Origin of the sequence: Luteibacter sahnii (assembly GCF_034063545.1) — a bacterium.
In the GTDB taxonomy this organism is placed as follows: Bacteria; Pseudomonadota; Gammaproteobacteria; order Xanthomonadales; family Rhodanobacteraceae; genus Luteibacter; species Luteibacter sahnii.
Genome location: NZ_JAQLOK010000001.1, coordinates 913,385 through 1,144,070, shown reverse-complemented (window position 1 = coordinate 1,144,070; position 230,686 = coordinate 913,385). Strand labels below are relative to the sequence as shown.

At 67.5% G+C, this 230,686-nt stretch carries 182 protein-coding genes, 1 tRNA gene and 6 pseudogenes; 87 read left to right on the top strand and 102 right to left on the bottom strand.

Features of this window, described 5'->3' with window-relative positions; genetic code table 11:
• The first annotated feature begins 12 nt into the window (after positions 1-12).
• The 5 genes from PI246_RS05105 to PI246_RS05085 all read left to right on the top strand — a co-directional run bounded on the left by PI246_RS05105 (position 13) and on the right by PI246_RS05085 (position 4,040).
• Entirely contained in the window at positions 13-594 is a 582-nt protein-coding gene (locus PI246_RS05105) for a helix-turn-helix domain-containing protein (protein WP_320550199.1), read from the top strand.
• Positions 595-672: 78 nt separating this feature from the next.
• Positions 673-1,029: a VOC family protein gene (locus tag PI246_RS05100; protein ID WP_320550198.1), complete on the top strand. Its 357-nt coding sequence runs from the start codon at positions 673-675 to the stop codon at positions 1,027-1,029.
• A 146-nt stretch (positions 1,030-1,175) separates the two neighbouring features.
• Positions 1,176-1,838, top strand: a complete 663-nt coding sequence (locus tag PI246_RS05095; protein ID WP_320550197.1) for a hypothetical protein — start codon at positions 1,176-1,178, stop codon at positions 1,836-1,838.
• A 122-nt stretch (positions 1,839-1,960) separates the two neighbouring features.
• Positions 1,961-3,517: a methyl-accepting chemotaxis protein gene (locus PI246_RS05090; RefSeq protein ID WP_320550196.1), complete on the top strand. Its 1,557-nt coding sequence runs from the start codon at positions 1,961-1,963 to the stop codon at positions 3,515-3,517.
• Positions 3,518-3,812: 295 nt separating this feature from the next.
• A complete protein-coding gene (locus PI246_RS05085) occupies positions 3,813-4,040 on the top strand; it encodes a hypothetical protein (protein ID WP_320550195.1) in 228 nt (75 codons plus the stop codon).
• Between the two features lie 43 nt (positions 4,041-4,083).
• On the opposite strand, the gene PI246_RS05080 is transcribed toward PI246_RS05085, so the two are convergent.
• Positions 4,084-4,542: a hemerythrin domain-containing protein gene (locus PI246_RS05080; RefSeq protein ID WP_320550194.1), complete on the bottom strand. Its 459-nt coding sequence runs from the start codon at positions 4,540-4,542 to the stop codon at positions 4,084-4,086.
• Positions 4,543-4,704: 162 nt separating this feature from the next.
• Here PI246_RS05080 and PI246_RS05075 point away from each other — a divergent pair, with 162 nt between their 5' ends.
• Entirely contained in the window at positions 4,705-5,268 is a 564-nt protein-coding gene (locus PI246_RS05075; RefSeq protein ID WP_320550193.1) for a hypothetical protein, read from the top strand.
• 32 nt (positions 5,269-5,300) lie between these two features.
• On the opposite strand, the gene PI246_RS05070 is transcribed toward PI246_RS05075, so the two are convergent.
• The 3 genes from PI246_RS05070 to PI246_RS05060 form a co-directional block, all read right to left on the bottom strand.
• Complete coding sequence (locus PI246_RS05070) at positions 5,301-5,609, bottom strand: helix-turn-helix transcriptional regulator (RefSeq protein ID WP_320550192.1); 309 nt, start codon at positions 5,607-5,609, stop codon at positions 5,301-5,303.
• Positions 5,610-5,756: 147 nt separating this feature from the next.
• Positions 5,757-6,083: a hypothetical protein gene (locus PI246_RS05065; RefSeq protein WP_320550191.1), complete on the bottom strand. Its 327-nt coding sequence runs from the start codon at positions 6,081-6,083 to the stop codon at positions 5,757-5,759.
• 289 nt (positions 6,084-6,372) lie between these two features.
• Positions 6,373-7,659 carry an ATP-binding protein gene (locus PI246_RS05060; RefSeq protein ID WP_320550190.1) on the bottom strand — a complete coding sequence of 429 codons (1,287 nt, stop codon included), beginning with the start codon at positions 7,657-7,659 and terminating at the stop codon, positions 6,373-6,375.
• Between the two features lie 431 nt (positions 7,660-8,090).
• Here PI246_RS05060 and PI246_RS05055 point away from each other — a divergent pair.
• The 5 genes and pseudogenes from PI246_RS05055 to PI246_RS05035 all read left to right on the top strand — a co-directional run.
• A pseudogene (locus tag PI246_RS05055) lies at positions 8,091-8,240 on the top strand (helix-turn-helix domain-containing protein); the annotation flags it as partial.
• A 62-nt stretch (positions 8,241-8,302) separates the two neighbouring features.
• Complete coding sequence (locus PI246_RS05050; protein ID WP_320550253.1) at positions 8,303-8,983, top strand: LysR substrate-binding domain-containing protein; 681 nt, start codon at positions 8,303-8,305, stop codon at positions 8,981-8,983.
• Between the two features lie 140 nt (positions 8,984-9,123).
• Positions 9,124-9,471: a hypothetical protein gene (locus PI246_RS05045; RefSeq protein WP_320550189.1), complete on the top strand. Its 348-nt coding sequence runs from the start codon at positions 9,124-9,126 to the stop codon at positions 9,469-9,471.
• On the top strand, positions 9,465-9,851 hold the full coding sequence (locus PI246_RS05040; RefSeq protein WP_320550188.1) for a UDP-N-acetylglucosamine-peptide N-acetylglucosaminyltransferase: 387 nt from the start codon (positions 9,465-9,467) through the stop codon (positions 9,849-9,851). The genes PI246_RS05045 and PI246_RS05040 overlap by 7 nt, the downstream gene beginning before the upstream one ends.
• Before the next feature lie 198 nt (positions 9,852-10,049).
• A complete protein-coding gene (locus tag PI246_RS05035; protein ID WP_320550187.1) occupies positions 10,050-10,184 on the top strand; it encodes a DUF3574 domain-containing protein in 135 nt (44 codons plus the stop codon).
• Between the two features lie 95 nt (positions 10,185-10,279).
• On the opposite strand, the gene PI246_RS05030 is transcribed toward PI246_RS05035, so the two are convergent.
• The 4 genes from PI246_RS05030 to PI246_RS05015 all read right to left on the bottom strand — a co-directional run bounded on the left by PI246_RS05030 (position 10,280) and on the right by PI246_RS05015 (position 17,366).
• Entirely contained in the window at positions 10,280-11,908 is a 1,629-nt protein-coding gene (locus PI246_RS05030) for a methyl-accepting chemotaxis protein (protein ID WP_320550186.1), read from the bottom strand.
• A 148-nt stretch (positions 11,909-12,056) separates the two neighbouring features.
• Entirely contained in the window at positions 12,057-13,343 is a 1,287-nt protein-coding gene (locus tag PI246_RS05025) for an MFS transporter (RefSeq protein WP_320550185.1), read from the bottom strand.
• A gap of 69 nt (positions 13,344-13,412) precedes the next feature.
• Positions 13,413-14,576: an ROK family transcriptional regulator gene (locus PI246_RS05020; protein WP_320550184.1), complete on the bottom strand. Its 1,164-nt coding sequence runs from the start codon at positions 14,574-14,576 to the stop codon at positions 13,413-13,415.
• 72 nt (positions 14,577-14,648) lie between these two features.
• On the bottom strand, positions 14,649-17,366 hold the full coding sequence (locus PI246_RS05015) for a TonB-dependent receptor (protein WP_320550183.1): 2,718 nt from the start codon (positions 17,364-17,366) through the stop codon (positions 14,649-14,651).
• A gap of 115 nt (positions 17,367-17,481) precedes the next feature.
• On the opposite strand from PI246_RS05015, the gene PI246_RS05010 reads away from it, so the two are divergent.
• The 4 genes from PI246_RS05010 (at position 17,482) to PI246_RS04995 (ending at position 21,313) form a co-directional block, all read left to right on the top strand.
• Positions 17,482-18,294: a DUF1868 domain-containing protein gene (locus PI246_RS05010; RefSeq protein ID WP_320550182.1), complete on the top strand. Its 813-nt coding sequence runs from the start codon at positions 17,482-17,484 to the stop codon at positions 18,292-18,294.
• 307 nt (positions 18,295-18,601) lie between these two features.
• On the top strand, positions 18,602-19,576 hold the full coding sequence (locus PI246_RS05005) for a glycerophosphodiester phosphodiesterase family protein (protein ID WP_407069781.1): 975 nt from the start codon (positions 18,602-18,604) through the stop codon (positions 19,574-19,576).
• A gap of 208 nt (positions 19,577-19,784) precedes the next feature.
• Positions 19,785-20,498 (top strand): peptidylprolyl isomerase, encoded by a 714-nt coding sequence (locus PI246_RS05000; protein ID WP_320550180.1) that lies wholly within the window; start codon positions 19,785-19,787, stop codon positions 20,496-20,498.
• Complete coding sequence (locus PI246_RS04995; protein ID WP_320550179.1) at positions 20,495-21,313, top strand: hypothetical protein; 819 nt, start codon at positions 20,495-20,497, stop codon at positions 21,311-21,313. The genes PI246_RS05000 and PI246_RS04995 overlap by 4 nt, the downstream gene beginning before the upstream one ends.
• Here the strand turns inward: PI246_RS04995 and PI246_RS04990 are convergent.
• The 4 genes from PI246_RS04990 to PI246_RS04975 all read right to left on the bottom strand — a co-directional run bounded on the left by PI246_RS04990 (position 21,301) and on the right by PI246_RS04975 (position 29,014).
• A complete protein-coding gene (locus PI246_RS04990) occupies positions 21,301-21,600 on the bottom strand; it encodes a hypothetical protein (RefSeq protein WP_320550178.1) in 300 nt (99 codons plus the stop codon). The genes PI246_RS04995 and PI246_RS04990 overlap by 13 nt on opposite strands.
• A gap of 108 nt (positions 21,601-21,708) precedes the next feature.
• Positions 21,709-22,335, bottom strand: coding sequence for a hypothetical protein (locus PI246_RS04985; RefSeq protein ID WP_320550177.1), 627 nt, complete (start codon positions 22,333-22,335; stop codon positions 21,709-21,711).
• A gap of 6 nt (positions 22,336-22,341) precedes the next feature.
• Complete coding sequence (locus PI246_RS04980) at positions 22,342-23,070, bottom strand: RHS repeat-associated core domain-containing protein (protein ID WP_320550176.1); 729 nt, start codon at positions 23,068-23,070, stop codon at positions 22,342-22,344.
• Between the two features lie 331 nt (positions 23,071-23,401).
• A complete protein-coding gene (locus tag PI246_RS04975; protein ID WP_320550175.1) occupies positions 23,402-29,014 on the bottom strand; it encodes a hypothetical protein in 5,613 nt (1,870 codons plus the stop codon).
• Positions 29,015-29,222: 208 nt separating this feature from the next.
• Here PI246_RS04975 and PI246_RS04970 point away from each other — a divergent pair, with 208 nt between their 5' ends.
• A complete protein-coding gene (locus PI246_RS04970) occupies positions 29,223-29,762 on the top strand; it encodes a glutathione peroxidase (RefSeq protein WP_320550174.1) in 540 nt (179 codons plus the stop codon).
• 79 nt (positions 29,763-29,841) lie between these two features.
• Here PI246_RS04970 and PI246_RS04965 read toward each other — a convergent pair whose 3' ends face one another.
• Positions 29,842-30,519 carry a TetR/AcrR family transcriptional regulator gene (locus PI246_RS04965; RefSeq protein ID WP_320550173.1) on the bottom strand — a complete coding sequence of 226 codons (678 nt, stop codon included), beginning with the start codon at positions 30,517-30,519 and terminating at the stop codon, positions 29,842-29,844.
• 65 nt (positions 30,520-30,584) lie between these two features.
• Between PI246_RS04965 and PI246_RS04960 the strand changes: the two genes are divergently transcribed.
• Positions 30,585-31,712, top strand: a complete 1,128-nt coding sequence (locus PI246_RS04960) for an FAD-dependent oxidoreductase (RefSeq protein ID WP_320550172.1) — start codon at positions 30,585-30,587, stop codon at positions 31,710-31,712.
• A 29-nt stretch (positions 31,713-31,741) separates the two neighbouring features.
• Here the strand turns inward: PI246_RS04960 and tssA are convergent, their stop codons facing one another.
• The 4 genes from tssA to PI246_RS04940 form a co-directional block, all read right to left on the bottom strand.
• On the bottom strand, positions 31,742-32,929 hold the full coding sequence (gene tssA, locus PI246_RS04955) for a type VI secretion system protein TssA (protein ID WP_320550171.1): 1,188 nt from the start codon (positions 32,927-32,929) through the stop codon (positions 31,742-31,744).
• 109 nt (positions 32,930-33,038) lie between these two features.
• Positions 33,039-33,308 (bottom strand): hypothetical protein, encoded by a 270-nt coding sequence (locus tag PI246_RS04950; RefSeq protein WP_320550170.1) that lies wholly within the window; start codon positions 33,306-33,308, stop codon positions 33,039-33,041.
• Positions 33,309-33,598: 290 nt separating this feature from the next.
• On the bottom strand, positions 33,599-34,603 hold the full coding sequence (locus PI246_RS04945; RefSeq protein ID WP_320550169.1) for an alginate lyase family protein: 1,005 nt from the start codon (positions 34,601-34,603) through the stop codon (positions 33,599-33,601).
• Between the two features lie 96 nt (positions 34,604-34,699).
• Positions 34,700-35,047, bottom strand: a complete 348-nt coding sequence (locus PI246_RS04940; RefSeq protein WP_320550168.1) for a hypothetical protein — start codon at positions 35,045-35,047, stop codon at positions 34,700-34,702.
• Positions 35,048-35,193: 146 nt separating this feature from the next.
• Here PI246_RS04940 and PI246_RS04935 point away from each other — a divergent pair, with 146 nt between their 5' ends.
• Positions 35,194-35,532 carry a hypothetical protein gene (locus tag PI246_RS04935; protein WP_320550167.1) on the top strand — a complete coding sequence of 113 codons (339 nt, stop codon included), beginning with the start codon at positions 35,194-35,196 and terminating at the stop codon, positions 35,530-35,532.
• A gap of 6 nt (positions 35,533-35,538) precedes the next feature.
• Positions 35,539-35,712: a DUF2256 domain-containing protein gene (locus PI246_RS04930; RefSeq protein WP_343218465.1), complete on the top strand. Its 174-nt coding sequence runs from the start codon at positions 35,539-35,541 to the stop codon at positions 35,710-35,712.
• 92 nt (positions 35,713-35,804) lie between these two features.
• Here the strand turns inward: PI246_RS04930 and PI246_RS04925 are convergent, their stop codons facing one another.
• The 4 genes from PI246_RS04925 to PI246_RS04910 form a co-directional block, all read right to left on the bottom strand.
• Positions 35,805-38,225 carry a PAS domain-containing protein gene (locus PI246_RS04925; RefSeq protein WP_320550165.1) on the bottom strand — a complete coding sequence of 807 codons (2,421 nt, stop codon included), beginning with the start codon at positions 38,223-38,225 and terminating at the stop codon, positions 35,805-35,807.
• On the bottom strand, positions 38,218-38,676 hold the full coding sequence (locus PI246_RS04920; protein ID WP_320550164.1) for a response regulator: 459 nt from the start codon (positions 38,674-38,676) through the stop codon (positions 38,218-38,220). Before PI246_RS04920 ends, PI246_RS04925 begins: the two co-directional genes overlap by 8 nt.
• A gap of 12 nt (positions 38,677-38,688) precedes the next feature.
• Positions 38,689-40,908, bottom strand: a complete 2,220-nt coding sequence (locus PI246_RS04915; RefSeq protein ID WP_320550163.1) for an ATP-binding protein — start codon at positions 40,906-40,908, stop codon at positions 38,689-38,691.
• A gap of 187 nt (positions 40,909-41,095) precedes the next feature.
• Positions 41,096-41,833, bottom strand: coding sequence for an AraC family transcriptional regulator (locus tag PI246_RS04910; RefSeq protein ID WP_320550162.1), 738 nt, complete (start codon positions 41,831-41,833; stop codon positions 41,096-41,098).
• A 189-nt stretch (positions 41,834-42,022) separates the two neighbouring features.
• Here PI246_RS04910 and PI246_RS04905 point away from each other — a divergent pair, with 189 nt between their 5' ends.
• From PI246_RS04905 to PI246_RS04840, 14 genes are all read left to right on the top strand, one after another.
• Positions 42,023-42,964, top strand: a complete 942-nt coding sequence (locus tag PI246_RS04905) for a 4-hydroxyproline epimerase (RefSeq protein WP_320550161.1) — start codon at positions 42,023-42,025, stop codon at positions 42,962-42,964.
• Positions 42,961-44,058 (top strand): NAD(P)/FAD-dependent oxidoreductase, encoded by a 1,098-nt coding sequence (locus PI246_RS04900; RefSeq protein ID WP_320550160.1) that lies wholly within the window; start codon positions 42,961-42,963, stop codon positions 44,056-44,058. The genes PI246_RS04905 and PI246_RS04900 overlap by 4 nt, the downstream gene beginning before the upstream one ends.
• The gene (locus PI246_RS04895; RefSeq protein WP_320550159.1) at positions 44,055-44,294 is read left to right on the top strand and encodes a 2Fe-2S iron-sulfur cluster-binding protein; all 240 of its coding nucleotides are present in this window, start codon (positions 44,055-44,057) and stop codon (positions 44,292-44,294) included. Before PI246_RS04900 ends, PI246_RS04895 begins: the two co-directional genes overlap by 4 nt.
• Complete coding sequence (locus PI246_RS04890) at positions 44,287-45,576, top strand: FAD-dependent oxidoreductase (RefSeq protein WP_320550158.1); 1,290 nt, start codon at positions 44,287-44,289, stop codon at positions 45,574-45,576. The genes PI246_RS04895 and PI246_RS04890 overlap by 8 nt, the downstream gene beginning before the upstream one ends.
• On the top strand, positions 45,573-46,478 hold the full coding sequence (locus PI246_RS04885; protein WP_320550157.1) for a dihydrodipicolinate synthase family protein: 906 nt from the start codon (positions 45,573-45,575) through the stop codon (positions 46,476-46,478). Before PI246_RS04890 ends, PI246_RS04885 begins: the two co-directional genes overlap by 4 nt.
• A 3-nt stretch (positions 46,479-46,481) precedes the next feature.
• Positions 46,482-48,071 carry an aldehyde dehydrogenase family protein gene (locus tag PI246_RS04880; RefSeq protein WP_320550156.1) on the top strand — a complete coding sequence of 530 codons (1,590 nt, stop codon included), beginning with the start codon at positions 46,482-46,484 and terminating at the stop codon, positions 48,069-48,071.
• Complete coding sequence (locus tag PI246_RS04875) at positions 48,068-49,270, top strand: M24 family metallopeptidase (RefSeq protein ID WP_320550155.1); 1,203 nt, start codon at positions 48,068-48,070, stop codon at positions 49,268-49,270. The genes PI246_RS04880 and PI246_RS04875 overlap by 4 nt, the downstream gene beginning before the upstream one ends.
• The gene (locus PI246_RS04870; RefSeq protein WP_320550154.1) at positions 49,270-51,039 is read left to right on the top strand and encodes a DUF885 domain-containing protein; all 1,770 of its coding nucleotides are present in this window, start codon (positions 49,270-49,272) and stop codon (positions 51,037-51,039) included. The genes PI246_RS04875 and PI246_RS04870 overlap by 1 nt, the downstream gene beginning before the upstream one ends.
• On the top strand, positions 51,036-52,784 hold the full coding sequence (locus PI246_RS04865) for a DUF885 domain-containing protein (RefSeq protein ID WP_320550153.1): 1,749 nt from the start codon (positions 51,036-51,038) through the stop codon (positions 52,782-52,784). Before PI246_RS04870 ends, PI246_RS04865 begins: the two co-directional genes overlap by 4 nt.
• Positions 52,785-52,788: 4 nt before the next feature.
• Positions 52,789-54,372: an APC family permease gene (locus PI246_RS04860; protein WP_320550152.1), complete on the top strand. Its 1,584-nt coding sequence runs from the start codon at positions 52,789-52,791 to the stop codon at positions 54,370-54,372.
• Positions 54,365-56,710 carry a twin-arginine translocation signal domain-containing protein gene (locus PI246_RS04855; RefSeq protein ID WP_320550151.1) on the top strand — a complete coding sequence of 782 codons (2,346 nt, stop codon included), beginning with the start codon at positions 54,365-54,367 and terminating at the stop codon, positions 56,708-56,710. The genes PI246_RS04860 and PI246_RS04855 overlap by 8 nt, the downstream gene beginning before the upstream one ends.
• Before the next feature lie 96 nt (positions 56,711-56,806).
• Complete coding sequence (locus tag PI246_RS04850; RefSeq protein WP_320550150.1) at positions 56,807-57,628, top strand: AraC family transcriptional regulator; 822 nt, start codon at positions 56,807-56,809, stop codon at positions 57,626-57,628.
• A gap of 11 nt (positions 57,629-57,639) precedes the next feature.
• Positions 57,640-58,710 carry an alpha/beta hydrolase family protein gene (locus PI246_RS04845; RefSeq protein ID WP_320550149.1) on the top strand — a complete coding sequence of 357 codons (1,071 nt, stop codon included), beginning with the start codon at positions 57,640-57,642 and terminating at the stop codon, positions 58,708-58,710.
• Positions 58,711-58,821: 111 nt separating this feature from the next.
• Positions 58,822-60,348 carry a PAS domain-containing hybrid sensor histidine kinase/response regulator gene (locus PI246_RS04840; protein WP_320550148.1) on the top strand — a complete coding sequence of 509 codons (1,527 nt, stop codon included), beginning with the start codon at positions 58,822-58,824 and terminating at the stop codon, positions 60,346-60,348.
• Positions 60,349-60,364: 16 nt separating this feature from the next.
• On the opposite strand, the gene PI246_RS04835 is transcribed toward PI246_RS04840, so the two are convergent.
• Complete coding sequence (locus PI246_RS04835; protein WP_320550147.1) at positions 60,365-60,730, bottom strand: hypothetical protein; 366 nt, start codon at positions 60,728-60,730, stop codon at positions 60,365-60,367.
• A complete protein-coding gene (locus tag PI246_RS04830; protein WP_320550146.1) occupies positions 60,720-62,381 on the bottom strand; it encodes a methyl-accepting chemotaxis protein in 1,662 nt (553 codons plus the stop codon). The genes PI246_RS04835 and PI246_RS04830 overlap by 11 nt, the downstream gene beginning before the upstream one ends.
• Before the next feature lie 511 nt (positions 62,382-62,892).
• Here PI246_RS04830 and PI246_RS04825 point away from each other — a divergent pair.
• Together PI246_RS04825 and PI246_RS04820 are read left to right on the top strand one after the other, a co-directional pair.
• Positions 62,893-63,765, top strand: coding sequence for an SDR family oxidoreductase (locus PI246_RS04825; protein WP_320550145.1), 873 nt, complete (start codon positions 62,893-62,895; stop codon positions 63,763-63,765).
• Between the two features lie 86 nt (positions 63,766-63,851).
• On the top strand, positions 63,852-65,645 hold the full coding sequence (locus tag PI246_RS04820; protein WP_320550144.1) for a glycoside hydrolase family 15 protein: 1,794 nt from the start codon (positions 63,852-63,854) through the stop codon (positions 65,643-65,645).
• A gap of 18 nt (positions 65,646-65,663) precedes the next feature.
• Here PI246_RS04820 and PI246_RS04815 read toward each other — a convergent pair whose 3' ends face one another.
• The 8 genes from PI246_RS04815 to PI246_RS04780 form a co-directional block, all read right to left on the bottom strand.
• Positions 65,664-66,467: an SDR family NAD(P)-dependent oxidoreductase gene (locus PI246_RS04815; protein ID WP_320550143.1), complete on the bottom strand. Its 804-nt coding sequence runs from the start codon at positions 66,465-66,467 to the stop codon at positions 65,664-65,666.
• Positions 66,468-66,479: 12 nt separating this feature from the next.
• Positions 66,480-67,991, bottom strand: a complete 1,512-nt coding sequence (locus tag PI246_RS04810; RefSeq protein WP_320550142.1) for a GMC family oxidoreductase — start codon at positions 67,989-67,991, stop codon at positions 66,480-66,482.
• A gap of 11 nt (positions 67,992-68,002) precedes the next feature.
• Positions 68,003-69,364, bottom strand: a complete 1,362-nt coding sequence (locus PI246_RS04805) for an alpha/beta fold hydrolase (protein ID WP_320550141.1) — start codon at positions 69,362-69,364, stop codon at positions 68,003-68,005.
• A 454-nt stretch (positions 69,365-69,818) separates the two neighbouring features.
• Positions 69,819-70,196 carry a nuclear transport factor 2 family protein gene (locus PI246_RS04800; RefSeq protein ID WP_320550140.1) on the bottom strand — a complete coding sequence of 126 codons (378 nt, stop codon included), beginning with the start codon at positions 70,194-70,196 and terminating at the stop codon, positions 69,819-69,821.
• A 110-nt stretch (positions 70,197-70,306) separates the two neighbouring features.
• Complete coding sequence (locus tag PI246_RS04795) at positions 70,307-70,495, bottom strand: Arc family DNA binding domain-containing protein (protein WP_320550139.1); 189 nt, start codon at positions 70,493-70,495, stop codon at positions 70,307-70,309.
• Positions 70,496-70,551: 56 nt separating this feature from the next.
• On the bottom strand, positions 70,552-72,159 hold the full coding sequence (locus tag PI246_RS04790; protein ID WP_320550138.1) for a ShlB/FhaC/HecB family hemolysin secretion/activation protein: 1,608 nt from the start codon (positions 72,157-72,159) through the stop codon (positions 70,552-70,554).
• 20 nt (positions 72,160-72,179) lie between these two features.
• On the bottom strand, positions 72,180-90,503 hold the full coding sequence (locus PI246_RS04785) for a leukotoxin LktA family filamentous adhesin (protein WP_320550137.1): 18,324 nt from the start codon (positions 90,501-90,503) through the stop codon (positions 72,180-72,182).
• A gap of 66 nt (positions 90,504-90,569) precedes the next feature.
• Positions 90,570-91,313 (bottom strand): SapC family protein, encoded by a 744-nt coding sequence (locus PI246_RS04780; protein WP_320550136.1) that lies wholly within the window; start codon positions 91,311-91,313, stop codon positions 90,570-90,572.
• 178 nt (positions 91,314-91,491) lie between these two features.
• Here PI246_RS04780 and PI246_RS04775 point away from each other — a divergent pair, with 178 nt between their 5' ends.
• The 3 genes from PI246_RS04775 to PI246_RS04765 all read left to right on the top strand — a co-directional run bounded on the left by PI246_RS04775 (position 91,492) and on the right by PI246_RS04765 (position 95,281).
• Complete coding sequence (locus PI246_RS04775) at positions 91,492-92,079, top strand: ECF-type sigma factor (protein WP_320550135.1); 588 nt, start codon at positions 91,492-91,494, stop codon at positions 92,077-92,079.
• On the top strand, positions 92,076-94,832 hold the full coding sequence (locus tag PI246_RS04770; RefSeq protein ID WP_320550134.1) for a serine/threonine-protein kinase: 2,757 nt from the start codon (positions 92,076-92,078) through the stop codon (positions 94,830-94,832). Before PI246_RS04775 ends, PI246_RS04770 begins: the two co-directional genes overlap by 4 nt.
• Positions 94,833-94,954: 122 nt before the next feature.
• A complete protein-coding gene (locus tag PI246_RS04765; protein ID WP_320550133.1) occupies positions 94,955-95,281 on the top strand; it encodes a hypothetical protein in 327 nt (108 codons plus the stop codon).
• Between the two features lie 12 nt (positions 95,282-95,293).
• Here PI246_RS04765 and PI246_RS04760 read toward each other — a convergent pair whose 3' ends face one another.
• From PI246_RS04760 to PI246_RS04720, 9 genes are all read right to left on the bottom strand, one after another.
• Entirely contained in the window at positions 95,294-96,388 is a 1,095-nt protein-coding gene (locus tag PI246_RS04760; protein ID WP_320550132.1) for a GGDEF domain-containing protein, read from the bottom strand.
• A gap of 169 nt (positions 96,389-96,557) precedes the next feature.
• Positions 96,558-96,743: a hypothetical protein gene (locus PI246_RS04755; RefSeq protein WP_320550131.1), complete on the bottom strand. Its 186-nt coding sequence runs from the start codon at positions 96,741-96,743 to the stop codon at positions 96,558-96,560.
• A 51-nt stretch (positions 96,744-96,794) separates the two neighbouring features.
• Positions 96,795-97,913: an endo-1,4-beta-xylanase gene (locus PI246_RS04750; protein WP_320550130.1), complete on the bottom strand. Its 1,119-nt coding sequence runs from the start codon at positions 97,911-97,913 to the stop codon at positions 96,795-96,797.
• A gap of 94 nt (positions 97,914-98,007) precedes the next feature.
• A complete protein-coding gene (locus PI246_RS04745) occupies positions 98,008-99,258 on the bottom strand; it encodes an arsenic transporter (RefSeq protein ID WP_320550129.1) in 1,251 nt (416 codons plus the stop codon).
• Positions 99,255-100,490: an MFS transporter gene (locus PI246_RS04740; RefSeq protein ID WP_320550128.1), complete on the bottom strand. Its 1,236-nt coding sequence runs from the start codon at positions 100,488-100,490 to the stop codon at positions 99,255-99,257. The genes PI246_RS04745 and PI246_RS04740 overlap by 4 nt, the downstream gene beginning before the upstream one ends.
• Before the next feature lie 20 nt (positions 100,491-100,510).
• Positions 100,511-101,641, bottom strand: a complete 1,131-nt coding sequence (locus PI246_RS04735; RefSeq protein WP_320550127.1) for a metallophosphoesterase family protein — start codon at positions 101,639-101,641, stop codon at positions 100,511-100,513.
• A gap of 52 nt (positions 101,642-101,693) precedes the next feature.
• Complete coding sequence (locus tag PI246_RS04730) at positions 101,694-102,371, bottom strand: hypothetical protein (protein WP_320550126.1); 678 nt, start codon at positions 102,369-102,371, stop codon at positions 101,694-101,696.
• A gap of 150 nt (positions 102,372-102,521) precedes the next feature.
• Positions 102,522-103,856: a sigma-54-dependent transcriptional regulator gene (locus PI246_RS04725; RefSeq protein WP_320550125.1), complete on the bottom strand. Its 1,335-nt coding sequence runs from the start codon at positions 103,854-103,856 to the stop codon at positions 102,522-102,524.
• Positions 103,841-105,280, bottom strand: coding sequence for a sensor histidine kinase (locus PI246_RS04720; protein ID WP_320550124.1), 1,440 nt, complete (start codon positions 105,278-105,280; stop codon positions 103,841-103,843). Before PI246_RS04720 ends, PI246_RS04725 begins: the two co-directional genes overlap by 16 nt.
• 108 nt (positions 105,281-105,388) lie before the next feature.
• Between PI246_RS04720 and PI246_RS04715 the strand changes: the two genes are divergently transcribed.
• Positions 105,389-106,150 carry an alpha/beta fold hydrolase gene (locus PI246_RS04715; protein WP_320550123.1) on the top strand — a complete coding sequence of 254 codons (762 nt, stop codon included), beginning with the start codon at positions 105,389-105,391 and terminating at the stop codon, positions 106,148-106,150.
• A 54-nt stretch (positions 106,151-106,204) separates the two neighbouring features.
• On the opposite strand, the gene PI246_RS04710 is transcribed toward PI246_RS04715, so the two are convergent.
• Together PI246_RS04710 and PI246_RS04705 are read right to left on the bottom strand one after the other, a co-directional pair.
• Positions 106,205-107,458: a GGDEF domain-containing protein gene (locus PI246_RS04710; protein ID WP_320550122.1), complete on the bottom strand. Its 1,254-nt coding sequence runs from the start codon at positions 107,456-107,458 to the stop codon at positions 106,205-106,207.
• 360 nt (positions 107,459-107,818) lie between these two features.
• The gene (locus PI246_RS04705; protein WP_407069771.1) at positions 107,819-109,342 is read right to left on the bottom strand and encodes a SulP family inorganic anion transporter; all 1,524 of its coding nucleotides are present in this window, start codon (positions 109,340-109,342) and stop codon (positions 107,819-107,821) included.
• Between the two features lie 182 nt (positions 109,343-109,524).
• On the opposite strand from PI246_RS04705, the gene PI246_RS04700 reads away from it, so the two are divergent.
• Genes PI246_RS04700 through PI246_RS04675 form a run of 6 tightly spaced genes read left to right on the top strand, consistent with a single transcriptional unit; the run spans position 109,525 to position 116,124 of the window.
• On the top strand, positions 109,525-110,274 hold the full coding sequence (locus tag PI246_RS04700) for a class I SAM-dependent methyltransferase (RefSeq protein ID WP_320550120.1): 750 nt from the start codon (positions 109,525-109,527) through the stop codon (positions 110,272-110,274).
• 1 nt (position 110,275) lies between these two features.
• Positions 110,276-111,268, top strand: a complete 993-nt coding sequence (locus tag PI246_RS04695) for a phosphotransferase enzyme family protein (RefSeq protein WP_320550119.1) — start codon at positions 110,276-110,278, stop codon at positions 111,266-111,268.
• The gene (locus tag PI246_RS04690; protein ID WP_320550118.1) at positions 111,265-112,104 is read left to right on the top strand and encodes a radical SAM protein; all 840 of its coding nucleotides are present in this window, start codon (positions 111,265-111,267) and stop codon (positions 112,102-112,104) included. Before PI246_RS04695 ends, PI246_RS04690 begins: the two co-directional genes overlap by 4 nt.
• Complete coding sequence (locus tag PI246_RS04685; RefSeq protein WP_320550117.1) at positions 112,101-113,144, top strand: asparagine synthase C-terminal domain-containing protein; 1,044 nt, start codon at positions 112,101-112,103, stop codon at positions 113,142-113,144. Before PI246_RS04690 ends, PI246_RS04685 begins: the two co-directional genes overlap by 4 nt.
• Complete coding sequence (gene asnB, locus PI246_RS04680) at positions 113,144-114,922, top strand: asparagine synthase (glutamine-hydrolyzing) (RefSeq protein ID WP_320550116.1); 1,779 nt, start codon at positions 113,144-113,146, stop codon at positions 114,920-114,922. The genes PI246_RS04685 and asnB overlap by 1 nt, the downstream gene beginning before the upstream one ends.
• Positions 114,919-116,124: a glycosyltransferase gene (locus tag PI246_RS04675; RefSeq protein ID WP_320550115.1), complete on the top strand. Its 1,206-nt coding sequence runs from the start codon at positions 114,919-114,921 to the stop codon at positions 116,122-116,124. The genes asnB and PI246_RS04675 overlap by 4 nt, the downstream gene beginning before the upstream one ends.
• Here PI246_RS04675 and PI246_RS04670 read toward each other — a convergent pair.
• Positions 116,081-116,770: a cephalosporin hydroxylase family protein gene (locus PI246_RS04670; protein WP_320550114.1), complete on the bottom strand. Its 690-nt coding sequence runs from the start codon at positions 116,768-116,770 to the stop codon at positions 116,081-116,083. The genes PI246_RS04675 and PI246_RS04670 overlap by 44 nt on opposite strands.
• 14 nt (positions 116,771-116,784) lie before the next feature.
• On the opposite strand from PI246_RS04670, the gene PI246_RS04665 reads away from it, so the two are divergent.
• Positions 116,785-117,831 carry a phosphotransferase enzyme family protein gene (locus tag PI246_RS04665; RefSeq protein WP_320550113.1) on the top strand — a complete coding sequence of 349 codons (1,047 nt, stop codon included), beginning with the start codon at positions 116,785-116,787 and terminating at the stop codon, positions 117,829-117,831.
• A 110-nt stretch (positions 117,832-117,941) separates the two neighbouring features.
• Here PI246_RS04665 and PI246_RS18460 read toward each other — a convergent pair.
• A pseudogene (locus PI246_RS18460) lies at positions 117,942-118,319 on the bottom strand (polysaccharide deacetylase family protein); the annotation flags it as partial.
• 121 nt (positions 118,320-118,440) lie between these two features.
• A complete protein-coding gene (locus PI246_RS04660) occupies positions 118,441-119,406 on the bottom strand; it encodes a hypothetical protein (protein ID WP_320550112.1) in 966 nt (321 codons plus the stop codon).
• A 158-nt stretch (positions 119,407-119,564) separates the two neighbouring features.
• Here PI246_RS04660 and PI246_RS04655 point away from each other — a divergent pair, with 158 nt between their 5' ends.
• The gene (locus tag PI246_RS04655) at positions 119,565-121,079 is read left to right on the top strand and encodes a helix-turn-helix transcriptional regulator (protein WP_320550111.1); all 1,515 of its coding nucleotides are present in this window, start codon (positions 119,565-119,567) and stop codon (positions 121,077-121,079) included.
• Between the two features lie 128 nt (positions 121,080-121,207).
• Positions 121,208-121,387, top strand: coding sequence for a CsbD family protein (locus PI246_RS04650; protein WP_320550110.1), 180 nt, complete (start codon positions 121,208-121,210; stop codon positions 121,385-121,387).
• A gap of 77 nt (positions 121,388-121,464) precedes the next feature.
• On the opposite strand, the gene PI246_RS04645 is transcribed toward PI246_RS04650, so the two are convergent.
• The 14 genes from PI246_RS04645 to PI246_RS04580 form a co-directional block, all read right to left on the bottom strand.
• The gene (locus PI246_RS04645; protein ID WP_320550109.1) at positions 121,465-122,217 is read right to left on the bottom strand and encodes a DNA/RNA non-specific endonuclease; all 753 of its coding nucleotides are present in this window, start codon (positions 122,215-122,217) and stop codon (positions 121,465-121,467) included.
• A gap of 322 nt (positions 122,218-122,539) precedes the next feature.
• Positions 122,540-123,568 carry a CobW family GTP-binding protein gene (locus PI246_RS04640; RefSeq protein WP_320550108.1) on the bottom strand — a complete coding sequence of 343 codons (1,029 nt, stop codon included), beginning with the start codon at positions 123,566-123,568 and terminating at the stop codon, positions 122,540-122,542.
• Complete coding sequence (locus PI246_RS04635) at positions 123,565-125,523, bottom strand: CocE/NonD family hydrolase (RefSeq protein WP_320550107.1); 1,959 nt, start codon at positions 125,521-125,523, stop codon at positions 123,565-123,567. The genes PI246_RS04640 and PI246_RS04635 overlap by 4 nt, the downstream gene beginning before the upstream one ends.
• A gap of 14 nt (positions 125,524-125,537) precedes the next feature.
• The gene (locus PI246_RS04630) at positions 125,538-126,284 is read right to left on the bottom strand and encodes a hypothetical protein (protein ID WP_320550106.1); all 747 of its coding nucleotides are present in this window, start codon (positions 126,282-126,284) and stop codon (positions 125,538-125,540) included.
• A complete protein-coding gene (locus PI246_RS04625) occupies positions 126,281-127,561 on the bottom strand; it encodes a GTP-binding protein (protein WP_320550105.1) in 1,281 nt (426 codons plus the stop codon). Before PI246_RS04625 ends, PI246_RS04630 begins: the two co-directional genes overlap by 4 nt.
• Positions 127,548-128,033 carry a DUF6176 family protein gene (locus PI246_RS04620; RefSeq protein WP_320550104.1) on the bottom strand — a complete coding sequence of 162 codons (486 nt, stop codon included), beginning with the start codon at positions 128,031-128,033 and terminating at the stop codon, positions 127,548-127,550. The genes PI246_RS04625 and PI246_RS04620 overlap by 14 nt, the downstream gene beginning before the upstream one ends.
• Positions 128,030-128,749, bottom strand: coding sequence for a DUF3299 domain-containing protein (locus PI246_RS04615; RefSeq protein ID WP_320550103.1), 720 nt, complete (start codon positions 128,747-128,749; stop codon positions 128,030-128,032). Before PI246_RS04615 ends, PI246_RS04620 begins: the two co-directional genes overlap by 4 nt.
• The gene (locus PI246_RS04610) at positions 128,749-130,005 is read right to left on the bottom strand and encodes an ABC transporter permease (RefSeq protein WP_320550102.1); all 1,257 of its coding nucleotides are present in this window, start codon (positions 130,003-130,005) and stop codon (positions 128,749-128,751) included. The genes PI246_RS04615 and PI246_RS04610 overlap by 1 nt, the downstream gene beginning before the upstream one ends.
• Positions 130,006-130,008: 3 nt before the next feature.
• Positions 130,009-130,716, bottom strand: coding sequence for an ATP-binding cassette domain-containing protein (locus PI246_RS04605; RefSeq protein ID WP_407069780.1), 708 nt, complete (start codon positions 130,714-130,716; stop codon positions 130,009-130,011).
• Between the two features lie 5 nt (positions 130,717-130,721).
• Positions 130,722-131,246, bottom strand: coding sequence for a ZrgA family zinc uptake protein (locus tag PI246_RS04600; protein ID WP_320550101.1), 525 nt, complete (start codon positions 131,244-131,246; stop codon positions 130,722-130,724).
• Positions 131,247-131,372: 126 nt separating this feature from the next.
• Positions 131,373-133,256 carry a heavy metal translocating P-type ATPase gene (locus PI246_RS04595; protein WP_320550100.1) on the bottom strand — a complete coding sequence of 628 codons (1,884 nt, stop codon included), beginning with the start codon at positions 133,254-133,256 and terminating at the stop codon, positions 131,373-131,375.
• A complete protein-coding gene (locus PI246_RS04590) occupies positions 133,253-134,287 on the bottom strand; it encodes an SPFH domain-containing protein (protein ID WP_320550099.1) in 1,035 nt (344 codons plus the stop codon). Before PI246_RS04590 ends, PI246_RS04595 begins: the two co-directional genes overlap by 4 nt.
• Positions 134,284-135,240 carry a protease modulator HflC gene (gene hflC, locus PI246_RS04585; RefSeq protein WP_320550098.1) on the bottom strand — a complete coding sequence of 319 codons (957 nt, stop codon included), beginning with the start codon at positions 135,238-135,240 and terminating at the stop codon, positions 134,284-134,286. The genes PI246_RS04590 and hflC overlap by 4 nt, the downstream gene beginning before the upstream one ends.
• A complete protein-coding gene (locus PI246_RS04580; protein WP_320550097.1) occupies positions 135,237-137,117 on the bottom strand; it encodes an SPFH domain-containing protein in 1,881 nt (626 codons plus the stop codon). The genes hflC and PI246_RS04580 overlap by 4 nt, the downstream gene beginning before the upstream one ends.
• A 185-nt stretch (positions 137,118-137,302) precedes the next feature.
• Between PI246_RS04580 and PI246_RS04575 the strand changes: the two genes are divergently transcribed.
• The 5 genes from PI246_RS04575 (at position 137,303) to PI246_RS04555 (ending at position 147,017) form a co-directional block, all read left to right on the top strand.
• Complete coding sequence (locus tag PI246_RS04575; protein WP_320550096.1) at positions 137,303-138,553, top strand: phospholipase D-like domain-containing protein; 1,251 nt, start codon at positions 137,303-137,305, stop codon at positions 138,551-138,553.
• Between the two features lie 58 nt (positions 138,554-138,611).
• Positions 138,612-140,774 (top strand): S46 family peptidase, encoded by a 2,163-nt coding sequence (locus tag PI246_RS04570; RefSeq protein WP_320550095.1) that lies wholly within the window; start codon positions 138,612-138,614, stop codon positions 140,772-140,774.
• A gap of 609 nt (positions 140,775-141,383) precedes the next feature.
• Positions 141,384-145,730 (top strand): RHS repeat-associated core domain-containing protein, encoded by a 4,347-nt coding sequence (locus tag PI246_RS04565; protein WP_320550094.1) that lies wholly within the window; start codon positions 141,384-141,386, stop codon positions 145,728-145,730.
• A 1-nt stretch (position 145,731) separates the two neighbouring features.
• Positions 145,732-146,088 carry a hypothetical protein gene (locus PI246_RS04560; protein WP_320550093.1) on the top strand — a complete coding sequence of 119 codons (357 nt, stop codon included), beginning with the start codon at positions 145,732-145,734 and terminating at the stop codon, positions 146,086-146,088.
• 431 nt (positions 146,089-146,519) lie between these two features.
• Positions 146,520-147,017: a hypothetical protein gene (locus PI246_RS04555; RefSeq protein ID WP_320550092.1), complete on the top strand. Its 498-nt coding sequence runs from the start codon at positions 146,520-146,522 to the stop codon at positions 147,015-147,017.
• Here the strand turns inward: PI246_RS04555 and PI246_RS04550 are convergent.
• Positions 147,014-147,193, bottom strand: a pseudogene (locus PI246_RS04550) (transposase); the annotation flags it as partial. The gene PI246_RS04555 and the pseudogene PI246_RS04550 sit on opposite strands and share 4 nt — an antisense overlap.
• A 57-nt stretch (positions 147,194-147,250) precedes the next feature.
• Here PI246_RS04550 and PI246_RS04545 point away from each other — a divergent pair.
• Positions 147,251-147,397: pseudogene (locus PI246_RS04545) on the top strand (integrase core domain-containing protein); the annotation flags it as partial.
• A 59-nt stretch (positions 147,398-147,456) separates the two neighbouring features.
• On the opposite strand, the gene PI246_RS04540 reads toward PI246_RS04545, so the two are convergent.
• Positions 147,457-147,708 carry a hypothetical protein gene (locus PI246_RS04540; protein ID WP_320550090.1) on the bottom strand — a complete coding sequence of 84 codons (252 nt, stop codon included), beginning with the start codon at positions 147,706-147,708 and terminating at the stop codon, positions 147,457-147,459.
• A gap of 568 nt (positions 147,709-148,276) precedes the next feature.
• Between PI246_RS04540 and PI246_RS04535 the strand changes: the two genes are divergently transcribed.
• The 8 genes from PI246_RS04535 (at position 148,277) to PI246_RS04500 (ending at position 161,005) form a co-directional block, all read left to right on the top strand.
• On the top strand, positions 148,277-149,626 hold the full coding sequence (locus tag PI246_RS04535; protein WP_320550089.1) for a hypothetical protein: 1,350 nt from the start codon (positions 148,277-148,279) through the stop codon (positions 149,624-149,626).
• 17 nt (positions 149,627-149,643) lie between these two features.
• Positions 149,644-150,150: a hypothetical protein gene (locus PI246_RS04530; RefSeq protein WP_320550088.1), complete on the top strand. Its 507-nt coding sequence runs from the start codon at positions 149,644-149,646 to the stop codon at positions 150,148-150,150.
• Complete coding sequence (locus PI246_RS04525; protein ID WP_320550087.1) at positions 150,147-152,135, top strand: GMC family oxidoreductase; 1,989 nt, start codon at positions 150,147-150,149, stop codon at positions 152,133-152,135. Before PI246_RS04530 ends, PI246_RS04525 begins: the two co-directional genes overlap by 4 nt.
• A gap of 863 nt (positions 152,136-152,998) precedes the next feature.
• Positions 152,999-153,691 (top strand): response regulator transcription factor, encoded by a 693-nt coding sequence (locus tag PI246_RS04520; protein WP_320550086.1) that lies wholly within the window; start codon positions 152,999-153,001, stop codon positions 153,689-153,691.
• The gene (locus tag PI246_RS04515; protein ID WP_320550085.1) at positions 153,682-155,061 is read left to right on the top strand and encodes a sensor histidine kinase; all 1,380 of its coding nucleotides are present in this window, start codon (positions 153,682-153,684) and stop codon (positions 155,059-155,061) included. Before PI246_RS04520 ends, PI246_RS04515 begins: the two co-directional genes overlap by 10 nt.
• 96 nt (positions 155,062-155,157) lie before the next feature.
• Positions 155,158-156,345: an efflux RND transporter periplasmic adaptor subunit gene (locus PI246_RS04510; protein ID WP_320550084.1), complete on the top strand. Its 1,188-nt coding sequence runs from the start codon at positions 155,158-155,160 to the stop codon at positions 156,343-156,345.
• 23 nt (positions 156,346-156,368) lie between these two features.
• Positions 156,369-159,536, top strand: coding sequence for an efflux RND transporter permease subunit (locus tag PI246_RS04505; RefSeq protein ID WP_320550083.1), 3,168 nt, complete (start codon positions 156,369-156,371; stop codon positions 159,534-159,536).
• A complete protein-coding gene (locus PI246_RS04500; RefSeq protein ID WP_320550082.1) occupies positions 159,533-161,005 on the top strand; it encodes an efflux transporter outer membrane subunit in 1,473 nt (490 codons plus the stop codon). Before PI246_RS04505 ends, PI246_RS04500 begins: the two co-directional genes overlap by 4 nt.
• 12 nt (positions 161,006-161,017) lie before the next feature.
• On the opposite strand, the gene PI246_RS04495 is transcribed toward PI246_RS04500, so the two are convergent.
• From PI246_RS04495 to poxB, 8 genes are all read right to left on the bottom strand, one after another.
• Positions 161,018-162,415, bottom strand: a complete 1,398-nt coding sequence (locus PI246_RS04495) for an alginate export family protein (protein WP_320550081.1) — start codon at positions 162,413-162,415, stop codon at positions 161,018-161,020.
• Between the two features lie 17 nt (positions 162,416-162,432).
• Positions 162,433-163,308, bottom strand: a complete 876-nt coding sequence (locus tag PI246_RS04490) for a glyoxalase (protein ID WP_320550080.1) — start codon at positions 163,306-163,308, stop codon at positions 162,433-162,435.
• A 17-nt stretch (positions 163,309-163,325) separates the two neighbouring features.
• Entirely contained in the window at positions 163,326-164,945 is a 1,620-nt protein-coding gene (locus PI246_RS04485) for an MFS transporter (RefSeq protein WP_320550079.1), read from the bottom strand.
• Positions 164,935-165,354 carry a DoxX family protein gene (locus PI246_RS04480; protein WP_320550078.1) on the bottom strand — a complete coding sequence of 140 codons (420 nt, stop codon included), beginning with the start codon at positions 165,352-165,354 and terminating at the stop codon, positions 164,935-164,937. Before PI246_RS04480 ends, PI246_RS04485 begins: the two co-directional genes overlap by 11 nt.
• A complete protein-coding gene (locus PI246_RS04475) occupies positions 165,351-167,231 on the bottom strand; it encodes an amidohydrolase (protein ID WP_320550077.1) in 1,881 nt (626 codons plus the stop codon). The genes PI246_RS04480 and PI246_RS04475 overlap by 4 nt, the downstream gene beginning before the upstream one ends.
• 18 nt (positions 167,232-167,249) lie before the next feature.
• Complete coding sequence (locus PI246_RS04470; RefSeq protein ID WP_320550076.1) at positions 167,250-167,492, bottom strand: DUF1427 family protein; 243 nt, start codon at positions 167,490-167,492, stop codon at positions 167,250-167,252.
• Positions 167,493-167,496: 4 nt separating this feature from the next.
• Entirely contained in the window at positions 167,497-168,138 is a 642-nt protein-coding gene (locus PI246_RS04465; RefSeq protein ID WP_320550075.1) for a hydrolase, read from the bottom strand.
• A gap of 174 nt (positions 168,139-168,312) precedes the next feature.
• Positions 168,313-170,034: a ubiquinone-dependent pyruvate dehydrogenase gene (gene poxB / locus PI246_RS04460; protein WP_320550074.1), complete on the bottom strand. Its 1,722-nt coding sequence runs from the start codon at positions 170,032-170,034 to the stop codon at positions 168,313-168,315.
• A gap of 201 nt (positions 170,035-170,235) precedes the next feature.
• On the opposite strand from poxB, the gene PI246_RS04455 reads away from it, so the two are divergent.
• A complete protein-coding gene (locus tag PI246_RS04455) occupies positions 170,236-171,543 on the top strand; it encodes a sensor histidine kinase (RefSeq protein WP_320550073.1) in 1,308 nt (435 codons plus the stop codon).
• 6 nt (positions 171,544-171,549) lie between these two features.
• Here the strand turns inward: PI246_RS04455 and PI246_RS04450 are convergent, their stop codons facing one another.
• The 3 genes from PI246_RS04450 to PI246_RS04440 form a co-directional block, all read right to left on the bottom strand.
• Positions 171,550-172,236, bottom strand: a complete 687-nt coding sequence (locus PI246_RS04450; protein WP_320550072.1) for a response regulator transcription factor — start codon at positions 172,234-172,236, stop codon at positions 171,550-171,552.
• A 138-nt stretch (positions 172,237-172,374) separates the two neighbouring features.
• Positions 172,375-174,306 carry a S8 family serine peptidase gene (locus PI246_RS04445; protein WP_320550071.1) on the bottom strand — a complete coding sequence of 644 codons (1,932 nt, stop codon included), beginning with the start codon at positions 174,304-174,306 and terminating at the stop codon, positions 172,375-172,377.
• A gap of 53 nt (positions 174,307-174,359) precedes the next feature.
• Positions 174,360-177,317, bottom strand: coding sequence for a YadA-like family protein (locus tag PI246_RS04440; protein WP_320550070.1), 2,958 nt, complete (start codon positions 177,315-177,317; stop codon positions 174,360-174,362).
• Positions 177,318-177,538: 221 nt separating this feature from the next.
• On the opposite strand from PI246_RS04440, the gene PI246_RS04435 reads away from it, so the two are divergent.
• From PI246_RS04435 to glgX, 11 genes are all read left to right on the top strand, one after another.
• Positions 177,539-178,495, top strand: a complete 957-nt coding sequence (locus PI246_RS04435) for an acyl-CoA desaturase (protein WP_320550069.1) — start codon at positions 177,539-177,541, stop codon at positions 178,493-178,495.
• A 1-nt stretch (position 178,496) separates the two neighbouring features.
• On the top strand, positions 178,497-179,753 hold the full coding sequence (locus PI246_RS04430) for an NAD(P)/FAD-dependent oxidoreductase (RefSeq protein WP_320550068.1): 1,257 nt from the start codon (positions 178,497-178,499) through the stop codon (positions 179,751-179,753).
• The gene (locus PI246_RS04425; protein WP_320550067.1) at positions 179,750-180,556 is read left to right on the top strand and encodes a DUF1365 domain-containing protein; all 807 of its coding nucleotides are present in this window, start codon (positions 179,750-179,752) and stop codon (positions 180,554-180,556) included. The genes PI246_RS04430 and PI246_RS04425 overlap by 4 nt, the downstream gene beginning before the upstream one ends.
• Positions 180,553-181,830, top strand: a complete 1,278-nt coding sequence (locus PI246_RS04420) for a cyclopropane-fatty-acyl-phospholipid synthase family protein (RefSeq protein ID WP_320550066.1) — start codon at positions 180,553-180,555, stop codon at positions 181,828-181,830. The genes PI246_RS04425 and PI246_RS04420 overlap by 4 nt, the downstream gene beginning before the upstream one ends.
• Positions 181,831-181,838: 8 nt before the next feature.
• Complete coding sequence (locus tag PI246_RS04415; protein WP_407069779.1) at positions 181,839-182,639, top strand: DUF1295 domain-containing protein; 801 nt, start codon at positions 181,839-181,841, stop codon at positions 182,637-182,639.
• Complete coding sequence (locus PI246_RS04410; protein WP_407069770.1) at positions 182,636-183,724, top strand: SAM-dependent methyltransferase; 1,089 nt, start codon at positions 182,636-182,638, stop codon at positions 183,722-183,724. The genes PI246_RS04415 and PI246_RS04410 overlap by 4 nt, the downstream gene beginning before the upstream one ends.
• Before the next feature lie 16 nt (positions 183,725-183,740).
• Positions 183,741-184,286, top strand: a complete 546-nt coding sequence (locus PI246_RS04405; RefSeq protein WP_320550065.1) for a lipocalin family protein — start codon at positions 183,741-183,743, stop codon at positions 184,284-184,286.
• A gap of 55 nt (positions 184,287-184,341) precedes the next feature.
• Positions 184,342-184,971 (top strand): sigma-70 family RNA polymerase sigma factor, encoded by a 630-nt coding sequence (locus tag PI246_RS04400; RefSeq protein ID WP_407069769.1) that lies wholly within the window; start codon positions 184,342-184,344, stop codon positions 184,969-184,971.
• The gene (locus tag PI246_RS04395) at positions 184,968-185,633 is read left to right on the top strand and encodes a ChrR family anti-sigma-E factor (RefSeq protein ID WP_320550064.1); all 666 of its coding nucleotides are present in this window, start codon (positions 184,968-184,970) and stop codon (positions 185,631-185,633) included. Before PI246_RS04400 ends, PI246_RS04395 begins: the two co-directional genes overlap by 4 nt.
• Positions 185,634-185,807: 174 nt before the next feature.
• Positions 185,808-186,869 (top strand): hypothetical protein, encoded by a 1,062-nt coding sequence (locus PI246_RS04390; protein ID WP_320550063.1) that lies wholly within the window; start codon positions 185,808-185,810, stop codon positions 186,867-186,869.
• A gap of 153 nt (positions 186,870-187,022) precedes the next feature.
• On the top strand, positions 187,023-189,143 hold the full coding sequence (glgX, locus tag PI246_RS04385) for a glycogen debranching protein GlgX (protein WP_320550062.1): 2,121 nt from the start codon (positions 187,023-187,025) through the stop codon (positions 189,141-189,143).
• A gap of 211 nt (positions 189,144-189,354) precedes the next feature.
• On the opposite strand, the gene PI246_RS04380 is transcribed toward glgX, so the two are convergent.
• The gene (locus PI246_RS04380) at positions 189,355-190,203 is read right to left on the bottom strand and encodes an NAD(P)H-hydrate dehydratase (RefSeq protein ID WP_320550061.1); all 849 of its coding nucleotides are present in this window, start codon (positions 190,201-190,203) and stop codon (positions 189,355-189,357) included.
• A pseudogene (locus PI246_RS04375) lies at positions 190,203-190,940 on the bottom strand (histidine phosphatase family protein). Before PI246_RS04375 ends, PI246_RS04380 begins: the two are co-directional and overlap by 1 nt.
• Before the next feature lie 244 nt (positions 190,941-191,184).
• Between PI246_RS04375 and PI246_RS04370 the strand changes: the two are divergent.
• Positions 191,185-194,040 (top strand): PAS domain-containing protein, encoded by a 2,856-nt coding sequence (locus PI246_RS04370; RefSeq protein WP_320550060.1) that lies wholly within the window; start codon positions 191,185-191,187, stop codon positions 194,038-194,040.
• Between the two features lie 25 nt (positions 194,041-194,065).
• Here the strand turns inward: PI246_RS04370 and PI246_RS04365 are convergent, their stop codons facing one another.
• From PI246_RS04365 to PI246_RS04340, 6 genes are all read right to left on the bottom strand, one after another.
• Positions 194,066-197,494: a response regulator gene (locus tag PI246_RS04365; RefSeq protein WP_320550059.1), complete on the bottom strand. Its 3,429-nt coding sequence runs from the start codon at positions 197,492-197,494 to the stop codon at positions 194,066-194,068.
• A 20-nt stretch (positions 197,495-197,514) separates the two neighbouring features.
• Positions 197,515-198,267: a response regulator gene (locus PI246_RS04360; protein WP_320550058.1), complete on the bottom strand. Its 753-nt coding sequence runs from the start codon at positions 198,265-198,267 to the stop codon at positions 197,515-197,517.
• Positions 198,264-199,409 carry a hybrid sensor histidine kinase/response regulator gene (locus tag PI246_RS04355; protein ID WP_320550248.1) on the bottom strand — a complete coding sequence of 382 codons (1,146 nt, stop codon included), beginning with the start codon at positions 199,407-199,409 and terminating at the stop codon, positions 198,264-198,266. The genes PI246_RS04360 and PI246_RS04355 overlap by 4 nt, the downstream gene beginning before the upstream one ends.
• Positions 199,409-200,242, bottom strand: coding sequence for a CheR family methyltransferase (locus tag PI246_RS04350; RefSeq protein ID WP_320550057.1), 834 nt, complete (start codon positions 200,240-200,242; stop codon positions 199,409-199,411). Before PI246_RS04350 ends, PI246_RS04355 begins: the two co-directional genes overlap by 1 nt.
• Before the next feature lie 189 nt (positions 200,243-200,431).
• Complete coding sequence (locus PI246_RS04345) at positions 200,432-201,016, bottom strand: urea carboxylase-associated family protein (protein ID WP_320550056.1); 585 nt, start codon at positions 201,014-201,016, stop codon at positions 200,432-200,434.
• A 751-nt stretch (positions 201,017-201,767) separates the two neighbouring features.
• The gene (locus PI246_RS04340; RefSeq protein WP_320550055.1) at positions 201,768-203,375 is read right to left on the bottom strand and encodes a cation:proton antiporter; all 1,608 of its coding nucleotides are present in this window, start codon (positions 203,373-203,375) and stop codon (positions 201,768-201,770) included.
• Between the two features lie 159 nt (positions 203,376-203,534).
• Between PI246_RS04340 and PI246_RS04335 the strand changes: the two genes are divergently transcribed.
• Both PI246_RS04335 and PI246_RS04330 read left to right on the top strand, forming a co-directional pair.
• Positions 203,535-203,753: a hypothetical protein gene (locus PI246_RS04335; RefSeq protein ID WP_320550054.1), complete on the top strand. Its 219-nt coding sequence runs from the start codon at positions 203,535-203,537 to the stop codon at positions 203,751-203,753.
• Positions 203,754-203,840: 87 nt separating this feature from the next.
• Positions 203,841-205,826 carry a CocE/NonD family hydrolase gene (locus tag PI246_RS04330; RefSeq protein ID WP_320550053.1) on the top strand — a complete coding sequence of 662 codons (1,986 nt, stop codon included), beginning with the start codon at positions 203,841-203,843 and terminating at the stop codon, positions 205,824-205,826.
• 7 nt (positions 205,827-205,833) lie between these two features.
• Here the strand turns inward: PI246_RS04330 and PI246_RS04325 are convergent, their stop codons facing one another.
• Genes PI246_RS04325 through PI246_RS04315 form a run of 3 tightly spaced genes read right to left on the bottom strand, consistent with a single transcriptional unit; the run spans position 205,834 to position 208,181 of the window.
• Positions 205,834-206,163, bottom strand: coding sequence for a hypothetical protein (locus tag PI246_RS04325; protein WP_320550052.1), 330 nt, complete (start codon positions 206,161-206,163; stop codon positions 205,834-205,836).
• A gap of 16 nt (positions 206,164-206,179) precedes the next feature.
• Entirely contained in the window at positions 206,180-206,947 is a 768-nt protein-coding gene (locus tag PI246_RS04320; protein WP_320550051.1) for a LytR/AlgR family response regulator transcription factor, read from the bottom strand.
• Complete coding sequence (locus PI246_RS04315) at positions 206,940-208,181, bottom strand: sensor histidine kinase (RefSeq protein WP_320550050.1); 1,242 nt, start codon at positions 208,179-208,181, stop codon at positions 206,940-206,942. Before PI246_RS04315 ends, PI246_RS04320 begins: the two co-directional genes overlap by 8 nt.
• Positions 208,182-208,387: 206 nt before the next feature.
• On the opposite strand from PI246_RS04315, the gene PI246_RS04310 reads away from it, so the two are divergent.
• A complete protein-coding gene (locus tag PI246_RS04310) occupies positions 208,388-208,729 on the top strand; it encodes a hypothetical protein (protein WP_320550049.1) in 342 nt (113 codons plus the stop codon).
• 5 nt (positions 208,730-208,734) lie between these two features.
• Here the strand turns inward: PI246_RS04310 and PI246_RS04305 are convergent, their stop codons facing one another.
• The 3 genes from PI246_RS04305 to PI246_RS04295 form a co-directional block, all read right to left on the bottom strand.
• Positions 208,735-208,950: an RNA-binding S4 domain-containing protein gene (locus tag PI246_RS04305; RefSeq protein WP_320550048.1), complete on the bottom strand. Its 216-nt coding sequence runs from the start codon at positions 208,948-208,950 to the stop codon at positions 208,735-208,737.
• Positions 208,951-209,021: 71 nt separating this feature from the next.
• Positions 209,022-209,438 carry a ketosteroid isomerase-related protein gene (locus PI246_RS04300; protein ID WP_320550047.1) on the bottom strand — a complete coding sequence of 139 codons (417 nt, stop codon included), beginning with the start codon at positions 209,436-209,438 and terminating at the stop codon, positions 209,022-209,024.
• A 9-nt stretch (positions 209,439-209,447) separates the two neighbouring features.
• Entirely contained in the window at positions 209,448-210,560 is a 1,113-nt protein-coding gene (locus tag PI246_RS04295) for an S-(hydroxymethyl)glutathione dehydrogenase/class III alcohol dehydrogenase (RefSeq protein ID WP_320550046.1), read from the bottom strand.
• 466 nt (positions 210,561-211,026) lie between these two features.
• Here PI246_RS04295 and PI246_RS04290 point away from each other — a divergent pair, with 466 nt between their 5' ends.
• Complete coding sequence (locus PI246_RS04290; RefSeq protein WP_320550045.1) at positions 211,027-211,188, top strand: hypothetical protein; 162 nt, start codon at positions 211,027-211,029, stop codon at positions 211,186-211,188.
• 52 nt (positions 211,189-211,240) lie between these two features.
• Here the strand turns inward: PI246_RS04290 and PI246_RS04285 are convergent, their stop codons facing one another.
• The 3 genes from PI246_RS04285 to PI246_RS04275 form a co-directional block, all read right to left on the bottom strand.
• Complete coding sequence (locus PI246_RS04285) at positions 211,241-211,801, bottom strand: DUF6496 domain-containing protein (protein WP_320550044.1); 561 nt, start codon at positions 211,799-211,801, stop codon at positions 211,241-211,243.
• Between the two features lie 24 nt (positions 211,802-211,825).
• A complete protein-coding gene (locus PI246_RS04280; RefSeq protein ID WP_320550043.1) occupies positions 211,826-212,029 on the bottom strand; it encodes a hypothetical protein in 204 nt (67 codons plus the stop codon).
• A gap of 71 nt (positions 212,030-212,100) precedes the next feature.
• The gene (locus PI246_RS04275) at positions 212,101-213,417 is read right to left on the bottom strand and encodes an Nramp family divalent metal transporter (protein ID WP_407069778.1); all 1,317 of its coding nucleotides are present in this window, start codon (positions 213,415-213,417) and stop codon (positions 212,101-212,103) included.
• 149 nt (positions 213,418-213,566) lie between these two features.
• On the opposite strand from PI246_RS04275, the gene PI246_RS04270 reads away from it, so the two are divergent.
• Positions 213,567-213,743: a CsbD family protein gene (locus tag PI246_RS04270; RefSeq protein ID WP_320550041.1), complete on the top strand. Its 177-nt coding sequence runs from the start codon at positions 213,567-213,569 to the stop codon at positions 213,741-213,743.
• A 64-nt stretch (positions 213,744-213,807) separates the two neighbouring features.
• Here the strand turns inward: PI246_RS04270 and PI246_RS04265 are convergent, their stop codons facing one another.
• On the bottom strand, positions 213,808-213,933 hold the full coding sequence (locus tag PI246_RS04265; RefSeq protein WP_320550040.1) for a hypothetical protein: 126 nt from the start codon (positions 213,931-213,933) through the stop codon (positions 213,808-213,810).
• A gap of 71 nt (positions 213,934-214,004) precedes the next feature.
• Between PI246_RS04265 and PI246_RS04260 the strand changes: the two genes are divergently transcribed.
• Positions 214,005-216,089: a hybrid sensor histidine kinase/response regulator gene (locus PI246_RS04260; protein WP_320550039.1), complete on the top strand. Its 2,085-nt coding sequence runs from the start codon at positions 214,005-214,007 to the stop codon at positions 216,087-216,089.
• 69 nt (positions 216,090-216,158) lie between these two features.
• Entirely contained in the window at positions 216,159-216,311 is a 153-nt protein-coding gene (locus PI246_RS04255) for a hypothetical protein (RefSeq protein ID WP_320550038.1), read from the top strand.
• Here PI246_RS04255 and PI246_RS04250 read toward each other — a convergent pair.
• Positions 216,308-216,475, bottom strand: a complete 168-nt coding sequence (locus PI246_RS04250) for a hypothetical protein (RefSeq protein ID WP_320550037.1) — start codon at positions 216,473-216,475, stop codon at positions 216,308-216,310. The two genes, PI246_RS04255 and PI246_RS04250, sit on opposite strands and share 4 nt — an antisense overlap.
• 266 nt (positions 216,476-216,741) lie before the next feature.
• On the opposite strand from PI246_RS04250, the gene PI246_RS04245 reads away from it, so the two are divergent.
• On the top strand, positions 216,742-217,491 hold the full coding sequence (locus PI246_RS04245; protein ID WP_320550036.1) for a Crp/Fnr family transcriptional regulator: 750 nt from the start codon (positions 216,742-216,744) through the stop codon (positions 217,489-217,491).
• On the opposite strand, the gene PI246_RS04240 is transcribed toward PI246_RS04245, so the two are convergent.
• From PI246_RS04240 to PI246_RS04230, 3 genes and pseudogenes are all read right to left on the bottom strand, one after another.
• Positions 217,446-217,682, bottom strand: a complete 237-nt coding sequence (locus PI246_RS04240) for a hypothetical protein (protein ID WP_320550035.1) — start codon at positions 217,680-217,682, stop codon at positions 217,446-217,448. The genes PI246_RS04245 and PI246_RS04240 overlap by 46 nt on opposite strands.
• A gap of 72 nt (positions 217,683-217,754) precedes the next feature.
• A complete protein-coding gene (locus PI246_RS04235; RefSeq protein ID WP_320550034.1) occupies positions 217,755-218,000 on the bottom strand; it encodes a hypothetical protein in 246 nt (81 codons plus the stop codon).
• Positions 218,001-218,137: 137 nt separating this feature from the next.
• Positions 218,138-218,848 (bottom strand): annotated as a pseudogene (locus PI246_RS04230) (NADPH-dependent F420 reductase); the annotation flags it as partial.
• A 101-nt stretch (positions 218,849-218,949) separates the two neighbouring features.
• Here PI246_RS04230 and PI246_RS04225 point away from each other — a divergent pair.
• Complete coding sequence (locus tag PI246_RS04225) at positions 218,950-219,978, top strand: TraB/GumN family protein (RefSeq protein ID WP_320550033.1); 1,029 nt, start codon at positions 218,950-218,952, stop codon at positions 219,976-219,978.
• A 3-nt stretch (positions 219,979-219,981) separates the two neighbouring features.
• Here the strand turns inward: PI246_RS04225 and PI246_RS04220 are convergent, their stop codons facing one another.
• From PI246_RS04220 to PI246_RS04210, 3 genes are all read right to left on the bottom strand, one after another.
• Positions 219,982-220,359: a response regulator gene (locus PI246_RS04220; protein WP_320550032.1), complete on the bottom strand. Its 378-nt coding sequence runs from the start codon at positions 220,357-220,359 to the stop codon at positions 219,982-219,984.
• A 166-nt stretch (positions 220,360-220,525) separates the two neighbouring features.
• Complete coding sequence (locus PI246_RS04215; RefSeq protein WP_320550031.1) at positions 220,526-221,062, bottom strand: tetratricopeptide repeat protein; 537 nt, start codon at positions 221,060-221,062, stop codon at positions 220,526-220,528.
• A 74-nt stretch (positions 221,063-221,136) separates the two neighbouring features.
• Complete coding sequence (locus tag PI246_RS04210) at positions 221,137-222,843, bottom strand: patatin-like phospholipase family protein (protein ID WP_320550030.1); 1,707 nt, start codon at positions 222,841-222,843, stop codon at positions 221,137-221,139.
• 105 nt (positions 222,844-222,948) lie between these two features.
• Here PI246_RS04210 and PI246_RS04205 point away from each other — a divergent pair, with 105 nt between their 5' ends.
• Complete coding sequence (locus PI246_RS04205; protein ID WP_320550029.1) at positions 222,949-223,302, top strand: tRNA-binding protein; 354 nt, start codon at positions 222,949-222,951, stop codon at positions 223,300-223,302.
• A gap of 30 nt (positions 223,303-223,332) precedes the next feature.
• Here PI246_RS04205 and PI246_RS04200 read toward each other — a convergent pair whose 3' ends face one another.
• Entirely contained in the window at positions 223,333-225,390 is a 2,058-nt protein-coding gene (locus tag PI246_RS04200) for a putative bifunctional diguanylate cyclase/phosphodiesterase (protein WP_320550247.1), read from the bottom strand.
• A 371-nt stretch (positions 225,391-225,761) separates the two neighbouring features.
• Positions 225,762-227,393 (bottom strand): glycosyl hydrolase family 28-related protein, encoded by a 1,632-nt coding sequence (locus PI246_RS04195; protein WP_320550028.1) that lies wholly within the window; start codon positions 227,391-227,393, stop codon positions 225,762-225,764.
• Between the two features lie 408 nt (positions 227,394-227,801).
• On the opposite strand from PI246_RS04195, the gene PI246_RS04190 reads away from it, so the two are divergent.
• Both PI246_RS04190 and PI246_RS04185 read left to right on the top strand, forming a co-directional pair.
• Positions 227,802-228,116, top strand: a complete 315-nt coding sequence (locus PI246_RS04190; RefSeq protein WP_063571424.1) for a DUF1153 domain-containing protein — start codon at positions 227,802-227,804, stop codon at positions 228,114-228,116.
• Positions 228,116-228,934, top strand: a complete 819-nt coding sequence (locus tag PI246_RS04185; protein WP_320550027.1) for an IS3 family transposase — start codon at positions 228,116-228,118, stop codon at positions 228,932-228,934. Before PI246_RS04190 ends, PI246_RS04185 begins: the two co-directional genes overlap by 1 nt.
• Positions 228,935-229,334: 400 nt before the next feature.
• Here the strand turns inward: PI246_RS04185 and PI246_RS04180 are convergent.
• The 3 genes from PI246_RS04180 to tpiA all read right to left on the bottom strand — a co-directional run bounded on the left by PI246_RS04180 (position 229,335) and on the right by tpiA (position 230,671).
• A tRNA-Leu gene (locus PI246_RS04180) sits at positions 229,335-229,419 on the bottom strand.
• Between the two features lie 28 nt (positions 229,420-229,447).
• Positions 229,448-229,894: a preprotein translocase subunit SecG gene (secG, locus tag PI246_RS04175; protein ID WP_320550026.1), complete on the bottom strand. Its 447-nt coding sequence runs from the start codon at positions 229,892-229,894 to the stop codon at positions 229,448-229,450.
• A gap of 6 nt (positions 229,895-229,900) precedes the next feature.
• The gene (gene tpiA, locus PI246_RS04170; protein WP_320550025.1) at positions 229,901-230,671 is read right to left on the bottom strand and encodes a triose-phosphate isomerase; all 771 of its coding nucleotides are present in this window, start codon (positions 230,669-230,671) and stop codon (positions 229,901-229,903) included.
• Positions 230,672-230,686 lie beyond the last annotated feature (15 nt).

The window sequence follows — 230,686 nt, the reverse complement described above, 5'->3', positions numbered from 1 at the left end:
CGAGACAACCGCGTGACCCGTCCCTCCCAGGCACCGCCCCACGACGAGGCCCGTCCGACACCGGTGGGCACCGCCATTCGACAGCGTCGCCAGCGACTGGGCATGACCCTGAAAAACCTGGCCACGGCCTCTGGCCTGTCGGTGCCCTTCCTGTCGCAGGTCGAGCGCGACCAGGCCATGCCATCCCTCGTATCCCTGGCGCAGATTGCCGCCGCACTTGATGTCGAGACGGGGTATTTCATCGGCACGCCAGCGCCCGGCCAGATCGTCCGCCGCGCACACGCCCCGGAAGCGCTGCACGTCGGAACCAGTCCGGTCGACTATGTCCGCCTCAGCGGAAGCCACGCCGAACGCCGGATGGAGGCCTTGCTCATCACCATGCCGCCCGGCCACGGCTCGCCGCTCTCCCGCCGCGAGGGCGAGGGATTCTGGTACGTGCTCGACGGGGCGCTCGAGGTCTGGGTCGGGCGCGACCATTTCACGCTGAACGCCGGCGACAGCACACATTTCGAGCAGCGCCATCCCTATCGCATGCGCAACGACGGGACGACGCCCGTGCGGGTGCTCTGGGTGGGGACACCGGCGCTGCTGTGACGGTTGCAGTGACAACCGGTTCGGCGCGCTCGGCGTCCCGCGAACGCGATGCCCATCATCGATGCCTGAGGAAACCCCATGAGCGTCCTGCGAATCGTCCCCAACCTGGCCACGCCCGATGTGGAGCGAGCGCGTGCTTTCTACGGCGACCTGCTCGGGATGGCGATCGCGATGGATCACGGCTGGATCGTGACCTTTGTCGGCCAGGGCCGCGCCGCGCCGCAAATCAGCTTCGCCACCGAAGGCGGTTCGGGGACGCCGGTGCCCGACCTTTCGATCGAGGTGGACGATCTCGACGCCATCCATGAGCGCATGGCCGCCGCCGGGTACGGAACGGCATATGGCCCGGTGAACGAGCCCTGGGGAGTGCGCCGCTTCTTCGTACGCGATCCGTTTGGACGGCTGCTCAACATCCTGTCGCACGGTACCCCATGATGCCGGTCGCGCGGCTCGTCCACATGAAGCGCCGCGATGCGCCAGGTCGTGTCACCTGCACGATGTCGTTGCACAACGAAGCAACCTGGAAGGACTGATGCATGAAAATCGATACTTCACGGGCACTCGGTGCGTATGCGGCGGTCATGACGCTCGTCGCGGTTTGGCTGGTGTCCGGCGCGAGCGCGCGGCCGAACAGGGCGACGTTCGACACCATCGACGTCCAACGCATCAACATCCGCGAGCCCGACGGTACCTTGCGCATGACCATCGCGTCGCGCGGCCGGATGCCCGGCATCATCGTCGCTGGCCAGGAAACACCCCATCCGGACCGGCCACAGGCCGGCATGATCTTCTATAACGACGAAGGCTCCGAAAACGGCGGCCTCGTCTTTTCGGGTGCCATGAAGGACGGCAAGCCCACCAATCTGGGCGCCCTGTCGTTCGACCGATGGCGTCAGGACCAGACCGTGTCGCTCAGCAGCAGCGAGGAGGGAGACGACCGGCAGGCGGGCCTCGCCATCAACGATCGTCCCGATCAGCCCGTCGATTTTCCGACCGTTGCCCGCTTGGTGCGCCAACCCGCCAGCGACCAACGCGACGCGGCCATCCGCGCCGCTGGCGTGGGGATCGCGCCGCGCGCGTTTCTGGGGCGCACGCCCGACAAGGCCTCGCTGTTGGCGTTGCGCGACCCGGCCGGCCGCAAGCGGCTGGAGCTGCGCGTAGCGGCGGATGGGCGTGCCACGATCGATTTCCTCGATGCATCGGGCCACATTACGCGCTCGCTGTCCGATGGGTCGGCGCCATGATATTCACTTCTTCATCACCTTGCTGAACCCAATCCGTTACCGCTTACCTTCTTGGGCAGTTTGGCCTTAAGTTCGGCGAACGCATGCCGTTGCACTCCTCGACTTGGGGAGAATGCACAGAAATGGCAAATTTAAGTGTCAAGGCGCAACTCGCCTTGTTGGCCAGCGGGCTGGCGACGGCCATGTTGGCGACGTGCGCATCGGGACTCTACGCCCTCTCCACGACCGGCGAAGCGCTTCGCACGGTGTACGAGGACCGCACGGTGTGCATCCAACAGTTGTCCACGGTAAGCGACAGCCTGCGTGACGAAGCGATGCTGCTGTCGCGGGCCACGCTCGATCCGGCCCAATTCCCGGGCAAGTCGGCCGTCGACCAGAGCCTTCAGCATCGCGCGGTATTGGACGGCCAGTGGAAGACATATGCCGCCACCTACTGGACGCCCGACGAGAAGGTCCTGGCCGATGCCTTTCACGAGGCGTATCTGGCGCTGGAGCAGGATGGCCTCGCGCCGGCGCGCGATGCGCTGCTGTCAGGCGATCTCGCGACGGCGGGGAAAACGCTGCATGGACGGGTCGACGCGCGCCTGCCTGACACCCTCGCCCGCCTGGATCGGCTGCGCAAACTTCAGGTCGATGTCGCCGCCAGCGAATACCAGGCGTCCCGACAGCGGTATGCCCTGCTCCTGCGCGTGCTCGTCGGCATCGCCACCGCAGGCCTCGCGCTGGGCGCGGGCATCGCGGTCTGGACGGGACGGCGACTCTACGCGGCACTGGGCGGGGAGCCGTTTTACGCCGCCCAGGTGGTGCGTCGCATCGCGGACGGCGACCTGACAGTGACGGTGGACCTCAAGCAGGAGGATTCGTCCAGCCTGCTGCATTCGATCGTCGGCATGCGCGACCACCTGTCGACGATCGTGTCCGGCATCAAGCGATCGAGTCACTCGATCGCAACGGCTGCCGATCAGATCTCCCAGGGCAACGCCAACCTTTCCCAACGCACGGAAGAACAGGCCGCCTCGCTGGAAGAGACCGCCGCAAGCATGGAAGAACTCACGGCCACGGTGCGCGAAAACACCAACAGCGCCTTGCTTGGCAGAGACATCGCGAATACCGCCTCGTCGGCCGCCGCGCGCGGCGGCGAAGCGGTCAGTCGCGTCGTGGAGACCATGAACGGTATTGCCGACAGCTCGGCGCAGGTCGCCGATATCGTCGGCATCATCGACGGGCTGGCATTCCAGACCCATATTCTCTCGCTGAACGCGGCCGTCGAAGCCGCCCGCGCCGGCGAACACGGCCGTGGATTCGCCGTGGTGGCGAGTGAAGTCCGATCCCTTGCCCAGCGCAGCGCCGTCGCCGCGAGAGATATCCGGGCGCTGATCGATGTCTCGATAGAACGCGTCCAGGCAGGGTCATCCATGGTCGACGAGGCCGGGGCCACGATCCAGGGCGTCGTCACGGCCGTCCAGGACGTGTCCGGCGTGATGAGCGGCATCTCCGCCGCGTCGCAGGAGCAGTCGTCGGGCATCGAGCAGGTCAACCGCGCCGTCACGCAAATGGACCAGGTCACCCAGGAAAACGCGGCCCTCGTCGAACAATGTGCCGCGGCGTCTCGATCGTTGGCGGAACAGGCGACCTTGCTGCGCACGGCGGTCGACGTGTTCCGCGTCGAGGCGGCCTAGTCGCTAACGGGCCGCCATCGACGCACCTCTCTCGACGTGACCGTGTGCGTATGGGCGCCGAGCCGACGGCCAGCAGGCGCCTGCGCGATCCGCACTGGGACAATTTGTCCCAAGGGACGGGAAACGCTTTCGGTTAGCATGGCGTCACGCGCAGGATGACGCTTGATCGGCTCGCCAGGCGCGGGCTCACTTCATCTCAGACGTTCGCCATCACGCTCAGCCGAATGCGGGTCGATGCGACCCGGCGAACGTTTCCTCACGAAAGATCGTGACACGCCATCGCCTGGAATGACACATGTTCGACTGGGTTCCCGTCGTCTTCATCAGCTTCAAGGTTATCGTCTTCGGCACAGGCATGTTCCTGGCCATCAAATGGCACTATGACCAGGGCAGGATGGGCCGCCAAACCGAGCGGCGCGCGGTGCTGGTCGCCATCGGCAAGGTTGCGGCGGTATGCGTACCGCTGCTCCTGGGGGTCTTGTTCGTGACCTTCACCGTCGCCGGAAAACTGGGGTTGACCTGAGCGAGCCGCGTGCTTTGACACGACGGCGTGCCACGCGTTGTCCTCAGTCCTTCTTCGACAGTTTCACCTGCATCGCGTGGAAGTCCTTCCGGTATTTTTTGGCTAGCCCGGTTTTCTGGGCGTCGGAAAGAATCTTTCCTGCCAGTTGGAAGAAACTACGCTCCTCTTCGCGCAGGTGCTCGTGCAGCTCTTCGGAGAGGCGGCGGACCAGGGAGGTCCAGTGCCGCCCCGAATGACCACGCGTCTGCATCTCCTCCACCAGCTCGTCCATCGTGTGGTGATCGGCCAGCGCATCGCGCGAAGGGTGCAGACCGCGATCGTCCATCAGCATGGGAACGTAGAGGAAGCGCTCCTCGGCCGCCTCGTGCGACGCCAGTTCAATACGCAACGAAGTAAAGAGCGTGACCCGTTCAGGGCCGGGCTTGGACCGCATGAGCTTTCGGATCAGCGAACGCTGGGTGGTATGGCTCTCGCGCAAGGCGTCGAAGATCGTCTCTGGCATAACGGCGGCCGGGCTAGGGAGGCGACATCCTCGTACACGTTTTGTCAGCGGGACGTGGAAAACGCGGAGCTATCCTGAACAGGCACCGCCAGGATGATGTAATTTCGGCATAGTGACGCCCATCGCCTCATCCGAGGGCGCGTCCCCGCCGTAACGGAATACATGCACACCCAATCGTGCCGACACTGGAACCTGGCGCGGCTGCTCTCACGACTGGAGCGGTTGGGCCACGTCACGGCCGACGACCAGGCGCACGCGCTGAGTCACATCGTGACCCCCGGCAAACTGATGCGCATGACGCTTGGCGGACCGATTCCCTCGCTCTTCGCTCGCGCTCTGGAGCACACCGTTGCCAAGCCCAAGGGGTGGTTGGACCACCGCCATCCGGCAACCGACGACGTACTCGACACCCCGCTACCCCGGTGGGCTCTGATCCAGCTGGGCCTGGCGTGTTCGGACATGAACGTGGCCGCGCTCCACGGCGAGTTCGACGAGGCCCGATGCATCGCCCGAACCATTGGCATCCAGGCGCGGCAGGCGGGATGCGTCGCCATCGCACGGGCGGCAGCCGACGTCGAGAACCATCTGGGCACGATCCGGCACGGACCCGAACGGGGTTATGGACAGCGCCTGCTGACGTTATCCCAACTCATCGCACGCGCCGTCCCGGAGGGGTTTCCCCGTCGGGACGGCGGGACGCCCCACGGCCAGCGAGGCATCCGATAGCCATCGCCCCGATCCGCTTTTGGCTAGACGCCTTAATCGGCGGGCTCCGCGCCTCCGGACAGCAACGACTCGAACAACGTCAGCCACGCGGCCATACCCACGCCCGCGGCGGCACACCAGTCGCGTATCTGCAACGCATCCAGGCGAATGGCGCCAGTCTCGACCGCCGATACGAAGGACTGATTGCGACCGAGGCGGCGGCCGAATTCATGTTGCGATAAACCCGACGCGACGCGAATTTGCCGAAAACTCGCACTCAGCGACTTGTTTTCGGGTCGGTACAACGATTTTTGGGCTCGCCTGGCGCGGAGCGATGTCGTTTTCAGGCGCTTGACGGTCATCGCGTGGTTCTTGGGCCGTGCTGAATAAAGATGCGTCGGGACCACGCCTCCCAGGGGATGACGCAGTGACCGACCGCGCCCCCGACAGGCCGTGTGCACTCGCTCTCAAACAGGGCGACTCGCCCGCGCGCGACGTCGGTCGACGTTTCAGCTCTTGCCATCGGAATACGAAGGCAGTCGGCCGAAACTTTGTAAAATGCGGATCAGTTCATCCGCCTCCGCGTTGGTCATGCCGGTTGCCTCGACCGTCACCCAGATGGGCCGTGATGAAGGCAGGATGGTGGCGATGATTTTTCCGCGCGCGGGTAGCGTCGCCGTCACCAGAGTGCCGACGCGAAGGGGTTCGGCGTCCCGAGTCTCGATGAGCGCGAACGCCTGTGGATAACGGAGCACGGCGATGCCAAGGTTCTGGTCGCTCCAGCTCACTTCGAGCGTGGTAAGGCCTGTCCCGGTAAGAATTCGATGCGGCTCCATGCACTGCCCTCTGCGTCGATTCCATGGCCGTATGACATTCCCTCTTTACCCGCACCGGCGCGATATTCAATCTTTCGATGGCGCGTCGTCTGCGCAACGCGGATGCCTGACGCGCAGATGCACGCGATCGCCGCGAGGTTCTTGCGATGCCCCGCGTCGCAGCCGCCTGACTCCGACCCTTGATGGGACGACCAGGCGATATGCTTCAAAAAAATACGCGGGAGTAACCCCGGTCAGCGCCCGGGGCCGCTAGGCATGCTCAACGCCACGGCGGACTCAACGTTGGCCGCTAGGCTTCCGTCGTTGCCGTCTCCAGAGGAAACGCGCGCGGCAACAGCAAACGAATACGGGTGCCGACGCCTGGCGTCGATTGCACATCGATCCCGCCACCCGACTGGCGGACGGCGGCCAGCACCTGGGTCATGCCCAGACCGGTACCCTTGCCTTCGTGTTTGGTCGTGAAGAACGGATCGAAAAGCCTTTCGCGAACCTCTTCATCCATGCCCGTCCCGTCGTCTTCCACGTCGACGAACACGTAGATCCCTTCGCCCAATTCGGCCCGGGCCTCGTCACCGGAGACCTCCTGCGTGCCGAAGCGAATGGCAACGGTGCCGCTGCCCTGGCAAGCATCCCTGGCGTTGAGGCAAAGGTTCACCAGCCCCTGTTGGATCGAATGCGCGTCCGCGTAGGTGGGCAAATCTTCCGGGGCCGGTGTCAGAGTCACGGCCACGTCCCGGCCCAGCGTCATCCGGATGAGTGGCACCATCTCACCGACGATCGTCGCCAGGTCCAGGTGTTCCGGTGTGAAGGGATGAACGCGACTGAAGGCCAACAGACGTCGTGACACCAACGCCGCGTGTTGGGCTGCGGCGCGTGCGAAACCGAGGAAGCGGTCCTGCCCGGGATTGAGCTCTCCCACGCTGGGGATCGCCTCCAGCGCGGACAGCACGATCTGCAGGTTGTTATTGAAGTCGTGCCCCATGCCGACCACGATCTGCCCGATCGCCTCGCTTTTCTGGGACTGGCTGACCACCTGCTCGGCGGCGTTTCGCGCCATCTCCGCCAGATCGAGCTGCTGCTGGAGCAGTACGTTGGCCTCGTCGCCGGTGGAAATCGCCTCGCTCAGTTCCCGGCTGACCTGATGCAGTTGTTGACGCGTCCTGGCGAGGCTATCCCGCAACGCGCCGTTGAGGGCATCCAGTGAACGCTCCACCTGCACGCGCTCGGTGATTTCCCGGCTGATGGCGCCCAGGCTTGTGACCCGGCCATCCGCGTCGGCCAGGGGGCCCACTACGATCGACCACCATCGCTCGCCTTGGCCCGGCAACTCGCTGACGGCCGTCACGTGAACGCGTTCGCCTGCACGGGCGGCGTCCAACGCGCCGGCGATCACCGGCTGGTAGGCGGTGGGCCACATCGGCACCCATGCGTGGCCGACCAGATCGTGCTCGTCTTTCAGGCGCAGCAAGGCGACGCCGGGCGCGTTGACCGCCACGACCATGCCGTCGAGATCCAGTTGCTTCACGCAGTCCTGGGACAGGTCGAGCAACTGCTTGAAGATCGGAAGGTCGCGCATGGTGCCTCACGGGATGCTGGTCGCCATCATAGCCGCCCCATCAGGCCGGAACGATGTCCTGACGACGACGATCCGCCCCGACGCGGACCAAAGCCATCGCAAAGGGAGCGCCGGAAGCGTCCGCGGCGATGTTCCGTCTCGCATGCCACGCGTGCCCCTCGCTCGCGTGTGACCCAAGGAAGACCCCAGGTAAGCTCAGGCATCCGCAATATCTTGCGATTAATCAGGCGCCCGGGACATCGCGCGCCTCCGTCGTGGCGACGGGTTCATCGCCTCAAGGAAGCGCAGCGGCGACGTGGACGTCAAGGCCCGACGCACCAGGCGATACATGGTCCCCGAGCACATGGCGATACGGGTAGTCCCCGCCGTTTTGCGGACGGAATCGTATCGGTTCGTCCTCGAACAGTCGCTTGATCCGCTCTTGCCCCGCCGTGGCGATCCCAGCCATCCGGTCGTCTCGACCTGAACCGCTGCGCACCCTGGAAGCACTGCTGAACGAACACAGCGTGACCCATGCGGCGGCGAGACTTCATCTGTCGCAGCCCTCGGTAAGCGTGCAGTTGGCCCGCCTTCGCGACTTTTTCGGCGACCCGATCTTCCTCCCGGCCACCGGCGGCATGCTGCCGACCGCACGTGCGGAGCAATTGAGGCAACCCCTCCGGGATGCGCTGGACGCGCTGAAGAAGGCCACCGCACCGGCCGCCACCTTCGAGCCGGCGAAGGCGACGCATACCTGGAAGATCGCCGCCTTCGACTACAGCGAATTCACGGCCTTGCTTCCCACCCTGCCGGTCATTCGACAGGCGGCGGCCGCCACGCGCCTTTCGGTCGTTCAGCTGCCGCCGCTCCAGATCGCGCGTCGGGCTGCGCAGGGCGATATCGACCTGGCTTTTCTCATACGGGACGAAGCCGCGTCCGAGCTACGCTATCGATCGCCGAGCGCTACGTCCTGGCAACCCGTCGGGGACACTCCCGGGTCACGCGTCGCCCGACACTTTCGCAGTTCTGCAAGCTCGATCACGCCATCGTCTCGCCCGAGGGAGGCGGCTTCCGGGGAGCGACCGACGCGGTACTCGACGAACACGGACTATCGCGCCCGGTTGCCGTGTCCGTAACTCACGTCCTGTTCCTGGAGACGGTGGTGTCGCGCACCGACCTGGCCGCCGTGATGCCGTTCCGCCTCGTGCGCGACCATCCACGATTGCAGTGGTTTGAATTGCCCGTGCCGGTGCCGGGGTTTGACTTGCTCATGGCGTGGCCCGAGCGCGTGCACGGCGACCCGGCGCGTCTTTGGCTTCGCGACACGATCGCCACCTCGCTTTGAATCGACCGCCTGGTTCCTCTATGCCGCACAGGCGTAAACCGACGGCTGGCTTAACGGCGCGGATCGCGGACGACACCCTTCACGCCCTGCTGCGGTCGCGGAGCGCAGCCTTGTACTGTCATCCAGGAGTGTATTCCTCCATGCTTCTTACCGTTGCACCGCGTAAACAAGCCGCCCTACCCGAAGCGAACCGTCGTCTATCGGCATTGGTGGAGCAGCTACGCCAACAGGGATTCCTGACGATTCGCGCGCAGGCGACGCTTCTGGGGGTTCCGGTCGGCGCACTGCGCAATTACCTCACGGGGTTTCCGCTGCCCGGGGAAGTTGCACGGGACATCGAATGGGTGCTCGACCTTTCGCCCGGGTGGCTCGATGACGCGTCGGAGCACTCAACCGAGGTAACCGTTCTTACCGAACGCGACCTGCTCACGGACGCCGCTATGCACGCCCATGGCGACGCAGGAAGCGAAAACGTCGCGACGTGCTAGGTCCGGACACGCTTCAGGAGACCCTCGCGCACGCGAAGTCCCTTTACGACAAGGGATGGGCGAGCTTGAGTCCAACGCCACTTTTTGACGCAACCGCCCGCGTCCTGCGCGACCGGATGTCGTCCTACGGCGAAGATGTGGTGGTACTCACCTGCCTGGGCGCCGTGTTCTGCGACATGATGCGCCCCGCCGACGCGGAAGCCGTGCTTGAACGCGCCGTCGCGTTGGGATCGACGGATCGCCATACCTTCTTCAATCTGTTCGTCGCGCGACTCCAGCTTGGCCGGATGGACGCGGCCCAGCAGGCGCTGGAGCGCTCGACATCGCTCGAAGGCCAGCCATCGACATGGACCGCTTACTTCGATCCACATGGGATGTAGGTCAACGAGGGCAGTGACGCCGCTGGGTCGCCACGCGTATCGAGCGCGAGCGTACCCGTGGGCGCCGTTCGATCCGATCGGCGGCAGCACGTCATATGGGACATTGCCTGCATAGGCGAAGTCCGCGATCGCCCCCCGAATGGCTCCGCCCGGGATGCTGGCGGAAAAACGTGCGTGTCATGGCTGCCCTGTAGCCGCATGCTGCTACTGCTTTTGTATCCGGACACCCCGGAGAACCGGGCATCCGTGGAAGCGATCCGGGCCGCCTGGAAGGCCAGGACGGGCGACCAGTCGGTGCTTCGCGTGACCCAGCCCGCCGACGTGTCGTTCTGAGGCGGACACCCCGTCGAAGGCGGCACGGACGCGACGGCGGTCATCGCCGCATCGGCAAGACGCCTCGGCCGCCGGGGCCAAGGCGTCACCTCACCTCAGGCGGCCGCCGCCATCGCCGCGCTCGTCCGCGAACCGCCGATGCGTTCCAGGCTGTGGGCTACCGTGTGGGACGGTGCCGCCGGCGTGCTGTCGCCGGAAAACCGGAAAACGGCGACCTGTGCCATCAATTCGCGCGCCAGTTCGTTCGCCTGCTGGCTAGCCGCGCTGGCCTCTTCCACGAGCGCCGCGTTCTGCTGCGTCACGGCGTCGAGTTCCGTGATGGCGTGATTGACCTGGTCGATGCCATGCGCCTGTTCGTGGCTTGCCGTGGCGATCTCGCCCAGGAAGTGCACGACCTCGACCGCCCCCGCCTCCATTTCGCCCAACGCGGCGGACGTGCGCGCGACGAAGACCACGCCCTCCTCCACCCGCTCGCTGCTCTCGGCGATCAGGCCCTGGATCTCCTTCGCCGCGACGGCACTCTGCTGGGCAAGACGGCGCACTTCGGCGGCGACGACGGCAAAACCCCGGCCCTCCTCACCCGCCCGGGCGGCTTCGACCGCGGCGTTGAGCGAGAGCAGGTTGGTCTGGAAGGCGATGCTGTTGATCACCTCGACGATGCCTTCGATTTTCTTGCTGGCCGCGCTGACCCGATCGATCGCACCGGAGGTTTCCAATGCCAGGTCGCGCGTAGCGACCGCCTGGTTGTTCAGTCGCTGCGCCAGCGCGCTCGCCGCGGCGGCAGCGTCCGCGTTCTGCCGTACGGAGGCGGTCATCTCTTCCATCGACGCGGCGGTTTCTTCCAGGCTGGAGGCCTGCTGTTGGGTGCGGGTAGACAATTCGTCGTTACCCGTGGCGATTTCACCGGCGGCAAAGCTCACCTGCTCGGCGTTACCACGCACCTTCCGCACGATGCCTGCCAACGAGGCGTCCATGGCGACGAGGGAGCGAAGGGTGTCGCTGACTTCATCCTTGCCCGTCACCACCAGCTCGTGGCCCAGCTCACCGTCATTGATCTGCCCGGCCAGTTCGCGGGCCTGCATGAGCGGCATCATGATGGTCTTGCTCAAGCGCAGGCCGGCGATCAACAAACCGAGGGCGCCCAGCACGAGCACCCCGACGACGCCGGCGGTAATGTACTTCTCACGCTGGACGGACGCGGCGTACGTGGTCGCGGCTTCCTGGACGTTGATCTTCACGATCGTGTCGATGTTTTTCGACGCATCCACGAAAACGGGGCTGACGGTGCCCGTCATGAAGGTCACCGCCTCGTCGTGCTGACCGCGAGCCACCATGTCGGCCACTTTCGTGCTCATGTCCCGGGCGCGACGCAGCGCACCCATGAAGGATTGCGCGGCGGCCCTTTCCTCGGGCGACGAAATGGCGCCCGGGTAATAATCGGCCCATGCCGCGTCGAGGTCCTTGGTGCGTTTCGCGTTGGCCGCTACGGCATCCAGGCCGGCCTCCCGGGTGCCCTTCAGCAAGGCGCGGTTCCATTCGACCCGGGTCTGGTTGAAGAGGTTGCGAACGGTAGCCAGGTCGACGATGGGTAGCAGTTCCCCCTCGTAGACGGCCTCGAGTTGTTTGCCAGAAAGATGCAGGGCGTAGACGCCGCCCGCGCCGACGGCGAAGGCCACGGTCACGGCGAAGGCGATAAGAAGGGCAATACGCTGCCGAATGGTCATGGTGGGCTTCCGATGGGTAGAAGCCCCTATCGGATCCGTTAGCGCTTACCTTTAGGTGAATTCGGCAAATTTGTACAAAACGGTTTCACCTTCGTTAACCATTGTATGAAAAACGTGATATTGCGATTTCCTCTTTATATTGCGATTTTCATTGCATGCCCCGACCCCGCGCGGGTTGCGGTGCCGTTGCACCACTTCGCCGAATCATGACGGAGCGCCCGGTCAGGCGCCAGCACGCCACCGCGCAAACGAGGCTTCCCCCGACCATCGCGCCAAGCAAGGTCGTGATCTCGCCACCGCGATACGTCGCGCTCTGCAGCGCCCATCCGGTCACCAGGCACGCGCCCGCCAGGCCCAGCTTCGAACCACACGTGAACATCGCCATCGTCAGCGAGGGATCTCGCCGAGCCACCCGCCTCGTCGCCGCGGACGCGGCGAGGCTCCAGAGCCCCGTCGCCAGGCCGGCGGAAGGCATGCCGAAGACAAACCCGACCACGAGCATGACGCCGTGGGATGCCCCGTCAGCAAGGGCCCAGGCCAACATGAGCGAGGTCATCCAGGTCAGCCAGCCGGACGCGTTCAGCATCCGCCGCAACGGATACCGGCGCGAGAGCGAGAGCCACAACGGCTGCGCGGCGACCATGCCGGCCGTCACGGCCAGCGGAAGGCCCGCGCAGCCGTGGCCATACGCGGCCAGATACAGTTGCAGGCGTCCGAACAGTGCCGTGCCCGCCGAGACGACGACCATGGTCGACACCAGGGCCGTGAACGACAGCCCGTCGTCGTGATCGGGCCGGTTGTCGCTTCCCGGTGCGACGCGACCGGGAGCGCGCGACCGGATGTCGTGCCGAAGGATCACGGCGGACACCACGGCGATCGCCGCCATCGCGATGGCACACGCCGTGAGGGGCCCGCTGCCCGATGACGCGACGGACCGCGGCAGCTGTGCGCCCGCGCCGGCGATGAGCAGGGCCGCCAGGCCGCCGGCGACGTACCGCGCCGCGGTCAGCGCGACGCGTTCATGCGCATCGCTCGCCAGCAGGGGCAGCAGCGTGTTCTGGGGTACGTCGACAAAGGCATACGCCACGCGGAAACAGAGGATCATCGCCACCGCCATCGCGCCTTGCGACGACGCGGCCCCGCTCAGGGCACCGAGGCCGACCATGGCAAGCGCACAGGCCACCGCCCCCATCACCTGGAGGTCCGCGGCGGCTTCCGGTTGCAGGCCTCGCGACGAAAACGCGCGCGCCACCGCGAGGTCGAGCCCCCCCGACACGATCATGCCCAGCGCCAGCGTCCACGCCGCTTGCGTTGGCGGAATGCGCCAGACCTCGGTCAGCAGGTAAAGAAACAGCCATTCGCCGGCGTACCAGAACGTGCTTTTGCCGCCATGCGCGAGGCCGTAAGCCAGCAGCCGCCGTCGATCCAGTGCCATCGGTATCCTCCGCCGGGCGACGACGCCCGCGGATCGCGAGCCCTCCGCCCATCGTAGGCGGCGATTGTGTCACCAGAAGAAGCATTCCTTGAACGGGAGGCTGGCGGCGCCGAGCGCTACCGGATCATGCGGGGCCCGGGCGATGACGATGGCGGGGAGCGGCCGACCATGACCTCGGCGCGGCACGTTGTCGATGGCGATGCGACTGGCCAGCTGGTTGGCCAGGGCCTTGGGAATGCGCCCGCCGAGCACGATGGCGGCCGGGTCGGCCAGCGCCACCACGGCCGAGGTCACCGCCGAGATGCCCGGCGTCACCCGGTCGAGCCAGCGCTGCACCGCGGGCCAGGTGGGGTCGTAACGGTCGAGCATGGCCTGGATGGTCGGCACGTCGTGACCGTCGTCCACCAGCAACGTGCGCAGGATCTCGAGCGCCGGTCGTTCGTAGCCCAGCGCCGGCAGCATCCCGGCGAACTCGCCCGCGTTGCCATGGTGGCCACGGTAGCAGCGGCCGCCCAGGATCATGCCGCCGCCAAACCCATGTCCGAAGAAGTAATAGGCGAAGTCACGGTAATCGTGACCGACCCCATAGAGGCTCTCGCCGATGGCCGCGACGCTGCCGTCGTTGTCGAGCCATACCGCCAGGCCCGTGGCGGCGCACAGCAGTTGGTCCAGCTCCACCAGCGCGATGTCGTCCAGCGGATCGGGCGGATTCATGCGCGCACCGTCGCCGATGAAAAAGCCGGTCGTACCGACCCCCATCCCCAGCAATCGTCCCGGCGGTACGGCCGCACGGCGCGTCACCTGCCGGACCAACGTGTCGACGCGTTTGACGAGCGCGGCACGCTGGGTGAGCTTGAGTGCCTCCTCGTGACGAGCGCGCACCTCTCCCGCGAAGTCGATCAGGCACAGGGCAAGCGAGTCGGTGGTAATCGACAGCCCGAGCGAAAACGCGAAGCCCGGATCGAGACTGATCGCGACGGCCGGTTTGCCGCGCCCCCGCACGATCGTCTCGCCCATCCGCAGCATCCCGCGCTCGACCAGTTCATCGACCAGCCGCATCACCGACTGCGCGGTCAGGCCGGTGGCGCGAACCAGCTCCGCGCGGGTCGTGGTGCCATGGCGGCGGACGAGGTCGAGCAGATCGCGCTCGTTGGCTGACACCGTGTCCGCCGATTCCGGATGGCGCAGGAAGGGCGACGGGATCTCGCCGGCAAAAGGAGTCGCAGCTGACATAGAGGCAAGGATAACCCGATCAAAGTCCGGTGACGCCGGAGCGCGTTGCCTTCCAGCAAGGGCGTCGTGCGGTCAGAGGAGGTAGTTCACGCCGATGAAGTAGGCCCTGCCGTTATCCAGTTCTTCCTTGACGAGGGCCTGGTCCGGCCCGATGAGGCGGGTGGGTCGTGCGTTGGTGAGGTTCTTGCCTTGCATCAACACGCTCAGGTGCGCGTCGACGGCATAGCGCAACTGCGCGTCATAGGTGAGTGCCCTGCCGTAATACACGTCGTTGACCGGGTTGTCGGTCGCGAAGCTGATGGGCATCTTGCCGGTACGGTTGGCACTGAGCTGGGCATTGAACGGGCCCGCGGTATAGAGCAACGAGGCGTTGAACAGCGTTTTCGCCGCCCCCGTGAGCATGGGCAGCACGCGGCGACTGCCGTCACTCATCACGATCGACGGGCCGTTCATGTCCAGGACGGTGGCATTGAACGTGGCGCCCAGGCCGCGCAGCGCCCCTGGTAAGGCATCGAAATGCAGTTTGACCAGACTCAACTCCAGGCCCCTGACCCGCGCGGCGGCGGCATTCTGCGCCTGAGTCGTGGTGACCAGGTAGGTGCCCGTGAGGCCTGCCGGATTCATCTGCGACTGGGTCTGGCTCAAGCTGACGATCTCATGACGGATATGTTTGTCGAAGGCCGCCAGTGACACCATCGCGTCCGGGCTCGCATACCATTCGAGCGAGAGATCGTAGTTGCTCGACTCGCGGGGCCGGAGCGACGGATTGGCCAGGGTCTGCGAGATCGTGCCCGCGGCGACGCTCACGGTGGGTGTGCCGTTCTGGGCCAGGGCCGCATACGAGGCGCGCGCCAGCGTCTTGCTCGCACCACCGCGGAGCATCAGTTCGGGGGCCAACGCGTAGGAGAAAACCGCGGAGGGAAGCCACTTTCCGTAGCGCTGGTCCTGCGTCTGCCGCACGAACTGCGTCAGGCTGTTCGCGGGCTGCGCCGTCGCGTTGGCGACGGTCTGGTCGGTGTGTTCGTAGCGCACCCCGCCCATGGCGGACAGCGCGTCGCCTCGATAACTCACCACGCCGTACCCGCTCTGCGTCAACTCGTTCAGGTCGAAATCGCCAAGGGTGCTGTTACGCGCATTCGTCGTCGCCAAGGCGTAATTGCCGGGATGCGCGAGGAAGTACGCCGTCGCCTTGGCAGGGTCCACCAGTAACATGGATTGCCCCGCCCCGTCGTAGGGACGGTAGGTGACGTCTTCGATGCCGATCGTGCCCAGGGATACCGGCCGCAACGGCACATACCCGAGTTCGTCGAGGTCGTAGTGCTGCTGCCGGTTGACCGACTGGACGCCGGCCTTGTAACCCCACCCCATCGCGTCTTCGCCGAGGTTATGGGTGAACTCGGCGCGGATCGTGCCCGTACCGAGTCGGCTACGCTCGTCGCGTGACAAGTAGCTGGTTTGGGTGTAGTTGTCCGGGTTCATGAAGTAATCCGGCTGCACGGGCGTGAACAGCGCGGTGTCTGACGGCGCGGCGGTGTAGCCGAACGCGAGGTTCGAGGACGCGGCGCTGGTGAACACATCCTCCCGGGTGGTCTGACGGTAGCTTCCGACGGCGTAGTTGGCGGTCACGTCCCATCGGCTGTACTCGGACGGTTCATAGCTGCCGCCCAGGTCGACGTAGCGGATGCGGCGCACCTGATCGTAGTGATCGTCGTCGGCCTGCGCCGCACCGCGCGCGAAGCTGCCAGTGGTCGGCGAGGTGATCGTCGCCGGACCGACGCGACTGAGGAACTGCGCCCGCCGCTGTTCGTCGTTTTCATGCTGGAAGAAACCACCGGTGAGATGCGCCCGGGCGTTGTCGAGGTTGTCCCACTCCATCTTCCCGAACACCGACTCGCGCGTGCGGACGTTGTCGTAGGTCAACCAGCGGTGTCGGTCCGGCACGGCGACCATGCCATCGACCGCGTCGGACGGGCGCAACGTCGAACCGGTTCCCGCCGCGTTCTGGCGCAACGAGGATAGACGCTGGGTGCCACCCGTGTACGCGTAGTAGCCATCGCTGTCCATGGCCGTATCGAGCGAGGACGAATCACGGCGGAAGTAGCTCGTCGATAGCACGACGCCGAACTGCTTCGACGAACCGAAACGGTGTGTCAACGTGGCTTCGGCCTGGCCGGACGGTGTCGATCCGGCGACGACGCGCTGGTTGTCCCACCGGGCGAGATTGGCGCGCGCCGACGCGAAGGTATCCGGCACGTCGAAGGCGCTACGCGTACGCAGGTTGGTGATGCCACCGATCGCGTCGGCGGGCAGGTCCGGCGTCACCGACTTGTAGATGCTTACCTGCTGCGCGAGCGACGATGGCAACACGTCGAGCGAAACGTTGCGGGTAGTGGTTTCGGTCGACGGCAAAGCCACGCCATCGACCGTGACCGTGTTGTAGTCGGGGTTGAGGCCGCGCAGGTTGAGGAACTGCGCCTCACCGCGCCCGTTGTTGATCGTCATGGCGACGCCAGGGATGCGCTGCACGGCTTCGCCCAGTCCAAAATCGGGAATCGAACCGATCTCGTCCGAGGAAATACCGTCGGAGATCACTGGCAGGGCGCGCTTTTCCGCCACCGCCTTCTGCAGCGACAGCGCCTTGCCCGTCACGTCGAGCCCCTCCAGCGTCGTCGCCCCACCCGGCGTGGGGACGTCCTGCGCGATGGCGCTCCCGATCGCCACCGAGAGCGCCGCGAATGCACCGATGCCCGCGATGCGTCGCGTGGCGCCCTGACCGATAACCGATGCCATGAACCTACCCCTGAATGTCGTGCGCGGCCCACCCGCGTCGTGCGCCGTAGACATTAGTAACCTTTCGTGACTTAAATATGACCGCGTACTCCCACCCCCTCCGAGAGAACCAGACGTGACATCCTCCCCCCCTACCCAGACGCCACCTTCCGCCGCCCCACTCGACGAGACGCGGCGACACTGGCTACGCCTTGGCGGCACCGCCCTTGCCGGCCTTTCCCTGATCACCTGCGCGCGCGCGGCGACGCCCCACGCCGTCGGACACAAGTTTTTCGCCGACGGTCGCGTCAAGCCGTTCGGCGGAAACACGATCATCTGCCACCTGCCTCAACAGGACGCTGGCTACGCGTCATTCGATGCGTTGCTCGACGTTTATCGAGATTTCCCGCATCACCCTTTCATGGCGAAGATGGCGCCACTGCCGCCGTCCAGCTATCACATGACGGTGCTGGGCTGCGCGGACGACGAACACCGAAAACCCGGCCTGTGGCCCCACGGCGTACCGATGGACGCACCCATGGCGGAATGCGATGCCTTGCTCATGCAGCGACTGACGTCCTTCTCGCTGGATTGCGAACTACCGCTACGCATGCGCGTGGATGACCAGCGGCCAGGTCCGGGCGAAGGATTGCGGATCGAGATGGCGCCTGTCGACGCTGCGGAGGAACGCAAGCTTCGCCGATTGCGCGACCGGCTCGCCGACCTGACCGGTATCCGAGCACCGGACCACGACCGATTCACCTTTCACATCAGCCTGGCGTATCTCGTGGGCGAACTGCATGCGGAGGAGCGGGAGGCATTGGAACGCGCACGAAGGGCGTGGCACACCGAACTCGCACGCAAGGTGTTGGTGTGGCACCTGGGCGCACCGGAGTTCTGCACGTTCGACGACATGTTCGCCTTTCGCCGGCGCATGTACCTGGTGTGACCGGGTCATCGCCATGACACCGAGGGGCACGAAAACCATCATGTGCGATTAATAACTCAGTCATCGTTATTAAATAGGTTGATCCACGGCACGGCGCCGTCAGCGGGGGCGCGGCGTCATGCCGGAGGCCACGATCGTGTCATCGGTTCATAACACATCGCCCCGCATTCCCGACTCCACGAGGCATCTATCCATGAAAACCACACGTCGTACCCACGGCGCCCGGCTCGCGGCCGTGGCCGTGCTGATCGGGGCCGGTTCGCTCGCCCAGGTTTCCCACGCCGCTTGCGCACCGGTCGGCACCCGGATGGCCACCCTGCTCAAGACCGTCCCCACGCACCAGGTATCGGTGCTCGCGCATCGCGGACTCTGGGGCCAGTTCGCACCCATCGAAGACACCCCGGAAAACTCACGCGCGTCGCTGCAGCAGGCGAACGACCAGTGCATGGACGCGGTGGAGCTCGACGTGAAGCTCACCTCCGAGGGCGTGCCCGTGCTCATGCACGACTACAACCTCGGCCGCACCACGAATGTCTATACCGCGTTCCGCGGAGGCACGAAGTACGATCCGGCGAGCAATCGCGGCACCAACCCGAGCGTCGCGTCCGTCAGTTGGCAGACCATCCAGAACCTGCACCTGCTGACGCCGGGGCGTACCACGGTCACAGGCTACTTCGTCCCGGACGTCTCTGGCGTGTTCACTTACTGGAACCAGCATGGTCTGAGCGTGCCGATGATCTTCGATGCGAAGACCCAGGACGCGGTCAAGGCGATCGATCGTCTCGCCCAGGAAAACTTCTCCGCGCCCTCGCGCGTGGTCGGCGTCAAGGTGAACGCGACGCTCTACCCGTCCTATAGCGCATTCAAGGCGGACGCCCCGACGATCGTGGGTATCCCCGTGTTCACCACCAACATGCTCACGGTCATCGACGTGCCCACCGTTCGCCGCAACTGGCAGACCGGCGCCGCGGCGCTGGAAATCAACGTCAAGCAGAAGAACGGCCTTCTGCAGGGCCAGATGGACCTCGCCAAGAAGGACGGCAAGGCCGTGGGCGTATTCAACGCCCTGCCCGATGCGCCGGGTGGCAGCGGCAACTTCTACAAGAATACGGGCGAGTGCTGCTACAAGCTCTCGGATCTGTATTTCAGCTACTCCGGCGGACGTGACACGGCCGACAACCGCGGCGACTGGACCTACCTGGTCTCGCAGGGTTTCACCTTCATCACCACCGACGATCCGCGAGGACTGATCGGCTTCCTGCATTCGCGCGGCCTGCACTGACGAGCCACGGGAGGGGCAGCCGCCCCTCCTTCGGCGCTGCACGGTGATCCAAGGAGATCCCATGATCCGTCGCTCTACCCTCCCTTTCGTTTTCTTTCTCGGCACGGTGCTCGCGACAGCCGCCGCCACCGCCGACACATCCATCGCCACCCTCCGTATCGGCGATAGCCGTCTCTCTCCAGCGCAGTATCGCGTCCTGGCGAGCGCCATGGCGCAGAGCACGGGCACGCCGTCGTTCGCGGACGATACCGATCAGCTAAGCACTTATGCACGGACGGAAATCCTAGCCGCCAAGGCGCGTACGAGCGGCCTGGCGCGCGATCCGGTCACGGCCGAGCGCATCCGCGTCGCCATCGACGGCGTACTGGCCGCCGCGGAGCGTGAGCATCTACGAACCACCGCCCGGATCACCCCAGACGACGTGAAGCGGCGCCTGAGCGAACACCCGTACGCTTACGACCAATTCGCGCTCAGCCACATCTTCATCGCGGTCGGCCGCACGCCGGATGGTGGGGAGCGCTCCGACGCCGAAGCCCTCGCCAAAGCCCGGCAGATCAAGAAGCAGCTCGACGACGGCGCCGATTTCGCGACCGTGGCGAAGGCGCAATCCGAGGACACGCAAACAGCCAGCCAGGGCGGCGAGCTCGATCCGATGCTGGGGATGTATATGTCGAATGCCTTCCTCCCCGCCGTAAGCCAGTTACACGACGGCGACGTGTCCGGACCGGTGCGCGGGCCGAATGGCTACCACGTCCTTCTCGTCCAGCAACACATCGGAGCGACCTACGACAAGACCCACGCCATGATCGAAGCCGTGCTTCGGGACGAAGCGGCCGACGAAGCGATCGCCACGTGGGTACGCCAGACCCCGGTGTCGTTCGACAAAGCCTCGCTGGCGGATCAGGGAAGCCGGGCGCCATGAGCGGTCTCGCACGCTGGACCACGATCGCGGTGCTTGCCTGTCTCGCGGTGGCTGGCAGCGCGTGGGTCGTCCAGGGGGCGACGGCCGAACGCCGTGCCGTACTGGGTAAGCGCCCCCCGGAGGTGCCCCGGCAGCAAGGGTTCGACCGGCGCACTGAACGGCTCGTCGCGGCGCCCGTTGCCGATCGGCTCGATGCCGACGCGCGCGACGCCGCCGTGTGTCGACAGCTTGTGCGGGAACGCAGCGACCCCGCCGCGGCGTCGACGGTCGCGCCAGGGGAGCCCGTTCGTTCTGGGCACCAGACCGCCGCGGCATGCGCGTCCCGCCCCGAATCGTCCGATGACGACATCACGTCACGACTGCATATGGCGGCCGCCGCAGGCAGCCTCGACGCGCAACGCACGCTCCTGATCGAGCAATTGCATCAGGACGAAAGTGACGTCGACGCCCTCGCCGCCGAAGGGGACGTCGATCAGGATGCAGTGCGTGGGTATTTCGATCGCGACATACGAGCGCTTCGGGAGATGGCCCTGCGAGGGGACAGCGTCGCCGCGCGGATGATGGCGAGCCTGTTGATCGACGGGCGATTGGTGGGGCGGGACACTGTCGCGGCAGCCGCGTGGGAGATTATGGCGGAGCACGACGAAGACGCTCATCTTCCATCGGAAGACATCTTGCGGCGCGATCCGGCATTGGAAGAGCTAAATGACGTGGAGCGGGATGCCGCCCTTGCGACTGTTCAGCAGCTAGCTCTGGAAAGGCATGGCAAGGGGCCGCCATGGACACATCCGGTTCGACGAAGTCACCCCGTATAGCCCATCATGATGCTGGCAAACATAAGCATGATCAGCAGAAATCCCACTACCCCGGAATATCGAGCCACGCGCAGCAGACGTGAATGACGGCTCGCAAAAAGAGGGTCTAGACCATTCCGCAAAAAGACTATGCGGATCAACTTCATCTGCGCATTGGCACCATCGATACCAACCCCTGTGACACCGGCCTCCTTTATCAAAAAGCTTGCGATTCGCGCCATGCAGATCAGATAGCAGACCGTGGTAGCAAAAGCCGACAAACCTGCGACTTCTATAAACTCTCTCATGACTGGAACCGCTCCCGTCCAACGCAGGCTTACGCACGTAACGAATTACCCACTGACACACATCTTAACCCGCCCCACATCAACGTTAAGCGCGTCGAAACCGGTCAGTTATCCGGCCTGAAACGTGCGAATCTCATCAAGCTCGCTTGCCGAGACCACTGGATGGGCTCGGGCCCGAGTGCGGAGGTGTCCTATCAAACTACGCAGATCGGACGAGAGCTGCGCTTCTGCAATGTCCATACGCTGGGCTGCCAGCTCACGATCAACCCATGGATGGGTGGACATCAACCGATCCATGTCGGACGTGAGACGATGGTCAAACTGTGGATCGTTGTAGCGTACAAGCACGTCTCCCGCTGCATTATCTGACATGTTATAAGCCGCTTGAAGAACTTCTACAAGTCGCATCGTTTCTTGCGTGGAAGCAAATAGGCCCAGAAGTTGAAGCGCTTCAACGAATGATTCCGCATAGGGAGACTCTAAAGTGGCAGGCGCACCCGGGTCCGGATACAGGCTTTCGATGAACTTTGCATCTGGCAGGCTTCCTTCCAATGATGCGTAAGCCCAGACGTCGTCAAGAATGGATTCGACTGGCGAACACCGCTTCTCTTGAGCCCAAATGGCGTACCCTACGCTCATTCGTTCCAGGGCCGCAGCAGCCACCGCAACGCGACTGGATGGCGCTAGATCCTCGAGCAGATGCAGATGATTTTCCTTGTTGAATCGATTCGTCATCGAGATTTACCACGAGGCGTTATAACTATCGACGAGCGTAACAGAATTTTTTGTGATTTCGCTTTGGCACATTGCGCATATAGCACGATTACCCTCTGTAGTAACGTGTTTAATTTCGACCCCAGCAGCTTCGGCATACTGCAGTAGTTTCTGCTCCGCGTGCATTCCACCTGAACTCTGAGCGATGTCGCCACCGAGCATCTGCACCACATTTCGCTGAGCCGGACCCAAGTCACGCGTACCTCCGGCAAATACCATCCGCCCATCACTCAATAGCGCCCCTGCCGTGGCTCGTCGAGTTTGTGCTACCGGATCCAATGCGCCGTGCACCTCCTTTACAGCAGCCTGAAGGCGCTGGACTTGTGAAGCATAATTAGCCGCGCGTGCTATGGAGCTGACTTCGCCAACAGCTGCGGCGGCTGAAATTCCCACCGATGCAACTGCAACAATCCACCCACCGCTTGAACATCCCGAGGATACGCAGGAATAAACGCCGTACCCCGGCACCATATTAAGCGCGTACTGTCCAGCGGCCTCACGCGTTTCAGGATTTTGCCAGTCGAGCTGGTAAACAGACGCAGGTAACGTCTGCCGCCCATCGGGATCGACGTTGTTAATCGGGTTCAGCCCCACATAGCTGAATCTCGCGAAGGAAATTATATTTCCCGCTTCGCTTTCTTTGGGGTCGATGGAGATAAATCGTCCGATTGTCGGATCGTAATAGCGAGCCTGCATGTAGCTAAGCCCGTCTCAACATCCTCGACGTGCCCGGCGTACCCGGGGCCAAGCGTAGCAACCCCTAACGCTCGGCCGCCGTACGGCCGAAAGTCAGACGTTGAAAGAAGTTTTCCCGATGCATCGGCAGTCGCAAGTACGGTTCCCTGAGGGCTGGTGTAGTAATAATTGACCGTCTCTGCAGAAGCAGCGCTACCAATCGAGAGCAATACGCAAGCGAGAAATATGAACACCCCTAGGACGAAGCGAAAATGCTGTGACCCACTGAAGCGAGGGTCCGCATACGTCTTCCTACTAAGGAGACGTATTACATCCGTTACTTCCTCGTTATTCATCCGGCAATATCCCCCGACCAAGCAGAGCACCCCTGCGCATTGCATGCCCGCAAGCGATACGTGTACTGCAACAGATACGGCGAAAATCCGCTTTCCACGACATACGATGTGCTCGTCCCTGGATTGAGCGTCGTGTTGGTCTGAACGCGCAGGATTTCGTATCGCGTCGCGCCGGACGATGCCGACCAGCTGATCGTGAACAACTCGCGCTTACCGCTGATGGTGTCCGCCATCCGGATGTTGCCCGGAAGCGGCGGGGTCAATGCCACTGTCACGGTCACCTGTCCGCTGAAAGGACCGCAACCGCCCGCATTACATGCCTGCACCTGATAGACATATGTGCCGTTGCCGCGCCCGCTCGTCGACCAGCCCACAGCACCATTATTCTGTACTGTAGTCCATGCACCACCATTGGCGGACTCCATCAGGTTGTAACTCGCCGTGCCTGCCACACCCGACCAGGAAATTGTGTAAGCACCGGTGTTGCTCGTTCCTCCACCCCCCATCGCGGGAGCCGTTGCGGGCGGAACAGTCACGATCACCACGCCGCTCACGGCATATCCGCCGCAACCGTTGGCGTTGCATGCACGCACTCGGTAATACCAGTTCGATGTACCTTCGCCGATGACCGTCGACGTGCCGGTACCCGACCAAATCGTGGTCCACGTTCCATTAGTGGTGTGATCTATTTGATAAGACGTTGCGTAGGCAGCAGCCGGCCAGCTGATGCCGACACTGCCCGAACTGGTGGCGGGCACGCTGATCGACGTCAGTGCCGGTGGCACATGAGCGATTGTCACCGTGACCGAAGTGGTCGGTGCACTGCAACCGTTCGCATTGCAGGCCGACGCGCGATACTGATAGGTCGCATCGGCGGGCGCGTTCACAGCCGCCGTGGTGGCTGTGCCACTGTAAAGCGCTGACCATGCGCCCCCGTTAACGGATTGCTCCACCTTGTAGCTGGTGGCATTGGTGGTCACCGACCAGCCGATCGCGATGCTTGAAAGGTCGCTCGCGGCGGATGCCGTCACTGTAGCGGGCGAGACCGGCGCGGAGGCCGAGGGCGGCACCAGGAAGTCGCCAGAGCGGGTCAGCAGATTGTTATCACCCCCCACGGGAGATATCCCATGGACATAGATCGTCTTCCCCGCGTATTGCACCCGCTGGGCTTCCGTCAGAGGAATACTGAAACGATGCTGCGCTCCGCTCGAATGGCAGGCGCTCTGCACTGTACTTTCGCTAGCCAGATTTGCCGTGAAAGCGCCCAGCCACGTCCCCGATCCCGCAGGTCCGCCAACGTATACCTGCACATCGATAGACGTGGCGAGCCCGCTCGCGCAGGCCCATCCCCCGACAGTCGCGTTCGCCCCGTTGGTCACACCGTCGATGACGCCCATGACCACGGAGGTGGTCGCTTTCCGACTAGCCACCAGGCTCTTGCCCAAATAGATATAGCTGGTGCCATTCGCGGTGGCGTTGTCGTACTGCCAAAGCAGCTGTCCACTGCTGCTGTACGCGTAGTAGGTCGTCCCCGATGGCGTCACCGCCTTCACCCGATGACCCGTCGCGTCGTACAGGTAATCGCCCTTGCCATTGACCGAGAGCAAACGGTTGGCCAGGTCGAAGGTCATCGCCTGACCATCCTTTGCGGTGGTGTTGCCCTGGGCGTCGTACGCGAAGCTGTCGACGGTGCTGCCGTTGTTGCTGATCGTACGAAGCAGGTTGTTGCCGTCGTAGTTGTACGTCCGGGTCCCTCCGCTATTGGTCAGGGTGCGGAGGTTGTTGAGCGTATCGTAGGTGTAGCTTTCGCTGCCCCACAGGTTCGATGCCGTCGCCGACACCAGGCGGCTCAAGCCGTCATAGGTCATCGCGCGGGTGCGCTGGTTCGAACCCGATCGGTCCGTGATGGTGAGGATGTTGCCCACGGCGTCGTAGCCGTAATCCTCGCTCACCGCCACCTGGGCCGCCGTGCCGAAGGTGAAATTGGACAGCAGCTGACGGGCATTCTGGGTGGTGGAATACAACGCTCCGTTGCCCAGGGTATAGGCCTGGACCGAGCCGTTGGGGAAGTACGTCGCGCCGCTGAGAAAGCTGCCGGCGGTGGTGGGCTGCCCGAACGCATTGGGGGCCATCGCCACCGTCTGGCCATCGGGATACTGCACGCTCGCCAGGTGGCCGTTGGCGTCGTAACCATATCCCAGGGTCCACGACCAGCCATCGACCGACAGCACTTCGGCGGTGAGCAGGCCCAGCTTGTTGCGGCCGTAGGACCAGCCCACCGTGCCGGTGCTGTTGGCATTGCCCGACGCGGTGGCCGATGTCGACGTCGCCGGCTTGCCCAACGCGTCGTACGTAAAACTGGTCGCGAGGGTGCCGTTGGGATAGCTGACCGACGTGACGCGGTTCATCGCGTCGTAGCCGTTGGTGGTGCGTGCGGCGGCGGCCACCTGGTCATAGCCACAGCCGGTGCCGTTGAAGGGTTGCCCCGACGCGCTCCATACCACGTTGTCGGCCGCATCGTAGGCCGTCATGGTGCTGCCGGTTTCCGGCTCCCACGATCGGCACAGCCGATGCTGCGCGTCATACGTCATCGTCCGCGTCAGGCCGCCCTGGCTGAGCGAGAGCACGTTGCCGTAGATGTCGCGACTGATCGATTGCGTCACGCCTTCCGGCGCCTCCACACGCACCACGCTATCGAAGCTCGGGGCGTCGAACGCCTGAAAATAGGTGTTGGTCACGTTGCCCTTGGCATCGGTGACCTGCCTTCCGTTGCCCGTCAGGTACCGGGTCGTGGTGACCAGGTTGCCTTGCTCGGAGGATTGCGTGCTGGACAGCGGGCGCCCCAGGACGTCGTATGCCGTGGTCGTGCCCAGGGTGATGCCGCTACGGTCGGGCGCACCCGACACCGGGTACGACACGAAGGTCTTGTGCCCCGCCCAGTCGTACTCCGTGCGAGCCGACACATACAGCGCACCGGTGCCGACTTCCGCCTTGCCGGTCATCACCGGGCGGAGCAAGGCGTCGAAGTCGGTGCGCTCTGAGTACGTCCCTTGCGTCACCATGCGCATCCAGTGGTTACCGCCCATGCCGCGGGCATCGCCGGAATAGACGTAGCTGATGGTCCGGGGCGCCCACGCGGTACTGTCGCCCGACGGATAGTCGATCCTCGCGACGCGGCCCATCGCGTCGTAGCCGTACTGGGTGGTAGCGCCGGCCTGGTCGGTGATGGAGGCGATCTGGCCGAACCCATCCACGCCCACGCCCTGGCTGGTGTTGTCCGGATAGACGATGTGGGTAGGGATGCCGCGGACGTAGCTCGAGAGCGCGGTGGTCTTGCCGTTGCCGTCGGTAAAGCTCGCTAGCTGGCCCTGGGCGTCGAACGCATAGCCCATGACCTGCGTCCCGAACCGGTAGCGCGCCGTGGGCGTGAGGCTGGTCGCGTCGTAGGTCATCTGCGCCACCGTCTCCCCGGTGGTCAGGTTGATCTGCTGGGAAGGCAACCCGATGACCCACGGCCCGGCGCCGTCGACGTAGGTCGACCGCTCACTGATGCTGTTGCCGAAGTTGTTCGATCGGGTCACGTCTTGCGGCCGGGCGAAGCCGTCGAAGGCTGTCGCATTCCATGCATAGACATCGGGGGCCGCACTGGCGGACGGGTCGATGACGGTCTGCCGTGTCGCCATCGGCAGTTGTTCCTGTAGCTGCGTCTTGTTCACGCGCTCCTGCGGCGCATAGCCCCAGGGGTGGGCGTAAGCGCCCGAGCGCGCGTCCTGCGCGGGGGCAGGATTGACATAGGCATAGGTCGTCGATCGACGCAACGTCGTCGTCGCGCCACCGTCAAAGACCTCCTCCTTGAGCAGCTGGCTTTCCGTCCAGTCATACCGGTTGGAAAACGTGCTCCGTTCGAGGTGTCCGTCCGGGTAGGTGACGTCCGTGGAAATCGTCGTGGCGCACGCCGAGGTATTGCAATCCTGCGCCCAGCTTTCGTTGGCCGCGGAGTAACCGTATGTCCACCTCAGTCCGCCGGCCGGCAGGCCCGCGCCGGACAGGACACGCTGGGTGATCGCCATGCCATAGGAGGCGTTGGGCACCGATGCCCACGTGCCCGGATAGTTGGCAACGACCGGAACGCCCGGGCCGGCGATACAGTACTGCGGAACGTACGAACGGCCGCGCTTGAGTGGCGCGACGGTGTAACTCGCCGCCAGACCCGACGGGTGCATCACCGTCGCGGTGAATGTCGACGTCATGTTCGTGGGTACGCCGATCGCTGCGCACGTCCCCCCCGATTCGCGCGAATCGGCCCATGCGCCGTTGAGCGGATCGAGGTTGTATCCCCACTGGCTGCCATCGGGCTGCACGACCGAGGTGAGCGTATACACCAGATTGGGCGACGACTTGGCGTAATGGTACGTCCATGTCCGCGTACCGCTGGCACCGCCCTGCACGGTGACCGTACTTATCCGATGGCTACTGGTGCCGGTGCTCGGGTCCGTTTCATAGGTGAAGGTCACGTGCCGGCCATCGGACGCCGAGATGTCGGTCACGTCGTCGCCGCTATAGGTATAGGACAGCGAGTTACCGAATCGGTCCTCGATGCGAGTCACCAACATGCGTCCTTCGCGCCGAACGACAAAATCCTGCGCCGACGCGAACACGTGGATGCCCGAACGCGTGGCCGCCGTGCCCGGGCCCGAACCGAGGGGACGCGTCAGCGCGGGCATGTAGCGGTAGGCGATGTGGTCCAGCCAATACTTCGTGCCGTCGGGCGAGACCGCGAGAAACCCTTCAAGGGTCGTGTCATTGGATGCGTGGGCCAGGCAGCCCACGGCCCAGTTCGAACGCGTCACGATCGGATAGGCGAGTCCGGCGACCCCTGGCGTCGCCGTATTGGCCGACGAACGCGACAAGAGGTCCTGACTGCCCTGGCCGGGAATACGCAGCTGGTAGCCTTGCCACCAGGTCTCCGGGTCCCAATCGGCGCGTTTGGCGTCACCGGGCGGCGGGGCCACGCTGGGAGGTGGGCCGAAGTGCGAACACAGCGCCGTGGGACTGCCGCCCGCGACGCGCCAGCCGGGAACGTTCTGCTGGCTCGCGGTCACCGTAAAAATCTGCGGCAGGTCGATGTCCCAATCGCCGAACGCGCGGGCCTGCAGGTCGGGGCGATCCTCCACGCCATGCAACGTGAACGTGCGACCCACGCTAAGGGCGGGGCCGGTGCCCGTCAGCGAGATGTCGGTCTGGTTGAACGACAAGGAGCCGTCGTACAAGCCGATCCGCTCGCCGAACGGGGTGTCTCCCAACGGCTGGATGTCCTCGTTGACCTTGATGAGTTTCTTGTACTCGTCCTCCGGCTTGGCCATCGTCTGCGCGCCCGCCACAAAGGGCATGGCCACGGCCGCGACCACGACCATCCCCAGCGCCACACGCGCCCACGGGCGCGCGAACGCCGCCCTTCCCTGCCTGGACCCTGTCATCACGATTCCCCTGATCTTGAGCTTTTGCTCAGGCGGCGAATGTAGTCGTCGGTTTTTACGAGGGTCAAGGTGGCGTGGAGAGCCGTCTTGAAACCATCCTCGCCGGATGAAAAAAAATGCGATGCACGCCAATGCCTTTGCCGAACGCTGTAGTCCTTCCCCTACACGAGGGTTCGGGATTCACCTACACCGTTACGGACGCTGTCTGGAGGTGATCGGCGCGTGGGCGAGCCTTCCACGGCGCACGGGCCATGGAGCGGGCCGGCACACGGCAGCCTTTGATTTTGCACCCGATGCAAACCATGCAACGATGTGCGCCCCTACCCCAACGGCCTCTCCCATGACACTCAACGACATCCCCTTGCAGACCATCGATGGCGAGCCGACGTCGCTGGCCGCGTACGAAGGCCGCGTCCTGCTCATCGTCAACGTGGCGTCGAAGTGCGGCCTCACCCCTCAGTACGAGAGTCTGGAAGCCCTGTTCGAAGCCCGGCGGGCGGAGGGGCTCGTCGTTCTCGGTTTCCCCGCCAATAACTTCGCCAATCAGGAGCCGGGAGCGGACGAGGACATCAAATCGTTCTGCTCGCTGACCTATGACGTCAGCTTCCCGATGTTCTCGAAGATCTCCGTGCGCGGCGACGACATCCACCCGCTCTACGACGCATTGACCACGGCCCGGCCGGAGCGCGTCGGCGGGGAAACCCTCCTGTCGTTGCTGACCGAGAAGGGGCTCGCACCGGCCACCGCGACCGAAGTGATGTGGAACTTCGAAAAATTCCTCGTCGGCAGGGACGGCGAGGTGGTGGCCCGCTTCGGTCCCGACGTGACCGTGGACGATCCCCGTGTCATCGCAGCGATCGACGGTGCACTGGCCCGTTAGTCGTCAGTCAACGGTCAGCGTGCCACGGTCCGCGTGAAGGCCGACGGCGCCGCCCAGGAAACCGGGCGGCGAACGGCGTTCACGAACCGCGCCGTTTCTGGATGCCGTCGAGAATGAGGTCCACGCCGGCGAGAAAATCGTCAAGATCGTCGTGAGCCGCGACGACCGCGGCCATGCGGCGCACGAAGGGATACTCGCCCGGGTCCAGCCTTGACCACGCCTCGGCGATGTCGTCGAGAAAGGCGCTGCGCCGCAGTTTGTGCGTCCGCGCAAACTGCGCATTCGCCGCGTTCTGCCCGGCCACGCCCACGATATAACTCAACAGCGCGTTGGCCGTCGGCCACAGCTGCCCTTCGGGCACATCCAGGGCCACGAGCGGTTGCCCCAGGTGCTCGAGTAGGCGAATGGCCGGCGGCTCGGCCGGCGCCCTCGCGAGGACCGGTCCCACCCAGGCATGGCGGTCCATGATGCCGAAGACAGCCAACGCCACGGCACGCAGTCGATCGACCGGTGTCGTACCGTGCGCGCCGTCGATCAGGGCCCGGGACATCACGGCGTCACAGGCCGCCTTGATGAGGTCCGCCTTGTTGGCGACATACCAGTAGATGGCGCCCGGGCCCGTGGCGAGCCGTTCCGACAGGGCACGAAAGGTCAGACCCGATTCGCCGGCGGCATCCAGCAAGGCGATAGCGGCATCGACGATGCGGTCCTTGGATAACGCGTCGTCGCGTCGTGAGGGAGGCGAGGTGTTGGCCATGGGCACATGTTGACACACCTGGAACACCATTCCACAATCATGGAACGCCATTCCACAGACAACCCATGACCTCGTCCCTTGCCATCGTCGGTGCAGGCCTCGGCGGCCTGATGCTCGCCCGCGTGCTCCATGTTCACGGCATCCCTTCGGTGATCTACGAAGCCGACGCGTCGGCGGACGTCCGCTCCCAGGGAGGCATGCTCGATATCCACGAGAGCGACGGCCAGGTGGCCCTGAAGGCCGCCGGTCTCTATGAGGGCTTCCGCAAGCTCGTGCATCCCGGCGGTGAAGCCACCCGCGTGATGGCACCGGATGGCCGCCTGCTGCATGACGAAGCGGACGACGGCAAGGGGGGCCGCCCGGAGGTTCCCCGAGGCGAACTACGCCGTCTGCTGCTGGCATCGCTGCCTGAGGGCACGATCGCGTGGGGCAAAAAACTCGTGGGGACGGCCGCGCAAGCCGACGGTAGTCATGCGTTGCGCTTTGCCGACGGCACGAGCGCGACCGCGCGCCTGCTGGTCGGCGCGGACGGCGCGTGGTCGCGCGTGCGCCCTCATCTCACCGATGCCACGCCGGTGTACGCCGGCTACGCGTTCGTGGAGACATGGCTCCACGACGTGGACCGTCGCCATCCGGGCCCGGCGGCGACCGTCGGGGGCGGGTCGTTCTTCGCGACATCCCCCGGCAAAGGCATCTTCGCCCATCGCGAGCCCGGCAACGTGATCCATGCCTATATCGCCGTGTGTCGTCCGGCCGAATGGTTCGATGACATCGACGTCGGCTCGGTGCGGACCGGCACGCCACGCATCGCCGCGGAGTTCGACGGGTGGGCGCCGGCGTTGCGTGCCCTGATCGCCGATAGCGACGCCGCACCGGTGCTTCGTCGCATCCATGCCTTGCCCGTCGATCTGCGCTGGCCGCGCAAGCCGGGCGTGACGTTACTCGGCGACGCGGCGCATCTGATGCCGCCCTCCGGCGAAGGGGCCAATCTCGCGATGGACGACGGCGCCAGGCTCGCCGTCGCCATCGCCACCCACGGCGACCGCGTCGAGGATGCCCTTGGCGCCTACGAGTCGGCGATGTTTGTGCGGGCCGAAGCGGCGGCACGGGAGGCGCAAGCCCTCACGGCCCGCCTGCTCGGGACGGACGCCCCGCACGGCCTGCTTCGGATGTTCGGCCACGACCCGGCGTGATGCGTCGCGCCGCGAGCGATGCCGGACACTCAAGGCTCGGCGGACGCGTCCACGATACCGAGCACGTCGCGCATGTCGATGCGGCCGCCGCTCTTGACGACGACCTCATGGTAAAGCTCGGCGGAACTCATACCGCCCCATGCCACGGCCCGATGAATGAGATACGGCACGGGGCTGTGGGGTTCGATGCGGGCGAGAAGCCGGGCGATCTCGGCAAGCCTTTCGTAAGCCCGCTCACGCTCAGCCACCGGGTCGAACGCGTGGTCCCGGTCGCCATCGGCCATGCGTTCGCCTGGCGCTTCGGCGTGATCCGGTGCAGGCGCGCCATCGGTAGCGCCCGGGGCGTCGCCGGCCGACGACACCGCTACGGGTTCCGCTGGCACGAGAAGCGAGGGCGGGTGTACCTGCAGGCCACGCCGCGCCAGCTCTTCCTGCAAGGGCGCCTGCATGCGTTCGAGCAGGCCGCGCAGATGCGGCATCGACGGCATGCCCGATACCAGGGCTTGAATCGACTCGTCCAGGGCTGTTAGCGAGGCCCGGGCGATGTCAAGCACCGCCAGGCGCGCGCGCAACGCCTCTTCGGGCTGGCGGGCGAGCGCCTGGGCAAGTTCGGCAAGGCTGGGCGTATCGTCCTCGACATCGGCGCGTGTACCTCCCGCCGCGCGGATACGTTCGAGCCGATGTGCCATCTCCCAGGCCACCCAGGGGATGTCGCGACCGCCGTCGTTGAGCAACGGCGAAACCGCGATGGAACGGCCCAGCTTTTCGTCGATCCACAACATGACGTTGCCACGGGCTTCGAAGGTGCCGTCGTCGTCCGTCGGGTGGAGCAGATCCCCATCCCAGTAGCGCTCGCACAGTGCACGGATCAGCGCGAAGCACGGCGCGAGCGCATCCACGCCGCGCTGGTGGATCTCCGCTTCGAGCAGCCACGCGGCCAGCTGCAGGTCCTTTGAGTATTCCGCCAGCATGTGCGCCGCAACCAGGGAAACGCGAGGCCAGTTCGCCCGGCGCAGGTCGGCGCCCCAGGCTCCCATCGGCAGGTACATGTCGTCGCTGCGGCGGTCTTCCTGCAGCCGGCGGTAACCGGGCGACGAACGCAGGGGGATGCCAGCGGGCCGTTCGCCCGAAATGGGCTCGAGCATGCGTTGCAGCGAGACCTCCAGGTGGGTCTGGAAATAGCCTTGCTCGAAGGCCTCAGGTGAAAGGATGGGCATAGGTCAGGTCCTTGGGATGCGTCGCGACATGATCGCCTGCCCTGAAGCACCGAGCAGGCGCAGCGGCCGTGAGACTCGGGTAGCCGGAACACGGGCCGACCCGCGCAGACTACGTGGAAGCGGGCCGCACCGCGCCGTCGTCGTCCCCTTGGCCGGTCCGGCGTCGCCACACCGTGCGGTGGGAGGGCAAGTGTCGTTCGACGAGGCCATCGGCCTCGAGAAGCTCAAGCGCCTGTTGGGTAACGTCGAGGGTGTGCTCCGGCACATGCTCGGTAACCCACCATGCGTGGATACCTTCGACCGTATCCACCGCGCGGGGATGGATGGCCAGGTAGGCCCTGAGAACGTCGGCGACCTGGCGAACCAGCGATGTGGTCATGTTGCCTCGGCGGGAGGAGAAAGAAAGAAGGCGCGAGCCCCCGTCCATGCCATCGTGACGCCAGACATGCGTTATCGCGATGACGTGAGCGAGAGGACCATGGTGCTCGCCTGAGGCCAACGATTGCCACGGGTCGTGTCCTTTGGCGCCTGCGGCCGTTACGCCTGCACGTTCGCGCCGGGCGCTGTAAGGCCGCGGCGACCCGACGTGCGGGCGACGAACGCCGTTTACCTTGCCGAATAGGCGTCGTGCTTCGCGGTCGCGCCCGCCGCGGTGGGCGCCCCGCCCGCCTAACGCTCGCAGGGGCGCGCATACGCCCAGAGACTGTGCGGAGGTGTCGGCGACAGCGTGCGCGCCACCGCCGTGTAGCGCGGGTCGAGCAGGCTCGCCGTCCAGTAGAGGTTCTTCGCCGTCGTCGGGTCCCACGGCCCGGCGAACCCGGGCAGCCCGGCACGGGCACGCGCCGCGTCGAATGGCACCGAGGAATGCACGAACTCGTCGTGGTGCCGCTTGCCTTCGGCATACGGCAACAGCCAATCGAGGGCGGCGGCCAGGGTCTGCCCGTCACGCCCACGCAGGGTAAGCCAGTCGTCACCGCGGCGACGGGCCGCGACCGCCGCGAGGGTCAGCGGCTCGAGGTCGTAGGTGACGTAGTGCAGCGCGTCGCGCTCGCCGAAATCGATCACTTCGCCACCCGGCGTCACATTGATCGACAACTGCTGGACGAAAGCCGCCCTGGCACGACGAAACAACACGTCGTCATGAAGGGCGACGGACGCCAGCACGGCGAGCTTCACCCGATGGCTTTGCCAGTTGTTGGTCCAGACGCCGTGCGGGTCGCCGCGATGCGCGTCCATCTGGTCGAGGTAACCGGTGGCGAGACGACGCAGGAAATCGCGGGTCTGTCGTGCCACGTCGGGCGGAAGATCCGCCGCGGTCACGTCGTAGGCGGCGATGACGTCGCCGAAGCCTGTTTCGTCGATCGGGTCGAACGAGGGCTTGTAGGTTTGCGTCCAGGCGGAAAGATAGACCGCCAGGCGATCCAGCGAAGGCCGGTCTCCGCCGTCGCGCCAGGCCAGGGCAAGGTCGAGCATGTGGCTGAAGTCGCGCATCGCGGCCGCCGAACGGTCGTGGATGCCGGTGTGCGGCAGCGTGCCTTCGGTATGGATCACCGGCATGGCCTGCGGCGCGTCCGCAGGGGACGCGGCGGCGGCGCGCATGAGCGCCGCCGGGGTGGGTGCCGGGGCTGCGAGACAGGACGACGCGGTGGCGGCGGCGAGAAGGATGGCGAGCATGAAGGCCTGGATATCGTGTCGTGGGAAATCGCGAACAGGTAGCCGCCGGTGCGTGGTGCACCGGCGTTTCAAACGCCGATCGCAGGTCACCTGCGGTCAGTCGCGCGCCCAATACCCTTCATGCAGCCACCACTGGCCGTCGCGATGCTCCCAGTAGGCGTGGACATAGTGATGCCCGACGACGACGCGCTCCCAATGGCCGGGCACGCGGACGTAACGGTAACCATCCCAGCGCCAGTAGCCGTGGGCCCAGAACCAACCGTCACGCGGCGGCGGCACCACCTCCACGACCTCCGGTGGCGGTTCGTGGGTCACCCGCACCACATAGGTGGGCGGCGGTGGCTGTTCGACCACGACGACCCGTTCTCGGCGTGGAGGGAGCGGCGCGCACGCCGCGACGAGGGATATCAGGCACAGCGGGAGCAACCGGTTAAAAGAGCGCATGCAGGTCTCCTGAAGGTGACCGCATCTCATCTCACATGACTTTCACTTTGGTTTCGGCGGGCCAACTGCGGACTGAACCAGGCTCACTCAAGGAGCCTCCGTACAGGTTGGCGAACGTTTCACGACGTCGCGCCCAGAATGCGGCCATGACCCTCGCCTCCGGCCACCGCCATAGCTGCTCCTGCACGGCGGCCCAGGTCTGCCGCCGATGCGAGCAGGCCCGGGCCGCCGTGCTGCAGCGCATGACCGAACACACCATCGCCATGGCGTCGTCGGCGGCGCTGGGGGACTGGGCGCGGGTCAGCGCCCTGGCACGTGATCTGCGGGACCTCAGCTGGTCGGCCATGATGGCGTCGGCGGGGGCGACCGCGGGCGTGCTGGTGATGACCCTGCAGGATCGCTATGCGGACCGCTTCGATATCGACGTAGCGATGGATGCGGTGTTCGCCGAGGTGCATCGCGCGACGTCGCAGCAGGTCCGTTGATCTGCGATGGCGCGGATGCAGAAGAAGTCTGACCTGCCGACGAAGGTGTGTCCCCGCTGCGGTCGTCCGTTCACCTGGCGGCGCAAATGGGCAAGGGATTGGGAACAGGTGGTTTATTGCTCCGAGCGGTGCCGTCGGTCAAAAAGCACCCGTCCCGGTGCGGCGGACGAGGTTGGTTAGACGTAGTCGCGAGCACCCGTCCGATGGTGCGCTCTCGCGACAACCGATTGCATCGCGGTGGGTCCCGGCCTGCGCCGGGACGACGGCAACGCTCAACCGCCAGCGCGCGTCGCTTCTTTCGATCGCGCGGCCGCATCGAGCGACCGCTCAACCGCGTCGGACAGTTCCGTGCGGGTGAAGGGCTTGGCGAGGATGCCGGTACCACGCAGCTCCTTCTCGTTCGTCTCGATGTTGCGCGGGTAACCCGAGGTGAAAAGCACGGTCAGTTCGGGTTTCATCTGGCGGGCCCGCTGGGCGAGTTCCCAGCCGGCCATCCCGGGCATGACGACGTCGGAGAAGAGCAGGTCGATCTCGACGTCGGGACGGCCCAGCAGACGCAGCGCGGCGTGCCCGTCATGGGCTTCCAGCACCCGGTACCCCAAATCGCGAAGCACCTCCACGACGTAGGCCCGCACGTCATCGTTGTCCTCGGCCACCAGGATCGTGGCATCGCGATCGTTGCGGCCGGAAGACCGGCGAACGCCCTCCTCTTCCGCTGCGACGACCTGCGCGGAACGAGGGAAAAACATCGTGAACGAGGTACCCACGCCCACCGTCGATTCCAGTAGCACGTGGCCGTTCGACTGTTTGACAAACCCGTAGACCATCGGCAGGCCGAGGCCCGTGCCGCGACCGACCTCCTTGGTGGTGAAGAACGGTTCGAACACACGCGACATCGTTTCGGCGGACATGCCCTCCCCCGTGTCGCGCACGCGCACCAGCACGTAATCGCCCGGTTCGAGGCCGGGAAGGCGATCCGCGTCCGCACCGGACAAATGCGTGTTGCTCGTCTCGATCACCAACTCGCCGCCCGACGGCATGGCATCGCGCGCGTTGACGGCGAGGTTGAGGATCGACGCCTCGAGCTGGGCCGGATCGACCTCGACGCTCCACAGGGCGGGTGACGGCATCATCCGCAGCTGCACCAGCTCGCCCAGGGTGCGCTTGAGCATGTCCTGCATGTCGAGCAATTGGCGGTTGCAGTCGATCGCCTGCGTCTTGAGTGGCTGGCGGCGCGCGAACGCGAGCAGCCGATGCGTCAGTGACGCCGCGCTGGCGACGCCTTTCAACGCGTTGTCGAGCGCGCGCACCGCGCGATCGGTCGAACCCGGCGTGCCGACGAGCATCTTCGCCAGCTCCGCGCTGCCCGCGATGATGGTCAGGATGTTGTTGAAATCGTGCGCGATGCCACCGGTCAATTGACCGATCGCCTCGATTTTCTGCGACTGCCGCAACGCATGCTCGGCCTGACGGCGCGCGGTGGTTTCCACCGCCTCGACCACGATCGCATCCGGCGTGCCCGCCCCGTCTCGCAGGGGCCGCAGCGATACGTCGAAGAAGCGCATGCCGGTGGGCAGGTCCAGTTCCATCTCATGCTTGGAGGCACGGCCCTGGCTCGCGTCAGCGATCGCCTGCCGGATGGTCGCCCGCGCCCATTCCACCCGGGCGAACCAGGGCGAATCGGCAAGCCGCTGGCCGACCACATCGTCCTTGCCCAGGAGAATCGCGTTCAGCGACGCGGCGTTGGCATCGAGGATGCGTCCGGCGGGATCCAGCAGGATCTGCAACTGAAAGCTCGACTCGAAGATCGCCGCGAGCCGGCTCTGGCTGCCTTCCAGTTCGTCGGTCCGGGCTCGCACTTCGCGCTCCAGGCTACCGTTGGTTTCGCGCAGCGACAGCTCGGCGTGTTTCAGCTCGGTGATGTCACGGGCGAGCATGTAATACCCCACCACCTCACCCGACGCGTCGGCCTCGGGCACGCCGTCGATCTGGGCGTAGCGGACGGTGCCGTCCTGGTGGGTGGTCAGGGCCACTTCGAGCACGACACGCTGGCCGCGGATCACCCGCGCCAGGTCGGCGCGGATCGCTTCGAACGTCGCGGCGCCGAAGACCTCGGACACCGGCATGCCCACCAAAGCGTCGGGGCCGATGCCGAACCAGTGGGCGTGCGCGTCGTTGGCGAAACGATAGCGATGGTCGAGCCCGAAGTGCGCGATGAGCGCGGGCAACGCGTTCGCGAGCTGTTCCAGGCGGGCCAGGCTCTGCTGGAGATCGCTCTCGACCTGGGCGAGCTTCTTGCGCTCTTCGTTCTCGCGAAGGGCGCGAAGGATCGCGTCGGGCAGGCGCGGCAGGCGCTGCTTCACCACGTAATCGCGCGCGCCGCGCTTGAGCGATTCCACCGCCAGTTCGTCGGACAACGTGCCGGACACGAAGATGAAAGGCACTTCCGGCGCATCCGTCCGCGCCACTTCGAGCGCATCGTTGCCGTCGAAGCCACGCAAGAGGTGATCGGAGAGAATCACGTCGTGGCGGTGCTCGCGAATGGCGGCCTGGAAGGTTTCCAGCGTCCAGACGCGATCCATCGTGAAGGGGAGCCGTGCCGCCTTCAACTGGAGTTCGATCAACTCCGCATCGAGCGCACTGTCTTCCAGCAGCAGTACCCGGATGGCGTCGCCCACCGAAAGCTCAACCACGCGGACCACCGAGCACGGGCGGCGGCGGCTGATTGGTGATGCCCCAGAACATGCCCAGGCCCTGGATCGCCTCGAAGAATTCCTTGAAATCGACCGGCTTGACGACGAACGCGTTCACGCCCAGCTTGTAGCTGCGCAGTAGATCCTGCTCCTCCCGCGAGGAGGTCAGCATCACGATCGGCGTGCTACGCAGGTGTTCATCCTGCCGCACGGCCTCCAGCACCTCCAGGCCATTGACCTTGGGCAGCTTGAGGTCGAGCAACACCACCACCGGCCCCCCGTGATGCAGGTCGGCGAAAGCGCCTTCGCAACGGAGGTAGTCCAGCGCCTCCGCACCGTCGCGCACATGCACCACTTCGTTGAGAAGCTGGCATCGTTCCAGGGCCGCCATCGTCAACTCGGCGTCCTTGGGACTGTCTTCAACCAGAAGTATCGGTCTCAGGTCACGCACAAAAACCTCGTCTCAATGGGGTATGGAGAAATAAAACGCGGCGCCCTCGCCGACCCGACCCTCGGCCCAGATCCGGCCGCCGTGACGGGTCACGATGCGATGGACATGGGCCAGGCCGATGCCGGTACCTTCGTATTCTTCGACATGGTGAAGTCGCTGGAACACGCCGAACAGCTTGTCGACATAACGCATGTCGAACCCGCAGCCGTTGTCCCGGATGAAGAAGACATCCTCGGCATCGCCTGGCTCGTAGCCGATCCGGATCAACGGATCGGTCGCCTCACGGGTGAACTTGAGCGCGTTGGAGATGAGGTTCTGCCAGACCAGGCGGACCATGGCGGGATCGACACTGACGGTCGGCAACGGCGCGATGTCCCACGCGACCGCCCTGCCCCGGTACTCCATCTCCAGGCGCTGCCGCACGTCATCCACCAGGCCGCCCATCGCAATGGGCATGCGGCCCAGCGTCGAGCGACCGAGCTGCGAAAAGCTCAGCAGATCGTCGACGAGGGTGCCGGCGGATTTGGCCGACTCCACGATGGTGTCGAGGTAGCGGCGCTCGGTGCCGGTCAGGCGATCGTTCGCCGACGTGCCCAGCAGCTCGGAGTAGCCGACGATGTGCCGGAACGGCGCGCGCAGGTCATGGCTCACCGAGTAGGAGAAGGCTTCGAGCTCTTTGTTGGTGCGCACGAGCTGTTCGTTGACTTCGGCCAGTTCTTCCGCCTTGCGCAACACGATGTCGACGATGGCCACGCGCAGTTCCATGGCCGCATCCCGATCGACCGCGTCCCAGGGCACGGACCGATGCCGGACGGTTTCTTTCCAGATCTCGAACGACATGCGCGGCGACAACATGCCACCGACGTGGTCCTTGCGCGGATCGCCCCCCCAGCGCACCGTTCGCACGACCTCGGGCCGGAACCAGAGCAGGTAGCTGTCGTGGAGCTGCGAGATGGAAATGGCGAGTACGCCGCTGGCGACGCCGGAAAGATCCCTGAACTCGTTGGCCTCGGTCGGCAGACGCTCGGTGGCGTAAAGATCCTGGTTTTCGCGCAAGCGCGACACATAGCGCACGATCTCGGCGATCTGCGCATGTGACGGACATTCGCCGAAGCGCACGCAATCGTCGCGGCGCACGAGGGCCGCGCCGGTCGAGCGGGTGAGTTCGAGCAGGTGCCGCTGGTCTTTTTTCAGCGCTTCGACGAAATCGCCGTCGCCGCTCATGCGGCCAAGCAGGCGCATCTGCGTCGCACGGCGGCTGACCCGTTCTTCAACCATGGAGGCGCGCTCTTTCTGCGCGATCTGCAAGGCGAGGATCTGTCCGATGAACTCGCACGCGGTGCGCACGTGGTAAGGCACGCGCCGCGGGTCCTGGTGGTGGCACGAGATCAGGCCCCAGAGGCGCCCGTCGTGCACCAGCGATACCGACATCGACGAGCCCGTGCCCATGTTGCGCATGTAGCGCAGGTGCACCGGCGAGACGCTGCGCAGCGTCGCCAGGCTCAGGTCGGTCGGGGCGGCATCGACCCTGGCCGCACTGCGCAACAAAGGCACGCTCTGGTAATCGCAATCGGGGATGAGCCGGACGCGATTGCGCCGGTAGAGTTCGCGAGCCTGTGCCGGGATGTCGGATTCGGGAAAACGCAGGTCCAGGTAGGACGGCAGGCGCTCGTTTCGCGACTCGGCGATCACCGCACCGTTCCATTCCGCGTCGAATTGATACACGAGGGTGCGATCGAACCCGGTGAGCTCGCGAATGCGCTCCGCGCCCAACGCGCATAGCTCGGCGACGGTTTCGGCCTTCTCCAGGATCGTCATGAAATCGCGGATGGCCGGATACAGTTCTTCGAGCGTCGCCGGTTCATCGGCCAGCATCGCCTCCAGTTCGACGATCAACTCGCCGCCGCTGCGATGTGCCAGCCCGTGGAAGCGGCCGTGCCCGTCAATCTCGAAACGGCCAAGGTAACGCGGCGCGACGAGGTCGTCGCCCTGCAGCGACGACGCGCACGCCGACAGGACGCCGCCCAGCACGTCGCGAAGCGGATGATCCAGCGGATCGCCGAACGCCGCGAGCAGGTCGTCGTCGGCCACCGCGCGCTCGACGACCCGCATCGAGGAGGGATCGACCACCAACAGCACGCCGTAAGGCTGGATCGCACCGGGCGTGTGAATGGGCTCACGCGCGCAACTCGACAAATCCAGTCCATGCTCGGCACGGGGTTCTGCGGACATTCGTTACTCCGAGACAGTGCGAGATCACCCGACGCAGCCCCTTCGGCGCGTCCTGATGACTGATTTGCAAGGGAAAACACCCTTTCGGGGGTTGCAATCCGACCATTCTGCCGGAAATCGGGGTCAAACCCCAGCATTACGCGAATGAAATCGCGATCCATTTGTGAAGAAGGTCAATGACGTAGCGTCATGACGCATGCGGACGGCGGGACGCCAACACCTTGGGCTGCCCCATCGCCAGCGCGCGATATTTCGAGGGCGTCATGCCGACGGTGGCCTTGAACTGCCGGGAGAACGCGCTGTGGTCGGCGAACCCGCACGCCATGCCGATCGCGGCCATGCTCTCGTCGCCGTCGAGCTGCCGCATGGCCGCTTCGATACGCACCTTGGTGAGTACCTGCTGCGGCGTCAGCTGGAACACGCGGCGAAAATGCCGCTCCAATTGTGCCACCGACAGACCGGCCAGCTCGGCGAGCGTATGGACCCGGATCGTTTCGCCGTAGTGGGCCTGCATATGGGCCATGACACGGCGCAACCGATCGTACGTGGGGTGGCGCCCATCCGGCTGGCCCAGATCGCGCGAAATACCGACCACGCCGCGCACCTGGCCCCGTGACAGGAGCGGCCGCTTGCAGGTCAGGCACCAGCCCGGCGCGCGGTTGTTGAAGATATGCACCTCAAGCTGGTTTTCGATGACCTCGCCCGCCAGCACGCGGCGATCCTGCGCCGCGTAGGACCCACCCATCATCGCGGGGAACAATTCGGTGACGTCCCGGCCGATGATCTCGCTGCGTTGCGCCAGGCCCAACCGACGCACAAGGGTGAGGTTGGCGTGCGTGTAGCGGCCCTGGGTGTCCTTCACGAAGAACACCACGTCAGGCAAGGCGTCGAACAGCGGCTCCAGTTCGTCGGCGGAAATCTTCATGTCGTCGGGCGTGTGCGGTGGACCCCTGAGGGCGAAGGCCGGGCATGCCCGGGTCGGTGCCACGCCGCGCAGGGGCAAAAAGCGGCGGCGCCGGACCTTACGGGCGCGGCCACGATTATGCCGAATTCCGCATCCGCCTGCCGCAAAGGTTTCTATCCCCGGGCGGCCCGCGCGGGTGAGCATGGACCCATGCATACCGTCGACTTCATCGATTCGCATACCGGCGGCGAGCCCACCCGCGTGGTGCTGTCCGGCTTTCCCGACCTCGGCAACGGCCCACTGCACGAACGGCGTCGTCGCATGCGTGACGAGCACGACCGCTGGCGCCAGGCCATCGCCTGCGAGCCGCGCGGCTCGGACACCATGGTGGGCGCCCTGCTCGTACCACCCGTCTCCGCCGACGCCTGCGCGGGCGTGATCTACTTCAACAACGTCGGTTACCTGGGCATGTGCGGCCACGGCACCATCGGGGTGATCCGCACGCTGCAGCACCTGGGTCGTATCGGACCCGGGCGGCACGCGCTCGAGACGCCGGTGGGCACCGTGGGCATCGAGCTGCTCGACGATGGCCGCGTGGCGATCGACAACGTCGAAAGCTATCGCCATCGAAAGGATGTCGCGCTGGACGTACCCGGCTACGGCCGCGTCGTGGGGGACATCGCCTGGGGCGGCAACTGGTTCTTCATCACCGGCGACACGCCGGTCGCGGTCACGCTCGCCCACCAGCGCGAACTGACCGCCTATACCGAGGCGATCCGCCGCGAGCTGGAACGCCGCGGCATCGCCGGCGCCGACAACCAGGAGATCGATCACATCGAGGTCAACGCCGCGCCGGCACAGGACGACGCGGACGGCCAGAATTTCGTGCTCTGCCCCGGCATGGCCTACGACCGGTCGCCCTGCGGTACCGGCACGAGCGCGAAGGTCGCTTGCCTGGCGGCGGACGGCAAGCTCGCCGCCGGCACGGTGTGGCGGCAGGCCGGTATCCTGGGCAGCGTGTTCGAGGCCTCCTGGCGGCCCGGGGTGGGCGGCGTGCTGCCGCGCATCACCGGCAGCGCGCACGTGACCATGCGCGGCCAGATCCTCATCGACGATGCGGATCCCCTGGCCTGGGGCATCGGTGTCGCGTGACGTCGTATGACCTCATCGTCGTCGGCGCGGGCATCGTCGGCGCGGCGTGCGCCGAGTACGCCAGCGCCGAAGGGCTGAGGGTCGCCGTGGTTGAACCGGGCACGATCGGCGGCGGCGCGACCGCCGCCGCGATGGGCCATCTCGTGGCGATGGACGACCATCCCGACGAGTTCGCCCTGTCCACCTACTCGCTGGCGCTATGGGAGCGCTTCGCCGACCTGCCCCAGGCGGAATTCAGCCGCTGCGGCACCTTGTGGGTCGCGAGCACCGACGACGAACTCGCGCGTATCCCGGGCAAGGTGGCGCGGCTGGCGGCGGGCGGTGTGCAGGCGGCGCTCATCGACGCCGCCGAGTTGTACGAACGCGAGCCCGCGCTGGCGCCGGGCCTGGCCGGCGGCATGCGCGTGGCGACCGAGGCCGTGGTGTTCCCGCCCGCCGTGGCGCGCCACCTGATCGACGACGCGCTGCGACGCGGCGCGCGGCTGCACGTGCAGTCCGTGTTGCGTGTCGAGCGCGGCGGCGTGACGCTGCGCGACGGCAGCCGGCTCCACGGCCCGGTGCTTGTCGCCACCGGCGGCTACCTGCCGCGCCTGCTCCCGGACCTGCCGGTACGCGGACGCAAAGGTCATCTCGTGATCACCGACCGGTACCCCGCGATCGTGCATCACCAGTTGCTCGAGATGGGCTACGCGGACAGTGCCCACGGCGCCGACGTGTCGAGCGTGGCCTTCAACGTGCAGCCGCGTCCGACCGGGCAGATCCTGATCGGTTCGTCGCGCGAATACGATGCGCACGACGGCGACGTGTCGATGCCGATGGTGCGACGCATGCTTGAGCGCAGCTTTCGTTTCCTGCCAGGGCTGCGCGACCTCAACGCCATCCGCGTATGGACGGGCTTTCGCCCCGTCACGCCGGACGGCCTGCCCTACCTGGGCCGCGTGCCCGGCATGCGCGACACCTGGGTCGCCGCCGGCCACGAGGGCCTCGGCGTCACCACGTCGCTGGGCAGCGCGCGCGTGGTGGTTGACCAGCTCCTGGGCCGCGTACCGGCCATCGATGCGCGCGCGTTCGATCCGGCGAGGGCCTTTGCATGACGGTGAGCCTTTACATCGACGGCCACGTCACGGTCGTTCCCGCCGGCAGCAGCGTCGCGGCCGCCATTGCCGCGGTGACGCCGATCTTCCGGCGGTCGGTCCATGGCACGCCGCGCGCACCGGTATGCGGCATGGGTGTGTGCTTCGAGTGCCGCGTCACGATCAACGGCTTGGCGCAACAACGCGCATGCCAGGTGCAGGCACGCGAAGGCATGCGGGTGAGCACCGATGGCTGACGCGTTCGACGTGATCGTGATCGGCGCGGGACCGGCGGGCCTTTCCGCGGCGCGTGCCGCGGCCTCCGCCGGCAAGCGCGTGGCGCTCGTCGACAATCAGGCACGGCCGGGCGGGCAGGTCTGGCGGCACGACCTGCGCCACGGCCAGCCTGCCGACGCGCGTCGCGTGATCGACGCCCTGCCCGCTGGCGTGCATCGCCTGGCCGATACCCAGGTGGTGGCCGCCACGACGGACGAACTGCTGCTGCAGAACGACGCGGGCGGATTCACGCTCGCGTGGACATCGCTTGTCATCGCCACCGGCGGGCGAGAACTCCTGATGCCGTTCCCTGGCTGGACCCTGCCCGGCGTCACCGGCGCGGGCGGCCTCCAGGCGCTCGCCAAGCAGGGCTGGCCCCTGGCCGGCAGGCGCGTGGTCATCGCGGGCAGCGGCCCCCTGCTGTTGGCCGCGGCCGCCACGGCACGGCGTCACGGAGCCCAGGTGCTGGCGATCGCCGAACAGGCATCCCCCACCGACGTGAACCGTTTCGCCGCGTCGCTATGGCGCTGGCCCGGCAAACTCGCGCAGGCGGTCGCCCTGCGCACGCGGCTGGCCGGCGTCCCCTACCGCACCGACACCCTCGCGGTCGCCGCCCACGGCGGCGATCGCGTGGACGCCGTGGAGCTGCGTGGCCCCGGCGGGGTCGACCGCATCGACTGCGACCTTCTCGCCGTGGGCTATGGGTTGGTGCCGCAAATGGAACTGGCCGACGCGCTCGGCTGTACCAGCGCCAGCGAAGGCGCGCATCGCCACGTGGCCGTCGACGCGCGACAGGCGACCAGCGTGGTCGGCGTCTACGCGGCCGGCGAAGCCTGCGGCATCGGCGGTCGCGACTGTGCGCTGGTCGAGGGCGAGATCGCCGGCCTCGCCGCGGCGGGCGTCACGCCTTCGCCGACGTTGCTCCGCCGCCGCGACCACGCCCGGGCGTTCGCCGCCCGACTGAACACCCACTTCGCCCTGCGTGACGCGGTACGCGCGCTGCCCGACCCGCAAACCATCGTCTGCCGCTGCGAAGACGTGACCTGGGAGCAACTGCAGGCCCATGCCGGCAGCCGTGCCGCGAAGCTGGGCACCCGTTGCGGCATGGGCGCCTGCCAGGGTCGCGTCTGCGGCGGCGCGCTGGCCGAGCTACGCCACTTTCATCGCGGCGCTCCCCGCCCGCCCGTGTTTCCCGCCCGCCTGGCCACGCTCGGCGAGCCCCAACCGTTCGATTCGTCCGTTTATCCAGGAGTTCATCCATGAGCAACGCATCCCTTTGGCACGGCGTCCTGCCCGCCATCACTACCCCGTTCACCCCCGACGGCCAGGTGGATCACGACTTCCTTGCACGTCACGCCGTGCAGATGATCGACGCCGGCTGCAAGGGCATCGTGCCGCTGGGCTCGCTGGGCGAGGCGGCCACGCTGTCGTTCGACGAGAAGCTCGCCATCCTGCGTACATTGGTCAAGGCACTCGACGGCCGCGCGCCGGTGATCCCCGGCATCGCCTCGCTGTCGACCGACGAAGCCGTTCGCCTCGCGCGCGAAGCCAAGGCCATCGGCTGCGCCGGCCTGATGGTGCTGCCGCCCTACGTGTATTCCACCGACTGGCGCGAGATGAGCGCGCACGTGAAAGCGGTGATCGCCGCGACCGACCTGCCCTGCATGCTCTACAACAATCCGGTGGCCTACAAGACCGACTTCGCCCCGGCGCAGATCGCCGAGCTGGCGGGTGAGTTCGCGAATCTCCAGGCGGTGAAGGAGTCTTCCGGCGACGTGCGCCGCTTCGCCGCGATCCGCGCGCTGCTGGGTGACCGCCTTGCCCTGCTGGTCGGCATGGACGATGCCATCGTCGAAGGCGTGGCGATGGGCGCGGTGGGCTGGATCGCCGGGCTGGTGAACGCGTATCCGAAGGAGTCGGTGGTGCTGTTCGAGCGCGCCCGCGACGGCGGGGCGAAAGCGGCCGAGTCGCTCTACGCGTGGTTCCTGCCGTTGCTGCGCCTGGATACGGTGCCGACCTTCGTGCAGCTCATCAAGCTCACCCAGGCCCGCGTGGGCATGGGCAGCGAGACCGTACGCGCGCCGCGCCTGACCGTGGCCGGCGCCGAGCGCGAGGCTGCGCTGAAGGTGATCGACCACGCCATCGCCACGCACCCGGAGGTCTGAGCCATGCAAGCGCAGGTACTGGTCGGCGGTCGCTGGCGCGATGCGCGTGATCCGCAAGGTAGCTTCCGCGCGGAAGATCCCACGCGTGCCGAAGCCATCGGTCCGGCGTTTCCCGTGAGCGGTCAGGCCGACGTCGACGCGGCGCTCGCGGCCGCGCTCGGCGTGGCGCCGGCGTTCGCCCAGGCGCCCCCGGCGCGCATCGCCGCCTTCCTCGACGGGTATGCCGCGGCGATCGAGGCCGATGCAGACACGCTCGTGGCCCTGGCGGCGGAAGAAACCGCGCTGCCCGCCGAGCCGCGCCTGCGCCACGTGGAACTGCCCCGCACCACCGGCCAGCTTCGACAGGCCGCCGCGGCGGTCCGCGCTTACGCGTGGACCGACCCCGTGATCGACACGGCTGCCGGGCTGCGTGCGCATCGCGCGCCGCTGGGCAAGCCGGTGCTGGTGTTCGGGCCGAACAATTTCCCCTTTGCCTTCAACGCGATCGCGGGCAGCGATTTCGCCAGCGCCATCGCCGCGCGCAACCCGGTGATCGCCAAGGCCCATCCCTCGCACCCTGCCACGAGCCGGCGGCTGGCCGAACTAGCGCACGACGCATTGATGGCAGCGGAACTGCCGGCCGATGCCGTGCAGATGCTCTACCACGTCGACAACGCCGTGGGCACGCGGCTGGCCGGCGACGGCCGCCTCGGCGCCATCGGCTTCACCGGCAGCCGTGCCGGCGGCCTCGCCCTCAAGGCCGCGGCGGACCAGGTCGGCGTGCCGACGTACGCCGAACTCTCCAGCGTGAACCCGGTGTTTCTGCTCCGCGGCGCGCTGGCGGAGAACGGCGCGGCGCTCGCCCAGGAGTTCTTCACCTCGTGCACGATGGGTAGCGGGCAGTTCTGCACCAATCCGGGCATCGTCGTGCTGCCGCCGGGTGACGAGGCCAACGCGTTCGAAGCCGAAGCGACGCGTCACTTCGCGGCCGGCGCACCCCGCCCGCTCTTTTCGCGCGGGGTGCAGGAGAACCTCGTGCGTGCGCTCGCCTCGCTGGTCCACGCGGGCGCCACGGTGCTCGCCGGCGGCGACGTGGGTGGCGGCCAGGGATACCGGCACCAGCCCACCCTGCTGCGCGTGGACGCCCGCGCATTCCTCGCCGCGCCGGCCGCCTTGCAGGCGGAAGCGTTCGGGCCGACGAGCCTGCTCGTCCGCACGCGTACCGACGACGAACTGGCGGCCGTCGCCGCCGCCTTCGAAGGCAACCTCACCGCCACGCTCTACCGCGCGGTGGACGGCAGCGACGACGCGACATGGGCGACGGTCGCCCCGCGGTTGCGCGCCCGCGTGGGCCGGCTCATCGCCAACAAGATGCCGACGGGTGTCGCGGTCAGCCCAGCCATGAACCATGGTGGCCCGTACCCGGCCACCAGCCATGCCGGCTTCACCTCGGTGGGCATGCCCGCGGCGATCCAGCGTTTCACCGCGCTACACAGCTACGACAACGTGCCCGATCACCTGCTGCCGCCCGAACTGCGCGATCGCAACCCGGGCGGCATCGCGCGCCGCATCGACGGCCGCTGGAGCGACGGCGACGTGGGGGCGACATCGTGAACGCCCAGATCGGTCATCTCTCCCTCGCCCAGGCACGCGACGCGCTCACCCCCTGGGCAGATCGCGCCCCGGCCATCGGGCTAGGCGAATACCTCCAGCGCATCGAAAAAGCCCGTGAACTCACCGCGGCCGCTGGCGCCGACGCGCTGTTGGTCACCGCGGGCACGTCGCTGCGCTACTTCACCGGCATCCCCTGGGGCGCGACGGAACGTCTCGTCGCGTTGTTCCTGCCGCGACGGGGCCAGGCACGGCTGGTGTGTCCCGCGTTTGAAGAAGGCTCGCTGCGCGCGGAACTGGCTCATGCGCTCGACCTGGCCATGTGGGAAGAACACGATGACCCGCACGCCCTCGTGGTCGACCTGCTGCGCGCATCGGGCGGCGGCATGCTCGCGCTCGATCCGGCGGCACCGTTCGGGGTGTTCGAAGGGTTGCGTCGCCTCATGCCGGGCGGTGACATCATCGACGGCACCCCTATGATCGACGGGTGTCGCGCGTGCAAGTCCGACACCGAACTCGCGCTGATGAAGCAGGCCACGGCCATGACGCTCAAGGTGCAGCGACTGGCCGCTGGCATGCTGCATGAAGGCATCGGCACGCAGGCGGTGAAGCGTTTCATCGACGAGGCGCATCGGGCGCTCGGCGCCGACAACGGTTCCACGTTCTGCATCGTGCAGTTCGGCCACGCTACCGCGTTTCCGCACGGCATCCCCGGCGAGCAATACCTGGCACCGGGCGACCTGGTGCTGATCGACACCGGCTGCAGCGTGCGCGGCTACCAGTCCGACATCACGCGCAGCTACGTGTTCGGCACGCCGACTGACGATCACCGGCGCATCTGGGACCTTGAGCGTGCCGCGCAACAGGCCGCGTTCGATGCCGTCCGGCCCGGCGTGCGTTGCGAGGACGTCGACACCGCCGCGCGTCGCGTCCTCGAAGCCGGCGGACTGGGCCCCGACTATCGCCTTCCCGGCCTGCCCCATCGCACGGGCCACGGCTGCGGCATGGCGATCCACGAGACGCCCTACCTCGTGCGTGGCAACGCCACGGCGCTCGCTCCGGGCATGTGTTGCAGCGACGAGCCCATGATCGTGGTGCCCGACCGTTTCGGTATCCGCCTGGAAGACCACTTCTACGTCACGCCCGACGGCGCCGAGTGGTTCACCCAGCCCTCCGTGTCCATCGACCAGCCTTTTGCCTGATGACCCTTTCCCACGCGCTGCGCCACGCCCTTCTCCTCCTCGGCCTGCTGGCCGCCCCCGCGGCCTACGCCGCCGGGCATCCCGTCGCCGATTTCGATGCGCTCGTGGCGCAGCGCTGGGACTACCAGCTCAAAGAGAGCCCCGAACTGGCCACGACGATCGGCGACGATCGCTACAACGATCGCTGGACGGACTACTCCCTCGCCCACGTCGAGGTCGACCGGGTCGCCACCGAGGCCATGCTCAAGCGATTCGAAGCTGTCGACGGCAGCCGGCTCGACGAACAGCGCCAGATCAGCCTGCAGATGAGCCTGCGTGAACTGCGCGATCACCTGGCATCGATCCGGCTCAAGAACCAGGAGATGGTGCTCGACCAGATCGGCGGCGCGCACCTTGCGCTGCCTGGCTTCGTGTCGACCATCCCGTTCGACAGCACGAAGCACTACGACGACTACGTCAAACGCCTCAAGGCCGTGCCGGCGGTGATCGACCAGCTCATCGCGGTATCGCGCCAGGGCATGGCCGACCGCCTCATGCAGCCGCGCTACCTGCTCGACAAGGTGGACACGCAAGCACACGACATCGCCACACCCGAAGGGTTGGCCAACGTGTTCGGCGAACCGGCCACGCGTATCCCGGCCAGCGTGCCGGCGGCGGACCAGGCACGGCTGCGCCGTGCCATCGTGGAGGCCGTGGACCATGACGTGCGCCCGGCCTACGAAAAGCTGGCGCGCTTCGTCGCCACGGAATACGCGCCACATGGCCGCCGCGACGAAGGCCTCTGGGCACTGCCGGACGGCGACGCCCGCTATCGCTTCGCGATCCATACCCAGACCACGACCGACCTCGATGCCAGGCGTATCCACCAGATCGGCCTGGACGAAGTCAAACGCATCGAAAGCGAGATGACCGCGATCGCGAAGCGGCTGGGTTACGCGGGCCTGCCGGAGCTACGCGCCGCCATCGCGAACGACCCTAAGCGCTATGCGACCTCGCGCGAGCAGATCCTCGATGCGTATCGCGGCTTCATCGCGGGCATGCAGCCGGCGCTGCCGACGCTGTTCGGCCACCTGCCCACCACCGCCCTGCGGGTGCAGCCGGTGGAACGCTACCGTGAGAAGGATGCCGCCGGCGCCGAGTATCACCAGGGGACGCCCGACGGCTCGCGCCCCGGCATCGTCTTCGTGAACACCGGCGACTACGCACAGCGCGCGCTCTACGCCATCGAAGACACCGCCTACCACGAGGGCGTGCCGGGACATCACCTGCAGATCTCGATCGCGCAGAGCCTGCCGCTGCCCCCGTTTCGCCAGCAGGCCGGCTACAACGCCTACATCGAAGGCTGGGCGCTCTACGCCGAGCGACTGGCCAAGGATGCCGGCTTCTACACGGATCCCTACAACGACTACGGCCGCCTGGTGGGCGATCTGCTGCGCGCCGATCGCCTCGTGCTCGATACCGGCGTACATGCGCTGCACTGGAATCGCCAGCAAATGATCGACTTCTTCCACGCGCACCCGGCGGAGGACGAACCCAGCATGCAGGCCGAAACCGACCGCTACATCGCCTGGCCCGGGCAGGCCCTGGGCTACAAGCTTGGCCAGCTCACCTTTCTCAAACTGCGCGAGCGCGCGAAGCAGGCGCTCGGCGACCGCTTCGACATCCGTGCTTTCCACGACGAGGTGCTATCGGGCGGCGCGATGCCACTGGAATTGCTGGAGCAGCGTACCGATGCGTGGATCGCCCGCCACCAGGCGGCGCGCTCATGAAGCGGGGGCTGTGGCTCGCCCTTGCCCTGACCGTCGCCGCGCCAGTGGCGTTCGCCGACGAGGCCAACAGCCGGTTCCACGCGCTGTACCAGCGTGAGTGGACATGGCGTCAGGCCCAGTTCGCGGGGGCTGACGACGAAGATGGCCCGTCGCAGACCACCGACCACCTGCCACGCGTCGATGCCGACACGCAGCAGGCCCGCGAAACCTACTGGGCCGGGGTACTGGCCGAACTGGACCGCATCGATCCTTCGCGACTGGACGCGGCCGGACGCGTGAACTACGCCGTCTATCGCCAGCAGGTGCAGACCCTGCTGGCAGACCAGCGCGCCCATACGTGGCAGATGCCGTTCAACGCCGACACGGCGTTCTGGAGCAACCTGGGATTCAGCGCCCGCGGCACGTTCCTCACGCCTGAAGATTACCAGCGATACCTCGGCAAGCTGCGCGACATCCCGCGTTACTTCGACGAGCAGATCGCCAACATGCGCCTGGGGCTGGCGCGCGGCTTCACCCAACCCCGGCTGATCGTGGACAGCCAGTACGGATCGATCCAGGCGGTGAGCGACGCCAAAGGCGAGTCCAACCTGTTCTACACGCCGTTCCGTCGGATGGCCGCCAGCGTGCCGGCCAGCGAACAGGCGCGACTGCGCAAGGAGGCGCTGGCGATCATCGACGCAAAGGTCATCCCTGCGTACACGAAGCTGCTTGCATTCATGCGCGATGACTACGCGCCGAAGGCCCGCACCTCGCTTGCCGCCGTCGACCTTCCCGATGGCGAGGCGTATTACCGGGTGAAGATCCGCGAGTTCACGACACTGGACCTGCCGCCCGCGCAGATCCACGCGCTTGGCCTCAAGGAAATGGCGAACATCCATCAGCAGATGCTCGATACCATCGCCCAGACCGGCTTCAAGGGCCGTTTCGCCGACTTCCTGCGCTTCCTCCGCACCGACCCGCGGTTCTACGCGAAGACACCGGACGAATTGCTCAAGGATGCCGCCTGGATCGCCAAGGAAGTGGACGGCGTCGTCGGCGATTACATCGGCCGCCTGCCGCGCCGGCGCTTCGCCATCAAGCCGGTACCCGACGATCTGGCGCCCGTCTACACCGGTGGCCGAGGCGGCCCGGGCATCTACCTGGTGAACACGTACAACCTCCCCGCGCGCCCGCTGTATTCCCTTCCCGCGCTCACGCTGCACGAATCCTCGCCCGGCCATGCCCTGCAGATGCCGCTCGCCGAAGAAACGCAGGGCCTGCCGGACTTCCGCCGCTACGGTTACATCTCGGCCTACGGCGAGGGCTGGGCGCTTTACTGCGAATACCTGGGCCAGGAAATGGGCATCTACCACACGCCTTACGAGCGCTTCGGCTACCTGAGCTACCAGGCCTGGCGCGCCGCGCGGCTGGTGGTCGACACCGGCATCCACCAGATGCACTGGACGCGCGAGCAGGCCCGCCAATACCTGCGCGACAACACGGCCCTGGCCGAACACGAGATCGATACCGAAGTCGACCGCTACATCGCCTGGCCCGGCCAGGCCCTGTCGTATTACCTTGGCGAGATGGCGATCCGCGACGATCGGGCCCGCGCGGAGAAAGCCCTGGGCAAGGCGTTCGACCTGCGCGCCTTCCACGATACCGTGCTGTCCACCGGCTCGGTGCCGCTACCGGTGCTGGGCCAGCAGGTGGACGCCTTCATCGCCCGGGGCGGCACCTCGCCCTACGACACCGGGGAGCACTGAACGCATGGCCGACGCATCCACGCCGATCCAGGGAAGGTTCCACAGGCAATTGAGCCTGACCGATCTCACCTTCATCGGCCTGGGTGCCATCTTCGGCTCCGGATGGCTGTTCGCGGCCAGCCACGTCAGCGCGCTCGCCGGCCCGGCGGGCATCGTGTCCTGGGTCATCGGCGGCGCGGCCGTGCTGCTGTTGGGCCTGGTGTATTGCGAACTCGGCGCCGCCTTGCCCCGTGCCGGCGGCGCGGTGCGGTATCCGGAGTATTCGCACGGTCCGCTGCTGGGCTCGATGATGGGCCTGATCACGCTGATCGCGTTTTCCAGCCTCATCGCGATCGAGACCGTGGCCTGCCGGCAGTACGCGGCGGCGTGGTTTCCCGCGCTCAACCTGCCTGGGAGCCACGCGGCGAGCACGCTGGGGTGGTTCGTGCAGCTGGCGATCCTCGTGGTGTTCTTCGTGCTGAACTACTACAGCGTGAAAACCTTCGCCAAGGCCAACAACCTGGTCAGCATCTTCAAGTTCGTGGTGCCGCTGCTCGTCATCGGCGTGCTGCTCTGCCATTTCCACGCGCCTAACTTCAGCGTGCACGGGTTCATGCCGCACGGTATCGGCGGCGTGGAGGCGGCGATTTCGGCCGGCGGCATCATCTTCGCCTACCTCGGCCTCACGCCCATCGTCTCGGTGGCGAGCGAGGTGCGCGACCCGCAGCGCACGATTCCCATCGCGCTGATCCTGTCGGTGGTGCTCTCCACGGTGATCTACGTGCTGCTGCAACTGGCCTTCCTCGGCGGCATCCCCACGGCCTTTCTCGCCGACGGGTGGGACGGCATCGACAAACGCTTCGCGCTGCCCTATCACGACATCGCCATCGTGCTCGGCTTCGGCTGGCTGGCGGCGCTGGTGGTGTGCGACGCGGTGATCTCGCCCAGCGGCACCGGCAACATCTACATGAACGCCACGCCGCGCATCATCTACGGCTGGGCGCGCAGCGGCGGTTTCATGCCTGTACTGACCCGTATCGACGCGCGTTCGGGCATTCCGCGCCCCGCGCTGTGGCTCACGCTGGCCCTGTCCATCTTCTGGACCCTGCCGTTCCCCTCGTGGGAGGCCTTGATCAACGTGGTGTCCGCGGCGCTGGTGCTGAGCTACGCCGTGGCACCGGTGACCGTGGCGGCGCTCCGGCGCAGCGCCCCGTCGTTGCCCCGGCCGTTCCGGGTGCGCGGCATGGCCTTGCTCGGACCGGCGTCGTTTGGCATTGCGGGGCTCATCGTCTACTGGTCGACGTGGGACACCGTATCGTGGCTGCTCGGCGTGCAGGTGCTGGCCTTCGCAGGCTACGTGCTCTGCCGCGTGCCCGATCGCGCATTCCGACCGCGGCTGGTCCGCCAGGTGCGCTCCTCGCTGTGGCTGATCGGCTTCTACCTGATGGCGATGCTCGTGTCCTGGCTGGGCACGTTCGGCGGCATCGGCATCCTGGCGCATCCGTGGGATTCGCTCTGCATGCTGCTGGTGTCGGTCGGCGTGTATTACTGGGGCGCGGCCACCGGCCTCGACGCCCACGAACTGAACCTGGACGACGACGATGAGTGATACCGCACCGGGACGCCGGCGTTTCCTCCAGGGCATGGCCGCGACGGGCGCCGCGATGGCCATCGGTCCCGTGACCGCCACGGCGGCGCCCATCGCATCGCCCGCCGTATCGCCCCCGCCACCGGTGCGCACGCCGATGGCGGCACTCGACCTCCAGGGCCATGTCGACTTGCCCGGCTTTCGCGTGGCCGACACGCCCTGGCGCGTCAGCGAGGACCTCACCCATCCCGATGGCGATCTCGTGCTCAACGACGGCGCGCGGGCCTGCGTGATCGGCAAGCGTACCGAAGCCAGCTACGACGAGTCCCCGCAGCCCTATCTGGGCATGACGCTCGCCGAGATCGCGCTGGCCGACGCGGACCGGCTCGCCGACCGGCTGCTGGCCCGCGGTGAGCCCGACGAGCGCGAGGTTCGCCTCGCCGCGCCTCCCGTCGCGTCGAAGCTGGACCCGGAGAACTACTACGGCCGCCTGCCGTGGACGAGCTTCGTCGGCACGCCGCCATGTGCCGACACCATGCCGGTGTATACCTCGGGCAGCACGCGCACCTACCATCCCGATCAGGTGTTCGCGGCGCTCCACGACCCGGCGAAGGTCGCACGCCGCCGCGAAGGCTTGCTCGGCGGCTGGCTGCCGGCCGTGCATAAGGTGGTACCGCTCGACGAGGGGCGCTGGTACGACGTCATCGTCTTCGCCGACGTGGACGCCACCGATCGCTTCGTGGTGCAGACATGGCATCGCACCGCGCTCGTCGAGCACGGACGGTTCACCCACGTGGCCTACGGTCACAGTTACCCCGCGTATCCACCCCGTCGTCAACCGCCGGATGCCGCCGCGTTCTATGCCGCGCTGCTGCGCTTCCACGATCTGTGGCAGGGCGAACTGCACGGCATGGCGGCCGTGCACGGCGGCACCCCGGGCTGGGCCGACATGCCGCGCTTCGCGTTCGCGCGCGAGCGCGTGGTGCGTCCCGACGGCACCTACCCCAGGTACGGCGCGGTCGACCGCGATTACGCCGGCAACGAATACGACGGCTTCCAGGACACCTTCACCAGTTCCCTTCACGCCAACCTGGAGTGGGGTCGCTTCGCCCAGGCCACGGCGGTGCTGGACGGTTACTTCACCGATTTCGTGCAGCCCGACGGCATGATCAACATGCGCGGCGCGGAGACCGGCCAGTTCGGCCTGACGCTGTCGCTGCTGGCACGTTACCTGGCGTACACCGGCGATGCCGCCCTGTTGCGCAGGCATCGCGGCAAGATCGAGGCCACCGTGGCCCTGCTCGGTGAGCTGCACGATGAAAGCCTGCGCCTGGCGCCGGACGATCCGGGCCACGGCCTGATCCACGGCTGGAACGAATCCGACGCCTGCCTGTTTCCCGATCCGATGCTGTGGTGGAAGCCGTATTTCGCCAACAGTGCGATGGCAGCGCGCGGCCTGGGCGACCTCGCGGCGTGCTGGACGCGGATCGTGCCAGGCGCCGATGTCTCCGCCTGGCAGCGGCGCGCGACGCAACTGCGCGACCGTGTGCAGGCATCGGTAAGGGCGAGCGTGCGGCACGATCTATCCCCCCCTTACGTACCGCCCCTGCCCGGCGTGACACGCACGTTTCGCGAAGCGCTCAAGCAGGAAAAGCCCAGCGAACAGCAATGGCCGCACCGCGCGTATGCCGAGCTGCTGCAGGCCGACGTCCTCCCCGCCGACCTCGCCAACCTCATCGTCGACGCCATGCGCGGCCACGGCGCGACCACGCTGGGTGTCGTCGCCAACATCGGCCCGGTGGATCCCGGTAGCCGCGATATGCTGGGCTTCATCTCGCACGGCTACGCCCAGCAGTTGCTACGCCTGGGCCGCATCGACGAATACATCCTGTTCCTCTACGCCCATCGCTACCACGACCATACCCCCGGCAGCTGGACCGCCGGAGAGGTCAGCGACATCACCGGCGGCATGCCATTGTTCTGCATGCCCGCGCAGATGACCGTCCCCCTCGTGCTGCGCTGGGCGTTCGTATTCGACGAGGGCGACACGCTGTGGCTGGGCCGCGCGATCCCCCGGGCATGGCTGGCCGACCGTGCCCCCGTGGGCATGACCGGCGCGCCGACGCCGTGGGGCATGTGCAGCATGAGCCTGCGCCGCGAGGGCGACGTGCTGCACGGCGAGGTGCAACTGCCGGATCGGGCCGTGCCCGGCCAGGTAAGGCTGTGCCTGCGCACACCGCCGGGCAAGCGCGTGGACACCGCCCGACGGGACGGCGAACCGGTACGGGTCACCGACGGCTACGTCACGCTCACCGGCGCCCCTGGGCAAAGGGTGAAGGTGGAGGCCTTACTCGTCTGACGCGCGTGTAAGCCGGCGGAGGTCACCGCAAGAACGATCAAATGCCGGCGCCGCCGTGCCCCTTATGATGTCGCGACATCAGGGGGAAGCATCGTCATGACGGTCGTCCAACGCGCGGTCTGGTACATCGAAAGTCACTCGGGGGAAGACCTCTCCCTCGCGGACGTCGCGGGCGCGACCGGCGTGTCGGCCTTCCACCTGGCACGTCTTTTCCGTGCCGCGACCGGATGGCCGGTAGCGCGCTATATACGTGTCCGCCGGCTCAGCGAAGCCGCCCGGCAGCTGTCCGAGGGAGCGTCGGATATCCTTTCCCTGGCCCTGTCGTCGGGCTACGGTTCGCATGAAGCATTCACCCGGGCGTTCCGCGAGACATTTGGCGTGCCACCCGAAGACGTCCGGCAGCGACGACACCTCAACGGCCTGCCGCTGCTTCTCCCGTTGCGCGTGGTGCAGGAATCGTCAGCCCCCTCACCGGCACTGCGCGTCGAAACCATCGGCCCCCTGCGACTGGCCGGCATCGAGGCGTCCTACCTGGCCAGTGACACGGCGGGCATTCCCTCACAGTGGCAACGACTGCACGGCGAGGGCTCGTTGGACAGCCATCGTTACACCTATGGCGTGTGCAGCGCGACGGATAGCGAGGGACGTTTCACCTACCTGGCCGCTTACGGCATCGCGCATGCCCGACAGGCACGCGCCGGTCACCGTCATCTGCACCTGGCGCCGCAGCGCTATCTGGTCGTGCGGCACGAGGGCCATGTCGGGTCCATTCCCCGTACATGGCACGCGCTACTCGACCGGTGGCTTCCCGCCGCCGGCTTCACGGCCGTCGAGGCGCCGGACTTCGAACGCTACGACGCCGCGTTCGACCCTCGCACGGGCTACGGCGGCGTCGACATCTGTGTGCCTATCCACTGACGGAGACGACCATGTCCACCCTCGTCAATCGCCTGCTCGTGGGCCTCGCGCTCATCGCTTCCACCGGCGCCGCCGCCGCCACGGTGGGCGAAGCCCATCGCACCACCACCACGCCCAGCACCGCGCTGCGCAACGCGGACCATTCGCCGACGATGGCAATCACCATCTGGTACCCCGCCAAAGGCCATGCAAAAGAGAGCCCGCTGACGATCGGTCCCCCCGGGCTTCCGCTGTTCGCCAGCGGAAGCGCCGCGGCCGATGCGCCCCTGGCGCCGGGCCGCTTTCCCGTGATCCTGCTATCCCATGGCTTTGGCGGCACCGCGCGGATGATGGGCTGGTTCGGCACCGCGCTGGCCCGCGCCGGCTACGTGGTGATTGCGGTAGACCATCCCGGCAGTAACGGTCGCGGCCCCATCACCCCAAACGGCGCCTCGTGGTGGTGGGAGCGCGCCGACGACCTCAAGGCGGCCTGGGCGACCGTGCTAGCCGATCCGGTATTCGTCGATCACGTGGACGTGGCACGCCTCGGTGTGGCGGGTTTCTCGGCGGGAGGATTTACGGCTCTGGTGGCAGGCGGCGCACGCGTCGACGTGCGGCACTTCGCCGACTTCTGCCGCGCGCATCCGGACGACGGCGTCTGCGCGCCACAGATGGAGACGCCCACGTTGTCGGCCCGCGACGTCGATGCATGGCTAAGGGACCCGGCGATGCAATCGCGCTTCAGAGAGGCCGCTGGCGACCACGCGGTGCACGGCGCTCGCGCCGTCTTCATCATGGCACCGGCGCTGGTCCAGGCGCTGGCGCCGGCGTCGCTCCGGGGCATGCAGATACCGGTGTCGCTTCTGGTCGGCACCGCCGACACCGTCGCGCCCCCGGCGACGAATACCGACGTCGCCGCCGCCCTGATCCCCGGTGCCATGGCGCAACGCCTGCCGGGCGTGAGCCACTACGATTTCCTCGGCGACTGCCTTCCGGCGGCGACACACGTCGTGCCCCAGTGCGACACGGCGAATCGGCAGAATGACGCACACGCGGCGGCGCTGAGGGCTGCGTTGAGGCTGTTCGGCGCAGCGCTTCGATAGGGCTGCGTGCGCAAGAAATCGCGAAAGGCGAACCTCAGCCTCCTCAACACGGACTCACCGGGCCATCACGCCACCCTCGCGAGGATGGCGCACCTTGCGTGAGCCCTTCCGATGACCTTTCCGGATTCCCTGCTGCACCTCGCGCTGGAAAGTGCCGATCTGGGCGTATGGCGCCTGGACCTGACGCGCGATCAGGAAATGCTGCGTTCGCTGCGGCACGACCAGATGTTCGGCTACGACACCCTGCAGCCGAGCTGGGGGCTGGAACGCGCGCTCGCGCATATCCTCGATGAGGACCGGCATATTCTTGTCCAGGCGTTCGAGCGCGCCATCAAGGATGGCCACCTCGCCTGCGAATTCCGCGTGCGCTGGCCGGACGGTTCGATCCACTGGATCGCGCCACGCGGCCGCACCGATTACGAGAACGGCGAGGCGCGTTACGTCACCGGCATCGTCAGTGACGTCACGGCACGCAAACGGGCGGAAGAAGACGACCTGCAGCAGAGCAAGATGATCGCGATCGGTCAGTTGACCGCCGGTATCGCACATGACTTCAACAACGTGCTGCAAGGAATCGGTGGCGCGTTCGACCTCATCGAAAAGAAAGCCGCCGCCGGTACGCTCGAAGGCGTCACCGCCGTGACCCGGCTGGGTACCGGGCTGGTGGATCGTGCATCCCGGATGACACATCGACTCCTGGCCTTTTCGCGTCGCTCGCCGCTGGCGCCGCGTGCGATTGCCCTGGAAAAGCGATTGCCGGAGATCGCCGCGCTGCTTCGCCCGACGGCGACCCAGCACGTCACGGTCACGTGCGACATCGAGCCTGGCCTGTGCGCCCATGTGGACGACGCTCACCTGGAAACGGCGGTACTCAACCTTCTCGTCAATGCCCGCGACGCAAGCCCGCGCGGCGGGCGCATCCATCTCTCGGCCCGCCGGGCCGAGCGGTTGCCGTCCCACGACGACGCACCGCGCCTGGTGCTGTCGGTCAGCGATGAGGGCACAGGCATCGCCGCCGATGACTTGCCGCACGTGTTCGAACCCTTCTTCACCACGAAGCCGGCGGGAACGGGCACCGGGCTGGGCCTGTCGCAGGTTCACGGGTTCGCCCATCAGTCCGGCGGGCACGTGGACGTGGAGAGCGCGCTGCACCAAGGCACCACGGTACGGGTCTACCTGCCGGTCTGCACGCTACCCGACGAGGCGGTCGCTCCCATCCAGGTCGTGAACCAGGCCACGCGGGGTGTTCGCATCCTCTTGGTCGACGATGAGCCTGGCGTGCTGGACACGCTGGCGGTCACGCTGCGCGACCAGGGCCACGAGGTAATCACGGCGCATCACGCGGAGGACGCCCAGGCGGCATGGCGAGCGCATGCGCCGTTCTCGGCGCTCATTACCGACATCGGTCTGCCGGGCCCCATGGACGGATGCGCGTTGGCCCATTGGGCTCGCGCCGAGATACCGGACCTGCCCGTGGTGCTGATCACCGGCTACGCAGGCACGCCACTCGACGATCGGCTGCCCCGGCACGCGGAGGTGCTGGTCAAGCCTTTCGCGCTGAGTGCCTTGCGGACCCTGCTGACGCGCTGGTTCCGGGAACGGGCGGATCGTGCCGACGGCGTGCGATGGTCAGGCTGAGCGATCTCGCTCCACGCTATTCCATGCCGTCCGTCGGCCAGCACGTCAGTGCCGCGCCTGCGGCCTTCGCGTTTCCCCACACGCAGTAGAGGCCATGCCCCTCCGGCGCATGCGCTGGCGTAAGGCGCACGCCCGAGCGCGACACGAGCAGCGTCGCCATCCGTCGCTCCAGGCGAAGTGACACGCTGCACGCCCGGGAATTCGCTTTCGCGTCGACCACCTCCCACACGTCGCGCGCCCGCGTGTCACCCCGCTCGACGGCCAGCGCGCCATGCGGCGGGACGGTGGGTGGACAGACCGGCCCTCCGGAGGCCGCCAGCGCCACGCCGGGCGGCCCGAGTAGAAGCACCAGACGCATCGCCATGCGTCGATCAGAATTCACGCCAGAGGCTCTCCTCACCCACGACGACGGCCACGGAACGTTGGGGGGCAGGCGTCGGCTGAGGCACCGCGCGGCTCGACGGCACGGCGTCGCCGCCTCGCTCGACCGCCGACGGGGGCGATCCCGCCACGGTAAAGAACGACACCTGGCGCAGCAATTCCTGCGAGAGGTCGGCGGCATTCTTGCTCGCCGCGGAGGCCTCCTCCACCAGCGCCGCGTTCTGCTGGGTGACATCGTCCAGCGTCACGACGGCGTTGTTGACCTGGTGGATGCCCGCGGCCTGTTCCTGACACGCCGCGGCGATTTCCTCGACGATGGCGTTGACCGAACGCACGCCCGTGGCGATCGCGTCGAGCGACGTGCCCGTGCGTGCCACGAGGGCGGCACCGGTATCCACCCGCTCGACGGTCGAGGTCACCAGCGCCTTGATGTCTTTCGCCGCCGCACCGCTGCGCTGGGCCAGGTGGCGCACCTCGGTGGCCACCACGGCGAAACCGCGGCCCTGGTCGCCCGCCCGGGCGGCTTCGACCGCCGCGTTCAGTGCCAGCAGGTTGGTCTGGAACGCGATCTCGTCGATCAGGGTGACGATCTCACCGATCTGCCGGCTCGCCTGGGTGATGGCCTGCATCGCTTGGGTGGCTTCCGCGGAAACCTGGCTACCTTCCTCCGCATCATGACGCACACGCTGCGCCAGTTGACGAGCCTGTTCGGCCCCGTCGGCGTTTTGCTTCACGGCGGCGGCCAGTTGCTCCATCGACGCCGCGGTTTCCTCCAGCGAACTGGCCTGCTCCTGGGTGCGCTGCGAGAGATCGTCGTTGCCCTGGGAGATATCGGCGGCCGACGATGACACCTGCTGCGAGATGTGGCGCACGTCGGTGACGATGCCCGCCAGGCGTTTGTCCATCTCATCGAGGGCCTGGAGCGTATCCGTGAATTCGTCGTTGCCCGAGACCACGGTCGTGTTGTTGAGCCGGCCATCCTGGATGGCGCGAGCGAGCGTCCGTGCCCGCGACAGGGGCGTCACCACGGCACGGGCCAGGAAGGTGGCGATCGTGAGCAAGGCCACGACGCTGACGACGAGGGCGGCGATGGCGACGTTTCGCGTGTGCGCATAGCTGTCGCTCGCGGTCTCGGACGCCACGCGGGCCTGCCGGGTATTGATGCGCACGAGATCGTCGATGCGGCTGGCCATGCGGCCCAACGCCGCGGCCGTGGTGCCGATCAGCAGTTGGCGCGCTTCCTCGGTCTTGCCTGCGTCGAGCAGCGCGGCGTCCTTCTCCACCAGGGGCATGGCGGCCGTGCGCTCGGCGATGTAGGCCTCCGCCGCCTTGCGCTCTTCCGGCGAACTGATGTTCGCGGGGTAGTAGCGCGCCCATGCCTCAGCCTCCTTGGCGGCATCCGTGTGGATGCGTTCGACGGTGGCGTGCACCGAGGGATCGACGATGGCGCGGTTGAGGGCGATCCGTTCGTCCACGACGTCCTGCTCGGTGTCGCTGACGGCGAGGATGGACAACACGTTCGACTGGTAGATGTCCCGGACCAGTCCGTACGTGGTCTTCACGCCGAGCAGGCCGTCACCCCCCAGAAATAACATCAGGGCCAGGGCCAGGCCCATGGCGGAGAAGATCTTTGCGCGAACCGAAAAACGCATGGCGGATCCTTTGACGAAACAGGCGACGATTGGGGTTGTCGCGAGAACGTGCGAATTGGCCGGGGTAGACCGACGTGCCATGACGTGCAGCACCGAACCGGCGATAGGACGTTCACGAACGACGGGCCACCCGTCGCGACGTGGGGTATCCGTTGCGTTGCAGCGGCCATGCCACGCGTATCGCGTTGATTTGCCTGGAGGCATACCGGTGTTCGAAGAAAAGAAATGCCACTTTTCGACGTTTCGACACGCGTTTGTGCCGCTGGGCGACCGGACGCGTGACGTCGCTAAGTGACGTTGAAAGCGTTCGCTAAGCCTTGCGCGCCCCGATACGGCATACGGGATGGCAGCCACGGCGGCCGCGGCTCGCAAGTTCATGGATGTGCCCGATCACGCCGCAGGGAAAAACGAAACCTGCACATACCGTTGCCGGAACGCGTGAGAGCGTGGTTGCCATGCGAGGTGGCCCATCGCCGCCCTGCTGATCCCTTCCCCACGCGAGACCGCTCCCATGAATCCGATCGACGCGTTTCCCAAACCGCCGTTTCCCCGCCAGCCACAGCCCGTCCCGGGCCTGACGAGCAAGATGGAGCCTCGCCCCGATCACGGCGAAACGAGCTACAAAGGCAGCGGCAAGCTCGCCGGGCGCAAGGCCCTCATCACCGGCGGGGATAGCGGCATCGGCCGCGCCGCCGCGATCGCCTACGCTCGCGAAGGCGCCGATGTGGTCATCAACTACCTCCCCGAGGAAGAAGCCGACGCAAAGGAAGTGGTCGAACTCATCGAAGCCGCCGGCCGCCGGGCCTTCGCCATGCCGGGCGACCTGCGCGACCGGGCGTTCTGCGAGTCGCTGGTGGAAAACGCCGTGGCGTCACTCGGCGGCCTGGACATCCTCGTGAACAATGCCGGACACCAGCAGTCCATCGACTCGCTCGCCGACCTGAGCCCGGACGAGTTCGACACCACGTTCAAGGTGAACGTCTACGCCCCCTACTGGATCACTCGCGCGGCCCTGCCCCATCTGAAGCCGGGCGCGGCGATCATCATCACGTCGTCGGTGCAGGCCTTCGATCCCAGCGCGTCGCTGTTCCACTACGCGCAGACCAAGGCCGCGAACGTCGCCTACGCCCGCTCGCTGGCCAAGCAACTTGGACCGAAGGGGATTCGCGTGAACGCCGTCGCCCCCGGCCCGTACTGGACGCCCCTGCAGACCTCGGGCGGGCAGCCCCAGGACGCCATCGAGAAATTCGGCGAGGAAACGCCGATGGGCCGTCCAGGGCAACCCGCCGAGATCGCGCCGTTGTATGTCTCGCTCGCCGCTGCCGACAACAGCTACGCCACCGGCCAGGTCTATGGCTCGTCCGGCGGCATGGGTATGGACTGAATACGTTTCCGCGACGCCGTAAACCCTGACGACGGAGGCGCCTCACAGCGCCTCCGTTATGCCGTGACCCCACGAAAGGACGCGCGATGGCGCCTCGATTTTTCGCCACCCACCGTACCGACGGTTATCTTCCGATCGAGGCTTATGGCGTGCTCGGCGACGGCCGAACGGTCGCCCTGAGCGGCGCCGACGGTGCGGTGGATTGGTGGTGCGTACCCAACATGGATTCCCCGCCGCTGTTCGATCGCCTGCTCGACGCGGAACAAGGCGGGTATTTCGCGTTGTCACCACGCGACGTGGTGCGCGTGGAGCGGCGCTACCGCCAGCACAGCAACGTGCTGGAGACCACCGTCCACACGCAACACGGCGTGGCACGCATCACCGAATCGCTCAATAGTGGCACCGCCGGGCGCTTGCCATGGGAGGAACTGGCTCGCCGCATCGAGGGGCTGGAGGGGTCGGTCACCTTCGACCTTCAACTTCGTTTCGGCCGCCAGGCGGACCACGCCAATCCCTATCTGGCCCGCCAGGGTTCGCAGACGGTGTTCCACGTCGGTCGCGTGCTCGGCGTGGTGGTTGCCAGCGGCGGTATCTACCTGTCGCACATGGACGACGACGGCCTCGTCACCGACGTCACGGTGACAGCCGGCGAACGCGAGGTCGTGGCAATCGTGGCGGGCCAGGACGAACCCTTGATCGTGCCCGACATCGAGCGAATCGATGCCCGTATCGATACCTCCGACGATGAATGGCGTCGATGGGCTGATCAACTCCAGGCCAAGGGGCCGCATCGCGATGCCCTGATCCGACACGCGCTCGCGTTGAAATTGCTGCTCTACGCGCCGACGGGGGCGATCGCCGCCGCAGGCACGACGTCGTTGCCCGAAGCCATCGGCGGGCGGCTCAACTACGACTATCGCTACGCCTGGGTGCGCGACGCGAGTTACACGATCAAGGCGTTCTCGCGCCTGGGGGCCCATGCCGAAGCGAAAGCGGCGTTCACATGGCTCGTGAACCGGCTGCGCGACAGCGATGGCGACCTCTTCTTCACCCTCGACGGTTCGCCTCCCGCGGACGTACGCGAGATCGACATGCCGGGTTATCGGCATTCACGGCCGGTGGTCACCGGCAATCAGGTCGTGCACCAGCACCAGCACGGCGTGTACGGCGACATCATGGAAACCGCCGCGCGCTTCGTGAAGCACGGCAACGTGCTGGACGCCGAAACGGCCGCGATCCTGAGTCGTCTCGCCGATCAGTGCGCCGACGCGTGGCGGCAGAAAGATTCCGGCATATGGGAACTGACCGAACGACAGCACTACACCATGTCGAAGATCAGCGCCTGGCAGGCGCTGGCGCGGGCGGTGGAACTGGCCGACGGCGGCTATCTGCCCACCACCTGTCGCGAACGATGGGCCCGCGAACGCGACCGCGTGGCGGCATGGATAGAAACCCACTGTTGGTCGGAGGCGCTCCAGGCGTTCGAAATGTATCCCGGCAGTGGGCAGCTCGATGCGTCGCTCGCCCTCGCCGTCCGCTTCCGCTTCGACGGCCATGAGCGCTTGCGCAAAACCATGCTGGCCATCGAGCGCCAGCTGGGCGATGGCGCCTTCCATTTCCGGTACAGCAAGGTCCGCGGCAAGGAAGGCTGCTTCCTCGCCTGCACGTTCTGGATGGCCGAGGCATGGCACCTGCTCGGCGAGCAGCGCAAGGCCGAGACCACGCTGCACGACGTGCTCGACGCCCTGTCGGGTGGCCCGGGTACCCTGGCGGAGATGGTCGATCCTGCCTCGCGGGCATGGCTGGGCAACGTGCCGCAAGGCCTCAGCCACCTGGCCGCCGTGCACGGCATCCTGACCGTGATGGGCGTGGACCTCTAGTCCACGCCCCTACCCGACTCAGCCGGCGATCGTGAACACCGAGCCGGAATCCACGCGAATGCCGGCGCCGTTGATGAAGCTGGCCCGCTCAGAACACAGGAACGCGACGGCCGCCGCCACTTCCTCCGGGCGGCCACGTCGCTTCAGTGCCATGCCCGGCCGCTCTTCGTCGAGAAACGAGGCGATCGCCTCGTCGAAACTCACGTTTTTCTCTTTCGCCCGCTTGCGCATCATCGCATCCGTCATTGGCGTGGCGATGAAGGCCGGGGAGACCGTGTTCACCAGCACGTTGTCACCGCCGTACGCCTTGGACAGCCCCTTGGCCAGGCTGAGGATGCCGGCCTTCGACGCGCAATAGGGCAGTTCGTCGGTATAGGGCTGCACCGCGTCCTCCGAGGCGAAGAGCACGATACGACCCCAACCGCGCTCGCGCATCGCGGGCACGGCTTCCCGGCACATCCGCACCGCGCCCATCAGGTTGATGTCGAGGGTGTCGAGCCAGCCCTTGTCGTCGATGTCGAGAAAGTCGCCGGTCGCGCCGGTAACCCCGGCCGCGTTGACGAAGATATCCGGAGCGCCCAGGCGCTCCCTTACGGTCGCCCAGACGTGCGCGACCTGGGCCGTGTCGCGGACGTCACCGGTGACACCCGTCACGTCGCCCAGGGCGCCGAGTTCGGCCACCGCCTCGTCCAGCGTGCCGCCCGGCACGTCGGTCAGGGCCACGCGAACACCCGCCTCCAGCAGCAGGCGCGCCGTGGCCTTGCCCATGCCCGAATCCGCGCCGCTGATCAGCGCCACGCGTCCCGCAATGCCTAGATCCATGAGTAGCCTCCGTCAGGATGATCGATGAAGAAACCGTTCGGCCGTTCGCAGGGCGAGGGCCATGGTGGTCAACGCGGGGTTGGCCGACAGCGCGCTGGGGAACACCGAGTTGTCGCAGACGTACAGGTTGGGCACCTCGAAACTGCGCCCGTCGGCATCCACCACGGCGTCGTCCCCCGATACGCCCATCCGGCAGGTACCCAGCGTATGCGCGGACCGGTCGGCCGCCACGATGTCCGTCGCGCCGGCGTTGGTCCACAGCCGGGTAAGCAGGTCGCGTGCGTGGGCATCGAGGGCGCGCTCGTTGTCGCCATAGCTGAAATCGACACGGGCCTTGGGCATGCCGAACGCATCGACTTCGGACGACAGGGTGAGGCGATTGCCATCGGACGGTAGGCATTCGCCGTTGATGCCGATACCGGCGAGTCGCTGGTAATCGAGCAGGCGATCGACCAGCGGACGCCCCCACAGGCCGGCCCCCCGGGACAACGTCGTGGCAAGCGTCGACGGTTGCACACCCAGGCTCTGCACGAGGTAGCCGCCCGCGAACGACGCATGCGCCGGGCGAACGAAATCCTCGGTGATGAGCGACGATGGGTAGCCCCGGTTCATGCGCATGTCGGCATCGAAGGTGCCCCAGACCTGCGTCGCCACGTGGGCCATGAAGTGACGGCCGACATGGCCGTTCGCATTGCCCAGGCCGGTGTGCAGGAGAAGCCGCGGCGTCTCGATGCCTCCCGCGCAGAGGAAAAGGGTATCGCACGCCACGCGATGGTCGATGCCGTGGCGACGATAGACGACCGCCGACACGCGACCGCGTCCGTCCGTTTCGATACCGTGTACCCGCGAGCGAACGGACAACGTCGCGCCCGACGCCTTGGCCAACGGCAGATAGGTCACGTCCATGCTGGCCTTCGCGGCGTTGCGGCAGCCTTGGTGGCAGGCGCCACAGTGCGCACACGCATGACGCGTGCCGAAATGTGCCTGCTCGATGTCGCGCGTCACCAACGCTGCGGGTGCATCCGTCGCGCGGATGCCTAACGCCTCGCAGGCACGGGACATCGCATCCGCGGGCGCGTTGCGCCGGGTCGGCGCGAATCCGTAGCGCCGCGCCGGATCCCACGGGTAGGCCGCCGGGCCGGCGACGCCGATATAGCGCTCCACGCGCTCAAGATAAGGCACCAGGTCCGCATGCGCGATCGGCCAGTCGCGCCCTTGCCCGGTCTGTGTGCGCAGCAGGAAGTCGCGTGGGTCGGGTCGGGGGCAGAAGGCCCCCCAGTGCAGCGTAGAACCACCCTCGCCCATGCCGGAATTGTTGGCGCCGAACGCGGTGGGCGTGTCGCCGCCGCTCAGGCGCTCTTCCATCCAGTAGAGGTCGTCGACCGCTTCGTCCGCCGCGTGCTCGGCAGGATCGAACGATCGTCCCGCCTCCAGGATGAGCACCGACAGCCCCGCGCGTGCCAGCACCGCCGCCAGCGGCGCGCCGCCCGCTCCGCTTCCGACGACGACGACGTCGAAGCGCATGGGCGCCCCCATCAGCGGCATGCCTGCATGTCGCGCTGCCACGGTTCCAGCGTGTCCGCCGCGGTCTCGACGTAACCGGCCAGAGGCGTCCGGTCGCCACCCAGCGCGAAACCGTCGTAGCCGATACGCGCCCAGGTCGACGGCAGGCTGAGCCACGTCCGCACGATCTCGGTACGGGCATCCTCGAACCATCGGTGCATCTGTGGCAGGGAAAGATCGTCGCTGCCCTCCTCATGGCGGTCGACCACGTCGCCCTCGACCAGACCCTTCAGCCAGGTGGACTGGCGCTCGGCGGAAAGCCCGGCGAAGCCGCCGGCCCATCGGTCGAGGGTGGCGAGCGCGTTTTGCCACGCGTCGCGATCCGGCGGCAGTTCGACGAAACGCCAGCCGTCGCCGTGCCCGGACAACGTCGCCTCGACGCGGCAAGCGATATCCCGTGCGTCGCCGTGGCCGCCGAGCACCTGGCTCACCACGGCATGCAGCGTGTCGCGCGCCGCGCGCTCCAGCATTGGCGTCGATGGGGCGACGGCGTGGTGACGGGCGACCAGCCGCGCCCGCTCATCGGTGGTGACCCGTGGCGAATTGAGCAACTCGACGAACGCGCAAGGCAGCCGCTTGTCGAACATCGACCGGAGGTGGCGAACCAGCACGTCCGTCAAGGCCACCGGCTGTTCCAGCGGCATCAGGTGGGCCGCATGCCGGATCACCCGGATCGCGTTTTTGGGGTAATGCGGCGCATTCAGCCGACCCTGCGCGGGTTCGCCCAGATCGCCATCGTCCGCACCCGCGATGATGACGGCGGGAAACGGCAGCGACCCGACATCGCCGGTACGGTCTTCACGACTCCCCTCCTCCAGCCAGCCGATCCATGCGGCCGGGTGGGTTCGCTGGAGATCGCTGAGGGCGACGTCGTGGTCGTTGTCACCCAGCGCCTGGGCGGTGTTCGCATCGAGGAAGGCTTCTGCGTCATCGGTGCCGATCGCGCCGTTGGCGAACCATCCGATCATCGTCGCCCGGCGTGATTCGTCCATGGGCTCGGGCGACGGGGGCGACGCGGCGACAAGGGCCACGCCCATGCAGCCGGCAAGGCCGGCCTCGCCCGCCGCGGCACGGGCGGCAACGAGGCTCGCCACTTTCCCGCCCATGCTGTGACCGACCACCACCCACGACGAAGGCTGCAGCGATTTGATCTGGGCCGAGGTCCATGCCACCAGCCCTTCGAGCGGAGCGTGCCCGAGATCGGCGTTGTCGCCAAACCCGGGAAGATCCAGCGGCACGCATCGCCACGCCGAGGGAAAACCGGCGACGACATGACGCCATTCCCGGCCGCTCATGCCCAGCGCGTGCAAAAAGAAAACCGTCGGCGCGTCCATCGTCGTCCTTCGCGAAAGCGAACACCATGCGGACGCGAAGGTGCTTGCCGTGTGCAGAAGGAGTGCATAGGCCGTAGGCGTGAAACGGTGTTCGTTCAGCTTTGGACGCGTTGATTGCCGACGGGTGACGTGAGAAACAACGAACGGATCGCTAACCCGCGCAGGTCAATACCACGAACAAAAGCGCCGTCTGTGTCAGGAAGAACGATGCCAAGCGAATGACCAGGATAACGTCGTCCTTTCTGCAGAGTACGTAGGCCAGGAAACCATTGAGGGGCAGCCAGGAAAGAAAGAACACATAGCTTACGACGGACCCTTCGCGAAAAAACCAGGACGAGAGCACGTGTCCAAGCACCGCTGTGGGTAACCACATGATCAGCAAAAGAATCGTTCGTACCATCGACTCGCCCAGGCCATCCGTGTGACACGCGTTAAGAGGTGATGCGCTATGGCGTCAGGCGATGTCGACGAGCACGGCGATCCGGTCATCGCGCAACGTGAAAAGCGACACGCCCCTGAGTGAGATCACCTGCCCGGCCGTCCACCCGTTGGGCAGGTCGACCGCCACGGTGGCCTGGTAGTCGATCTCGACCGTGGCATGCCCGGGGGCGACGATGGCGTTCGTGACGCGCTGCCGACGCTGGCTGAAGACCGCCGCACCCTGCGCGGCGAGGTCGCGAAACGCGTCGATGCCTTGCGTCTCCATGGCGACGTCGGTTCCCGACCGGTTGACGAAGTGAATGTCGTGGGTAAGGCACCCCACCATCGCTTGCACGTCGAAGGCGTTGTAGGCGTCGATGTAGCGGACGACGCAGGCCGGTAGCTCGTTCACGTTTCCCCCAGCGCATGGCGGGCGCCCCACGGCGTCCCTCACGAGGGATGATCCGCTGCGCGGTGGGGTACGCACAACCCGCGAGACGTCCTCGCCTGCGAACGAAACGATCAGTCCCCGTCGGTGTCGTCCATGGGGTCGGCAGGCGGCGGCCGGAGCCGCCCACTACGTCGCAGGGCGTCGCGCAGCACGAATTCGATCTGCGCGTTCAACGAACGCAACTCGTCTTCGGACCACCGCTGCATCGCATCGAGTACGACGGCGCTGATCCGCAGCGGATAAGCTCTTCTTTCCATCATCCCTCCGCCTTAGCCGCGCGACGCGCCGGCGGGGACCGTCAGGCACCGGGCGGCCGTCATTCCCAGTGCACCGCAAGGCGGAAGTCCACACGCCAGCTGTCCTGGTTGGGCACCACGTGGGTGAAGGCATGGGCCGCGTCGCCGGTGAAAGTGAGCCAGCGGCGGAAGTTCCAGTTCGCGCCCACACCGGCACCCGTGATCTGGCGGTCGCGTGGGAAGGCGGCATACACCGCGCCATGGTCGGCGAAGGCGAAGGCATCCACGGCGCCGATGGGATGATGCAGTTCCATGTCGAGGAAGTAACCGCGTGCGCCGGCGACGATGCCGCGGTCGTACCCACGGACGCTGCCCACGCCGCCGAGCTGGAACAACGACGACGACGGCAGGGCGTCCTTCGAGGTGTATTGCCACCCGGCTCCTACCCGCAGCGCCCAGGCGTTGCCCAGCAACTGCACGCCATCGAGCGTACCGGTCGCGGTCATGAACGACCCGGAGCCGGCGATCGGCTGCTGGGCGTTCAGGTGCGTCACCTGCTGGGACAGCGTCCACTCGCGCCCGTCCACCCGATGGTTGAGGAGAATACCGATGCCCAGGCCGTTGGTCGTGGTATCCGCCACCGGCTTGCCGGCGATGTCGGTCGACGACCGGGCATGGCTGTAGGCCGCGGTGCCCTCGAACAGCCAACGCTGGTTGGCGATGAACGGCTGGGTGAAATCCAGCGCCGCGACCGCGGAGTGGCCGACGATGTCCAGGTCGCGATACGGGCCGTTGACGATGTCGATCTGACTGCGCGCGTAGCTCACGCCCAGTCGCGCGTCGCTTTCGGTGATGATGCCGGAATATCCGAACTGACCGTCCATGCCGCCCTTGGCATGGGCGATGTTGAGATCCATGCGGTCGCTGACACCGAGCAGGCCGTTCACGTGCCCCGCGACACCGACGCGCGTGTGCCCACTGGTGTCCACGCCTGCGTTGTCCACGAAGGTGTCGAGGCTGTACGGTGCCGGCTCCTTGACGTCCACCACCACGTCGCTGAGTCCGCGTGATGCGCCGGGCTGGAGCAACGCCGCGGTCTGCAGGTCGGTGGTGCGGTTGAGGTAGGTCAGGTCCGAACGCAGACGCGCCGTATCGAGCAGTTCGCCCTCCTGCATGTGCAGGCGGCGGCGAACGAACGCCTCACGGGTTTTCGCGTTTCCCTGCACGGTCACCTTGCCCAGATGGCCCTCGACCAGCGCGACGTGGACCACGCCATGGTCGACGGGCTGGCTGCCGAGCACGGCGCGCGCGGTGGTGATGCCGCGGTGGGCGTATTCGGCGTTGACTGCGTCGAGCAGCGCGTTGAGTTCGGCGGCGCCGGTGTCCCTGCCCACGTAAGGGCGCGCGATCGCCTCCAGCGTCGGCGCGTCGATGAACGCCGAGGTGTCGAAGGTGACGCCGCGCAGCACGAAGCGCACGTCCGACGACACGGCGGCCGCGGCCGGCCGGGCCGACGGGAGCGGATCGACCGGCGCCTCGGGCCGGGTGGGGGCCTGGCGGTCGTCGTAGTAGCGGTCCGCGCGCTGGGCCGGCGACTGCTGCGGCGCCGGCGGCGCGCTCTGGGCATGAGCGTCCGTCTGCAGGGCCAGCAGGGCGAAACAGGCCGAGGCCAGGGTCGTGCGTTTCATGGTGCGAAAGGTCCAGGACATCAAGGGAAGGAACCCAGGTTCACGCCGCCGTCCACCGACGGCGAGACCAGGTTGTCGTCATGCGAAGGAGTCGGCACCGGACCGACCGGCAGGGGCTGGCCGGGTGCGGCCTCCTCGTGCGACGCGTCGGACGGATGCGCCTGGTCCGTGTGCAGCGTGAGCGTGCTGCCGAGGTAGCGCAGCACGCTGCCGCCGAAGTAGTCGATATTCGCGGCCAGGTGCGACGCGATGTAGTTCGGCGTGGTCACGTCGTAGCCCACCGTGTAGCGGGTGAGGTAGGCGTCCGAAACGATGGCCTTGCCGTCGAGCGCGAGGGTGAATCGCGTATCCGGCTCGAAGTACTGGATGTCGGCGTCCGCGAGCGTGGGCGATACGTTGTTCATGTACACCCGGGCCGCCGGCGTCACCAGCCGCATGTCGCCCTGCACGGTGCCGTCGGGCAAGGTCACCCGGGTGGCCGACGTGTCGAACACGGCCTGTATCGTCGCGAGGCGATCGATCAGCCAGCTGTCCGACTGGCGCAGGTCGATCACGATCTGGCGGGCTACGCCGCCGTGGTAGCCGGTGAGGGTCATGCTCAGGGGCTTGCCGGTGGTGGTCTGCACGGTATGCGCGTCGATGTCGCTCGCCGCGAGATTCAGGCGCGTGCCGATGTGCGACGTGTCGAGCACGACGGCACCCTGCGCCGCGAGCGTGGCCGTGTCGGTCACCAGATCGCCGCCGTGGATACTGCCCTGCGTCGATTCGATCGATGCCGGACCGCCCGTGACGATCGTGCCGAAGCCGAGGTTGCCCGCCAGGCCCAGCGTCAGCAGGCCACCGTTGCGCCCCTGCCCCAGGTCCATGTCGCGGCCGGAGGTAAGGCGAACGTCGCGTGCCACGTCGTAGCGGCCCAGCGTCAGATCGCGCGCAGCGGTACCGGTGAGGTCACCCTGCGACACCACGACAGCCTGTCCCTGGATGTCGCGTCCCGAGGTGACAAGTGCGTTGCCGACGGCACGGTCGGTACCGAAGATCACGTCGGACGCCGCGACCACCGTGCTGGCCGATCCGGCCGTGATATCGCCGCCGAGCACCCGACCGTTCGCCGAACGCAGCACCGCGTCGCGGCCCGCCTGCACCGTGGCAAAGGCAAGGTCGTCGCCTGCCGTGGCGAACGTATCGCGGCCGGTATCCAGCGTGCCCAAGGTCATCGCCTGGCCCGTCGAGAGGGTCGCGTCCTGGCCGACGGTGGTCGTCGCCAGATGGGCGTTCTGCGCGACGGCGATGACCGCGTCCTGGCCCACACCGAGGACGCCGCTGTCGAGTGACCCGTCGACCTTGACGGTGGCGCTCGCACCGACCTGCGTCGTCGCCAGCGTGGCGTTGCCACCGACCGTGGCGGCGAGGGCGCCCTGCACCGTCGTCTGACCGGCCGAGAGATCGCCGGTCGTGTGCAGCGTGGTGTCGCCCGTCACGTTGGTCGTGGTGAGTGCGGCATCGCCGCCCACGGTAGCCGTGAAGTTGCCCTGCACCGTCGTCTGGTTCGCGGCGAGGGTGCCACCGATGCCGAGCGTGGCATCGCCGGTGACGGACGTGGTGTCGGCGGTCGCGTTGCCCTGCACGTTTACCCGTGCATTGCCGCCGACCGCGGTCGTGCCCGCGGCCAGGTCGCCGGCCACGGTGAGCGTGGCGTCGTTGCCGGTCGTCAGCGTGGCGAGGCCGGCGTCCTTGCCCACCTGGAGCGTCGCATCATGGCCGACGTCGAGCGTGCCCGCCTGCACGTTGCCGTGAAGGTTGGCCTGCAGGTCGTCGTCCACTCGCAGCGTACCGATCGTGCTATCGCCCGTGACGTCGAACGTCGCGTCGTGATGCACCGTGGTGTGATCCGCTTTCGCCAGCGAGCCCAGCGTGGCCTTCAGATCGTGGCCGACCGTCGTCTGGCCCAACGAAGCCGACTGCGCCACGCCGAGCGTGGCGTCCTGGCCCACGGCCAAGGTACCGCTGGTCAGCGCGCCCATGACGGCCAGCGTGGCATGCCCATCGACCTGGGTTGCCGTGAGGGCCGCGTTGCCGCCCACGCTGGCATCGAGCCCGCCGTGCAGCGTGCTCTGGTCCGCGGTGAGATAGCCGCCGGTCGTCAGCGACGTATCGCCGGTGACCTGCGTCGTCGCCAGCGTGGCCTTGCCGCCGACCGTGGCGGCCAGGGCGCCCTGCACCGTCGTCTGACCGGCCGAGAGATCGCCGGTCGTGTGCAGCGTGGTGTCGCCCGTCACGTTGGTCGTGGTGAGCGCGGCATCGCCGCCCACGGTAGCCGTGAAGTTGCCCTGCACCGTCGTCTGGTTCGCGGCGAGGGTGCCACCGATGCCGAGCGTGGCATCGCCGGTGACGGACGTGGTGTCCGCGGTCGCGTTGCCCTGCACGTTCACCCGCGCATTGCCGCCGACCGCGGTCGTGCCCGCGGCCAGGTCGCCGGCCACGGTGAGCGTGGCGTCGTTGCCGGTCGTCAGCGTGGCGAGGCCGGCGTCCTTGCCCACCTGAAGCGTCGCATCATGGCCGACGTCGAGCGTGCCCGCCTGCACGTTGCCGTGAAGGTTGGCCTGCAGGTCGTCGTCCACTCGCAGCGTACCGATCGTGCTATCGCCCGTGACGTCGAACGTCGCGTCGTGATGCACCGTGGTGCGATCCGCCTTCACCAGCGAACCCAGCGTGGCCTTCAGATCGTGGCCGACCGTCGTCTGGCCTAACGAGACCGACTGCGCCACGCCGAGCGTGGCGTCCTGGCCCACGGCCAAGGTGCCGCTGGTCAGCGCGCCCGTGACGGCCAGCGTGGCATGCCCATCGACCTGGGTTGCCGTGAGGGCCGCGTTGCCGCCCACGCTGGCATCGAGCCCGCCGTGCAGCGTGCTCTGGTCCGCGGTGAAGTCGCCGCCGGTCGTCAGCGACGTATCGCCGGTGACCTGCGTCGTCGCCAGCGTGGCCTTGCCGCCGACCGTGGCGGCCAGGGCGCCCTGCACCGTCGTCTGACCGGCCGAGAGATCGCCGGTCGTGTGCAGCGTGGTGTCGCCCGTCACGTTGGTCGTGGTGAGCGCGGCATCGCCGCCCACGGTAGCCGTGAAGCTGCCCTGCACCGTCGTCTGGTTCGCGGCGAGGTGGCCGCCCGCGCCGAGGGTCACGTCACCGCCGACGTTCGTCGTGCCTGCGTCCAGGTTGCCGGAGGCGGCGATCTGCGCGTTGCCGCCGATGGTCGCACTGCCCCAGCTCGCATCGTGGCCCGCGCCGAGCGTCGCCTGGCGACCCGCCGAAAGCGTCGTCGTCGCCAGCGAACCCGCAGCGCGCGCCGTCAGATCGCGGCCCACGCCCAGCGTCGCGACCTGCACGGCGCCGCCCGACTGCACGGTCGCATCGCGGGTAGCCGCCAGCGTGGCGACGGTCAGGTCGCCGCCGGTCTGCACGGAGGCGTCCTGACCGGCCTGCAGCAGGTTGAACGTCACCGGACCGGTCGCGCTGAGGGAGAGATCCTGCGCCGCCGTCATCGACGTGCCGTTCATCGCGGCGCCGGTGACCGTGGCCGACCCCAGCGTCGCGGCGATGTCGCCGGCCTGGAGGTTACCGAGCAGCGCGAGCACGAGGTCGCCCCTGTCGGCGAGCGCGTGGACGACCGGTGCGGTGACGTAGAGCGGCGTGCCGATGCCGCCGCCCGCATGCAGCGTCGCCGTGTTCGTCGCCGTGACGTTGGCGCTGCCTGCGGAGGGCGCGGTACCGACGATGTCGCCGCCGGTGGCGACGCTCACGTCGCTGCCCGAGAGCAGGCCGATGGTGCCCTCGCCGACCGCCGTGACCGTCGCCATGCCCGGCGCGGCCAGCGAACCGACGTTGGCGTTCCCGCCGGCGCTGAGGTTGGCGTAGCCGGTGCCGGCCGAGACGGCGACCGCATTGAGGTCACCGGTCGACACCAGGTCGACGTGGCCGCCGACGGTGAGGGTGCCCACGTTGAACGCCGAACTGACTGGGCTGTCGATGCGGGCGCTGCCGCCGATAACGCCGGCGAGGCTGCCCGCGCCCGTCGCCACCTGGAGGTATTTGCCGCCATCGCCGAGGAAGCCCACGTCGCCTCCAGCACGGAGGGTGATCGAACGCCCGTTGATCGCAAGGCCGTCCTGGGCCTGCCAGATGGCATGGCTGCCCGCATCAAGCACGATATCGCCATTGGCGCCGACATGGACGAAACGCAGGTCGCCGCCAAGGCTACGCAGCACCACGTCCTGGCTGGCGGTCGCGTCGATCAGGGTGCCGCCGATGGCATAGGTCACCGCGCGCTCGGCGGTCAGGGTCGTCGCATCGGCAGCCCGGCCGATGCTGCCGCCCGCACCGGTCAATAGCGTCAGGTTGCCCCCCGCCGTGATCGACGCGGCGAGTGGATCGCTGCCGACCGCGGCGATGTTGCCCACGGCCGCCAGGCGCACGTCGCCGTCGGCCTGGATGTTGCCGAGGTTGAGGACGCCGTTCGCCTGCAGGTAGATCGAGCCGCCCTGCCCGGCCTGCGTGGAGGCCGACACCGTGCCGCCCGCGGTCAGGAACAGCGGCTCGGTCTGCTTCACGTCCACCCGCAGCACGTTGCCGTTGGCGTCCTTCACCAGCGTGACGTCGCCGGCCGCATGGGCCGTCGCCAGCGCGGCGGCCTGCTGGTCGGTGACGGTGCCATCGATCAACGCCTGGCCGTCGATGCTGACCACCGACCCGGACGAGCCGATGTTCTGCCGCGCGCTGAGCGTCACGTCACGGCCCTGGATATTAGGTGCGGCGCTGCCGACGAACGAAAGCGGCGGCGGCGTCTGCGCGCCGGTCTGCGCGACCGCCGCGGTATTGACCGCACTGGTCAGCCAACCGAGGTTCCAGTAGGCATCCTGGGTCATCGCCGCCACCTGCGCATCGGTGGCCACATAACCGAACGACGCCACCGGTGCGGTGAACCGGGCGGTGCCCACGTAGCCCGTGCCGAGCAGGCCGGTGAAATACGTATCCAGCGTCTGGTAGGCGCTGGCGGCGTAAGAGAGCGTCTCGGCATCGGACGCGGCATGACCCAGCGACGCGGACGCCAGCGCGCGATACAGCGCGATCGAGTCCTGGCGAAGCACGAACTGGCCGGCGACCACGCTGCCGTTGGCCATGAGGCCCTGGTATTGCGTGTAGTTGCCGTCGGCCGTCTGCTCGATGCGCTTGCGATTGGCCGCCTGGATCGCGCCCTGCGTGTCGTCCGCCTGGGTGAGATGCAGGGTGTCGCGTACCTGCACCAGCTGCGCCTGCGACAACGCCTGGCCGGCGGTGGTGCCGGCCGCGTCCACGATCGAACCGTCCGGCACGGCGACGTTGACGGCGCCGCCATCGGACTGGATCAGGCCCACGCGAAGATCGCCGCCGACCTGGGTGAGGTTGACGTCGCCGATCGCGTGCACGTCCACCACGCCGTGGTCGATGCCGTGGTTGGCGTCGGTGACGCTGTTCGCCGCGATCACCAGCGCCTGGCCGGCGCTACCCACAGCGCCGCCCGAGTTCACCGTGATGTCGCGGCCGGTGACGGCGGTGGCCGTGCCGGACGTGACGCTGCCCGTGGCGTTGAGCGTGACGTCGCCGTAGCCGACGGCCGCGTTACCGGCGGTCACGTGATCGAGGTTCAGCGCCGTGGCCGCATTGATGTCCACGCCGGCGGCGCCCGCATCCGCGGACAGCGTACCGCCGGTCATCACCAGCTGCAGCGGACGGGTCGCGTTGCCGATCGAACCGGCGGCCTTGAGGATCACGCCGTCGCTGGTGATCGCCCCGGTGCTGCCGGCGAGGATGGAACCGCCAGCGCCCTGGGTGGCATCGATCGAGGTGCTGCCGCTGGGGTTATAGATGTTGCCGCCCAGCAGCACGTCGGCGTTGGAGTTGACCTGCACCTGCCCCGCGGCGTTGCCCTGGAACGCAATGTGGATCCGGTTATCCGCCTTCACCGAACTGGTGAGCAGCAGCTGCGCATCCATGAGGTACTGGTATTGCCATACGCCGGCGCCGTTGCCGTTGTGGCTGATGTCCTGGTCCGCGTTGACGGTGCGCGCGAAGCCGTAATGACAACCGCTGCCGATGCTGCCGCCGCAACCGTGGTAGTAGACGTCGAGCACCGACGCGTAGCCGTTGCCCATCTGGCCATACGTCGCGCTGGCGGTAATCTTTTCGTCGAAGTAGTTCGCATCGCCCGGGTTGCTGACGATACCGCTGGAGACCAGCAGGTATTGCGGCGTCGACACCGCCGTGCCCGTCGCGTCGACATAGCCCCAGTTGGCGACACTGTGGACATCGGCGAGGCTGCGGTGCAGGTTGACCTGCTGCTGCCACTGGTAGCGCAGCCCTGCCTGCGGGTCGTAGTACATGCCGGTGCCGTCGGTGGCGACGGTGCCCTGCACGGCGTGCGCGATATCGGTAGCCCGGTTGGCGTTGTTGTAGACCGCGGTGCCCTGGCCGCGCGTATCGACGTACCACAGGGTCTGCGCCCAGCTGCCGCTTGCGTCGGTATATTGCTTGAAGCTGTCGGTGATCTTCAGCTCGCCCACCGCGTTGTTGCCGGTGTTCACGTCCGCCAGCTGCACCGGAATGCCGAGCTGGTTGTTGATCGTGACGTGGCCGTAGCCGTCGTTGATCACGATGTTGCCGATCGCCTTGGTGCTGACGATGCCGCCGTCCAGCGAGACAAAGCCGCCGCCGGACGCGTTCACGTTGTTGATGACGATCCGTTTGCTGCCGCGATCGTATTGCACCAGGTTGGGTACGCATGTGGCAGCGGCACCGCCGCACCACAGGTTGGTCGGCAGGTCGACCACGCCCGAGTCGCCGGCCTGGGCGTTGATGAACGACTGGACGCCTGACCCCAGCGTGATCGTGTAGTCGGTTGGGCGACCGGCCGTGATCGTGCTGTCGATGTCGATGTATTTTGCCTTGACGGCGATCGTCTGCGCCACGAGCGACGAAGCCGTGGCGCTGCTGTCGGTCTGGTCGGTGGCGTAGCTTTTGGTCGTCGCCAGCGTGTAGAGCTTGGGCAGGCTCTGGTCGTGGCCCCAGTCGTAGCTGTTGGCCAGCGGGTTGGTGCCGCAGGTGTTGTTGCCGATGAACGGCGCGCACGTACCGAAGGCGATGACCGACGTGCCGCCCTGGGTGCCGTTGTTGAACGCCAGCGCGCCCTTGCCCTGGTTGTATACCGCGTTGTTGAACGCGTTATCGTTGCCGGCGTACTGGTTGTTGCCGTTGTAGATGGCGTTGAGCGCATACATGATCGCGCTGTTGGCGTCGCCCAGGTTGATCTGGTAGTTCGCCCAGGACGCGGCCGGATCGGACCCGGAGTAGTACGTGCCGCTGGGCAGGTAGACCGCCACCGCGCCGTTGGGCACGTATTCCTTGATCTGCTGCGCGGAGACCTTGGCGAACTGGCCCACCGAACCGCTGAGGTTGGTGATGTCGACGATGCCGCCCAGGTTGTTGATGTCGCCGCCGATGAAGATGGCCGGCCCCTGTGTCACGCCATTGGGCGACGACGGCATCGTGCCGGTGTAGGTGTTGGCGAGGGTAATGGACGGTGCCGTGGCCGAGGAGCCGACGTTGACCTTCAGCACGGCGTCGCTGGTCTGGTTGGCGCCGCCGGTGAACGTCACGGCGCCGCCACCGTTGGCGGATACATCGATGCCGTTGAGCACCAGGTAGGCCTGGCTGGCGTTGGCCACGGTGACCGACGGACCACCATTCGCGGTCAGCGTGCCGGCGCCGGTGAGGTTGCCCGCGTGCACCGTGAGGTTGCCGCCCGAGGCGAACATCGAGCCAAGCAGGTACGCCTGCACGTTGCCCGAACTCGTGGTGCCTTTGAGCAGGTCCGAAACGGAAAGATCGCCCTGGGGCGCCGAACCGGGTGCCGTACCCGTCGAACTGGAGCCCACGGGCGCGGCGGTGGCGCCATCGCCGTTGCCGTTCATCTGCGCCAGGCCGGTCGGCGGGTTCAACTGGCCTGCGCCCTGCACCACCGGCACGCCGGTGCTGCCGCTGCTGTCCGTGTTCTGGCTCAGGCCGCTGGCGTGCTGGTCGATGTAGTTCCACGGGCTGAACGTGCCCGTGTTGCTGTAGAGCAAGGGCGCGCCATGCGCATGGGTAAGCCCCGAATCGGTGATGGCGACCTGGTCGGTCGCATAGATGCCCGCCGTGACCGTGCCCGCCAGGGCAAGGCTCTCGGCACCGTCGGACGTCGCGCTGCTGTCGGTGGTGGTGACCGGGATGAAGCCCAGTTCGTAGCCGTGACCGGCCCCTTCGGCGCTCACCGTGGCATCGCCGCGATAGCTGCCCAGGCTGATGTCGGCGCCGCCGAGCACCTGCGCGCCCGTGGCGATGGTGGTGCTGGCGTTGCTGTGCACCGCGGTGTCGGCCGAGCCGGTCGCCACCGCGATCACACCGCGCACATACGACTGGCCGACGGTGTCGGCGCTGAACACGGTGGGGATGAAACCGGAGGGATCCAGGCCGGCGGTGATGTTGAGCTGGCCGAAGCTGAGCAGGAAGTCGCCGGTGCCGACCGAGACGTTCTGCGCGCCGTTGATCGTGGTCGACGCGCGTGCGTCGCCTTGCGCGCCGCCGCCGTAGGTGTGCGTCAGTGCGGTCTGCGTAGTGAACGTCTGCATGTAGCTGCCGATGCCCAGCGAGCCGTTGGTCAGCAGGTGGTCGCGATCGCCGGTGCCGACGTCGTCGGTAAGGTTGGCGACCAGGCTGTCGCGCACGCCCGACCCCGCCACCGCGCCGCCGGAATCGAGCGACACCGTGGTGGTGTCGTTCACCTGGGTACCGGCGCCAAGACGGATGCGTCCGGGATTGGCGAACGGGTCCGGCCCGGTCGTGTACACCAGGCCGTCGTACTGGCTGACAAGCTGGCCGGCCATCCCGGCGCCGAGGCCCGAGACCACCGTGGCGTCATTGCCGATGTGCGCCGACGACGTGCCGCCGAGCGTCGTGCTGTTGATCGCCGCGGCCCCGGACAACACGCCACCGCCGCCGCCCTGCACCTGCGGCGCCGTGCCGGTGTTGGTGAACACGTTGTTCGAGGCGATGTCCACGTAGCCCGTGGCATAAAGCGCGGTGTTCGCGCCGACGAGCGCAGCCACGTCGCTGAGCGCGTTGGTCTGGCCGAAGGCGCCGCTGGCGTTGGCGATACCGGCGCCCGTGGCGTCGACGTCGACCGCGTAGTTCGCCTGGTGCTGCGCCGTCAGCGAGACGAGGCCGGCATACAGGGTGGATTGCGTGCCGATGGTGGCGTTCGTCGTCGCCGTATCGTTCGTGATGGCCTGCGCCGCGTTGCCGGAGATGGCGCCGCCGCTGCCGGCGGTGGCGCTGGCCTGGTTGCCGTCCGTCCCCGACGCGCTGACCATCAGAATGCCGGAACGCGTCGCCGCGGTGGTATTGCCGCTGCCGAGATAGGCCGACGTCGCCAGTGTTGCGTCCGCCTCACCCACGGCGGCACCCACGCCGACGAAACCCGCCGCCCCGGCCGTGGCCGTGGCGTTCTGCGCCGTGGTGCCGTACGCCAGCACCTGCAAGGCACCGTTCGGCAAGGCATTGCCGCTGCCCGTGCCGGCCGTGGCCGAACCGGCCGACACGGCGGTGGCGGCGCTGGCATTGGCACCGAGCAGCAGACCGCCCGCGCCGCCCGTCGCCTGCGCGACCACTCCCCCGCCGGGCAGTGCGACGTTAGCCGCCTGCACGACCGTCGTGCCGTCACTGACGAAGGTCACGTCGTCACCCGACGTCGCCGACACGTCGGTCGCATCCTGGGCCGTGGCGACCGACGCACCGATGCCGATCCCGCCGGACACCGAGACGCCGAACGCCTTGGCGACGACGTCCGGGTTGGCGGTCGCGCCGATGCCGAGCTGGCTGCCGATCAGCGTGGTGCCGTTGCCCAGCGAGGCGGACACCGTTTCGCGATCGCGCGCGTTCGCGTCGCTGCCGTTGCCCGCGGCGAGCAAGCCGGCCGATACCGCGGTGGCGCGCGCGTCCACGGCGCCGGTCGACGAGGCCGTGACGAGCACCGTGCCGGTACTCGTGAGCGACGACTGGGCCGCCGTGCCTGCGCCCACGCTGCCGTGCTTGTCCGCCTGGCTCACCACCACGCCGGCGGCGAGGCCGCCGGCGGCGAGGCCACCCGCCCGGGCACCCACAGCCGTATCGTCATCGGCGTTGAGCGTGATACCGGTGGACTGGACCACGGCGCCGCCGAGCGTAGCGCTGACCTGGTTGTTCAGTTCGGAAATCGCGACGCTGGCACCCAGGCCGACGAAGCCCGCGGCACCCTGATAGGCGCTGGCGGCCACTGAATACGGATCCGCCTCCGCCGTCATGCCCGGTCCGTAAACCCGGGCCGTGCCGTTGTTCGCGTGTGCCTGCACGCTGACCGCGCCGGCGCTGCGAAGGCTCGACGTGTTGTCCACCGTCGCGCCGATCGCCTGGTCGACGACGTTGATCGCGATGGCGCCACCGGCCCCCAACACGCCGCCGCCCGCCACGTTGCCGACCACGTTGGTCAGCGAGGTCGTGCCGTTGGCGGTCACCGCGATGCTGCCGGCATCGAGCGAGCTGTTGCCGATCGTGGCCTGGGTGCCGTCGGCCTTGCGCAGCAGCTGGCCGTTGGCGTCGACCAGGGACACGTTCGTGGCCTGGTTCACCGCCGCGGCGTCGGTCGCCCGCAGTTGTCCGCCCATCTGCGCGGTGCTGGCCAGGCCGGTGCCGCCGAGGGCGTTGAGCGAGGCGAGCGTACCGTTGCCGCCCTTGTTGAACTCCGCCATCGGATCGTCGCCCGAGGCGCTGCCGCTGAGGCTGCCGTTGCCGATGATGGCCAGGCCCAGCGCGCCACTGATGCCCACCTGCGCACCGAGCGCGCCGGACAGCGTCGCGACATCGAGCGTACGCGCGCTCGTGGCCGCGACGTCGACCGCGCCGGTCGCGTGCACCGCGCTGTCGCGCACCGACGCGCCGACGGCGCTTTCGATCACGGCGACGTTGGCCGCCGCGCCGACGCCGGCGCCGCCGAGGGCGACGGCCGCGCTGGCCGCGTCGGGCGAGAGATCGATGGTCTCGCCCGCGTGGACGTCCACCGCGCCGCTGCCGGTGTCGCCCTGGTTGAGCGCGACGCGCTCGAGCATGGCGGTGGTGGTGTTGCCGACCACGGTCACGCTCGCCATGCCGGCCACGGCGACGCCGCCGGCCCCCGCGCCGCTGACCATGGCGCTGCCGAGGTCCACCGTCGAATGCGATTCGAGGTCGAGCGTGCCGCTCACGTGGAGCGTCGTGTCGGCGCCGGTGTCGCCGACCGCCGCGGTGGTCGTGTTCTGGCTGGAGGACAGCAGGAAGGTGCCCGCGACACCCGCGGCGCCGAACGCACCGGCGCCGCCGATCATGTTCGCCTGGGTGAGGCTGTTGGCGGTGACGTCGAGCGTGCCGACGCTCACGGCGCCCCGGTCGACGAGGGCCGCCGTGGTGCCGTCGAACACGTTGACCACGCCGGTACCGGCGCCGCCGGCGATAGCGGCGGCCAGGCCCACCACGGCCGCGACGCTGCGTTGGCTGGCTTCGGCATCGACGTCGAGCGCGCCACGCGCGGTGACGTCGGCGCCCTGGACCGTCGCCTGGGTGGAGCGCTGGAACGCGTTGACCGCGACCGCGCCGGTCGCGGCGACGTCGGTCGCGCCCGCGGCGACACCCGCCACGAACGACGCATCATAGGCGTGGCTGCTAGCGCGCACGTCCACGGCCTGGGTCGCGCCCGCGCCGCTGTTGTCGCCCTGGTTGACCTGCGCCCCGGTGATCGACGCGGTGGTGGTGCCGCCCAGCACGTTGGCGTCGGCCATCATCGACAGCGCGGCAGAGCCGACGGGATCGAACGCGGCCGCGACGCTGGCGCCCAGCGTCGCAACGGCCTGCGTCGACGACGCGTTGATCGCGAGGCCGCTGACGGTGACGGTGGTTTCGGTCAGGTCCGGTGCCGTGTAATCCGAGGCACGGTGCACGCTGGACGTGTCCAGCGCCGCGGCGTGCGCCAGCGTGCCGCTGTCGACCGACAGCGTGTCCGTCGCGTCTTTCGCCAGAGCCCTGACCTGCGTCGTGCTGCCGTCGATGTGCGCCGCGGTGCTGTCGTGGAGGTAATTCACCACCGCGCCCAGGCCGACGCCCACCGCGTCGACGCCGATGCCCGCGCTGCCTGCGAGCACGTCCATGCCCTGGGCGCTGCTCGCGATCACGCCAATGTTGTTCTCCGCCGTGACCTGCGCGCCGTCGACGATGGAGGCGTCCACCGAACCGCGGGCGATGTTCACCGCGGCCGAGGCCGCGCCACCCACCGATCCACCACCGACGCCCGCGGCGAGCGTGCGGATGTTGGCGCCCACGCCTGCGGCGTTCGGGTCGGTATTCTGGGCCGAGACGAGCACATCTTTGGCGTGCCACTGGGCGCCGTCGATGGTCGCGGCGGTGCGCGTGCCGATGTCGTTCACCGCGATGGCGGCGCCCAGGCCGGCACCCGCCGATACGCCCAGCGAACCGGCCATGGACAGGATGGCCGCCGCGTCGGAGGCCTGTACGCGCGTGGTGTTGCCTGCGTCGTCCTGGCTGCCGCCGTCGATGGCGGCGGCGACGTCATTGTCGATCGTGTTGACGGTGAGCGCGCCGGAGAGACCGAGGCCCTCGCCGCCGGCCGCCGCGGCAGCCACGGTGCGGATCGTGGCGGTCGCCGCGGCGGCTACCGTCGTGGTTCCGGTCACGTCGAGCGTCGCGTTGGAGAGCGTGGCGTGCGTGATGTTGGCGATGGTGTCGGCCGACGAGGCCGCGCCGATGCCCGCCCCTTCGAAACCCACGCCGAGGCCGCCCGCGAACGCGTCGATGTTGGCCGCGTCGGTGGCGCTCACCGCCAGGGCGGTCAGGCTTGCGCGCGCGCCGGCGGCCAGGCCGGTGAGGCCGTCGGCCGTGGCCGTGGTGTGGTTGCCGACGCGATTGGCCGTGAGCGAGCCGCCCACGGCGATATCGCCGCCGACGGCACCGCCGATCGCCAGCGCGTGGATGCTGCCCGTGGCGTCGGCATCGACGTTGACCGCGCCGGTGGGCGCGAATTGCGTACCGGTCAGTGACGCCGTGGTGTTGTTGCCGATGTTCTCCAGCGCGAAACCCGCCCCGGCCGCTGCCTGTGAGGCGCCGGACACCGCGCCGGCAAGGGCGTCGATCGCGGCGCCGTCGTGCGCGTGCACGACGAGCCCGGCGGTATTCAGCGCGCTGGCGTCCACGCTCGCCGTGGTGAACGTCTGGCGTAGCGACGCGGCCAGCGTGCCGAGGGCACCGGTGTCCTGCAGGCCGATGTCGTTGACGGCGAACGACGCGGTGAGGGCAAGGTCGTCGCTGCCGGCCACGCCGACGGCGGCCGAATGGATCGTGCCGCTGCCGCACGCGCCGACCGCCGTCGCGGCCGCGTCACCGGCGCAGCCGGTCGCGGTGGTCGTGCCCGTGGTGGTGACGTGCGCGTCGACGATGCGGGCGCCGGTCTGGCTGCCGATTTCATTGAAGGCGAAAGCGAGGCCTTCGGAGCTGCCGCTCGGGGCGATGCCGACCGCGCCCGCCAGCGAGTCCACCGTGGCGGTGTTGGAAGCGTCCACTTTCACGGAGGCCGCATTCGCCGTCGTCGCGGTGGCCTTGGCGGTATCGCCCAGGGTGGACGACACCGTGTCGTTGATGAGGTTTGCGGTGAGCGACCCTGCGCCGGCGAACTCGCCCTTGGCGGCGCCGATGCCCGCCGCGATCGCGACGATGCGGGTGTCGTCCGCCGAGGTGACGGCGAGGTTGCCGAGCGTGCCGACGCTTCCGCCGACGATGGACGCGGCGTACGTGTCGGCGATGCTGTTGATCGCGAAGGACAGGCCGGCGGCGTTGCCGCCCGCGCCCCCCACCGCGCCCGATACGGCGAAGATGGCGGCCCCGGTCGGGGCGCTGCCGTCCACGGACGCCGCGGTGAAATCGACGAAACTCGCGGTCGAGTGACCGTTCGCCATCAGGCGGTTGTCATAGTCGGCCACGCCGGCCGACCCGCTGGCGTTGACCGTGACATCGCCCTGGCCGTTGGCGACGGTGGCACCGCTCATCCCGGCCGACACCTGGTTCGCCACCTGGTTGATGGTGAACGAGCCGGCCAACTGAAGACTGTCCTGCCCGCCGGCGGCGGATACGCCGATGGCGGCCGCGGCGAGGCGCGAGGCGGCCAGCGCCTGCACGGTGAGGTCACCGAAGCCACTGAGCGTGCCGCCGGTGATGGTCGCCGTGTCGTCGTTGGCGATGTCGCTCCAGGTGACCGCGACGCCCACGCCCTTGCTGCCGCCGATCGAGAACGCCCCGCCGCCCACGCCGATGTCGGTGCGATCGTAGGCGGTGACGTCCATCGCGGACGTCGCCCCCGCGGCGGTCAACGTGCTACCGGTGACGCCGGCGGTGGTGCTGTTGCGCGAGGAGTCGATGGAGAACGAGCCGGCCGCGGCGGCGCTGTCGCTCTGGTTGCCGTTGCCGTTGTAGGCCAGGCCCAGACCGAGATCGAGAACGGAGCCGCCGGAAAGCGCCTGCACCGAGACGTCGCCCGCGTGCGGGGCGATCACCTGGGTCAGCGTCGCGCTCGTGTCGTTCGCCATGACGCTGTAGGCCACCGCACCGGCGAGGCCCGCGCTGGTATTGCCGTTGGTGTTCGCCGTGACCAGCGCGCCGGCGCCGCTCGCGCTGATGAGGTCGGTCTGGTTCAGCGCGACCACGTCGATGTCGCTGCCGCCGGTGCCGTTGCGGCGATCGACGGTGATGCCGGTGATGTCCGCCGCGGTGCCGAGATGGCCGATATCCACCGTGGCACTGCCCGAGATGCCCACGCCGAGCGTCGGCGCCTGGGCCGCGTCCGACGAGCCCGCGCCGGTGGCGCTGCTGCCTTCCTGCTTTTTCGCGGTGCCGAGCAGGTCGCCGACGACCGGCAGCTTGCCCAGGATCGTGCCGATGCCGAACGGGCTGGTGCTGTCGTTGCCCTTGGCCTGCGCGGTCTGCAGGAAGCCCGGGCTATCGCCGTCGGCGAGGCTGTCGTCGGCGGTCGTGGACGTACCGCCCGTGCCGCTGCCCGTACCTCCGGTACCGCCGGTATTCCCCGTGCCTGCCGTGCTGCCGGTGTCGGTGTCCTTGGCCCCCTTCGCCTGGGCGCCGGAGATCGCGATGGCGCCACTGCGCCCGTCCGTGGCCGCCTGCACGCCGACCTGCCCGGCGAACAGGCCCGCCACCGGACGCGCCGTGGCCGCCGCCATCGTCGGATCCACCGTGGCGGCGTCCGCCGTGTTGTCGCCGATGTAGGCGTGCGTGTCGGTGGTGAGATTGTTGATGGCCACGCCCGCGCCGACGCCGACGCTCGTACCTTGCGCGACGGCGCCGGCGATGGACCAGATGCCCGCGCCCTGGTGCGCGGACACGTCGATGGCGTCCGCGATGATCCGCGCGGTGTTCGCGATGGACGCGTGCGTGGCGTTGTCGATGTTGGCCATCGCGAAGATGACGTTGCCCGACACGCCCGAGCCACGGCCGGCGGACGGGGTGATGACAAGCATCTGCTGGGCGTCGGTCGCGTCCACGCCCACGGCCGATGCCGTCACGGTGGCGCCATCGCCGATCCCGGCGATGGTGTGGTCGCCGTAGTCGGCGAGGTTGACGCCGCCACCGACCGAACTCGCCGAGCTGCCGTCGCCGCTCGTGCCGTTGCCCTTGAGCAGATCGATGTTGCCCGCGATATCGATCGTCTGCGTCAGCGTATCCGCCGCGACGCCCACCGCATGCGCGAAGCCGAAGCTGACCGGATCGAGCGCATCGCCCGCCGCGTCGTTGCCCAGCGCGACGCTGTGCACCCAGGGCGCGTCGCTGGTCGCCGTGGCGTTGACCTTGGCACCGCTGCCGATCCACGCATTGTTGTCGTTGACCATCGACAGGAAGCTCAGGGCCCCCGCCACGCCGACGTCCGACGTCGCGGACGTGGCGTTGGCGTAGCTCGTGGCAAGCGGCTGGCCGTTGTTCTTGAGGTCGCCGTAGATGTCCTTGAGGAATGCCGGCACGTTGGCGAACTCGTCGAGTCCGGCCGTGCTGGGCAGTGCCCAGAGTCGGCTGACGTCGCTGCCCACGCCCACGTGCACTGCGGTGATGTCGGCGTTGCTGCCGATCGTGGCGGCCGCGTCGTCGTGCAGCATGGCGATGTCGAGGGCGAGACTGCCCGACAGCGTGGCGGCGTTGTCCTTGCCCGATTCGGTCTCGGTGGTGGCCGACAGCGTGGTCGCGGCATCCGTGATGGCCGACTGCACGGCCACGTCGCCGCTGGCCTTCACCACCGTGCCCGCGGCGAGGGAGGCATGCGCCTGGGTATCGACGTTGGCGAGCGACACGCCCACGCCGCCCTTGAAGAAGCCCTTGCCCGAGTCCGCATCGGTGCCCTGCGCCGTTTCACCGGTCTGCTTGGCGACATCCTGGTCGGCGCTGGCGAACGTGTCGCCGAGCTTCTGCTCAAGGAACGACATCAGCCCGGCGCCCGCGGACGGCACCACGGTGGTGGGGCTGCTGTCTTTCTGCTCGCCGCCGACCGAGGTCTCGGCTTCCACCGAGATCTTCGTCGTGGAGGCGCCGGCCAGCACGGTCAACGAACCGATCGGCGCCACCGTGGTGCCGAGGTTGGCCGCGTTGGTCGCGTTGGCGGCGCTATCGACGAACAGCAGGGCGGCGTTGGCGCCGACCGGGCTGGTGTCGTTGGCCTCGACGGTGGACGCGACCTCGTAGCTGCCCGTGTTATGGGCGATGATGCTGACGTCCTTGCCGGTGATGGTCGCCCCCTGCGCGACGCTGGCACGGGTGTCGGCGATCACGTTGCCGATAGCGGCGGACGCGTTGACGGTGGCCGTGCCGGAGACCTTCGCGCTGATGTCGAGGTCGGCGCTGTGCAGCGCCTTGACCGTGACGTTGCCACCCGCCTGGATGCTCGCTCCCGCCGCCACCGTGGCCGAGGTCGTGCCCTGGGTCTCGCCGTAGATGCCCGAGACGAGCAGCGTCTTGTCGCCCGCGTCGTTCACGGCCGAGGTGGACGACGCCGAACGCGTCGCGGCCTGCAGCACCACGTCGCCGCCGGCCACGATGCTGCCGGTCGCGGCGAGCGTGACAGCGGCCGTGCTCGAGGCGGCGACCACGCCGATCGGCAGCTGCGACAGGCCGATCTTCGCCAGGCCCGGGGGCGCCACGCCGGTGAGCGTCTGCACGGCGGCGTCAAGGCTGGCGACATCGGTGACCGCCTGGCTGGTCGCGCCCACCGTGACATTAGCGCCGACGATGGCGCCGCCGAGCGTGATCGCCGTCTGCGCCGTCGACTGGCCGGAGGTTTCGCTGTCCGCGGCATCCGCGATCAGGGTGACGTCCGCCGCCGGATGGCCGCTGGCGTCCACCGCCTTGACCTGGCTGCCCTGGGCGAGCGAAAGGGTCTGGCCGACCAGGCGGATGCCCTGGTCGTCGTGCACCACGGTCACCGTACCGTCGCCGCCGGTGTTCACCGCCGTGTCCAGGCCGGTGCCGGTGGCGCCGCCGCTCACGAAGATCGTGCCCGAGGCGTCGATGGCATGGGCCTGGATGCGCACGCCGGAGGTCGCGTTGATGCGACCGGCGATGCTGACCGATGCCGCATCGTGGTCGATGCTGCCGTTGAGCAGTTGCGCGGTCATGGCGGCACCGCCGGTGGCCGCCTCGCCGGTCAGCGTGTCCATGCTGGCCTGGCTGGGGGTGGCGATGGCCAGTGCGCCGACGTTGATCGTGCCGGTGCTGCCGACCACCATGCCGTTGGGATCGGCGAAGAAGACCCGGCCCACGCCCGAGGTCGTGCCGATCATGCCGTTGACCGTGCCGTTCACGATGGCCTGGTTGTCGACCAGGTTGACCAGGTTGGCCGCGCCGGTCGGCAGGTGCAGGTTGACCGTGTCGCCCTGCCCCACCTGGAAATCGTGGAAGCTGTTGAAGGCCGTGGTGCTGCCGTTCTGGCGCACCGTGTTCACGTCGATCGTCGCCCCGTTGGCGGAGATGACCGTCGTGCCCGGCAAGCGGTTGCTGGAGGTGACCGTCGAGGTCGCCCAGGCCGCGCCCGGCGCACCCAGCGACAACGCGCTGGCCAGCGCCACGCTCAGCTTATGCAGCGGATGAGCGGCGGGCGACGGCGTGTGCGCGTGGTGGCCCGGCTTCGCGTGGCGGCGGGACGGCGACTTCGACATGGTGTTCCCCTGTGGCGCCCGGCGAATGCGCCGGACGCGCGATGGCGTGGATGGCGTTGGGTGGGATCAGTTCACGGCCGTCGCGACACGGCGACGATCGAGCCGGGCGGACAGGCGCTGGACGTTCTGCAGGGACTGCACATGGGCGTGGACCAGGGCCAGGTCGCCGTTGCCGTGCATGGCCGCCACCGCCGAACCCTTCAGCGCCGCCAGGCGATCGGCGGCGACCACCTTGAAGCCGTCGAGGGCGGTTGCCGCGCCCTGCGCCGGCTGCACCTGCAACGTGCGGGTCTCCAGCAGGTCGAGGTCGCGCAGGCGCTCGGTGAAGGCCAGGGTGTCGCGCAGGGCCGCCTGGAAATCCGAAAGGAAACGCACGGCGTGGGCGAGCACGTCGCTGTCGCTGCCGTCGTCGTTGAAGAGCGGCTCCCCCGCTTCCGTACCGAGCCCGGCGTAGCCCTCGTCGACGCAGACCGTGAAATCCTCCCCGCCATCGCCCTCGGCGAGCACGAAGGGATAGCGGCGGATGAAGGCCGGCACGTAGGCGTCGGCGGCCCAGTGGCCGCCATCGTCCACGAAAAGATTGTCGGCGCCGTGCAGCCCCAGCAGCACCGCCGGCTGCTCCTGGCCGGCCGCCCCCGCGAACACGATCGGATAGTCCAGCCCCGCCCGGGCGAACTCCGCCACCACCAGGGGCACCGAATTGACCGTGCGGGAAAACGCATAGGTGGCCGGACCGGTCGCCAGGCGCAGCGACCGGTGGGCCACGCGGTTCAGCGGCCGCGGCCGATCGTAGATCAAGAGCTGTTTCACTCGTTTTCCCCTGCGAAGACGTGAACCACGTCCCGTGATGTGCCGACCGTCGACCCGACCGCCGTGCGCGGTTTGAGCTGGCCTTCACATGAGGTATGCGTAGGAACCGGACGAAAGACGACACACGCGACACAAATAATCGCTACCCTTCGCCCGGGGCAGGTGGGACGAAGGGCCGATGGCAGACGTGGCGGTACCCGGCGATGGGCCGGCGGACGAGTTCAACCGGTTGATGCGCCGCGCCGAGGCAGGCGAGCCGGAGGCGATGGACGAGCTGATGCGTCGCATGTACGGCAGCCTGCGCCGGATGGCCCGCGCCCAGCTCCGGCAGGAGCACGGCGATTGCACCCTGGCTCCCACCGAACTGGTCAACGAGGCCTATCTGCGCCTGTTCGCGGGCGGCAAGGCACCCGCCACGGAAGACCAGGCCCACCTGGCGGGCCTCGCGTCCCGGGCGATGCGACGGGTGCTGATCGACGCCGCCCGCCGACGCGACGCCCAGAAGCGTCCCCCGGCCTCGGAACGCACCGGGCTGACCCATTGGGGCGAGGTGCTGGCCGAACAGGCCAGCGCCGACCAGCTGGACGACGCCTTGCGTGAACTGGAGGCGCTCGATCCGCGGCAGGCCCGCATCGTCGAGATGCGCTTCTTCGTCGGCCTGCGGGAAGAAGAGATCGGCGCGATCCTGGGCGTGTCCGCGCGCACGGTGCAGCGGGAATGGCGGATCGCCCGCGAGTGGCTGCGCAGGGCCCTCACCCACGCATGAATGCCGCCACCGATTACCAGCGGGCCAAGGCCGTGGTGCACGCGGCCAGCGACCTGCCCGCCTCCGAACGCCACGCGTTCCTGAAGCAGGCGGTCGCCGACGACCCAGGCCTGGCCGACGAGGTGGCGTGGATGATGGCGGCGGTGGACGACACCGCGGCGCTTCCCCACGGCATCGATACCCCGACCGACTTCACCGGCGCGCGCGCCGCCGCCCATGCCCCGCGCGAGTTCACCGTGATCCGCAGGCTGGGCGAAGGCGGCATGGGGGTGGTCTGGCTGGCCACCCGCGACGACGGCGGACTCGCCCAGCCGGTGGCATTGAAATTTCTCCATGCCGCGGGCGAGACCTCGCCCGATCTGCTCGAGCGCTTTATCCAGGAACGCGTGCTGCTCGGCCGCCTGGCCCACCCGGGCATCGCCCGGCTCCTCGACGGCGGCGTGCTGTCCGACGGGCGGCCCTTCCTCGCCATGGAGTACGTCGAAGGCGAGCGGATCGACGACTGGTGCGCCGAACGCGGACTGGGCGTGCGGGCCCGCGTCCGCCTGTTCCTGCAACTGTGCTCGGCCGTGGGCTTCGCCCATCGCCACCTGATCATCCACCGCGACATCAAGCCCGCCAACATCCTGGTGACGGTGGATGGCCAGGCCAAGCTGCTGGACTTCGGCGTCGCCAGCGTGCTCGACCTGCCCCACGCACCGCGCGATGAGAACGCGCCACTGACCCTGGCCTACGCGGCGCCCGAACAGATCCAGAAGCGACCGCTGACCACCGCCGTGGACATCTACGCCCTCGGCGTGGTGCTCTACCAGTTGCTGGCGGGCCGCCGCCCCTTCGACGGCGACACCGGATCGTCCGGACTGCCGTCCGCCATCGCGGCCGGCAGCCCCCCCGCCCCCAGCCTGCGTGCCCGCGACCCGGCGGAGCCCCGTGCCAGCGGCCTGCGGATTCCCGCCGACGTCGACGCGATCGTGCTCAAGGCCATGCGCCGCATCCCGAGCCATCGCTACGCCAGCGCGGACGACCTGGCCGAAGACCTCAAGCGTTTCCTGGACGGGCGCCCCGTGCTCGCCAAGCGCCAGAGCATGGCGTACCTCACGGCGCGCTACGTGCGCCGCAACCGCTGGGGCGTGGTCGCGCTGGTCGCCGCGACGCTGTCGCTGCTGGGCGGGTTCGCAGCGTCGCTGCACGCCTGGCGCGCCGCCGATGCCGAGCGCGTGATCGCACAAAGGCGCCAGCACGAACTGCAACGTGCCATCGACTTCCAGCAATCGGTGCTCGACGACGTGGACGTAGCGGCGATGGGCCGGGCGATCGCCACCACGGCGCATGGCGAGCCCACCGACCTCGCCCGTGGCGCGCTGGACCGGCAGGTGGTGTCGCACGGACTGGCCTCGATCGAGGCAGCGTTCCGCGACGACCCGGGGCTGGGCGCCGACATGCGCCGCTCGCTGGCCCGCACGCTGGTCACCATCGGCAGCTATGAACACGCCGCCGCCGAGTTCGCCCGCGTGCTCGAAGTGCGTGAGCGCCTGCCCGATCCCGACGGCCGGGAGCGTATCCAGGCGAAGGTGGAGTTCGCTGACGCGCTCACCCTGGCCGGCCGCCCGCGCGACGCCCTCGCCGCGTATGCCTCGGTGCGCGATGCCGCACAGGCCCTGCTGCCGCTCGATCCGCTGCGCATCGACTTCGAAAGGGGCCGGGCCAGGGCCATGGGAGACGACGGCGATCCGATCCACGCCGCGGCCGTGCTGGACGAACTCACCGATCGCATGCGCGGCCATTTTCCGCCGACCGACCCGACCTGGATGCGCGTGCGTCGCGACGACATCGACGCCCTGGTGAACCTGGGCCGGCGCGACGACGCCACGCGTGAGAGCGAGTCGCTGATGGCCGACACGCGCGGCCTGCTCGCCGACGATTCACCGGCGCGACTGGCGAACCTCGACACGCTCGCGCACCTGCTGAACCAGCGCAACGAATACGAACGCTCCCTCGCGCTCGCCGAACAGGTGGCGAACGCCAACGAGCGCCGGCTGGGCTTCGAACATCCCACCACGCTGCGCGACGAAGACCTGGTCGCCACGAACCTGGTGCGCCTGAGCCGGCTCGACCGTGCCCGCGCGTTGATCGACCGCATCATCGCCGCGCGTACCGCGCAGCAGGGTGCCGACCATGCCGACACGCTCGCGTCGATGACGACGAAAGTACGCCTGCTCGCCAAGGCCGACGACTACCCCGGCGCCGCGGCGCTGCAACGACGCATCCTTGCCGCGCGGGAGCGTGTGCTCGGCAAGGACCATCCCGACACCCTGTTCGCCCGCGGCAGCCTCGCCGGTTTCCTCTCGCACGCGGGCGACCATCGCGACGCCCTCGCGCTGTCGGCCGAAACGCTGGACGGCTACCGCCACCTGCTCGGTCCGGACAACCCGATGGTGTTCGCCACGCTCGACCTCTGCGCCCGCATCCACGTCGCCGCCGGCGACCTCGAGGGCGCCCGCGCCCTGCATGCCGAGGCGCTCGCCGGTCGCGACCGCGTGCTGGGGCACATGGACGCGCATACGCTGGAAAGCGCGACCCGGCTCTACGACACCCTGCGCCGCATGCACCGCGACGACGAGGCCCTGGCGGTGCGCCACGCGTGGATCGACCCGCTGGTGGCGCTGAACCCGGCCACGCTCAACGCGAGCATGCGCGACATGCGCGACACGGCGATCGACCTGCTGGCGGGTGGCCACGCCGGGCAGCCGTAAGGGGGAGCCCTCGCTTCCGGGGCGCTCAAGGTTATCCCCGCCAGGCCGTTAAACCCACGAAGCCCTCGAACCACCTCCCCGGATCGCACCCCGCGATCTCCCCACGCCGTGAAGGACCATCCATGCGTCGCCTGCTCATCGTGGCCTATCGGCCCGAGCCCGGTCAGCGCCAGAGCGTGCTCGACCTGCTGCGAGACCAACACCGCCGCGCGCGAGATCTGGGCGTTCTGGCCCAGGACCCGCTCATCGGCGAGGGAACCCACGGCGAACTGGTGTTAATCGCCACGTTCGAAGCCGGCGCGGCGATCGACCGGCTCTGGGAGGACGAATCGTTCCAGGACATCGACGCACGCCTGGGTCGGGTCGCCCGGATGGTGCCGGTGCACACGCTTCAGGAAGCCAGCGCGTCCTACATCGATCTCGCGGGCCTCGACATCCGTCCGGTCTAGCCGCGCGGACGTTCAACGCATGCCGCGTTCGCCCGTTCGCCGTTTCGCCCGGTACGACGCCTCGTCGGCGACGCGCAGCATGTCGCCAAACCCGGCCGTCCCGTCGGCCAGCGCGTAACCCACGCTACCGCTGACAGCGACGATGCCCTCGCCAAGCGCGTAAGGCTGGCACAGCGCCGCTTCGATGTCGGCGGCCAGCGTGCTTACTTCGGCCTCCTCGATCCCGCCGCCCTGGAGCACGACGAACTCGTCACCGCCCACGCGGGCCACGGTGGCATCGAGGGGCACGGCCGCGAGCAGGCGCTGCGCCACGGCCACGAGCACCTCGTCGCCACCGGCATGCCCGTAGCGGTCATTCACCGCCTTGAACCCGTCCAGGTCGATGCAATGCACCGCGATCCGGCCACCTTGCGAGGTTTCGCGTCGGAAGGCCTCCTGCAGGCCCAGACGGTTGGCCAACCCGGTCAGCGCGTCATGACGCGCGAGCGACGCCATGTCCAGCTGCATCTGGATATACCTGACGGCCGTGCGATGCACGTGGTTCACGGTTTCGAACGCGCCCAGCAGGAAGATGCCGAACATGATCGCGAGAATACGGTGGCCGGATTCGTCGGTGTGCGCGGCCGTGGCGATGGCCGGTATCGCCGCGAGGAGCAAGGCAACGTAGGCGATGCGCGGCCGGATGCCCAGGCGCGACACCACCCCCGAGCAATAGCCGAACAGCAGCGCCGTCATCAGCATGTGGATCCGCAGGTCGGCGCCCCGGAACGCGGCGGCACAGCAGACGCCGACGGACGCGGCCACCACCACGGTCGCGATGCCATGGCGGCGTTCCCAGCGCACGGTGTCGCGCAGGTCGGTCGCCTCGCGGGGATGGTGCCGCTTCTGGGTCGCCATCAGCACCAGCTTTGCCAGCGAACCGAACCCACCGACCAGCGCCGCGAGAAAGAAAACCCCGTTGCCCGTGGCGCGCCAGACCAGCACCCCGACGCCGACCAGGGTCAGCCCCATGATGCTGGTGGGAATGAGCGTCAGCGTGAGGTCGGCGACCAGCGCGCGATAGACGTCTTCGGATTCGCGTCGGAACAGCCGGGTCGTGAGGGTCATCGTCGGATCGTGAGCGAAAGGGCGGGTCGAAGGGATCGTTCGACCGCCCGTTCGCTCACGCGTTCGGGCAGGCGGGCCGTCGGCGCGACGACAAGTACCCTACCCGCCATCGATCACCGCACACCCGTATCAACGGCACGCCACCGCCGATCTTGAGCGTGGCCCGCGCTCAGCCGCCGACGCGGCAATAGCGCTTACGCTGGCGGTGGCTCAACCCGCCGACAAGGGACAGGCCGATGAGCACGCCCACCGTCAAACCGGCCAACCCGTCGTGCACGTGAAGCTGCCGCAACACCAGAACGGCTACCGGTACCATCGCGGCCGGCAGAATCATCATCATGGTCAGTCGGTTCATGCACGTCTCCCCCAAGTAGGCCGACAGATTTGCACCAAATCCGCCAGCCCTTCAAGTGCCGAACGTACGCACTCGGAGCGCCCGCTCAAGACAGTGGGCGACTACCCAACTCGCCGGCTTCAACGCCCCCTCGCGACCGAACACCAAAGGACGTTGGGCAAACGCGCCCTGCGGCGTCGCACCGATCCGGTGCGGCGTGTCCGGGTCCCACACGCCCCAGGTGAGTACGGCGGACACCGCGCCCGTGCCGAGCACCAGATCGAGGTAGCGCTTGTAGGTGTCGGCGACCGCGCCGTCGCGATCACCGCGCCCGTCGAACGCGCTGTCGTCGACATCCAGCTCGGTGACATAAACCGCTAGCCCCATGTCCCGCGCGGCATGAATGAAACGCGTGAGACCCGGGCCGATGCGTTGTGCCTCGCCCAGGCGCAGATGCGACTGCAAGCCGATCGCCTGCACCGGCACGTTGCGCCGCCGCAGGCCGCGAAGCATGTCCAGCACCGCGCCGCGTTTTCGCTCTGACCAGGGCGAATCGGCTTCGAGGCCGTAATCGTTGTAACAGAGCACCGCCTGGGGATCGGCGTCATGCGCCGTGGCATAGGCGATGTCCAGGTAGCGCGGACCCAGCATGCGGTACCAGAAACTGTCGCGCAGCCCCCCACCCTGGCCATCGTTGGGCTCGATCGCTTCATTGACGACATCCCACGACATTATCCGCCCCCGATAGCGCCCGACGACGGTGCGGATATGCGCCGTCAGCACGGCCTCGGCACGGTCGCGGCCGACCTGGCCGAGCCAGTCGGGCATCGCGCGATGCCAGCACAGCGTGTGTCCACGCGTCCGCTGACCATGATCCCGGGCGAACGCGACAAGATCGTCCACCGGACCGAACTCGTAGCGGTCCGGGTCGGGATGCACCTCGGCCCATTTCAGGGCGTTTTCCGGCACCAGCAGATTGGCCTGTTTCGCGACGACATCGCGGTAGGCCACGTCGGCACGAATCCGTGACGGGTCGACCGCGAAACCGAAGGCGATGCCCTTGGACGCCGCGAGATCGCGCAGTGGGGTAAAGGTTTCACCGGCGCGCGGAGCGGACCATTGCCCTAACGAGGCGACGGCCAGGCCCTGGAGCGAGGCTTTGAGGAAACGACGGCGGTTCGGCAACGTCATGATCGGCGGCCCATCGGTGGCGGTCGGACATCACCTTAAAAGCAACGCCGCCGCCCCGCTTGACTGCACCGTAACCGCTGGAACTTGCGATGCGTCACCCGAACGCCAGCAAGGCCGCGAGCGACAGCAGCAGCGCCGGCACCATCACCACGACGCCGATGCGCAGGAAGGACACGAAACCCACGTCCTCACCTTCCCGGCGCACCGCCTGCAACCAGAGGATCGTCGCCAGCGACCCGGTGATCGACAGGTTGGGGCCGAGGTCTACGCCGACCAGGGTCGCATCGACGATGCGGCTGGGTACGTCCGCCTGGGCCATGGTGGCGCTCGCGAGCAACCCCACGGGCAGGTTGTTGGCGACGTTGCTGGCCAGCGCCGTGAGCAGCGAGGCCGTCCAGGCGCCGTCCTGCACGCCGCGCGATGCCAGCGCCGAGAGTTGCCGGGCGAGCAGGTCCACCACGCCGGTCTTCAACAGCACTTCGACGAGCACAAACAGTCCCGCGACGAGCGGCAACACGCTCCACGAGACCTCGCGAAGGATGGGAAGCGGACCCTCGCGGTTGCGCACCAGCACTGCGACCACCGCCAGCACGCCCATCACGGCGGTCGGCGCGCCAAGTTCGATGCGCAACGCGGAGGCCGCCAGCAAGACCACCGCCGTCACGGCGATGGCAACGAGAGCCACTCGGCCGCCGACCGAAAGGGAAGGCACCTCGACCGACCGCGCGCATTCGCCGGCCAATGCACGTCGCTGGGTCGCGTACAGGCAGCCGAACGTCACCACGATGGCGATGAGCGCGGCCAGGCCAAACCGCTCGATCCACGGCAGCAGTGCCGGCAGGTGCCCGTCGTACATCACCAGGTTGGCCGGGTTGGAAATCGGCAGCACGAAGCTCGCGGCGTTGGCGATGAAGGCGCAGATGAAGAGTAGCGGCAACGGCTTTGCGTCCGCCTTGCGTGCCACCGCGAACACCGCGGGCGTCATGACCACGGCCGTCGCATCGTTGGACAGGAAGGTGGTGGTCACGATGCCGATCAGGTACACAAGTATGAACAAACGCTTCGGCGATCCGTGCGCGTGATTCACCGCGATCGCGGCGATCCAGTCGAACAGTCCTTCGCGACGGCCCAGTTCCGACAGAAGCATCATGCCGATCAGGAAGAGATAGACGTCCGTGCCTTTACCCACCGCCTCGACGGCGTCGCGCCACTGCAGGCCGCCGATCGACACGACGATGACGGCACCGGCCACGGCCCAGATGGCCTCCGGCCACTTGAACGGTCGCGCCACCACGCCGAGCACGGCAAGCGCGACCACGATCCACGACACCACCTGAAGGCTCATGGGGTCTCCAGTGCGGGCGTTGCACGATCCGCGTCGTGGCCGGTCAGGCCTTCATCCGCAAGCCAGTGGCGATTCACCACCCATAGGGCGACGGATGCCACGGCGATCGCGCCGAGCGCGAGAAACGCACCGCGATAGTTGATGAGTTGGGCGATGAACCCGCCCAGGGCGGGGCTCAGCGCGGCACCCACACCCTGCATCGTCATCACCGCGCCCTGCGCGACGTTGACGCGACCCGTGCCCTGCATCAGCCGTGCAACGAGCGCAGGCACGGCCACGCTTTGCAGGCCGGCACCGACCCCGTCCAGGGCCTGCACGGGATACACGCCCCAGCGGTGGATGCAGAACGCCGCGATCACGCCGCGAACGGGCAAGGCCAGAAACGTAATGAGAATGACCCACCAGTAACCGTACGAACGGATAAGCCGCGGCGCGACCATCGCCGCCACCACCATCACCAGCTGCGCCACGATGATCGTGAGCGCGGTGAAGGCGCTGGGATCGCTGCTGCCGGTGGACACCACCGCCAGGCCGAACAACGGCAGCATGGCGGCGTTGCCCAGATGGAAAAGCAACAAGGCCACCGAGAGCAGGAGCAGCGGCTTGCACGTCACCAGCGTGCGGAAGCCCGAAGGCGCGTCGTCGGTATCGTCATCGTCCTCCAGGCCACGAGCCGCCCGATGATCGATCGCATCGGCGGGAATGCACACGACCGACGCCACCGCGAACACGCCGAAGATCGCGGCCACCGCGAACACGCCGCCAAAGCCGAATTTCCATCCGATGTAGCCCGATACCGCGGCACCGACCACGTTACCCGCGTGGTTGGCCACCTGGTTACGGCCGAACTGGCGATCGAAGCCGCGCGCCCGGGCCATGCCCAGCGTGATGCCTGTGATCGCCGGCACGATCAGGGCACCGGCGATGGCCGTGGCCACCTGGGAAAAGGCGACCATCGCGAACGAATGGGCGAACCACACGATGCAGGACGCCAGCACCGTAAAGATGCTCGATACGATGATGGCCGCGCGCTTGTGGCGCGTCGCGTCGACCACGGCACCGGCGGGCGCGGTCACCGCGAGACCGGCGACACCCCCGAGGGTCATCACCGTGCCGATGCTCGAGGTGTTCCACCCGAGCGACTGCAGATAGACCCCCAGGAACGGACCGATGCCCGCCTGCACGTCCGCCACGAAGAAGTTCAGCGCCTCGAGCGGACGCCGACCTTTCATCGGCGTGTTCGCCCCCCCGCTCACCAGTGCCTCCCGTTCTTGTTCGGACCGAGCTGGCTGCCGAGCAGACCGTGGCGCGGCCAAGCCTCGATGGCATGCACATCGGTGCCGAGCCCGTGGCGTCCGGTGCGTGCCTCGGCGGGATGCGTCGCGACGCGGATGGCATCGTCGCCCACGGCGCCCTGACGGTCGGTGGCGGTGACCACGACCTCCAGCGGACGGGCCTGCGCGTCGACCGACACCGCGCACGCCCACACCGCCGGTTCACCCGGCACCGGGTGCATCGCCACCGCGTCGCCACCCCCGACGGATGCCGTCACGGCAGTCACATCATCGCCCAGGACCTTCGCGCGGATCGTCATCCGTCCGTCCTTGAGCGGCTCGTGACGCGTGCGGCCAGTAACGAGGCGATGATCCGCCGGCTGGGTGATGGTGACGAACGGACGGTCATCGCCCAGGCGCCGGAAGCGCCAGCTCACCACGCCATCATCGACATGGATCACCGTATAGCCGGGCCGCCCGTCGTCTTCCTCAATCTGGCCCGTGGAACGTGTCGCCCCATAGATCACCCATCCGTCGTTGAGCAACTCGTTGTAATGCGTATGCCCCGTATCCACGAACGCGACGTTGGCATCGGCGAACGCGTGGGCAATCGCTTCACCACCCTGCTTCAGGTCGCCGGGATAGGCGTGCATGAAGACCACGGCGGGCTGCTCGGCGGCCTGTGAGCGGTGCAGTTCGTGCTGCAACCAGCCCCACTGGGTATCGCCGAGCCGGAAGTCCGGGCCACCGGTGCCCGCGGAGACCACATCGAGGAAAAGGCACCGGTGGCCCTTCACGTCGACCGCCATGGGCAGGTGGTCCATGCCTAACTCGGTATAGAACGTATCCAGGCTCTTCGTTTCGAAGTCGTGGTCGCCCGGGATGGCGTGGAACGGCACGTTCAGTCGATCCAGCAGCGGACGCAGGCGCCGGTACTGCTCCTGCGTGGCGTGGTTGGCGTTGTCGCCCGGCAGGTAAACGAAATCCACCGCGCCTTCCGGCGCCCGGTTGACCGCCTCCACGATCGTTTCCAGGTGACCGACGCTGACGTAGTCGTCTTCGTCGGAGGCGTGCAGGTCACCGATATGAATCCAGGTCAACATCGACATGAGGGGTCTCCGGGAGGCGGGGCGTGGGGAAAGACGCAGGGGACGGTACGGATCAGCGCGGCGGCGTCATCGGCGCCTGGCCCGCGGTCACCGGCGGCGGAGGCGGGGGCGGCGTGATGGCCTGTTCGCTCGACGGGGTCGTGCCGATGGACACCGCCTGCAACGCGCGTTGGCCGCCGTTGGCCACACCGAAGCCGCTGGCGCTGAACGATGCGCCCTTGACCAGCAGGTTCGGCTGGGCGAGGGCCGCGTGCGGTGGCACGCGAACCACGGTGCCGTCGGTCAACAGCACGCCGTTGGCTTCACCCCGCGGTCCGAATAGCACCTCGGCGACGCGCCCGGACGCTTTCATCGGTGCCAGCGCCGGGGGAGCGGCCGGCGGCACGGGCGCCGGGGCGTTGGCGAGCCAGTCGCGCGATCCCTCGCGGATGCTGTCCGGCACGATCACAGGGGCATCGGCAAGGCGCGAACCATGGATGCTCAACGTGGCATGCCGCTCGTTCGCGAGCGCGTTGCCGACCGGCGGCGGCACCGGCACCTGCGTGCCGTCGCCCAGGATGAGCGTGTCGACGTCGCCGTTCGGATTGGCGATGAAACGCTGCACCGTCTGCTCGACCTGCACCGGCGCACCGGGACCCGGTGGCGCGGGCGGCGGCGGGGGAAGATCCTGGGCGTGGGCCGCGGCGGCGGTCAGGGATGCTGCGCACAGGCAGGCAAGGATGCGACGCATGGCACTCTCCGTTCTCTGCGGGAACATTCCGCATGGAGGTGAGAGCAGGTTCCGTGCCAACGGCAAAATGGCCGTATCAGGCGGTTTTCGGCGTCGTCTTCGCTTGCGGGTGTCCTGCAAAGGGACACCTCGGTGTCGTCGGAAGGGACATCACTCCAGACCGTAGTCGGCCATCTTCCGGTACAACAACTGGCGCCGGATGCCGAGACGCCGCGCCGCCTCGGCCCGGTTGCCCTGCGCCACGTCGAGCGCGTCGCGAATCATCCGCCGCTCGAGCGCTTCGACAGCCTCGGGCAACGTGGTGCCGTCCGGCGCGTCGCGCACGTCCTCTGGCGCGGCGTGCTCGGGAAGGATCGCGGCCAGATCGTGCACGGTAAGCATCTCCGTGCGCGACAGCGCGACGCCCCGCTCGATTGCGTTGCGCAGCTGGCGCACGTTGCCGGGCCACGGATACGCGCACAGCGCAGCCAGCGCATCCGCCGCGATGCGCTTGCGCCCGGCAAGGAAATGCCGCACCAGCGGCTCGATGTCCTCGCGACGGTCGCGCAACGGCGCGATGCGGACCGACAGCACATCGAGGCGATAGAGCAGGTCGGCACGGAACTGCCCGTCCGCGACGCGCTGGGCGAGGTCGCGGTGGCTGGCGGCCACCACCCGCACGTCCACCCGCACGGGCTGGCTGGCGCCGACCGGCACGACCTCCTGCTCCTGCAGCACGCGCAACAGCTTCGCCTGCATCGCGGCGGGCATGTCGCCGATTTCGTCGAGGAAGAGCGTGCCGCCCTCGGCCTCGCGGAAATGCCCCTTGCGTTCCGCGACCGCGCCGGTGAACGCCCCCTTGCGATGGCCGAAGAGTTCGCTCTCCATGAGTTCGGCGGGAATCGCCGCGCAATTGACCGCGATGAAGGGCATGCCGGCGCGAGCGCTGGCCCGATGGAGCGCGTGCGCGACCACGTCCTTGCCCGTGCCGGTCTCGCCGTGGATCAGCACGGGGACGCTCGTGGCGGCGGCCATGCCGACCGTCTTCTGCACGGCACGCATGGCGTCGCTGACGCCGACCAGCAGTGGTTCGCTTTCCACGCCGTCGGGCGCGGCGGCGGGTGCGGGCGCGGGCGGGGCTTTCGCCTGCCAGGCGCGGGCGATCACGGCGGCGAGATCGTCGCGTCCGATCGGCTTGGTGAGGTGGTCGAACGCGCCGTAGCGCATCGCCGCGATCGTGTTCTCGCCCGTCGCATGGGCGGTGAGCATGATGATGGGAATCCGCGGCGATGCCCCACCCTCGCCGAGCGTGCGCAGCACCGAGAGGCCATCCCGGCCCGGCATGAGGTAGTCGAGGAACGCGAGATCGACGTCGGCTTGCTCGAGCGCCACCAACCCTTCGCGACCGTCGCCCACCACGTCGACGTCGTGCCCCATCGACTCCAGCGTGGACGCCAGCGTGTCGCGGAAATCCGCGTCGTCGTCGATGATCAGGATGCGTGCCATGGCACCTCGATGAAGAATCGCGTCATGTCGTGTTCGCGCAGGTGGCCCGCGCTGCCGCCATGGGCGAGCGCGATGTCCATAACCAGCGCCAGGCCCAGCCCGTGGCCATCGATGCGGCCGCTCACGAACGGCTCGAAGAGGCGGGCCGCCACGTCGGCGGCGATGGGCTCGCCGTCGTTCTCCACCGCGACGCGCAACACCCTGCCCCGCGTGGATACCGCCAGGCGCACACGACCGTCGGCTGGTGCGTGCTGCATCGCGTTGCGCACGAGGTTTTCCGCGGCGCGACGCATCTGTTCGCCGTCCATGTACCACGACGGCTCATCGACGGCATCGGCATCGACGTCGAACGCCCGCGGCCAGGATGTCTCATGGATAAAGGTATCCAGCCAGGCGTCGAGCGGCGTCCAGGTGGGCACCACCCGCACCGGCTGCACCATCGCAAGCAGGCTCTCGACGACGCGGTTGAGACGGTCCACCTGGGTCAGCACCATGCCGAGCGAACGCTGGGCCGCGGGGGACATGCCGTCGGGATCGGCATGCAAGGCATTCTCGGCGGCCAGGCGCATCGTGCCGATGGGATTGCGGATCTCATGCGCCACCGTGGCTGTCATCCGGCCTAGCGTCGTCAGCCGCTCGTGGCGTTGCAGGGTCGCGTCGAGGGCGAGGCGCTCCCGGCGGGCCTCTTCGACGCGTGCGGCATAGGCCATCACCGCGTCGGACAGACGATCGATCTCGGGTGAGCCGGTCGGCGGTATCGACGGCACGCGTTCGCTGCCCGCAAGCGCCTTGCCGACCGCGTCGAACTTCGCCCGCCAGCGCCGGGTGATCGTCGCCAGGCCGACCGCGGTCACCAGTACCACCGCGAGGAGCACCGCCAGCCCCGCCGCGAGCGGACCGTACGTGCCGTCACGCGCGTTCGCCACGCGCGTCATCGTCCAGGCGGCCCAGGCCCGGCCCAGCGGGCAGGCGGCGATCAGCAACGCCTCACGCCGTCCCTCGCGGGTGTACAGCACGGTGCCGCGCTGCGCCAGCGCGCGCGAGGCGACCGTCTCGATGTTCGTCCGTTCGGCCTGCGGCACGTCGAGCTTGGTGTCCGAGCCGTCATAGGTGGGAAACGCATAGGCGATGTTGCCGCGCGCGGGGTCGTACACGCCGCCTTCCACGCCGGGTGCCTCTTGCAACACCAGTTGCAGCACCACGCCCGCAAGTTCCTGCGCATGATCGCTCGCGCGGGCGGCGTCGGTCGCCGCGGCGAAACGCTCGCCCAGGCGTGCGCACTCGGTCTGCACCTGGCGTGCCGCGGCCTCCGTCTGCACGCCGTCGGTCTGCCCGTAGATGCCCACGAGTATCCAGCCCAGCCCGATGCAGCACAGGGCGCTCACCAGGCAGATGGCTGTGAGTTGGCTGGAAAGGGAACGCATGGGACGCTCGTGCCGACGGTGCGTGGATGGTGGGGACGTCGCGATCATATACGCGTGAACATGACCCGCGACCGCTCAAGAACACGGCGCCCGTGCCGATGTGCACGTATGCGCATTCCCGTGATCTACGTCCATGGCTTCATCGGCCATCTCCGCTTCGCCGAACTGTCGACGGGCCTCGATCCCGACGACGTCTGGATGCCCGATCTGCTCGGCTTCGGCACCTACGGCTACGCCGATCCCGGACGCATGTCGGTCGCCCACCAGGCCGAACATCTCGCCACGTGGATCGAGCGCCACGTCGGCCTCGACCCGGCCATCGTCGTCGGCCATTCGGCCGGCGCCGCCGTCGTGATGCGTTACGCGAGGGAGCATCCCGAGCGCATCGCGGCTCTGGTAAGCGCGGAAGGCAACCTCGCGCCGAGCGACGCGTTCCTGTCGTCGCGCCTGGCGCCCATGGCGCCGGCCGACGTCGTGCGCTGGCTCGCGCAGACGCGGCAGTCGCCCGGGAGCCTGATGACGTCCGACGCCTGCCGCCTCAACGACGCGGCGCTGGACCGCCTGAAGGAGTGGCTCGACCACCAGCCCGCCGAGGTGATCCACGCCGCCGCACGCGCCGCGCTGCTGGAAACCCTGCGCCCGGCCTACGTGAGCGACGTCGCCGAGGTCATGGCGACGATCCCGACCTTCCTGATGCGCGGGGAGCGCACGCCGCCGGGACTGGGCGTTACGCCGCGGGTGAACGAACTGGCCCAGGCCAGCTTCACCATCCCGAATGCCGGGCACGCGATGGTGCTCGAGAACCCGGAGGGCGTCGGCCGGGCCGTCGCCGAGGTGGTGGCGTGGGTGCGCCGACAACCCGCCCGGTGATCGCTTGCCAGGTACGCCATGCGGTCACCCCTGCGCCGGTCTGACCGGTGGCGTTCACCCGGGGCTCGCGGTCGCCTCCGGTGACGGCGACCCGCCGTTGGCTCCGTCACCCAGCGACGGATGCGACATCGTTTCCCCCATCACACGGTTACGGCCCGCGCGTTTGGCCGCATAGAGGGCTTTGTCCGCGGCGATCACCACGTCGCTCCAGCCGGCCTCCCCGCACGTGGCGAGGCAGTAGCCGATACTGACAGTGCACGGCCAGCGCTCGCCTGACGGCAAGGCGACGGGGTCGCGTTCGACAGCGGCGCGAAGCCGCTCGGCGGCGTCGATCACCGCCTGTGGGGACGCATCGTGGATCAGCACCATGAATTCTTCGCCGCCGACGCGCGCCAGAAGGTCGTCCGCCCGGACGTTCGCTTGCAGCGTACCGGCGAGCGATACGAGGATGTGATCGCCGCCGTCGTGGCCCCAGCGGTCGTTGATGGCCTTGAAGTGGTCCACGTCGATCATCAGTACGGCCAGCGCGGTGTGACCTCGCCGCGACTCCGCGGCGCGATGCTGGCCCCGTTCCCACATCACGCGGCGGTTGGAGATGCCGGTGAGCGGATCCTGGCTGGCGTAGCGGATCAGTTCCGCGTCGAGCTGGCGGGTCAGCATCCAAAGCACGGCGGGCGTCAGCACCCAGGTCAGCAGGATGCGCGAAAGCAGTCCGAAGGTGGAGGTCGGGTCATGGCCCGGGTCGGCCGCCGGGTGCGCGATCCACCAGGCCATCCGGACCAGCAGCATGACGGCCCAGAGAACATGAAACGCACCCGCCAGGCGGGCGACCGGCCGCCGCGGTTCGTCCTGGCACTGCCAGAACGCCACGCCCGTGGCGAAGGCGAGCACCGCGGTCAGTGCACCGCCGAGGATCACCATCAACCGCAACTGCTCGCCCAGGCGCAACACCACCCACGCTTCGGTCACGGCCAGCATCGCCACGGGAACAAGCACCCATAGCCTGCCCCTGGACAGCTTCAGATAAGTGTTGACGGCGAGCAGGCCCAGCACCGCACCGGCATCGATCGCCAGGTTGCCCACCAGCCCCAAATAGGCAAAGCGCACATGCAGGCCGGGAAGCACGAGGACGCTGAAACCGACCGCGAACGCCGCGTAACCGAGTGTCCACAGCAGCACGCCGGCCTGTCGTCGTGCCCGTGGATAGGCGAGGTAGAGGGCGAGGAAAAACGCGGACGACAGGGCCGCCAGCAGGGCATTGACGATGAGCAGGGTACCCGCGTGCGCGAGCTTTGCGATCCATTCCATGATCACCTTACCGGTTCACGACGACGGAGCATGGGTTAGACCTGTATCGGATCTCGCGGGGACGACGCGGGGCGGCAACGGCGAGAACACCCTCCCGCCGGGAGGTGAGGCACCGGTACGCGCCCGCTTAACGGGGACGGATACCGATCCTGGTCGTTCCCCGGACACCCGGCCGCCCGCGGTGCGTCCCATGGGGAACCGCTACCGAAGTCCCGCGATGTCGATGGCCCGATGCCGGGCGAAAGCCTCCCCTTTCGCGCCGCATAGTCTAAGGCGTTTCACATGCCCGCCGTCACGTCCATCGCGCGCACCGGACACCGTAAACGCTTACGGATGCGACATCCCCGGCGAGCATCGCGGTCAATGCCCCGGTTCGGCCGCGTGGGCATCGTTTCGATGGGTGCCCAGGCGATCGACCAGACCCGTACTCGCCGGGTTCAGCCCCACCACCTCGACCCGCTTCCCCTCGCGGCGAAAGCGGAGCACCACGCGATCGAGGGCTCCCACAGCCGTGATATCCCACACATGCGCGTCGGTGAGATCGATGCGCACGGCCGAGATGCCCTCCTCCCTGACGTCGAACCACTCGCCGAACGCCTCGGAAGACGCGAAGAAAAGCTGTCCGCGGACGGCATAGGTGCGCACCTCGCCATCGGCCGACAGCGAACTGTCGACATCGAGGGCCCGACCCACCTTGCGCGTAAAGAAGATCGCCGACAGCACCACGCCCGTCAGCACGCCCTTGGCCAGGTCGTGGGTGGCGACGGTGACGGCTACCGTGCCGAGCATGACGACGCTTGACGACGTGGGATGGGTCGCCAACTGACGGAGCGAGCGCCAATTAAAGGTGCTCACCGATACCATGATCATGACAGCTACCAACGCGGCCATCGGAATCTGCCGCACCACCGGCGCGCCGAAGACGACAAGAAGAAGCAGCACCACGCCCGCGACGAACGTGGACAGACGCCCGCGGCCGCCCGACTTCACGTTGATGACCGACTGGCCGATCATCGCGCAACCCGCCATGCCGCCGATGAACCCCGTGACGACGTTGGCGAGCCCCTGCCCCATGCACTCGCGATTCTTGTCGCTACGCGTGTCGGTCATGTCGTTGACGATCTGCAGGGTCATCATCGACTCAAGCAACCCCACGACGGTGAGCGTGGCGGCTGTGGGGAAGATGATCTTCAGCGTGTCGAGGTTCCATGGCACCGCTGGCACGAGAAACGTCGGCAGTGCATCGGGCAACGCGCCCATGTCGCCCACGCGGTGGATGTCGACGTGAAAGGCGATCGCCACACCGGTAAGCACGGCGATCGCCACCAGCGGCGAGGGAATCGCCCGGGTGATGTACGGAAAGAGATAGATGATGGCCAGGCCCGCGGCCGTCATGGGATAGACCATCCACGGCACGCCGGTCAGTTCGGGCAACTGGGCCATGAAGATGAGGATGGCCAGCGCGTTGACGAAGCCGGTGACCACCGAGCGCGAGACGAAGCGCATGAGCGAGCCGAGCCGCAGCGCGCCCGCGATGACCTGCAGTACGCCGGTGAGGATCGTCGTCGCGAAGAGATAGGCCAGGCCGTGATCCCTGACCATCGTCACCATGACCAACGCCATGGCGCCGGTGGCGGCGGAAATCATGGCCGGACGGCCGCCGGCGATGGCGATCACCACCGCCATCGAAAACGAGGCATAAAGGCCGACCTTCGGATCGACGCCCGCGATGATCGAAAAGGCGATCGCCTCGGGGATGAGGGCCAGGGCCACGACGAGGCCGGAGAGCACGTCGCCGCGCACGTTGCCGAACCACTGCTGGCGCAGCGGAGAAGATGTATTCAAGAGGATTTTCCTCGGGAAGGCGAAACGCCTCCCTCGCATGGGACACACGAAACGACACACCGCTCACGTCATGCGACATGAGCGCTCGACGAACGAGCGATTACGGTGGCGTGGTCGACATGCGAATCCGGGAAAGAAGATGCGGCAGCGCAGTATAGCCGTCTCGATCGGATCGATCCAGCCACGATATGATGGATGGATCGCACCGGAAGACGCCGCCCATGCAAGACGCTTCCCCCTCGCTCGATCTGTCGCGGCTGGCCCAGAGCCTCTACGCGCAAGGCACCGAGGAAGCCATCCTCGAACGCATCCTGCAAATCGTCACGCCGATCGACCGTTACTGCGTCGACATCGGTGCCAGCGACGGTCTGCGCAACAGCAACACGGCCCTGCTGCTGCGTGAACACGGCTGGCGCGGCGCGCTCGTGGAGGGGTCCACCTATCGTTTCGGCCGCCTGCGCGAGCACTACGGCGGTGCCGCCAACGTGCGCCTGCTCGGCGCGCGGGTGCAACCGGACACCATCGACGACCTGCTCGACGACGCCGGCGTGCCGCCCGCCTACGACCTGCTCTCGCTGGACATCGACGGCAACGATTACTGGGTATGGAAAGGCCTGAAGCGGCATCGCGCCCGCATCGTGGTCATCGAATACAACCCTTACTACCCACCGCCGGAACGCTGGGTCATGGCGTTCGATCCGGATCATCACTGGGACGGCTCGACCCATTACGGCGCCAGCCTCGAATCGATGGTCGCACTCGGCCGCGACCTCGGCTACGAACTGGTCTGCTGCGACGACATGGGTAATAACGCGTTCTTCGTCGATCGCGCGCTGTATCCGTCGCTGGGCATCGCCAACAACGAAACGCGCCTGCTGTTCCGGCCCGCGATGTACAACCTGCGCTACGTGGGGCACAACACCTTCCTGACCGGGCATCCGTATCGTTATGGCCCCGGCGAGACGATCTGACGTGGCACGCAATCGCATGCCGGCCTTTCCGGAGAGCTACGACCTGCGCCCGCTCGACGAGGGCCGCCGCGTGACCGATCGTGTCGTGCGCTGGCGGACCCCGTCCGGCGACGTGGCGGTGAAGACCTACACCGGCGAGCATCGCGCCCGCGGACGGCAGGAGGCCCGCTTGATCGCGTTTCTCGGGACGCCCGCCGACCCGCGCTTCCGCGTGCAGTCGGTGGTCGCCACGCGGCGCGGCGAGCCTTTCGCCGACACGGAGGATGCCAGCGTGCTCGTCACGCGCTGGGAATCCGGCGCCTCGCGTCGCTACGACGCGTTCACACGACGCGAGTGGTCCAGCCTGGGGTCGAGCCTGGCCGCGCTGCACCGGCGCCTGGACGAATGGACGGCGCCACCGGTCGATACGCTGTCGGCCCGGCTCGCCCGTATCGACATCGACGCCGAACGGGCCCGCCTCCAGATGCCTGGCGGCGCGCTGCCCGACGCGCCCGGGCTCGACGCGGCACGTGTGGAAGACTATCTCGCGTGCTGCCGCGACCTGCTCGTCCGTTGCCATCCGGGCGCCGTGGGCGCCTTTCCCGCCGCCGACCCGCAACGGCCGATCCACAACGACTACAACCAGTTCAATTATCTGTTCGACGACACCCTGCCGCCGGTCATCATCGACTGGGAGGCGTCGATCGGCGCGCCGCGCGAGTTCGAGGTGGTACGTTGCCTCAATCACCTGCCGCTTCAGGCCCCCGCCTCCGCCCAGGCGTTCATCGAGGGGTATCTCGCCGTACGCTCGCTGCGCGGGGCACACATGCGCTGGGCCGTCGACGTGGCCTGCTTGATGCACGCCACCAAGCACTGGGTACTCGACGGATGGCTCGACGGCCGCGAGGGTTTCGCCGAACGCCTCACCGGCGCCATGGCGATGACGGCCCTGTTCGCCGGCGGGCGCGACGCCATGGCGGACTTTTACCTTCGTCACGCGGGAGGTGCCGCATGAGTGAGCGGGCCCATGTATTTCCGCCGCCGATGGAGCGGCACTATCCGGTGGTCGACGGTCGCATCCAGACCCGTTCGCTCGAAGCCCACATCGTCGATCATTGCAACCTGACCTGCGTCGAGTGCTGCTCGCTGTCGCCGCTGCTGCCGGCGTGGATGGTCCAGCCGCAGGCATTGTTCGACGATCTCGCGCGCGTGGCGAAGGTGATCCGGCCGCGCGTGTTCAAGCTGGTGGGAGGCGAACCCACGCTGCACCCGGATCTCGTGGCGCTGGTCGAAGGGGTGCACCGCAGCGGCATCGCGCCCGCCGTGTCGGTAACCACCAACGGCCTCCACCTCGACCGCCTGCCGGACGCCTTCTGGCAGGCGGTCGACGGCCTGACGATCTCGCTTTATCCGCGTCCGCGCCTGCGTGAGTCGGCCATCGCCTCCATCGAGTCACGAGCCCGGCGCTTCGGCGTCGCACTCAACTGGAAAGTGCAGGATCACTTCGTCCGCATGTCGCGCATGCCCCCGTCCGACGATCCCGTGGAAACCGGCGCTATCTATCAGGACTGCTGGTTGCGCGAGCGTTGCCACCTGATCCGCGACGGTATGTTCTACACCTGCACCCGACCCGCGCACATGCATACGCTGCACCGCGGCCGCACCGATTTCACCGCCGACGGCGTGGCGCTGCACGACGGTGCGTCGTTGCACGACGAGATCCACGATTACCTGCGGCGGGATACGCCGCTGGCCGCCTGCTTCCACTGTCACGGCGGTCGCGCCGCGATGGAACCCCATCGCATGATGTCGCGCGCCGAACGCGACGCCGAGCGGGCACGCTTCGCATGATCCTCGCCGAACGCGATCCCTTCGGCTTCCGGCGTGTCGTCTACCACGTGGCATCAGCGACCGTCGGCGAGCGTGTCGACGAGGTGGCCGCACGCGCATCGCTTGCCGAGCGTGGCATCGACGTGGCGGCATGCCAGGGATATTTCAGCGGCAGGCGGCTTCACGATCGCACGGTGATGCGCGACATTCGCCAACTGGCACCCGGCCAGCGCCTCCAGGTTTCCGCGGATGGCTGGCAGGCGACGGACGCATCGCCGCCGACACCCGCGAGCGACGACCTGGAAGCCGCCCTGCTCGATGCGGTCCACCGTGCCGTCGAGGGCCCCGGGCGTACCGCCATCGCGCTCAGCGGCGGCCTCGATTCGGCACTGCTCCTGGGCGTGCTGCATGCGCACGGGCATCGGGACGTGCCCGCGTACGTTCTCGCCACGGGCATGCCGGATTACGACGAGCGTGACGCCGCGCTGGCGACGGCACGGCGGCTGGGCATGGACGTTATCGTGGTCAACGCGTGCGAGGCCGATTTCGTCGACGCGCTGCCGCAGGTGATGCGGCATCTGGACGAACCGCTCTACAACCTGCACCCCGTCGCCAAATGGCTCCTCGCCGGCGCGATGCGCCGCGATGGCGTGGTGCGCGCCATCAGCGGCGACGGCGTCGACCAGGTGATGCGGCGGGATACGTCCGCCGATTACCTGCCGCTGTGCCGCACGCTCTTCCAGGCGCAGGGCGTGGCGTTACATCCGCCGTTTCTCGCGCCCGGCGTCGTCGGGCACCTCCTGGCCCGGCCACCCGATCCGGAAAAGGCCTGCGTCCGCGAACTCGGCCAGCGCCATGGGGTGGCACGCGAACTCGTCACCGGCCCCAAGCGCTCCCGCCTCGCCCCGCCGATGGACCTGCGCGCGCTGCTCCTGCCGGACCGTGCCGACGCGCTGGCCCATGCGCTGGGGTTGCCGCCGCCGGACCTCGCCGACGACCGGGCACGCGTGCAGTGGACCACGCTGATGCAGTTGCTCGATCGCCTCCGGATGCGTGCCTGATGTGCGGCATCGCGGGGCTGGTTCGCTACGACGGAGGTACGCCTTCCGCTGTCGAGCGGGTGATCGCCATGCGTGAGCGGCAACGCCACCGCGGCCCGGACGGCGACGGGCTCTGGCACGACGCCGTCGCCGCGCTCGCGCACAACCGGCTGGCCCTGCTCGACACCGACGGCGGCAGCCAGCCCATGCGCAGCGCCGACGGACGCTACGTGCTCGTCTACAACGGCGAAATCTATAACCACGCCGCGCTGCGCCGCGAACTGGCGGCGCACTGGCCGTTCCGTACGCGCTGCGACAGCGAGGTGGTGCTCGCGGCCTACGCGGCCTGGGGCGGCGCGTGCGTGCACCGCTTCAACGGCATGTTCGCCTTTTTCGTCTGGGATACCGAACGACGACGCGGGTTCGCCGCGCGCGATCGTCTCGGCATCAAGCCCTTCGTCTATCGGCAGGCGGATGGCGAGCTTCTGTTCGCTTCCGAAGCGAAGGCGATCCTCGCCGCGATGCCTGGCGCTCCACGCGCCGACATCGGGGCCGTGACCGAATACCTCGTCGCACCGTTTTTCAGCGGCGTGGCACGCCCGATGTTCGCCGACATGGACTACCTGGCGCCCGGGCACGCCCTGCACGTCGATCAGGACGGGGTTCGCGTCGACCGCTGGTCGGTCGATCCGTCGCCAGCCGATACCACGATGGCCTGGGAGGACGGGGTCGAGGCGATGCGCCAGCACCTGGCGCGCGCGGTGGAACGGACCCTGGTGGCGGACGCGCCGGTCGGGCTGTTCCTGAGCGGCGGCCTGGACTCGACCCTCATTGGCGCGCTCGCCGTGCGCGCGGGCATGTCGCCCCAGGCGTTCACCATCGCGTTCGCGGGGCACGACCGCTACGACTACGCCACCTCGCTGATCGTCGGCTCCGACGACCAGCCGTTCGCGGAAGCCGCCGCAACCGCCCTGGGTCTTTCGCGCGTCGACGTGATGCCATCGCGTGAGGACTTCGGCGACAGCCTGCGCGCGGTCGCCCTTCAGAACGACGCCCTGCCTGCCTGGGAGCAGGAACTGGCGCAACACCACCTGGCCCACGCCGCCGCCGGGCGGGTCAAGGCGGTGATGGTGGGGGACGCGGCGGACGAAACGCATTTCGGCTATCACTTCCTGCTCGATCCGCAGGCCACGCGCGACCCGCTGCACGTGCTGCAACGGCTCACCGGCGACCCGTACCTGCGTCCCGGGTTGCTTGCGCACCCCCTGGAACATCACGCCGCCGGGTATCGCCAACTGGCCGCGGACGCTGGCCATCGCTGGGACACCGCGGAGGACCGCGTCCTCGCGACCCAATGGCTGGTGCGACACCGCTGGTTCCAGCGGCTGCTGCATAACGGCGACATCCACGGCATGGCCCATGGCGTGGAAGCCCGCGTCCCGTTCGGCGACGTGGATCTGCTGGATTTCACCGCCACGGTGCCCGTGCGCCACGCCTTGCGCGGGGGCGTCGAGAAGGCCCTGCTACGCGAGGCCGCGCGCGGCTGGCTTCCCGAGACGATCCGCCAGCGACGCAAGTCGGCGCTGCCGAAAGACCAGGGCGTGGGCGAGGCCTTGCGACGCCATGCGCACGCGACTCTGGCCCGCCACGGCGAACCGGTCGCCGCCGTCATGGACCTGCCCCGCCTGCTGCGTCGTACCGCCGATCCGCGCCCGCTGGACGAACACGAGCGCGCGGTGTTCTACCGCGCCTGCGCGCTATCGCATTGGGCCACGGCACACGAGGTGCGTTTCGCATGAGCCGGGTACTCTTTTGCGTGGTGCCCGAGCGCGGTCACCTGAACCCGTGCATCGGCCCGGCCCTCGCGCTACGCGCACTCGGGCACGACGTGGCCTTCCATGCGCCGGGCGACATCCGCGAGCAACTCGCGCGCGCTGGCGACTTCGCCTGCTTCGGGCCGGTGCAGTCGCCTCGCGCGCCCGACGCGCGACGTGGCGAGGCCTTTGCACGGCAGGTCGACGATCCGGCGTGGTTGCGCGAGTGGATCCGCTCGCTGCTGATCGACGGCGTGCCGGACGAGGTCGGGCGTATCCGCGCGACCATCGCCCACTGGCATCCCGACGTCGTGGTGATCGACCCGCTGCTCTACGCCGCCGCCATCGCGGCGCATCTCGACGCCCTGCCCTGGGTATCGCTGTCCAATTCGCTCAACCCGGTGCTGCCGCCCTCGCTGGCATCCGCCTTGCTCGATACGGTGCGCGCCTTGTCGACGCAGCGCGACGCATTGTTCGCGCGCTATGGCATGGCGCCCGCGTTTCGCGGCTGCGACGTGCTCTCGCCCTGGCTGACCACCGCGTTCACCACGGCCGCCTTCGCTCCCGACGCGCCCGGCGACGTCGTGCTGCTGGGGCCGTCGATTCCGCCTTCCGCACGCGGCGACGAAACGGATTTTCCATGGGACCGGCTGGCGCCCGACCTGCCCGTCGTCTACTTTTCGCTGGGCAGCCAGATCTACTACCAGCCGGCGATGTTCGGCACCGTCATCGAGGCGCTGCGCGACCGGCCCGTGCAACTGGTGATGTCGGTGGGCGACCTGCTCGACACCGACGCGTTGCCTTCCCTGGGAGAACGGATGATCGCGGTGCGCTACGCGCCGCAACTGGCGATGCTGGCGCGCGCGTCGCTATTCATCACCCACGGCGGGGCCAACTCGGTGATGGAGGGCCTGGCGGCCGGCGTGCCGTTTCTGGTGTCGCCGCTATGCAACGATCAATTCCACCAGGTGCCGTTCGTCGAGCGTGCGGGCGTCGGCCGTGCCGTGGACCTTCGGCGATCCACGCCCGTGGACGTCGCCGCCGTGGTGGACGCGCTGCTGACCTGCGGCGCCACACGCGCGAACGTGGCCCGTGTCGCGGCGAGCTATCGCCGATCCGGCGCCGACGAGGCGGCGCGGCGCATCAGCGCGATCGCCGAAGAAACCCGTCGGGCGAAAGCGTCATGATCACCTGGTCTTCAATGGCATGATCGACCTCGAATCGCTCGTCTTCGGCCAGGAACGCCCGCGCGGCCGTCGCCGGGTTATTGCCCTTGCCGTACGGCTTGCCCGCGAAAGCCTGCTCGGGCAGGTACTCCATGATCGTGTCCATCACCACCACGTAGCTTTCCGGCGTCACCAGCGGCGCATAGCGGCGCAATTCGCCGAGCACGTGGTCGTGCGTGTGGGTCAGGTCGAGGATGACCAGCACCGGCGAACGCGCGCCGACGTGGCCGACGACCTGCCCGAACGTGGCCTCGTCGAGCGGGTCGCCTTCGACGATGCGCAGGCGATCGGCCACGCGATGGGCAAGCAGGCGCTCGCGCACCTCCGGGCGAAGCCGCGGTTCGATCGCCACCACGATGCCGTCGTCGCCCGCCAGCGTGAGCATCGAGGCGGAAAAGACCGCACCGCCGCCCGCCGCGATGCCGGTCTGCACGATGGCGGCCGGCTTCACGCGCCAGATCAGTTCCTGCAGCGCCAGCATGTCGCCGGGCAGGTGGAAGAACCGCTCACCGAGCCAACGGGTCTGGAAGAGATGATCGACCTCCGCGGCGCGGTTCAACCATTGGACGTTGAGATCGCGCATGCGCGCGGAGATGCGTTCGGACATGATCGGAAGCCGGCATGGATGACGTGATGCGGGAGGCGGCCTGCCGATGGCTGGCTACCGCATGGGGCCTACGCCATGCGCGGCTGGAGCCGATCCCGTCGGGCCATACTAACAGTTCGTTTCTCGTGCACGGCGCGAGCGGCGTGCTGCGCGTCGGCTGGGCGGGAAAATCAACGGCGCAGGTGGCTCGTGAAACGCGCATGCTTCGCCACCTGGCCGGGCGCATGGGTGCGGTGGCCATCCCGACGATGCGTGCCACGCGGCGAGGCACCTACCACGTGCGCACGGGCGACGGACGCCACCTGCACGTCTTCGATCGCATCGACGGCCTGCCCGCGGCATACCGTCGTCCGTCGCTCGCGGTGGAACGGGCCATGCGGTCGCTCGTCGCGCTGCACGCTGCCATGTCGTCCGTGGCGGTCGGTCGCGCCGGATCGATGGACTGGCTGGCGGCACGGCACGGTCGCCTTGCCCGCCCGTCGGCGACGTTCACCAGCGGTACGGACGATGCGGTCATCGGGCGCATCGGGGCGCTCATGCAGGCGGCACGCACGTGGATGGCGGGCCCGATCCAATGGCTGCACGGCGACTATCACGCGGGCAACCTGCTGTTCGACGACGACAGGCTCCTCGGTATCGTGGATTTCGACGGCACCGGGGTCGGTTCGGCGTGGCTCGAAGCGGCCTTCGCCGCCTTCGCGCTCGCGCGCGATGTGTCGGACGAGCACGATCTGCGCATCGATGCGTCGCTGTGGCGTCACGCGATTGAGACCTATGCGGACGCCGCCGGCCTGAGCGACGCGGGCTGGTGGCATCGTCATCGGGAGGACCTCCGCCAGCTGTTTTGCGCCGATCAGGTGCTGATCCACCTCGAAGCGGCGCGGCGGGGATCGTGGTCGCCCGGACCGGGCATGGGCTTTCTCGGTCCCTGGCGCGCCCTCTGCGCACCGTCGTGCGTCGACAGCCATAACCTTACCGCCGCCACCGTGGCGTCCCGGGCCTCCCCGCGCGGCGAGGCGTCGTGCAGGCACATCACCACGTCGTCGCCGCGCGCACGCTGAGCGACGACGTGCGCGTGCATGCGCGCCGCCAGCACCTCGGGGGCCGGCGGAGGCATGACCCAATCCTCGAACAGTGCGGTCCAGCCGACGTGGGAACGGCCGAGCCGTGCCAACACCCGCAGGCGTGGATCGTGCGCGTGCGTGCCGTACGGCAGGCGCAGTGGAATCACGTCCGGCGGGATCACCCCCGCGTTGGCATAGGCGTCGCGAATGAGCCGGTCGGTGGCGTCGATCTCGCAGACGAGCTCCGCGTCGCTCAAGCCGCCTTCGCGGGCGTGGCTGCCGGTGTGGTTACCGACGGCGTGACCTTCGCGAAGCATCCGCACGAGCACGTCGGGATGCCGTGTCGCGTGGGCACCGAGCACGAAGAAGGTGGCGCGGCATCGCGCGTCGCGCAAGACGTCGAGCAACGCGTCCGTGGAAGGTCCCGGGCCGTCGTCGAAGGTGAGCTGGATCGCCCCCTGGGTATGTCGGTGCGAGGCAACCATGGCATCACTGTAAGCCGCTGGCGTCCCGGCGGGAAGACGCCCCCGATCCCGTGTCGCAGGATCGGAGGCGTCCAGGGCAAGGCTCAGGACGCCGCGCGGCGGACCGCGCGGCGCCGGTCACTCAGGCGTCGATGACCGGATCGGTACGGCGGCCCACTACGCCGGCGGCGAAGGCCGCGGCCGCGCCGAGGATCAGCATGAACAGCGTACCCCAGGCGGCGCGAGCGATGCCATGCGCGGCGACGTCGGCGGCCTCGCGGGCCTTCTGCTCGGCGGTACGCTTGAGTTCGTCGTAGCGGGCCATGGCCTGCTTGTAGGTCGCGATGTAGTTATCGGCGATCTGCCCGGCTTCCTCCTGCGACTTGCCCGTGCGGGCGGCGATGATGTTCACGAGGGCATCGCGATCGGCCGCATCGATGGCCGGCTTGCCGGCGGCACGCACGCGGTCGAACCAGGCGGACAACTCATCGCCCGCCGCCTGGGGCGTACCCGCGGCCTGCGCGGCGACGTCCTTGCCGTCCTGGGCCGACGCCTTCGCCTGGGCCGACAGCTGGTCAGGGTTCAGTGCCGGCTTCCCGGTCTGGCGCAGCAGCGTATCGAGCTGGTTGCGCATGTCGTTCCAGTCAAACGAGATGCCCTGCTGCTGCAGCTCGTCCTTGACGCCCTTGGTGACGGCGGGTGCGGCAGCCGCGATGCCCTGGCCGGCAAGGTCCACGCCCTTGCCCACCACGCCGGTCACCGCACCGGCCGCGCTCGCGGCCAGGCCAGCGACGAGCCAAGTCGTCGCCAGCGAGGTGAGCGCCCACGACAGCAGGCCGTGCAGCCCGCCGCGGACGGTCGCGGTGCGCCCGGCGACGAAGGCGCCGACGACCACGGAAACAATGGTGGATGCGATCAGCCAGATGCCGGCACCGGTGCCAAGGCCACTGACGGGGTTAGCCTCATGCAACGGGTCGATGCTGCCGGCACCGATGGCGGTGCCGAGCACGCTCAAAATAAGGTAGGTGACCAGCGAGAGCGCGCAACCGGCGAGGATGGCGCCCCAGGAGAGTCGGGGGTTGTACGCGCGGGGAATCACAACGGCCATGGGAACGACCTCGTTCTGTGGGGGTATGACCAGTCTGCGGACGACGCTCACCGTGCGCGTGAGGCGAATGCACCAGTGCGGCTAGTGCATTCGCTTCAGGGCGCGGCTACCTTGACCGTTCACCCTTCAGAACCTCCGTGTCCCATCGCAGGTATCCCATGTCCGCCGTAGACATTTCCGTCACACCGCCCGCATCGACCAACCGCCGGCAGCTCCAGCAGATCATCACCGGACTGAGCGAGGGCGTGATCCTGATCGAACCCGACCAGTCGATCACCTGGGCCAATGAGGCCGCGCTGTCGATGCACGGCGCGACGGAACTGGCCGAACTGGGCGGCACGGTGTCCGAATACCGCAAGCGCTTCCAGTTGCGTTATCGCAACAACCACCGGCTCGGCGACGGTAACTATCCCATCGATCGCGTGATCGCCGGCGAGGTGTTCGAGGATGTGGTGGTGGAAGTCATCCGCGAGGGCGACGACGAACAGAAATGGGTGCACCGCGTGCGCAGCCTCGTGCTTACCGATGCCGCGGGCGAACCGGATTGCCTCGTGCTGATCGTGGCGGACGCGAGCGACTGGGCGAGCGCCGAACAGCGCTTCGAGCGCACGTTCAACGCCAACCCCGCGCCGGCGGTGATCTGTCGCCTGCAAGACCAGCGCTACATCAAGGTCAACCAGGGCTTCCTGGAAATGACCGGCCACACCCGCGAGGCGGTCATCGGCAAGGGCGTGTTCGAAGTGGATGTGCTGGCCATGGCCGATCGCCGTGACCTGGCGGTGGAACGCCTGAACGAAGGTGCCACCATTCCGCAGATGCAGGCCGAACTCAACCTGCCCGACGGCACCACGAAACTGGTGGTGGTCGCCGGCCAGCCGATCGACCTGGGCGACGAGCCGTGCATGCTCTTCACCTTCATGGATCTCGAACCGCGCCGTCGCGCCGAGGTCGCGTTGCGCCAGAGTGAAGAACGCTTCGCGAAGGCGTTCCGCATCACGCCCGTGCCCACGTTCATCTGCAACGCCGAAAGCATGCAGGTCGTGGATATCAACGAGGCGGTCACGCAAACGACGCACTACGCCAGCGAGGACATCGCCGGCAAGACGATCCACGAGATCGGCCTGTTTCCGTCGCAGCAGACCTATCGGCAGTTCTGCCACGCGCTGGAAGCCTCCGGCAGCCTGCTTAACGTCGAATACCCGGTGGTGCGCAAGGACGGCGAGCACCTGGACTGCCTCGTCTCGGCCGAGACGGTCACCATCCACGAGGTACGCTGTTACCTGATCTCCCTGATGGACATCACCGACCGCAAGCGCACCGAGATGGAGCTGGTGACGGCGATCGAGGCGGTGATGCAGGACGCCTCATGGTTCAGCCAGACGCTGCTCGAAAAACTGGCGAACGTGCGCCGCGCCAATCGTCCCAAGGGCAACGACGCCTATGGCCTCGCCGACCTGACGGCACGCGAACGCGAGGTGCTGGGCCATATCGCCGAGGGGCTGGCCGACAAGGAGATCGCCGCCGAACTGGGCCTGTCGCCGAACACGGTGCGCAACCACGTGGCGGCGCTTTATTCGAAGATCGACGTACACAGCCGCGGCGAAGCCATCGTGTGGGCGCGCGAGCGCGGGGTAGCCGGTCCGCCCGGGCGCCCGAAGGGCCGCCGTCGCTGAGCCCGGCGCGAATGCACCAGTGAACCTGGTGCATTCGCATGTGGGCCCGCGCCACGTCCCTCGGCACGATGATCACGCCGGCCCACCCCTTCCACGCCGGCGCCCCTATCCCTCATGAGGATCATTCCATGGACAAGAACCGCACCGAAGGCGCCGTGCGCCAGGCCAAGGGCTCGATCAAGGAAGCGATCGGCAAGTTGACCGGCAACAAGCGCGTCGAACGGGAGGGCACCGCCGAGAAGAACGTCGGCAAGGTGCAGCGCAAGGCCGGCGAGGCGGCCGACGCGTTACGCGAAAAAACCCGCTGACCCTTTGCCCGCCCTGACGAGTGAACGCCCCGGCACCATGCCGGGGCGTTCTTTTCAGGGGGCTGGCGACGGGTCGGTTACGGCAGCGGCAGGCTGATCGAGTGCGACTTCATCGAGGCCGACAGGCTCGGGAACGGATCCACACCCGACATGGTGGTGATATCGCTCACCGAGACCACCGTGCAGGTGTACTGCTGGAGGTTGGTGCAGAGGTAGGCACCCGTACCGACGCCCGGCTCGTAGATGGCCTTCCACGTATAGTCGGGCACCTTCACCTTATCGGCACCGATGGTGCTGTTCGAACCCGATTCAAATGCCGGCCCGGTCACCACGTAGACTTCGCCCTGATCGGTCGCGACCGAGCGCACGTAGTTTTCGATGCGCTCCCACTGGCCCGCGTTGAGCGAATGGAATTGCGGCACCACGTTGGCCATCGAGAAGGTTTCCTTCTCGTTCGTCAGCGTGGAGGCGTCGCCGGCCGGCGACATGTGGCCGCGGTCGTAGCCGCTGTTGGTGTAGTCGGACGACTGCGATCGATCGGCGGCCGGGATGCCGGTTTCCGCATGCCACGTGCCGGTGCGACCGATGGATTCCGCACCGGCGATCTGGTTGGCGGTGAGGTGTTCGGCTGAATAAAGCGGGCCCTTGGTCACACCCGAAGCCAACAGCGCGTATTCGGTATGGCACACCTCGGTGGTGCGCGCGGTCAGCGACATGTCGATGGCGGGCTCCGTGCCACCGACGAACAGATCCGGACACGCGGTGCCCGCGTAGCAGGAGCCGGACACGACGAAGCACGCGACGAACAACCAACCGCTAAGACGATTCATGTGATTTTTCCCCATGGGTGTAGTGCCACGAGTCTAGGTGCGTCATGTTTCAGTCCCGCGCGAATCGTTCGCATGAACCTGCGAAATCGTCGGTTTTGTGATCGGCGGCACGTCGATCGTGTTTTTTCCGAAAGGGGGCATGGCGCGGCGATGGTTTATGCCGTGTGCGAGCCGGGCAAGCGGCGGCATCGCTAGCCTCGTTGCGATCCCGAGGGTTCGCGGACACGGTCCGCTCCCACTCGCGCGCTGTCGCTACCGAAGGGTCAGGAGCCGATCGCATCGGCGATCCGCAGCGCCAGCCGGCACCCCGCCGACGCCGGGATCAGGCCGGTACGGAGGTCTTCACCGAGGCGCCGAACGTGGCACGGGCGGAGGCGAGCAACGCGGTGACCGCGGGCCGCAGCAAGGCACGTCCGATCAACACGAGGTGGCTGCCATCACCGGCGGCTCCCGCCGGCAACGTCGTCGCGGGATACGCGATACCCTGCACCGCATGCACCACCCACGGCGCGGCATCCGGGCGGCAACGCACGATGCCCTTGAGCCGCAGCAGCTCACGGCCTGCCACGCCGATCAGCAGGTCGAGCCATCCCGCGAAAGCGTCTTCCTCGACCCATCCGGGGATAACGATGCTCGCACTGGGCATCGACATGCCGTGGTCCATCGGCGGCAGCGCCGACGGCCCGGCGCGCCACCCGGTCGGCGCGAGATCGAACGGCCTGGCCACATCCCGATCGACTACGTCGGCGACCGGATTGATCGACGCGATCCAACGACGCACGTCGGACTCGACACCTGGCCCGGCCAGATCGGTCTTGCCCAGGACGACGCGATCGGCCGCGCCCACCTGGCGGACGATCTCCTCGTGTTCACCGCTGGCGTGCAGGACGGTGATCGTATCCACCACCGTCACCACGCCGTTCAGCCGGTAATGGGCGGCCACGCGGAAGTCGCGGTGCATGATCGCGGTGACACTCTCCGGGGTGGCCAGGCCGGTGGTCTCGATCGCCACCGCATCGAAATCACGCTGGCCTCCGCGCGAAAAACGCCAGATCGCGTCGGCGAGCGTTCGTCCCAGATCCCCATTGAGCGTGCAGCACGCACAGCCGCCGGCCAGTTCGATCACGCCATCGTCGTGCGCATGCGTCATCAGGGCATGGTCGAGCCCGATGTCGCCGAACTCATTGACCACCACAAGCAGGCGCGTGCCTTGCGGCGTGCGCAGCACCCGGTCGAGCAAGGTGGTCTTGCCCGCGCCGAGAAAGCCGGTGAGCACCGTCACCGGCACGCGATCGTCCAGCGGGCGCGCGGCCTGCACGACATCCGGACGAAGCAGCCCGCCGAGGTTCATGGCGCGCCCGCACCCGCGCTGGCCGCGTCGGCGTCGGCCTTGCCGAGCGGCAACGCGATCACCGTGCCACCCTGGCCGGTGATCACGTGCTGCTCGGCGGTGACGTAGTCCGAGGGCTGGGCGAAGAAGATGTTCGGCACGAAGGTCTGCGGATTACGGTCGTACAGCGGGAACCAGCTCGACTGCACCTGCACCATGATGCGGTGGCCGGGGAGGAACACGTGGTTAGCGTTCGGCAGCGAGAAGTCGTACGGCAGCGTCGCGTTGGCGGCCAGCGCCTTGGCCTGGGTAAACCCTTCGCGATAGCGGCCGCGGAAGATGTCCATGCTGATACCGAGCTGATAGCCGCCCATCTCCGGCTGCGCCGCCACCTGGTCGGGATACACGTCGATCAGCTTGACCACCCAGTCGGCGTCGGTGCCGCTGGTGCTTGCCACCAGGTGCACGCGCGGCGCGCCGCTGATACGCACCGCCTCGGTCAGCACGGGCGAGGTAAAGGTCGCCACGTCCGGTCGCGTCGACGCCTCGCGCTGGTCACTGGTCAACCAGTGCTGCCATCCCTTGCCCGACATCGGACCCACCGGTCGCGGCCGGTACGGCACCGGATGCTGCGGATCGGACACGTACGCCACGGACCCCGCGGCCTGCGCCTCGCCACCCACCTGCAGCGAGTGGTCGGGCTGAGGACGAAGATCGAGCGTGCCCTGCGTGGAGGTCGGCCAGCCGTCGCCCGTTTCCCAGCGGTTTTCGCCGGTGACGAAGGCGTTGACCGGTGCGGGCAGGCCCGGTCGATCCTTCAGGTAATGGGCCAGGAACGGGCGCAGGACGTGCTGGCGGAAATAAAGCCCCGTGTCGGAGCCGAAACGCACCGCGCCCAGCGAGCTGCCGTCACCGACTTCCTGGCCGTGGAACCACGGGCCGGCGACGAGGAACAGCCGGTGCGCGTCATCGTGAGGCGCCATCGCCTTGTAGACGGCGAACGCGCCATAGATGTCTTCCTGGTCCCACAGGCTGGCCACGAGCATGGTCGGCACGCTCACCGGCTCGCGACCGAGGATCTTGTCGACCGCCTGTTCCGACCAGAACGCATCGTAGGCGGGATGCGCCGCGACCTTGTTCCAGAAGCCAAGCTGCTCCATGCCGTAGCGCTTCGCCACCGCGCCCGCCGATACGCCCTCGAGAAAGAACTGATAGTCGTCCGCGTGGTTGTTGGCCCACTTGTAGCGGTTCTTTCGCGACGCCGTCTGCTCGTAGATGTATTGCAGGTTCTGCTGGCGGAACGCACCGTGGTGGAACCAGTCGTCGCCCATCCACCCGTCCACCATCGGGTTCATCGGCACGGCGGCCTTGAGCGCCGGATGCGGGTGGACGATGGCCATGAGCGGCTCGAAGCCATCGTAGGAGATGCCCAGGATGGCCACCCGGCCGTTGCTCTCCGGCACATGGTGAACGAGCCAGTCGATGGTGTCGTAGGCGTCCGTGGAATCGTCCACGGGCGTGGGGTTGAGCGGCCCATGCAGCGGGCGATTCATGACGTAATCGCCTTCGGAACCGTACTTGCCGCGGATGTCCTGCACCACGCGGATATAGCCGTCTTCCACCAGCACGTCGCTCGCGTCGTCATCGTGGCTCACGGCCACCGCCAGATGGCCGCTCTCGACGGCGCTGGTCATGTCGTCGGCGTCGTACGGCGTGCGGGTGAACAGGATGCCCGCGTTCTTCGCACCCTTCGGCACGAGGATGACCGTATGCAACTTCACGCCGTCGCGCATGGGGATCATCACGTCGCGCTTGTCGTAGTCGAACCACGTCGTCACCGGCTTGAAGTCGGCCGGCGTTTCGCTCGGAAACGCAGGATATTTCGCCTTGTCAGGCGCACCGGCGACGGCGGGCAGGACGAGGACCGACAGGAGCGCGGCGGCGAGCGTGCGGAGCGGAAAGCGGGTGCGGATCATGGATATCCCCTGGGTTACTGACAGGTGGCGGGCAGCCCGCTCACCACGCGTTGGATGTCGGCGGCGGCCTCGTCCGGCGACGCGCCCCCGGCATGGCAGCGGTTGATCACCGCCGACCGCGCCTGGGCGCGCAACCCGGTGCACTGCCACGCCCGCACATCGTCCAGCGGCAGCACGGCGTACGCAACCGTGGCGCATGGATCGGCCAGCCGCTGCGCCAAGGGGGCCCCGTGGGCCTCCAGCGGCCGGACGGTGAGGCCGGGGTCGAAATAGCTGTCCGGAAACGCCTGGGCATAGACCTCCGGATCGACGACGCGGGCATAGGCACCGATGCGCAGCGAGAGCGGTCCGGCGCAACCGGCCTGGCGGACGACGTCGTTGACCACATGGGACACGTCACGACGCCACGTCGCCGCCGCGCTTTCCGGACCCTGCCCCGCCGCCAACGTGGGCAGTCGCGCCAGCACGGCCATCCGCGGCAATTCGTGGGCGTGCGCGGGCTGGCAACGGCCACGCAGCGCCGCCACGACGAGAAACAGCAGATCGTCGGCGACCGCGTCGTCGATCCGCATGCGCGCGCCGACGCGGTCGGCGTCCGGTCCAGCCGCCACCACCGTGACAGGGCGGTCCCCCTGCGCCCACGCATCGACCGCGGGACCCGCCACCGGATCCGGCCCGCGCGGCCCCACCCACAGGGCAACGCCGATGCCCACCGCGAGCGCGGCCACGGCGAGCGCGGGTACCAGCCACCGGTATCTCATCGCGACGCGGGCGTCCACGCGGGAAACGGATCGGGCATGTCCTGCCAGGCGACCGGCCCGGCCACCATCTCGTGGTCGGTCAGCAGGCAGGCGTCCAGTGCGGCACGAATGGCCGACTCGGGCAGGTCGACGCCGATCATCACCAGTTCCTGGCGACGGTCGCCATAGAGCGGATCCCACAGCTCCCACAGGGCGCGGCGCTGGGACGGGCTGGGCAATTCGTGCATGTCCGGCGGATCCGCACGAAGGTCGCTGATTTCGAAGCCGCGAGAAAGGCCTGCGCGCACCCGGGCGCGGCTGGCCCACCAATGGCCGGCTGCGGCGACCTCGGTGGCACCCCCGGCGACGGCCAGGTTGCCGACCCAGTCCATGCGCGAGGCCAGCCAGAAATAGCCCTTGGAACGCAGCACGCCGGGAATGCCGTCATCGAGCAGCGCATGCAAGCGCACCGGGTGGAACGGCCGCCCGGCACGATAGACGAAACTGGTGATGCCGTAGGCCTCGGTCTCCGGGGTGTGCTCGCCCATGAGCTCCTTCGCCCAGCCCGGCGCGGTCTGCGCGCGCTCATAGTCGAACAAGCCCGTGTTGAAGACGTGCGCCAGGTCCACCTCGCCGAACGCGGCGTTGACCAGGCGCGCGTCGCGGTTGAGCGCTCGCAACACCTTGCGCACGTTCTGGCGTTCGCTCTCGTTGAGCCGGTCGCACTTGTTGATGACGATAACGTCCGCGAACTCCACCTGCTCGGTCAGCAGGTTGACCAGCGAGCGCCCGTCGTCGTCGCCAACGGCCTCGCCGCGCGAGGCCAGCGAATCTGTGGAGCAGAAGTCGGTGAGGAAACTCCGCCCGTCGACCACCGTTACCATGGTGTCCAGCCGTGCCACGTCGGAAAGCGAGAATCCCTCATCGTCGCGCACGTGGAACGTGGCGGCGACCGGCAGCGGCTCGCCGACGCCGGTGGACTCGATGAGCAGGTAATCGAAGCGCCCTTCGTCCGCCAGGCGCTTGACTTCCTGCATGAGATCGTCGCGCAGCGTGCAGCAGATGCAGCCGTTGGAGAACTCGACGAGCTTCTCTTCGGTACGGCTAAGGCCAGCGCCGCCGTCACGGATGAGCGAAGCGTCGATGTTCACCTCGCTCATGTCGTTGACGATGACCGCCACGCGCCGTCCCTGCCGGTTGTGCAGCACATGGTTGAGCAAGGTGGTCTTGCCCGCACCGAGGAAGCCCGACAGGACGGTGACGGGCAGCGGCTCGCGCCGTCGTTCAAGGGTTGGCATGGGTTGGATTCCCGTGGGTCTGGATGGCTTGTGCGATAAAGGGCGCCACGAGCAGGTTGTCCGTGCTCATCACCGATCCGCTTCCCGGTTGCAGTACGCGGTCCATGAACTGCTGGTGCGTGATGTCCAGGTCGTCCGTCGACGACTCGACCGGCGCTCCCCGATCGTCGCGCACCTCAAGCCAGTAGAGGGTGTGCGGATCGTCCGCGGAACGAAACATCGCTTCGACGAACATGTGCTCGCGTTCCAGGGTCCGCACGGCATCGGCATGTCGGTCGTGGAGAAATGCCTGCCACTGGTCGTAGCCGGCGAGCTGATCGTTACGTATCGACATCCGGTGCAGCCGGACGACCAGATGCGGCGACGTCGTCCGGGACGGACCGGCATGCGCCAGCATCGATGCGCCGGCGACACCGAGCAACAGCCCGGCGACGAGGCCGCCGGCGAGAACGGAAAACGTATGGCGGGTCATTCAAAGGCCTGCCGCAGCCGGTCGGCGTCGTTGTCGTGGTAAGCCTCCAGCGACGCGTCGCTCATGCCGTAGGCCGACGCGGCCATGGCGTTCTGCGTGACTTCGGTATGCAGCACGCCCTTGAGCGTGAGCGGGTCATACAGGCTCGGCGTATCGATGCCGTGGGCGAGCTTGACGTGGATGAGCATGTTCGGCGGCGGGGGTGGCACGTGGATACATGCGCCGTAGAACGGCACGAAGAAGAACTCGATCATCTTGCCGTCGTCGTCCGACTCCAGCGGCACGACGTAGCCCGAGAGCTTGACCTTGTGGTTATCCAGCGCCGAGACGGTATGCAGCGTGCCCACCTGCTTCATGCGCTGGTTGCCGACGTGCAACACCGGCGGCGCGTTTTCCAGGGTCTTGATGTCTTCGGGCGGCACCATGCGGCTCCAGTCGAGGCTCGCATAGCCCTGTTCGTCCGGCTGGCCCAGTAGCGCCGCGCCGGGCGATGGCGCCACCTTGGGCGAACCGTGGGCCGCGGCGAACGCGCGCGCGGCGACGATGCCGTCGGCCTGGGCCTTCGCGCGGGCGGCGCGCGTGGCATCGGCTTCGGCCTGCGCCGAGGCCAGCGTGGCCGAGGCCGCACTGGCCGGGGCCGACGCCTCGCCACCGCCCTGCCCGCACGCGACCAGACCCGACATCATGCAAACGACGAAAACGATACGGAGCTTCATCACAGGCGCACCTGAAGGCCATCGGCCAGCGAACGGCGGTAAGCGACCCAGCCGGGGATGCATCCGGCGAGGGATCCCAGGGCCAGCACCACGGCCAGCAACGGCCACTCGCCGGGTGCCGGCGTCGTGTCGATCACCAGTCCCGCCGTGGCGAGCAGGTAGTCGTGGGCCAGGGCGGTGACACCATCGAGCAGGAGCACACCGGCGAGCATGCCCGCCAGGGTCAGCAATGTGCTTTCGATCACCAGCAGCGCGAACACCGCGCGGGTCGGCGCGCCCACGGCGCGCAGCACCGCCATCTCGCGGCGGCGCTCGCCGAGCATGCCGAGCAAGGCGGTGAGCATGCCGGACATGCCGACCAGCAAGACCATCGCGCTGACGACGCGCAGGGCGCCCTCGGCCGCGCCGACGAGGTGCCACAACTCGCCCAGCGCCACGCCGGGCAGTACGGCCAGCAACGGCTCTTCGGGGTAGTCGTTGATCGCGCTCTGCACCGCGAAGGCAGAAAGGCGCGAACGCAAGCCCACCAGCGTGGCGGTGATCGCCTTGGGCGTGAGGTCCATGCGGCGCGCCTGCGCCGCCGAGGTTTCCATCCCGGGAAGCCGCACGCCCGCATGCCAGTCGACGTGGATCGCCTCGATAGCCTCCAGGCTCACGGCGATGGTCGCATCGACCGGCGTCCCGGTGGGCGCGAGGATGCCGCTCACCCTGAACGGTTTATCCGCGTGCGTAGCGAGGTTCGCACCGCCCAGGCCGTGCGCCAGCACCAGGCGATCGCCGACCTTGTAGTGGAGCTGCCGTGCGACCTCGGCGCCGATCACCGCGTCGTAGAGGTCCGAAAACGGCTTGCCGTCGGCGAACGCCAGCGCGTTGCCGCGGCCGTAGTGGTAATGCGCGAAGAAATCGAGGTCGGTGCCGGTCACGCGAAAGCCACGGTGCGAGTCGCCCAGCGACAGCGGCACGGTCCAGGCCACCTCGGGCATCGCCCGGATGTCCTGGTAGCTCTTCCACGTGATGTTGTTGGTGGCTTCACCGATGTGGAAGATCGCATACAGCAGCAGCGTGACCGGACCGCTGCGCGCGCCGACGAGCAGGTCGGTGCCTGACACCGTGCTGGCGAAGCCCTGCCGCGCGTCGGTGCGCACCCGTTCGACGCCCAGCAGCAGGAACACGCTGAGGGCGACGGTGAAGACGGTCAGGGCCACGCCCGCCTTGCGCTGGCGAAGACTCTTGAACGTGAGGTAGAGCAGCGTCATCGATCAGGATTCCAGGGTGTCGACGGGAAACCCGTCGAGGACCACCGTGCGGTCGAAATGGCCGGCCAGGCTGAGGTCGTGGCTCACGAACACCACGCCCGTGCCGTGCACGGCGCATTCGGCGAGCAAGAGCCGGAGAAAGGCGTCGCGGCTGGCCTTGTCCAGTGCCGACGTGGGCTCGTCGGCCAGCAACAGCGACGGACCGCCGATCAGCGCCCGCGCCGCGGCGACGCGTTGCTGCTGACCCACGCTCAGTTCGCCTGTGCGGGCGCGCTCATGGACGGACTCGCCCAGACCCAGCGCCTGCAACAGGCGACGGGCTTCGTCGGCGATGCGGGCGCGAGGGCCACCGGCGCGACGGCTGCGCTCGGTCGACCACGCGCACCCGAGCATCACGTTCTCCACCGGCGACAGGAACGGCAGCAGGTTGAACTGCTGGAAGATGTAGCCCAGGTGGTCGGCGCGAAAACGATCCCGACCGGCGGCGGCGAGCGAAGCGAACGAGGTACCGAGCACGACCACGTCGCCCTCGCCCGGTGCGAGCACGCCGGCGAGCAGGCCGAGCAAAGTGCTCTTGCCGCTGCCGCTGGGTCCGTGCACGAAGACCGTCTCGCCACGTGCCACGTCCATGTCATTCACGGCGAGCATCACGCCGCCACGCGGCCAGGCGTAACGCAACGATCGCGTGCGCAGCAGCGGTAGACGTTCGATCGCGTTCATTGCGGCAGGTCGACGCCGCTGGACGAACCGTCGAGCACCTTCTGGTCGCTGCCATCGGCCGTGATGAGGTTCACGACCACCTTGCGGACGGCGGGAAACGCCGTCGCCAGGCGCACCTCGAGATGGTCCAGCCGGGCCGGCTTCAGGCAGGTGTAGCGATACGCCGCGTCGAAGTCCGCATGGCCGCCGGGTTCCGCGGCGCCGCCGAATCCATGCGGCGACACCGTGGCCGAGGCGAGGGTGCATCCCGCGCCCTGGGGCGGCACCAGCCAGGCGGCGGCTTTCAGGGTCGCCGTCGCCTTTGCCACCGCGTCGCGTTCCTGGGCCGAACCCGGCGGATGCTCGAAGCCGACCGCATCGTGCCCGGGCAGGCGGACCTCGACGTCCATCGCATGTTGATCGACCGAAACGTTGACGCTGGCCTGGCCATGCACGTGCGGGCCGAGATGTCGTTCTTCGGCGCGGGCCAGGAGCGACACGGCCCCGAGGAGGAACGGAAACACGGGAAGGAAGGCCCTCATGCCAGCCACCTGAATTGTTATGTTATAACATAAGTTACATGAGTGACCGGCTGGCTTGCCAGCGCTTTCCGCTGGCATGTGCCAAGAGACACAGGCGGCGTGGCGACGTGTCGCAAAGACCTGCGATCAGGGCTCGTCGAACTTCATCAGCCGGCCCGAGTTCGCGATCACCACGAACGCGCCGACGTTCTGCAGGATCGCGGCCGCCAGGGCGCCATTGGACGACCATCCCCCGCTGACCGCGACGATCACCAACGCCAGCGTCCACGCCGCGCTGAGGCCCAGGTTCACCCGCAACGTGCGTCGCGTGCGGCGAGCGAGCCGCACGGCCGTGGCGACGCGCGAGAAGTCGTCGCCGGTCAGCACGATGTCCGCCGACGCCAGAGCGATATCGCTGCCGTGCCCGCCCATGGCCATGCCGACAAGACCCGCACGCAACGCGAGCGCGTCATTGATGCCGTCGCCGACCACGAGGGGTTTCTGGCCATCGGCCGCCACCGACTGCACGAAGGCCAGCTTGTCCGGCGGCAAGGCACCGGCATGCACTTCCGACAGTCCGATCCGATCCGCCACGCGTCGCGCTTCCGCCTCGCGATCGCCAGTGAGCAGCGCCTGCCGCCGCAGCCCGAGTTGCGCCAGGTCGTGCAGCGTCGCGGCCACGCGGTCGCGCACCTCGTCGGCAAGGCACACCCAACCGAGGAAACGTCCACCCTCGGCGACGGCGGCCAGCGGCCCGTCATGCGCGGGCAACGCCCCTACCGCGATGCCCTGCTCGCGCAGGAACGCATCCCGGCCGAGGAAAACCGGACCGGCCGCGCCCACCGCACGCATGCCGAAGCCCGCCTCCTCGCGCACCTCGTCCAGCGTGGCCGCGAGGACGGGCAGTTGCGCGATGGCGCGCCCCACCGGATGCGTGCTGGCCGCGCCCAGGGCCGCGGCGACGGCACCGAGCCGGTCCACGTCCACGTCCTCGGCCGGTTGCAACCGCACCACGCGCAGGCGCCCTGTGGTGACGGTACCGGTCTTGTCGACCACGAGCGCATCGGCTTCGGCCAGGCGCTCGAACACCACGCTGCTCTTCACCAGCACGCCATGGCGCGCGGCCACGCTCACCGCGGCCAGCGCGGTGGACGGTGCCGCGAGCACCATCGCCGACGGACACGCGGCGACCAGCAGCGCGAGCACGGCGCCGGTGCTTTGCGTGGTGAACCACAGCATGAGCGCGATGAGCAGCACCAAGGCGAGGTAACGCCCGGCGTAGCGTTCGAGCAGGCGCGTGATCGGCGGTTTGCTGCGCTCGGCCTCCTGCATGAGCGCCACCACGCGACCGAGAGCCGATTGCGCGCCCACGCGCGACACGCGGATCACGAGCCGTCCGTTAAGGCTGAGCGAGCTGCCCAGCACGGTGTCGTCGACCCCGACCTCGACCGGCAACGACTCGCCGGTCAACGACGCGGTATCGACGCTCGCCGCACCCGACACCACCACGCCATCGGCGGGCACGCGATCGCCGGGCCGCACTTCGATCATGTCACCGGCGGCGAGCCGGTCCGCGGGCACGGTGACGACGTCGCCGTCGCGTACCAGCCGCGCCGTGCTGGCCGTGAGCGCGGACAGCGCCTGCACCGCCTCGCGCGATCCCAGCAACGAGCGGTCTTCCAGCATCTGCCCCACGAGCATGATGATCGGCAGCAAGGTGGCGGTGACGAAGTTCGCCGAGACCAGGCACGCGAGGATCGCCAGCGCGACCAGTTGGTCGACCACGCCGTGCAGGTCGGGCTGGTGCAGGCTGCGCAACGCGGCGACGAACGCCGGCCCCGCCACGAGCAGCGCCGCCATCGCCTGGAGCAGCGACACCTCCAGCGTCCGGCCCGGCGCGACCGCCGCCAGCGCGAACGAAAACAGCAGCAGGCCCGTCGCCAGCAGCACGCCCACGATACGCAGCCGCCAGCGCCGGCGCTCGCTCCCGGTCAGCAGCAACGCCGCGGCGTCCGTCGGGGTGGCGCTCATGGGGTGGCTCCGGAGATGAAGGTGCGCGCATGCGTGTCGACCGGCACGGTTTCGACGCGCCCGACGATGTCGAACAGCGACTTGACGCGCTCGCGATAGACCTGGTCGACGACCGTCGCCCGGTCGAGCGAGGGGTCGCGGCCGAGGGACAGGATCAGCGCCGAGCGCGCCTGCGCCGTTCGCACCATCTCTTCGGCACGCGCCCGCGCATCGTCCAGCGCGCCCTGCCGGCCCTGCTCGGCGATCTGGCGGCGGGTTTCGGCGGTGGTACGTGCGTCGGCGAGCGATCGCTCGACCTGCTGCCCCACGGCGAGCACGGTGTCGAACGATTCCTTGGCGCCGGCCGGGATCGACGGCACGACGTCGATGCGTGCGACCTCGATGCCGGTACCCGCACCCGGCGCGTCACGCAGGCGCCGGTTGACCTCGCGCACCAGCTCGCGGGCGAAACGCTCACGCTGCGCCACGCGATCCGGCGTGCCCGCCGCCTCGGGCCGCGCCACCAGGATGCCGTCGAGCGAGCGGCTCGCGCACAGGTGCAAGGCCGCCGTGATCAGGGCACGCCGGAGCATCGGCTCGATGTGGTCGCCCGCGACGACGTAGGCCACCGGATCGTCGATCTGGTAGAAGAGCATCGTACGCAGATGCACGAGCCCGCCGTCCCCGGTGAGGAAGAACCACGTGTTGTCCCGCGCGTTGTCGGACACGGCGGACGCCTGCCCCGGAGCGTTCTGCATGCCCTGGTCCAGCGGCGACTGGCGTTCGAGCGCCTCGGGCGCGAACTGCACCTGCCGACCCTGCGACGGCAGCAGCACCACCGACTCGATCGGCGACGGCCAGGTCAGCAGCAGGCCCGGCCCTACCGTGCGCACCACCTGGCCGAAGCGCAGCACGACGGCGCGGTTCTCTGGCGGCACGCGTTGCACGCCGCGCACCAGCCAGGCACCGGCGAGCAGCGCGACCAGGGCAAACAGCAGGCGGAACGACCACGTCAGGGTGTCCGCCAGCACGGAAGCGCGTGGCGACGTCATGGCTTCTTCGGGCCCTGCCCCGCGGACGGGCCATCGACGAGCATGCGGAACGGCGCGGCGTCGGTGCGCAACACGATGCGCGTGCCCGGCCCGACCGCGGCATCCATCGTGTCGAACGAGCGCAGCATCGTGTAGAGCTTCGGATCGGTGCGATAGGCCTGCTGGTAGATCGTGGTGGAACGGGTCTGCGCATCGGCCTCGATCGAGGCCGCTTCGGCCTTCGCGCCGGCGAGGGTGATGCGTGCGTCACGCTCGGCCTCGGAAACGATCTTCGCCGCTTCGCGCTGCCCTTCGGCCGACCGCTGCGCCGCGACCGTGTCGCGTTCGGCCTTCATCCGGTCGATGGTGGCCTGCAAGGCCTCGGCCGAGAGGGTCAGACGCTCGATACCCACCTGCCGGACGTCCACGCCATACACGCGACGGGCCTGCTCGCCCAGCAGGCCGCGCAGGCGCGCCTCGAAGTCGTCGATACGCACCTTCGCCGGATCGGTGTTGACCAGTTGCGCGAGGTCGAAGCGGCTCGCGGTGATCTCCAGCGACGAGGCCATCAGGCTACGCAGTTGCGAGGCGGCCACGTCCGGATCGTTTTGCACCGAACGCAGGAAGCGCTCGGCCGTGTCGGCGCGCGCCGGCACCGACCACACGACATAGGCCTGCACCAGCACGCGCAGGCCATCACGCGTGCCGACGTCCTGCAGGCCGCTGGAGGTGGTGCGCAGGCGCAAGTCGACCGGCACGGTGGCTTCGATCGGCAGCGGCCAGCGTAGCGAGGCCCCGGGCGTGAGCAACACCCGCACGGGCCGGCCGAAGCGCGTCACCACCACGCCCTCCCCCGGGCTGACGATGACCAGGCAGGCGCAGAGCGCGGCGAGCATGAGGATGACCGCGGCGACGGTCCAGCGGAGGGCGCGCGAGCGCGCGGGCGCCGCGTGCGGCAGATCGATGGTGCTCAAGGGGTTCCCCCGGTGCCGGCCACGGGGCGAAGGTCCAGCGTGGCCTTCTCGCCGTCGAGGCGGTGATCGATGATGGTCAGGTGCGCGCGGTTCAGGGCCGCGCCCACGTGGGTGAGCCAGGATTCGAAAACGAACACGTCCGGACCGGCACGCTGGCTCGCCGTGCTCGCCTGGAACGTCGCGAGCGTGGCCTGCGCCGCGCCGAGTTTTTCGCTGGCCGCCGCACGGGCCTGGTTCACGGTGCGCGCCTCGTCCTCGGCCGCCGAACCGCGCAGGGCATAGGCGCGGGCGAGGCTCTGGAAGCGCATCGCGTCGCTGCGGATGCCGGCCGCCTGCACATTGTGATACGCCGCCGCCGAGGCGCTCGGCGGATGGATCGCTTCGACGATCACGTCGATCACCGCGATGCCCGCGTGCATCGCGCCGATCCGCGCCTGGAGGTCGTCGCGGAAGCGGCCGACGAACTGCGCCCGGTTCTCGCCGAGCAATTGATCGAGCGTGGACGACGAGAAATGACTGACCAGGAGGCGTCCCGCGGTAGCGCGGATGAGCGAGGCCGGATCGTCGGCACCGTAGACCGAAGCCATCGCGCCCTCGGCGTCGTCGGCGGTGCGGAACACCACCCGCAGGTCGACGTTGACGATCTGAAACCCGTCGCGATCGCCGGAGCGGCTGGCGATGAGATAACTCGCCTCGCCCGGATGCGTGCCGTCCCACAGGCGGTCCGCGGTGGCCGCCGGGATCGCTTCGGCGCCCATCGCGGCCTCGGCGTCGGCGGCCCCCGCACTCGCCAGTTCGGCCAGCAGGCGTCCGCCGGGGCGCGCGGAAAAGACGATGGGCAACTGGTGCACGACGCCCCGTTCCACCCGCCGGGCGCGACCGACGGGCCACGGCCAGTGCGCGTGGATGCCCGGGCCTACCACATCGACGGGCACACCCAGCCGTTCGATCACCGCGCGTTCGGACACGCCAAGCACCGTGACGGCGGTCGACAGCCACGCGAGGGCCGCCACGAAAAGGAGCACGGGTAAGGCGGCGCGTGCCATGAAGGCCAGCACCCAACTGCGGGTCAGGTCGATGTGGTAAGCATCGCGCAGCCATCGCGCCGCCCGGCCGGGACGAGGCCAGCCCAGCCGCAGCAGCGAAGGCAGCCACGGCAACGCTGGATTCTTCCGCCCGGCGAAGGGCCCCAGCGGAAGAAAGCACTGCGCGATCGCGCGCAGCAGCGATTCGGCCGCCGCGAGCACCAGGATCGCGCCGATCGTGTAGAGCGCCGCATTCGCCCACAGGTAGCCCTGCGCCGCGAACAACGACGCGGCGCCACCCACCAGCGCCGTCACCAGCGGCACGCGCACCAGCACCTCGATGCCCGCGCCGTGGATGGGAGGATGCGCCGCGGCCAGCCGCTGGGCGAAGACCAGCGGGATGGTGGCGGTCAGCAAGGCGATGGCCGCCCAGGTGGGCGGCGGCACGTCCATCCAGCCGGGCGTGCGCAGGTAGCCGATCGCCGACGCCAGCACGAGCAGGTTGCCGACCGCCGCAACGGCACCGGGGGCCCAGTCGCCGATCCAGTCGATGGCATCCAGACGCGCGCGGGCGCGGCGGGCGCCAAGCGTGGCCTGCCGCAGGAGCGGATGCGCCGGAAGTTTCGGATACACCATGGCCCGCATGGGACCGCTCCACGCACCGGAGCGGCGGCGCACCGCCGTCACCAGCGCCTCGCCGACGAACCCCGTCGCGGCAAGCAGGAACGCCAGGCCCTCCAGCCGGACGACGAGCGGCGCCAGGGCCGAAGCGACGACGCCGAGCACCAGGGCCAGCGCACCGCTCGCGGCCAGGGCCCACACCGGAACCCGCGAGGACGGCGATGCGGTCATGGCGCGAGGCGTCCGGCGACGCGACCCCGCGTGTCATCAGCCGTCACCGTGCATTGCACGGACGTGAGAGTGAGAAGATGAGCGAAGGGCGGCATCGGGCAGGCTGTCGTGGCAACCCGTGAACGTTATGTTATAACGTTGATGCTGAGCAAGCGCCGTTATTTCTTGCCGATAGGGCCAAAACCTTGCGACACACCTCTTCCGTCACGCGACGGCTGCTGGCAGGCAGCCTCGCCATCCTGCTCGCCCCGTCCGCGATGGCGGCCAAGCCCACCACCGCGCCGACGACCTTCGCATGGGTAGAGAGCGTTCCCGAAGGCACCACCTTCGGCCTGACCGACACGGCGCGTACCGCGCCTACGTGGTTGTCGATGGTGCGCGGTGCGAAAACACACATCGACATCGCCGCGTTCTACCTGACCAACCCGCCGGGTGGCGCGCTCGCACCGATCGTCGACGCGCTGAAGGACCAGGGCAAGCGCGGGGTCACGGTTAACCTGCTGCTCGACAGCAGCTTCATGCACGAAAGCCAGGCGGCGGTCGATGCCCTGCGCGACGCGCCCGGCATCACGATCCGACAGATGCCGGTGAAGGACATGACCGGCGGCGTGCTGCACGTGAAGTTCATGGAAGTGGACGGCCAGGACGTGTTCGTGGGTAGCCAGAACTGGGACTGGCGCGCGTTGCAGCACATCCACGAGGTGGGCGTACGGATGCGCGATGCACGCATGGGTGCCACGTTCGAAGCTGAATTCCAGCACCTGTGGCACCTGGCCGAACAACCGGCCGACGCACGCGTCGCCGCGCCGCTCGTGCCGCCGCCCGGATTCACCCCCGTGAGCGAATTCGCGCCGTTGGTGGTCGACGGCGCCGAAGGCCCCAGCACGGTGTTTCCCGCGTTCAGCCCGCGCGCGATGCAACCGGCCTGGCTCACCGGCGAGGCGCCCGCGCTGACGCGCCTGCTCGAACAGGCGCAACACCGCATCCGCGTGCAGGTGATGACCCTCTCGGCCTTCAAGGATTTCGGCCCCAAGGGCTACTGGACGGCGATCGATACGCCGCTGCGCGACGCCGCCGCCCGCGGCGTGACCGTGCAGATCATCGTCGCCGACTGGGCCCTGCGCGGCCACGACCTCGCCTATCTGCAAAGTCTCGCCGCGGTGCCCGGCATCGAGGTGCGTTACTCGATCGTGCCGCAGGCCGCGTCGGGCCCGATCCCCTACGCGCGGGTCGAGCATGCGAAATACGCGCTCGTCGACGACGACCTCGGCTTCGTCGGCACCGGCAACTGGAGCTGGAGTTATTTCGAGAGCGCCGTGGATGCCTCGCTGTTCATCCACGGCCCCCTGGCCCGCCCGCTCGGGCGGATCTTCGACGCGGACTGGAACGGCCCTTACGTCCAGCCGCTGAACCGTTTCGTGCCCAAGGGTCCCTGACCCGTCGCACGCCTCACCCGTTTCACGCCACGACATCGTTACGAAGGAAGCCCACGTCATGCGCCGTCTCGCCCTCGCCGCGGCCCTCGCCGCCGCGCTCGTCCCCGCCGCCCACGCCGTCGAAGGCATGTGGCAGCCCGCCCAGTTGCCGAAGATCGCCGGGGCCCTCAAGCAGCACGGCCTCAAGCTCGATCCGGCCACGCTGACCGACCTCACCGCGTATCCCATGGGCGCCATCGTGAGCCTCGGCGGCTGCACGGCATCGTTCGTGTCGCCGGACGGCCTGGTGGTGACCAACCATCACTGCGGCTACGGCGCGCTGCAATACAACTCCACGAAAGAAAAGAACCTCATCGAACAGGGTTTCCTGGCGAAGACGATCGCGGACGAATTGCCCGGTTCGCCGGACATGCGTGTGTTCGTCACCGAAGAGATCCGCGACGTCACGAAAGACATCGACGCGAAGCTGACGCCCGACATGAGCGGCAAGCAGCGCTACGACGCCATCGAGCTGGCCAAGAAGGAACTGGTCAAGGGCTGCGAGACCGACGGCTACCGCTGCGACGTCTACACCTTCCACGGCGGGTACAGCTACCAGCTGATCAAGCAGCTGGAGATCAAGGACGTGCGCCTGGTCTACGCGCCGCCGGAGTCCATCGGCAAGTTCGGCGGCGACGTCGACAACTGGATGTGGCCGCGCCACACCGGCGACTTCAGCTACCTGCGCGCCTACGTGTCCAAGGACGGCAAGTCCGCCCCGTACTCCAAAGACAACGTGCCCTACCACCCCAAGCACGTCATCAAGATCAACCCGCAGGGCCTCGAAAACGGCGATTACGTGATGGTGGTGGGCTACCCCGGCCGCACCAACCGCTATCGCCTGGCGCAGGAAGTGCAAAGCGCGATCGACTGGACCTACCCGACCCAGATCGCGATCTACCAGCAGCAGCTCGACACGATCGCCACCAACGGCAAGCGCGATCCCGACGTCACCGTGAAGTACGCCAGCTACGTCGCCGGGCTCAACAACTACCTCAAGAACTTCGGAGGCCAGCTCGAAGGCCTGCGCCGCGCCGACGCCGTGGCGGTGAAGCAGAAGCAGGAAGCCGACCTGGATGCCTGGCTGGCCCACCAGGGCGGCGCGACCAACGAAGCACTCCGGCAGGACATCGCCGCGCTCAAGGGCAAGCTCAAGGCCGCCGAGGCCACCCGTGACCGCGACCTCGACCTGTCGCTGATCTCGCGCACGCAGCTGTTTTCCAGCGCCATGCGCCTGGCCCGCCTCGCCCAGGAGCGCACCAAGCCCGACATGGAGCGCGACGCCGGGTATCAGCAACGCGACGAACCGCGTATCGAAGGTGCGCTCAAACAGATGGAGCGCCGCTACGACCCGAAGACCGACCAGGACCTGCTGACCAACGCGCTGGTCCGCTACGTCACCCTGCCCGCCGACCAGCGGATCCCGTCGCTCGACCGCTGGCTCGGTGGCGCGTCCAACCGCCCGGCGATCCAGGCCAAGGCCGCATCCCTCTACACGGGTAGCCGGCTCGGCAACACCGCCGAACGCCTGAAGTGGTTCAAGGCCGACGCCAAGGCGATCGCCGCGAGCGACGACAGCGCGCTGAAGCTCGCCAACGCGATGCTACCGGACATGAAGCGCATCGAGGACGCCGAAGACGCCCGCGACGGCGAACTGGCGAAGCTGCGCCCGCGTTACATGCAGGCGATCATCGCGTGGAAGGAAGCCCAGGGCCTCCCTGTCTACCCCGATGCGAACAGCTCGCTGCGCGTCACCTTCGGCAACGTGCAGGGCGTGGCGCCGCGCGACGGCGTGTCGTACGCACCGTTCACCACGGTCAAGGGCATCCTCGAGAAGGACACCGGCGTCGAGCCGTTCAACGCCCCCAAGGCGGAAACCGACGCGATCCGCGCCGGCGCCTTCGACGGCTATGCCTCAAAGAAGCAAGGCACCCTGCCCGTCGACTTCCTCGCCGACCTCGACATCACCGGCGGCAACTCCGGCTCACCCGCGCTCGACGCCCAGGGCCGTCTCGTGGGCCTCGCCTTCGACGGCAACTGGGAATCGGTCAGCGGCGACTGGCTGTTCAACCCCGCGCTCAACCGCTCGATCCAGGTCGACGTACGCTACATGCTCTGGGTGATGCACCACCTCGACCATGCCGACAACCTGCTCAAGGAAATGGGCGTGCCGGCGAAGTGAGGTGATGACGGCCGGGCGATGCGCTCTTGCATGCCCGGCCCTTTCCTTTACTCAACCTCACCCCCGGGTGGGAGCGGACCGTGTCCGCGAACTCTCGGTGCGGCACCGCCGCGAAAAAAGTCGTAACCACCACGAGCCGAAAACCCGACGCCACCGGATAACACGAATACATCCCGGCATCTCATCGACGAGTGGTTTCGAACAAACACCGGGGGGCTCTCTCGCACTCGATCCGTCTTGTCGTCCATCGCCGAGGAGTATGACGCGCTCGCGCATGTCGGCCGCTTCATACTGCCGGACGCAAAGCGCTCTAAGTACACCGCACTGGGCGCGGATATCAATCAGCTCTTTTCTGGAGTGCCATCAATGGGCTTGGTCGTGCGGCTGGCAGTCAACAGCCACAAACACGCCCGGCACCACCAGCTAGCGAAGAATTTCAATCCGGTGGTAGCAGCACGATGCTCCTACGCTCTCGTTGCCACAAAATAGAGCGAAGGGGGCAGAATTCTTCGTATATGTAGGACTTCGCCTACAGACAAGAGTTTTCCGCTTACCTAGCATGCGCCCCCAGGGGGGCTTCGGTCCCGTCGCCACATTGGTAGGACCATCGTGAAGTCTGTTTTTACTGCCATTCTAGGCATGGCTTTCTTGCTTTGTGCTTTTTTCTCTGAGCCCGCTGAAGCTTACCTACCCAAGACCCGGTCGCAGGCGTTAGCTGAGTGCGAGGCCGTCATGGCCTGGTACGTGCAGAACGCGCCTGCTGGCTGGGTATATACGCAGCGATGTGTCGAAACGACCCCTAGCAGAGGTGAAGGCCCACCGGACTACTTGGGCTGCTACACCGATGTGGGCCACGCGGATATACCTAGCGCCAACAACTATGGTGTTGATCGTGACCTAGGTGGTGGCTGCTTCGGCACATTGGACGATCCGGGCGGCAAGAACCTGGGGGCTGGCGGAGGTTGCGATGGTGGCGAAGGCAATGGCTGCCACGGGACGGCTGTAGCACCCGACTCAGGAGCGCCGATGGCGGGAGACCCCGTCAATACGTCGACGGGAAACAAGTTTGTCGAAGAAGAGGACTACGGAAGCGACGCATGGTTACGCTTCCGGCGCTTTTACAACAGCGATATTTCGGCCGCTTCGAGCACAATAGGAAAGCGCTGGAGCCACTCCTTTAACCGCACGCTCTCGCTTGGCTCATACTTAGACGGGAGTTCCTCTATCACGGCAACTCGCCCGAACGGATCTCGGGAATCGTTTCGCATGACATCTCCGGGCGTCTGGACAGCAAGCGCCGATAGTCCCGACGTCCTGACCCAGACCTCCGACAGCCAAGGCACGGCCACGGCATATTCCCTATGGATCGCGTCCCTGCACCACACCGAAGCCTATTCCGCAGATGGGAGGCTTTTATCGATCCGTGATGCAACCGGACAGACGGCAGCGTTGCTCTATAGCGACAGCACAACCCCTCGTAGCGTCGCGCCACAACCCAACCTGCTTCTTACGGTGACGGCACCCGATGGACGGAAGTTGTCGTTTACCTACGAGTATGGCGCCAAGGTAAGCCAAGTGATCCTGCCTGATGGAGGAATCGTGGCTTACAGCTACGATTCCGCTGGACGGTTGACCTCCGTTACGTATCCCGATGGCAAGAGCCGCCATTACGTCTACAACGAGTCGGATCTCAATAGCGGTACAGATCCGACGTACTACATGTATGCCATGACCGGGCTCATCGACGAGAATGGTACTCGCCTGGAGAGCACAGCTTACGACAGTAGCCATCGTGCGCTTTGGACCAGCCTCAACGGCGGTATCGATAAAACGTCTGTAACCTACAACCCCGATGGCTCATCCGATGTGACCTACCCACTAGGCGGCACATCTCATCAAACGTATCAAACCATTCAGCAGCTTGTGCGAGTTAGCACCCTCGACAAGCCCTGCGGCGAGTGCGGCCAGAACTACGCCTCGCGCACCTACGACGCGAATGGCTACCCCTCCACCTTCACGGACTTTCTCGGCCACGTTTCGAACCGCACCTACGACACCAACGGTCTCCTGACCCAGGTCATGGAAGCCAAGGGCGCCGGCGAACAACGCACGACCAACACCACCTGGAATACAAGCCTGCGGGTGCCGCTGGTACGGACGGTCCTGGACGCTCATGGGACGCTCGTCGCCAAGCAAGGCTGGGCCTACAACGCCACCGGGCAGGTCACGGCGATGTGTGTCATCGCATCTTCGGTGGCGTCGACCTACACCTGCACGGCGTCCGGCACGCCGCCGGCCGGTGTGCGTCGTACAGTCAACACCTATTGCACCGCCGTCGACACCACCGCGTGCCCCCTCCCGGGATTGCTGCTGTCATCCGACGGCCCGCGCACCGATGTCAAGGACATCACCCGTTACACCTACTACCTGACCACCGACGAATCCGGCTGCGGCGCGGCCGGTGGCCCGTGCCACCACTTGGGCGACCTGCAATCCGTCACCTCGGGCGCAGGCCTGACGACGACCTACGTCACCTACGACAAAGCCGGCCGTCCCACTCGCATCAAAGCGCCGAACGGAACGCTCACCGATCTCGCCTACACCCCGCGTGGCTGGCTGGCGTCCCGCACCCTGCGCGCCAACGTCGATGGCTCGGCGTCCACGGCGGATGCCACGACCGCGCTGGCCTATAATCCCGACGGTACGCTGCACCAGCTCGTCGATCCGGACGGCGTCACCACTACCTACACCTACGATGCCGCCCACCGCCTGACCGACATCACCGACGGGAACGGCGCGCACGTGCACTACACCCTCGATGCGGCGGGCAACCGCACCGGCGAACAGGTGCTCTCGTCCAGTGGTGCGGTGGTCCGCGCCAGTAGCCGCACGTACAACCCGCTGGGCCAACTCACCGCCGTGACCGACGGCCTCGGTCGCACGACGTTCTCTGCCGCGTCGTCGGACAGCTACGACGCCAACGGTAACCTCGTTCAGAGTCAGGACGGCCTCGGCATCCAGCAGAAACAGGTCTTCGACGGCCTCAACCGCCTTATCAGCACGATTCGTAACTACCAGGGCAGCGACACGGCCACGGCCAATGCCCAGTCGGTCACCAGCTACGACGCCCTTGACCGGGTTACCGGCTTCAGCGATCCGGATGGCCTGAACACCACCTACGACATCGACGGGCTCGGCAACGTCACCGGGCTACACAGCCCGGACACCGGTACGACCGCTCGCACCTTCGACACCGCAGGGAACGTCGCCACGTCCACCGATGCGATGCAGGTCGCCAGCACGTCGACCTACGACGCGGACAACCGGCTCTCGGCCACCCGCTACGCCGATACCACAGCCAACGTCCAATACAAATACGACGAGGCCGACTCCGTCACCGGCTGCACGGGCAGCCACGGCAAGGGTCACCTGACCCGCATCGTCGAAAACAATGGTGGCCTGGTGTTCTGCTACGACGGCCGCGGCAACGTGGTCGCCAAACGCCAGACGGTCGGAACGAAAACCACGACCACGGCGTACACCTGGACGCTGGGCAACCGCCTGAGCGCAACGGTCACGCCAAATGGCACCACCATCCGGTATACCCGCGACGCGCTGGGCAACATCACGACGGTTACGGCCACCCAGGGTGGCGTGACCACCACCGTCGTGAGCAATGCGGTGTACATGCCTTTCGGGCCGCTGTCGTCGTACCAGTTGGGCGACGGGCAAACCGTGACCCGGACATTTGATGCCACGGGCGCCTTGACCGACATCGACAGCACCGCCTTCTCGCTGCATGTGAAGCGAGACGTCATGGGGAACATCACGGCCATCGGCGATGCCCCTGGCGTGCCGACCGCGTTGGAGACGTATGGCTATGACGCGCTCTACCGCCTGACTGGCGTCAATGCCGGCGACGGCAACGCCGTGGAAGCCTACACGTACAACGCCACCGGCGACAGGCTGTCAAAGGTCGCCCCCGGCATGTTGACCGGTACCTACACGTACAAGACCGGGACGCACCAGTTGACGGGTGTGGGCACGACAACTCGCCAGGTGGATGCGCGCGGCAACACGACGGCGAACGTGCTGGCCTCTGGCACTTACGGCTTTGGCTACAACCCACGCAACCGGTTGACCGTGGTTCAGAACAACGGCACGACGGTCGGCAGCTATGTGCTCAATGCCCTCGGGCAGCGCGTACAGAAGGTGGCTGGCAGCGTCACCACGCGATTCGACTACGATGAGGCCAGTCAGTTGCTCGGTGAAAGTAACGGGGCGACCACGCGCGATTATGTGTGGATGGATGGGATCCCGGTCGGTATTGTCGACCACGCGGGCAACGCTTCAACGACTGCGTTCGTTCATGCAGACGGACTCGGGTCTCCCCGTGTTGTCACCAATGCGAACGGTGCTGTAATCTGGCAGTGGTCGTACGCGGGCAACCCGTTTGGAGAGAAAGCACCTGTATCGACCAGCGGTTACGTGCTTAACCTGCGCTATCCCGGCCAGTACTTCGACGCGGAAAGCGGGCTGAACTACAACGTCAACCGCGACTATGAACCGGCCGCGGGACGTTACCTGCAAAGCGACCCCATCGGACTGGATGGAGGTCTTAATACGTACGCTTATGTTGGTAGCAGGCCCACGATGTACTCTGATCCGACTGGTCTCTGTCCTGACGTTGGGGATTGGTGGCCTTCCAGTAAGAAGAGTGAACCTACTGGAGAGATCGATCCGACCAAGGGCCCCAAGTGTCCTCTGCCGATGCCTAACGACCCTCTTAAGCCCATTCCTATTCCAGGTAATCCTGTAATGGGCTGTCACGCAGCAATGCTCGAAAAGATCACAAAATGCACTAAGAAATGCCCGGGCGTCCTCGATCGCACCGCATGCATCGAAGAATGGCGATTTAGGGAGCCCGCTTGTGTTGCCGATCATGCAGGGGAATAGGATGAAAGCTACGTTCAAACTCGCGATTAAAGCCTCTCTTCTTCTTGCCATGGCTTTTTTGATTGGGTGGATTTCATACTGGGCGGGATTTAGTAAGGCTCTTCAAATTGGGCTGTATGTTAATCAAAAGCATGATCAATCGCAGGCACTTGAGTACGATCAGCTCGTTGCCCAGCTTGACTCAAAAAAGATTGAAGAAGTCCGGGCTCACCTTAAAGGCTCAAGCGACATTTTGAAGGAACAGGCAAGCTTGCAAGGCAGCGAGACTAATTCCGTTTCCGACCTGCTTTTTCCGACTGGAGGCTTGTCGCTTATTCGTGATTACAATACGCATCGAGCTAAGGCACCGGGTAAGTAGGTGCAGCTTTCGAGCAATTAACCATGCGCAGGCGTTATGGAGTTGGCACCATAAGCGTTTGCTATCGAGTTCCGGATCATACGCTACCGATATCACGTGCCAGGAGAGAAGCCGATGAGCTATGCCACTGATGATGTCGAGAGGTCGAGCGCGTGCGAAATCCTTACGCGTGCCGAGGCAAGATCGCATCGGGCATCCAGCAAGAGGCATCTCGCGATCACCCTGACGCACGACGCGTCGCTGACCTGGAGCTCGTGAGATCCCAGTTGCGTGCCGACATCGTCGCTGTCCGGGCCGGCGAGATTGAATACAACCGAGAAGCACGCAGACACAATTCCTCATGCCCGATGTTTCAGGTGTCCCTTTTCCTTGTGCGCGACCCTCTGCGCTTCCGATGAGGGATGTATGCGTGAAATTCCAGGGGCCTCTAAATGAATCTTGGCGTAGCGATTAACTCGGAACCGACGGTTTGGACAAATGGCGCACTCTTTATGGTTGTGAGTGTCGTGGCTGGACATGGATCTGAGGTGGCTTCACTTTCGGCCGGAGGGCGCGACTCTGCTGGTAAACAGGCAGTATGGGTGACTAGGTCGCTAAGACGCGGAGACCGGCTTTCACTCGTCGTAAACGAACAGCAATCTCCCCGTGACACCAGCAGCACTGAAGAACCGGATATTTTTCCGGCAGATTCAGGTAAGAAGATTTCTGGATTTTTGGTTCGTGCGGCCGGAAGGGGTAATGTCCTGGTCGGCGTCGGTGAACATGAAACGTTGCAGGCGGTTGCGACGTGTGACGTGTTATCTGGATATTTCAGCCTTGAGGCGGCGGCGTTAACCTCAAGCGATGCAGGCTACACTTTCAATGGCGATTCGTTTTCACATGGACAGCCGCTCGGAAACGACTTTCAATTGGCTATTACAGTTGTCTGATAATTGCTCAAGTGTGCAGCGCGGCATTGACCTGCCCCACCGGACTTGGCCCGCCAGACGTAGAAGCTGGCGTGGCGGAACCTATGTTGCCGGGCTAGCTTAGCGACCGGCATTCCCGCGTCGGCCTGCTTGATGAAGCCAATGATCTGCTCGGTGGTGAAACGACTCTTCTTCATATCCGTCCTCGTGGTTGACGGACTTTACAGCTCCATTTGGTACGGCTCAGTGGGGGCAGGTCAGAAGCACGCGTATTGATCGAGCGTTGGCGGCAGTTCTACAACGAACAGCGTCCCCATAGCGCTCATGGCTGCAAGCCACCCGCGTCAAGTCGACGAGGCTGGGTTGAACCCGGTAACATCACCATCGGACTCGCCGTTTGATTGGCTACATATTTCGCATTTAGGTCACATGGCTCGCTCGCAATATCCTGCGAACAGATTCAGGTCCTGAGAAACCCCAGCAACTCGTTCGCCTCTTCTTCCGTCACCGAGTCGGCCTCCACCAGGAAATCCACGGTATCGCGGGTGCAAAGATCGACCACACGCACCAGCCCTTCGAGGTGGAAATCGCCCTCGACCTGGCCGCCGAGGGTCAACGCCCCGCTCTCGACAGAGCCGACGGTGAACGCGCCCGGGCGCTCGATGAGCGCCATGCGCAGTTCGTCGTGGAACCAGATGACCTTGCCTAACATGGGGTTTCTCACTCGCCGGCGAAGCGCCGGTCATCCAACTGTTTCGGCCTCGACGCGGCGAGCTTGAACAGCCGGCCTTCACGTCGGTGAAAGAGCGCGGCGCGGTGACTTTTGCCCTCTTTCGAGCCCGATGCTACGCGGCATGATCCGTGGGCCATGCACGCTTTCGTACGGCGAAAAGCCTTTGCGGCAAAGCAGGTAGCGAAGGCGCGGCACGCCCTGGGGAAATTTGGCAAAACACGTTCGCGGACCTTTACCGCATGCCGTGTGTCGGGATGAATCAACCCCGCGTGCGCCATCGCATTTTTCACTGCGGTTGCGCGACTACAGCGACGCAGGCCGCTTCGTTTTACCGTCCTTTAACATCCGCTGCCTTCGACTCCCATAACGCGCGATGTCTCGCGCGTCGTTACAGGGGATGGGCGTATCGCAAGTACAGGCCGTTGCCACCGTCGTCGTGGCAGGCGACCTCGTCGTGCGCGAGCGACCGTCCGGCTGTGACGGGTGACGCCCGCCCGGTGCGGGCGTTCGTTGCTTGCCGATCCCAACACGGACAAGGTCGATCGCGATGAAAGCCAGATACGTCTTTACGCCCGGCATGCGCCGATATGCGCTGTACCCGCTTATCGCGGGTGGGTCGCTTTTCCTGCTTGCGCAGGTACTCCAGGCGGCGGAAAAACCACGCGCCACGCCACCGCCGCCCACCCTGTCGCCGACCCTCCCGCTCGAAGTGTCGGCGACGAAACCCTTTACCCTCGATTCCCTCCAGCACGACTTCGATGTCTTCTCGTGGCAGTCGTTCGTCGCGCTGAACTGGCCGGCCAATCCTGATGGCACGCCGAATACGGGCGTCACCATCGGCCAGATGACCAACAGCCCGGTGGTATGGGAAAGCTACCGCGAAAGCCGCGACATCTTCCTGCCGGGCGGCGCGGCGCCCGCGCCCTGGGGGAAACCGAGCCCGTTGCCGCCGGTCTGCAAGAACATCGACGCCAGCCATCTTCCGCCGGGAACGATGCACCTGACCCAGGTCGGCAAGACGCCCAACGTGCTGGACGAAAGCGGCGAGCCCTTCAAGACCGGCCCCCTCATCGACCAGAACGGCCAGTACGCCCGCTTCGCCATCCTCACGAACGAGCAGATGTTCGATTACATCGACACGAACAAGCTCTATTCGAAGGCCGGGCAGAACGCATTCAACGGCGATGCGGACTTCCCTTCCAGCAATACGAACACGAAGGACGTCGGCTCGATCATGATCAAGACCTCATGGGTCAAGATGGGCGGCAAGTTCAATCCGGCGACGTTCTACACGACCTACGCGCTGGTCTACGACAACCCCGCGGAAGAGCCAGGCGTCAAGGCGTCGTGCGTGCTGACCCAGGTCGGCCTGGTGGGTTTCCACATCGCGCACAAGACCGCCAAAGAACCCCAATGGGTGTGGTCCACCTTCGAGCACGTGGCCAACGCGCCTACCGCCGGACAGAAGCCCGGGTTACCCGGCTACAACTTCTTCGATCCGAACTGCAAGGACTGCAAGGTCAACGAGCCGCCGCCGCGCCCCTGGAACCCGGGCACGCCCTACACCAAGCCGACGCAGATCGAGCGCGTGATCCCGATCACCGCCGACGCGCAGCGCTTGAACGATGCCTACCACCAGGCGCTGGCGGCGGTGAATCCCGATTCGGTCTGGCTCAACTATGAGCTGGTGAGCACACAGTGGCCGACCGATGCCCAGAACAAGGTCGATCCCACCGGCGTGCCCGCGCCCTCGTTTCTCGCCAACACCACGCTGGAGTCGTACATCCAGGGGCACGTCAAACAAACATCGAGCAGTTGCATGGCCTGCCACAACAACGCCACGACCACGACCGGGACGTTCTCGGATTTCACCTACCTGCTTCAACGCGCTCAGTAGCCATCACGGAGACAGCCATGAGCAACGCTATGGATACCTTCATCGGCCTCAGCGCCGTGCTGACCGGCTTCAGCGCGGACGTGCTGGCGCCACCTCTGGATCCGGTCGACATCAAATCGGAGTACCTGCCCGTCTTCACCGCGAAGATCGCGCAGGAGAGCGGCGACCCGACCCTGCCGGACCGGATCCTGCAGACGTTCGCGAATCTCCCGGACAGCATGACGCCGCAGCAACGTGGCGCGGCCATGCTCGATCCGGCCAACGGTGACAGCTTCGTGCTCGCGTGCCGCAAGCTGATTTTCATGTGGTACGCCGGTGCATGGCCGACCCTCGTGCCCGCCACGGCGACGGCACCGGCCAGCACGGTGAGCGACATCATCTCGGCGAAGGCCTATACCGCGAGCCTCGTGTGGCAGGTCATGCAATCGCACCCGATGGGCGACTCCAACTATCGCTACGGCTACTGGGCGAAGCCGCCCGTCCCGTTGAACGACTACACCGGCCAGCCGGGAGGCAACGCATGAGCGCGCAGACATACGACGTAGTGATCGTGGGCTCGGGCATCTCCGGCTCCATCGTCGCGTACGAACTCGGTCGGCAGGGCAAGAAGGTGCTCATCCTCGAGGCCGGCCAAGCCGTGCCCGTGGACCGCAGCGGCTACATGAACACGTTCTTCAAGTCGAACGCCAAAACACCGGAGTCGCCCTATCCGCCCACCGTGCAGGACCCGGGTGCCTCCACGCCGGGCAACCCGCTCGGCCTGCCCGATCCGTCGCTCGAAAACGTGCCGCGCTACACCGTGTTGCAGATCAATTCGTGGCGCAAACCCGAGCAGTGCTACTTCACCTATCCGCCACAGGCCCCTGGCCTGTCCGGCGACAGCCCGGACGTCCTGTTTGCCTTCGCCAGCTCCTACGAGCGAATCGGCGGTGGCACCACGTGGCACTGGCTTGGCACGAGCCTGAGACATTTCCCGCACGACTTCGAGCTGAAGTCGCGCTATGGCCAGGGTGTGGACTGGCCGGGAGGCCCGGCGTTCTACCAGGCGCTGGTGCCCTATTACGAGAAGGCCACCGACGAGATCGGCGTAGCCGGCGACAAGACGGCCATGGACCGTATCTACACGCAGTTCGACGTCGAACCGTCGGGCACCTATGGGCCCGCCTACGACTACCCGATGCCGCCGATCGTCGCCTCGCTGGTCGACAACCTCTTCGCGAGCGTGGCGAACATGACCGTGGACGGCAACCCGCTCTACCCTTCGCCCACGCCGCAAGGGCGCAACTCGCTTCCCGGCGACCGCCGGCAATGCGCCGGCAACACCAATTGCATCCCCATCTGCCCGATCCAGGCCAAATACGACGCGACGGTCACCCTGGCCAACGCCCTGCAGACCGGCAACGTCGACATCCGCTATCAGACCGTGGCGAGCAACATCCGCGTCGATGGCGCCACGAACGACATCGCCGGCATCGACTACATCACCTACGACGATCACCTGGGCCCCGCCACCGGCACCGGCACGGCCACCGGCACGATCTACCTGCTCGCGGCGCACGCGATCGAAACCCCGCGCCTGCTGCTGATGTCAAACAAGAACGCGAACTTCCCCAACGGCGTGGCGAACTCCAGCGACACGGTCGGGCGTCACCTCATGGACCACGTCATGTACCTGGCCTGGGCCCTGGCGAAGGACCCCGTGTATGCCTTCCGCGGGCCCCTCTCCACGTCGGGCTACGAATCGCTGCGGGACGGCGCGTTCCGCAGCCAACGCTCGGCCTATCGCATCGAAGTGGGTAACGAGGGCTGGCAGTGGGCAGCCAACGATCCCTACACCACCCTCGCCGACTTCGTCTTTGGCCAGAACGCGAGCCAGCTCAACGGCGATTCGGTGAACGCGCGCGGCCAACCGCTGCGCTTCAACCCCACACTGCCGGCGAACAGCCAACTCTTCGGCGAGCAACTCGTGGAGACCCTCAACGGCGTTTACATCCGCCAGATCCGCCTGGGCTATCTCATCGAACAACTGCCCGACCCCGACAACCGGGTGCAGTTGTCGTCGACCGCGACCGACCACCTCGGCCTCCCCCGGCCCGAGGTCACCTATCGCATTCGCAGCGATTACGAGCGCGAGGCGTTCGTGTCGGCCAAGGCGGTGTCCACGGCGATCTTCGATGCCATCGGCGCGACCGAATACACCACCACGCCCGCGGCACCGGTGCTTTACGGTACGCCGGACGAGGTCACCCCGACGAACTTCCAGTACAAGGGAAACCCGTTCACGTTCTACGGCGCGGGCCACATCGTTGGCACGTATCGCATGGGCGACGACAGGACCACCTCGGTGCTCAACGCGCGGCAACAGTCGTGGGACCACGCCAACCTCTACATGGTCGGCAGCGGCGTGTTCCCGACCGTGGCCACGGGCAACCCGACCCTGACCATCGCCGCGCTCGCCTTCCAGGCGGCGGATCATATCCTGGCGGATCTCGGCCATACGCCGGCCTGATCCACGGTCTCCCCACCATGCCCGGCGCTTCGGGCGTGGTGGGGAGCGGGGTGGCGCAACCTCTTGCGAAGGCTCGCCTCGTCGCCATCGCGGGGCTGTTTGTCGGTTCTCGCGGACGTCCAGGGGTGCTGCATGCCATCGGCTCGGACGATGAGGCCGTGTGGCCGTGGGGCCGTGGGGCCAGAGCCTTCGGTGTCCACCCTCGCGGCTCGGGCAGTCCTCCGCGGTCGACAGGGAAAGGCCGCTGACGCGGCCCGTGTACCTAAGTGGCCTTCGGCCGCTCCCTTGTGCGGAACTCGCCTCGAGGGTGGACACCGAAGACTCTCCCCATGACTGAGGCGACGTGTTGTGAGAGCCCGTACGGCGCACCGCGGCGAGCCAGTGAGCTTCACGTCGCCCCGCCCAACCGCGCCGGTTGGCTCGTCGCGACGTCGGATACCCGTTGTCGGGTTGGCGTTTCACATATCACGCAGCGCTTGCGCAGATCAGTCATCGAGCGCCTACCGCTCTCCTATCACCCGACCTCACCGCTCGGAAGAGACCTTGGTGTCCACCCTCGAGGCGAGTTCCGCACAAGAGAGCGGCCGCAGGCCAATGAAATACATGGGCCGCGTCAGCGGCCTTCCCTGTCGAACGCGGAGGACTGCCCGAGCAGCGAGGGTGGACACCAAGGTCTCCCTGCGACACCGCCCAGGTGCAACGCGCTCTGGCGCTACCAGACCACCAAGACCAACACCGCTCCCGGGATCGAACCATCCATCAGGCCGTCATCTCGATGGCCGGGATGCCCCTTTTTGTAAGCCCCGTGTGGGGTAAGGCACGGACACTCGGCGCGTGACGACTGCCCGGACCCGGTCCCGACGATGCGCTGCCTGTTGATTGAAGACGACCTCGATACCTCCGAATCGATCCGCGAAGGCCTGGCCGCGGCCGGCTACGCGGTGGAGGTCTGCTACGACGGGCCCGCCGGCCTCGCACGGCTCGACGCCGAACGATGGGACGTGGTGTTGCTCGACCGCATGCTGCCCGGCGACGTCGATGGGCTGGACCTCCTGGCGACCCTTCGCCTGCGCGGCGACCTCACCCCCGTGCTCGTGCTCAGCGCGCTGAGCAGCCTCGACGAGCGTATCCGCGGCCTGCGCAGCGGCGGGGACGATTACCTGACCAAGCCGTTCGCCCTGGACGAGATCCTCGCGCGGGTGGACGCGCTGGTACGGCGGGCGGGCCAGCGCCCCGACCCGGAGATGTTCCGCGCCGGGCCGATCACCCTCGATCCGCGCCTGCGGCGCGTCTGCCGGGACGGACGCCCCATCGCCCTGCAGCCACGCGAATACCAGTTGCTCGAATGCCTGCTGCGCCACCAGGGCACGGTGGTGACGCGCAAGATGCTGCTCGCGGCCGTGTGGGGCTTCCACTTCGATCCGGAGACGAACGTGATCGACGTGCAGATGAGTCGCCTGCGGACCAAGATCGACGGCGACGGCGCGCCGTCGATCATCCGTACCGTGCGCGGCGCCGGCTACACCATCGACGGGGATGAGCCCGCGTGTCCCTGACCGACTTTCGCCACTCGATGGTGTTTCGCATGGCGGCGGGTTACGTCGCGCTTCTTCTGTTGTCGGTGACGCTGATCGCGGGGGTGTTCTACGTCGGCACCGCCGGCCTGCTGCGCAAGAACATCGACGAACAGTTGCGCAGCCGCGAGCGACAGCTCGTGCAGGAGCAACGCCAGCACGGCATGGGCGGACTGGTAGCGAGCATCCACGAACTGCTCACCGACGACCAGGACAGCGACACGGAGATCTATCTGCTGCTCGATGCCGCGGGCCACCGCATCATCGGCAACCTCACGACCTGGCCCGCCCAAGCGGTCGCGACCGACGGGTTTCACCAGGGCGAGCTGGAGCGGCTGCAACGCCCCGCGTCGGCGCTGCTGCTGACCCATCGGTTCACCGGCGGTGAGACATTGGTGGTGGGACGCGACGTACAGGACGTGCGCATGCTCGAACATCGCATCATGATGGCGTTCGTGGTGGGCGGTTTGCTCGCGGTGCTGCTTTCGGCGGGCGGCGCCCTGCTCTTCCGCTCCCAGTTGCAGCGCCAGTTGAAGGCGATCCATCGCACCACCACCGAAGTGGCCGCCGGACGGCTCGGCCAGCGGATCGCCATCGGCCGGTCGCGCGACGAGTTCGCCATCGTGGCGCACGACGTCAACACCATGCTCGACGAGATCGAGCGGCTGATGGACAACGCGCGCCAGGTGTCCAACGCCATCGCCCACGACCTGCGCACGCCGCTGGGACGCATCCGCGTGCGCCTGGAGCAGGCCCTCCGCTCGCCCGAGCGCGACGTCCGCCTGCCCGACGACGCGCAACGCGCCATCGACGACGTCGACGGACTCATCTCGGTGCTGGGCAAGATGCTGCACATCGCCGAAGCCGAGTCCGGCGTGCGTCGGCGCAGTTTCGAGCGGCTGTCGATCGTCGGCCTGTTCGACGACATGATCGACCTCTACCAGCCCGCCGCCGAACAACAGGCCATGGCGTTGCGCGCGGAGGTCCAGGGCACGCCGGAGGCGATGGGCGACCGCCAGCTGCTGGCGGGCGTGCTCGCCAACCTCCTGGACAACGCCCTGAAATACGCCGGCGAAGGGGCGAACATCACCCTGCGGGCCGTCGCGGCCGGTGACTGGGTACGCCTCAGCGTGCGCGACGATGGCCCGGGCGTGCCCGAGGCCGTGCTCGCCCGGGCGACCGAACGTTTTTTCCGCGCCGACGCCAGCCGTCACCAGAAAGGCAACGGCCTGGGCCTGAGCATCGTGGCCGCCGTGGTCTCGATGCACCGGGGCCGCCTCACCCTCGAGAACGGCCATCCCGGCCTGTGCGTCACCATAGAGCTGCCATCGCCCGACCTTTCCATTTTGTAACTGGCCTCGCCCACGGCCACGACCTAACGTAGCGGCGCTGTCCCGCCTCCGCGCCCTCCCGGCGCCGGCCGCCGTTCCGTCCGTAGCGAAGAGACGATGAAGTCGAACCGACATCGCCCCCTTGTCCTGGCCTGCGGCCTGCTCGCCGTTTTCCTCGTCGTGGCCCACCGCTACCTGCCGTCGGCGCCGGTGGAGGCCGCCGACCGGCCGCGACCCCACGCGCCCGACGACGGTCCGCAGTCGGTGGTGATCGATGCCGAGCAGGCGCGCCAGGTGAAAGTGGGCGCCGTGGCGACCCGGGAGTTCACCGCGGGCGTCGATGCCGTCGGCCGGATCGACTTCGACGGCGACCATCTGGCCGAGGTCAACTCGCCCTATGCCGGCCGCGTGAGCGAGGTGTTCGCCAAGGCAGGCAACCTCGTCCGGCACGGGCAGGCACTGTTCACCGTCGCCAGCCCGGACCTCGCCCAGGCGGAAGCCACGCTGGTGTCCAATGCCGCGCAGCGGGCGCAGGCCGACGCGACGCTCAAGCGGGCCCAGGCCATGGCCCAGGTACAGGCCAACGCGCCCCGTGACCTGGAGCAGGCGGTGGCCGACCAGCAGGCGGCCGAAGGCAACTACCAGGCCGCCCGGCAGGCCCTGCGCATCTTCGGGAAAAGCGACCCGGAGATGGACCGGATCGTCGCGACACGGCGCGTGGATGGCGAACTGCGCATCGACAGTCCCGTCGACGGTCGCGTGGTCAGCCGCAACGTCTCGGTCGGCGACGTGGTGCAACCGGGCGACGCCCCCGCGCGCTTTGAGATCCGTGGCACCGACGCCGCCTGGTTCATCGCCGACGTGCCCGAGGACGATGCCGCGGCCATCCACGCCGGCGACACGTCGATCGCGAGCGTGCAGGCGTTGCCGCACTCGCGTTTCACCACCACGGTGGACTACGTGGCCGACCGCGTGGATCCGGACACCCACCGCGTCACCGTGCGCTCGGTGCTGTCCTCGCCGCCACCGGACCTGCGCGCCGGCATGCTCGTGACCTATCGCATCCTCACCGCGCGGCCCAGCCGGATGCCCGCGCTGCCGATGAACGCGGTGGTACGCCAGGGCGACGGCAGCATGGTGGCGTTCTCCACGCTCGACGGTCGCCGCTTCACGCGCGAAACCGTGCGCGTGGGCACGCCGCAGGACGGTTATTACCCCTTGCTCTCAGGCCTCAAAGAAGGCCAGCGCGTCGCCACCGATGGGGCGCTCTTCCTCAGCAACGCCCTCGACCTCCAGTCGCTCTAGCCCCCCATCGCGAGAAACCGAACGTGTTCCGTGCACTTGTCGCCTTCGCGCTGACCCGGCGCGCCATCGTGGGCATGGCACTGGTGGCCTTTCTCGTGGCCGGCATCGTCGCCTACGTGCGCCTCAACGTGGAGGCCTACCCGAATCCCGCCCCCGTGATCCTGGAAATCACCGCGCAGGCCCCCGGGCTGTCGGCGGAGGAAATGGAACGCAGCTATACACGGCCGATGGAAGTGGGCCTGGCGACGGTGCCCGGCGTGGAGAGCATCCGCTCGACCTCGTTTTACGGCCTGTCGTTCGTGCGCGTCACGTTCAAGTACGGCACCGACTATTATTTCGACTACACCCAGGCGGCCCTCGCGCTTCAGCAGAACGTCACCCTGCCCAATGGCGTGCAACCGCAGATCCAGGCCTCGAGCCTGGTCGGCGAGGTGTTTCGCTACCAGTTGGTGGGCCCGCCGTCGGTGAGCCTGACCCAGTTGCGCACGTTGCAGGATTGGGTCGTCACCCGCCGCCTGCTGTCCGTGCCCGGTGTCGCCCAGGTCGTCACCTGGGGCGGCACCACCAAAAGCTATGAAGTACGCGCCAACCCCGATGCCTTGCAGGCCTACGGCATCACGCTGCCGCAGATGATCACCGCGATCGGCAACGCCAACGGCAACGTGGGCGGACGCACGCTCGGCGTCGGCCAGCAATCGGTGAACATCCGCGGCATCGGCCTGATCCGCGACGTGGCGGATATCGGCGACATCGTGCTTACCCAGTCGCACGGCACGCCCGTAACGGTGGGTGACGTCGCCCACGTCGATATCGGCGCGGTGCCGCGGCTGGGGCGCGCCGGCCGCGACCGGCAGGACGACGTGGTCACCGGTATCGTGGTGATGAATCGCACGCTGCACACCAACGACGTGGTGGCGCGGATCAAGGACGAAGTGACCCGGCTCAACAGCGACGGCACGCTGCCGCCGGGCGTGAAGCTGGTATCGTTCTATGACCGTTCGAAGCTGGTCGCGGTGACCACCCACACCGTGCTGCATAACCTGGTGTTCGGCTGCCTGCTCGTGTTCCTGATCCAGTGGATCTTCCTGGGCGACCTGCGCAGCGCGATCATCGTGAGCGCCAACATCCCGGTGGCGCTGTTCTTCAGCATCATCATCCTCGTGGCGCTGGGCGACTCGGCCAACCTCCTGTCGCTCGGGGCGGTGGACTTCGGCATCATCGTCGACTCGGCGGTGATCCTGATCGAGAACGTGTTCCGCAACTTCCAGAAGCGTCCCGACGAACAGCAGGCCTTGCTCGCGGCGTCGCCGCTACCCGGCGGCGATGCTCGCTGGACCGACCGCCTGCGCCTGCTCTTCGTCAGCGCCACGCAGGTCGATCGCGCCGTCCTGTTCTCCTCGGCGATCACGGTGGCGGCGTTCATTCCCCTCTTCACCATGCAGGGCGTGGAGGGGCAGATCTTCAACCCCATGGCGCGCACGTACGCCTACGCCCTCACCGGCGCCCTGATCGCGACCTTCACCGTGTCGCCCGTGCTGGCATCGGTGTTGCTGCCCAGGCACGTGGAAGAAACCGAAACGCGTTTCGTGCGCGGCATCCGCCGCCTCTACACGCCCGTGCTGGCGTGGGCGCTGGCCCGGCAACGACTCACCGTCGGCCTGGGCCTGGGATTCGTGCTAGGCGCAGTGCTGCTCATGTCGCGCATCGGCACGGAATTCCTGCCGGCGCTGGAAGAAGGCAACCTGTGGATCCGCGCGACGCTACCGCCCACCATTTCGCTGGAAGCCGGCGAAAGCAAGGTGGCGATGCTGCGGCGGATCCTGCTTCGCCACCCCGAGGTCGTCACCGTGGTCTCGCAACACGGCCGCCCCGACGACGGCAGCGATGCGTCGGGTTTCTACAACGTGGAACTGTTCGTGCCGCTCAAGCCGCAGGACGCCTGGCCCAGCGGGCACACCAAGGAAGCCCTCGTCTCCGACCTGCAATACGAGTTCCACAACGCCATGCCCGGCGTGGAGTTCAACTTCTCGCAGTACATCCAGGACAACATCGAAGAAGGGCTCTCCGGCGTGAAGGGCGCCAACTCGGTCAAGGTGCTCGGTCCCGACCTGGGCGAACTCGAACGCCTCGCCGACCAGATCATGAAGCAGATGCAGCAGGTGCCCGGGGTGCAGGACCTGGGCGTCTTCCACGTGCTGGGCCAGCCCAACCTCAACGTCACCGTCGACCGCGCCAAGGCCGCGCGTTACGGACTCAATACCGGGGACGTCAACGCGGTGATCCAGGCCGCCGCCGGCGGCACCACCGCGACCCAGGTGCTGGAAGGCGACCGGCAGTTCGACGTGGTGGTGCGCCTGGACGCGCCGTTCCGGCGCAGCATCGACGATATCGGCCGGATTCCCGTCGGCTACACGCTGCCCGACGGCAAGGCCGGCTACGTGCCGCTGCGCGACGTGGCCGACATCACGCTGGACACGGGCGCCTCGTACATCTACCACGAACGCAACGAGCGCTTCGTGCCGGTGAAGTTCAGCGTGCGTGGACGCGACCTCGGCAGCACGGTGGCCGAGGCGCAGCGGCGCATCGCCGAACACGTGCACCTGCCGCCGGGCTACCACCTGAGCTGGGCGGGCGAGTTCAACGACCTGCAACAGGCGCGGCAACGTCTCGCCGTGGTGCTGCCCATCGCGGTTGGCTTGATCCTCGCATTGCTGTTCGCGCTCTTCGACTCGTTGCGCGACAGCCTGCTCACCCTCGCGGCCATCCCCTTCGCGATCGGCGGCGGCATCGTCGCCCTCTACGTTTCGGGGCTCGACTTCAGCATCTCCGCCGCCATCGGATTCGTATCGCTGTTCGGGGTCTCGGTGATGAACGGCATCCTCGTGATCACGTACTTCAACCAGTTGAGGGCCGAAGGCATGAGCGCGCCGGACGCGATGCGCCAGGCGGCCGAACAGCGAATGCGCCCGATGCTCATGACCGCCCTGTCGGCCTGCATCGGCCTGCTGCCGGCCGCGCTGTCGACGGGCATCGGCAGCCAGGTGCAGCGGCCGCTCGCGGTGGTGGTGGTCGGCGGCATGCTGCTCGGCCCGATCATGCTGCTCGTGGTCGCTCCCGCGTTGCAGGTGCTGGTGGTCGAATGGTCCGAGCGGCGCGGTCGTCGTCGCCTCGACCGGGGAGATGCCGCATGAGTCGCGCCGCGTTCCTCCGGTGGACGAGCGCATTGGCGCTGTTGGCCGCGTCGCTCACCGGCTGCGCCGCCGGTCCGACGTACCGGCGACCCGACACGCCCTCACCCGCGACGTTCACCGGACACGCCCTGACCGCGACGGTCGGCAGCCCCAGCGCGCCGTCGCAACATTGGTCCGTCGGCGCGACGATCCCGGCCCGTTGGTGGCAGGCGTTCGGCTCACCGACGCTCGATCGCCGCGTGGCCGACGCACTGGCCCACAACCCCGACCTGGAGGCGGCGCAAGCCGCGTTGCGTGAGGCGCGGGAAAACCTGGCGGCGCAACGCGCGAGCCTGTTTCCCGCAGCGCAGGTGAGCTATGCGCCGTCGCGGCAACGCGACGCCACGGGCACGCTCTCGCCGACGCTCGCTTCCAACGCCACCTACTACACGCTGCACACGGCGCAGCTCAGCGTGAGCTACAACCCCGACGTCTTCGGCGGCGGCCGACGATCGGTGGAAGCGGCCCAGGCGCTGGCCGACGCGCAAGAGCGGCAGCTCGACGCCGCCCGCCTCGATCTCGCCGGCAGCGTCGTGCAGGCGGCCATCCAGGAGGCGTCGTTGCAGGCACAGGCCGAGGCGACGCAAGACATCATCCAGGCGCAGACCCGCGCGCTGGACATCCTGCGCCAGCAGGCGCGACTGGGCTATGCCTCGGGTCTGGACGTGGCGGCGCAGGAAACCGCCCTGGCCCAGGCGCGTGCGGCCCTGCCCGCGATCGAAAAACAACGCGCGCAAAACCGCGACCTGCTCGCCGCGCTCGGTGGCGACACCGCCGACCGGGCGGGCGCGCCCGAATTCGACCTCAAGGGCCTGGGCCTGCCTGCCACCCTGCCGGACGCCGTGCCGTCCACCCTCGTCGACCGGCGGCCCGACGTGCGCGCCGCCGAAGACCAGGTGCATGCGGCGAGCGCCCAGGTGGGTGTCGCGCTCGCCGCCCGGCTACCGCAGTTCACGCTCTCGGGAGCCTACGGCAGCAGCGCCACGACGTTTTCCCGGCTGTTCACCGACGACAACCTGTTCTGGTCGCTGGCTGGCAGCGTGACCCAGACGGTGTTCGATTTCGGCGCGCTCAAGCACCGCCAGGGCGCCGCCGAAGCGGCCCTGGCGCAGTCGGCGGCGCAGTATCGCTCGGTGGTGCTCGCCGCGTTCCAGAACGTCGCCGACGTGCTGCACGCGATCGACGACGACGCCCGCACACTGGCCGCCGCGGACGACGCCGAGGCGGCCGCGCGGCACACGCTCGACCTGACCCGCGAGCAACAGGCGCTGGGCTACGTCAACGCGCTCACCCTGATCAACGCCGAGCAGGCCTACCAGGCCGCGCGCATCACGCGCATCCAGGCGCAGGCCGCGCGGCTGAGCGACACGGCGTCGCTGTACGTCGCGCTCGGCGGCGATGCGCCGCCCGCGTCATCGACACCACCTTAACGACGGGCGACGTCACCACCCCCAGGCCACCTGCACGCCACCGTAGTGGCCATCGTGCCCGCCCGCGTCGCGCACGGCGCGACCGGCATGGAAACGAGTCGCCTCGACCGACAGCGTCAGGCCAGGGTGCCACGTCCAGTCCACGCGACACTGATCGTAGTGTCCCGTCCAGCGCGACCCGGTACCGGCGGTGCCGGGTAACGGGTTGTCGGGCTGCACGTAGATCGCATCCGCCGCCGTGCGCCGCCATTGCAGGCCTCGCGCGATCATCAGGGTCAGCGACGTGGTCGGCTTGAGCGTGATGCTGGGCTTGATATGGATCAGGTTCGCATAGCCCGTGTAGCCCGCCAGCGAGAAGTAATAGCCGTTCGGAAACAGCGGATTGAAGGTACCCAGGCGTCCGTCGCCCGGACGGCGATCGCCCGAGGCGGTATCGAACTGCACGCCGAGGCGCGGCGTCCATGCCGCGTCGAGCGTGACGCCGGCGCGCACCCCCAGCGCCCAGGCATCCACCGTCGATCGCCCCACCCGACCGCCCTGGCGCATGCCCTCCGCGTCCCAATCGAGCGGCCCGCGCGTACCGGCCAGGCGCAGGTCATCGACCTGGCGGCGCTCATTGCCGTGCGCGTCGAGGTAGCGTGTGCCATCGTCGTCATACCACGCGTGGTAATACGACAGCTCGTTGCGTCCGAGCACGTGCCGCTCGACGCGGATCATGTGGAAGCGCTGGCTCGACCCCGAGGTATCGTCGAACGCACGGACGTCGCGGTACTGCACGGGGTGGCTGAGAAAGCCGATGATCCGCCATGGTCCATGTTCCACGTCGGCCCACGCGGCGTCGAACGACTGGCGCACGTTCGGCCCGTCGCGCAACGAGACGAAGCGTTGCAGGTCGAGCGCGAAGTCCTGCCGGCCGATACGTGCCTTGGCGATGCCCCCGAAGGCCTCGCCCTGCCAGGCCACGAAAGCCAGGCGCAGGTCCGCCCGGTTGCGATCCACCGGCCCCACCCGCGCCTTGCCGAAGGGGCGGGCGTCCTCCAGTTGCACGAAAGCCAGCCACGGCATGCCCCAATGCAGGCCGGCGTGCACCTGCGCGCGCTGGAGCAGGTAGGTGTCCCGTGCGGCACCGATGCCGAAGGCGGGCGCATCGTTGCTTTCCAGACGCTCGCGCAGCGTGGCACCGAACGTCAGGTAGTGCGTGCCGCCCGGACCGAACGGTACGTATTTGAGTGCATCCCCAGGCTTGCGTGGCACGGCCGGGTCGGCGAGCACCGACCAGTCCTCCTGCCAGCGGTTGGGCAGGATCGACGGTCGTCCCGGTGCGGGGACGACGCTTTCGTTGGTACTCGCCGTCCCGTCCGTCGTGTCCTGGGCCACCACCGGTGCCGCGACGAGCAGCGCGGCGACCATCGGTAGCCACCCTCGCGTCATCGCGACGCACTGTGGACTTCGGCGACGTAGCCACCCGGAAACTGCAGCATGGCCGCGCGCCGGTCGCCATCGGCGTGCGCCGGCACGACCACCGTCACGCCGTTCTCGCGGGCCCGGGCCAGCGTCGTGTCGAGGTCGCCCACCTCGTAGCCGGTCAGCTCGGTGCCGTAGGGCCAGTCGAGGTGACCGTCGGTGACCAGCACCGTCGCCTTGCCGTAGCCGGACACGATGCGGATACGGCGATAGCTGCCGGCCTTGCGGCCGATCTCGCCGCCCGGCGCGTTACGCTCGTCGGAGACGACCTTGCCGTGCGCGAACGCGACGAACGCCTTGACGAACGCATCGGCCGACGGCGCAGGCAGGTAGATGCGGTTCTCAGGCACGTGCTCGAACGGCGCATAGGCCGGCTTGCGGGTGTGCCAGTAGAGCTGCATGTTGACGCCGCCGGGCCAGGTCACCACGGCGTCGCGTCCGATCGGGTCGTCGAACGGCGCCACCAGCGTGGCGGCCCCCGCGGCGTTGGCCGCCTTCACTGCCGCGTCGAGGTCGGTCACGAGGTAGCCGGTGCGTTCCAGGCCGAACGGATACGGCACCGGGGTGCGGAAACCGAACACCGACAGCGTGCCGACCGGGGTCTGCACGAGCTGCGACGAGGTACGGGACGGCGTGGGCGTCACGGTGACCACGACCTGCGTCGTCGACTGCCCGCCGAAGGTGCCGACGAAGCTGCGCACGAAGGCGTCGACGTCGGCGGGTGCGACGTACACGTGTGTGGTGTCGTACTGGCTGCCCACCGCGTAGTCCGGGCTGGCGGCGAAGGCCGCCGGTGCCGTCACGAGCGCGAGGGAAAGAAGCAGGGCGTGCAATCGCATGTCGGGAAGTCCACAGGTCAGGAGGAAGAAGGACCGCGCGCGAGCGAGGCCGCGTCGAGGCCGATCAGATGGGTCACCCGCGGGGGTGACGCGCCACGGTGAAACGCGACGGCCTCCGCCTGGAGGTCGGCGCCCGCGTGACTGAAACGTTCGTGCTGGCGCAGGTGTTCGGCCCACGACTCGACCATGAACCACTCCACCACGCGTTCGGGACGGGCCGAGTCCTGGGTGACGCCCCACGCGTAGGCGCCGTCGCGCAGCCGCTCCATGGAGAAGCGCTCCAGCGCCGTGAGAAACGCGGGCAGCCGATCGCGGGCGACGTCGTACTCCACCAGGATCAGCACCGGTCCCCGGTCGTTCGCCACGGGCTCGACGGTGGCCGGCTCCGCCCACGGATGCGCGGAGGAGAGATCCCGCTCGGCCGACGGCAGCGGCACGCGGCGCATCGCGAAGGCCGCCACCACCAGGCCCGCCGCGCTGCACAGCAGTGCCGGTCCGGTGCCGACGGCTTCGGCCAGCGCGCCCCAGCCGATGCTGCCGGCGGCCATGGCGCCATTGAACACCGTGAGGTACACCGCGAGCGCACGGCCCCGGACCCAGTTCGGGAGGATGCCCTGCGCCACGCCGTTGAAGGTCGTCAGCGACATGATCCATGCACCGCCGAGCACCAGCAGGGCGAGCAGCGCGACGGCCTTGGATGGCACCAGGGCGAGCACCGCCATCACCGCCGCGGACATCAGCGACGCGCCGAGCAACAAGGCGTCGGCGCTGCAATACGCCCGCATGCGCGGCAGCAGCAGGGCCCCGGCGATCGCACCGGCGCCGACCGCGCCCATCAGCACGCCGTAGAAGCCCGCGCCGCCCTGGAGGACGCCACGCGCCACGAGCGGCAGGAGCGCCCAGACGGAACTGGCGAACGCGAAGAACACCGCGGCGCGGAACAACACCCGATGCAGCTCGCGGCTCGCCCGCGTGTAACGCACGCCCGCACGGAACGCGCCGAAGAAGTTCTCCGGCAATGCCGATCCGCCCACCGTCCGGCGCCGCCACCACGCCAGCGCGGCGATCACGAGGACATAGCTGCACACGTCGGTGCCGTAGGTGGCCGCCGCACCCATCCCGGCGAGGATCAGGCCACCCGCGGCGGGGCCGATGGCGCGCGCGATATTCACGCCGAGCGAGTTGAGCGAGACGGCGTCCTTCAGTTCGGTGCGCTCGACCAGTTCGGGCACGATCGATTGCCAGGTCGGGCCGACCAGCGCGGCACCGATGCCACCGACGAACGTCAGGGCAATCAGCGCGGCGATGCTCAGGTGGTTCGTGGCAGCCAGGCCCATCAGTACGGCGCTCACGCACGCCAGCAGGATCTGCACGCCGATGAGGAATCGACGGCGGTCGAGGATGTCCGACAGCACGCCCGCGGGAATCGCGAGCAGGAAGATCGGCAGGGAGCCGGCTGCCTGGATCATCGACACGGCGGCGGGACCGCCGCCGAGTTCGGTCACCATCCACGAGCTGGCGATGTCGCGCATGAAGGTGCCGGTGTTACCCAGCACGGTCGCCGCCCAGAGGACGGCGAACGTCGCGTGGCGCAACGGCCGCAAGCTATCGGCGAGTCCGCCCCGTTCAGCGCCCATCGCGACGCCTGCGCACGTCGAGCCAGCCGACGTAGACGAACGCGCCGGCCAGGCCGAGGTGCTCGAAGAAGCCATTCATCGTCATGTCGCGCTCCGCCCCCGCCGGCACGTGCCACCACGCGTTGGCGAGGACGTTTGCCGCGAGCGTGAACGCGGCCAGCGCGAACGCGCCCAGCCAACGGCGTCGCCCGGAGAGCACCGCCAGCGAACAGACGATCTCGAAGGCGATGACGACGCCCGCGAACAGCCATGCCGGCGCCAGTCCGAAGTGCTGCATCTCGGCGACCGCCGCGTCGAAGTCAAGCCACTTGCAGAACGCGCCTTGCAGGTAGGCCGAACACAGCGCGAGCAACGCCAGCCAGGGAACAAGCCCGGTACGCGTGGCGATCGGAGGGGTCGCGGGGCTCATACGGCCCAGCACGCGCAACCCAGCGCGCCCCAGAAGCTCTTGAAGTCGTCCACGGGCACGGGCGCCGCGTGCGCATGCCCATGCGCATGCCCGTGGATGCCACAGGCGCTGGCGCACCCACAGGGGGCCTGCCCACGGGCCTCGGTCGCGTGCCGTCGCTGCTCGTGCGCGGCCCAGGCGGCGTAGCCGCCATAGGTGTTCACCGGCGACCAATCGGGCATCGCGGGCGGCATGTCCACCTCATCGAGGGAGGCGAACGGCCCTGCCGCGTACACGATGGTGCCGCCGACCAGCGTCAGCAGCGATGTGGTGCCGACGATCTCGTCCTCCGCGCACGCGAAGAAGTCGCGGTCGGGCACGATGAGATCGGCCAACTGGCCCTCGGCGATACGCCCCTTCTTGCCCTCTTCGTTGGAGAACCAGGTGACGTGCTCGGTCCACATGCGCAAGGCCTCCTCGCGATCCAGGCACTGGCGCGGCGGATAGAGTCGAAGACCACCGACCGTACGCCCGGTCACGAGCCAGGCCAGCGACACCCACGGGTTGTACGAGGCGACACGCGTGGCATCGGTGCCCGCCGATACCTTGACGCCCGCCTCGAGCATCCGGCGCACGGGTGGCGTGGTCTGCGCTGCCCCGGCACCGTAGCGCTCGACGAAGTATTCGCCCTGGTACGCCATGCGATGCTGCACGGCGACACCGCCGCCAAGCGCCGCGATGCGCCCGATCGACGCGTCGGAGATGGTTTCGGCGTGATCGAAGAACCAGTGGATGCCGTCGAGCGGGATGTCCTGGGCGACCTTCTCGAAGACATCCAGCGCGCGACGGATCGTCTCGTCATAGGTGGCGTGCAGGCGCCACGGCCAGCGGTTCTGCGCGAGGATGCGCACGACGGCGTCGAGGTCGCCCTCCATCTCCGGGCCCATGTCCGGGCGCGGTTGGCGGAAATCCTCGAAGTCGGCCGCCGAGAACACCAGCATTTCGCCCGCGCCGTTGTGCCGGAAATAATCGGTGCCTTCCTGGTAGGTCACCGACTGCGTCCAGGCGAGGAAGTCGTCTTTCTCCTGCCGGGGCTTCTGCGTGAAAAGGTTATAGGCGATGCGGATCGTCAGCTGACCCGCGTCGGCGAGCTGCCGCACCACGGCGTAATCGTCGGGCCACTGCTGCGAGCCGCCGCCGGCATCGATCGCGCCGGTCACGCCCAGCCGGTTGAGCTCGCGCATGAAATGGCGCGTCGAGTTGACCTGGTAGTCGAAGGGCAGCCGGGGTCCCTTCGCGAGCGTGGCATAGAGGATGGATGCGTTGGGCCGGGCCAGCAGCAAACCGGTCGGGTGACCGTGGCCGTCACGCTGGATCTCACCGCCCGGCGGGCTGGGCGTGTCGCGCGTGTAGCCGCAGACACGCAACGCCGCGGCGTTGAGCAAGGCGCGGTCGTAGAGGTGAAGGATGAACACGGGCGTGTCGGGCGCCACCGCGTTGAGTTCATCGAGCGTGGGCAGGCGCTTCTCCACGAACTGGTGTTCGGTGAACCCGCCCACGACGCGCACCCATTGCGGTGGCGGCGTGACCTCCACCTGCCGGCGCAACATGCGCATGGCATCGGCCAGGCTCGGCACGCCGTCCCAGCGTAGTTCCATGTTGTAGTTGAGCCCGCCGCGAATCAGGTGCAGGTGGTTGTCGATCAACCCCGGCAGCACCCGGCGCCCACCCAGGTCGATCACCCGGGTGCGCGGCCCGGCCAGGGCGAGCACCTCGCGGTCGTCGCCCAGGGCCTGGAACCGTCCATCGCGGATGGCGACGGCGTGGACGGTCGGTCGGCGGCGATCGAGGGTGGTGAACAGCCCCCGGTGCAGGATCAGGTCGGGCGCGGACGACATGCGACGCTCCGTGGCGGCTCAGGCAGGGTCGTCGTGCGACCGGGTGGGTTCGTGCTTCGTGATCGAGAAGCTCTTGCTGTGCCACAGGTTGGCCCACACGTCGGGATGGCCTTTCGCCCACGACACCGCGGCTTCGCCGGCCAGCATGCCTAACAGGCCCAGCAGCGCGATCATGGGCGGCGCGGGCGAGCGCACGCCGAAGAGCCCGTACGCGATGCCGACCGCCAGACCGAAACCGATCGATATGAGGTAGGGCGACATCGGCTCAGCCCGCCTCGGACGCGTGTTCACCCAGCGCCCACTTGGAGAAGCGCACCTGGATGCCGTAGGGCGTAAGGTCTCGCAGGATGTCCATCACGCCCTCGTACGTGCCCGATCGCGCCCAGTCCTGCTGCAGTTCGAACACGAACTGGAGCGCGGTCATCGGTATGGCGCCGGCCTGGATCATCCGCTGCACGGCACGTTCGTGCGCTTCGGCGCTGGTGTCCCCGCACGCGTCGGTCACCACGATCACCTCGTAGCCTTCGCGGAGCATGTCCAGGGTGGGGAAATTCACGCATGCCCCGGTCCACAGGCCGGCGATGACGATGCGCCGACGGCCGGTCGCCGCGACGGCCCGGCGGAAATCGTCGTTGAGCCACGCATTGATCGAGGTGCGATCGATGACGGGATGGCCGGGAAACACCCCGTCGGTTACTTCGGGCATGAACGGACCGGAGAAGCTGTCCTTCGCCACGGTCGTCAGTACGACCGGCACGTCGAACAGCCGCGCGGCCCGGGCGAGGATCCGCGCGTTATCCATGATGAGCTTGCGGTCGTGGCTCTGCACGCCCTGGAACATCGCGGGCTGGAAGTCCACCAGCGCGAGCGCGCAACGCGCGGGCGTGATCAGTTCGTTGAACGGCATGACGGACCTCGGAGTGAGCCGCAGGCCGCGCCTGCGATGCGCCCACCTTAGGCCGAGGGACGCGATCCGCCTTGAAGCTTCCTCGCCTGGCGCACGCGTGCGTTGAAGAAAACACGCATCACGTGCATGCGCGGGGACGTCGTTCACGAACGACGCCCCCGCGCGGGGTGCCGCTTAGTGGTCGAGCGCGGTCCTGGCGACGTCGAGCACTTCGGTGCCCTGCCCGTTCATCACCGCCTTGAGCATCCACAGGCTGAAGCCCTTGGCGTACTCGCGCTTGATGCTCGGCGGCATCACCAGTTCGCGGTGGTCGGTCACCACTTCGACCAGCGCGGGGCCATCGTGCGCGAAGGCGTCGACGAGCGCCTGACGCAGGGCCTGGGGCGCCTCGACGCGCTGGGCATGGATACCCATGGCCTGCGCCATGGCGGCGAAGCTGGGGTTGTCCAGGCGCGTGCCGTGGGGAAGGAAGCCGACCGCCTTCATCTCGATGTCGACGAAGCCGAGCAATCCATTGTTGAAGATGACGATCTTAACCGGCAGGCGGTGCTGGCGAATGGTGAGGATGTCGCCCATCAGCATCGAGAAGCCGCCGTCGCCGGACAGCGAGATCACCTGCCGACCGGGGCACGCGGCCTGCGCGCCGATCGCCTGTGGCATGGCGTTCGCCATCGATCCGTGGACGAACGACCCGAGGATGCGACGGCGCCCGTTCGTCTTCACGTAGCGCGCCGTCCACGCCACCGGCTCGCCGACGTCGCAGGTGAAAATGGCGTCGTCGCTGGCGACCTCGCTGACCAGGCGCGCGACGAGCTGCGGATGGATCGGCGTGTGCGTCGACTGCTCGTCGGCCATCTCGTCGAGGCCCTTGCGTGCCTTGGCGTAGTGATCGAGCGCGCGGCGCAGGTGGGCGTCGTCCGTGCGCGGCGCGAGGCGGTCGAGCAGAAGGCGCACCGTCTCGCCCACGTCGCCGATCACGCCCAGATCGACGCGGCAGCGCCGGCCAAGGTGTTCGCCGCGCAGGTCGACCTGCACGATCGTCGCCTTTTCCGGATAGAACTGGCCGTAGGGAAAGTCGGTACCGAGCATCAGCAAGGTGTCGCAGGCTTCCATGGCGGCGTAGCCGCTGGAGAAACCGAGCAGGCCGGTCATGCCCACGTCATAGGGATTGTCCCACTCCACGTGTTCCTTGCCGCGCATCGAGTGCAGCATCGGCGCCTTGAGCCGCTCGGCGAGCGCGACCACCTCGTCGTGGGCGCCCGCGCAACCGGCACCGCAGAACACCGTGATCTTGCGACCGGCGTCGAGCAGCCGGACCATCTCGTCGATGTCGTCGGCCTGGGGCACCACGCGCGGCAGGCGCGGCACGGGACGCGACGAGGGCTTGCGCTCGCCCGCCTTGCGCAAGGCGATGTCGCCGGAGATGACGAGCACCGCGACGCCGCGCCTGGACACCGCTTCATGGATCGCCTGCTCGATCAGGCGGGGCATCTGGCTGGGATCGGACACGAGCTCGACGAAGTGCGAGCACTCCTTGAAAAGCTCCTGCGGATGGGTCTCCTGGAAATAGCCCGAACCGATCTCGTTGCTGGGGATGTGCGCGGCGATCGCCAGCACGGGCACCCGGTTGCGATGGCAGTCGAACAGGCCATTGATGAGGTGCAGGTTGCCCGGGCCGCAACTGCCGGCGCACACGGCCAGTTCGCCGGTGAGGTGGGCCTCGGCGCCCGCGGCGAACGCGGCAACCTCTTCGTGGCGCACGGCGAACCATTCGATGGTCTCGCGCGCCCGAAGCGCTTCGGTGATGCCGTTGAGGGAATCGCCGACGAGGCCGTAGATGCGCTTGACGCCAGCGATCTCCAGGGTCTCGACGAGCTGTTCTGCGACGTTGGTCATGCGGGGCCTCCATGGGTAGATACCGAACGATGCATCGCGCGGGGCAAGCGGCGCGTGACGATGGGATGGTGACCCGTTGCGCGCCGCGCCTCCACCCACGAATGGGGGAGATGCCGACCTGCCGACGGCTGCCCATCGGCGGCCGACTGCGGTAGCCTCGATCCGGCGCAGGCAACGTCGGTGAAAGGGGGCGCGGTGGGCATGGTCAAACAGGGTCTGGACGCGCACCGGCGCGCGCTCGTTCGCGTGCTGGGCCTGCTGGTCGGTATCACGATCATCGGCGTCGGCTCGTACGGATTCACGGTGAACCTGCGGGTCGGCGGTCCGGTTCCCCTCACGTTCCTGCGCTTTGCCAAGGACATGCTCACGGCGATGGCCGCGCTCGCGGCCTTCGGCCTGACCTTCCGCAACGTGCGCGCCTCCGGCTGGCTGCTGTCCGCGGCGCTACTGGTGTATCTCGGGTGGTATTACGCCGTGACGCCGGTACTCGACCTGCCGTCGGCCTTGCTGCCGCTGGTCATCATGATCATCGCCGCCTACGTGGTGGGTCGACGCGCGCTGTGGATGTTCATGGCCGCGATGGAGGTGGTGACGGTGGCCTCCGCCGCCGCCGAATGGCTGGGCGCCGATCCGCCGATGAGCGTGCCGCCGGAGTTCGTCGTGGCGTTCTTCCGGCAGTTGTTCCAGATCGCCCTGGTCGCCGTGCTGGTCGACCGCACCATCGTCGTGCTCAGCACCGCGGTGGAGCGCTCGGACGAGCAGCGCCAGAAGGCCGAACAACTCTCCGCCCGCCTGGGCGAGCAGATGGACGTCACGATGGAGCTGCAGCGACAGGTCAATCGCTCGGCCCAGACCGAAGCCGCCGCATCGCTGGCGACGGCGGTATCGCACGACCTGGGCAACCTCCTCAACGTGATCGCGGCCTACGTCGAACGCGCGTGGGGCCACGTGCGCCAGACCGAAGGCGTGCTCGCCGATTCGCTCAACGGCATCGAGGCCGCCGCCGACCGTGCCGTGCGCCTCAACCAGCGGATCACCTCGCTCGCCAAGGCCTCGCCGCGCCATCCGACCGCGATCGATCTGGCGGGGGTGCTGCCGGAGATCGTCCCTCTTCTGGCGATGACGCTGGGCCAGGCGATCGAACTGCGCGTGGACGTCGGGCCCGGCGACCATCGGGTGAGCTTCGATGAACCGTGCCTGGCGCTGATCCTGCTGAACCTCGCGACGAACGCGCGCGATGCCATCGCCGGCCGCGGGGTGGTTGAACTGGCCTGCCGCGTGGAGGACGGGCGGGCCGTGGTGAGCTTCAGCGACAGCGGCAAGGGCATCCCCAAAGCGCAGCGGGCATCGGTCTTCGAACCCTTCTGGACGACGAAGGCGCCGCAGAACGGCACGGGGCTGGGCCTGTTCAGCGCACGCCAGATGGCCGAATCGCTGGGCGGCCAACTGCTGCTGCGCGACGCCTCCGAACGCGGCACCTGCTTCGAACTGCGCCTGCGCCGCGTCTGACGGCGATCAGGATTCGAGCAGGCCGTAACCGCTGCCGCGGATGGTGACGATTTCCAGCTTCGGCTGCGCGGTGCGCACCAGTTTGCGTCGCAGGCGATGGATGAGCACTTCCAGGCGATGCGGATCGAAGTCGGCGGTGTTGCTGGTGAGCGCCTCGATCAGCGTTTCGCGTTCGACCGGGCGCCCCTGCTCCTGGCGCAGGCGCTGCACGAGCGTGCGTTCGGCGTCGGTGAGGGCGATGAGTTCGCCATCGGACGCGTTGAGGTACCAGCCTTCGCGATCGGTCGCTTCCGTGGCGGGAGCGCGACCGGGTTCGGCGGCGGACCACGTGCGACGTAGCACGGCATGCAGCGCCGAGGCGAGCAGGCCCACCGTCACCGGCTTCATCAGGTAGAGATCGCTGCCCAGTTGGAACGCCGATAGTCCCACCGACTCGATGGGCAAGGCGCTCAGGGCCACCATGCCGATGCGCGAGCCCTCCGCGCGCAGGCGCTGGATCACCTGCAACCCGCTGCCGTCGGGCAGGTTGACGTCGACCACGAGCAGGTCGAAGGCGTCGGGCGCCCACTGGCGGTAGAAACTGTCCGCATCGGCGAAGGTGCGCGTGGCAAAGCCATACGATGCCAAACCCGGGCCCAGGAGCTTTTCCCGAAGCTCCTCGTCGTCTTCGACCAATGCAACACGCGCCAGCACCAATGGCTCTCCCCGCCACCGAAAAGGTGCATTAAAGCTAACCGCATGCGGCGCGGAAAGCCACCGCCGGCAAGCGCATGCCGGCGGTGGCCGTCTTGCACGAAAGGGGCCCCGCGACAGGCGGCCCGCCCGGGGACCTTACTGCGTGTAGAGCCCCATCGCCGAGAACGTCGTGCCGCCGGTGATGCCGGTGACGAGCAGGTAGTAGGTGCCCGGCGCCGCGTTGTTGATCGTCACCGACTCGTTGTTGCCGACGTGCGCCGAGGTGTATTGCGCCGAGGCCACCGACGGTGCGGTGTCCTTGCTCACCAGCAGGGTCACGTCGCCGCTGCCGCCCAGCGTGCGCAGGGTCAGCCCGCGCGCCTTGGCCGGCACGACCAGCTTGAACAGCACCTCGGAGGCGGTGCCGTCGCCCTGGTACTTGGTCGGCACGCCGTTGGCGAGCGCGATCGCATCGGCGGTCGGGTCGCTCACCACCATGGCGCGCTGCACCGCCGCGTAGGTGTCGAGGATGCCCGCGCCATAGGCCTGTGACGGCCGTTGCGGGAAGGCACGCGCCGTGCGCGCCAGGTAGGTCTTGATCTGGCCCGGCGTCAGCGTCGCCAGTCCGGCCTTCGCCCGGGCGCTGATCATCAGCGCCACCGCCCCGGCCACTTCCGGCGTCGCCTGCGACGTGCCGGCCATGCTGCCGTAGGTGGGCGTCGAGGGCACCGTGGTGCCCGCGTTGATGGCCGACCAGGCGAAACCCGCGGCGACCAGCGTGCCCGACGAGGCGTCGTTGGCGTATCCGCCGCCACCGGGGGCCGAGAGCGTCACCACCGAGCCGTAGTTGGAATAGAACGCGGGCTTGCCGGTGATGCCGTTGGACGCCACGGTGATCACGCCGGGGCAGTTCGCCGGGCTGGTGTTGGCGGCGTCTTCGCCACTGTTACCCGCGGCCACCACCACGGTGGCGCCACGGTCGATCGCCGTGGCGATCGCCTTGCCCAGGTCGGTGCTGGCGTTGCACGCGCCGCCGCCGCCCAGGCTCATGTTGATGACCTGCGCCGGATGCGTGTTGTCGTCGAGGCCGTCCACGTGACCGCCCGCGGCCCAGACCACGGCATCGGCGATGTCCGAGGTGCTGCCGCCGCAATGGCCCAGGGCACGCACGGGCAGCACGCGCGCCTTGTACGCGACGCCGGCCATGCCGACGCCGTTGTCGGTCAGTTCCGCCACGTTGCCCATCACGTGCGTGCCATGCCAGGAGCTGTCTTCGGGCTGCACGCTGGTGTAGTCGACGCAACCGCCATTGCTGGCAAGGTATGTATCGCCCGTGGTCCAGTCGCCCTGGTCCCACGCGCCCTTGGCCCGGCCGTCCGCCGCGCGTCCCGAGACGAAGGCATCGGAGATGAAGTCGTAGCTTTGGTCGGTGAGGCTGGTGTCGAGGTCGGGATGCTGGGTGGCGCCGGTGTCGATCACCGCCACGACCACGCCGTCGCCCTGTGCCAGCGACCACGCCTTCACCGCGTTCGAGCCGCCGTAGTTGGCGAACGACTGGGTGTCCTTGCCGATCGTCTCCATCGTGCCGTCGCCGGCGCGGAAGTGCCACTGGTACGAAAAGCTGGGGTCGTTGGGCGTACCGGTGGTCGCATCGGCGGGGCGGATGTCGCGGAAGGCATGCATGCGCACGTTGGGTTCCACCGATTCCACGTTGGGATCGGCCGCGACCTGCTTCATGAGCGCCATCGCCGCGGTGCCGTCGAGCGCCTTGCCGGCGCGCACCACCATGCCGCCAGAGGCGGTCGCCCGCTCGAAGCGGAAGCTGGCCGCACGCAATGCGTTGGTCGACAGCGTCGCCGTCTTCGCCGCCACCAGCGAACGCGCGGCGGTGAAGGCCTGCACGGCCGTTGTCGACGGCGCGCGCGTGCCCGGCTTGTAGTGCACGATGAAGCCTTCGATGCGGTCGCTTGTGCTCAGCGGAAGGCTGGCGACCTTCAGCGTGGTGTCCACCGTCTGTGCCGCCGCGCCCGCCGTGCCGACGCAAAGCGCGACACCGCAGAACCAGCCCATGGATTTCGATCTGTTCACGTGATTTCCCCGTTGGCCCGTCTGTCGTTTCATGCGATTCATGTGATTGCCCCTCACCAGCCGAAGCTGACGCCCACGGTGCCGCTGCTTTCGCCGCCACCGGCAAGCGCGCCACCGACCAGGATCGCGCCGCTGCCGGGCAGCTTGTGCGCATAACCCACCGCCAGGGCGCCCTGGCCGCGGTACCCGCCGGCCGCCGCGCTTACGCGGTTGTCGGTGCCCTCGGCCGCCGCGATGGCGCCGGCCATGCCGCTCATCGCCGAGCCCATCGCGCCGACCCGCGCCACCCGCGTGTCGAGCACGCCGAACCGCTGCTGCACGCTGTTCGCGAAGCCGTTGAAGTCGTTGCGGCTGACCATGTTGGCGGCCTTGGTATCGGTGTAGGCGTTGGCGGCGCCCAGCGTGCGTGCGTCACCGGCATCCGAATACGTCTGCGCGGCCTGGATCGCCTGGCTGGTCGCCGCGTCGAGCTGGCCGCGATTGACCGCATCCGTCGCGGCCTGGCCGGCCGCGACGTTGGTGACCCGCCGCTGGTTGGTCGCGCTGCCCACCGACACGGTATTCGCCTGGTCGGCGACCGAGTCCGCACCCAGCGCGACGGCGTTGGTCGCGGTGACCTGGGCGCCCTGCCCCAGGGCCGTGCCCGACGGACTCTGCACCGAGCTGCTTTCGCCGACGGCCACCGATTTCGTCGCCGCCGCCGCGATCGTCGCGTTCGCGCCCACCGCCGTGCTCTGGTCCGCGCCGACGGTGGCGCCGCCGCCGATCGCCGTGTCACCCGGGCCCACCGCGGTCGCGCCGCCGCCCACGGCGGTGGCCTTGTCGCCGCCGGAATGGGCAGCGTTACCCACGGCCAGGCCGGTCTGGGCGACCGTGGACGCGCCCGCGCCCATGCTCACCCCGCCGGCCGTCGCGCCATACGCCGACCCCATCGACGACACGGCCTTGTCGAGCGCGCCGATCGCGCCGGCCAGGGTGGTGTAATCCTGGCCGAGCACGGTCAGGCGAAACCCGCCGAGCCGTCCCGTCGGATCGACGAAGGCGCTGCCGCCGACGATGCCGGCCACCGCGTTCAACGACTGGTTGAACTGGCCGCCGTTGACGGCCTGGAGGCTGCCGGCCGCGAGCGAACCGGCGGCCAGCCCGTCGATCGTCGTGCCGTTCGCGCCGCCCAGGCGCACGCCCGATTGCGTCGCGTCCGTATAGGTGACCGCCAGCGCCTGCTGGTTGCCGATCGCCGTGCTGACGGCGCGCAGTTGGGACAGGTTCACCGCGTCGGTGTCCTGCGTGCCGGCGGCGACGTTGACCACCTGGCGCTCATGGCCGGCGCTGCCCACCGACACCGTGTTGGATCGGTCGGCCACGGCGTTAGCGCCCAGCGCGACGCTGTTGTCGACGATGCCTGCCGTGCCGACCGGCTGCGAGCTGTCGCCCACGCGGGCACCCTGGCCGATCGCGACCGAGTTGCTGCCATAGACGTCGGTCTGCGAGCCGACGGCGACGTCGCCATGGAAGACCACCGGATCGTTCGAATCCTCAGGGATGTTCTGGTGCCAAATCATCGAGTTGTGGCCGATGGCCACGCTGTCGGTCGCCTGGGCCCACGCCTGGTAGCCCACCGCGGTGCCGTAGTCGCCCGCGACATAGTTGTTCGTGCCCACGGCCGTGCCACCCAGGCCGTAGACCGTATTGAAATTGCCCACCGCGGTCGCCTGCTTGACCATGGCGCGCGTGCCCGCACCCAGTGCCGTCGTCCAGTCGTCCGTGGCCTGCGCCCGGTCACCGATCGACGTCGCGTCATAACCGGTGGCGGTGGTGTAGTAACCCATGGCGATCGAGCGGATGCCCGACGCCGACGACATCGCACCCACGGCGGTCGAGGCGTATTCCAGCGCCTGCGCGCCCCCGCCGAAGGCGCTTGAGAGCCGGGCGGTCGCCTGCGTGTTCTGGAGTTGCTGCCCCGCGAACGACTCGCCGAGCTGGTCGACCAGCACATCGACCACGCCACCGACCGCCACGGCCGAGCGGTCGTTGGCGTAGGAGCCCGAACCCACAGCGGTGTTGAAGATGCCGTTGGCCTGCGCACCGGCACCGATGGCGGTCGACGCCACGCCATTGGCCTGGGTGGTGGTTGCCGTCGCCATGCCGAAGATCGGCGTGCCGTCGGCCTGCTCGTTGCGGCCACCAACGGCCACCGACGCGGCGGCCGAGGCGCTCGCGCTCCCGCCCAGCGCGACGGTGTTCACGTCGGACGCCGAGGCGCCGTAGCCTCCCGCGAAGGCGAGTTGGCCGATCGCCGCCGCCTGGGCGCCGAGTGCGATGGCACCGCTGCCCTGGGCCAGCGAGGACGAACCGAACGCGGACGACTCGCTGCCGGACGCGAAGGCGGACCGTCCCAGCGCGACGGCGCCATCGCCGTCGGTCGTCGCGGCGGAGGTATCGCTGGGATCGGCGCCCACGCTCAGGTAGGTGCCGGCCACGTGGGTGGCGTCCTGGAGCTGGGCGAGGTTGACCGCGTCGGTACCCTGCGTGCCGGCCGCGACGTTGACCACCTGGCGCTCCGCGCCGACGTCGCCCATCGAGACGGTGTTGGCCCGCGAGGCCACCGACGTGGCGCCGATGGCCACGGCGTTGACCGCCGTCACCTGGGCGCCCACGCCCACCGCCACGGAGTTCATCACGCCGGCCACGGCCGACGCGCCGAGCGCCAGTGCGCCCTGTCCGCGGGCCAACGCATCGCCGCCCAGCGCCGTCGCGTCCGGGCCATTGGCGATCGCGCTGCCGCCCAGAGCCGTGGAGAGACTCCCGTTCGCCAACGAGCCGTTGCCATAGGCGGACGCCTGCGTCCCCACCGCCGTCGCGCCCTGGCCGCAGACCGTGGCGTCGGCGTTGGTCGAACCGGAGGCGTTGGCCGCGCATGCCGTCTGCGCATGCGCGGCCGAGTGCCCCATCGCCAGCGCCAGCGAGATCGCCAGCACGCTCATCCGCCCCACCTGCCGCGACGCGGACATGCCTTCCCCGTGACCGGCCGCGACGCGGCCTGCCTTGTTTTCGCTACGAACCATGAGTTTCGCCCCCGCGAAGTTGTGCCCTGAAAGAAGGTTCAACATTCACCGAACGGACACATGGATGTCACGCACGCAACCTCTCGCAACCTCTCCGACCGATCCCGTGCATCCGATCGGCGGGTTTGGACGTAAGCATGGTGAGAACAGATGGAGGAATCGTGTTCATGAACCCCAATGCCCCGGACCCGGCCGCCGCCCCCGCCGCCCGCCGCCCCCGCTTCGCGAGCCTGAGGCAGTGGTTCGACGGTGCGGCCGCGCCAGCGGGGGGCGACGACCGGCGGATCGACTGGGTACGCGCGATTCCCTTCATCGCCATGCACCTGGCCTGCCTGGGGGTCGTCTGGGTCGGTGTCTCGCCGGTGGCCGTGGTGGTCGCGGCCGCGCTGTATGCCCTGCGGATGTTCGCGATCACCGGGTTCTACCATCGCTATTTTTCCCACCGGGCGTTTCGCACCTCGCGCGCCGTGCAGTTCGTGTTCGCCGTGATCGGCGCCGCCTGCGTGCAGCGTGGGCCCCTGTGGTGGGCGGCGCATCACCGTCATCACCACATCCACGCCGACACGCCGCAGGACCTGCACTCCCCCGGCGTGCATGGGTTTCTCTGGAGCCACGCGGGTTGGTTCCTGACCCCCGCGGCCTTCACCACGCACGTCGAACGCCTGCCCGACCTGCGCGGCTACCCCGAACTGCGTTGGCTCGACCGCTACGACCTCGCGGTACCCGTCGCGCTGGCCGTGGCCCTGTACGGCCTGGGCGCCCTGCTCGAAGCGGTCGTGCCGGCATGGGGCACGAGCGGCCCGCAGATGCTGGTGTGGGGCTTTTTCATTTCAACGATCGTGCTGTTCCATGCCACGGTCACCATCAACTCGCTCGCCCACCAGTTCGGCTCGCGCCGCTTTCGCACGCGAGACGACAGCCGCAACAATCTCTGGCTCGCCCTGATCACATTCGGCGAGGGCTGGCACAACAACCACCACTTCTACCCGGGCTCCGCGCGACAGGGTTTTCGCTGGTGGGAAGTGGACATCACCTGGTACGGGCTCAAGCTGATGCAGGCGCTGGGCCTGGTATGGGACCTCAAGCCGATCCCGGCCTGGGTACGCGCCAAGGCGGTGGCCTGACATGCGCATCGCGATCATCGGCTCGGGCATCTCGGGGCTCGCATCGGCATGGCTGCTCGGGCGGGAGCACGAGGTGGTGCTGTTCGAGGCCAACGACTACCTCGGCGGCCATACCCATACGCACGACATTGAACTGGACGGCAGGCACTATCGCGTCGACAGCGGCTTCATCGTGCACAACCCCGCGCATTATCCGTTGCTGCACGGGCTGTTCGACGAACTGGGGGTCGCCTCGCAGCCGACCACGATGAGCTTCTCGGTGCGTAACGAGGCCACCGGCCTCGAATACAACGCAACCACTCTCGACACGCTGTTCTGCCAACGACGAAACCTGCTGTCGCCGCGCTTCATCGGCATGGTGCGCGACCTCATGCGCTTCTACCGCGAAGCCCCGTCGGTTCTCGATCTCGCCGACGCGGGCCCCAGCCTGGGCGACTATCTGGCGCGGCACGGTTACGGCGCGGCGTTCCGCGACGAGCACCTCGTGCCGATGGCATCGGCGCTGTGGTCGTCGCCGCCCGAAAGCATCCTCAAGTTTCCCGTGCAATACCTCGTGCGCTTCATGGCCAACCACCAGATGCTCCAGGTTAACGACAGGCCGCAATGGCAGGTGGTGCGCGGTGGCTCGCGTACTTACATCGAGGCCATGCGCACCCGCTGGCGGGTCACCGAACGGCTGTCCAGCCCCGTGCGCTCGGTGCGCCGCGACGCGGACGGCGTGGCGCTGGTGTCGTCGCACGGCACGGAGCGCTTCGACCAGGTGATCTTTGCCTGCCACAGCGACCAGGCCCTTTCCCTGCTCGATGACGCCTCGAACGCGGAACGGACCGTGCTGGGCGCGATTCCCTACCAGGTCAACGACACGGTGCTACACACCGATGCCAGCGTGCTGCCCAGCCATCGCAAGGCCTGGGCGGCGTGGAACGCGCTGCTGCCCGCCGCGCCCGGTGAGGCATGCACCGTCAGCTATTACATGAACCTGTTGCAGCGTATCGAGTCGCCGCGTCCCTTCATTGTTAGCCTCAACCAGACCGGGCGCATCGACCCGGCCCGCATCCTGCGACGGATGACCTACGCCCACCCGGTCTACACCGCGGCGACCGTACGCGCGCAGTCGCGCAAGGGCGATATCCAGGGGGTGAATCGCTACTGGTTCGCCGGCGCCTACTGGGGCTGGGGATTCCACGAAGACGGCATGCGCAGCGCGATGGATGTCGTCAACGGCATTCGCCGCGTGTGCGCGAGGAACACCGCGTGACCGCCCTCGCCAGCGCCATCTACGAAGGGCGCGTGACGCATCGGCGCCATCTGCCCCGGGAACATGCGTTCACCTATCGCATGGCACAGGTGTATCTCGACCTGGGCGAACTGGAGGATGTCTTCCGCGACCGCTGGTTCTGGTCGATCGAGCGGCGCAACCTCGCGCAGTGGCGGCGCGCCGATTACCTGGGACCGGACGACCTGCCGCTGGACGAAGCGGTGAGGCGGCGCGTGCACGCCCGAACGGGGCACCGCCCTCGCGGCCCCATCCGCATGCTGTCGCACCTTCGCTACGGCGGTTACGTATTTAACCCGGTGACGTTCTACTACTGCTACGGCGAAGACCGCACGACGCTGGATACGATCGTGGCGGAAATCACCAATACGCCGTGGGGTGAGCGCCACGCCTACGTGCTGCCGGTCGACCGCGCCGCGCGCCACGGCCGCGCGATGGCCTGGCACTTCGACAAGGCCTTCCATGTGTCGCCGTTCATGGCCATGGAGCGCGCCTACGACTGGCGCTTCACGGCGCCGGCCGACGACCTGCGCGTGCACATGAAGGTGCATCGGGGCGATGCCTGCGAATTCGACGCCGACCTCGCCCTCGATCGTCGCCCCCTGAACGCCGCCTCGCTTGCCCGCGTGCTCTGGCGCTACCCGTTGATGACCGCCCAGGTGATGGGCGCCATCCACTGGCAGGCGCTTCGCCTGTGGCTCAAACGCACGCCCGTCCACGACCACCCCGGCCTGGCTTCCCTTACCGACGCACGCCACGGCAGCACGCCCGGAGACGCGCCATGAACGAACTCATCAAGAACACGCCGCTGGCGGCCCGCGCCGCCGGTGCGTCCGCCCTGGACCGCCTGCTCCGGCAGCAGCTGCTGAATACGCTCGCCGGCCTGAGGCATGGGCGCATCGTGGTCAGCGACGCCTGGGGCACCGAGGAACTGGGCCAGGCCGATGCGTCGGGCCACGGCCTGGACGTGCACATCGACGTGACCGACACGCGGTTCTATCGCCTGGCGGCGATGAACGGCAGCGTCGGTGCCGCCGAGGCTTTCATCGAAGGCTACTGGCACGGCAACGACCTCGTGGGGCTCGTGCGCCTGCTCGTACGCAATCGGGACCTGCTCGACGGCATGGAAACCGGCCTCGCCCGCTGGGGCGGCATGGCGATGCGCGCCTGGCACGCGCTGCGCGAAAACACCCGCGCGGGCAGCCGGCGCAACATCGCCGCGCACTACGATCTGGGCAATGATTTCTTCGGGCTGTTTCTTTCCGACGACCTGATGTACTCCTCCGCGCTGTGGACCGACGAGACCGACACCCTCGAAGCGGCGTCCACCCGCAAGCTCGACACCATCTGCCAGAAGCTGGCGCTGCGCCCCGGCCTGCGCGTCATGGAGATCGGCACCGGATGGGGCGGCTTCGCCCTGCACGCGGCCGCCCGCTACGGCTGTCACGTGACCACCACCACCATCTCCGCCGAGCAGTATCGACTGGCGCGCGACCGCGTAGAGCAGGCGGGCCTGGCCGAACGGATTACCGTGCTCCAACAGGACTACCGTGACGTCGACGGCACCTTCGACCGCGTCGTGTCGATCGAGATGATCGAAGCCATCGGCGCGACGTACATGGAAACCTACTTCGCCAAGATCGGCCACCTGTTGACGCCGGAGGGCATGGCGCTCGTGCAGGCGATCACCATCGAAGACCACCGCTACGCCCAGGCGCTGGACTCGGTCGATTTCATCAAGCGCTACGTATTTCCCGGCAGCTTCATACCGTCGGTGAGCGCCATGCTCCAGGCGAAGACGCGTGCCGGCGATCTGGCCCTCGTACACCTGGAAGATTTCGGCCTTTCCTACGCGCGCACGCTGCACGCGTGGCGCGAGCGTTTCCTCGCCCGGCTCGACGATGTGCATCGCCAGGGCTTCGACGCGCGCTTTGCCCGCCTGTGGGAGTTCTACCTCGCTTACTGCGAAGGTGGCTTCCTGGAGCGCTCCATCGGCGTGTCGCATCTGGTGCTCGCTCGCCCGGGTGCGCGGCCCGCGACGTCGAGGTGGGTGCCGTGAGCGGCGGCATCGTGTCCGTGGCGTGGTCCTTCGTGCTGCTCGCGCTGGCCATGGTGACGATCATGACCTTCGGCTGGCTGTGGCAGCGGCGGCGCCGCAACGCCGGTATCGTCGACGTGCTGTGGGCCGCGGGGCTGGGCCTGGCCGCCGTGTGGATGGCCCTGAACGGCGAAGGCGCCGTGCTTCCCCGCCTGCTGACCGCCGCGATGGGGGGCGCATGGGCCGCGCGTCTGGCCCTGCACCTGTGGACCCGCGTGCGCGGCGAAGAAGAGGATGGCCGCTACCGTTACCTGCGTTCGCACTGGAACGGCCACCAAGGCAAGTTTTTCGCGTTCTTCCAGGCGCAGGCGGCGATCGTGCTGCTGTTCGCCGTGCCGTTCATGGCCGCCGCGGCGAATCCGCGGCCCTTTTCCGGATGGATGGTGCTCGCGGTGGCATTGTGGATCGTCAGCGTCGGCGGTGAAGCCATCGCCGACCGTCAGCTGGCTCGGCACAAGACCGACGCGGCGCGCCACGGCAAGACGTATCGGGGCGGCCTGTGGAAGTACTCGCGCCACCCGAACTATTTCTTCGAATGGGTGCATTGGTTCGCCTACGTTGCCCTGGCGGTCGGTGCGCCCATGGGCTGGCTGGCCTGGCTCGGGCCCGTCGTGATGTACGTGTTCCTTCGCTGGGTCAGCGGCATCCCGTTCACCGAAGCACAGGCCGTGCGCTCCCGCGGCGACGACTACCGCGACTACCAGCGCACCACCCCGATGTTGATTCCCTGGTTCCCTTCCCCCTCACGCACGTCCGGAGAACGCCCATGAACGCCACGATGGCCGAATCGCAGACGCTGGCGGCCGACCGCCCCGCCCCGGGCCTTCTCGGTCTGGCCGAACGCGGCCTGTTGCCTGACGCGGCGATCCGCCTCGGCATACGCCGCCTGTGCGAGCAACGCCTGGCCGAATGCCTGGAGGGTGGCGCGCCTGCGCAACTCGCCCGCCACCGTACGCTCATCGAGACGCTGGCGAAGGCCCCGCTCGCCATCCACACCGACGACGCCAACGCCCAGCATTACGAAGTGCCGACCGCCTTTTTCCAGCAGTGCCTGGGTGCCCGGCTGAAGTATTCGTCGTGCTTTTTCCCCACCGGGACGGAGACGCTCGACCAGGCCGAGGAAGCCATGCTGCAACTCTACGGCGAGCGCGCGCAGCTCGCCGACGGGCAGGATATCCTCGAACTGGGGTGCGGCTGGGGCTCGCTCACCCTGTGGATGGCCGAGCGTTACCCCCATGCGCGCATCACGGCGGTGTCCAACTCGCGCTCCCAACGGGTGCATATCGAATCGGAGGCGATCCGTCGCGGCCTCGGCAACGTGCGCGTGGTCACCTGCGACATCAATGCGCTCGAGTGGCCGGCGGCAAGCTTCGACCGCTGCGTTTCCGTCGAGATGTTCGAGCACGTGCGCAACCACCGCTCGCTGATGGAGCGCATCGCCGGCTGGCTGCGTCCCGGCGGGGCGCTTTTCGTGCACATCTTCGTGCACCGCCAATCGGCCTACCTTTTCGACACCGACGGGTCGGACAACTGGATGGGCCGGCATTTCTTCACCGGCGGCATGATGCCCGCGGCCGACACGCTGCTGTGGTTCCAGCAACACCTGCGCATCGACCAGCAATGGCTCGTCGACGGCACGCATTACGAACGGACGGCCAACGCATGGCTCGCCAACCAGGACCAGCGCCGCGACGACGTGCTGCGCATCCTGTCGGACGCCTACCGTTCGAAGGAACTGGGCCAGCTGTGGTCCCTGCGCTGGCGGATCTTCTGGATGTCGTGCGCCGAACTGTTCGGCTACGCACATGGCCAGGAGTGGATGGTGTCCCACTACCGGTTCGTGCCGAACCGCTGATCGAGGAGACGAACCGATGAAATCCCTTACCGCACGCCTGGGCCAGGTCGCCCTCGCCCTGTTTCCCCTCGCCGCGTGCTCCACGCAGCCCACGGTGCCCCGCGTGCCCCAGGTGGACGTGGCCCGCTACATGGGCGACTGGTACGTGATCGCCTCCATTCCGAGCCGCTTCGAGAAGGGCGCGGTCAACGCTATCGAGTCGTACCGGCTGCAACCGGACGGCGTCGTGCGCACCGACTTCCGCTATCGCAAGGAGTCCGCGACCGGCGAACTGAAGACCATGCACGCCAAGGGCTACCCGCACGCCGACACGAACAACGCGGTGTGGGGCATGCAGTTCATCTGGCCGATCAAGGCGCAATACGTGATCTCCTGGCTGGATCCGGGCTACCGCTTCGTGATCGTGGCACGCGACAAACGCGACTACGTCTGGGTGATGGCCCGCACGCCGACGATCACCGATGCCGAATACGCATCGCTGGTGGGCCGCGTGGCGGCCATGGGCTACAACGTCAACGATCTGAAGAAAGTACCGCAGCAATGGCCCGAATCCAGGCCGTGACACGCCGCGGAAGGGCCACGACCGACGCCCGGGGTGCCGGGCACGGCGACGCGTTATGATGCGAACCGACCCGGTCCCGAGCAGGATCGTTTCCATCGAGGCAGCCCGACGCGTGTCCGTGACCGTATCCCGTGACAGCACCACCGACTGGTCCGCGCACATGGCGGCGGTCGCGGCGCGCCAGGACGTCGACGCGTTCATGCGCATCTTCGACCACTTCGGGCCGCGCCTGCAGCGCTACCTCGTAGGCATGTCGATCGCGCCATCGCAGGCCGAAGAACTGGTGCAGGAGGCCATGCTCCGCGTGTGGCGCCGCGCGGCGCAGTTCGATCCCGCCCGCGCCAACGTGTCCACGTGGCTGTTCCGCATCGCGCGCAACCTCTACATCGACAGCGTGCGCAACGAACCGCACTGGCTCGAGATCCAGGATGCCCTCGACCAGTTGGACGATCTTGCCGCGACGCCGGGTGAGTCGCCCGCCGAGTCGTTCGCCGATGGCGTGGGGCTCGAACGCGCGGTCAACGAGCTTCCACCGCAGCAGGCCCGGATGATCCGGATGTCTTACTTCGAAGCCAAGAGCCACAGCGAGATCGCCCGGGAGCTGGGACAACCCCTGGGCTCGGTCAAGTCGAGCCTGCGACGCGCCTTCGCGAAGTTGCAGTCGGCACTGGGAAAAACACCGTGAAACCGCACCATCATCCTGACATTTCCACGCTCATGGCGTATTCCTCGGCGAGCCTGTCGAGCGCGTTCACGGCCGTGGTCGCCGCCCATCTCAGCGTGTGCGGCGCCTGCCGCGAACGCCTGCGACAGACCGATGCCATCGGCGGCCAGTTGCTCAGCCAGCGCGACGGCCTCGCCCTGTCGCCGGGTGCTTCCGAACGACTCATGGCCAAGCTCAAAGCGGAGCCATCGGCGTCGACCTCGACAGCGACCGCGCCGTCCACACCGCGCGCCGACGATCCGGACGTCCTGCCCATGCCCTTGTGGCCCTATTTCGGTCGCTCGTACCGCGAACTCGACTGGAAATGGATCGGCCCCGGCATCCATCACATTCGCGCGCAGGGCGTCCGCGAAGACCACCTGATGCTGTTGCGCGTGGCGCCCGGTCGTAGCCTGCCCATGCATACGCACGGGTCGAACGAACTGACGATGATCCTGCGCGGTGCCTACGACGACCGGCTCGGTCACTTCGCGCCCGGCGACATGGCCGACCTGGATTGCGACATCGAACACCAGCCGGTGACCTCACCCGGGGTGCCGTGCATCTGCGTGGCGGCCACCGATGCGCCGCTGATGTTCTCGGGATGGATGGCGCGCATGCTGCAACCGTTCGTGCGCCTTTAAATCGCGCGAACGCGATCACAGCACCCATTCAAACGCAAGATATTACGAGCCGCCGAATCGGCAAACCAGGAAAAACGTGACGCCCTTCGTGTAAGTGTTCCGGCGTGAACGGTATATCCCTTCCTCAGGGGGAAACACGATCGTTCACATCAACCTTCATAAAGGGGCAGCTACATGAAGAAGTTCGGAACGAAGTACCTGGTTGGCGCCTGCATCGTCGCGGGCGTGGTCAGCGCGGGAGTGTCGGCGCCGGTGGCCGCGTCGCAGACGTTCGACATCGCCGCCGCGGCTCGCACCCAGGCGATGGCGTCATGGGAAGAGACGATTCGACAGCAGGCACCGTCGGTGGAAGGCTGCTTCAGTTCGTCGTTCCCCAGCGTCGGCTGGCAGGCCGTGCGTTGCCAGGCACCGCCGAAGTTCGTTTCCGTGCCGCCGGCCGTCACCAACGGTAACGGCCATACCACCACGGCGCGCGCGGATAGCGTGTTCACCGTGGGCAACGGCGCCGATTACGCCGCGCGCACGCGCAACCTCACCCGTTCGGCGGTCGGCTCGTTCCCGAGCGTCACCGGTGTCACCACCGGCGTGGCCGACTACTCCCTGCAGATCAACACCGATATCGCGAGCAATCCGACCACCTGCTCGCAATTCGGCTACTCGTCGTGCCAGACCTGGGAGCAGTTCATTTACTCCACCGACAGCGACGGTGATTCCAGCAACGGTCGCACCCCGGTCGCGTTCATCCAGGACTGGTTCTTCGCCGGCAGCTCGTCGGAATACGACTCGGTCGGCTGCCCCTCGGGCTGGAACGCGTATCCCGACCAGAACGCGTGCTATCGCAATAGCAACGCGGTGAGCGCCCCGCTGGTGTCGGTGTCTAACATCGGCAGCATCAAGCTGACCGGTTCGGCGACGTCCGGCGGCGTCGATACCGTGTCGTTCTCGGTCAACGGCAAGGCCTATAGCGTGAGCCAGAGCGCCACCACGCTCAACATCAACAAGATCTGGCACCAGTCCGAGTTCAACATCTTCGGCAACGGCAGCGACAATCCGGTAGTGTCGTTCAACCGGGGCTCCAACGTGACGGTGAACGTGGCCGTCAACGACGGCACGACCAACGCCCCGTCGTGCCTGGGCAATGCCGGCACCACGTACGAGCAGAACAACCTGACGCTCGGCAGCTGCACCGCCTCCGGCGGATCGTCGCCGCGCATCAGCTTCACCGAAAGCAACTGATCGTCACCGCGCCCGGGAGGGACTTGTCCTTCCCGGGCGTTTTCACGTCCGGAGCGCGGTGAGCCGGGGATCAAGACCGGGCCGATGCGGCCTCCACGCGGCATGCACCTTCCGCCGTCGAAGCTTGCCCATCCCCCGCCCCGGCCGACGCGCATGACTGACCCGTCTTCTTCCCCCGCCCTCACCGTGACCGAAGGGCGTCCTTTCCCGCGTGGCGCGTTCCACGACGGCGACGGCACCAACTTCGCGTTGTTTTCTGCCCATGCGACCCGCGTGGAGCTGTGCCTGTTCGACGACGACGGCAACGAAACCCGCGTCGATCTGCCCGAATACACCGACGAAATCTGGCACGGCTACCTGCCTGACGTAAAACCGGGCCAGCGCTACGGCTACCGGGTGCACGGTCCCTACGAGCCGGCACAGGGCCACCGCTTCAACCCGAACAAGCTGCTGATCGATCCCTACGCGCGTGAACTGATCGGCGACCTTGTCTGGTGCGATGAACTCTACGGCTACACCATCGGCCACCCCGACAAGGACCTGAGCTTCGACGAGCGCGACAGCGCGCCCTTCGTACCCAAGGCGGTAGTGGTCGACGAAGCCTACGACTGGGGCGGCGACGAGCGCCTGCAGACGCCCTGGGACGAGACCGTGGTGATGGAGACCCACGTGCGCGGCTACACCATGCGCCATCCCTCGGTGCCGGACGACGTGCGCGGCACCTGCGCCGGCCTGGCGACCCCGGCCGTGCTGGACGGCATCCGCTCGCTCGGCGTGTCGGCGGTGGAACTGCTGCCGATGCACGCCTACCTCGACGACCGCCACCTGCTCGAGGCGGGCCGCCGCAACTACTGGGGCTACAACACCCTCGCCTTCTTCGCCGTGCAGCGCCGTTATCTCGCCAGCGCCCATCGCGACGAGTTCCGCGACCTCGTGCATGCCGCGCACGGCAAGGGCCTGGAGGTGATCCTCGACGTGGTCTATAACCACACCGCCGAGGGCAGCGAGCTCGGTCCCACGCTGTCGTTCCGCGGCATCGATAACGTGTCGTACTACCGCCTGACCGAGGATCCGCGCTTCTACATCAACGACACCGGCACGGGTAACACGCTCAACGTCAGCCACCCGCGCGTGATCCAGATGGTGATGGACTCGCTGCGTTATTGGGTGAGCGAGATGCACGTCGACGGGTTCCGCTTCGACCTGGCGACGATCCTTGGCCGCGAGCCCACCGGGTTCGATCAGCGCGGCGGCATCCTCGATGCGGTGGCGCAGGATCCGTTGCTGGCCTCGGTGAAAATGATCGCCGAGCCGTGGGATTGCGGCCCAGGGGGCTATCAGGTCGGCCACTTCCCGCCGGGCTGGGCGGAATGGAACGACCGTTTCCGCGACGATGTGCGCTCCTTCTGGAAAGGCGACGCGGGCAAGCTCGCCGACTTCGGCAAGCGTCTCACCGGCTCGGCCGACTTCTTCGATAAGCGCGGCCGCCGGCCGTGGGCCAGCGTGAATTTCATCACGGCACACGACGGCTTCACCCTCAACGACCTGGTGAGCTACGACGGTAAACACAACGATGCCAATGGCGAAGACAATCGCGACGGCTCGGACAACAACCACTCGTGGAACTGCGGCGCGGAAGGCGAAACCGACGATGCCGGCATCCTCGCCCTGCGCGAGCGGCAGATGCGCAACCTGCTGGCCACGCTGTTCCTGGCCAAAGGCACGCCGATGCTCCTGGCCGGCGACGAACGCGCGCAGACGCAGGGCGGCAACAACAACACCTACGGGCAGGACAGCGAGATCGCCTGGATCGACTGGGAACGCGACCCCACCGAGGGCCGTCTGGCCGACTTCGTACGCGAACTGACCGCCTTGCGCCATCGCTTTCCGCTGCTGCGCCGCGGGCGTTTTCTCAACGGTCGTTACGACGACGACAGCGGCGTGCGCGACATCGTCTGGCTGGCACCGGACGGTAACGAAGCGAACGACGCGCACTGGACCGACGCCAACGCCCGCTCGATCGCCGCCCTGCTGGACGGTCGCGCCCAGCAGACCGGCGTGCGCAAGCCGGGCACCGACGTGTCGTTGCTGGTGTTGATCAACGGCTGGAGCGAAGGCGTGGCCTTCCACCTGCCGGCGCACGACGATTGCCAGTCGTGGTCGGTGGTGCTGTCGACGGCCCCCGAACTGGGCAACGACGTGAAAGGCCGCAGCGGCGAAGCCTTCGTGTGCCCGCCCCGCTCCCTCGTCGTGATGGGCTGCCAGCACGACTGACGCCATTCGCGCCCACCGTCGCGTTGGAGGTTCTCCATGCGACGGTGGGCGCGGTACGACGATAGGCCTGGGCAACGGATGGCGATGCCAGCCATGCCGACGACCGATGGACGCCCCATGCGTACGTGTGCTGACGGCGCGATGGTCCGTCGGCATGCCACACGTCGTGCAGGCCGAGGTCGTCGGGTCGTCAGGTGCATGGCAGGTCGCGTCAGTCGAGCGACGCAAGGATGCGGTGGATCACCGGCAGCAGCTCACGCGCGAGAAAACCGACCCGCCCGGCCCGTCGCCCCAGGCGACGTCCCGCCCGGGCATGAACCGCCACGCCCCAGAGCGCGGCCTGCGGCAGCGACGCGCCGCGGGCGAGCAGCCCGGTGAGCACGCCCGCCAGCACATCGCCGGAGCCGGAAGTCCCCAGTCCCGGCGCATCCACGTGATGCACCCACAGCGTGCGGTCGGGCGTCGCGATCCACGTGGTCGGTCCCTTCAGCACGACCACGGCGTTGAAATGCCGGGCCGCTTCGATAGCCACATCGGCGCCCCGCCGGCTGACGTCATCGGGACGCAGGTCCATCAGATCGGCCATTTCCGGGACGTGGGGCGTGATGACGAGTCGGCCTGCGGCAGGCACGAGCGCGTCTGCGTGCAGGCTACCGGCATCCGCGACGACGGCACCTGCGACCCGCGCCGCCTGGGCCGGTGCGGGTGATACGCCCGTGGCCATGCCGGGTCCGACGAGCACGGCATCGGCCTTGCGCACGGTATCCACCTGTCCGGCCGTCAACGTGCCCAGTTCGCCGTCGTCGCCCAAGGCCACGGCCTCCATGCCGCTTTCGGGCATGGCGACGCCAAGGGTGGACGCCGACTCGGCGCCGGTGAAGGTCATGAGCTTGCCGGCACCCGCGCGCAGGGCCGCGTCACCCGAGAGCAAGGCCGCCCCGGGTACGCCGCGCGAACCGCCGATGACGACCACGCGGCCGCGATCCTCCTTGCTGCTTCCGTCCGGCGCAGGCAGCGGCCAACGCTGCAGAAGCGTGCGGGTGACGCGGGTGGCGTCCATCAGCGCGGACCCGCCGGCACGTCGCTCTCCCGGGTCACCGCGACCGCCTCGACGTCGGGCGGTACGAAGCGACCCTGGCGCAGCGTGAACGTCACTGCCGACTCGCGTATCACGTCGTATTCGGCGTAGCCGCAGTTCGGAAAATCGCCTTCACGGTCGACCGCGAGGATATCCGCTTCGCGCATTCCCTCAAGGAGATAACGGAAGCAATGCACGATCACCTGGTGCGCGACCACGACCAGGCGCGCATCGGGGCGGGTTAGGCGAATACCGTCGACGACGCTGCGCAGACGCAGGATCACGTCGCACCAGCTCTCGCCGCCCGGGGGCCGGAAATAAAACTTGCCAACCATGCCACGCTGGGCGGCGAGCGCCGGATAGGCCGTTTCGATGCCCTTGCGGGTGTACCGATCGAGGATCCCGAACTCCTTTTCGCGCAGCCGCTCGTCGACCTCGACCCGCGCGGGCTCGACACCCAGCGCGGCGGCGACGGCCTGCGCTGTCTGTTGCGCACGCACGAACGGCGACGCCAGCAGCGTGTCAGGCCGCTGGTCGTCAGGAAGGCTTGCCATCCATCGTCCGAGCGCATGGGCCTAGGCGTGGCCCAGCTCGGACAACGGTGTGTCGGCGTCACGCTGTTCCAGCGCGATGAGTTCATCGCCCTGCGCTTCGGCCAGGTCACGCGCCACGTTACCGGCGCTCTGCCCGTGCCGGACGATATACAGCTTGCCTGCCATCGTGTCGGTCTCCGGTCTTCACATGACCGGCAGGATCCAGGCCGCGCCGTGAAAGGCCCGTCCGCGCCGCGCGGTTCATGCCCGCACGCGTCGTTCATTTTCGGCGTGACGGCATTTTCACGCCACCACCACACCGTCATGGCGCAGGAACGGTATGGTGACGTGCCGGTGGACAGACCCGGCCATTCCAAACGTGCCGCAGGCGCCCGTTGGCCCATCACGCGTTTCTTTCCCGGCACGGTGCATGACCCAGCCCATTTCCCCGCAAAGCGCGTCGCCGCCCGCTCGCCTGCACGCGTTCGCCAGCGACGAGCGCTTCCGCCAGTTTGCCGAAGCGTCGCAGGACATCCTGTGGATTCGCAACGCGACGACGCTGCGCAGCGAATACCTCTCGCCGACCTTCGAGACCGTCTACGGACTCAGCCGCGAGGAAGCGTTGCAGGGCAAGGCCCTCGACGGGTGGATCGCGGTCATCGTGGCGGAAGACCGTTCCCGGGTGATCGATGCCGTGGACCGCGTCCGCGCGGGCGAGCATGTCGCATTCGACTACCGCATCCGCCGGCCCAACGACGGACAGCTGCGCTGGATCCGCAACACCGACTTTCCGATGTTCGACGAGCAGGGCAACGTCGCCTGGATCGGCGGCATCGGTCAGGACATCACGCATTTCAAGGAGACTGACGAGCGGCGGGCCTTCCTGCTGGAGATGACCGACGCGCTACGCCCGCTGGCCTCGGCACGCTCCGTGCAGCGCGAGGCCACGCGTCGGCTGGGCGAATGCCTGGGGGTCGACCGGGTGTTCTACGCCGAGCTGGACGACGACACCACCGCCGTCGTACGCAGCGAATTCCGCCGCCCTGGCGTCGCCTCGCTCACCGGCCGGCATCGGCTGGACGACTTCGGCCAGGCCCACCGCGACACGCTCGTCTCGGGCCGCTGGCTGGTGGTGGAAAACATCGCCACCTGGGACGCGCTGCCCCATGCCGAGCGCCAGACCTTCCACGATATCCACGCCGTGTCGCTGCTCAAGGTTCCCCTGGTGAAGGATGGCGTGCTGGTGGCGTTCCTCGGCGTCCATCACGGCACGCCCCGGCGCTGGAGCGAGGGCGACACCGGGCTGGTGGCCGCGGTGGCCGAACGCACGTGGTCGTCGGTCGAGCGCGCGCGTGCCGAGACCGCGCGACGCGACAGCGACCGGCGCCTGAAGGATGAACTGGACGCCACCCGCCTCCTCCAGGCGTTCAGCACGCTGCTGATCCCCGCGCAGGAACCGGAGGCCATCTACGAGCCCCTCATGACCACGCTCATGGCGCTCATGCGGGCTGACGCGGCCAGCATGCAACGCTACGACGAGGACACGCATTCGCTGCTTCTCCTCACCAGTCGCGGTTACGCCGCCGAGTCGATCGACCATTGGTCGGAGATCGACGTCGAACGTGGGTCGTCGTGCGGCCGGGCGATGCGCGAGGGCCACCGTTGCGTCATTCGGGACGTCGAGGCCCAGGAAGAACTCCAGGGCACCGGCGACCTGATCGAATACCGGCGTTGCGGCCTGCGCAGCGTGCAATCCACGCCGCTGATGGGACGTGGCGGCGAGCTGCTGGGGATGATCTCTACCTCGTGGCGGCAACCGCACGCCCCCTCCGCCGAAGACCTGCGCCGGCTCGACGTGCTCGCCCGCATGACCGCCGACCTGCTCGAGCGCCACCGCGACGATGCCGCCCGGCGCGAGAGCGACGAGCGGCTGCGCCAGTTCGCCGAAGCCTCGTCGGATGTGCTGTGGATACGCGACGCGGTCACCCGCGAGTGGCGTTACGTCAGCCCGGCGTTCGAGACGATCTACGGGCTCGGCCGCAAGGAGGCGCTCCAGGGCGACATGGACCGCACCTGGCTCGACCTGGTCTTGCCTGGCGATCGCCCGCACGCGGAGGATGCCATCGCACGGGTGCGTCGTGGCGAATACGTCACCTTCGATTACCGCATACGCCGCCCCGACGGCAACGTGCGCTGGATCCGCGACCGCGACTTTCCGCTGCGCGACGCGCGTGGCCGGGTGGGGCTGATCGGCGGCATCGGCCACGACCTGACCGAACTGCGCGAAGCGGAGCGGCGCCTGCAGACCCTGCTCGAGGGCATTCCGCCGCTGGTGTGGCGTTCGCTGGAAGGCGGGCACTGGACGTGGTCGAGTCCCCAATGGGGCGCCTATACCGGCCTGACGTCGATGGCGAGCGCGGCCCTGGGCTGGCTGGACGCCATTCACCCGGCCGACCGCGACGCGACCCGCGCCGCCTGGGCGAGCGCCGCCACCACGGGACGGCTCGACATGGAACTGCGCATCGGTCACGTCGGCGACCAGGGCTATCGATGGTTCCAGATGCGCGCGACACCGGTGCACGACGACGCGGGCGCCACGGTGGAATGGCTGGGCACGTTCACCGACGTGCATGAACTGCGCGAGTTGCAGGAGCGCCAGCGCATCCTCGTGGCCGAACTGCAACATCGCACGCGCAACGTCATGGCGATCGTCGGCGCGCTGAGCTACAACACCCTCGCGGCCAGCGCCGACCTGGACGATTTCCGCGTGCGCTTCGAGGATCGCCTCGATGCCCTCGCGCGCGTGCAGGCCCTTCTCTCCCGGCTCAACGAACAGGATCGCCTGGCCTTCGACGAGTTGCTGCATTCCGAACTGGACGCCATCGGCGGCATGCGACAGGGCATCTCGCTGGACGGACCGGCCGATGTCTGGTTGCGCTCGTCGACCGTGCAGATCCTCGCCATGGCGATTCACGAGTTGGCGACCAACGCCGTTAAGTATGGCGCGCTAGGTCAATCTGCCGCCCGGCTGGACATCCGCTGGGCGGTGCGTGACGAACACGGCGTGCCGTGGCTGCACATCGACTGGCGGGAGACCGGCGTGCACATGCCTGGTCCCACGGCGTCCGTCGCCGGCGCGGGCCAGGGCCAGGGCCGGGAGCTGATCGAGCATGCACTGCCCTATCAGCTCCTGGCCCGAACCACCTACGTGTTCGATGCCGACGGGGTGCACTGCACGATCGCCCTGCCCATTTCTCGCCGTACCGCGCTCCCCGCCGCCGGTTGACCGCCTGACCGCGCGGACGTCGCGATCAGGCCGTGAGCCACACCCGGATCAGCGACAGCAGCTTGTCGACGTCGATCGGCTTGGCCACGTAGTCGTTGGCGCCCGCCTGGATACATTGCTGCTGGTCGTCCGGCATCGCCTTGGCGGTGAGCGCGATGATCGGCAACCGGGCGAAACGCGGCTGCCGGCGGATCTCGCGGGTCGCGGTAAGACCGTCCTTCACCGGCATCATGATGTCCATCAGCACGAGGTCGATGGCATTTTCCGCGGTCGACGCCTCAAGGGTATCGATGGCCTCCTGGCCGTTGCGGGCGATGGTCACCCGGCAACCGTGCGGTTCGAGCACGCTCATGAGCGCGTAGACGTTGCGCACGTCGTCCTCGACCAGGAGGAGGTGCCGGTCCTCGAGCGTGCCGTCGCGGTTGAGCGCCGCACGGATCATGCCCTGCTGCGGTTCGGGGAGGTCGGCGATCACGCGGTGCAGGAACAAGGACACCTCGTCGAGAAGGCGCTCCGGCGAACGCGCGCCCTTGATGATGATCGAGCTGGAGTAGCGCCGCAGACGCTCTTCCTCGGCCGGCGACAGCTCGCGCCCGGTATAGACGATGACCGGCGGGAAGGCGTAGTCCTCCTGGTTGCTCAACGTCTCCAGCAACGCAAAGCCGGAGGTATCGGGCAGGGACAGATCGAGCACCATGCAGTCGAAGGTTTCGTGCTGGAGACGCATCAGGCAGTCCGCGGCCGTGGCCGCGCCGACCGTATCGACGTCGGCCGAGGCCAGCAGATGACGGATCGCATCGAGCTGCACGGCATCGTCCTCCACCACCAGCACGCGGCGCGGGCGCTGCGACAGGCGCGCCTCAAGCGAATCGAACACGTGGGCGAGATCCTCGCGGGTGGTCGGTTTGACCAGGTAGCCCACCGCACCGAGTGACAACGCGGTGCGCGAGTGGTCTTCGCCGGACACCACGTGGATCGGGATGTGGCGCGTGCGGATGTCATGCTTGAGGATGTCCAGCACCGACAGGCCGGACTGGTCCGGCAAGCCGACGTCGAGCACGATGGCGTGCGGCAGTTCCTTGCGCGCGGCCAGCAAGGCGTCGCCCGCGGTGGACGCGATGATCGTGCGGAAACCCATCTCCTGCGCCAGGTGCGCCACGATGTCGGCGAACGTGCCGTCGTCCTCGATGATGAGGATCAACCGGCGAGGGTCGGCGGGCGACGGCGCCGCGGGCGCGGCGACCGGCACGGGCGGTGCCAGGGGACGGGCCGGCGCCGCGGGAAGCGCACGCGACGATACGCGCGGCACGACCGCGGGCGGCGGCGCCTTGGCGCGGCCCGGTTCCGCGGGGGGAAGCTTCGCTGGCACGACGAGCGTGAAGGTGCTGCCCTGTCCCGGGTCGCTCGCCACGGTGATGTCGCCACCGAGCAGGCGCGCCAGTTCGAGCGAGATCGACAGGCCCAGGCCGGTGCCGCCGTAGCGCCGGCTGATGGAGCCGTCGGCCTGCTGGAACGCCTCGAAAATGCGCGCCTGCTGGTCCGGCGCGATCCCGATGCCGGTGTCGGCGACCGAGAAGGCCACGGTGCCACCGGGGCCCGCGCTCGCGGTCAGCGTCACCCCGCCCCGCTCGGTGAACTTCAGCGCGTTCGAGAGCAGATTCTTGAGGATCTGCTCGATGCGCTGGCGATCGGATTCGATCGTCTCGGGGAGGTCCGGCGACGCCTCCACCGTGAGGGCGAGGCCCTTGTCGTTGGCCACCGGCGACAACAGGCTGCCGAGGTCGTCGAGCAGGCGGTCGACGGCAAACGGCTCGCCGCGCACCTCGATGTGGCCGGCCTCGATCTTGGACAGGTCGAGGATGTCGTTGATCAACGCGAGCAGGTCGGTGCCCGAGGTGTGGATCGTCCGGGCGAACTTGACCTGCTCTTCGGTGAGGTTGCCCTTGGGGTTGTCGGCCAGCAGCTTGGAGAGAATGAGCGCGGAGTTCAGCGGCGTGCGCAACTCGTGGCTCATGTTGGCGAGAAACTCCGACTTGTACTGGCTCGAACGCGCCACCTCGCGGGCCTTCGCCTCGATCGCCTCGTTGGCCATCGCCAGTTCGTCGCGCTGCGCCTCCAGCTCCTGCGACTGCACCGAGAGGTGCATGTTGGTCTGCTCAAGCTCGGCCTGCTGGGTCTGCAACTCCTGCTGCGACTCGCGCAGCGAACGGCTCTGTGCCTCCAGTTCTTCATTGGCGGTGCGCAGCTCTTCGCTCTGCGCCTGCAACGTCTCGGACTGGCGGAGGGTTTCCTCCAGCAACCGGGACAGCTCGGCGCGGTAGGCGGCCGAGCGAAGGGCCAGGGCGATCGCGGGACTGGCCTGGTCGAGCAGCGCCACCACCTCGGCGTCCACCGGCTGGAAGAAACCCAGCTCCACGACGCCCTGCACCTGACCCTCGTGGATGCTCGGCGCGATGACCAGGTGGCGCGGCACGGCGTGGCCCAGGCCGGAACCGATCCGCAGGTAATTCTCCGGCAGGTCGCTCACCACCATCACGCGCTGTTCCTCGACGGCGCGGCTCAGCAGGCTGCCCGGCCCGCGGACGAGCGGCGTGTCGCCGGACGCGACGCCGACCGCGCCGACCGGCTCGAAACCCGCGCCCACCGGCATGAACAGCGCGCCGGCCTCGGCGTGCAGGAATCGAGCGAGAAACGAAAGGATCGTGCCGGACAGCTCACCCACGGCCTTGTCGCCGGCCATGACCGCGCCCAGTTCGAGCCGCCCGGCCTGGAGCCAGGCCTCGCGCTCGCGCGCCGCCGCGTTACGCCGCACCAGCAGGCCGACGAAAAGGGTCAGGCCGATACCGAGCAGCGCGCTCGCCGCGCCGGAGGTCCAGGCGGTCCCGTAGGCGGTTTCCATCTCGGCGAGCCGCTTGGCCCGCTGGTCGTATTCCACGGCGCGCATGGCCGACAGGCGCAGGCGGATATCGTCCATCGCATCCTTGCCGCGATCGGAATTGACCACCGCCAGCGCCGCATCGAGGCCCCGGGTGCGCCGCATCTCGATGGTGTCGCGCAGTTCGTTGAGCTTGTCGCGGATACGGACGTCAAGCTCCCTCAGGCGCTGCAACTGGCCGGCGTCGGAACGCACGCCATCGCGGATCGCGTCGATGCGGGTGGGCACCAGCGTCACGGCGTTGCGGTAAGGCTCCAGGTAGCGCTCGTTGCCGGTGAGCAGGAACCCGCGCTGGCCCGTTTCGGCATCCTGCACGCTGGCGAGGATGTCGCTGAGCGCGTTCACCGTCTCCTGCGAACGGATGACCATCGCGTTATCGTCGCGGATGGTGCGTATGTTCGCCGCGGCGATCAGGCCGCTGCAGACAAAGAAGACGATGACGACGATGAGCGCGACGAGGGTGCGCGCGTCGGTGCCGGACGGGCGCGACGGGCGCCGGGGCTGGGGTCGGGTGGTCATGGGGAGCGTTCTTGTCGTGCTCAGGCGCGGGACGAAGCCGCATGGGTGACGAGGGCGATGACAGCGAGCAGCTGCCGGCGCTGATAGGGCTTGGACAGAAACACGCCGCCGCGGGGGACCCGCCCGGCATCCACGGTGTAGCGCCCGGACGTTACGACGAGGCCGACGCTCGGCCAGCGCTCGAACACGAGGTCGGCCAGGCCGAGGCCGTTCATGCTGCCCGGCATGTCAACGTCGGTGAACAGCGCATCCACCGGCTCGGCGGCGAGGATCGCCAAGGCGGCGGCGGCATCGGCCGCCTCGAGCGTCCGCCAGTCCGCCCCGGCGAGCACCTCGCAGGCCAGCGTGCGGAGCATGTCGTCGTCTTCGACCACGAGCACCGTGCGCATGCCCGCGTCGGGCCGGCCGGCGGTCGACTCATGGGTAAACGCGGCATCGCCTGCGGCCGTGCCAGCCAGACGCGCATCCACCGACAAGCGGCTGACCTGATCGACGAAGGCACGCACCGCCCCGGCCAGGCGGCGGCCGTTGGCCGTGGAGCCGAAGAAGAAGATCCGCTGCCCCTCGATGGAGATTTCCGCCAGGCCCAGTTCGCCCTTGAGCGCCGTGGCCTGGAGGTTGAACGCCTGGATCCATTCGTCGGAGGGTTCGACGTCGAGCAGACCGACGATAGGGGCATCGCGAACGACGTCGACCGTCGCCTTGAGCGGCGGCACCTCGAAGCCGATAATGCGCGGAAAACGGCGATCCGGAAGCGATTTGGACGGGGTCACGCGCGGTCGTCCTGGCGGCCCGCCGTGCGCCGGCGGGGAAAGCGGAAATCGAAGCAGACGCCGGCCTTGCTGTTGACCGCGCGCACCGAACCGCCGTGGGCGCGAACGAACTGGTCGACGATATACAGGCCCAGGCCCAGGCCCGTGCTGCGGTTGAACCCGCCCTTGAACGGCTCGAACAGCCTCGGCAGCAGGGCGTCGTCGATGTGCCCGGCGTTGCGCACGACACAGTGCAACATGTCAGCGTGGCTGCCGTCGGCATGGATCGCGATCGTGTCGCCGCCACCGTACTGCACGGCGTTGCCGAGCAGGTTGCCGACCACCTGCCCCATCCGCACCACGTCGAAGCCGCCGCGCAGATCGCCTTCCCGTGTCAGCACCACGGGCTGGCCCGGGTGGGCGCGGCGGATCTCGGCCACCACCTCCTCGCAGACGTTGCCCAGGTCGGCGGCGTGGATGTCCAGGGTAAGAATCGACGAGCGGATGCGCGAGAAGTCGAGCATCTGGTCGATCATGCGCGACATGCGCACCGCGCTGCTCTTGATGAAGGTCGCATGGCGGGCCATCGGCGTGCCGTCGGCCTCGTCCATCACCTGTTCGGCGCACAGGTTGATCGCCGACAACGGCGTACGCAGGTCATGGGTCATCACCGCCATCATCGTCTGGTTGAGTTCCAGGGCGCGCTCGAGCTGTTCGTTCTGCTGCTCGAGCGCCAGGCGCTGGCGGTGCAGCTGGATGAATACCCGGACCTTTCCCAGGATGATATGCGGTTCGATCGGCTTGTGGAGAAAGTCGACGGCGCCGGTTTCGTACCCCTTGAACGAACGGGCCGGGTCGTTGGGCGAGGCGGTGAGGAAGATGATCGGCACATGCCGCGTGCGGGACGCGCCGCGCATCAACTCGGCGAGGGCGAAGCCGTCCATCTCCGGCATCTGCACGTCGAGCAGGGCAAGGGCGACGTCGTGGTTCAGCAGCAGCTCCAGCGCTTCGGCACCCGAGGCCGCGCTGAGCACGCTGACGTCTTCCTTGGCCAGCAACGCCTCCATGGCGATGAGGTTCTGCGGCACGTCGTCGACGAGCAGCACATGGGTGGTCGCGGACGCCGGCGACACGGCCGGCGGCGGCGCGAGGAGCGAAGCCATCATGACGCGCGCCTCTGGTAGATGCGCTGGGAAGCGACGAACGGTTCGAACCGCTGCACGTGGTTACCGAACTGCAACGACTCTTTGCTGCCGACGCCGAGGAAACCCTTGCGCACGAGCGCCTCGCTGAAGAGTTCCACGGCACGGTCCTGGAGTTCGCGGTTGAAGTAGATGAGCACGTTGCGGCACGACACGAGGTGGATCTCGGAAAATACCGCGTCGGTCGCCAGGCTGTGGTCGGCGAACACGACCTGGCGTATCAGGCGGCGGTCGAACACCGCATGGCCGAGCACGGGCGCATAGTAATCCGAAAGCGCACGGCGGCCGCCCGCCGCCAGGTAGTTCGCGCTGAACTGGTCCAGGCGATCGGCCCGATAGGAGCCCTCTTCGGCCTTGGCGAGGGCGTCCTGGTTGATGTCGGTCGCGTAGATGACCGTGCGTTCGAGCAGGCCCTCTTCCTCCAGCAGGATCGCCAGGGACCACACTTCCTCGCCGCTGCTGCAGCCGGCGACCCAGATCTTGATTGACGGATACGTCGACAGCACCGGGACGACCTCCCGACGCAGGGCGAGAAAATACTCCGGGTCGCGGAACATCTCCGACACCTGCACGGTGAAGTACTGGATGGCCTCGGCGAACAGCCCAGGCTCGCGCAGGATGCGGTGCTGGAGGTCGCTGACCCGTTCGCATTCGAAGCGGTCCATGGCATGCCGGACGCGACGCCGGAGCGAGCTCAACGCATAGCCCCGGAAATCGTAGTGGTAGCGCAGGTAGACCGCCTCCAGCAGAAGCTTGAGCTCGAGGTCGAAAAGATGTGTCGACTCGTCGGTCACGCGCGGGCCGCCCCCTTCTGGCCGTGTGGCCGCCCCCGGCCCCGACACCCTCCGCCGGTCGGCGAGGCCGCGGGCAAAGCGTGGGAACGCGCCCAATCGAGGATGATCATGAGCCTGGCGAGCGGAAAGATAGCCGCGAATTTAACGCATCCGATGCGTGAAGGGTTCGTGGAGGATCGCCAGGGGGCCCTACGCGATGCTGTACTGGATGGGCTTGAAGCGGAAGTTGTTCGACATCCCTGCCGAGCAGGCGGTCAACGCCACGATGAGGTCCATGCGGGCCTCGAAGGTCGTGGCGTCGCCGGGACGGCTCAAGGGTGGCTCCACCGACAGGGTGCCCGTGGCACCGTCGACCTGCACGTTCATGAAAACGTTGAAGGCGGTCGGGATCCGGTCCGGATCGATCCCGTGGGGCGCCAGCGCGGCGGCGAGATTGCCGAAACAGCCGCGATGCGGCTCGGTGTGGCCATAGAGTCTCGCGAACATCTCTTTCGAGCACGGGGCCAGGAGAAAGTCGTGCCGGCCGACGTCGTCGCGCCCGATGACGAACATGGGCGAACTTCGGTTGGAATACAGCGTGTCGCCCGTGGTGAGCAGGAACGTGCTGGCGTAGTCGAGCGACCGGCCGCTCGACAGCCACTCGTCCGTGTCATGGGCGTTGAACGCCACCAGATCGCTTACCTGCTCGCCCTCGGGGTCGATCACGGTCAGGCGCTGTCCCTGGCTCATCCGGAAAGCCACGCCGCTGCGTGGAGCGATGGTGTGGATCGTCATGTCGCGTCGGTCCCTCGGGGACGGAAAGGGCACTGCCACTGGCCGACGATGTGCCTTCCGCTGTATTGCCGCGCTTCCGAGCTCGTGCCGCCGTCTGGGCGGCAAGGCAGGGAAACCAGGGGCTGGCCAGGTGCGATTCGAACGCCGCGATGGCGGCTGTCTGCGAGTGGGTCATCATGGCACCTCCGGTTCCCCCACCTTTGCGTCGGCTACGTGAAGCGGGATGCCAGAGCGTTTCAAGTGCGTCTTTATCTCGGTGAGGCAAGGTTGAAGGCAGTGGCAACGTTTCATTTTCACGATGTCAGGCGCACGCGACATTCACGCGATGCCAGTCGCGTGCCGATAGCATCCCTACACCCCTGCTTGGCTTCGCGGCCTTGTCGGGCGCGCCGACGGACGTCGTCGGGCGCGTAGAAGGTACGGTAATGCCCGCCGACGATGCCCTGCGGCGCGTAGCCTTTGATGCGCTGCGCGCCGGAGTTCCAGCTGGCGACGCCACCCGCAAGCCAGCGGCGACGACAGCGACGGAGAAAGCGACGAAAAAAACGTCGTCGTGGATCACCGGAGCCATCCCGGCGATCGACCTGAGGACCCGTTGGCCGTATCGCTCAGGCGAAGGGTGGTGCCTTACAACCTTGTGCCCCCAGAGCGCGTGGCACCTGGGCGGTGTCGCGGAAGATCCTGGTGTGTACCCTCGCGGTTCGGACAGGTCGTCCGCATTAGAGCGACCCGCAAGCGCGCCCGACGTGCATCAGACCTGCGGCGCCTCGCGATCGTTTTCGGCTTCGATCTGCTGCAGGTCGAGGTCGCGCTCGAAGTAGTGCAGCAGGTCGTCGTGGATCTGCCCCGAGCGATGCAGGCGCAGCATCTCCACCCGCCCTGCGGCAATGGCCGCCAGAATCACGTCGTAGTGCGCCGTGCGGCCACTGGCATCCACCACCTCGCGCGAGGCCGTCGCGTAGCGCTCGGCGACCGAGAGTCGGTAGGTGTACTGCTCGAGCAGGCGGGGATGGACGAGCCGGCCGTCGACGTCATAGGCCCCGGCTCGCACGGCGTCCAGCTGCGCCTTGTCGATCAGGGCGGAGGCCTGACCCTCGGTGAGATGGTGATCGTGCGTGTGCGTGGCGACGCGATCCAGCCCCAGAAAGCGGATCACCCAGCCCATGGTGCCGCCCTGCACTACCACCGTCACCAGGATCACGACAAAGGCGGCCGCGATCGTCAGGTCGCGCCCCGGCATGGCCTCGGGCAACGACAGCGCGATGGCCAGGGTGACGACCCCGCGCATGCCCGCCCAACCGAGCAGGAAACTGCCGCGTGGCGTCGGCGGCGGCGCCGTGCGCCCGACCAGGCGCGCCAGCGGAACGCGCAGGTAATCGGTGGCGTATACCCAGACGAAACGCGAGGCGATCACCGCACCGAGCATCGCCAGGATCGGCAGGCCGAGCGCCTCGACCGCGTTGCCCAGGCCGCCCAGACGCTCCACCACGCCCCGCAGCGAGAAGCCGATCAGAATGAACACGAGCGCTTCGAGCAGGAAAATCATTACCTTCCAGAACGCCGTGCTGCGGATGCGCACGTGCGCGGAAAACACATCGTGCTGGTACCACCCGAAGATGATGCCGGCGGTGACGGTGGCGATCACGCCCGACACGTGCAGTGCTTCGCCGCCGATGTAGGCCGCCCACGGCGACAGGCAGGAAGCGATGATCACGAGGAACACGTCGCGGATATGGCGTAACGCGAAGACCAGCGCATGGCCCACCGCGAAACCCACGGCGACCCCGCCGAGCGCGAGTCCCGCGAAGCTGAACACGGCGTCCTGGAGGCTGAAGGCGCCGGTCAGCACGGCCGCCGTGGCGAAGCGGAACAGCACCAGTCCCGTCGCGTCGTTGAGCAGGCTCTCGCCTTCCAGCAGCACGTTGAGCCGGCGCGGCAGGCGCACCTTGCTGAGCACGGCCTTGGCGGCGACGGCATCCGGTGGCGACACCACCGCACCCAGCGCGAAACAGGCGCCCCAGGGCAACGACGGTACCATCGCGTGCGCCACCGCGCCGACCACGAAGGTGGTGAAGATCACCGCGCCCACCGCCAGCCAGAGGATGCCGCCGAGATAGCGGCGGAAATCCGACCACACCGTATAGAACGCCCCGTCCTGCAGCAGCGGCGGCAGGAACACGATGAGCACCAGTTCCGGATCGAACGTGACCGGCGGAATCCCCGGCAGGAACGCGATACCCACGCCACCGGCCAGCAGCGCGGCGGCCGTCGGCAGGCGCAGGCGCCGCGCGATGAGTTCGAGCACCAGCAACGCGACCAGCAGGATGAGGATGAACTTGAAGGTTTCGGTCGACGACATGCAGGGCCCCTCGCAACGCATCCGGCAGGATAGCCAATGTGCGCGACGCCGGGCTTGTCCGGACGTGCCTCGCCATGAACCTGAACCATGATTGAGGTAGGCGCCGGAGCGTCATCGCGTATACGCGGTACGGACATAGGCCGGGGTTAACTTGCGCCCATGAGCCATCGACACGACCTTGAACGCATGCTCGAACGCCTCGACAGCGAGGTGGCCCGCGACCTGCATGACAACCCGGACCCCGACGCGTTCTGGCCAGCGTTCGCGCAGAAGTCGAACGCCGTGCTGGAAGCCGCGGGCCCGGATCATTTCGACTGGGTGAGCGCCGAGGTGTCGGCGATCCTGCAACGTCACGGCGTCGCGGTGCCCGAGGCCTGACCCGCCGCCCCTGCCACAAGTCACGATTTACCTCACCGGACCGCTTTGCCAGACTCGAACGTCGTCCTGGCATAAGGTCACCGTCGCATGCGCCGTACCCCGTCCGTGTTCCGCACCACCGCGTCGGTGGCCTTGGGCAGTGTCTGCCTTGTCGTCGCGATCGGCACCGTGTCCGCCCAGGACGCGCTCACGCGCGAACAGCAGGTGCTCGTGGACAAGCGCGAAGCGGTCGAGCGCCAGCTGCAGGACGCCGCCGTGGTCGATCGCAAGGTGATGGTGAAGATGCGCGACGGCAAGCGCATGGCCGCCGACATCTACCGGCCGAAGAACGCCACAGGCAAGGTGCCGACCATCTTCGTGCGCACCCCCTACAATTTCAATTTCTGGGACGTGAAGCTCGGCGCGCCACGCGACATGAGCGACGAACTGAAAGTGGTCAAGCGCGGCTACGCCCTCGTCGAGATGAACGAGCGCGGCCATTATTTTTCCGAGGGCAATTACGAGATCCTGGGCGCTCCGCTGTCCGACGGCGTGGATGCTGTCCGCTGGATCACCTCGCAGCCGTGGTCGAACGGCAAGGTGGGTACCACGGGATGTTCGTCCACGGCGGAATGGCAGATGGCCGTGGTCGCCCAGGACACCCCCGGCCTGGCCGCGTTCAACGTGCAGGGCTTCGGCGCGGGCGTCGGCCGCGTCGGCCCCTACTACGAGCAGGGCAACTGGTATCGCGGCGGTGCCGTGCAGATGCTTTTCATCGACTGGCTCTACAAAGAGCAGAACCAGGTGCGCCCGCAGTTCCCGTCGACCATGTCGCAGGCCGACCTGATCCGCGCGTCAAAGATGTTCGACCTCGACTCGGCGCCGCCGCGCGCCGACTGGGACAAGGCGTTCTGGGTGCTGCCGGAAAAGGACATCATGACATCGGTGAACGGGCCCAAGGGCATCTTCGCCGACGTGATGGACGTGCCCACCGGCGGCAACATGATCGCCCGCACGCCCAACAGCCCTGCCTGGTACAAGGGCGGCCTGTGGCATGACACCATGAAGATCGACAAGCCGGGCCTGTGGTTCATGAGCTGGTTCGACGTGTCCGTGTCGCCCAACCTCGCCGCGTACAACCACGTGCGCGCGACCGCGCCGAAGAACGTCGCCGACGAGCAGTACGCCGTCATCGCCCCGGTGCTGCATTGCGCCTATACCCGTGCCACCGAGCACACCGTGATCGGCGACCTCGACGTGGGCGACGCCCGCTTCGATTACGACGCCCTCGTCTACGGCTGGTTCGACAAATGGCTCAAGGGCGAGGACAGCCCAGTGGTCGACCGCCAGGCCAAGGTGATGTATTACACGATGGGCGAGAACGCCTGGCACAACACGACGACCTGGCCTCCGGCCGGCGCCGTAACGCGCGACCTCTACTTCACCAGCGGCGGCAAGGCGAACACGCTCTACGGCGACGGCAAGCTGTCGCCCACGGCACCGACGGGCGCCGACCAGCCCGATCGGTTCATCTATGACCCGATGAACCCCGTGACCACGCTCGGTGGCGGCGGGTGCTGCCAGGGCACGGCGGTGAAGTTCGGCTCGTTCGACCAGAACCCGCAGCTCGCGCGCAACGACATCCTCGTGTACGACTCGGCCCCCTTCACCCAGGGCACCGAGGTGAGCGGCCCGATCACCGTGACGCTCTACGTATCCTCCGACGCGAAGGACACCGACTTCACCTTCAAGGTGATGGACGTGATGCCCGACGGCAAGGCCTTCAACATCACCGAGAACATCCAGCGCATGCGGTACCGCGATGGCTACGACAAGCCGCCGGTCTGGATGAAGGACGGCGAGATCTACAAGGTGACGTTCCAGCCGATCGACACGAGCTGGTTCTTCAAGCCGGGACACACCCTCCGCGTAGCCATCGCCAGCAGCAACTTCCCCCGCTTCGACCGCAACCTCAACACCGGCGGCAACAACTACGACGAGGCCAAGGGCGTGATCGCGCACAACGCGGTGCACCACGACGCCGCGCATCCGTCAAAGATCACCTACACGGTGGTACCGCGCGCCCAACCGTGAGGGCGGCTCAGCGTGGGCGGCAACCCGGCGTCATCCGGGACGGGTCGCTGCCCACGCATTGCTGGAAGCCGTCGGGCAGGCCGTCGATGCGGCGCCGTTCGGCCACCGCCAGCACGAAGCTGCGGATCGGCTGCCCCTCGTAGAACAAGGCGTAATAGCAATGGCCGCTGCGACTGGTTTCGCAGGCGAATTCCGTCCGGCCCATGTCGATGTCGGTGCGGCTGTCGAGCACGGCGACGCCGTTCTCCGACGATGAGACCACGATGCTCCGGTCCGGGGCGCCGGAACAGCCGACGAGGTTGAGCAGGCCATAGACGATCGCGATAAGCGTGCGCATGCAAGGTCTCCTTGGGTCACATCGCGCGGAAGATGGCCATGAACGGCTGGCTGACCGCCAGCGTGTCGGGACGTCCACGCAGCCGCAGGCAACCCTTGCCGCTGTCGTCGCGCTCCACTGAGGCGACGTGGCGCAGGTTGACGATGGTCGAACGGTGGATCTGGCGAAACGTGCGCGGATCGAGCTGGCGCAGCAGGTCGCGGATCGGCCGGCTGAGCAAGGCGTCGCCCTCTCCCGTCGCGACCACCGTGTATTTGTTGTCGGCACGGAAATAGATCACGTCGTCGACGAGGATCAACCGGGTGCCGCGGCCCGCGCTGGCGGTGATCCAGGTCAACGGTTCGTCGGGCTGCGGGTCGAAGCGTTCGAGCAGGTCGCGGGCCATGCGCGAGGCGCGCTCCGCGTGGCGGCCGGCCTCGGCCAGTCGACCGCGCAGTCGCGCCACCGTGTGGGCCAGGCGCTCCGCCGTCACGGGCTTGAGCAGGTAGTCCACGGCCCCGCGCTCGAAGGCGTCCACCGCGTATTGATCGTAGGCGGTCACGAATACCACCAGCGTCGAGGGGCTGGCATCGGCTGCCGCGGCGGCCACCTCCATGCCGGTAAGTCCCGGCATGCGAATGTCGAGGAAGGCCACGTCGGGACGGTGGTTGGCTATCGCCTCCAATGCCGCGCCGCCATCCTCGGCCACTTCCACGATCGCCAGCTCCGGCCAGGCCACGGCGAGTTCGCGACGCAGGGCCGTGCTCAGGAGCGCCTCGTCCTCGGCCACGATGCACTTAAGCATGGGAGGCTCCCTCGTGCACCGGCAGCGTGATCGTCGCCGCCACGCCGTGGGGGAAGTTGTTGCCGATGGTGAAGCCCGCCGCGCCAGCGTAGGTGAGGCGAAGCCGTTCGCGCAGGTTTTTCAGGCCGATGCCGGTGCCGGCGCCATCGCTGCGGAAACCCAGGCCGTCGTCGGCCACCGTGAGCGACAGCAGGGAGGTATCCACCCCGGCGCGAATCCAGATACCGCCGCCGCCGGGCTTGGGCTCGAGACCGTGCTTGATGGCGTTCTCCACGAGGGTCTGCAACATCATCGACGGCATCGGTATCGTCAGGGCCGTCGCCGCCACGTCGACATGCACGGCAAGCCGCTCGCCCATCCGCAGCCGCATGATCTCCAGCCAGGCGGTCGAGCGTTCCAGCTCCTGTCCGAGGGTGGACAGCGAACCGTCCGTGCGAGGCAGCGAGCGACGCAGGTAGTCGATCAGGTGGCCCAGCATGCGGTCTGCGCGCGCGGGGTCGGTACGCACCAGCTCCTGCGCGCTGGCCAGCGTGTTGTACAGAAAGTGCGGTTCGACCTGCGCCTGCAGGAGGCCGAGTTGTGCCGCGGTCAGCTCTTTTTCCATGGCGGTCTGCCGCGCGTCGGCGCGCTCACGGCTGCGCCGCACCGCCATCCGCTGGGTAATCGCGCGCATCAGCGTTTCGACCGTGTCGAGCGACACGCCCGTATCGGGATAGAACCAGTCGGCCCATGCGCCCACGTCGGGTTCGCAGGCGACCATGGCGCTCGACGAACCGTCGGCCGGCGTGACGGTGGCGGATACGCGGGTGTCGCGGTCCACCGAGCCCAGCCAGCGCCGCCAGCGGCGGGACGCCGCTTCCACGCGCGGCGGACGGATCATGGCCTGCACGGTCAGGCTGCCCTTGCGTGCGTGCACGTCCTGCACATACGGCAGTTCGCGCACCACCTCCTCGACCAGGACGAAGGCCTCGTCGACGTCGCAGGCGAGTTCCACCCGCCGGCGCTGGCGATTGGAAAGGGTTTCCGCATCGACGCGGCCGGCGATGGTGCGCACCCGATAAAGGTGCGTGACACCGCGGGCCAGCGACATCAGCATGCCGACGAATATCGCGAGCCGGAAGATCAGCGGCAACTCCCCGCCGTTCCAGTCGGCCGCGTTCCACACGACCATCAGCACGCACCAGGCGGCGAACCACGCGATCAGGATGCGTCCCAGAAACTTGATACTCGCCATGCCCTGCCCCTCGTTCGAATGCGCACGGAGCATACGCCGCGACGTTCGGCAGGAGCGGAGGTTTCCGACGAAACGCCGCCAGGGCCGACGAAACCCTCCCAGGCCCTTATCGCGCCGCAGCATGACGCGGAACGTCACATGGTCCATGCTCGACGGAACGACTCTCGCGGTGGGGACCGCACCAGTCACGACAAAGGGGTTATCGCATGGCCTTATTGCTCGTCGTTTTTGCTGTCGTCGTTCTCGCCATCTATCTCGGCATCCAGCGTTTTCCCAGGCACCATCCCTCCAACTGGCTGCTCGGCATCGTCGGCGGCGCCTGCCTCGTGCTGGCGTGGTACGCGATCTTTCATCCGCTCCTGCTCGCCTCCGGCGGCGGCGACCCCTCGCTGCTGGCGCTCGGCCTCACGGCCGCCGGCATCGTGTCGTGCGTGCTCGGCGTGGTCTGCCTGGGCGTGTGCGTATGGCGCGATCCGAGCCGTTTCTGGATGCTGTCGGTGGTATTCATCGCCGTGATCGGCGCCACCCAGCTCAACGTGATGTCCTGACCGGTTCAGGCGACGACGCGTACCTCGTCGTCGCCGATCGTCACCACCTGCCCCGCGCGCACCTTGCAGGTCTTGCGCCGCTCGACCGTGCCGTCGACCTTCACCAGGCCTTCGGCGACCAGGTGCTTGCCCTCCCCGCCGCTGCCGGCGATGCCCGTGAGCTTGAGGAGGATGTTGAGTTCGACGTAGTCGCCCTCGAGCTGGAATTCGTGCAGCGACATGGGGAGTGAACGCAGGGGGGACGGGTTGCCATTAGAGCGCGAAACGGCCGGTTCGGGAACCGGCCGTCGCGTCAGTCCACCTCGACCCGCCGCACTTGCGACAGCCAATCCTCAAGGTTGTAGTAGTTGGTCACGCGCGTGATGCGCCCGTCGCGCACGTCGAAGAACGCCCCGCCCGGCAACACGTAACGCTGGCCCTGCGCCAGCGGCAGGCCCTCGTCGGTGGCCTTGTATTCGCCGTGGACGACATATTCCGCCGCGGCCCGGTCGCCGGCCTCGTTGGCCATGATGACGATGTGCCTGAGTTCTTCGGCGTAGCTGGTGTTCATCCGCTCAAGGAAGGCGGCGAAGCGCGCGCGGCCGGTTTCCCGACCGCCCTGGTTCACGTCGTGGTGCACGTTGTCGTCGAGCAGCGCGAGCATGCCCGGCCAGTCGCGACGGTTGAACGCGTCGTAGTAACGGTGGATCAGGTCGATCGTGTCGTTCATCGGCGGCACTCAGTAGATGATGACGGAACGGATGGACTTGCCCTCGTGCATGAGGTCGAAGGCGCGGTTGATGTCGTCCAGGCCCATCGTGTAGGTGATCATCGGATCGATCTTGATCTCGCCGCCCATGTAGCGGTCGACATAGCCGGGCAGTTCGCTGCGGCCCTTCACGCCGCCGAACGCCGAGCCGCGCCACACGCGCCCGGTCACCAACTGGAACGGGCGGGTGCGGATCTCCTGCCCCGCCCCGGCCACGCCAATGATGATCGACTCGCCCCAGCCCTTGTGGCAGCACTCCAGGGCGGCGCGCATCACCTCGACGTTGCCGATGCACTCGAACGAATAGTCGACGCCGCCATCGGTCAGGTCGACGATGACCTGCTGGATCGGGGTATCCGGGTAGTCGCGCGGGTTGACGAAATCCGTGGCGCCGAGCATCTTCGCCATCTCGAACTTCGACGGGTTCATGTCCACGCAGACGATGCGCGAGGCCTTGGCCATGACCGCGCCCTGCACCACCGACAGGCCGATGCCGCCCAGGCCGAACACGGCCACCGTGGCACCCGGCTCGACCTTGGCGGTATTGAGCACGGCGCCGATGCCGGTGGTGATGCCGCAGCCGAGCAGGCAGACCTTGTCCAGCGGGGCGTCCTTGTTGATCTTGGCCAGCGAGATCTCCGGCAGCACGGTGTACTCGCTGAACGTGCTCGTGCCCATGTAATGCAGCAGCGGCTTGCCGCCGATCGAGAAGCGCGAGGTGCCGTCCGGCATCAGGCCCTTGCCCTGCGTCACGCGGATCTTCTGGCAGAGGTTGGTCTTGCCCGAACGACAGAACTTGCACTCGCCGCACTCGGGCGTATAGAGCGGAATCACGTGGTCGCCCGGCTTGAGCGACGTGACGCCCTCGCCGACCTCCTCCACGATGCCGCCGCCCTCGTGGCCGAGGATCACGGGGAACGCTCCCTCGGAGTCGTCACCCGACAGGGTGAACGCATCGGTATGGCAGACGCCGGTGGCCACGATGCGCACGAGCACTTCGCCGGCCTTGGGACCCTGGACGTCGATGTGCTCGATAGAGAGCGGCTTTCCTGCTTCCCAGGCGACGGCGGCGCGAGACTTCATGGGCGATTTCCTCAAACGGTGGACCAGGGATTCTAGACCCTCGCGGGCCCCCGGTTGAACGGCCGCCAACGGCCGGGTTGGCGTCAAACGCCCGTTCGAGTTAAACTAGGGTTAACGCATCGGCACCGCCCGGCGAACGAAAGGTCCAGGAAGGCTTTCCGGAACGACCGCTACGAATTTTCTTGAAGCGTCCGTTGAACCTTTTGCTTACAACCGCTGTCCAACAATTTAATGCTTGGCGGCCCTTGTAAAGCTTTCAGGCGTCCCTACTAAGGGTTTGTGGGTAAACCGGTTGGTTTAGAAATTGATCCAACCAGCCCGTGACGAAAGTCTAACGAACTCATTGTTCACCACATTGAACGACCCGCGACGCTTCATCCGTCCAAGGGGTCACGCCACGCCAGAGACCGGCGACGTGGCGATCGTCCAGAAACATCCGGTCTGGCGATGACTGGGAGACACCACCATGAATGAACTGCGCAACGAATACGGCATCACCACCTTCGAATACACCACGGGCTATCGCGCCACTGAGGCGACGAACGGCCTGGATCTCTTCGGTGGTGAGATGGACGGCTACGATTGGCTCGGCGAAGTCGCCAGCCGCCTGAGCGGCGACGCGGTCTAATCCGCCTTCGCTGACGACACGAGAAGGCCCGCCATCGGCGGGCCTTCGTTCGTCAGGAGGCCTTGCGCGCCCGCGTGTGCGCGGCCTTCTTCGCCGCGGCCTTCCGTGCCGCCGGCCCCTTGGTCCGTGTGGCTTTCTTCGCAGCGGCGGAACGATCGGCGACGGTCCGTTTGGCCGCCGCTTTCCTGCCCTGACTGGCCAGGGCGCGCTTCGACACCGCGCCCTGCCCCTCCCGCTTCAGTACGATCCGGGATGCCCGCGAGCGTGTCGCGGACGTCGTGGCGGTCTTGCGCGCGCTCTTGGTCGCCGGGCGCTTGCGAAACGCCGTCTTGCGGGCGTTTCCGCCGGTCGACGACCCCGATGATGCGGCCATGTCCTGCGAGGCTTTTTTACGCGTGGCCGGGCTCGCGCTCCGGGACGGCGCCGCGTTCGCGCCGGCACGCCGCGCCTTGGACAGGCCGATCGCGATCGCCTGCTTCGTCGAGCGGGCGCCGTGCTTGCCGTCACGGACATGCTCGATCTCTTCCTTGACGAACTCACCGGCTTGCGTGGAAGGCGATTTGCCTTCCTTCTTGTCCTTGCGGGCCCGGGCGAGGGTGGCTTTCTCCGGCATGACGAATCTCCCGGCAAAGGCGATTCAGGGAATACGGATGGAGAGCGGTTCGGGTAGTGCCCCGAACATCGACATCGAACGCTGGCTTTCCGGATGATCGGGGTAGCCCGGCGCATCCTGAGGCGTCGGCCGCCCCATGTCGGGCACCTCGGGTGCAGGGGAGGTGGGCCGTTCTTCAGGCGGCTGGCCGGGCATGTCCGGAATCTCCGGCGAAGGCTGTGTGTGCATCGTGGATAGCCATTGGTGTCGTCGTGCGGTGAGACTGAAGCGAACGCCGTGATGCCCACGTGGGCGATGCGTCACGCCAGACCGAACACCTGGGCGACCAGCCATACGTTGGCTGCGGAGATCACGACGAACAACAGCCACGCCACGAGCGCCACCGGCCGCGTGTTGACGAACTCGCCCATGAGGTCGCGCTGGCTGGTGAAGCGGATCAGCGGATACATGGCGAACGGCAACTGCACGCTCAGCACGACCTGGCTGGCCACAAGCAACTCGCCCACCGCACGGTCGCCCATCACCCACACCCCGATGAAGGCCGGCACGATCGCCAGCCCGCGCGTGATCAACCGGCGTTGCCAGCAGGGGATTTTCAGGCGCAGAAAGCCATCCATGATCACCTGGCCCGCGATCGTGCCGGTGAAGGTGGAACTCTGGCCCGAGGCGAACAGGCCGATCGCGAACGCGATCGCGGCCACGGTCGTGCCGGCAATCGGCGCGAGCAGCTTGTAGGCGTCCCCGATGTCGGCCACGTCGGTGCGACCGGTGCCGTGGAACGCCGACGCCGCCACGACGAGGATCGCCGCATTGATGAGCAAGGCCAGGCCCAGCGAGCAGATCGTGTCGATCCGGGTGAGGCGCAGGGCCGCGAGCTTGCCCGACGCGCCCGACACCGCCCGGGTCTGCACGATGGACGAATGCAGGTAGAGGTTGTGCGGCATGATCGTGGCCCCGAGGATGCCGATCGCGAGGTAGAGCGGTTCGGTGGTCGACACCGCATGAAGCGACGGCACGAATCCCGCGGCGACCGCGCCCCAGTCCGGGCCGATCAGAAACAGCTGCACGACGAAACACAGGCCGATGGTACCGACCAGGCCGAGGACGATGGCCTCAACGCGACGGAACCCCCTGCCCTGCAGGCCGAGCACAAGAAACGTATCCAACGCCGTGAGTGCCACGCCGACCGGCAGGGATACGCCAAAGAGCAGTTTGAACGCCAGGGCGCTGCCGAGCACCTCGGCCAGATCGCAGGAGATGATCGATATCTCCGCCAACCCCCACTGGATGCGACCCACCGTCGTGGCATAGCGGTCGCGAGAGAGTTGGGCGAGGTCGCGCCCCGTCGCGATGCCCAGCCGCGCCGCCAGACACTGCAGCACGATGGCCGCGAGGCTGGAGAGCAGCACGACGAAGAGCAGCCGGTAGCCGAAACGCGACCCCGCCTCGATATCGGTGGCCCAGTTGCCCGGATCCATGTAGCCCACGGACACGAGCAGGCCCGGGCCGGCGAATCGAAGGGCCTTCTTCCACCAGGGAAGATGCGCCGGAACGACGATCGAGCCAGCCACCTCAGACGGACAGAACGGCGCGGTGGCCGACGTGGGCAGGGGCAACATGGGGCGCATCGTAGCAAGAACGCCGTGCCGCGCATGCGACGTAAAACCCTGCGTGAAATCGCCCGAACGGCCACTTCACAAGGCGGTTATGGCTTCGCATCGTTAATCCAACCACTGCGAATCGCGCAGTGACAGAGGAAACCACCATGGACAAGAACCGCACCGAAGGTATGAAGCACGAAGTCAAGGGCGCCGTGAAGGAAGTGGTCGGCAAGGTGACCGGTAACCACGCAAAGGAAGCCGCGGGCAAGATCGAGAAGAATGCCGGCAAGGTGCAGAAGGAAGTGGGCAAGGCCGCCGACGAGGCGCGCAAGGGCCACTGACCCCCTGCCGATCCGTTCTCCAGCGCGGGCGCCCCAGGGCGCCCGCGCTGCGTTCGGGCATCCGTTACGTACAGCCGCGCACGAGGAAGATCAGGATCAGCACCGGGATCGGCACGCCGAGCAGCCAGAGCAGCACGTAGCCGATACCGCCCTTCTGTTTGCGCGGCGTAGGGGTGGGTTGGTCGTTCATGGTGGTCCTCCTCCGTGGTGTTCGCCGTCACGCTCACAGCAAGCGCGTGGAGCGGGCGTGAGAGGCGCGCCATGAAACATTCGCACCGGGCGCGTATCGTGCATCATGCCCCCTGGCACACCGCATGCAGCCCCGAGGCCCCGATGTCGCGCGCCGCCGATCCTTTCGATTTCCTCCCAAGCGATTCGCCCGCTGCGGACGAGGTTCGCGCGTTCGACTGGACGGTCACGCCGGCCGGCGCCCCGGAACGCTGGCCGGTGGCCCTGCGCGCGATGCTTTCGACGATCTTCCACTCGCCCCGGCCCATGTTCGTGGCGACCGGGCGCGGGCGACTGTTCTTCTTCAACGACGCCTTCCGGCCGATGCTCGGCGCCCGGCTGGCGGGCGCGGCGGGCAAGTCCATCGCCGAACTGTGGACCGATGCGCACTCGGACGCCGCCCTCCACGTCGAGCGGGCCTTCGCCGGGGAAAGCGCGGTGCATCGCGACATGCCCCTGCGGCTATCGCGGCATGGCTTCGCCGAGGAAACCTGGTGGACGTTCTCCTACATGCCGCTGCGCGACGAGCACGGGGTGATTGTCGGCATCCATGGCACGACGCACGAGACGACGCGCGCCGTGCGCTCCTCCATGGCGCTGCGCGAGATCAACAGCTCGCTCGAGCGCGAGGTCGACCAGCGTACGCGCGAACGCGACCAGATATGGGGCATCTCGCGCGACCTTTACGTGGTTTCGACCCGTGACGGCCACTACCGCAACCTCAATCCGGCGTGGCAGCACGAGATGGGCTACGACGAGGGCGAACTGGTCGGCGTCAACTTCGAGGAACTGGTGCATCCCGACGACGTCGACCGCGCGCGCGATGCGATCACCCAATTGCAGGACGGCGACGTGGTGGTCGACCTCGAATTGCGCTTCCGCCACAAAAACGGCGATTTCCGCTGGTTCGCATGGACCTGCGTCCCCGATGGCGATGTGGCTTACGGCATGGGCCGCAACACGCAGCGGCGCCGCGACATGGAAGACCAGCTGCGCCATGCGCAGAAACTCGAGGCCCTGGGTCGCCTCACCGGCGGCATCGCCCACGACTTCAACAATATCCTCGGTGGCATCGGGGGCGCGATCGAAGTGGTGGGCCAGCGGCTCGAACAGGGCCGCCTGGAGGGCGTGCGTCGGCTACTGGACGCCGCCGGCGGCGCGGTGAAGCGCGCCGCCGGGCTCACCCACCGCCTGCTGGCCTACTCGCGCCAGCAGGCGCTCTCCCTTGCCGACGTCGACGCCAACGCGATCGTTCGCGGGCTCGATCTCCTCCTGCGGCCTCTGCTGGGCGAACGGCTCGAGCTCAACCTGCGCATGCAGACCGACCTGTGGCGCACGCTGTCCGACGCCAGCCAGCTGGAAAGCGCCGTACTCAACCTTGCGATCAACGCACGCGACGCGATGCCCCATGGTGGCGTGCTCACCATCCGCACGCACAACGCCAGCGGTCACGATATCGGCACGGGGCCGGCCGACTATGTCGTGGTATCCGTGACCGACACCGGCACAGGCATGCCGCCCTCCGTGATCGAGAAGGCCTTCGATCCCTTCTTCACCACCAAGGCGATCGGCCAGGGCACGGGCCTGGGGCTGTCGATGGTCGACGGCTTCGCCCGCCAGACCGGCGGCCGAGCCATCATCGATTCGGCGCCCGGCAAAGGCACCACGGTCAGCCTCTGGCTACCCCGACACGCGGGCGAGGCCGACGCCTCCCACGCCCATGGGGCCGTGCTAAAGCGATTCGGCCAGGGCGAGCACGTGCTGCTCGTGGAAGACGAGCCCATGCTTCGCTCGCTGGCGCGGGAGGTTCTGGAAGAAGCCGGCTACGTCGTCGGCGCCCACGAAGACGCCCGCGAGGCCCTTCACGTGTTGCGTGGTCCGTTGCGGCCCGACGTGTTGGTCACCGACGTGGGCCTGCCCGGCATGGACGGGCGACAACTCGCGCTCAGCGCCCGGGAAATCCATCCGCACCTGCCGGTGCTGTTCATCAGCGGCTATGCGTGGGAGGCCTTCAGCGACGCCCGCCTGCCGGAGCGCGCCGTTTTGCTGACCAAGCCGTTTGCCGTACAGGCCCTGGTCGACGCCGTGGCCGATCTGCTGGACGCGCGGCCTCACTGACACCCGCCATCCATTTTGTTGACGACAAAACCGGACACTGGCACGCAGACCACCCAAGGAGGGCTCACGATGAACCGTACGCGCTACTACGCCCTGATCGCGCTCATCGGCGCCCTGGTGGTGATCTTCATCGTCGGTGCGATCCACAAGGGCGGCCCGGCGGGCGACGAGCCCGACGACGGCCACCGTGCACCGGCTGCGACCCGGCCCACGGAGCGCTAGGCAGGCTCGGCGCTGGGATGGGGCGCGTGTTCGGCGGCGCGGCGCATCGCGATCAGCACATCGGTGCCGTAGCGCATGACGAACGGGGCGACGTGCAGGGGCACGCCTCCATCGGGCAACGCGCTGTTGATGACCGGTGCGTCGTCGATCTCAGGCCGCGTCATGCCGGCTGCCTGCGAAAGCGAAGAGCGGTGGAACGGGACAACGTGACTCGACGTGCCATGCCTTGACGGCTCCTAGCGGACTTTCCCCCAAGGCTCCTTACTAAGCGAAAGCGACGCTGGCGTCAATCGCCCGGGCCCCGCTGGAGACCCCGCCACGCCGTGCGAGACCTGCGGCATATCCGCACAGGCGACCGACCGGAGAGGACCCCAGGCGCCGACGGACGTAACATCGTGCACGCAGTCGTCATCGAGCGAGGAGGTCGCCCATGTCCCATGCCCTTTCAGCTGCCCCACGGCCGCCGGCATGGCGCCCGGGAAGCGCGTGCAACGGTTCGTGCCGCCACGCATCGGCGTGTGAGGCCACCCGTGGCGGCGACCCCGCCCTGCTCGGCGTCCGCGGCGTTGTCGAGCGTGTCGGCCCGTTCAGCGACGGCGACCGCCTCGTCCAGCCCGGTTCGCCGCACCGTGGCTATTTTTCCGTGCTTTCGGGCATGGCCAAAACGACGGATGCGAACCGCGTGGTGGCCTTTCACCTGCCGGGGGAACTGTTCGCGCTCGAACCCACCCGGGCGCAGGTCCACGAGCGGTCGATCAGCGCGATCGGCAAGACCTGGTTCTGCCGGTTTCCCCGCGATGCCATGAGCGACCTGTGCGGCGACAACGATGACATCGCCCGCCACCTCGCCGCTTTGCGTCGTCGTGAGCACCGCCTGTTGAAAGCGTCTCACGACGACGGCGACGCGCTGACCCGCGTGAGCGGCTTTCTCTTCGACTTGCGTTGTCGCCGACGCCATATCGAAGGCGAATCCGCGTTCGTACCGCTACCGATGTCGCGCGAGGACATCGGCAGCTACCTCGGGATGAGCGCGGCTACCGTCACGCGGATGCTGGGGCGTCTCCGGGCGGCGGGCATCTTGACGATCCGCGCCGACGGCATCGACGTGAGCGACGAGGCGTCGCTCGTCCCGCGTCAGGATTCGCCGGGGTCGAAGCCCTCGCGCTCTTTCATCAGCTGACGCGCCGCGGCGATGCCCAGGCGCAGGCCTTCGGCGCAGGCGTCTTCCTCATTCTCGTGAAGCGTGACGCAGAGGTGCTCCTTCAGCTCGTCACCGTCTTCCTTGATGATGTACTTGCCGCGCCACCGGCCTGGCTTGGCGACATAGCAACTGCCTTCGACGTCGAAGTAACCGATTTTTCGATGGGACATGGGCAAGGCGATCCTCCTGTGGAGTGCATCGTCAGGCACGACGGGTCAAGACCGTGTGCAGCCCGGGCACGGTCAGCGCAATTCGGTGATCGGCCGTTTCGCCGTCGATTCGAATTCGCGCCAGATGCCGTCGGCGCCCTCCACGCTCACCAGTACCTGGATGCCCCGCTGGGCGCCGGCCAGCTTGGACTGGTGCATCGCATAGGCGATGGCGTCGACGCGGCGGGCGAAGTTTTCGGTGGGCACGCCGTTGACATGCACGTGCCAGAGGCCCGCGATATCGGCGTGGAAGGGGATGTCGTAGATAACGAGGGCCATGGAACGACGCAAGCGCAACGGCGGTGATGACGCGACCGCGATGAAAGACAAGAGACCGAGCGACCAGAGCCTAGCCACTGACACGTGAAGCAACAATGGAAGAATCGCGCGACGTGAGCTTCACGCCGCGCTAACGGTCAACGAGGCGAGTCGAACGTGCCCGGGCTGTCGTCGGTCGCTCGCCATTCGGGTTTGCGCTCTCGCGTCGCGTCGAGCAGGCCCTGCCGGACACCTTCCAGATCGCGATCGGCCGTGTACACCGGCGTGCCCGGCTGCTGGCGCCACGATTCGGCGAGCGTGCCGGCGTCGACGCCGTCAAATCCCAACTGGTCGACCAGCTTGAGTACCGTCGCCTTGGCGTTGGGGTCGTCCCCGGCCACCGGCAGCGCGACCCGTCGCTCCGCGGTGGACGGCTGGCCGCCCCGGCCCAGGTGCTCGGCGAAGATGTTGTTGAAGGCCTTGATCACGGGCCGGCCCAGCTGGTCGGCCACCCACTGGCTTTCCGGCGTGCCTTCCTCGATCGAGGCGATGCGCCCGTCACGCTGGCGCGGATAGTAGTTGCCGGTATCCACCACGACCGTATCGGCCGGCACGCCCTCGAAAAGATCGGACGGCAGATCGGGCACGCGGGACTCCGGGATCGTGACGATCACCACCTCGCCCCGGCGGGCAGCGTCCCGGGCCGTCACCGCCACCGCGCCGGTTTCCCGTTCGATGGCCGCCAGGCTCTCCGGGCCGCGCGAGTTGGCGATCAGCACCTCGTGGCCCAGCTCGCGAAACCGACGCGCCAGCACGTGGCCGATGTTTCCTGCGCCGATGATGCCGATCTTCATGTCGGGAACTCCGCGTAAGGGAAAGCATCCATTGTTGCCCTGACGTGTGAACGCGGGGCGAGCGGCCGGTGAGAGTCACCGGCGCGTCCCCCCAAGGCCTCGGATAGACTTCGCCGATGAAACGACCCTGCCTCGCCCTCGCCCTGTCGCTGTGCCTCGCCCTCGGCGCCTCGCCCCTGCTGTCGGCCCAGACGGCGCCTCCCCTGCCCGCCTCGGCCTCGAGCGCGCCCCTGCTGGAGGCGATCACCGTCAGCGGCGTGCAACCCGGGCCGGGCCTGTGGAAAGTCACCCGGGGCGACCATACCCTGCTGATCCTCGGCACGCTGTCGCCGATCCCCCGCGACGTCACCTGGAAAACCGACCAGATCGATGATGCGCTCGCCCATGCGGGCGAGCTGATCCTGCCGCCGAAGGTGGAGATCAAGCCCAACGTGGGTTTCTTCGGCCGCCTCGCGCTGTTGCCGTCCCTGATCGGCGTGCGCAACGCGCCCGACGACGCCACGCTGCAGCAGACGCTGCCCCCCGATGTCTACCAGCGCTGGCTGGCGGTCAAGGCGCGCTATATCGGTGATAACCGCAAGGTCGAACGCTACCGCCCCATCTTCGCCGCGGTGGAGCTCTACAAGGAAGCGGTGAAAAAAGCCGGCCTGCGCAAGTCCGGCGACATCACCCGCACCGTGGTCGACCTCGCCACCAAGCACAACGTCAGGCAGGTGCCGGTGCCTTACACGCTGCTGGTCGACGATCCACGCGCGGTGGTCAAGGCGTTCAAGCGCTCGACGCTCGACGACGTGTCGTGCTTCACCCAGAGCGTCGACAATATCGACGCCCAGCTCGCCGACATGACCCGCCGCGCCAACGCCTGGGCCACGGGCGACATGACCAACCTGCGCGACGACCGTCGCGCGAAGCAGCTACAGACCTGCCTGGACGCCATCACCGAAGGCGGCGTGGCGCAGCGCGCCGGCATCGCCGACGTGCCCCGCGAAGTCCGCACGCTCTGGCTGGCGACCGTCGACGACGCCATGGCGCACAACGCCCAGACGGTGGCGATCGTGCCGATCGACGACCTGCTCGGGGACGACGGTTACCTCGCGGCGCTCAAGGCCAAGGGCTATACGGTCCAATCGCCCGACGACGAGTGACGCTCAGCAGGCGTGTCGAGGCTGGCTCGCTTCGCGAATGGCTCGTTCGAGCTGGTGGGCGCTGTAGGGTTTGCACACCGTCGGCGCGCGATAGCGGGTGGGGATATCCACGGGCACCGCGCCCGTGGCCAATACGTAGGGAATGCCCCGTCGCTTGAGTTCATCCAGCGCCGGGTACGCCATCACGCCCTGGAGGTCGAGGTCGACCACGGCCACGTCGAATCGCTCCACGTGTGCCACGCGGATGGCGTCCTCGATGCATCCCGCGCACGCGGCCACGTCATAGCCGAGGCGTTCGGCGAGAAGATCCCTCAGGGCGGAGGCGAGTCCCGCGTGATCCTCCAGGACGATGGCGCGTGGCGCGGCGGCGGCGTTGTTCATGGGTTCCTCGGACGACGGGCAGGGAGCCACTCCCTGCGCCTCAACCTACTACCGAATTTTCATGATGAACATAGACCAGTAGACAGATCGTCGCGCCCGGCCACGCCGGCCTTTCACCTGCGCAAGCCGTCGGTGGCGCCTTTCGCCCCGATTCGGCGCCCGCGCCTCATGGCCGTGGGCCGGACGCGTCCTCCGCGTCGACGATGAAAGGCGGGGCGCCGCCGTCGGCGTGGGCATGGCCCACCTGGTCGTCCCCTGCGCGGGCGATGCGCTGGGCCATGCGGGCGCCGTCGCGGCGCAGCGGGTCGCCGGGCGGACTGGCCTCGGCGCTGGACAATAGCGCCGCCTGCGCCTGTTTCATGCGCACGACGCCCAGGTTGTAGAGTGCCCTGGCATGACGTGGGTCGAGTTGCACGGCACGGTCGTAGGCGGTGACCGCGGCATCGGGCTGTTGCAGGCGGAATCGGGCATTACCGAGCCGGAACCACGCGTCGGCGTCGTCGGGGAGCGCTTCGACCACCGCTTCGTACAACGTGGCGGCATGGGCGATCTCGCCCTTCGCATAGGCCCGGTCGGCGTCCGCGCGCTCGCTGGCGACGTCGTCGGTCCGGGGCGCCGCGTCGGGCAAGGTGCCGTGCGCGGCACAGCCGGCCAGCCACACCGCGGCCACTATCGCGAACCACCGCGTCCATCCCATCGCCATCGGGTGCTCCCTCCGCAAACAGAGCAGACATTGCCGCGAGGTGACGGTCGAGTCAAATCGACGCAGGCGTCGGGCTAAATCAAATCTGCGTCGCGCAGCGCCTGCGTAATGCGAGTCATCGCCACATCCATCAGCTTGCCGCGCGCGTAGGTGCGCCACGCGAGCCAGGTGAGCAGTTTGTCTTTCCAGCGACGGGTGCCTACGCGGTACAGCGCCTGCAGGCGATCGCGGATCGGCGCTTCCAGCGTCTTCGGATCAAACGCGCCCTTGGGCCACGCGGGCGCGGGTTCTTCGCGATCGCCCGGGTGGCACGCCTCGACCAGCGGAATGACCGGCGCGTAGGTCACGCCGTCCTGGTGGCGCAGGTAGCAGGCCAGCGCCGGATCGCGTGCCCAGCCTGCCACGATCGGGTTGTCCACCGGCACCAGGAAATGCTCGGCGAGAAACCACTGGCAATTGCGCCGGCCCAGCAGGAAATCGTGGCGCCGGTAGGCCTCGCTGAAAAAGCCGGCAAAGCCTCCGAGCCCACCGGCGGCAAGGGCGCGACCGCCGACGAAGGCCTGGCCGTCGGTCGCATGGCGTGTGGGCGCGATGAGAAAGCGGCTATATACGGTGTCGTCCATCGCCAACGCGACTTCTTCGGGCTTGAAGCGCGCCTGCTGCTTCCACGAGGTGAACAGCGACAGCATCGACTCGATCATGTCGATCTTGCCGGCATCGGCGGGCCCCAGTGCGTCGGGCTCGGGAAACGGATCGATCATCAGCACGATGCGGTTCACTTCGTTGCCCAGGCGTGGATTACGGCCGAGCGATCCGGCCAGTTCCGTGCGAGCGAGTTCGAAGGGTTCGTTGTCCATCGCGCCCCCGTCGACGGCGACGAAGCGATACATGGCGCCGCTATCGCCATCGGGCCGCTCCACCGGTCCGACGGGTACCATGCGCACCTGGCCATGCGCATCCGGCACCGCCACGCTGCGCTGCGCGTAGTCGCTCCAGCGACGCTCGATCTGGCGATAACGCAGTCCCGCCGGAAACGCCGCCGACGCCAGCGCCGCGTCGCGCATCGCCGTCCAGGCGCGATCGGGCGAGGTCTTCGGGTACCCAACGTAAAGGTCGTCGGGATATTCCCACGCACGATCGAAGGGGCCGTTGCCGGTGTCCACGGCGAAACGCAGGTAATCCGCGTGCGCGATCATGTGATGCGCCGCGCTCGGGCCCGCCCCCGCGAAAGGCACCTTGTAAGGCACGCCGCGCAGGTTGGTGACGGTATAGATGCACTTGAGCGGACTGGCGATGTACGGGCGCGTCAGCCGCGGACCGTCGAAACGCATCATCACATCCGCGATGCGATCAAGTTCATTCGAGTCCAGCAACGAGACCAATGCGGCATTCGGTCCCTCCAGGTCGCCCGTGTGGAGCAGCCCCGAGATGTCGATGCGATTGACCCAGGTGTCGTAGAACGGGTTAGCCGACGGGTTGGGCGTGGATGCGCTGGCGTGGGTAAACGCATAAGGCAGTGCGAGCGACGAGAGCAGCCCGTTGACGCTCCCCGCCGACGCGCCCGACATCACGCGCAGCAATACGTCGTGACGAGGCACCGCTTCGTTCCGTTCGCGCGCCGCATACCAGCGCTCGAGCGCCTCGTAGAGAAAATCGAGTACCCCGGCCGCATAGGCGCCGCCCGACACAGCACCCGCGAGGGCCAGCCCCAGTTCGAACGTACCGGGCCGGCACGGCGGCGTCTTTTCAGGGCGGGCCAGGGGAAGTTCGCTATCGGTCATGGGGGCCGTCCTCTCACGCGTCAAACCGGTGGAATAACACACGGTGGGTGGCGATACCGCGTCACATGCCACATCATCGACCGCTGGCATGACGAGGCATCCCCGATGGCGTCCGATCTTCCCACGCACACCACGATCGAGTGGGCCGATTTCGAGAAAGTGCACCTGGTGGCCGGCACGGTCACGCGCGTGGAACCGTTTCCGGAGGCGCGACGCCCGGCCTACAAGATCTGGGTCGACTTCGGGCCCTACGGCGAGCGCAAGACCAGCGCCCAGGTCACGGGGGTCTACGGTCCCGACGAACTCGTCGGCAGGCAGATCGTGGGCGTGATCAATTTTCCGGAAAAGCAGGTCGGGCCGTTCCGGTCGCAGTTTCTGCTGACCGGCTTCCACACCGACGACGGCGTGGTGGTGACCACGGTGGAGCGTCCCGTACCCAACGGCGCCCGGCTCGCCTGAACGGCGCTAAGGGATCCGACGGGTTCCGGGTCATGAACGGGCCAGGTGCGCCACGCTGCGGATCAACGCCTCGGGCGGCATCGGCCGGCCGAGCAGGTAGCCCTGCATCGCGTCGCAGCCCAGGCGTTCGAGCAGCGCCTGTTGCTCGGCCGTCTCCACGCCCTCGGCCACGATGTTGAGACCGAGCGTCTTGCCCAGGGCGACGATGGCCGACACGATGGCTTCGTCGTCGTTGCCCCGGGCCAGTTCGGTGACGAAGCCGCGGTCGATCTTGAGTTCGTCCGCCGGCAACTGCTTGAGGTAAAGCAGGCTCGAATAGCCGGTGCCGAAGTCGTCGATGGCGATGCCCACGCCCAGCGCGGCGACCTGGTTGAGGATCGCCAGGCTCGCCTCCGCGTCGCGCATGGCGGTGTATTCGGTCACTTCCAGCACGAGGTAGCGGCCGTCCAGGCGATGTCTTTCCAGGGCGGATCGCACGACCTCGATCAGACCAGGGTGGGTCAGCTGCATCGTGGAGAGGTTGACCGCAACGGTCCAGTCGCGATGGCCGTCGTCGAGCCATGCGCGCATCTGCCGGCAGGCCTCGTCGATGACCCAGTTGCCGATGGGCACGATGAGTCCGGTGCGCTCGGCGAGCGCGAGGAAGCCGTCGGGGGCGATCAGTCCGTGCTCGGGACGGTTCCAGCGCAACAAGGCTTCCACGCCGACCAGCGGCCCGCCGGGCGAAACCATCTTGGGCTGGTAGTGCAGCACGAACTCCCGCCGGTCGATGGCGCCGCGCAGGGCCTGCTGGAGCAATAACTGCTGGTGCACATTGGCGTTCATCGCGCTCTCGAAGAAGCGGTAGCCGTTACGGCCCTGCTCTTTCGCGTGGTACATCGCGGCGTCCGCATTGACGAGCAAATCGTGTTCGGCCAGCCCATTCTCGGGGAACAAGGCGATGCCGACGCTGGCCGACACGTGCATGGCCGTGTCGTGCACCAGATAAGGCGAGCCCAGCACGTCGACCAGACGCTGCGCCTGCTCAGCCGCCTCTTCCGGACGCGTCACGTCCATCACCATCACGAACTCGTCGCCGCCCAGCCGGGCCACCGTGTCTTCGCCGCGGGTGACGGTGAGGATGCGCCGGGCGACCTCCTTGAGCAGGAGATCGCCGGCATGGTGGCCGTAGACGTCGTTCACCGCCTTGAAACCGTCCATATCCATGAACAGCACGGCGAAGGACCCGCCGTTGCGCGTGGCCTTGTGCGCCGCCTGCTCGATGCGGTCGCCGAGCAGCATCCGGTTGGGCAGCCGCGTGAGGGTGTCGTGCAGCGCCAGCTGCATGAGTTCGCTGTTGGCCTTGTCGAGCGACCGGGCCAGCACATGGGCCCGCACGTCGAGCATCGACACCACCAGCGCCACCGCGAGCACCCCGAGCGTCACCCCGATCACCGTCCAGGCGAGTCCCCCGGTAGGAATGCCGGTCAATGCCGCACCGCAGACGCTGTCCAGGGGGAAGCGCGCGGCGGCCATCCCGGTGTAATGCATGCCCACGATGGCCGCCCCCATGGCCATCGACGCGCCGACCCGCGCCAACAACACGTGCTCGCCGTCACCGCGAAGGCGGAAGGCGATCCACAGGGCGGCGCCGGAGGCGAGGATCGCGATGAGCACCGACGCGGCGAACCTGAGCGCGTCGTAGGTCACCTCCGGCATCATCAGCATGGCGGCCATGCCGGTGTAATGCATCGCCGCGATGCCCGCGCCCATCAGCACCGCGCCCAGCCCCAGTCGCAGGCGGGGAAGCTCCTTCTGGAAGACCAGCCACAGGGCGAAGGCCGACGAGCCGATGGCGATCAGGAGCGACAGCACGGTCAGGTCGAGGTCGTAACCCACGGTGATGGGCAGGCGGAACGCAAGCATGCCCACGAAGTGCATCGCCCAGATGCCCAGCCCCATCGCGAACGAGCCGCCGGCCAGCCAGAGCCCGGCGGCGACGCCCCGAGAGTGGGCCACGCGGGAGGCCATCGTCAGGGCCGTATAGGAAGCCACCACGGCCACGAGCAGCGACGCCACCACGAGGGTGGCGCTGTAGCTCCCGGGCAGCGAGGGGAACGCGGGGTTGAATAAGACGGTGGGCAAGGGTCCGGCCGATGAGGTGGGGGCCGGCGGTGGGGGCGACCGGGCGTTTCCCTATTATCGGCATGGGCGGGGAATTCTTGCCATCAAACCGTCAGAACGCAGGCAAAGGTTGGCACCCGTTCATTCTAGAGAAAGCCCGCCCTAGGCAGCGGTCCGGCGGCAGGGCTCGGAGAAGCGCAACCGCGACAGAAGCCGTCCAATTCATACCCGGCCTCGACGTCTACCGGGAATGAGGGTGCGCCGACAGCTTGGACCAAGTACCCAGAACTTCACCACGACATGCCGTCAACCCTGCCCGGGGCGCCAGCGTATCCTGGCGCCCCGGGCACCCATGGTTACGATGCCTTGAATGAAATGCCAGCGAGGCTCACGAACGCAGCATTTCCAGAAGCGACTACGACGTTACCGTCGGCCGTGACGTAAACCCAGCCAAAGGACCCGTTGCTATTCACTGCGAAGTCATGCGTCGCTGCCGGCCTGTAGCCCGGCGGAAGAACAAACATCGTACCGGGAATGGAGCCCCCCTTCGCCGCACCCTGAAGGTGGACAAACCCACTCGCATCCTTGATGTAACCCACCGTGGCGGCAGCGGCGCCGTAGTTAACCCAGCCCGCCATCAAGTTCGCGCTGATCACGGGTCGCTTGTAACCGATGTTCGAATCGTCGACTACCCAATTGCTCGTATTTGCGGGAAGCGCGTTGATCGCTCCCGACCGGTTACCGTCGATCAGGTTGTTCGTGATGATGAATCGATCCGATGCTCCAGCATTAAAGAAAATACCGTAGCCTTGCCGGGCGCCAAAGAGACTATTGCGAATGGTGCATCCTCGAATCATGAAGTCCGAAGCGCCACTATCAATCGAAATCCCGTGCCCCGTCCCCGAGGCAGCGGTCACGCTGTTACCTTCCACACGGCACGTATCGAACGAAACGCGAGAGGCCCCTGCACCAACGAAAGCGCCGTGATTTCCGTTGTTGACGAATGTGCTGTTGACGAAATCGATACCCTCGCATTGGATCAGACTGGCACCGTTGTAGCCGCCTCCCGTACGCCCGCCACTGAACCAACAATTCGTGAACTTGGTCAGGTTTGCCCCACCGCTACCGATGAACAGCGGATCTTGACTGCTCGAGTCGCAGTAGATATTAGCGAAGTAACAATAGGCACTCGAACCAGTGAGCGAGATCGCATGCGCTCCAGCCAGGATATCGGCGTTAGTCGCAACGATAGCTTGGGTATTCTGCGCAAAGATCCCGCCCAACTGGCCAGCCGATGCGGCGACCGATGCCTGGATAACGAACTGCGTCACATAGGCGTCGATCCAGTTATCGAAGAACAAACCCGCTTGACCGAAGCCAACAAGCTGGAAGTTTCCGATATGAGCGACATACGAATTTCCCAAGTAGACGCATACACCCGCATTTCGCACGCTGAAATTCGTTAGCGATACGTTTTCACCGTGTGGCGTACCCGACCCCGGATTGGGTTGGCTTACCGAAATAGCCTGAGCATCCGTCGTCAGTGGCATTGAGCCGGAAAACTCGACGCTCAAGCCGTCTAGCGCACACTGGTTGCCGGTGATGTTGATGATCTTGGTCGATGCATTGCTAGAGATGATCTTGCTTGAATTCCAATTCTTGCCACGCAGAGTGATGCCATCGTTCACCACATTGATGGGGCCGGAGACTAGGTATCTACCAGGAAAAAAAACCTCGCCGCCTCCCGTACCCAAAGAGTCGACAGCCGCCTGAATCGCCGCAGTGGCGTCCGATGAGCCCGTGCCATCGGCACCAAAGTCCTCGGGTGTCACGCGCTCCCGGGACTTGGATTGCTGGGTACGAGCCAGAGCGCTTGTTCCAGCCTGTAGAAACTGTAGCTTGGTACCCTCGATAGCGGCATTGGCAGCCACGTCGGCGTTGGTGATCTGGCCTGCGGCATTGATGCTCGGGCTTACGGGCGTAGTCATTAAACTCTCTCCTTGATCGGTGCGCGACGACAGGACGCCGCCCTGTTGTCGCGGACGGAGCGGCCCACGACGGGAAGGACGACATCGCAGGCAGAGAGGATCGCAACAGCCAATCGCACGGATCGCGACTGCGCAGACGTAAGTCCCGTCCCTATAGACGTATAAGGTGCCCACAGGCAAGATTTCCGCTTAGCTTGTAGGGCTCGAGGATTCTGCCTATGAAGACCTGGATTTATGCCGTCGTTGCATCCAGCGCCCTTGCATTTCCTGACGCTCAGGCGTCAGGCCCGTTACCGAGCGGCAGTTTCACCATGCTGAATTCGGATGTCAGTTGCGCAGTGGAGGCGGCGCCAATGTAATGACCCACTGAAATCCTGCTCAGGTGTTACTTTCCCAAGGGAACACCCCATGAGCATCGTGATGGAAGAAGAGATCAAACGCTGGACCGCCCGTCGGAAGTCGGCGTTGGTCCTTGAAGTGATTCAAGGTAAGACGTCGATATCGGAAGCCAGTCGTCAGTTCGACCTGCCTCCCTCGGAGATCGAGGGCTGGGTCGAGGATGCGAAGCGCGGCATGGAGAATGCCTTGCGTGCTAAGCCCGAAGACGTCCGCGAGCAGTACGAGCGGCAGTTGAAGGACCTTCAGGAAGCCTATGGCGAGGCCATGCTGGAGCTGCGCGCACGAAAAAAATTGAGCTCCCTGCTTGGCAAGGACGAGACCTGATGGTTTCCCTTCAGCAGGGATTGCTTGCCGATGGTTTCGAGGTCTCGATGGTCAAGCTCTGTCGCTGGTTTGGTGTGGCGAGGCGGACGGTCTATTACCGCCCGACCAAGGCATTGCCGAAGATCAAGGAGGTGGTCGCCGCGCCGGTGAAAGCCCTTATCGAAGCGGAGCCATCCTTCGGCTACCGGACCGTCGCCGGCCTGCTTGGCATGAACAAGAACACGGTCCAGCGCATCTTCCAGCTCAAGGGCTGGCAGGTTCGCAAACGGCCGGCTGGCCATCGTCCACGCATCCAGGCACTGCCGTCGGTCGCCGCCAAGCCGGACGAGCGCTGGTCGACGGATCTGTGCCGGGTCTGGGGCGGCAAGGACGGCTGGCTCAGCTTGGCGTTGGTCATCGATTGCCACACCCGCGAACTTCTTGGCTGGCATCTGTCGCGCAGTGGCAAGGCCAGCACGGCTGCCGGCGCCTTGGAGCAGGCCCTGATCAGCCGCTTCGGCACACTGGGCAAGGTCAACGCGCCCTTCCTTCTCCGATCGGACAATGGCTTGGTTTTTACCAGCCGTAAATACACCAGCCTGGTCCGCAGCTATGGCTTGCAGCAAGAATTCATCACGCCGCATTGCCCGCAGCAGAACGGCATGGTCGAGCGGGTCATCCGTACGTTGAAAGAGCAGTGCGTGCATCGTCATCGGTTCGAAAGCCTGACCCATGCCATGCGCACGATCAGCGATTGGATCCACTTTTACAACCACCAGCGACCGCATCAGGCGCTGAAGATGAAAACACCCGCCGAGGCGTATGCGTTAGCGGCCTGACCTGTGCAGGATGTGCTGGGTCATTACACCGTGGCAGATGCCCTGCGTCTTGATCACGACCCAAGCCGACTTCTCCAATGTCAGAGCATCCAATAATGAGATCGAAGACTCGAACCATCGGATCCAGCCAGTCAGCATCGGCACTGAACTAGTCGATCCAGTCCATTAGCTCATCGGTAAGCTCCCCACTCGATGTCGACGCGTGTTCGCCTACGTCCACGTAGGCACGAAGGCACCTTGCCCGCGCCCACTTCGTCGCCTCGGTTTCGAGCCCTTAAGACAGTCCGCGCTACCCTCTGCGGTTGTTCAACGATTGACACCAAGGCAACAAAAAACCCGCCACTGGGGGCGGGTTCTCTGCATTGCGTGAGTCGACCTGAAACATCCAGAGACTCTTGTATGGTGCCCAAGGGGGGACTCGAACCCCCACGACCGAAGCCGCTACCACCTCAAGGTAGTGCGTCTACCAATTCCGCCACCTGGGCATAACTGTGAAACTGTTGCGTGTCGCCTTTACTTCTTGGCCGGTTCGGCAGGCGCCTTGGGAGCGGTCTGCATCGCGGCCGGCACATCGTTGTTCGCCTTCGGTGCCGTGGCGGCCGGGACATCGCCGCTGGCCGGAGCCTTCGGCACGTCCGTCGCGGGGGCGACCGGAACGTTGTTGGCGGGAGCGGCCGGCGTGGTAGCGCCGGACATCACACCAAGATCCGCAGCCGGCTGGGGATTACCAGTGTGGCTGAGGTAGATACCCATTCCCAGGCTGAGCACGAAGAACAGTGCCGCCAGGATCGCGGTGGCGCGCGTCATGAAGCTCGACGAACCACGCGCACCGAACACGGTTGCGGATGCACCGCCACCGAATCCGGAACCTGCCTCCGCACCGGCGCCGCGCTGCATCAGAATCAGCACGATCATCGCCGCGGCGATCAGGATATAGAAAACGCTGAAGAGAATGAACATGTCTTCTCAGTTACCGTGTCGCGCTAAACCACGCGCCGCGGCGCATATATCCAGGAAATCGGACGCCACCAGGGCGGCACCTCCGACCAATCCACCGTCGATGTCAGGCTGGGCGAAAAGCTCGGCCGCGTTGGCTGGCTTGACGCTTCCACCGTAGAGCACCCGGGTGAGGAGCGAGATATTAGCATCCTTTTTTGCCAGTTGGCTACGGATGCATGCATGAATTTTTTGCGCCTTGTCCGGCGTGGCCGTGAGGCCCGTGCCGATGGCCCACACCGGCTCATACGCGACGGCGGCGTGGCGAAAGGCGTCGATGCCCACGTGATCGATCACCGCGACCAGCTGTCGGGTGACCACGGCTTCGGCCTGGCCGGCTTCGTGTTCTTCCCGGGTTTCGCCGACGCAGAGGACCGGTGTCAGGCCGCCTGCCTGGGCGGCGGCGAATTTGCGTGCCACCTGATGGTCGGTCTCGGCGTGGTACTGGCGCCGCTCGGAATGACCCACGAGTACCCAGGTCGCGCCGACGTCGCGCAGCATCGGCGCGGCGATCTCGCCCGTATAGGCGCCCTGGGCATCGTGTTCGGACACGTCCTGCGCGCCGAAGTGCAGGCCGCGGCCGCCATAGCGGCCGACAAGCTCCCCCAGGTAGACGGCGGGCGGGATCACCATCACGTCGACCTCGTCGGGCAACCGCTCGACGAGGTCACGGACCAGCCCGTCCGCCATGTCGCGGGAGCCGTGCATCTTCCAGTTTCCGGCAACGAGCTTTCTGCGCATGGTCGGGGTCCGGCG

Coding starts and splice junctions, on each gene's coding strand:
- PI246_RS05100 (WP_320550198.1), top strand. CDS start 673: ATGAGCGTCCTGCGAATCGTCCCCAACCTGGCCACGCCCGATGTGGAG.
- PI246_RS05095 (WP_320550197.1), top strand. CDS start 1,176: ATGACGCTCGTCGCGGTTTGGCTGGTGTCCGGCGCGAGCGCGCGGCCG.
- PI246_RS05090 (WP_320550196.1), top strand. CDS start 1,961: ATGGCAAATTTAAGTGTCAAGGCGCAACTCGCCTTGTTGGCCAGCGGG.
- PI246_RS05085 (WP_320550195.1), top strand. CDS start 3,813: ATGTTCGACTGGGTTCCCGTCGTCTTCATCAGCTTCAAGGTTATCGTC.
- PI246_RS05080 (WP_320550194.1), bottom strand. CDS start 4,542: ATGCCAGAGACGATCTTCGACGCCTTGCGCGAGAGCCATACCACCCAG.
- PI246_RS05075 (WP_320550193.1), top strand. CDS start 4,705: ATGCACACCCAATCGTGCCGACACTGGAACCTGGCGCGGCTGCTCTCA.
- PI246_RS05070 (WP_320550192.1), bottom strand. CDS start 5,609: ATGACCGTCAAGCGCCTGAAAACGACATCGCTCCGCGCCAGGCGAGCC.
- PI246_RS05065 (WP_320550191.1), bottom strand. CDS start 6,083: ATGGAGCCGCATCGAATTCTTACCGGGACAGGCCTTACCACGCTCGAA.
- PI246_RS05060 (WP_320550190.1), bottom strand. CDS start 7,659: ATGCGCGACCTTCCGATCTTCAAGCAGTTGCTCGACCTGTCCCAGGAC.
- PI246_RS05045 (WP_320550189.1), top strand. CDS start 9,124: ATGCTTCTTACCGTTGCACCGCGTAAACAAGCCGCCCTACCCGAAGCG.
- PI246_RS05035 (WP_320550187.1), top strand. CDS start 10,050: ATGCTGCTACTGCTTTTGTATCCGGACACCCCGGAGAACCGGGCATCC.
- PI246_RS05030 (WP_320550186.1), bottom strand. CDS start 11,908: ATGACCATTCGGCAGCGTATTGCCCTTCTTATCGCCTTCGCCGTGACC.
- PI246_RS05025 (WP_320550185.1), bottom strand. CDS start 13,343: ATGGCACTGGATCGACGGCGGCTGCTGGCTTACGGCCTCGCGCATGGC.
- PI246_RS05020 (WP_320550184.1), bottom strand. CDS start 14,576: ATGTCAGCTGCGACTCCTTTTGCCGGCGAGATCCCGTCGCCCTTCCTG.
- PI246_RS05015 (WP_320550183.1), bottom strand. CDS start 17,366: ATGGCATCGGTTATCGGTCAGGGCGCCACGCGACGCATCGCGGGCATC.
- PI246_RS05005 (WP_407069781.1), top strand. CDS start 18,602: ATGGCCACCCTGCTCAAGACCGTCCCCACGCACCAGGTATCGGTGCTC.
- PI246_RS05000 (WP_320550180.1), top strand. CDS start 19,785: ATGGCGCAGAGCACGGGCACGCCGTCGTTCGCGGACGATACCGATCAG.
- PI246_RS04995 (WP_320550179.1), top strand. CDS start 20,495: ATGAGCGGTCTCGCACGCTGGACCACGATCGCGGTGCTTGCCTGTCTC.
- PI246_RS04990 (WP_320550178.1), bottom strand. CDS start 21,600: ATGAGAGAGTTTATAGAAGTCGCAGGTTTGTCGGCTTTTGCTACCACG.
- PI246_RS04985 (WP_320550177.1), bottom strand. CDS start 22,335: ATGACGAATCGATTCAACAAGGAAAATCATCTGCATCTGCTCGAGGAT.
- PI246_RS04980 (WP_320550176.1), bottom strand. CDS start 23,070: ATGCAGGCTCGCTATTACGATCCGACAATCGGACGATTTATCTCCATC.
- PI246_RS04970 (WP_320550174.1), top strand. CDS start 29,223: ATGACACTCAACGACATCCCCTTGCAGACCATCGATGGCGAGCCGACG.
- PI246_RS04965 (WP_320550173.1), bottom strand. CDS start 30,519: ATGGCCAACACCTCGCCTCCCTCACGACGCGACGACGCGTTATCCAAG.
- PI246_RS04960 (WP_320550172.1), top strand. CDS start 30,585: ATGACCTCGTCCCTTGCCATCGTCGGTGCAGGCCTCGGCGGCCTGATG.
- tssA (WP_320550171.1), bottom strand. CDS start 32,929: ATGCCCATCCTTTCACCTGAGGCCTTCGAGCAAGGCTATTTCCAGACC.
- PI246_RS04950 (WP_320550170.1), bottom strand. CDS start 33,308: ATGACCACATCGCTGGTTCGCCAGGTCGCCGACGTTCTCAGGGCCTAC.
- PI246_RS04945 (WP_320550169.1), bottom strand. CDS start 34,603: ATGCTCGCCATCCTTCTCGCCGCCGCCACCGCGTCGTCCTGTCTCGCA.
- PI246_RS04940 (WP_320550168.1), bottom strand. CDS start 35,047: ATGCGCTCTTTTAACCGGTTGCTCCCGCTGTGCCTGATATCCCTCGTC.
- PI246_RS04935 (WP_320550167.1), top strand. CDS start 35,194: ATGACCCTCGCCTCCGGCCACCGCCATAGCTGCTCCTGCACGGCGGCC.
- PI246_RS04930 (WP_343218465.1), top strand. CDS start 35,539: ATGGCGCGGATGCAGAAGAAGTCTGACCTGCCGACGAAGGTGTGTCCC.
- PI246_RS04915 (WP_320550163.1), bottom strand. CDS start 40,908: ATGTCCGCAGAACCCCGTGCCGAGCATGGACTGGATTTGTCGAGTTGC.
- PI246_RS04910 (WP_320550162.1), bottom strand. CDS start 41,833: ATGAAGATTTCCGCCGACGAACTGGAGCCGCTGTTCGACGCCTTGCCT.
- PI246_RS04905 (WP_320550161.1), top strand. CDS start 42,023: ATGCATACCGTCGACTTCATCGATTCGCATACCGGCGGCGAGCCCACC.
- PI246_RS04895 (WP_320550159.1), top strand. CDS start 44,055: ATGACGGTGAGCCTTTACATCGACGGCCACGTCACGGTCGTTCCCGCC.
- PI246_RS04890 (WP_320550158.1), top strand. CDS start 44,287: ATGGCTGACGCGTTCGACGTGATCGTGATCGGCGCGGGACCGGCGGGC.
- PI246_RS04885 (WP_320550157.1), top strand. CDS start 45,573: ATGAGCAACGCATCCCTTTGGCACGGCGTCCTGCCCGCCATCACTACC.
- PI246_RS04880 (WP_320550156.1), top strand. CDS start 46,482: ATGCAAGCGCAGGTACTGGTCGGCGGTCGCTGGCGCGATGCGCGTGAT.
- PI246_RS04870 (WP_320550154.1), top strand. CDS start 49,270: ATGACCCTTTCCCACGCGCTGCGCCACGCCCTTCTCCTCCTCGGCCTG.
- PI246_RS04865 (WP_320550153.1), top strand. CDS start 51,036: ATGAAGCGGGGGCTGTGGCTCGCCCTTGCCCTGACCGTCGCCGCGCCA.
- PI246_RS04860 (WP_320550152.1), top strand. CDS start 52,789: ATGGCCGACGCATCCACGCCGATCCAGGGAAGGTTCCACAGGCAATTG.
- PI246_RS04855 (WP_320550151.1), top strand. CDS start 54,365: ATGAGTGATACCGCACCGGGACGCCGGCGTTTCCTCCAGGGCATGGCC.
- PI246_RS04850 (WP_320550150.1), top strand. CDS start 56,807: ATGACGGTCGTCCAACGCGCGGTCTGGTACATCGAAAGTCACTCGGGG.
- PI246_RS04845 (WP_320550149.1), top strand. CDS start 57,640: ATGTCCACCCTCGTCAATCGCCTGCTCGTGGGCCTCGCGCTCATCGCT.
- PI246_RS04840 (WP_320550148.1), top strand. CDS start 58,822: ATGACCTTTCCGGATTCCCTGCTGCACCTCGCGCTGGAAAGTGCCGAT.
- PI246_RS04830 (WP_320550146.1), bottom strand. CDS start 62,381: ATGCGTTTTTCGGTTCGCGCAAAGATCTTCTCCGCCATGGGCCTGGCC.
- PI246_RS04825 (WP_320550145.1), top strand. CDS start 62,893: ATGAATCCGATCGACGCGTTTCCCAAACCGCCGTTTCCCCGCCAGCCA.
- PI246_RS04820 (WP_320550144.1), top strand. CDS start 63,852: ATGGCGCCTCGATTTTTCGCCACCCACCGTACCGACGGTTATCTTCCG.
- PI246_RS04815 (WP_320550143.1), bottom strand. CDS start 66,467: ATGGATCTAGGCATTGCGGGACGCGTGGCGCTGATCAGCGGCGCGGAT.
- PI246_RS04810 (WP_320550142.1), bottom strand. CDS start 67,991: ATGCGCTTCGACGTCGTCGTCGTCGGAAGCGGAGCGGGCGGCGCGCCG.
- PI246_RS04805 (WP_320550141.1), bottom strand. CDS start 69,364: ATGGACGCGCCGACGGTTTTCTTTTTGCACGCGCTGGGCATGAGCGGC.
- PI246_RS04795 (WP_320550139.1), bottom strand. CDS start 70,495: ATGATGGAAAGAAGAGCTTATCCGCTGCGGATCAGCGCCGTCGTACTC.
- PI246_RS04790 (WP_320550138.1), bottom strand. CDS start 72,159: ATGAAACGCACGACCCTGGCCTCGGCCTGTTTCGCCCTGCTGGCCCTG.
- PI246_RS04785 (WP_320550137.1), bottom strand. CDS start 90,503: ATGTCGAAGTCGCCGTCCCGCCGCCACGCGAAGCCGGGCCACCACGCG.
- PI246_RS04775 (WP_320550135.1), top strand. CDS start 91,492: ATGGCAGACGTGGCGGTACCCGGCGATGGGCCGGCGGACGAGTTCAAC.
- PI246_RS04770 (WP_320550134.1), top strand. CDS start 92,076: ATGAATGCCGCCACCGATTACCAGCGGGCCAAGGCCGTGGTGCACGCG.
- PI246_RS04765 (WP_320550133.1), top strand. CDS start 94,955: ATGCGTCGCCTGCTCATCGTGGCCTATCGGCCCGAGCCCGGTCAGCGC.
- PI246_RS04760 (WP_320550132.1), bottom strand. CDS start 96,388: ATGACCCTCACGACCCGGCTGTTCCGACGCGAATCCGAAGACGTCTAT.
- PI246_RS04755 (WP_320550131.1), bottom strand. CDS start 96,743: ATGAACCGACTGACCATGATGATGATTCTGCCGGCCGCGATGGTACCG.
- PI246_RS04750 (WP_320550130.1), bottom strand. CDS start 97,913: ATGACGTTGCCGAACCGCCGTCGTTTCCTCAAAGCCTCGCTCCAGGGC.
- PI246_RS04745 (WP_320550129.1), bottom strand. CDS start 99,258: ATGAGCCTTCAGGTGGTGTCGTGGATCGTGGTCGCGCTTGCCGTGCTC.
- PI246_RS04740 (WP_320550128.1), bottom strand. CDS start 100,490: ATGAAAGGTCGGCGTCCGCTCGAGGCGCTGAACTTCTTCGTGGCGGAC.
- PI246_RS04735 (WP_320550127.1), bottom strand. CDS start 101,641: ATGTCGATGTTGACCTGGATTCATATCGGTGACCTGCACGCCTCCGAC.
- PI246_RS04730 (WP_320550126.1), bottom strand. CDS start 102,371: ATGCGTCGCATCCTTGCCTGCCTGTGCGCAGCATCCCTGACCGCCGCC.
- PI246_RS04725 (WP_320550125.1), bottom strand. CDS start 103,856: ATGGCACGCATCCTGATCATCGACGACGACGCGGATTTCCGCGACACG.
- PI246_RS04720 (WP_320550124.1), bottom strand. CDS start 105,280: ATGCGTTCCCTTTCCAGCCAACTCACAGCCATCTGCCTGGTGAGCGCC.
- PI246_RS04715 (WP_320550123.1), top strand. CDS start 105,389: ATGCGCATTCCCGTGATCTACGTCCATGGCTTCATCGGCCATCTCCGC.
- PI246_RS04710 (WP_320550122.1), bottom strand. CDS start 107,458: ATGGAATGGATCGCAAAGCTCGCGCACGCGGGTACCCTGCTCATCGTC.
- PI246_RS04705 (WP_407069771.1), bottom strand. CDS start 109,342: ATGCGAGGGAGGCGTTTCGCCTTCCCGAGGAAAATCCTCTTGAATACA.
- PI246_RS04700 (WP_320550120.1), top strand. CDS start 109,525: ATGCAAGACGCTTCCCCCTCGCTCGATCTGTCGCGGCTGGCCCAGAGC.
- PI246_RS04690 (WP_320550118.1), top strand. CDS start 111,265: ATGAGTGAGCGGGCCCATGTATTTCCGCCGCCGATGGAGCGGCACTAT.
- PI246_RS04685 (WP_320550117.1), top strand. CDS start 112,101: ATGATCCTCGCCGAACGCGATCCCTTCGGCTTCCGGCGTGTCGTCTAC.
- asnB (WP_320550116.1), top strand. CDS start 113,144: ATGTGCGGCATCGCGGGGCTGGTTCGCTACGACGGAGGTACGCCTTCC.
- PI246_RS04675 (WP_320550115.1), top strand. CDS start 114,919: ATGAGCCGGGTACTCTTTTGCGTGGTGCCCGAGCGCGGTCACCTGAAC.
- PI246_RS04670 (WP_320550114.1), bottom strand. CDS start 116,770: ATGTCCGAACGCATCTCCGCGCGCATGCGCGATCTCAACGTCCAATGG.
- PI246_RS04665 (WP_320550113.1), top strand. CDS start 116,785: ATGGATGACGTGATGCGGGAGGCGGCCTGCCGATGGCTGGCTACCGCA.
- PI246_RS04660 (WP_320550112.1), bottom strand. CDS start 119,406: ATGGCCGTTGTGATTCCCCGCGCGTACAACCCCCGACTCTCCTGGGGC.
- PI246_RS04655 (WP_320550111.1), top strand. CDS start 119,565: ATGTCCGCCGTAGACATTTCCGTCACACCGCCCGCATCGACCAACCGC.
- PI246_RS04650 (WP_320550110.1), top strand. CDS start 121,208: ATGGACAAGAACCGCACCGAAGGCGCCGTGCGCCAGGCCAAGGGCTCG.
- PI246_RS04645 (WP_320550109.1), bottom strand. CDS start 122,217: ATGAATCGTCTTAGCGGTTGGTTGTTCGTCGCGTGCTTCGTCGTGTCC.
- PI246_RS04640 (WP_320550108.1), bottom strand. CDS start 123,568: ATGAACCTCGGCGGGCTGCTTCGTCCGGATGTCGTGCAGGCCGCGCGC.
- PI246_RS04635 (WP_320550107.1), bottom strand. CDS start 125,523: ATGATCCGCACCCGCTTTCCGCTCCGCACGCTCGCCGCCGCGCTCCTG.
- PI246_RS04630 (WP_320550106.1), bottom strand. CDS start 126,284: ATGAGATACCGGTGGCTGGTACCCGCGCTCGCCGTGGCCGCGCTCGCG.
- PI246_RS04625 (WP_320550105.1), bottom strand. CDS start 127,561: ATGCCAACCCTTGAACGACGGCGCGAGCCGCTGCCCGTCACCGTCCTG.
- PI246_RS04620 (WP_320550104.1), bottom strand. CDS start 128,033: ATGACCCGCCATACGTTTTCCGTTCTCGCCGGCGGCCTCGTCGCCGGG.
- PI246_RS04615 (WP_320550103.1), bottom strand. CDS start 128,749: ATGAAGCTCCGTATCGTTTTCGTCGTTTGCATGATGTCGGGTCTGGTC.
- PI246_RS04610 (WP_320550102.1), bottom strand. CDS start 130,005: ATGACGCTGCTCTACCTCACGTTCAAGAGTCTTCGCCAGCGCAAGGCG.
- PI246_RS04600 (WP_320550101.1), bottom strand. CDS start 131,246: ATGAGGGCCTTCCTTCCCGTGTTTCCGTTCCTCCTCGGGGCCGTGTCG.
- PI246_RS04595 (WP_320550100.1), bottom strand. CDS start 133,256: ATGAGCGCCACCCCGACGGACGCCGCGGCGTTGCTGCTGACCGGGAGC.
- PI246_RS04590 (WP_320550099.1), bottom strand. CDS start 134,287: ATGACGTCGCCACGCGCTTCCGTGCTGGCGGACACCCTGACGTGGTCG.
- PI246_RS04580 (WP_320550097.1), bottom strand. CDS start 137,117: ATGACCGCATCGCCGTCCTCGCGGGTTCCGGTGTGGGCCCTGGCCGCG.
- PI246_RS04570 (WP_320550095.1), top strand. CDS start 138,612: ATGCGCCGTCTCGCCCTCGCCGCGGCCCTCGCCGCCGCGCTCGTCCCC.
- PI246_RS04560 (WP_320550093.1), top strand. CDS start 145,732: ATGAAAGCTACGTTCAAACTCGCGATTAAAGCCTCTCTTCTTCTTGCC.
- PI246_RS04555 (WP_320550092.1), top strand. CDS start 146,520: ATGAATCTTGGCGTAGCGATTAACTCGGAACCGACGGTTTGGACAAAT.
- PI246_RS04540 (WP_320550090.1), bottom strand. CDS start 147,708: ATGTTAGGCAAGGTCATCTGGTTCCACGACGAACTGCGCATGGCGCTC.
- PI246_RS04535 (WP_320550089.1), top strand. CDS start 148,277: ATGAAAGCCAGATACGTCTTTACGCCCGGCATGCGCCGATATGCGCTG.
- PI246_RS04530 (WP_320550088.1), top strand. CDS start 149,644: ATGAGCAACGCTATGGATACCTTCATCGGCCTCAGCGCCGTGCTGACC.
- PI246_RS04525 (WP_320550087.1), top strand. CDS start 150,147: ATGAGCGCGCAGACATACGACGTAGTGATCGTGGGCTCGGGCATCTCC.
- PI246_RS04520 (WP_320550086.1), top strand. CDS start 152,999: ATGCGCTGCCTGTTGATTGAAGACGACCTCGATACCTCCGAATCGATC.
- PI246_RS04510 (WP_320550084.1), top strand. CDS start 155,158: ATGAAGTCGAACCGACATCGCCCCCTTGTCCTGGCCTGCGGCCTGCTC.
- PI246_RS04500 (WP_320550082.1), top strand. CDS start 159,533: ATGAGTCGCGCCGCGTTCCTCCGGTGGACGAGCGCATTGGCGCTGTTG.
- PI246_RS04495 (WP_320550081.1), bottom strand. CDS start 162,415: ATGGTCGCCGCGCTGCTCGTCGCGGCACCGGTGGTGGCCCAGGACACG.
- PI246_RS04490 (WP_320550080.1), bottom strand. CDS start 163,308: ATGCGATTGCACGCCCTGCTTCTTTCCCTCGCGCTCGTGACGGCACCG.
- PI246_RS04485 (WP_320550079.1), bottom strand. CDS start 164,945: ATGGGCGCTGAACGGGGCGGACTCGCCGATAGCTTGCGGCCGTTGCGC.
- PI246_RS04480 (WP_320550078.1), bottom strand. CDS start 165,354: ATGAGCCCCGCGACCCCTCCGATCGCCACGCGTACCGGGCTTGTTCCC.
- PI246_RS04475 (WP_320550077.1), bottom strand. CDS start 167,231: ATGTCGTCCGCGCCCGACCTGATCCTGCACCGGGGGCTGTTCACCACC.
- PI246_RS04470 (WP_320550076.1), bottom strand. CDS start 167,492: ATGTCGCCCTACCTCATATCGATCGGTTTCGGTCTGGCGGTCGGCATC.
- PI246_RS04465 (WP_320550075.1), bottom strand. CDS start 168,138: ATGCCGTTCAACGAACTGATCACGCCCGCGCGTTGCGCGCTCGCGCTG.
- poxB (WP_320550074.1), bottom strand. CDS start 170,034: ATGACCAACGTCGCAGAACAGCTCGTCGAGACCCTGGAGATCGCTGGC.
- PI246_RS04455 (WP_320550073.1), top strand. CDS start 170,236: ATGGTCAAACAGGGTCTGGACGCGCACCGGCGCGCGCTCGTTCGCGTG.
- PI246_RS04440 (WP_320550070.1), bottom strand. CDS start 177,317: ATGTCCGCGTCGCGGCAGGTGGGGCGGATGAGCGTGCTGGCGATCTCG.
- PI246_RS04435 (WP_320550069.1), top strand. CDS start 177,539: ATGAACCCCAATGCCCCGGACCCGGCCGCCGCCCCCGCCGCCCGCCGC.
- PI246_RS04430 (WP_320550068.1), top strand. CDS start 178,497: ATGCGCATCGCGATCATCGGCTCGGGCATCTCGGGGCTCGCATCGGCA.
- PI246_RS04420 (WP_320550066.1), top strand. CDS start 180,553: ATGAACGAACTCATCAAGAACACGCCGCTGGCGGCCCGCGCCGCCGGT.
- PI246_RS04410 (WP_407069770.1), top strand. CDS start 182,636: ATGAACGCCACGATGGCCGAATCGCAGACGCTGGCGGCCGACCGCCCC.
- PI246_RS04405 (WP_320550065.1), top strand. CDS start 183,741: ATGAAATCCCTTACCGCACGCCTGGGCCAGGTCGCCCTCGCCCTGTTT.
- PI246_RS04400 (WP_407069769.1), top strand. CDS start 184,342: ATGATGCGAACCGACCCGGTCCCGAGCAGGATCGTTTCCATCGAGGCA.
- PI246_RS04390 (WP_320550063.1), top strand. CDS start 185,808: ATGAAGAAGTTCGGAACGAAGTACCTGGTTGGCGCCTGCATCGTCGCG.
- glgX (WP_320550062.1), top strand. CDS start 187,023: ATGACTGACCCGTCTTCTTCCCCCGCCCTCACCGTGACCGAAGGGCGT.
- PI246_RS04380 (WP_320550061.1), bottom strand. CDS start 190,203: ATGGACGCCACCCGCGTCACCCGCACGCTTCTGCAGCGTTGGCCGCTG.
- PI246_RS04370 (WP_320550060.1), top strand. CDS start 191,185: ATGACCCAGCCCATTTCCCCGCAAAGCGCGTCGCCGCCCGCTCGCCTG.
- PI246_RS04365 (WP_320550059.1), bottom strand. CDS start 197,494: ATGACCACCCGACCCCAGCCCCGGCGCCCGTCGCGCCCGTCCGGCACC.
- PI246_RS04355 (WP_320550248.1), bottom strand. CDS start 199,409: ATGGCTTCGCTCCTCGCGCCGCCGCCGGCCGTGTCGCCGGCGTCCGCG.
- PI246_RS04345 (WP_320550056.1), bottom strand. CDS start 201,016: ATGACGATCCACACCATCGCTCCACGCAGCGGCGTGGCTTTCCGGATG.
- PI246_RS04340 (WP_320550055.1), bottom strand. CDS start 203,375: ATGTCGTCGACCGAAACCTTCAAGTTCATCCTCATCCTGCTGGTCGCG.
- PI246_RS04335 (WP_320550054.1), top strand. CDS start 203,535: ATGAGCCATCGACACGACCTTGAACGCATGCTCGAACGCCTCGACAGC.
- PI246_RS04330 (WP_320550053.1), top strand. CDS start 203,841: ATGCGCCGTACCCCGTCCGTGTTCCGCACCACCGCGTCGGTGGCCTTG.
- PI246_RS04325 (WP_320550052.1), bottom strand. CDS start 206,163: ATGCGCACGCTTATCGCGATCGTCTATGGCCTGCTCAACCTCGTCGGC.
- PI246_RS04320 (WP_320550051.1), bottom strand. CDS start 206,947: ATGCTTAAGTGCATCGTGGCCGAGGACGAGGCGCTCCTGAGCACGGCC.
- PI246_RS04315 (WP_320550050.1), bottom strand. CDS start 208,181: ATGGCGAGTATCAAGTTTCTGGGACGCATCCTGATCGCGTGGTTCGCC.
- PI246_RS04310 (WP_320550049.1), top strand. CDS start 208,388: ATGGCCTTATTGCTCGTCGTTTTTGCTGTCGTCGTTCTCGCCATCTAT.
- PI246_RS04305 (WP_320550048.1), bottom strand. CDS start 208,950: ATGTCGCTGCACGAATTCCAGCTCGAGGGCGACTACGTCGAACTCAAC.
- PI246_RS04300 (WP_320550047.1), bottom strand. CDS start 209,438: ATGAACGACACGATCGACCTGATCCACCGTTACTACGACGCGTTCAAC.
- PI246_RS04295 (WP_320550046.1), bottom strand. CDS start 210,560: ATGAAGTCTCGCGCCGCCGTCGCCTGGGAAGCAGGAAAGCCGCTCTCT.
- PI246_RS04290 (WP_320550045.1), top strand. CDS start 211,027: ATGAATGAACTGCGCAACGAATACGGCATCACCACCTTCGAATACACC.
- PI246_RS04285 (WP_320550044.1), bottom strand. CDS start 211,801: ATGCCGGAGAAAGCCACCCTCGCCCGGGCCCGCAAGGACAAGAAGGAA.
- PI246_RS04280 (WP_320550043.1), bottom strand. CDS start 212,029: ATGCACACACAGCCTTCGCCGGAGATTCCGGACATGCCCGGCCAGCCG.
- PI246_RS04270 (WP_320550041.1), top strand. CDS start 213,567: ATGGACAAGAACCGCACCGAAGGTATGAAGCACGAAGTCAAGGGCGCC.
- PI246_RS04265 (WP_320550040.1), bottom strand. CDS start 213,933: ATGAACGACCAACCCACCCCTACGCCGCGCAAACAGAAGGGCGGTATC.
- PI246_RS04260 (WP_320550039.1), top strand. CDS start 214,005: ATGAAACATTCGCACCGGGCGCGTATCGTGCATCATGCCCCCTGGCAC.
- PI246_RS04255 (WP_320550038.1), top strand. CDS start 216,159: ATGAACCGTACGCGCTACTACGCCCTGATCGCGCTCATCGGCGCCCTG.
- PI246_RS04250 (WP_320550037.1), bottom strand. CDS start 216,475: ATGACGCGGCCTGAGATCGACGACGCACCGGTCATCAACAGCGCGTTG.
- PI246_RS04245 (WP_320550036.1), top strand. CDS start 216,742: ATGTCCCATGCCCTTTCAGCTGCCCCACGGCCGCCGGCATGGCGCCCG.
- PI246_RS04240 (WP_320550035.1), bottom strand. CDS start 217,682: ATGTCCCATCGAAAAATCGGTTACTTCGACGTCGAAGGCAGTTGCTAT.
- PI246_RS04235 (WP_320550034.1), bottom strand. CDS start 218,000: ATGGCCCTCGTTATCTACGACATCCCCTTCCACGCCGATATCGCGGGC.
- PI246_RS04225 (WP_320550033.1), top strand. CDS start 218,950: ATGAAACGACCCTGCCTCGCCCTCGCCCTGTCGCTGTGCCTCGCCCTC.
- PI246_RS04220 (WP_320550032.1), bottom strand. CDS start 220,359: ATGAACAACGCCGCCGCCGCGCCACGCGCCATCGTCCTGGAGGATCAC.
- PI246_RS04215 (WP_320550031.1), bottom strand. CDS start 221,062: ATGGCGATGGGATGGACGCGGTGGTTCGCGATAGTGGCCGCGGTGTGG.
- PI246_RS04210 (WP_320550030.1), bottom strand. CDS start 222,843: ATGACCGATAGCGAACTTCCCCTGGCCCGCCCTGAAAAGACGCCGCCG.
- PI246_RS04205 (WP_320550029.1), top strand. CDS start 222,949: ATGGCGTCCGATCTTCCCACGCACACCACGATCGAGTGGGCCGATTTC.
- PI246_RS04195 (WP_320550028.1), bottom strand. CDS start 227,393: ATGACTACGCCCGTAAGCCCGAGCATCAATGCCGCAGGCCAGATCACC.
- PI246_RS04190 (WP_063571424.1), top strand. CDS start 227,802: ATGAGCATCGTGATGGAAGAAGAGATCAAACGCTGGACCGCCCGTCGG.
- PI246_RS04185 (WP_320550027.1), top strand. CDS start 228,116: ATGGTTTCCCTTCAGCAGGGATTGCTTGCCGATGGTTTCGAGGTCTCG.
- secG (WP_320550026.1), bottom strand. CDS start 229,894: ATGTTCATTCTCTTCAGCGTTTTCTATATCCTGATCGCCGCGGCGATG.
- tpiA (WP_320550025.1), bottom strand. CDS start 230,671: ATGCGCAGAAAGCTCGTTGCCGGAAACTGGAAGATGCACGGCTCCCGC.